The 199,536-nt window shown below is 47.7% G+C and carries 162 protein-coding genes, 3 tRNA genes and 1 other RNA gene (1 of these 166 running past the window's edge); 58 read left to right on the top strand and 108 right to left on the bottom strand.

The genetic code is table 11. The features are described 5' to 3' along the window. Positions 1–423 precede the first annotated feature (423 nt). The 11 genes from cmoB to B0475_RS09305 all read right to left on the bottom strand — a co-directional run bounded on the left by cmoB (position 424) and on the right by B0475_RS09305 (position 8,612). Positions 424–1,395, bottom strand: a complete 972-nt coding sequence (gene cmoB, locus B0475_RS09355; RefSeq protein ID WP_077411542.1) for a tRNA 5-methoxyuridine(34)/uridine 5-oxyacetic acid(34) synthase CmoB — start codon at positions 1,393–1,395, stop codon at positions 424–426. After that, complete coding sequence (cmoA, locus tag B0475_RS09350; protein ID WP_077411541.1) at positions 1,395–2,111, bottom strand: carboxy-S-adenosyl-L-methionine synthase CmoA; 717 nt, start codon at positions 2,109–2,111, stop codon at positions 1,395–1,397. Before cmoA ends, cmoB begins: the two co-directional genes overlap by 1 nt. A 1-nt stretch (position 2,112) precedes the next feature. Beyond that, positions 2,113–2,463 carry a histidine triad nucleotide-binding protein gene (locus tag B0475_RS09345; protein WP_077411540.1) on the bottom strand — a complete coding sequence of 117 codons (351 nt, stop codon included), beginning with the start codon at positions 2,461–2,463 and terminating at the stop codon, positions 2,113–2,115. Positions 2,464–2,470: 7 nt separating this feature from the next. Then, positions 2,471–3,058, bottom strand: a complete 588-nt coding sequence (recR, locus tag B0475_RS09340) for a recombination mediator RecR (protein WP_109862372.1) — start codon at positions 3,056–3,058, stop codon at positions 2,471–2,473. Further along, complete coding sequence (locus tag B0475_RS09335; protein ID WP_077411538.1) at positions 3,052–3,375, bottom strand: YbaB/EbfC family nucleoid-associated protein; 324 nt, start codon at positions 3,373–3,375, stop codon at positions 3,052–3,054. The genes recR and B0475_RS09335 overlap by 7 nt, the downstream gene beginning before the upstream one ends. A 2-nt stretch (positions 3,376–3,377) precedes the next feature. Beyond that, positions 3,378–5,024: a DNA polymerase III subunit gamma/tau gene (gene dnaX, locus B0475_RS09330; RefSeq protein WP_077411537.1), complete on the bottom strand. Its 1,647-nt coding sequence runs from the start codon at positions 5,022–5,024 to the stop codon at positions 3,378–3,380. A gap of 25 nt (positions 5,025–5,049) precedes the next feature. Then, positions 5,050–5,145, bottom strand: an RNA gene (ffs, locus tag B0475_RS09325) — signal recognition particle sRNA small type. A gap of 52 nt (positions 5,146–5,197) precedes the next feature. After that, positions 5,198–5,893, bottom strand: coding sequence for an HdaA/DnaA family protein (locus tag B0475_RS09320; protein WP_077411536.1), 696 nt, complete (start codon positions 5,891–5,893; stop codon positions 5,198–5,200). After that, entirely contained in the window at positions 5,893–7,032 is a 1,140-nt protein-coding gene (locus B0475_RS09315) for an AI-2E family transporter (RefSeq protein ID WP_077411535.1), read from the bottom strand. The genes B0475_RS09320 and B0475_RS09315 overlap by 1 nt, the downstream gene beginning before the upstream one ends. Positions 7,033–7,035: 3 nt before the next feature. Further along, positions 7,036–7,605 (bottom strand): CDP-alcohol phosphatidyltransferase family protein, encoded by a 570-nt coding sequence (locus tag B0475_RS09310; protein WP_077411534.1) that lies wholly within the window; start codon positions 7,603–7,605, stop codon positions 7,036–7,038. Then, on the bottom strand, positions 7,602–8,612 hold the full coding sequence (locus B0475_RS09305) for a DUF2066 domain-containing protein (RefSeq protein ID WP_198538185.1): 1,011 nt from the start codon (positions 8,610–8,612) through the stop codon (positions 7,602–7,604). Before B0475_RS09305 ends, B0475_RS09310 begins: the two co-directional genes overlap by 4 nt. Before the next feature lie 128 nt (positions 8,613–8,740). On the opposite strand from B0475_RS09305, the gene purM reads away from it, so the two are divergent. The 6 genes from purM (at position 8,741) to B0475_RS09275 (ending at position 13,808) form a co-directional block, all read left to right on the top strand. Further along, complete coding sequence (purM, locus tag B0475_RS09300) at positions 8,741–9,781, top strand: phosphoribosylformylglycinamidine cyclo-ligase (protein WP_077411532.1); 1,041 nt, start codon at positions 8,741–8,743, stop codon at positions 9,779–9,781. Beyond that, a complete protein-coding gene (gene purN, locus B0475_RS09295) occupies positions 9,778–10,395 on the top strand; it encodes a phosphoribosylglycinamide formyltransferase (RefSeq protein WP_077411531.1) in 618 nt (205 codons plus the stop codon). Before purM ends, purN begins: the two co-directional genes overlap by 4 nt. A 32-nt stretch (positions 10,396–10,427) precedes the next feature. Continuing rightward, on the top strand, positions 10,428–11,066 hold the full coding sequence (locus tag B0475_RS09290) for a hypothetical protein (protein WP_198538183.1): 639 nt from the start codon (positions 10,428–10,430) through the stop codon (positions 11,064–11,066). A gap of 288 nt (positions 11,067–11,354) precedes the next feature. Next, on the top strand, positions 11,355–11,735 hold the full coding sequence (locus B0475_RS09285; protein ID WP_077411529.1) for a BlaI/MecI/CopY family transcriptional regulator: 381 nt from the start codon (positions 11,355–11,357) through the stop codon (positions 11,733–11,735). 15 nt (positions 11,736–11,750) lie between these two features. Beyond that, positions 11,751–13,523 carry a M56 family metallopeptidase gene (locus tag B0475_RS09280; RefSeq protein ID WP_077411528.1) on the top strand — a complete coding sequence of 591 codons (1,773 nt, stop codon included), beginning with the start codon at positions 11,751–11,753 and terminating at the stop codon, positions 13,521–13,523. A 3-nt stretch (positions 13,524–13,526) separates the two neighbouring features. Continuing rightward, positions 13,527–13,808 carry a polyhydroxyalkanoic acid system family protein gene (locus tag B0475_RS09275; RefSeq protein WP_077411527.1) on the top strand — a complete coding sequence of 94 codons (282 nt, stop codon included), beginning with the start codon at positions 13,527–13,529 and terminating at the stop codon, positions 13,806–13,808. A 48-nt stretch (positions 13,809–13,856) separates the two neighbouring features. Here B0475_RS09275 and B0475_RS09270 read toward each other — a convergent pair whose 3' ends face one another. Further along, complete coding sequence (locus B0475_RS09270; protein WP_077411526.1) at positions 13,857–14,306, bottom strand: peroxiredoxin; 450 nt, start codon at positions 14,304–14,306, stop codon at positions 13,857–13,859. A 173-nt stretch (positions 14,307–14,479) separates the two neighbouring features. Here B0475_RS09270 and B0475_RS09265 point away from each other — a divergent pair. Continuing rightward, positions 14,480–14,570 (top strand) — tRNA-Ser (locus tag B0475_RS09265). 296 nt (positions 14,571–14,866) lie between these two features. Here the strand turns inward: B0475_RS09265 and B0475_RS09260 are convergent. Next, the gene (locus tag B0475_RS09260) at positions 14,867–15,604 is read right to left on the bottom strand and encodes a helix-turn-helix domain-containing protein (protein WP_077411525.1); all 738 of its coding nucleotides are present in this window, start codon (positions 15,602–15,604) and stop codon (positions 14,867–14,869) included. Positions 15,605–15,889: 285 nt separating this feature from the next. On the opposite strand from B0475_RS09260, the gene B0475_RS09255 reads away from it, so the two are divergent. The 5 genes from B0475_RS09255 (at position 15,890) to B0475_RS09235 (ending at position 24,732) form a co-directional block, all read left to right on the top strand. Continuing rightward, a complete protein-coding gene (locus tag B0475_RS09255; protein WP_077411524.1) occupies positions 15,890–17,092 on the top strand; it encodes a TraB/GumN family protein in 1,203 nt (400 codons plus the stop codon). Positions 17,093–17,094: 2 nt separating this feature from the next. Next, positions 17,095–18,069: a tRNA dihydrouridine synthase DusB gene (dusB, locus tag B0475_RS09250; protein WP_077411523.1), complete on the top strand. Its 975-nt coding sequence runs from the start codon at positions 17,095–17,097 to the stop codon at positions 18,067–18,069. Then, on the top strand, positions 18,069–20,813 hold the full coding sequence (locus tag B0475_RS09245) for a DUF349 domain-containing protein (RefSeq protein WP_077411522.1): 2,745 nt from the start codon (positions 18,069–18,071) through the stop codon (positions 20,811–20,813). The genes dusB and B0475_RS09245 overlap by 1 nt, the downstream gene beginning before the upstream one ends. A gap of 95 nt (positions 20,814–20,908) precedes the next feature. Beyond that, positions 20,909–22,942, top strand: coding sequence for a M13 family metallopeptidase (locus B0475_RS09240; RefSeq protein ID WP_077411521.1), 2,034 nt, complete (start codon positions 20,909–20,911; stop codon positions 22,940–22,942). A gap of 122 nt (positions 22,943–23,064) precedes the next feature. Further along, the gene (locus B0475_RS09235) at positions 23,065–24,732 is read left to right on the top strand and encodes a vWA domain-containing protein (protein ID WP_077411520.1); all 1,668 of its coding nucleotides are present in this window, start codon (positions 23,065–23,067) and stop codon (positions 24,730–24,732) included. Between the two features lie 384 nt (positions 24,733–25,116). Here B0475_RS09235 and B0475_RS09230 read toward each other — a convergent pair whose 3' ends face one another. From B0475_RS09230 to B0475_RS09085, 30 genes are all read right to left on the bottom strand, one after another. Then, a complete protein-coding gene (locus B0475_RS09230; RefSeq protein ID WP_077411519.1) occupies positions 25,117–26,013 on the bottom strand; it encodes a hydroxymethylglutaryl-CoA lyase in 897 nt (298 codons plus the stop codon). A gap of 3 nt (positions 26,014–26,016) precedes the next feature. Beyond that, entirely contained in the window at positions 26,017–27,903 is a 1,887-nt protein-coding gene (locus B0475_RS09225) for an acetyl/propionyl/methylcrotonyl-CoA carboxylase subunit alpha (RefSeq protein ID WP_198538182.1), read from the bottom strand. Between the two features lie 72 nt (positions 27,904–27,975). Continuing rightward, positions 27,976–28,965 carry a hypothetical protein gene (locus tag B0475_RS09220; protein WP_157892830.1) on the bottom strand — a complete coding sequence of 330 codons (990 nt, stop codon included), beginning with the start codon at positions 28,963–28,965 and terminating at the stop codon, positions 27,976–27,978. Continuing rightward, complete coding sequence (locus B0475_RS09215) at positions 28,962–29,501, bottom strand: hypothetical protein (RefSeq protein WP_077411516.1); 540 nt, start codon at positions 29,499–29,501, stop codon at positions 28,962–28,964. The genes B0475_RS09220 and B0475_RS09215 overlap by 4 nt, the downstream gene beginning before the upstream one ends. Before the next feature lie 175 nt (positions 29,502–29,676). Beyond that, complete coding sequence (recO, locus tag B0475_RS09210; protein ID WP_077411515.1) at positions 29,677–30,336, bottom strand: DNA repair protein RecO; 660 nt, start codon at positions 30,334–30,336, stop codon at positions 29,677–29,679. Then, positions 30,336–31,244: a GTPase Era gene (gene era / locus B0475_RS09205; RefSeq protein WP_077411514.1), complete on the bottom strand. Its 909-nt coding sequence runs from the start codon at positions 31,242–31,244 to the stop codon at positions 30,336–30,338. Before era ends, recO begins: the two co-directional genes overlap by 1 nt. Beyond that, positions 31,241–31,900 carry a ribonuclease III gene (gene rnc, locus B0475_RS09200; protein ID WP_077411513.1) on the bottom strand — a complete coding sequence of 220 codons (660 nt, stop codon included), beginning with the start codon at positions 31,898–31,900 and terminating at the stop codon, positions 31,241–31,243. Before rnc ends, era begins: the two co-directional genes overlap by 4 nt. Positions 31,901–31,904: 4 nt before the next feature. Continuing rightward, positions 31,905–32,264: a DUF4845 domain-containing protein gene (locus tag B0475_RS09195; protein ID WP_157892829.1), complete on the bottom strand. Its 360-nt coding sequence runs from the start codon at positions 32,262–32,264 to the stop codon at positions 31,905–31,907. A gap of 71 nt (positions 32,265–32,335) precedes the next feature. Next, on the bottom strand, positions 32,336–33,142 hold the full coding sequence (gene lepB, locus B0475_RS09190; protein ID WP_077411511.1) for a signal peptidase I: 807 nt from the start codon (positions 33,140–33,142) through the stop codon (positions 32,336–32,338). A 13-nt stretch (positions 33,143–33,155) separates the two neighbouring features. Beyond that, complete coding sequence (lepA, locus tag B0475_RS09185; protein ID WP_077411510.1) at positions 33,156–34,940, bottom strand: translation elongation factor 4; 1,785 nt, start codon at positions 34,938–34,940, stop codon at positions 33,156–33,158. A gap of 95 nt (positions 34,941–35,035) precedes the next feature. Then, on the bottom strand, positions 35,036–36,382 hold the full coding sequence (locus B0475_RS09180) for a Do family serine endopeptidase (protein WP_077411509.1): 1,347 nt from the start codon (positions 36,380–36,382) through the stop codon (positions 35,036–35,038). A gap of 191 nt (positions 36,383–36,573) precedes the next feature. Then, positions 36,574–37,056: a SoxR reducing system RseC family protein gene (locus B0475_RS09175; protein ID WP_077411508.1), complete on the bottom strand. Its 483-nt coding sequence runs from the start codon at positions 37,054–37,056 to the stop codon at positions 36,574–36,576. Then, entirely contained in the window at positions 37,053–37,646 is a 594-nt protein-coding gene (locus tag B0475_RS09170) for a sigma-E factor negative regulatory protein (protein WP_077411507.1), read from the bottom strand. The genes B0475_RS09175 and B0475_RS09170 overlap by 4 nt, the downstream gene beginning before the upstream one ends. Beyond that, positions 37,636–38,262, bottom strand: a complete 627-nt coding sequence (gene rpoE, locus B0475_RS09165) for an RNA polymerase sigma factor RpoE (protein WP_269799122.1) — start codon at positions 38,260–38,262, stop codon at positions 37,636–37,638. The genes B0475_RS09170 and rpoE overlap by 11 nt, the downstream gene beginning before the upstream one ends. Before the next feature lie 46 nt (positions 38,263–38,308). Next, a complete protein-coding gene (locus B0475_RS09160) occupies positions 38,309–40,867 on the bottom strand; it encodes a putative bifunctional diguanylate cyclase/phosphodiesterase (protein WP_077411505.1) in 2,559 nt (852 codons plus the stop codon). Beyond that, positions 40,854–41,348, bottom strand: a complete 495-nt coding sequence (locus B0475_RS09155) for a hypothetical protein (protein WP_077411504.1) — start codon at positions 41,346–41,348, stop codon at positions 40,854–40,856. The genes B0475_RS09160 and B0475_RS09155 overlap by 14 nt, the downstream gene beginning before the upstream one ends. 2 nt (positions 41,349–41,350) lie before the next feature. After that, the gene (locus tag B0475_RS09150) at positions 41,351–41,707 is read right to left on the bottom strand and encodes a PilZ domain-containing protein (RefSeq protein WP_109862370.1); all 357 of its coding nucleotides are present in this window, start codon (positions 41,705–41,707) and stop codon (positions 41,351–41,353) included. A 2-nt stretch (positions 41,708–41,709) separates the two neighbouring features. After that, positions 41,710–42,684, bottom strand: coding sequence for a DNA polymerase III subunit delta' (locus B0475_RS09145; RefSeq protein WP_077411503.1), 975 nt, complete (start codon positions 42,682–42,684; stop codon positions 41,710–41,712). Further along, complete coding sequence (gene tmk, locus B0475_RS09140; RefSeq protein ID WP_077411502.1) at positions 42,681–43,313, bottom strand: dTMP kinase; 633 nt, start codon at positions 43,311–43,313, stop codon at positions 42,681–42,683. Before tmk ends, B0475_RS09145 begins: the two co-directional genes overlap by 4 nt. After that, complete coding sequence (gene mltG / locus B0475_RS09135; RefSeq protein WP_077411501.1) at positions 43,313–44,314, bottom strand: endolytic transglycosylase MltG; 1,002 nt, start codon at positions 44,312–44,314, stop codon at positions 43,313–43,315. The genes tmk and mltG overlap by 1 nt, the downstream gene beginning before the upstream one ends. After that, positions 44,311–45,108 carry an aminodeoxychorismate lyase gene (gene pabC / locus B0475_RS09130; RefSeq protein ID WP_077411500.1) on the bottom strand — a complete coding sequence of 266 codons (798 nt, stop codon included), beginning with the start codon at positions 45,106–45,108 and terminating at the stop codon, positions 44,311–44,313. Before pabC ends, mltG begins: the two co-directional genes overlap by 4 nt. Then, positions 45,105–46,409, bottom strand: coding sequence for an aminodeoxychorismate synthase component I (locus B0475_RS09125; protein WP_077411499.1), 1,305 nt, complete (start codon positions 46,407–46,409; stop codon positions 45,105–45,107). Before B0475_RS09125 ends, pabC begins: the two co-directional genes overlap by 4 nt. A 10-nt stretch (positions 46,410–46,419) precedes the next feature. Next, complete coding sequence (gene fabF / locus B0475_RS09120; RefSeq protein WP_077411498.1) at positions 46,420–47,670, bottom strand: beta-ketoacyl-ACP synthase II; 1,251 nt, start codon at positions 47,668–47,670, stop codon at positions 46,420–46,422. 97 nt (positions 47,671–47,767) lie between these two features. Next, the gene (acpP, locus tag B0475_RS09115) at positions 47,768–48,007 is read right to left on the bottom strand and encodes an acyl carrier protein (RefSeq protein ID WP_077411497.1); all 240 of its coding nucleotides are present in this window, start codon (positions 48,005–48,007) and stop codon (positions 47,768–47,770) included. A 139-nt stretch (positions 48,008–48,146) separates the two neighbouring features. Continuing rightward, positions 48,147–48,884, bottom strand: coding sequence for a 3-oxoacyl-ACP reductase FabG (gene fabG, locus B0475_RS09110; protein WP_077411496.1), 738 nt, complete (start codon positions 48,882–48,884; stop codon positions 48,147–48,149). After that, on the bottom strand, positions 48,881–49,813 hold the full coding sequence (gene fabD / locus B0475_RS09105; RefSeq protein ID WP_449288543.1) for an ACP S-malonyltransferase: 933 nt from the start codon (positions 49,811–49,813) through the stop codon (positions 48,881–48,883). Before fabD ends, fabG begins: the two co-directional genes overlap by 4 nt. 10 nt (positions 49,814–49,823) lie before the next feature. Beyond that, positions 49,824–50,795, bottom strand: a complete 972-nt coding sequence (locus B0475_RS09100; protein ID WP_077411494.1) for a beta-ketoacyl-ACP synthase III — start codon at positions 50,793–50,795, stop codon at positions 49,824–49,826. Between the two features lie 27 nt (positions 50,796–50,822). Next, positions 50,823–51,767 carry a phosphate acyltransferase gene (locus tag B0475_RS09095; protein ID WP_077411493.1) on the bottom strand — a complete coding sequence of 315 codons (945 nt, stop codon included), beginning with the start codon at positions 51,765–51,767 and terminating at the stop codon, positions 50,823–50,825. 90 nt (positions 51,768–51,857) lie between these two features. Beyond that, positions 51,858–52,049: a 50S ribosomal protein L32 gene (rpmF, locus tag B0475_RS09090; RefSeq protein WP_077411492.1), complete on the bottom strand. Its 192-nt coding sequence runs from the start codon at positions 52,047–52,049 to the stop codon at positions 51,858–51,860. 16 nt (positions 52,050–52,065) lie between these two features. Beyond that, positions 52,066–52,575, bottom strand: coding sequence for a YceD family protein (locus tag B0475_RS09085; RefSeq protein ID WP_077411491.1), 510 nt, complete (start codon positions 52,573–52,575; stop codon positions 52,066–52,068). Positions 52,576–52,763: 188 nt separating this feature from the next. Here B0475_RS09085 and B0475_RS09080 point away from each other — a divergent pair, with 188 nt between their 5' ends. The 3 genes from B0475_RS09080 to B0475_RS09070 are packed head-to-tail and all read left to right on the top strand — an operon-like array spanning position 52,764 to position 55,042. Then, positions 52,764–53,345 (top strand): N-acetylmuramoyl-L-alanine amidase, encoded by a 582-nt coding sequence (locus B0475_RS09080; RefSeq protein WP_077411490.1) that lies wholly within the window; start codon positions 52,764–52,766, stop codon positions 53,343–53,345. Continuing rightward, positions 53,326–54,201, top strand: coding sequence for an acyl-CoA thioesterase (locus tag B0475_RS09075; RefSeq protein WP_077411489.1), 876 nt, complete (start codon positions 53,326–53,328; stop codon positions 54,199–54,201). Before B0475_RS09080 ends, B0475_RS09075 begins: the two co-directional genes overlap by 20 nt. A gap of 7 nt (positions 54,202–54,208) precedes the next feature. Next, the gene (locus tag B0475_RS09070) at positions 54,209–55,042 is read left to right on the top strand and encodes a YitT family protein (protein WP_077411488.1); all 834 of its coding nucleotides are present in this window, start codon (positions 54,209–54,211) and stop codon (positions 55,040–55,042) included. Here the strand turns inward: B0475_RS09070 and B0475_RS09065 are convergent. After that, complete coding sequence (locus tag B0475_RS09065) at positions 55,039–56,433, bottom strand: Na+/H+ antiporter NhaC family protein (protein ID WP_077411487.1); 1,395 nt, start codon at positions 56,431–56,433, stop codon at positions 55,039–55,041. The two genes, B0475_RS09070 and B0475_RS09065, sit on opposite strands and share 4 nt — an antisense overlap. Positions 56,434–56,760: 327 nt before the next feature. On the opposite strand from B0475_RS09065, the gene B0475_RS09060 reads away from it, so the two are divergent. Continuing rightward, positions 56,761–56,850, top strand: a tRNA-Ser gene (locus B0475_RS09060). 162 nt (positions 56,851–57,012) lie between these two features. On the opposite strand, the gene B0475_RS09055 is transcribed toward B0475_RS09060, so the two are convergent. From B0475_RS09055 to B0475_RS09025, 7 genes are all read right to left on the bottom strand, one after another. Next, complete coding sequence (locus B0475_RS09055) at positions 57,013–58,230, bottom strand: hypothetical protein (RefSeq protein ID WP_077411486.1); 1,218 nt, start codon at positions 58,228–58,230, stop codon at positions 57,013–57,015. Further along, on the bottom strand, positions 58,230–58,814 hold the full coding sequence (miaE, locus tag B0475_RS09050) for a tRNA-(ms[2]io[6]A)-hydroxylase (RefSeq protein WP_198538181.1): 585 nt from the start codon (positions 58,812–58,814) through the stop codon (positions 58,230–58,232). The genes B0475_RS09055 and miaE overlap by 1 nt, the downstream gene beginning before the upstream one ends. 2 nt (positions 58,815–58,816) lie before the next feature. Next, positions 58,817–59,458, bottom strand: a complete 642-nt coding sequence (locus B0475_RS09045) for a response regulator (protein WP_077411485.1) — start codon at positions 59,456–59,458, stop codon at positions 58,817–58,819. Between the two features lie 11 nt (positions 59,459–59,469). Further along, on the bottom strand, positions 59,470–60,423 hold the full coding sequence (locus B0475_RS09040; RefSeq protein ID WP_157892828.1) for a sensor histidine kinase: 954 nt from the start codon (positions 60,421–60,423) through the stop codon (positions 59,470–59,472). Between the two features lie 170 nt (positions 60,424–60,593). Beyond that, positions 60,594–61,760 carry a hypothetical protein gene (locus tag B0475_RS09035; RefSeq protein ID WP_077411483.1) on the bottom strand — a complete coding sequence of 389 codons (1,167 nt, stop codon included), beginning with the start codon at positions 61,758–61,760 and terminating at the stop codon, positions 60,594–60,596. Then, entirely contained in the window at positions 61,757–63,142 is a 1,386-nt protein-coding gene (locus B0475_RS09030; RefSeq protein ID WP_077411482.1) for a class II fumarate hydratase, read from the bottom strand. Before B0475_RS09030 ends, B0475_RS09035 begins: the two co-directional genes overlap by 4 nt. Before the next feature lie 170 nt (positions 63,143–63,312). After that, positions 63,313–63,858, bottom strand: a complete 546-nt coding sequence (locus B0475_RS09025; protein ID WP_077411481.1) for a DUF924 family protein — start codon at positions 63,856–63,858, stop codon at positions 63,313–63,315. A 123-nt stretch (positions 63,859–63,981) separates the two neighbouring features. On the opposite strand from B0475_RS09025, the gene B0475_RS09020 reads away from it, so the two are divergent. Then, a complete protein-coding gene (locus B0475_RS09020) occupies positions 63,982–64,560 on the top strand; it encodes a superoxide dismutase (protein WP_077411480.1) in 579 nt (192 codons plus the stop codon). Positions 64,561–64,666: 106 nt separating this feature from the next. Continuing rightward, on the top strand, positions 64,667–65,140 hold the full coding sequence (locus B0475_RS09015; RefSeq protein ID WP_077411479.1) for a hypothetical protein: 474 nt from the start codon (positions 64,667–64,669) through the stop codon (positions 65,138–65,140). A gap of 44 nt (positions 65,141–65,184) precedes the next feature. Here the strand turns inward: B0475_RS09015 and B0475_RS09010 are convergent, their stop codons facing one another. Both B0475_RS09010 and B0475_RS09005 read right to left on the bottom strand, forming a co-directional pair. Next, a complete protein-coding gene (locus B0475_RS09010) occupies positions 65,185–68,331 on the bottom strand; it encodes an efflux RND transporter permease subunit (protein ID WP_077411478.1) in 3,147 nt (1,048 codons plus the stop codon). Between the two features lie 39 nt (positions 68,332–68,370). Then, positions 68,371–69,561 (bottom strand): efflux RND transporter periplasmic adaptor subunit, encoded by a 1,191-nt coding sequence (locus tag B0475_RS09005; RefSeq protein ID WP_077411477.1) that lies wholly within the window; start codon positions 69,559–69,561, stop codon positions 68,371–68,373. Positions 69,562–69,884: 323 nt separating this feature from the next. On the opposite strand from B0475_RS09005, the gene B0475_RS09000 reads away from it, so the two are divergent. Then, positions 69,885–71,342, top strand: a complete 1,458-nt coding sequence (locus B0475_RS09000) for an amidohydrolase family protein (RefSeq protein ID WP_077411476.1) — start codon at positions 69,885–69,887, stop codon at positions 71,340–71,342. Between the two features lie 48 nt (positions 71,343–71,390). Here B0475_RS09000 and B0475_RS18090 read toward each other — a convergent pair whose 3' ends face one another. The 6 genes from B0475_RS18090 to ribD form a co-directional block, all read right to left on the bottom strand. Continuing rightward, positions 71,391–74,447, bottom strand: a complete 3,057-nt coding sequence (locus tag B0475_RS18090; RefSeq protein ID WP_077411475.1) for a hypothetical protein — start codon at positions 74,445–74,447, stop codon at positions 71,391–71,393. A gap of 284 nt (positions 74,448–74,731) precedes the next feature. Continuing rightward, positions 74,732–75,319, bottom strand: a complete 588-nt coding sequence (gene ribA, locus B0475_RS08990; RefSeq protein ID WP_077411474.1) for a GTP cyclohydrolase II — start codon at positions 75,317–75,319, stop codon at positions 74,732–74,734. Between the two features lies 1 nt (position 75,320). After that, positions 75,321–75,755, bottom strand: coding sequence for a 6,7-dimethyl-8-ribityllumazine synthase (ribH, locus tag B0475_RS08985; RefSeq protein WP_077411473.1), 435 nt, complete (start codon positions 75,753–75,755; stop codon positions 75,321–75,323). A 5-nt stretch (positions 75,756–75,760) separates the two neighbouring features. Then, entirely contained in the window at positions 75,761–76,852 is a 1,092-nt protein-coding gene (gene ribB, locus B0475_RS08980) for a 3,4-dihydroxy-2-butanone-4-phosphate synthase (protein WP_077411472.1), read from the bottom strand. A gap of 22 nt (positions 76,853–76,874) precedes the next feature. Beyond that, positions 76,875–77,474 (bottom strand): riboflavin synthase, encoded by a 600-nt coding sequence (locus B0475_RS08975; protein ID WP_077411471.1) that lies wholly within the window; start codon positions 77,472–77,474, stop codon positions 76,875–76,877. Positions 77,475–77,476: 2 nt separating this feature from the next. Continuing rightward, a complete protein-coding gene (gene ribD / locus B0475_RS08970) occupies positions 77,477–78,604 on the bottom strand; it encodes a bifunctional diaminohydroxyphosphoribosylaminopyrimidine deaminase/5-amino-6-(5-phosphoribosylamino)uracil reductase RibD (protein ID WP_077411470.1) in 1,128 nt (375 codons plus the stop codon). An 83-nt stretch (positions 78,605–78,687) separates the two neighbouring features. On the opposite strand from ribD, the gene nadC reads away from it, so the two are divergent. From nadC to B0475_RS08935, 7 genes are all read left to right on the top strand, one after another. Continuing rightward, positions 78,688–79,515 carry a carboxylating nicotinate-nucleotide diphosphorylase gene (gene nadC / locus B0475_RS08965; protein WP_077411469.1) on the top strand — a complete coding sequence of 276 codons (828 nt, stop codon included), beginning with the start codon at positions 78,688–78,690 and terminating at the stop codon, positions 79,513–79,515. A gap of 3 nt (positions 79,516–79,518) precedes the next feature. Beyond that, on the top strand, positions 79,519–81,195 hold the full coding sequence (locus tag B0475_RS08960; RefSeq protein WP_077411468.1) for an NAD+ synthase: 1,677 nt from the start codon (positions 79,519–79,521) through the stop codon (positions 81,193–81,195). Beyond that, a complete protein-coding gene (locus tag B0475_RS08955; RefSeq protein ID WP_077411467.1) occupies positions 81,192–81,857 on the top strand; it encodes a nicotinate-nicotinamide nucleotide adenylyltransferase in 666 nt (221 codons plus the stop codon). Before B0475_RS08960 ends, B0475_RS08955 begins: the two co-directional genes overlap by 4 nt. A 239-nt stretch (positions 81,858–82,096) precedes the next feature. Further along, the gene (locus tag B0475_RS08950) at positions 82,097–83,029 is read left to right on the top strand and encodes a hypothetical protein (RefSeq protein ID WP_077411466.1); all 933 of its coding nucleotides are present in this window, start codon (positions 82,097–82,099) and stop codon (positions 83,027–83,029) included. 29 nt (positions 83,030–83,058) lie between these two features. Continuing rightward, a complete protein-coding gene (locus B0475_RS08945; RefSeq protein ID WP_077411465.1) occupies positions 83,059–85,383 on the top strand; it encodes a beta propeller repeat protein in 2,325 nt (774 codons plus the stop codon). Between the two features lie 416 nt (positions 85,384–85,799). Beyond that, positions 85,800–87,005, top strand: coding sequence for a tetratricopeptide repeat protein (locus B0475_RS08940; RefSeq protein WP_077411464.1), 1,206 nt, complete (start codon positions 85,800–85,802; stop codon positions 87,003–87,005). 59 nt (positions 87,006–87,064) lie between these two features. Then, a complete protein-coding gene (locus tag B0475_RS08935; protein ID WP_077411463.1) occupies positions 87,065–87,661 on the top strand; it encodes a hypothetical protein in 597 nt (198 codons plus the stop codon). Between the two features lie 39 nt (positions 87,662–87,700). Here B0475_RS08935 and B0475_RS08930 read toward each other — a convergent pair whose 3' ends face one another. Continuing rightward, positions 87,701–89,743: a S9 family peptidase gene (locus tag B0475_RS08930; protein ID WP_077411462.1), complete on the bottom strand. Its 2,043-nt coding sequence runs from the start codon at positions 89,741–89,743 to the stop codon at positions 87,701–87,703. Between the two features lie 155 nt (positions 89,744–89,898). Between B0475_RS08930 and B0475_RS08925 the strand changes: the two genes are divergently transcribed. Beyond that, positions 89,899–93,354: a cadherin-like domain-containing protein gene (locus B0475_RS08925; protein ID WP_077411461.1), complete on the top strand. Its 3,456-nt coding sequence runs from the start codon at positions 89,899–89,901 to the stop codon at positions 93,352–93,354. Positions 93,355–93,406: 52 nt separating this feature from the next. Here the strand turns inward: B0475_RS08925 and B0475_RS08920 are convergent, their stop codons facing one another. From B0475_RS08920 to B0475_RS08910, 3 genes are read right to left on the bottom strand one after another with little or no spacing between them, the layout of a single operon-like run. After that, positions 93,407–93,937, bottom strand: coding sequence for a hypothetical protein (locus tag B0475_RS08920; RefSeq protein WP_077411460.1), 531 nt, complete (start codon positions 93,935–93,937; stop codon positions 93,407–93,409). Positions 93,938–93,983: 46 nt separating this feature from the next. Further along, the gene (locus B0475_RS08915; RefSeq protein WP_198538180.1) at positions 93,984–94,640 is read right to left on the bottom strand and encodes an SdpI family protein; all 657 of its coding nucleotides are present in this window, start codon (positions 94,638–94,640) and stop codon (positions 93,984–93,986) included. Continuing rightward, on the bottom strand, positions 94,633–94,920 hold the full coding sequence (locus B0475_RS08910; protein WP_109862369.1) for a metalloregulator ArsR/SmtB family transcription factor: 288 nt from the start codon (positions 94,918–94,920) through the stop codon (positions 94,633–94,635). Before B0475_RS08910 ends, B0475_RS08915 begins: the two co-directional genes overlap by 8 nt. Before the next feature lie 74 nt (positions 94,921–94,994). Here B0475_RS08910 and B0475_RS08905 point away from each other — a divergent pair, with 74 nt between their 5' ends. The 8 genes from B0475_RS08905 (at position 94,995) to B0475_RS08870 (ending at position 102,867) form a co-directional block, all read left to right on the top strand. Beyond that, positions 94,995–95,282, top strand: coding sequence for a hypothetical protein (locus B0475_RS08905; RefSeq protein WP_077411458.1), 288 nt, complete (start codon positions 94,995–94,997; stop codon positions 95,280–95,282). Positions 95,283–95,371: 89 nt separating this feature from the next. Then, on the top strand, positions 95,372–96,658 hold the full coding sequence (locus tag B0475_RS08900) for a DcaP family trimeric outer membrane transporter (RefSeq protein WP_109862368.1): 1,287 nt from the start codon (positions 95,372–95,374) through the stop codon (positions 96,656–96,658). A gap of 80 nt (positions 96,659–96,738) precedes the next feature. Beyond that, positions 96,739–97,173, top strand: a complete 435-nt coding sequence (locus tag B0475_RS08895; protein WP_077411457.1) for a hypothetical protein — start codon at positions 96,739–96,741, stop codon at positions 97,171–97,173. Continuing rightward, positions 97,173–99,035 carry a putative nucleotidyltransferase substrate binding domain-containing protein gene (locus tag B0475_RS08890; RefSeq protein WP_077411456.1) on the top strand — a complete coding sequence of 621 codons (1,863 nt, stop codon included), beginning with the start codon at positions 97,173–97,175 and terminating at the stop codon, positions 99,033–99,035. Before B0475_RS08895 ends, B0475_RS08890 begins: the two co-directional genes overlap by 1 nt. 4 nt (positions 99,036–99,039) lie before the next feature. Continuing rightward, the gene (locus B0475_RS08885) at positions 99,040–99,729 is read left to right on the top strand and encodes an exonuclease domain-containing protein (protein ID WP_077411455.1); all 690 of its coding nucleotides are present in this window, start codon (positions 99,040–99,042) and stop codon (positions 99,727–99,729) included. Positions 99,730–99,766: 37 nt separating this feature from the next. Further along, a complete protein-coding gene (locus tag B0475_RS08880) occupies positions 99,767–100,171 on the top strand; it encodes a hypothetical protein (RefSeq protein WP_198538179.1) in 405 nt (134 codons plus the stop codon). A gap of 84 nt (positions 100,172–100,255) precedes the next feature. Further along, positions 100,256–102,196, top strand: coding sequence for an acetate--CoA ligase (gene acs, locus B0475_RS08875; RefSeq protein ID WP_077411454.1), 1,941 nt, complete (start codon positions 100,256–100,258; stop codon positions 102,194–102,196). A gap of 5 nt (positions 102,197–102,201) precedes the next feature. Continuing rightward, positions 102,202–102,867, top strand: coding sequence for a response regulator (locus B0475_RS08870; RefSeq protein ID WP_077411453.1), 666 nt, complete (start codon positions 102,202–102,204; stop codon positions 102,865–102,867). Here the strand turns inward: B0475_RS08870 and B0475_RS08865 are convergent. After that, positions 102,864–106,685, bottom strand: coding sequence for a hybrid sensor histidine kinase/response regulator (locus B0475_RS08865; RefSeq protein WP_077411452.1), 3,822 nt, complete (start codon positions 106,683–106,685; stop codon positions 102,864–102,866). The two genes, B0475_RS08870 and B0475_RS08865, sit on opposite strands and share 4 nt — an antisense overlap. Before the next feature lie 176 nt (positions 106,686–106,861). On the opposite strand from B0475_RS08865, the gene B0475_RS08860 reads away from it, so the two are divergent. Both B0475_RS08860 and B0475_RS08855 read left to right on the top strand, forming a co-directional pair. Then, entirely contained in the window at positions 106,862–107,119 is a 258-nt protein-coding gene (locus B0475_RS08860) for a DUF4212 domain-containing protein (protein WP_077411451.1), read from the top strand. A 3-nt stretch (positions 107,120–107,122) separates the two neighbouring features. Beyond that, positions 107,123–108,865 (top strand): sodium:solute symporter family protein, encoded by a 1,743-nt coding sequence (locus B0475_RS08855; protein WP_077411450.1) that lies wholly within the window; start codon positions 107,123–107,125, stop codon positions 108,863–108,865. A gap of 77 nt (positions 108,866–108,942) precedes the next feature. Here the strand turns inward: B0475_RS08855 and B0475_RS08850 are convergent, their stop codons facing one another. Continuing rightward, entirely contained in the window at positions 108,943–110,796 is a 1,854-nt protein-coding gene (locus tag B0475_RS08850; RefSeq protein ID WP_157892826.1) for a M48 family metallopeptidase, read from the bottom strand. Between the two features lie 144 nt (positions 110,797–110,940). Here B0475_RS08850 and B0475_RS08845 point away from each other — a divergent pair, with 144 nt between their 5' ends. Next, positions 110,941–114,207 (top strand): WD40/YVTN/BNR-like repeat-containing protein, encoded by a 3,267-nt coding sequence (locus tag B0475_RS08845; protein WP_077411448.1) that lies wholly within the window; start codon positions 110,941–110,943, stop codon positions 114,205–114,207. 176 nt (positions 114,208–114,383) lie between these two features. On the opposite strand, the gene B0475_RS08840 is transcribed toward B0475_RS08845, so the two are convergent. The 3 genes from B0475_RS08840 to B0475_RS08830 all read right to left on the bottom strand — a co-directional run bounded on the left by B0475_RS08840 (position 114,384) and on the right by B0475_RS08830 (position 118,844). Further along, positions 114,384–116,195: an acyl-CoA dehydrogenase gene (locus tag B0475_RS08840; RefSeq protein ID WP_077411447.1), complete on the bottom strand. Its 1,812-nt coding sequence runs from the start codon at positions 116,193–116,195 to the stop codon at positions 114,384–114,386. Positions 116,196–116,408: 213 nt separating this feature from the next. After that, on the bottom strand, positions 116,409–118,277 hold the full coding sequence (locus B0475_RS08835) for a DUF2207 domain-containing protein (RefSeq protein ID WP_077411446.1): 1,869 nt from the start codon (positions 118,275–118,277) through the stop codon (positions 116,409–116,411). A 3-nt stretch (positions 118,278–118,280) separates the two neighbouring features. Further along, positions 118,281–118,844 carry a LemA family protein gene (locus B0475_RS08830; protein WP_077411445.1) on the bottom strand — a complete coding sequence of 188 codons (564 nt, stop codon included), beginning with the start codon at positions 118,842–118,844 and terminating at the stop codon, positions 118,281–118,283. A gap of 272 nt (positions 118,845–119,116) precedes the next feature. Between B0475_RS08830 and B0475_RS08825 the strand changes: the two genes are divergently transcribed. After that, the gene (locus B0475_RS08825; protein ID WP_077411444.1) at positions 119,117–120,829 is read left to right on the top strand and encodes a CRTAC1 family protein; all 1,713 of its coding nucleotides are present in this window, start codon (positions 119,117–119,119) and stop codon (positions 120,827–120,829) included. A gap of 5 nt (positions 120,830–120,834) precedes the next feature. Here B0475_RS08825 and B0475_RS08820 read toward each other — a convergent pair whose 3' ends face one another. After that, entirely contained in the window at positions 120,835–122,289 is a 1,455-nt protein-coding gene (locus tag B0475_RS08820; RefSeq protein WP_077411443.1) for a WS/DGAT/MGAT family O-acyltransferase, read from the bottom strand. An 82-nt stretch (positions 122,290–122,371) separates the two neighbouring features. Here B0475_RS08820 and B0475_RS08815 point away from each other — a divergent pair, with 82 nt between their 5' ends. Further along, positions 122,372–123,556, top strand: coding sequence for a serine/threonine-protein kinase (locus B0475_RS08815; protein WP_077411442.1), 1,185 nt, complete (start codon positions 122,372–122,374; stop codon positions 123,554–123,556). A 65-nt stretch (positions 123,557–123,621) separates the two neighbouring features. Here B0475_RS08815 and B0475_RS08810 read toward each other — a convergent pair whose 3' ends face one another. From B0475_RS08810 to carA, 6 genes are all read right to left on the bottom strand, one after another. After that, positions 123,622–125,598 (bottom strand): caspase family protein, encoded by a 1,977-nt coding sequence (locus B0475_RS08810; RefSeq protein WP_077411441.1) that lies wholly within the window; start codon positions 125,596–125,598, stop codon positions 123,622–123,624. Positions 125,599–125,607: 9 nt separating this feature from the next. Continuing rightward, positions 125,608–132,093, bottom strand: coding sequence for an autotransporter domain-containing protein (locus B0475_RS08805; RefSeq protein WP_198538178.1), 6,486 nt, complete (start codon positions 132,091–132,093; stop codon positions 125,608–125,610). Between the two features lie 248 nt (positions 132,094–132,341). Next, positions 132,342–134,075, bottom strand: coding sequence for a single-stranded-DNA-specific exonuclease RecJ (gene recJ, locus B0475_RS08800; protein ID WP_232781865.1), 1,734 nt, complete (start codon positions 134,073–134,075; stop codon positions 132,342–132,344). Between the two features lie 3 nt (positions 134,076–134,078). Further along, the gene (gene greA, locus B0475_RS08795) at positions 134,079–134,555 is read right to left on the bottom strand and encodes a transcription elongation factor GreA (RefSeq protein WP_077411439.1); all 477 of its coding nucleotides are present in this window, start codon (positions 134,553–134,555) and stop codon (positions 134,079–134,081) included. A 10-nt stretch (positions 134,556–134,565) separates the two neighbouring features. After that, the gene (gene carB, locus B0475_RS08790) at positions 134,566–137,778 is read right to left on the bottom strand and encodes a carbamoyl-phosphate synthase large subunit (protein WP_077411438.1); all 3,213 of its coding nucleotides are present in this window, start codon (positions 137,776–137,778) and stop codon (positions 134,566–134,568) included. Next, positions 137,771–138,943: a glutamine-hydrolyzing carbamoyl-phosphate synthase small subunit gene (gene carA / locus B0475_RS08785; RefSeq protein WP_232781864.1), complete on the bottom strand. Its 1,173-nt coding sequence runs from the start codon at positions 138,941–138,943 to the stop codon at positions 137,771–137,773. Before carA ends, carB begins: the two co-directional genes overlap by 8 nt. Before the next feature lie 127 nt (positions 138,944–139,070). Here carA and B0475_RS08780 point away from each other — a divergent pair, with 127 nt between their 5' ends. Continuing rightward, positions 139,071–140,192, top strand: coding sequence for a Card1-like endonuclease domain-containing protein (locus B0475_RS08780; protein ID WP_157892825.1), 1,122 nt, complete (start codon positions 139,071–139,073; stop codon positions 140,190–140,192). A gap of 4 nt (positions 140,193–140,196) precedes the next feature. After that, positions 140,197–141,246: a threonine aldolase family protein gene (locus B0475_RS08775; protein ID WP_077411436.1), complete on the top strand. Its 1,050-nt coding sequence runs from the start codon at positions 140,197–140,199 to the stop codon at positions 141,244–141,246. A gap of 6 nt (positions 141,247–141,252) precedes the next feature. On the opposite strand, the gene B0475_RS08770 is transcribed toward B0475_RS08775, so the two are convergent. The 13 genes from B0475_RS08770 to B0475_RS08710 form a co-directional block, all read right to left on the bottom strand. Beyond that, entirely contained in the window at positions 141,253–143,436 is a 2,184-nt protein-coding gene (locus B0475_RS08770) for a putative bifunctional diguanylate cyclase/phosphodiesterase (protein ID WP_077411435.1), read from the bottom strand. Positions 143,437–143,626: 190 nt separating this feature from the next. Continuing rightward, positions 143,627–145,510: a DNA topoisomerase IV subunit B gene (parE, locus tag B0475_RS08765; protein WP_077411434.1), complete on the bottom strand. Its 1,884-nt coding sequence runs from the start codon at positions 145,508–145,510 to the stop codon at positions 143,627–143,629. A gap of 9 nt (positions 145,511–145,519) precedes the next feature. Next, positions 145,520–146,080, bottom strand: a complete 561-nt coding sequence (locus tag B0475_RS08760; RefSeq protein WP_077411433.1) for a thioredoxin family protein — start codon at positions 146,078–146,080, stop codon at positions 145,520–145,522. After that, positions 146,052–146,897, bottom strand: a complete 846-nt coding sequence (locus B0475_RS08755) for a BPSS1780 family membrane protein (protein WP_077411432.1) — start codon at positions 146,895–146,897, stop codon at positions 146,052–146,054. Before B0475_RS08755 ends, B0475_RS08760 begins: the two co-directional genes overlap by 29 nt. 5 nt (positions 146,898–146,902) lie before the next feature. After that, complete coding sequence (gene sufU, locus B0475_RS08750; protein WP_077411431.1) at positions 146,903–147,352, bottom strand: Fe-S cluster assembly sulfur transfer protein SufU; 450 nt, start codon at positions 147,350–147,352, stop codon at positions 146,903–146,905. Between the two features lies 1 nt (position 147,353). Beyond that, positions 147,354–148,556 (bottom strand): aminotransferase class V-fold PLP-dependent enzyme, encoded by a 1,203-nt coding sequence (locus B0475_RS08745; protein ID WP_077411430.1) that lies wholly within the window; start codon positions 148,554–148,556, stop codon positions 147,354–147,356. Then, on the bottom strand, positions 148,550–149,701 hold the full coding sequence (locus B0475_RS08740; protein ID WP_157892824.1) for a SufD family Fe-S cluster assembly protein: 1,152 nt from the start codon (positions 149,699–149,701) through the stop codon (positions 148,550–148,552). Before B0475_RS08740 ends, B0475_RS08745 begins: the two co-directional genes overlap by 7 nt. Further along, complete coding sequence (gene sufC, locus B0475_RS08735) at positions 149,682–150,422, bottom strand: Fe-S cluster assembly ATPase SufC (RefSeq protein WP_077411428.1); 741 nt, start codon at positions 150,420–150,422, stop codon at positions 149,682–149,684. The genes B0475_RS08740 and sufC overlap by 20 nt, the downstream gene beginning before the upstream one ends. Continuing rightward, positions 150,422–151,891 carry a Fe-S cluster assembly protein SufB gene (sufB, locus tag B0475_RS08730; protein WP_077411427.1) on the bottom strand — a complete coding sequence of 490 codons (1,470 nt, stop codon included), beginning with the start codon at positions 151,889–151,891 and terminating at the stop codon, positions 150,422–150,424. The genes sufC and sufB overlap by 1 nt, the downstream gene beginning before the upstream one ends. Further along, the gene (locus B0475_RS08725) at positions 151,888–152,307 is read right to left on the bottom strand and encodes an SUF system Fe-S cluster assembly regulator (RefSeq protein WP_198538177.1); all 420 of its coding nucleotides are present in this window, start codon (positions 152,305–152,307) and stop codon (positions 151,888–151,890) included. The genes sufB and B0475_RS08725 overlap by 4 nt, the downstream gene beginning before the upstream one ends. Positions 152,308–152,506: 199 nt before the next feature. Further along, complete coding sequence (locus B0475_RS08720) at positions 152,507–153,046, bottom strand: Reeler domain-containing protein (protein ID WP_077411425.1); 540 nt, start codon at positions 153,044–153,046, stop codon at positions 152,507–152,509. Positions 153,047–153,163: 117 nt separating this feature from the next. Then, entirely contained in the window at positions 153,164–154,207 is a 1,044-nt protein-coding gene (locus tag B0475_RS08715; protein ID WP_157892823.1) for an efflux RND transporter periplasmic adaptor subunit, read from the bottom strand. Then, complete coding sequence (locus tag B0475_RS08710) at positions 154,204–157,344, bottom strand: efflux RND transporter permease subunit (RefSeq protein WP_077411423.1); 3,141 nt, start codon at positions 157,342–157,344, stop codon at positions 154,204–154,206. The genes B0475_RS08715 and B0475_RS08710 overlap by 4 nt, the downstream gene beginning before the upstream one ends. Before the next feature lie 225 nt (positions 157,345–157,569). On the opposite strand from B0475_RS08710, the gene B0475_RS08705 reads away from it, so the two are divergent. Continuing rightward, positions 157,570–159,168 carry an ABC-F family ATPase gene (locus B0475_RS08705; protein WP_077411422.1) on the top strand — a complete coding sequence of 533 codons (1,599 nt, stop codon included), beginning with the start codon at positions 157,570–157,572 and terminating at the stop codon, positions 159,166–159,168. A gap of 4 nt (positions 159,169–159,172) precedes the next feature. Here B0475_RS08705 and B0475_RS08700 read toward each other — a convergent pair whose 3' ends face one another. The 3 genes from B0475_RS08700 to B0475_RS08690 form a co-directional block, all read right to left on the bottom strand. Then, positions 159,173–159,490: a DUF6122 family protein gene (locus B0475_RS08700; RefSeq protein ID WP_077411421.1), complete on the bottom strand. Its 318-nt coding sequence runs from the start codon at positions 159,488–159,490 to the stop codon at positions 159,173–159,175. Between the two features lie 50 nt (positions 159,491–159,540). Continuing rightward, positions 159,541–160,224, bottom strand: a complete 684-nt coding sequence (locus B0475_RS08695) for a 2OG-Fe(II) oxygenase (protein WP_077411420.1) — start codon at positions 160,222–160,224, stop codon at positions 159,541–159,543. Between the two features lie 146 nt (positions 160,225–160,370). After that, on the bottom strand, positions 160,371–160,943 hold the full coding sequence (locus B0475_RS08690) for a hypothetical protein (RefSeq protein WP_077411419.1): 573 nt from the start codon (positions 160,941–160,943) through the stop codon (positions 160,371–160,373). 207 nt (positions 160,944–161,150) lie between these two features. Here B0475_RS08690 and B0475_RS08685 point away from each other — a divergent pair, with 207 nt between their 5' ends. Next, positions 161,151–162,335 (top strand): acyltransferase family protein, encoded by a 1,185-nt coding sequence (locus B0475_RS08685; RefSeq protein WP_157892822.1) that lies wholly within the window; start codon positions 161,151–161,153, stop codon positions 162,333–162,335. Positions 162,336–162,534: 199 nt separating this feature from the next. On the opposite strand, the gene B0475_RS08680 is transcribed toward B0475_RS08685, so the two are convergent. Further along, on the bottom strand, positions 162,535–164,265 hold the full coding sequence (locus B0475_RS08680; RefSeq protein ID WP_157892821.1) for a hypothetical protein: 1,731 nt from the start codon (positions 164,263–164,265) through the stop codon (positions 162,535–162,537). A gap of 230 nt (positions 164,266–164,495) precedes the next feature. Here B0475_RS08680 and B0475_RS08675 point away from each other — a divergent pair, with 230 nt between their 5' ends. Then, a complete protein-coding gene (locus B0475_RS08675) occupies positions 164,496–166,331 on the top strand; it encodes an SLC13 family permease (RefSeq protein ID WP_077411416.1) in 1,836 nt (611 codons plus the stop codon). A 15-nt stretch (positions 166,332–166,346) separates the two neighbouring features. On the opposite strand, the gene B0475_RS08670 is transcribed toward B0475_RS08675, so the two are convergent. Both B0475_RS08670 and B0475_RS08665 read right to left on the bottom strand, forming a co-directional pair. Next, complete coding sequence (locus tag B0475_RS08670) at positions 166,347–167,132, bottom strand: esterase/lipase family protein (RefSeq protein WP_077411415.1); 786 nt, start codon at positions 167,130–167,132, stop codon at positions 166,347–166,349. After that, positions 167,129–168,559 (bottom strand): WS/DGAT/MGAT family O-acyltransferase, encoded by a 1,431-nt coding sequence (locus B0475_RS08665; RefSeq protein ID WP_077411554.1) that lies wholly within the window; start codon positions 168,557–168,559, stop codon positions 167,129–167,131. The genes B0475_RS08670 and B0475_RS08665 overlap by 4 nt, the downstream gene beginning before the upstream one ends. 91 nt (positions 168,560–168,650) lie before the next feature. Between B0475_RS08665 and B0475_RS08660 the strand changes: the two genes are divergently transcribed. The 3 genes from B0475_RS08660 (at position 168,651) to B0475_RS08650 (ending at position 170,449) form a co-directional block, all read left to right on the top strand. Then, complete coding sequence (locus B0475_RS08660; protein WP_077411414.1) at positions 168,651–169,082, top strand: SRPBCC family protein; 432 nt, start codon at positions 168,651–168,653, stop codon at positions 169,080–169,082. Between the two features lie 69 nt (positions 169,083–169,151). After that, complete coding sequence (locus B0475_RS08655; protein WP_077411413.1) at positions 169,152–170,048, top strand: DUF2608 domain-containing protein; 897 nt, start codon at positions 169,152–169,154, stop codon at positions 170,046–170,048. Between the two features lie 35 nt (positions 170,049–170,083). After that, positions 170,084–170,449 (top strand): YbaN family protein, encoded by a 366-nt coding sequence (locus B0475_RS08650; RefSeq protein WP_198538176.1) that lies wholly within the window; start codon positions 170,084–170,086, stop codon positions 170,447–170,449. A 2-nt stretch (positions 170,450–170,451) separates the two neighbouring features. On the opposite strand, the gene B0475_RS08645 is transcribed toward B0475_RS08650, so the two are convergent. After that, on the bottom strand, positions 170,452–172,095 hold the full coding sequence (locus B0475_RS08645; RefSeq protein WP_077411412.1) for an amidohydrolase: 1,644 nt from the start codon (positions 172,093–172,095) through the stop codon (positions 170,452–170,454). 250 nt (positions 172,096–172,345) lie between these two features. Between B0475_RS08645 and B0475_RS08640 the strand changes: the two genes are divergently transcribed. Continuing rightward, positions 172,346–172,609 (top strand): RNA-binding S4 domain-containing protein, encoded by a 264-nt coding sequence (locus B0475_RS08640; RefSeq protein WP_232781863.1) that lies wholly within the window; start codon positions 172,346–172,348, stop codon positions 172,607–172,609. Here B0475_RS08640 and B0475_RS08635 read toward each other — a convergent pair whose 3' ends face one another. After that, the gene (locus B0475_RS08635; protein ID WP_077411411.1) at positions 172,610–177,094 is read right to left on the bottom strand and encodes a molybdopterin cofactor-binding domain-containing protein; all 4,485 of its coding nucleotides are present in this window, start codon (positions 177,092–177,094) and stop codon (positions 172,610–172,612) included. Positions 177,095–177,396: 302 nt separating this feature from the next. Between B0475_RS08635 and B0475_RS08630 the strand changes: the two genes are divergently transcribed. The 5 genes from B0475_RS08630 (at position 177,397) to B0475_RS08610 (ending at position 183,013) form a co-directional block, all read left to right on the top strand. Further along, on the top strand, positions 177,397–178,506 hold the full coding sequence (locus B0475_RS08630; RefSeq protein WP_077411410.1) for a deoxyribonuclease II family protein: 1,110 nt from the start codon (positions 177,397–177,399) through the stop codon (positions 178,504–178,506). A 15-nt stretch (positions 178,507–178,521) separates the two neighbouring features. Then, positions 178,522–180,024, top strand: a complete 1,503-nt coding sequence (locus tag B0475_RS08625; protein ID WP_077411409.1) for an alkaline phosphatase family protein — start codon at positions 178,522–178,524, stop codon at positions 180,022–180,024. 31 nt (positions 180,025–180,055) lie between these two features. Further along, a complete protein-coding gene (locus tag B0475_RS08620; RefSeq protein ID WP_157892819.1) occupies positions 180,056–181,441 on the top strand; it encodes a hypothetical protein in 1,386 nt (461 codons plus the stop codon). An 84-nt stretch (positions 181,442–181,525) separates the two neighbouring features. Further along, positions 181,526–182,008: a hypothetical protein gene (locus tag B0475_RS08615; RefSeq protein ID WP_077411407.1), complete on the top strand. Its 483-nt coding sequence runs from the start codon at positions 181,526–181,528 to the stop codon at positions 182,006–182,008. Between the two features lie 165 nt (positions 182,009–182,173). Next, entirely contained in the window at positions 182,174–183,013 is an 840-nt protein-coding gene (locus B0475_RS08610) for a histone deacetylase family protein (RefSeq protein WP_077411406.1), read from the top strand. Here the strand turns inward: B0475_RS08610 and B0475_RS08605 are convergent. From B0475_RS08605 to grpE, 7 genes are all read right to left on the bottom strand, one after another. Further along, the gene (locus tag B0475_RS08605) at positions 183,010–183,933 is read right to left on the bottom strand and encodes an ABC transporter ATP-binding protein (protein ID WP_157892818.1); all 924 of its coding nucleotides are present in this window, start codon (positions 183,931–183,933) and stop codon (positions 183,010–183,012) included. The genes B0475_RS08610 and B0475_RS08605 overlap by 4 nt on opposite strands. 1 nt (position 183,934) lies before the next feature. Beyond that, the gene (locus tag B0475_RS08600; protein ID WP_077411404.1) at positions 183,935–184,759 is read right to left on the bottom strand and encodes a hypothetical protein; all 825 of its coding nucleotides are present in this window, start codon (positions 184,757–184,759) and stop codon (positions 183,935–183,937) included. Between the two features lie 35 nt (positions 184,760–184,794). After that, positions 184,795–185,241: a hypothetical protein gene (locus B0475_RS08595; protein WP_077411403.1), complete on the bottom strand. Its 447-nt coding sequence runs from the start codon at positions 185,239–185,241 to the stop codon at positions 184,795–184,797. A gap of 142 nt (positions 185,242–185,383) precedes the next feature. Further along, entirely contained in the window at positions 185,384–186,166 is a 783-nt protein-coding gene (gene dapB / locus B0475_RS08590) for a 4-hydroxy-tetrahydrodipicolinate reductase (protein WP_157892817.1), read from the bottom strand. A gap of 141 nt (positions 186,167–186,307) precedes the next feature. After that, positions 186,308–187,459 carry a molecular chaperone DnaJ gene (gene dnaJ, locus B0475_RS08585; protein WP_077411401.1) on the bottom strand — a complete coding sequence of 384 codons (1,152 nt, stop codon included), beginning with the start codon at positions 187,457–187,459 and terminating at the stop codon, positions 186,308–186,310. A gap of 111 nt (positions 187,460–187,570) precedes the next feature. Next, positions 187,571–189,484, bottom strand: a complete 1,914-nt coding sequence (dnaK, locus tag B0475_RS08580) for a molecular chaperone DnaK (RefSeq protein ID WP_077411400.1) — start codon at positions 189,482–189,484, stop codon at positions 187,571–187,573. Between the two features lie 70 nt (positions 189,485–189,554). Next, on the bottom strand, positions 189,555–190,193 hold the full coding sequence (gene grpE, locus B0475_RS08575; protein ID WP_077411399.1) for a nucleotide exchange factor GrpE: 639 nt from the start codon (positions 190,191–190,193) through the stop codon (positions 189,555–189,557). 110 nt (positions 190,194–190,303) lie between these two features. Between grpE and recN the strand changes: the two genes are divergently transcribed. From recN to B0475_RS08560, 3 genes are all read left to right on the top strand, one after another. Next, complete coding sequence (gene recN, locus B0475_RS08570; protein ID WP_157892816.1) at positions 190,304–191,962, top strand: DNA repair protein RecN; 1,659 nt, start codon at positions 190,304–190,306, stop codon at positions 191,960–191,962. A 55-nt stretch (positions 191,963–192,017) separates the two neighbouring features. After that, positions 192,018–193,154 carry a hypothetical protein gene (locus B0475_RS08565; protein ID WP_157892815.1) on the top strand — a complete coding sequence of 379 codons (1,137 nt, stop codon included), beginning with the start codon at positions 192,018–192,020 and terminating at the stop codon, positions 193,152–193,154. Between the two features lie 105 nt (positions 193,155–193,259). Next, positions 193,260–194,399, top strand: coding sequence for a GGDEF domain-containing protein (locus tag B0475_RS08560; protein ID WP_157892814.1), 1,140 nt, complete (start codon positions 193,260–193,262; stop codon positions 194,397–194,399). Between the two features lie 8 nt (positions 194,400–194,407). Here the strand turns inward: B0475_RS08560 and B0475_RS08555 are convergent. From B0475_RS08555 to lolA, 5 genes are all read right to left on the bottom strand, one after another. Further along, positions 194,408–194,483 (bottom strand) — tRNA-Arg (locus tag B0475_RS08555). A gap of 20 nt (positions 194,484–194,503) precedes the next feature. Beyond that, positions 194,504–195,430 (bottom strand): TolB family protein, encoded by a 927-nt coding sequence (locus B0475_RS08550; RefSeq protein WP_157892813.1) that lies wholly within the window; start codon positions 195,428–195,430, stop codon positions 194,504–194,506. Further along, positions 195,427–195,789, bottom strand: a complete 363-nt coding sequence (gene crcB, locus B0475_RS08545) for a fluoride efflux transporter CrcB (protein ID WP_157892812.1) — start codon at positions 195,787–195,789, stop codon at positions 195,427–195,429. The genes B0475_RS08550 and crcB overlap by 4 nt, the downstream gene beginning before the upstream one ends. After that, positions 195,786–197,081 carry a replication-associated recombination protein A gene (locus tag B0475_RS08540; RefSeq protein ID WP_077411393.1) on the bottom strand — a complete coding sequence of 432 codons (1,296 nt, stop codon included), beginning with the start codon at positions 197,079–197,081 and terminating at the stop codon, positions 195,786–195,788. Before B0475_RS08540 ends, crcB begins: the two co-directional genes overlap by 4 nt. A 12-nt stretch (positions 197,082–197,093) precedes the next feature. Continuing rightward, a complete protein-coding gene (lolA, locus tag B0475_RS08535; RefSeq protein ID WP_157892811.1) occupies positions 197,094–197,729 on the bottom strand; it encodes an outer membrane lipoprotein chaperone LolA in 636 nt (211 codons plus the stop codon). Between the two features lie 222 nt (positions 197,730–197,951). Here lolA and B0475_RS08530 point away from each other — a divergent pair, with 222 nt between their 5' ends. Then, positions 197,952–199,536, top strand: the start of a protein-coding gene (locus B0475_RS08530; RefSeq protein WP_198538175.1) for a beta strand repeat-containing protein. The gene runs 4,643 nt beyond the window's last position; the window shows 1,585 of its 6,228 coding nt (coding positions 1–1,585); its start codon is at positions 197,952–197,954; its stop codon lies beyond the right edge, outside the window.

Raw genomic sequence — 199,536 nt, 5'->3', positions numbered from 1 at the left:
ATTACTTTTTAATTTGCTTTAAATTAACTCCCGAACATTTCGTGCGGAAGGGTGCGATATTATCGCTTTTTTAAATCCTTTTGCAAGCCTTTTTTTGAGTAATTTTTCAATCAACTCCAGGTCTTGCTTTTCCGTCCTTGTCTCCTCATCTCTGAGGGCTGCGTATTATCGCTCATAAGCTTTCCTTTGCAAGCCTTTTTTTTAATTCTTTCAAATTAATTTTAAGACCCTGATCTCTCTGGCCGATTTCCGTCTCAGCTCGTACAAGAGGATGCGAATTATAGCCCTACTTTCCGTTCTGTAAACCCCTTTGTGACAAATTAGTTAAATTAATTTGGCTGTCAAAATTCAACGTCATAAGCAAACCACGCCATGACGCATTTTAAGGGGGTTTTGAAATTTAAAGACAGATCATATTAGCCATCAATGCTGACAGCGAATCAACACCCGTTTTGGTGGCGGATGACCTTCCACCGTGTGTTGTTCATCAGCAGTCAGAAATTGTGGCAATGAATGAAACCGCATCCAGTCAGTTGAGCGCTGCTCTGCTGTAGTTGTCAATGAGACATCGATCACCTCAATATGTCGCATTCCAAGCTTTGCCAGCCAATTGGTCAGCATGGCCACACTTGGCAAGAACCACACGTTACGCATTTGTGCATATCGCCCTTGTGGCACCAGACAGGTTTGTTCATCTCCATCAATGATCAGGGTCTCCAGGATCAAGGTTCCACCCCGTGGCAACAAAGATCGCAAGTGCTCAATGTGAGCAATTGGAGATTTTCGATGATACAAGACCCCCATGGAAAGCACCACATCAAAGCATGCCATGTGCTGTGGCAGGTCCTGGATTTTCAAAGGCAATATGTGTGCACCTGTGTTGGCATATTTTTCTACAGACCAAAACTGCACGTTGTGCAACAACCCTGGCTCTATACCCAACAACAAACCTGGATTCAATGCAGCCATTTTCATCAGGTAATAACCATTCCCACAGCCGACATCAAGCACAGTTTTATGATTCAGATCAGGCAACGCATTGGCCAGACGGTTCCATTTAAAATCTGACCGCCATTCTGCATCAACGAAACATTCTGCCAATTTGAAAGGCCCTTTTCGCCATGGATGCAATGCCCGCAAACCCGCTTCAAGATTATGTTGCTGTTCAACGGATAACGGCCGTGAAAACCGAACCGTAAGTGGACCCTGGTCAGGATCAACTGTGGCCGGTGATAAATCAGGCAAGGATTGATGGGCATCCTGCCAACGGGGTAAATCGCCCTGATTGATGTTGGCAATGACTTGTTCGGTAACAGACCGGATCACAGCAGCCTGTTCTTCGAGCGCAGTTCCAACTGCTGCCTGAAGAAACAGATTGAGTTTCTCCTGAAACATTACTTGATGGCCACCAGAGACACAAAGTTAAATGCCCTGAACCAAACTTCGGTTGTTTCAAAGCCCACGGCTTTGAGGCGTTGACACCAAACCTCCAAAGAATCGGGCTTCAGGGATTCTTCCAGCGCCTGACGTTTCTGAGCCACTTCTCTGTCTGTATAGCCATTGATCTTTTTATAACCATGATAATAATCGATCAACAAATCCGTTGAAGATACTTTTTCAGAAAGCACAAAAACACCGCCTTTATGCAGTGCTTCAAAAATTTTGCGACAGGTGTCAGCACGAGTAGATCGAGGCATGAACTGCAAGGTGAAATTACTCACCACAAAACTGGCATCGAGCATTTTGAGGTTCGAAACATCCCCCATCACCGGAACAACCTTGTTGGCCGTATCCAGCTGCAACAACTGCTTTTTTAAACCATCCAACATTGGCGCGGAATTATCCACGGCATAGATGGTTAACCCCTGATCACCAACCGCCTGGTCAATGGTCAGTGATACTGCACCCAATGAGGCTCCCAGGTCATAAACGCCTGAAGCAGGTGTGATGTACTTCATGGCCAGCATGGCAATCCCTTTAAGAATGGTGTCGTAACCCGGAACCGAGCGTTTAATCATATCCGGAAACACCCGCACAACCTTTTCATCAAATGCAAACGCTTTGATCTGACTGTAGGGTTCGTCGAACAGATTGTCTTTTGAATGACTCATTTCAGCCTGGTGGCCAGCTCATTGCCCTGCCTGCCAAAAAGTGGATGTGTATATGAAACACGGTTTGCTGTCCATTTTTATTACAGTTCATGACCAACCGGTAACCATTTTCATCTTCACCGATTTCTTTGGCATATTGATTGATCGCCAGGTGCATTTTAGAAACATAATCCATGTTTTCTGCATCGATGTCATTGTGGGTGGCGATTCTGATCTTTGGAATAAACAGAATATGGACTGGCGCCTGTGGATTAATGTCCTTAAAACCCAGTACATAATCATCTTCATAAACAATGTCTGCTGGAAGGGTCTTGTCAATGATTTGATCAAACAAAGTGCCTTCTTTACTCATGTATCACCTATAATTGTGTTCTGCTGGCAAATGCGTGTGCCAATGTGCTGTTATCAATGTATTCCAGGTCTCCACCCAGAGGCACTCCATGGGCCAGCCGGGTTGCCTTGATGCCACCCTGCTCTGCCAAATGAGAGAGGTACTGTGCAGTGGTCTCACCTTCTACCGTTGAGCCGGTGGCAATGATTAATTCATCACACTCCACCAACAAATCTACCAAACGATTGAGTTTCAGTTCACCAGGTCCAACCCCATCAATCGGAGACAGTTTACCATGCAGGACAAAATACCGGCCTTTGAAATCTGTGGCCTGTTCAAGATGAATAATGTCAGCCGGGGTCTCAACCACACACAACTGAGCAGGCGTTCTGGATGGGTTGGCACATATTTTACAGACATCTCGTTCTGTCAGCGTACGACATGATTCACATTCACGGATGTTTTTGATGGCGGTTTGCAGAACCTCCGCCAGGTGTTGACCACCAGATTTGTCTTTTTGTAGCAAATGAAACGTCAGCCGTTGTGCAGTTTTAGGGCCCACGCCTGGCAGGATCTGCAAGGCATTCATCAGCTCTTTGATCAACGACATCAGAATGGCATTTTAAAACCAGGTGGCAAGTTCAGGCCTTCGGCCAAACCTCCCAAATCCAGTTTCTGTAATTCTCCGACTTTATTCATCGCATCATTGAATGCCGCAACCAGCAGATCTTCCAGCATCTCGTTGTCACCATCAATCATGTCATGATCAATAACAATATTTTTGATTTGGTGCTGACCATTCATGACCACTTTTACAATGTCGCCACCAGCTGAGCCGGTCACTTCTTTGCTGGCCATTTCCTGCTGTGCTTTTTGCATTTCTTCCTGCATTTTCTGCACTTGTTGCATCATGTTACCCAGGGTACCTTTCATCTTTAATCACCCAATTTATTTTGTATTATTTTAGCGCCAAACTGACTTTGCAAATGCTGCACAACAGGATCTACCTGATCTTGTTCTGCAGACTGCCTGGCGGCTTCCTGCTGTGTTATCTGTGCCACAGAATTGACTTCCTGACGGACGGTAAATTTCACCGTGTAATCATTTGAGTCTCCCAGCAATCGCTCCCTGATGGCTTTTTGTGCTTTTTCATTCATGAAGATTTCAGCCGACTGGTCCACAGCAAAGGTAAGGACTTTTTCATTGTTTTCAAGCACTGCCAGATGCCTGGCAAGTTCTCTGGAGCCGCCTTTCAACTGTAATCGCTCAAACACACCCGGCCAGTTCTGTTGGCTCAGGGCATGTAGATCAATCGGTTTATCCGGTTTATTTTGTAGCTGTTCAGCTGAAACCCGTACTTGAGTATGAGGCTTCATTTGGGTATCTACCAAATTGGCTTGTGGCCCTGTTGGTTTTACTGATTCCTGGGACTGCCCAGCCGAATCCGCATGCGCAACACCTGAATCTTCAGTAGATTCTGCCGCCATCCTGCCAGGTGATCCTGGTTCAAAATCAAGCATCCTGATGACTGCCATTTCGAAACTGATGCGCTTATCGGGGGTATAATTCAACTGTTCAGCAGCCACGATGATCAACTGATAATACCATTGAACCTGTTCAGGGGATAACTCAGTGGCCATGGTTTTCAGGACCTGCGAATCAAAATGCGATCCACCGGTCATCCTGCCCAGTGCCTGAATGGCTGCCACTTCGTGCATCAACCGGCACAGATCATCAACCAATGACTGATAATCAACAGACATGTCATGAAACCACTGTAATTTTTCCAGCACTTGTGCGTGATCATGGTGATGCACCTGACGCAATAATTCTTCCACATGCGTCTGCTCAACAGTACCAAGCATGGCCCTGATTTCATCAAAATGAATGGCTCCTGCGCCAAACGCCAGTGATTGATCAAGCAAACTCAGCGCGTCGCGCATGCTGCCATCAGCCACCCTGGAAATCAACTGTATAGCACGTTCATCAAAATCGACAGACTCTTTGTTCAACAATGACTGCAAATGGTCTCCAATTTGCTTTTGAGTCAGTCGCTTTAAGTTAAATTGTAAGCACCTGGAAAGCACCGTTACGGGTAATTTATCAGGCTCGGTTGTGGCCAATAGAAATTTAACATGCTCAGGAGGCTCTTCAAGGGTTTTCAATAAAGCGTTGAAGCTGCTTTTCGAGAACATATGCACCTCATCAATGAGGTAAATTTTGTATTGACCTTTGTTGGGCGCATATTGCACATTTTCCAACAAGTTTCTGGTATCGTCGACTCCCGTCCTGGATGCCGCATCCACTTCAATCAAATCAATGAAGTCTCCTTCTTTGATTTCCACACAATGCTGGCACACGCCACAAGGGTTTCCAGAAATGCCTTCCAGGCAGTTAAGGGATTTGGCCAGCACCCTGGCCAGGGTTGTTTTGCCCACTCCCCGGGTGCCAGTGAATAAAAATGCGTGGTGCAAACGATTATTTTCTATGCCATTGACAAGGGCCTGAACAACATGTTCCTGACCAACTATTTCCGCAAAATTCTGGGGTCTGTATTTTCTGGCAAGTGCTTGATATGTCATGATTTATTGAAGAGATGAAAGGGACCCCCGTCAGCCGGTCCCCACACATAAAATCACAGCTGCGGCTGCTCCCTTCCGGGCCTGACCGGGTTCACTGCTATTTATTGTGAGGTGACAAACGGGAGTCACCGAAGCGGTATTATCTATGAAGCCACCTGAATTGTCCACCTTCATCAATCAGAAAGTTTTAACTGCTTCAGGGATTCTTTGATCAGTGGCACTGATACCTTGCGTTTCAAGACCAACGAATGACTGGCCACTTGCCTGAACAAAGCGTAAAGGTGTTCAAACGAGGTGCTTTGGTGCGTTCTGAGGTAATCAATAACGGCCTTGTCAATGGGTATGCCATTCAGGCTGAATTGTCGTTCCAGGCAGTGCAAGGCATGTTCCCCTTTCAAGGGTTCTATGTGCAAGGTCAAACCAGCAGTTAAGCGGGATCTCAGATCTGGTAGCTGCCATTGTTCAGATCTGTTTGAACAACCAGCACTGACAACCAGCTGACATTGCTTGTCACGACACCAATTGTAAACATTGAATAATGCCACTTCGCCCTCAACGTGAGACTGCAATACCTGGACATCGTCCAGCAACAAAAAATCCAGACCTTCAGGCAAGTGATCAAACACATCTGCATCATGCAACATACTGGCATCCAGTGAGACATGAGCAGTTCCACGCTTTGCCAGCTCTTCTGCCAAGGCGTTTATGAGGTGCGTCTTGCCACTGTGCTTCACCCCCCACAAATAGGTAAATTGAGGCAATTTTTCGGGTCTTGACAAACTTTCAACCAACCCTTCACTACCGATAAACCCTTCAAAGGTGTGGGACTCAGACTGAGTCATGTCCAGAGGTACTTGTGGTTGCGTCATCAAAGCTCCCCTTTGCCGTCGCTGGGATTGCCCTCCTGATGCCTGACAGATTCTTCTTTGTTGGTCAGGCTGATTTCATTTTCTTTACCATAGAGTTTACTGCCCATGTATCGCTCATGTCCGTGCCTGAGCAACACCATAATGACTGCAGCCAGCGGAAGACCTAACAAAACACCCACGAAACCAAACAACTGCCCACCTGCCAGAACAGCAAATATCACCGCCACAGGATGTAACCCAATGCGATCGCCAACCAACAAAGGCGTCAGAACAAATCCTTCCAGTAATTGTCCGATACCAAAGACAATCAGTACATAAAAGATATGATTGATGTCACCAAATTGCACCAGGGCCGCGATCACCCCGGCAATCAAACCGACAATGGTGCCCAGATAAGGCACGAAAGAAATCAATCCTGCACCCATGCCAATCAGCAACGACAACTCGATACCGACCACCCACAGACCAATGGTGTAGATTGTCCCCAATGCCAGCATCACACTGAGCTGACCACGCAAAAATGCACTGAGCACACTGTTGGCGTCAGCGGCAATGGTGCTGACTGTGCGGTAGTAAGGCCGCGGAATCAACTCACTGACCCTGGATGTGATGATGTCCCAATCTCTGAGCAAATAAAACGTAACCACTGGTATCAACAAAAAGTTCATCAACCAATTGACGATCACCAGGCCACTTTTGGTGACCCCTGACAACAATGACTGAGCAATCCCGCCAGCCTGCTCCCAATGGCCTTTAAGAAGTTGCGTTAACTCATTGATATCGAATAGATCGCGCTCGATACCAAAAGTGCGCTCTAACCAGGGCGAAAGGTTCTCTCTCAGCCACTCAAAATACAAAGGTAAATTGCGGATAAAGCTACTGATCTGTCTTTCCAAAGCCGGTATGAGTAATAACAACACGGCAAATACCAACAAACTGATGACAAAAAACACCACCGTCACAGACAGGGTTCGGTTAAGTTTCCACTCTTCCAGTTTATCCGCCAAAGGATCAAACAAGTAAGCAAACAATGCACCCACAGCGAATGGCGTCAAAATGGGTGACAACAGATAAACCAGATACCCGGAGAGAATCACCAGTGCCAGAACATACCATTGATTATTGATTTTATTTTGCATCTGTTAAGCCACCTCCTGAGCTCGTTGCCGGGCTTTCATTTTCAGCCCCATCCAAACATAATGAATGCCACTGATGACTGATGTCAGCGCCACCAACCACATGATGGGTTTATGTGCTGCGAACATGTCAACCAACCCGGAATAGCTGATCAGCAAAACCCACAACAACAAAATTTGTAAAACGGTATTGATTTTACTGATCATGGTTGGTGTGGCCCGGGCAATTTTACCCACCTTGAAGTGATAATAACTGGCACCAAGTACGATGACCGCATCCCGGCCAATGATCAATAAATACAGCCACCAGGGCACCACACCCTGCAGCCAGAAAACGGTATAACAACCCAGCATCAACATCTTGTCAGCCAGCGGGTCCAATACACCACCCAGCCATCCTTGCCAGTTAAACTTTTTAGCCAGATACCCATCCAGACCATCGGAGATGCCGGCAACAACCGCAATCAGCAAGGCGCCAGTATAGGCTTTCTGCCACATCAACCACATCAATGGCAACACAGCTATCATGCGGCCGATGGTGATCACATTTGGCAAATACCTGAGATAATGAGTCATTCGGCCACTGAAAACAAGATCGACTGACCGATGTCAAGCGGCATGTGCTGTAACATTTGCCCGGCGTCAACAAATTTAATGAATGTCTCAGGCAATACTTTGATGTTGGCCATGATGCTCAAACGACCATTGCTGAACGATTGGATTTGATACCTGTCAATCAAAGCGTGTTGATCAAAATATTTTTTTAAGTCAATAAGTTGCTCAGCATTTGCCAAGTTATTTATCAGCAATGAAACGGTGTTTTCACTGAATTCTTCAGCAAATACCTGCTGCCCACTGGCCATCATTGATTGCGCCAAATCCGCCAATGATGACATGCCAGAAGACATGTTAACAAACTTCAGGTTTTTGATTTGTATGGGCTCATCACCACGCTGCAAACCCACCCGGTAGGACAACCCGTTTCTGCTGTGTTTGACAAATACCAACAGGGTCAGGTCTGGCTGATGATTCTGCTGAATGAAATCAATCAGATCGGGGTTTAAAAAGCGCACATCCCGGGGCTGAAAGGCCAACAGGTCTTCGGCCTGATAGTCATAGAACCTGGCTGGCAAGCCTTTGTGCCTGAACCATTGCCTGAGCCAGTACGATGCAGCAGAGTCAGCAGGCGCATTGATCAAATTGCCGTCTTCCAGCTCTTCAACCACCCAGACGAATGCGTCACCCCGTTGTGCTGGCCAGACCGGAATTTCTTTGTCTATCATCAATCGGTTTAGCCGATCTTCATCAACCACCACGTTGTACCACAATTCATTGGCATCTAGGTGACGGGGAATGTCTTCAAAATAACTGCGCAAGATGGCCGGCCTGAAATCCTCATCAACCAGTTGCTCACTGAGCAACTGTGACACGGTTAACCCGCTTTTTTTGCTGACCACAGCTGTCAAGGCAGACAATTGACGCTGTGCTTCGCTGGTTTGCTGTTGATCCACCAAAGCAGCTGCCACATGGGTATCAACTTGTACAGCCATCACCTGACAAGTAAAAACAAATAGTATCAACATCAGTCTTTTCATAAGGGCAATTATATAGGAATCAATTGACAGTACAGCAACTAAATTGTTGGTATTTTTTTACCCATTAATGGCTCAATAGCATAAAATTTGCGGCTACTGATTCTCTGACAATGAATATGTCTGACAAAAAACCCTTAACCTATAAAGACGCTGGTGTAGACATCGACGCCGGCAATCAGTTGGTCGAAAACATCAAACCCCTGGTCAAAGCCACTCATCGCTCCGGCGTGATGGGGTCACTGGGCGGTTTTGGCGGCTTGTTTGATTTATCACAGGTGGATTGTGAAAACCCGGTTCTGGTCTCCGGAACTGATGGCGTTGGCACCAAGCTGAAACTGGCCCACCTACTCAATGATCACAGCACCATTGGCATTGATCTGGTCGCCATGTGTGTCAATGACATCATTGTACTGGGCGCCGAACCCCTGTTTTTCCTGGATTATTATGCTTGTGGTGCATTGAATACCAACCAGGCCACAGAGGTCATCAGCGGTATCGCCAATGGCTGCCAGGAATCAGGGTGTGCCCTGATTGGCGGCGAAACTGCCGAAATGCCAGGCATGTACGAACAAGATGATTATGACCTGGCTGGATTTGTGGTCGGTGTGGTTGACAAAAACAAGATCATTGATGGCAGTCGCATTACCTCAGGTCAGCACCTGATAGGCCTGGCATCATCCGGCCCTCACTCCAATGGCTATTCATTGATCCGTAAAATTCTTGAACAAGCAGGTGCTGATGTCAATCAACCATTTGACGGCTCTACCTTGGGCAAAAAACTGCTGGCACCCACCACATTGTACGCCAAACCCATTCTCAACCTGCTGAGCCAGGGCATTCAGCTTAATGGCATTGCCCACATCACAGGTGGAGGCATCATGGAAAACATCAGTCGTGTTATTCCGGAAGGTGTGGCCATTGAGGTCAATACCAACAGCTGGCAGAGACCTGCGGTGTTTGATTGGTTACAAGATGCTGGCCAGGTAGAACCTGTGGAAATGCTTCGTACCTTTAATTGCGGCATTGGTTTATGCCTGATCGTGGACGATGCCAACCTGAACCCCACCCTGGATTTCTTTGCTGAGCACGCATTGCAGGCATGGCAAATTGGACAGACCATCAAACACCAGGGTCAGGATGTGGTCATTAAGCAATGAAAGTTGTGGTATTGATTTCAGGTCGGGGCAGCAACCTGGAAGCCTTATTGCAAGACCAAAGTGGATACCAGATAACTCATGTCATCAGCAACAATCCGACCGCCAAGGGCTTAGAAATTGCCCATCATTATGGTGTAACCAACAGTTACCTTGACTGGACAGACAGACAAAAAGCAGAACAATTTTTGTTGGATATATCAGGGCAGGAGCAGGCAGATCTGGTTATACTTGCCGGATTCATGAAGATCCTGTCTGCCGAGCTGGTAGACAGGCTGTTTCCAAAAATCATCAATATCCACCCTTCCCTGCTGCCTGATTATCCAGGCCTTAATACCCATCAAAGGGTACTCGAAGATCAGCGTGATTGGCATGGCGCAACCGTACATCTTGTCGACAGCCAGTTGGATCACGGCCCACGGATCAGCCAGACCACCATACCGGTGACCGCTGCAGACAACGCCACTTCATTGGCTGAAAAATTACTCCGCAAAGAACATAAACTTTTGACCCGCACTGTTGGTCTAATGGCACAACAACAGATACTCTGGCAGGACCAACAACTGATGTATAAACAACAGCCCCTCACCAAACCACTGATGATGTCATGCGACTGATGACCCTTATATGGCTGTGCCTGCTGAGCAGCTTGGCTTTAGCCAGTGAGCTCAAACCTTATCAAGCCACCTACGAAATCATCAGAGGCGGCAAGGTCACTGGCGAGCAGACCACTGAACTGAAACGGCTGAACAACAATCAATGGCTGTTGACCGACACCACCAAAGGCACCAGGGGCATGGCTTCATTGATAGGCTTCAAACGACAAGAGACATCTGAGTTCACCTTTGTTGATGGTCAATTGTTTGTAACCAGGCATTCCATGAATCAAAAAGCCGCCTTCAACAAGCGCCAATACCAATTCACCTATGATGCACAAGAAAAACAGTACAAAGGCACCAGAAAAGGGGATCAGTTCACCCTTGCCGTGACTGAACAAAACATCATTTCTGCGCACATGCTACCACTGGCATTGAGTCTGACCGCATGCCAGCAGGATGCGCGAGCAGCCATTGATTTGCTCAAATCAACAAACCTCAGCCATTATCAATTCACTTTCAATTACCAGTCAGACAAAATCACTTCTCAACGGGTTTTTTCAACACCGAGGAAAAAATCTTCAACCGCTCAGCTGGATGCCAGCAAAAACTGCTTGCCGGTGACTCAAACGCACCAAGAAGAAAACGAGCCGGAAATCAATTCAAGACTCACCGCATTCAACTGGCTCTGAGACCGCAAGCCTGATCATCGTGACACCTGTCAAACAACCTGCCCAACTTCAAGCGGGCAGCCTGACCTGCCGAAACGACTGAATGGTGAAGCAGTCATCAATACAGAGGCCGAGCAAATATGCGCTGCCCGGAGTCATCACAACTTGTTTTGACAGAGACAGTAATGGCCGAATTCGCCAGGGCATTCATGACGTCTGACAAATGCGTTAATCATTGAGTGCTTGTCAGCTCAGTTCAATAGCTGGTACAATATACGAGGAACTTCGTTAAACACCATACTACTTCTTATGAACAACATACCAAAACCAACAAAAACTGAACTGGCCATCCTCAATGTGATGTGGCAAATTTCACCGGCCACGGTGAGACAAATCCACGAAGAAATCATCAAAAATGGTAAAACCAGTTACACAACCACCCTGAAAATGCTCCAGGTCATGCACCAAAAAGGCCTGGTGAGCAGAAATTCAGAACAAAAGGCACATATCTACGAACCTGCCATGTCCAAAAAAGAAACCCAAAAACAGATGCTTGATGACCTGAAAAACAGGTTGTTTGGTGGTTCAATCAGCTCGCTGGTTTTACAAGCACTGGGAACCAATGAGACCACCACACAGTCTGAATTAGATGAAATCAAAGCCTTACTGGAAAAAGTAGAAGAAAAATAACCCAATCCCTGAATCATGAATTTTGTTGATCTACATGCCGCAATATCCTCCATCGGATGGTCTCTGATCCATTTTTTGTGGCAAGGAACACTGATCACTTTGACTTACTGGATCATCACCCGATCCATACAATCCATTCATGTTAAGTACTGGACAGGCATGTCACTGGTGGTCATCAGCCTGCTGGTTCCACTGACCAATTCTATCCAGATCAGTGCTCAGCAAAATACCAGTGAGTACCTCATGCTGAGTCATTCAGTGACTCCCGCCTTTCAACAGATTAACACCGAACACTTACTGCTCTACCTGGTGGAATCAGGTCTGCCCTATTTCGTGATGCTGTGGGGGTTGACCGTGTTGTTTCTCAGTTTCAGGCTGATAAAATCCTGGATAAAACTGGCAGCCATTAAGCACGATTGTCAACCTGACGACTCGAGAAAACTCAAACAAATTGTCAAGAACATCGCCATAAAACTGGACTTGCCCAGCATCCCAATGCTCAAAGTTTCCCAGGCGGTTTTGGTGCCGGCGGCATATGGCCTGTTCAAACCCACCGTGTTACTGCCATTGAGTCTGATCAGCCAAATACCTCAGAATCAACTTGAAGCCATAATTAAGCATGAACTTTGCCACCTGAAGAGAAATGATTTCGTTCACAACATCATTCAGTTGTGCGCTGACATCTTACTGTTTTTCCACCCAGGTATCAGATGGATGAACAATGACATCAGACACATCAGGGAACAATGCTGCGACCAAATGGTGTTAACTCATGAAACAGAAGCCATCACTTATGCCAGGGCCTTGACCAACATTGCCAGTTACACTTCAGGGCTTGATATGAAACACAGCGTTCACCTGGGCATCAATGATGGCATGCTGCTCAACCGAGTCAAAATCCTGTTGCACAACAAATCAAATCAATCATCATTGATGATTTTCTTGCCCCTGCTGATGATGATTGCGTTTATGTTCATGGTACTACAACCTGCACAAAATCAAGAGGTCAACGCTATAGGTTCTGAAGACAGTTTGTTTTCCAACAACCCAAGCCCTGTTATCAGTGAACAAAAATCGCCACACAGCCTGAAAAAGAGCATGGGACTGTATCCTTTTTATCCTTCGCTGAATCAATCCCGGGTTCAAACACCGGCCACGCCATTATTGAGCGAACCAACTGCAATGGATAACAACAGCATCAGTCATACCATCAATGACATTTCAAATGAACTGACCATCCACTCTGCTCAAGCCATACCTGAGCGAGAAGAACTGATGTTGATGAACACAGCCATAACCACACCAGCAATTGATCTGGCGAATGACCTGTCCTTTGCCCCAGTTGTCACCAACACACTGAACATGACTTCAGCGGCATCAGTTGAAACCAAACCGGCAAACGGTGGGTCAACGCAGGTACTCAGCTCCTTTTCCGGGCACAACAGCATCATGCCAAAATTCAAACGTTACCTGGATCCCGTTTATCCACAGAATTTCTGGTTTAATCAAATTGAACAGGATGTCATCGCAACTTTTAAAATCAGAGCCAACGGAAAAGCATACGACATCAGTGTCAGCTCACAAAAAAATGACTATGTGGCTTTTGAACAGGAGGTGGTTAAAGCCATTAAAAAATGGAAATTTGACCCAGACTCATTGAATAATTCGACCTTGCAACGCACTTATCAGCAAATGTTTAGTTTTGCCATCAGTGAAGAAGTGCAGAAAAACTGCAAACTTTCCCAAACTGGCAGTCGTTTGAAAAAACCAATGCCCTGTAATAAATAACCTATGTCTGAAATTAACATCAATTATCCGGTTGACTGCCAAGCGGATGAATCTTTGGAAACCATGACCCACCTGCTTCAATTGCTGGAACAGAAATACGGGATTACCCATCAATTCATCAATGATCGAGAATGTCAACTGTCCGGATCAGGTGTTAAAGGTCAAGTGCAAATCAATGACGAAGGCATTGAAATATTTGCCAGACTGGGTTTTTTCATGATTCCTTTCAAGTCAGTGATAGAAACCGAGATCCTGACCAAACTTGACGAGCATTTTTCAGCATAAAAAAAAGCGCTGGAACAGCGCTTTTTAGATGACTGAAGTATATTACCTTCAAGACTTTCTTTTGATCATTTCAGACAGTTCTTCAACAGAACGGCTATAGATTGAAACCGATTCCACGTGTTTGTATTTGATCTCCAGTTCTTTATCAATCAGATAAACGGATCTCTTGACGCCAAACCAACCAAAAGAATCATATAATTTGGCCACTTCTCCGTCGGCATCACTCAATAAAGTGAACGGCAAATCATATTCTTTCTTGAATGATTTAATCGCACTTGAGTCATCTGCACTGATGGCAATCACGTCCACACCCAGAGAGTTAAATTGATCAAAACCATCACGGTAATCAATCATTTGTTGTTTACACACCGGCAACCCATCACCCGGATAAAACACCAACAAGGCTTTACCTTTGACTTTTGAAGACAGTTTAAAGGGCTTGCCATTGTCAGCAATCAGTGAAAAATCAGGTGCTTTATCACCAGTTTCTAATGTCATATTCAATCTCAGGACCAATTAAAAGCGCGTATTTTAGCCGTTTTAGAGAAAAATAAAAAGTCATGCGATTTTTACAGCGTCAAAAAATGCATTTTTTCATTAAAAAAATTCTGGATTTGGTCCTGATTTTAGGATAAAGTACGCACCCTCATCTGATGGATGAAAACCCTCGCGGAGAGATGGCAGAGCGGTTGAATGCACCGGTCTTGAAAACCGGCATACGTTAATAGCGTATCCAGGGTTCGAATCCCTGTCTCTCCGCCATTATTTTCAGGTCTTCAGACATGAAAATAATGGCGCCAAGTCAGTCATTGAGAACCCTCTTCCGGGTTCGAAAAAATTTTCCGGAAAAATTTTGACGCCGCAGGCGCCCGCAGGGTGACATGCAGGACGCATTTCATCAATCCCTGTCTCATCAATCCAAACAACTTGTACCAACTACATTCAAGCCAATTGCACATCCCGATTCAACATCTCTGATTCCATAGTCGGAACGAACGGAATGAATGAAAATTTTGACACCTTTGGCGCCCGTAGGGTGACATGCAAGACGCAAGTCATCAATCCCATGTCCCATCGACATCATTATCGTCATGACGTCCGTCTGGTAAATCCTCTGCCATTTGTTGACTTAACATTCGCTCCATTTTGCGCTTGTATGGCCTAAACCAAAACTCATTAAAAACCAGTGCATAAACCAATGGCTTGACAACCACAGCTGCAAAATATGGCATGTTCCCTAACATCTCCTGCTTATGAACCACTAAAGTCAAGCCAGTAACCACTGATGCCATCAATCCAATGGTATAGGCAATCAAGATCACATGATTGGCATGTATGATGAATTGATTCAGACCTGAGACCCGTGAAGGATGACTTACGATCCAGGATGTATTCTTAAATAATTGATGTGTTGAATTGAACCCATGAGTCATCACAGAAATGGTAACAGTCAAACCCATCACTGTGAGAAAACTGACCAATTCCCATCGTCCATCCGTGCCGGTAAAAAAAACAATGACCGGAAACACCAGCCCAAGAATCAACAAGCCGAAGGCTCCACTCCAATCCGTGATGTGTTCTGTAGGAAGAGTGTTCACTCCAGGTGTTTGCAACAAATCTTGTGGAGAAAGTTCAAATGCACAAGCCAAAGCCAGCTTGCTCTCCAATGAGCAAGAGCCGTCTTTCTCAATGCGTTGTATGGTACGTTCACTTAAACCACTGATGGCTGCCAGTTTCTCCTGGGACCAACCGCGTTCTTTTCGCAAACCAGCAATGTTCAAAATTTTTTCTGCCATAAATCCTCCAAATAAAACAGTGAACCCATGATCAGTGGGGCACCCGTGAATAACCACGACAATCACCCGACAATCATCCGCCAAACACTTCCTTCATCAAAATAATATCACATTGCAGTTTCCTGAAGAGCTTCAACACTGTGGACAAAGCAGCTCTCAAAATTCGACAGTTGAGTGTGGTTGATAATGACGCCATCGATCATCAGTCGTTAGAGCCAAAAATAGCGTAGTTTCAGGGGCCTCATGGTGTTAAAATAGGCGACTTTTGTAAAACGGAAACCCACTTTGAACACCGCCGAAACCCTCCAGGAACAACCACACGAACGCGTCAGTTATCAAGGTGTGAACTTTTTATTGCTGGGTACTGCACATGTTTCACAAAAAAGCGCTGATGTGGTTGAATCGCTGATTGAAAGCGGAGAGTTTGATACCGTAGCCATTGAACTGGATGAGATACGCTATCAGGCCATGACTGATTCCAACCGATACCGCAACATGGACCTGATCAGCATCATCAAAAACAAACAAACCGGACTGATCGCCACCAACCTGGCCATGAGCGCATATCAAAAGCGTCTGGCAGATCAATTGGGCGTCGAACCAGGTGCAGAGATGAAACAAGCCATCCACTCTGCCAAACAAAAAGAGTTGCCTTTGTGGAAAGTGGATCGCAGCGTGGGTATCACCATGAAACGGACCTGGCGCTCACTTGGTTTCCTGGAAAAAATCAATCTGTTGTTCGGCTTTGGAGGATTCTTTGATAAAGAAGAGATCAGCGAACAGGAAATTGAAAAATTAAAATCTGGCGACATGCTGGAAAGCACATTCAATGATTTTTCTGAAAACTCAGAATCACTCTACAAATCATTGATTGATGAGCGAGACCAATTCATGGCAGCCAGATTAAAACAAGCGGTAGAAAATGGCAACAATGTGGCAAAAAACGTCTTGGTTATCATTGGCGCGGGGCACTTAAAAGGCCTGACCCGATACATGCAGGAAGACATGAACACCAATGACACCATCAATAAACTGAACACCCTGCCACCCAAATCATTGACCCTGAAAATGTTGCCCTGGCTGATCACATTGGTCATTCTCAGCGGTTTTGCCTGGGGCTTTGCCACCAATAAAGAACTGGGATTTGACCTGATAAAAACCTGGTTTATTTACAATGGTGTGCTTTCTGGACTGGGGGCTTTATTGGCAGCTGCTCACCCCATCACCATTCTCTCAGCCATGCTGGCCGCACCGTTTACTTCATTGAATCCAACCATTGCAGCTGGCATGGTGGCCTCCTTGGTTGAAACGATGCTCAGAAAGCCCAAAGTCCAGGATTTTGAAGCTTTGCAGGCCGATGCCATGCATTTAAAAGGCTGGTGGAAAAATCCGGTGACCCGTATATTGTTGATTTTCATTTTCACCAACCTGGGCTCTGCAGTGGCTACCTGGGTCAGTGGGTTTAAAATCTTTAATCAGCTGATCTGACGATGAGTGCATTCAGCATAGGCCCCTATCCGATTGAACACCCGGTGATGCTGGCACCAATGGCAGGAGTAACAGATCGTCCTTTCCGGCAGTTGTGCCGCCAGTTGGGTGCCTCCTATGCCGTGTCTGAAATGCTCAGTTGTGACCTGTCATTACTGAAAACAGCAAAAACCAGATACCGCATGAACCATGATGGTGAACCCGGCCCAATTGCTGTTCAAATCGCTGGATCTGATCCTGAACAAATGGCCAAAGCTGCAGTTTTGAATGTAGCTCATGGCGCACAGCTCATTGACATCAACATGGGTTGTCCACAAAAGAAAGTGGCCAGAAAAAACTGCGGTTCTGCGCTGATGGCAAATCCCCTGTTGATCAGGGACATTTTGCAGGCTGTAGCCAATGCGGTGAAAGTCCCGGTCACGTTAAAAACCAGGCTTGGCATTGATGCCGAACATCAAAACATCCTGGAGGTGGCCGAGCTGGCCGAGCAATCTGGCATACAGGCCCTGTTCATCCATGGCCGTACCAAACAACAACGTTATCGCGGCCACAGTGACTTCAAGCTCATCAAAGAAGTCAAGCAGACCATCGGCATACCAGTCATTGCCAATGGTGACATTGACACACCTGAAAAAGCCGAACAAGTGCTCAGGGAAACCGCTTGTGATGGCATCATGATCGGTCGGGCAGCCCAGGGTAACCCATGGGTTTTTCAACAAATCAAACACTTTCTGCAGACCGGTGAACGCCTTTCGTCACCGGACCCTGTGGAAATCATTCAAGTCATGCATGACCATGTCGTCAACCTGCATGAATTTTATGGTTCGCAAAGGGGTTTTCGCATGGCCAAAAAACACATCAAATGGTTTTTGGCTAATACTGACCTGAACCATTTGGCCCGCACCTTACTGAAAATAGAGGATGCGGAGGAACAACTGACGTTCATCAATCAACATATACTGAAAAAGGTCGCATAATGAGTATCCTAAAATGGTTCAACAAACCCAAATGGCAAAACAGCAACATACAAGTAAGGATAGCCGCCATCAAAAGCAGCAACGACCCTGAACTGATCAATCATTTGCCCCAATTGGTCAAGCATGATCCCAGCGAACAGGTACAATTGGCAGCCCTGAATAAAATCAACGACCTTGAACAGTTCATCGACATCGCCAGTCATCACAGCAGTAAAAAGGTCTGTCAGGCTGCACATAAGAAAATCATCCAATGGTGTGAAACACATGATGATTCATCCCTCAGCAGGGTTGTTAATCTGACTACCAGCAATGAGGTCATTCAGGCCCTGGCATCATCTGCCAAAAATTCAGAGGTACGTCTTGCAGCCATTAAAAAAATCACCCAACAGGGAAAACTGGCTGATTTACTGACGGTTGAACGAGATGTAACCATTCAGCAACAAATACTTAATCAGATCAACCAACAAAAAACCCTCATCAGATTACTTGAGGTGACCCAAAAGAAAAATCCAGAGTTGAGTCAGATGATTGCTCAAAAAATCAAACCTGACACCGATCACAAGCAACAGGCATTGACTTTATGCCAACAACTGGAAGGCGTTGTGCATGGTAAAAACCACCAGATTACTGACCTGAAAACCATCAAAACTGAGTGGCAAAAAATCAGCGGGCACGTAGACCAAACATTGAACAACAGGTTCAACGGAGCTTTCGATGCGGCCAGAATGATCCTTGACCCTGAACACCGCAATGAATTCCTTGAGAAGCAAAAACAACAAAGGGCCCTGACCGATCTGAGCGAAACTGAGCAATGGCTGAGCAGCAACAACAGCGCCACACTGGGAACACTGCAATCGTCCATCAATCGACTCAATGAACATGACAAGGCTGGCCTCAGTGAGACTGACCAAGATAGATTATCCGCTGTCATTGAACAGTTGACACAATTGATGGCAGAAGTTCAGGAAACCCAAAGGGTGCCAGAACAAGCCATTAAAGTGGTGGATAATTTGTCTGCCACATTGAATCAGCAAACCGCAACCAACCAGCAGCTCAAACAATTCAAAAAACAATGGCAGCAAGCCACACGCCAGGCCAGTGATACCGAGGCGATGAATGAGCTGCACGATAAGTACAAACAGTTGCTTGGTCAGTTGGCTGACAAAATTGAACAGTCTGGAGAGATACGTGAGCGCTCAGCCCAACAAGCCATTGAATTGATTGGCAAAGCAATCACGGAAATTGAAGAAGGCCATTTGGTGAATGCCAAAAAATTCAGTAACCAAATTGCTGAACTCAAAAAACTGGCAGGACCAGGTCACCCGCTCATCAGGAAACACAAATACCAGCTGGACCAGGTCTGGAACCGCCTCAAAGAATTACGCAAATGGCAAAAATGGAGTAATGACAAAGTTCGAAATGACATCATTCAGGGCATCATTGATATCCATGGCCAGGGATTACACCCGGATGCTGTGTTGAAAAAACTCAAAGATTCCAATGAACAATGGTATGCACTGGAAGACATGGAAAAATTACCAGGTGATAAATACCCATCTAGAAATCATGCTTTGTGGCAGCAGTTCAGGGAAGTGTCCAAAGCCGTCTTTGAACCCACACAACCTTATTTTGAAAAACGAGGTGAACAACAGGGAGCCAAACTCGATGAGTTCAATCAACTGATTGAACAAATGCTGAACATAGACCTTTCAGAATCCAATGAGCAGCAACTGTCCTCTTTGAATCGGAAAGCCATTAAGTCACTGAAAAGCCTGGATCAATTACCGCCTAAAAAACGCGGAGCAACCGCCAAAAAAATCAGAAAAGGCATCAACCGCATCGATGACAAGCTCAATGAGTTTTATGGCCATGCCGAAAAGCGCAAAATGAAACTCATCGAACAGGCGGAACAATTACAGCAAGAAGCCGATCTTGGCTCTGCCATAGAACAAGCCAAAGCCCTGCAAAATCAATGGAAAAGTGCCGGAGTGGTCAAGCAATACACCGAGCGAAAATTATGGAAACGGTTCCGCAAGGCCAATGACGCAGTTTTTAATCGACGCCAGGATGAACAAAAAGCCCAGAATGAAGCCATTCGACAACAGGAAAAAGCAGTCAATTCATTCATCAAGGCACAAGAAAAACAGATCAAAAAATTGCATGAGTCGTCTGCTTTGCAAGAGCTTAAATCCACCATCCATAAAGGTTGGAATGAACTGGATATTCCGTCAGGATATGCCACACATAAACTCAATCAGTTGACGCAACTCATTGATGAACAATTGAAAGTCTTATCCCAAAAGGACTTGATTAAAGACCTTGATCAACAGCAAGCGCTGGATGAAATGCTCAGCGAAATGGAACAAAAACAAGCCACGGTTGATGAACAAAACGCTGCACTCGAAGCACTCCAGTCAACACCAGACCGATTGTGGATCAGCCAGCGGCAAGACTCCTTGAGCGCAGGTGATACGGAGGAAAAACTCAATGAAATTTTGATCGCAGCTGAGTTTTTGACTGGTCTGAACACGCCAAAAGCACACATGGATCAACGAATGGCTTATCAAGTTAAGGTGTTGTCTGACCGCATGTCTGGAGGAAAAAACCTCAAAGACCACCAACAAGCCCTGAAATTGTTACAAGACTGGCAAGTGACGGCTAAACCTGATGCGGAATTTTTAAAGGCCAATAACAAGCGCATACAAAAGGCCATCAAGGCATTGCGCTCACTCATTTTGGAATAACCCACACCCTACAGGCTGGATTCATGACCTAAGACACATCTATTCAGTGGCAAACCTCACTAGAATGTTTGCCACTAATTAGTATGCGAGGACACATGAAGAAAACTGTATTGCTCACCGCCCTGACACTGTCGCTGGCAGCTTGTCAGAGCACCCAAGTCAAACAAGACAACCACCAGTCATCCATGGTGAAATCCGGTATCACCACCGTCAACATGGATCGCTCAGTCAGGCCACAGGATGATTTTTACCGCCATGTCAATGGTAAGTGGTTGAATGAATTTGAAATCCCTGCTGATAAGTCTAATTTTGGCGCTTTCAACAAGCTGGGGGATGAGAGTCGTGCCGATGTTCAGGCCATCATTGATGAAGTCTCGAAAATGGACAATGCCCCGGGTAGTTCAGAGCAAAAAATTGCTGACATTTACCGTTCATTCATGGACACAGACACCATTGAAGCCAAAGGGCTGTCTCCCATACAGTCTGAACTGGACAGAATCAACACAGTACAGACCAGAGCTGATTTGAGTGAATACATGGGCTATGCAGATATTTATGGAGACGCACCGTTGTCTATGTATGTCTATATTGACCAGAAAAAATCAGACGAACACATCGTCTATGTGGGTCAAAGTGGACTGGGGTTACCTGACAGAGATTATTACTTCAAAACTGATGATAAATCACAAAACATCAGGGCTAAATATCGGCAACACATCAGCAACATGTTTGAGCTGGCTGGGATAAACAATCCTGATCAGGCCAGTGATTTGGTTTATCACATTGAAAAAGACCTCGCTGAAGGTCAATGGAATCGCATTCAGAACCGCAACCGTGATAAAACCTACAACAAAATGTCATTCAGTGCATTGACTGAAAAAGTGCCTGCCATCAATTGGGACCGATGGCTGACCCACACCATGATCGATCAACCAGAGCATCTGGTAGTGACTCAGCCCCCTTATCTGGATACCCTCAATGAGGTGTTGAACAAATACACTGTTGATCAATGGAAAACTTATTATACCTGGCACTTGCTGAGCAACACAGCATCCTACCTGAGTGAAAGTTTTGCCAATGAGAACTTTGCTTTTTACGGAACCGTACTCACCGGCACTACTGAACAGGAACCACGCTGGAAACGGGGTGTGGACCTGGTCAATGGGCTGGCAGGCGAATTGGTCGGCAAAGTCTATGTCAAAAAACACTTCCCACCAGCAGCCAAAGAGCGCATGGTGACCATGATTGAACAATTACGCGATGCCTATGCAGACAGCATCAAAGACCTTGACTGGATGGGTGAAGAAACCAAAGTCAAAGCCCTTGATAAACTGGCAAAATTCGATCCTAAAGTGGGATACCCGGATGTTTGGAGGGATTACAGCGAATTGAATATAGCCGGAACCAATCTGGTTGAAAATCTGAAAGAAGCCACCCGTTTCTTCACCCACCGCAACCGCAGTAAACTGGGCCAACCCATTGACCGCAATGAATGGGGTATGAACCCTCAGCGAGTCAATGCCTACTACAACCCAACCAAGAATGAAATTGTCTTTCCGGCAGCGATTTTGCAATCTCCTTTTTTCAACCTCGAAGCGGATGAAGCCGTTAACTATGGTGGTATTGGTGCCGTGATTGGTCATGAAATGGGTCATGGTTTTGATGATCAAGGCTCCAAGTATGACGGCGATGGTAACCTGAAAAACTGGTGGACCGATGAAGACCGTCGTCGATTTGAAGAACGCACCAACAAACTGGTAGAACAGTACAATGGCTTCACAGTGGTTGATGGTACACCCGTCAAAGGTGAATTTACCCAAGGTGAAAACATTGGTGACCTAAGCGGCTTGTCAATTGCATACAAAGCCTTCAAGAAAAATTACAAAGATGATCGGGTGATTGATGGTTACACGCCTGAACAACGGTTCTTCCTGGGTTGGGCACAGGTCTGGAAACGCAAATACCGAGATGAGGAACTGCTTCGTCGCATTGACACTGACCCTCATGCGCCTTCAGAATTCAGAACCAATGGCATCTTGCGCAACCTGACTGAATTTTACGAAGCATTCGACGTTAATCCTGGCGACGGCATGTACCTGCCCGAGGATGAACGGGTCAAGATTTGGTGATTGTACATCCACGTTTGAAAAAAAAGGCAAATCGTTGATTTGCCTTTTTTTTATCTTTTTTTTGACCCATCTTCATCATTGCTGCGTATACAAGGATATGTATAACCAAAAAGGAAGTAGCCATGAATCGTGTTTTAATCATATCTTTCAGCGTATTGCTGTCTGCCTGTGCAGGCCAAAAACAACAGCAGAACAAATCCACTGCAGAACAATCGGACAATCAGGTCGATCAAGTACAGAATATCAGGCCTGTATTGGTGGCTGAAGAGGCCGAAGCCATGAATAAGCAAATCAGGGTAACCGGCAGTCGCATACAGCGACACAAAGCCGCAGCAGATATGAGCATGTATCACCCTCACCCCATCACTCCGGCTTCAATGACTGACCGGGAAAACTATGCACATTTTGAAAGCCATACCATACAATCGGTGATCAATAACCCCATTTCCACTTTCAGCATTGATGTTGATACCGGCTCATATGCCAACGTCAGACGCATGCTTAATCAAGGTGTGATTCCCCGCCAGGACGCAGTCCGTGTTGAGGAGATGATCAATTACTTTGCTTATGATTATCCTGCAGCCAAAGACCTCGAACAACCATTCATGGCCAGCACTGAAGTGGCACCTTCACCATGGAATAAGCAAGCCCACTTACTGCACATTGGTATCAAAGGCTTTGAAATGCCAGTCACTGATCGTCCTTCTGCCAATCTGGTGTTTTTGGTGGATGTTTCAGGATCAATGAATAGCCCAGATAAACTGGGTTTACTTAAATCATCATTGAAATTGTTGTCCAGACAATTGACGGCCGATGACCGGGTATCTATTGTGGTCTATGCAGGTGCTGCGGGTGTAGTTCTCGAGCCAACAGCTGGCAACAACCAGGCCAAAATTGCCACCGCCCTGGATCAACTGTCAGCAGGCGGTTCTACCAACGGGGCAGCGGGTATTCACCTGGCATATCAATTGGCCGAACAGCATTTGGTCAAGGGTGGCATTAACCGCATTCTGATCGCGACAGATGGTGATTTTAATGTAGGCACCACCCATTTTGAAGCCCTGAAGGAACTGGTTAAGCAACAACGTAAAAAAGGCATTTCTCTGACCACGCTGGGATTTGGCACAGGCAATTATAATGACCACCTGATGGAACAGTTGGCCGATGTAGGCAATGGCAATTATGCATATATTGATACCGTCAAAGAAGCCAATAAAGTGTTGGTAGAACAAATCAACTCCACCCTGCTAACCATCGCCAAAGACGTCAAAATTCAAATCGAATTCAATCCTGAAGTGGTTGCAGAATATCGCCTGATTGGTTATGAAAACCGTCAATTGAATAACGAAGATTTTGCCAATGACAAAGTCGATGCCGGAGAAATTGGTGCCGGACACACCGTCACTGCGATTTATGAAATTGTGTTACAAGGAAACCAGGGCTGGCTGGCCGAGTCCAGGTATCAGCGCCCTGCCATAGAATCTGCAATGGGCAATGAAATGGCCTATCTGAAAATCAGGTACAAGAACCCAGATGAAGAGCACAGTCAGCTACTTAGCTGGCCCATACTCAAAGACAGCATAAAGCCATTGAAATCAAGCAGCAACGAATTCCGATTTGCCACAGCAGTGGCCGCATTCGGTCAATTATTAAGAGATGGAACCTATTTAAAATCATACACCTATGAAGACATCCTAACATTGGCCCGAAGCTCAAAAAGTGTTGATACTTATGGCCATCGCGGTGAGTTCCTGCAATTGGTTTCCCTGGCCAAAGGATTGACCAACTGAAGCCAGAACGCTTCAAGGCAAAAATGTAGGAACCGTCAAGCGATGAACAATCGATGGCGTCTGATGGCCATCCAACAAACAACCATCATTTACGGACCTTTGTGATGCATTTCATAAACACAAAGGTCCGTTCTATCGCTTCATTCATCAGCCAGATCGAAACCGACAACCGGTGATTGGTGCTGTCAGACTTTAAAAATCTGATGATCCAGTTCAATCATCAGATGGATGAACAGCTTGCAAGGCATGGAGTAACGGTAAAGATTGATGGCTGGTTATGAGCTGATTCAGAAAATCAACCATCCCGACCATGCACAGTCTCCCCGACAAAACCTGGTTGAATTGACACATGAGGATTGACCGACCAACAGTTTACCAATGGGCCTAACTTCCCATGGCCCTGCTGACCTGGCTGTTGGATTGCCTGTCCAGAACCCGGGAAATCCGCTGACCGGCTTTAATCAGACCGGCTAAATCAATACCTGTCTCAATGCCCATGCCATTGAGCATATAGATCACATTTTCAGTACTGACATTGCCTGTGGCTCCTTTGGCATAGGGACAACCACCAATTCCAGCCACTGAAGAATCAATCACCGCGGCTCCCAACTCCAGACAGGCCTGAAGGTTGGCCAAAGCTTGTCCGTACGTATCATGAAAATGCAATGCCAGCTGTGCCATGTTGACCTGATCAGCGCACATCGACAGCATCTGCCGAGCCTTGACCGGTGTGCCGGTACCGATGGTGTCCCCTAATGAGACCTCGTAACAACCCATGTCAGATAATCTCTTTGCCACCTGAGCAACAACCTGCGGCTCGATTTCACCTTCATAAGGACAACCCAACACACAGGAAACATAACCCCTGACTTTGATGTCATGATCACGAGCTTTTTCCATCACCGGGGCAAACCGATCAAATGATTCTTCAATGCTGCAATTGATGTTCTTCTGATTGAAACTTTCAGATGCCGCGGTGAAAACCGCGACTTCTTTGATGCCGGCCACAATGGCTGCATCAAGTCCTTTGAGGTTTGGTGTAAGGGCTGAATAATGCACCTTGGGATCCGCTGTTAAACCGGCACAAACAGCAGCTGCATCGGCCAACTGAGGGACCCATTTGGGTGACACAAACCCAGCCACTTCAATGTGTCTGACTCCAGCCAGGCGTAAGTCATTTATCAGTGCCAGTTTATCTTCAACTGCAATAATCCTGGCTTCGTTTTGCAACCCATCCCGGGGAGATACTTCAACAATTTTGACCGCTTGAGGATAACTCATGAGTTACTCCAGCTCCACCAATATGTCGTCAGCTCTTACCTGATCGTTTTCACTGTATGCGATGTCTTTGATCACCGCGTCTCGCTCGGCTTTCAATTCCAGTTCCATTTTCATGGCTTCCATCACCACCAAAGACTGACCGGTTACCACCTCATCACCCGGATTAACTTTTACTTCAATGATTTTCCCTGGCATAGGAGCCAGTATGGCATTAGCGCTTGAGGTCACGGCTTTGGCTTCATGATCCGGCAGGCTGAATTCATAACGCAGATGTTGATGAATGACCTGTACCTGATGACGATGTATATGACAGATGTCTTCTTTTTGTGGCCAATAATGATCTGTGCCATTGATCAGATATTGCCCCTCTTCCCAGCTGATCTGGTAAGCAAGTGTCTCTCCCTTAAACCTGAGTTCCAGTAACAATGGCTCTGTTCCCTGTACATGCCAGCCACTGGCTTGTTTCCAGACTTCACCAGTCTGATTCAGATGCAGCAGGTGGTGAACATAAATAGCCACTACTTCGGGGGTAATTTCCTGAGCCAGGATCAATTCATCGTTATCCAGGGTGTTGGTATAAATTTGGTGCTTCCTGAATTCCCTGGTGGACAACAAACGTGATAAAAATGCCAGATTCGTTTTAACTCCGAACACCGCACTTTGGTCCAGAACCTGAAGCATTTTGCTGATGCATTTATTGCGGTTTTTTGCCCACACTACCAGCTTGGCGATCATCGGGTCATAGTGAATGGTGACCGAATCGCTGGCACGCACTCCTGAATCAACCAGGGAATGTTCCAATTGCATCAGCTTTACCTGTTCAAGTAAGCCAGTAGACGGCAGGTAATTGTTGTCAGGGTCCTCGGCATACAGCCGCACCTGAATGGCATGGCCTCTGTCATGAATTTCTGTTTGCTTCTTGGGCAATGGGTCACCTTGTGCCACAGCTATTTGCCAGGCCACCAAATCAACTCCGGTGATCATTTCAGTCACCCGGTGTTCAACCTGCAAACGGGTATTCATTTCCATAAAATAAAAAGAATCATCACCATCCATGATGAATTCAACGGTACCAGCTCCCACATAGTTAATCGCCTGAGTGGCCTTGACTGCGGCATTGAGCATATCGGTCCTGGTGGCATCACTCAAACCGGCTGCAGGCGCCTCTTCAATCACTTTCTGATACCTGCGCTGAGTGGAGCAATCACGCTCAAATAAATGGACCACATGACCATGTTGATCAGCAAAGACCTGAACTTCAATGTGTTTTGGCCGGGTGATGTATTTTTCCAGAATCACTTGATCATCACCAAAAGCATTCTGGGCTTCACGTTGAGCTGACTTCAATTGACTGGCAAAATCTGTCGCCTGGTGAACAATTTTCATGCCTTTGCCACCGCCACCGGCAACCGCTTTGATCAGCACAGGAAAGCCGATTGCTCTGGCTGCGTCGGCCAGCACATCCGGGGTTTGATCATCCTCCTGGTATCCAGGGACACATGGCACGTCAGCCAACAGCATGGTTTGTTTGGCAGCCGACTTAGAGCCCATCAACTCAAGCGCTTCAACAGGTGCGCCAATGAAGATAATATTGGCTTTGTCCAGCGCTTTGGCCAATGCGGGTCGCTCTGAGAGGAAACCATAACCAGGATGTACAGCGTCCACCTGATGGTCAATGGCAGCCTGCACTATTTTGTCTACATTCAAATATGAATCAGCCAGATCTGTTGATCCCAGATGACATTGTTCATCAGCCATCATCACATGTTTGGCGTGCCTGTCGGCATCTGAGAATACAGCCACCGTGAGGATGTTAAGCTGACGACAGGTATTGATGATGCGAACCGCAATTTCACCGCGGTTGGCAATCAGGATCTTCTTAATGGGCATAATATCCGACTGCATAACAAAGCCGAATATTATACCCGATATTTAATTCAAAATGACTCCTTTGCCCATGGCTCAATCAGGATCATCATTATCATCTTTAAAGATGACATCATTGAAGAACCAGGTGAAATCCGGAGCATCAATTTCAATGGATGCTCCCGTGATTTGAATTGATGAACCACTGATAAAACTTCCACCCACACTGCAAAAAGCCAAGCCTGAAATGTCGTGGTGTTTGATCATGATGTCGCAACCCGTGGTGATACCACCATAAGTCAAATTGAACGTATAATCATCTGCTGTTCCGCTGGTCTGATCAACCCCGGACATGGCATACCTCAGGGTGGCTTCGTCATCTGCACCAAGTTCACGCTGATCTTCATTGCTCCTTGACCCTTGTTGCATCACAGCTTCAGAACTCGGAGCACCCAATGAAGAACTCGCCTCCAAACTGGCATTGGTCACGTAAGTGTGGCCGCCAGGCAACCCAGCCAGGGTTCTCGAATAATTACTCGAATCATAAGGCGGTGTCAGCACAAAGGGATTATTGATGCCGGTATTGTACCAATGCAAGTTGATGTCATCATCACGTAAGTCGTCAGAGGTACCCTTGATGTTGTCAGCACCGTCATCAAAATCAAACGCATTATCCGCCCCATCGGTACTGGCGGTGAAATTGGTATTGGCTCCGGACACCCCCGTCTGTGAGCCCAGGTTGGGATGGGCCAGGCCAAGGCAATGACCCACTTCATGCAATGCCACGGATTCCCAGTCCAAAGCACCGGAAGGTATGTTATTGGCAGATCCACTGATGATGTTTCCTGATTCTGAACGCAGGTTATTAAAGGTGGTGACTATGTTTTTCACCGGACTCTCCAGCAATGTGGTTTCATCCCCAGTGGGATCAATACATACCGAAACATTAACCACATCCACCACGCCATCGTAACCTGTGGGATGGGCAATGATGTCAACGCCATTGGCTTCACCGGCAAAAATAAAAGAGCCTGCTGAAACGCCACCCGAATAAACCAAAATGAATACCATAACTAACTTATTCATTGTGCCACCTCCAGCAAATCAGTCACTGTGACTTGTTTTGCCATTTGTTCCAGTTCAATGATCGTATCAATCATCAACTCCCAATCACCCAAATACTGTTTAAAGTTTCTCAACTCTTGCCAGTTGTTGAATGATAATTCCCAAACCAGCTGGTCGTTGGCCTTCACCGACAGCGTCACAGTGTCCACTTCTGACGAATAAAACAATGGCAGTTTATGGAATGTTTTGGCGGCATTTAAACGATGTTCAAGCTGAAAGCGATTTGTCATGTTTTCCTGGTTGCTGACGTACTGATACCACTGATCTGCTTTACTCATTGAACGAGCATTGGCCTCCAGCTCATAGCTCCCTGCCCTTTTCATGCCAGCTGGATAAATGACTTTGACGAATCCTGAATCAGTCATCGAAATGCTTATGGTGTTGTCATCTGCCACCAGTTTATTCAATTGTCTGGTCAATTCAATTTCATAGCTGAATCCCAATGCCGGTATCACCAGCATCAGGACAACAATGATGATTTTCTTGATGTGTTTCATTGATGTGCTCCTGTATAAACCCATAATTATTATCAAGTTGAAGGCAAGGCAACGTCAATCTTTTCAAGTTATATCGTCTGGTTAACCACCAAAAACATAACCAGTTCACGTTTTGTCAGAAGCGAATTATACAAACAAGCATTAATCACTTACGCTCAGGGAGGTTTTGTTTATTTCAGGACAACAGTTCACGGGATCGAATCGGCTGACCGTTTACCAGATGATCTACCACTGTCCTCATCAGCCTTGACAACTGTTGCCATTGTTGTTGATTCATGGAGGAACCAGCGATGAATTGACGCAAAGTAGTGACTTCACACCCTTGGTTATGTGCCGCCTTCACCAATCCATTAACCGCATCAAAAGATAAGCAATCGGTTTCAGTTACTGAATCAGGAATGGTCAGCTGATAACCCATCAACCCGGATAAATGCCACTCAAAACGGCGTAAATGAGCAACCAACCGTTGATTGTCCTGAATGGCCTGAATGACTTGCTCATAGGCTGGAAAAAGTCGCACAGCCGTATGTTCATCCATGGACAACAACAATATCAATTCATTGCAGTACAACAAAGAGACTTGGTTCAGGAAAGGAATGCCGCGACTGATTGCAGTCTGCTCAGCCATGGTGAGGGTTTTTAATGAACTTTTTCCAGTGAAAGCAAGGTACGTGGGTAAAAATGGTTGTAGTTGGTTTTTAAAAGAGGAAGTGGGACGTTTGCTGCCTTTGGCAAGCACATCAACTAGGCCATGCTGACGACACAACAATCGGACAATTTCACTGCTGTCTTTGTAGTCACGTTTATGCAGCACATAACCACTGTCACTGATCATCAGTCTTTGAAAGTGTCCTGATAACCCAGCGCATCAATGGCTTTGGCATCGTCTGTCCATGAAGACTGAACCTTGACCCACAATTTAAGGTTTACCCTGGCGCCAATGAACTGCTCAATTTCTTTACGGGATTTGACACCAATCTGTTTGAGCGCTTCACCTTGTCGACCGATGACAATGCCTTTCTGATTCTTTCTCTCCACCCAGATGATGGCATGGATATGATGAATCACACCTTTCACTTCGTATTGCTCAATGCTAACCGAGGTACTGTACGGAAGTTCCTGATGGAACCGCAACATCAGTTGTTCGCGAATCAACTCAGATACAAAAAACTGAGTTGAACGATCGGATACCTGGTCTTCATCGAAGATGGGTTCACCCTCGGGCAAATAATCAAACACACTGTCTTCAAGCGGAGTGATTTGTTTATTTTTGAGGGCACTGATGTAGTGAATCGCATCGAATTCAAACTCATTCAGAATGGTTTGTACAAAAGTCAGTAACTGCTCTTTGTGCTTCACTTTGTCAACTTTGTTAATCACCAATATTTTTTTGCCATCTGATCGACAGGCCACTTTGGCCGCCCTTTTGTCCTCATCGGTCCATTTCATGGCTTCTACCAGAAATAACACCACATCAACCCCAAAAGATGAAGATTGTGCGGTTTGATTCAGGTGCTTATTCAGGGCTGTGCCTTTTTGATTGTGTATACCTGGTGTGTCGATGAAGATCAACTGTCCCCGATCGGTGGTGTGTATCGCTAAAATCTGATGGCGGGTGGTTTGTGGCTTATGCGAGACAATCGAAAGCTTTTGTTGAATGATCTGGTTAATCAGCGTCGATTTACCTACATTGGGTCTTCCCAGAACGGCCGCATAACCACATTTCTTGTTCTTTTTGGTCATTGTTCCAACAACCATTCAATCATTTTTGAAGCCGCTGATTGCTCGGCTTTTTTGATCGAACCACCGATTGCTTCTATACGTTGCTTCATGGCTGGCACCTCACAGGATACTTTAAACCGGGTTTCTTTATTGGATTCAATCAACTCCATCAATTGATACTCCGGCAACTCAAGCCCCTGTTTTTGTAAAATTTCCTGCAACTCAGATTTGGCATCTTTTCTTATGGTGGTCGGATCAATCTGTTGCAACCAGGGTTGTAACACCTGCTCGATGAATTGGCTGGCTACCACATAGCCCTGATCGAGATAAACCGCACCAAACACTGCTTCTACCGCATCAGCCAGCACTGAGGACTTATTGACTCCACCAGATTTAATCTCTCCAGGCCCCAGTATGATTTGCGGGCCAAGGTTGTAATGCCGTGCCACAGCTGCCAGGGTTTTCCCCTTCACCAATTGTGAGCGCAATCGGGAAAGCTCGCCTTCTGTTAATTGTTGGTATTGATTGTATAGGTGGTTGGACACCACCAGTGAAAGGATGGAGTCTCCCAGAAACTCCAGTCTTTCATTATTGTGCTTTCCGCGACTTCTGTGGGTCAACGCCTGCTTAATTAAACCAGCATCTTGCCAGTTGATTGTCTGACCCAGAATATTCAAAGGATTAGTTCAGTTGAACCCGTTCTTCAAATTTCATTAAAAACGATAAGTTGTAAAAGAATGATTTTTCAACTTCATATTTGACTTCCAGCTCCCTGCCATTGCCTCTGATGACTTTGAAGTCTTTGGCGTTAACCTGGTCAACATAACTGACATCGAGGATTTTAGCCAAGCGGTTTTTGATTTCACTTGGAGATGAATTTCCAGATTCATCTGCCACCGTTTTCATGGCTTTGACCACATTCATGTGGTTCATGTAAACAGGGCCAATTTGCATGCCTGCATATACGAAAACACCCAAAATAACCAAACCGAATATAAATCCGATTAATGTGATGCCTTGTGCTTTTTTTAAAGATTTCATGGATTGTCCTCTATTCATTTATCTCAATTGTGGGTTTTATTATATCGTCCGACCTGATCAGATAGAAATAATTATTTAATTCTCGTGCCAATGCGTTTCAGGCCTTCCCAAAAATGTGGGATCCGCCAATGCATCCAGATGAATTTAGCCTCACCCACCAGGTTGCGTTCAGGCACCAGCCCCCAAACACGACTGTCAGAAGAATTGTCACGGTTATCGCCCATGACAAAATAATGCCCTTCGGGCACCTTTAAACTGGTGTATTTAAAATTTTTCTGTTGGTTCGCACCATTGACCGTCAATAATTTATGACCTTCGTCAGTTAAATATTCAGTTTTCTGAATATTCATTCTTCGGTCACTGGGATTAGAGTCAAGAAACCCTTCATATTGACCGTCTACATCTTGTTTTACCGGCTCGCCGTTGAGGTAAACCATTTTCCGTTTGGCATCATAAAAAACCTGATCTCCTGGAACTGCTATCACTCGTTTGATGTAGTCGTCCTTGGGATTGGGCGGGTACCGGAAGACCACCACATCACCACGTTCCGGATGCCCCACTTCAATCAATGTGTTATGAAACACCGGCATTTTCAAGCCATAAGAAAACTTGTTTACATAAATGAAGTCACCAGTCAGTAAGGTTGGCATCATTGACCCGGATGGAATTCGGAATGGTTCAAAAACAAACGTTCTGACCACCAACACAAAGATGAACACTGGAAAAAAGGAATACCCAAATGCAATGACAGAAGTCATGAAACCTTGATTGTCAGGCTCTTTACCCTGAAACTTAATTTTGGCTGTGATCCAGCAAATGAAGGTTACTAAACTGGCAATGGCCAGAAAAGCTTCAAAATCAAAATGTACGTCACTCACGTCTCTGCTTCCTCTATTTATCTACTTTCAATACAGCCAAGAAGGCTTCCTGCGGCACTTCAACGCGGCCAATTTGTTTCATTCTTTTCTTGCCGGCTTTTTGTTTTTCCAATAATTTTTTCTTCCGGGTGGCATCACCACCATAGCATTTAGCCGTAACGTTCTTGCGCAACGCTTTAACGGTGGTTCTGGCTATGATTTGCGAGCCAATGGCAGCCTGAATCGCCACATCAAACATTTGACGCGGAATGAGTTCTTTCAGGCGTTCGGTTAATTCACGGCCTCTTTTCTGGGCATTTTCACGGTGGGTAAGCACTGACAACGCGTCAACCCGGTCACCATTGATCAGGATATCCAGGCGGATGAATGGGCCGGCCAGATAATGGCTGAATTCATATTCAAAGGAAGCATACCCGCGACTGACAGATTTCAAACGATCGAAGAAATCCAGTACCACCTCACTCAATGGCAATTCAAAAGTCAATTGGACCTGATTACCCAGATACTGCATGTTTTTCTGAACCCCTCGTTTTTCGATGCACAAGGTGATCACCGGACCCACAAAATCCTGCGGCAACAAGATGTTTGCATCAATAATCGGTTCTCTGATTTCATCGAACATTTCTGGCAAATCCGCTGGATTATCCAGCATACGGGTCTCACCATTGCGATCAATCAACTCATACACCACGGTCGGTGCAGTGGTGATCATATCGATATCAAATTCACGTTCAATGCGTTCCTGAATAACTTCCATATGCAGCATGCCAAGAAAACCGCAACGAAAACCAAAACCCAAAGCGCTTGACGATTCAGGTTCAAAAGTCAAAGAGGCATCGTTTAAACGCAGTTTTTCCAGCGCTTCACGTAAGCCCTGATAATCATCGGCCGAGGTGGGAAATAATCCGGCAAACACCCGGGGTTGAGATTGCATGAATCCAGCAAGCGGTTCTTTGGCCGGATTTTTAACTGTTGTGATCGTGTCACCAACCGGTGCACCATGAACATCTTTGATTGAGGCGGTCACATAACCGACTTCACCGCATTTTAACGAGGTGCCAGGCGTTCGTTTTGGGGTGAATTTCCCGAGCCCGTCAACCATTTGCTCACTTTTCAAAGACATGATCTTAATTTTTTCTTTGACTGACAATTCACCGTTAAACACCCTGACCAGTGAGACCACACCCAGGTAATTATCAAACCAGGAATCAATGATCGAAGCCTGTAAGGGGGCTTCAGGTGACCCTTTGGGAGCAGGAATCAGTTCCGCAATGGCTTCCAGAACACCTTGAATACCCTGACCGGTTTTGGCTGAAACCAGCAAGGCATCAGAAGCATCAATTCCAATGATTTCCTCAATCTCCTGCTTAACACGTTCAACGTCAGCAGATGGTAAATCAATTTTATTGATCACTGGAATCACTTCCAAACCCATCTCTATGGCTGTATAACAATTGGCCACAGACTGGGCTTCAACCCCTTGTGCGGCATCAACCACCAGCAATGCACCCTCACAGGCTGCCAAAGAACGTGAAACCTCATATGAAAAATCCACATGACCTGGGGTGTCAATGAGGTTGTACTGATACACTTCGCCTGATGCGGACTCAAATGACAGGCACACTGCCTGGGATTTGATGGTGATGCCCCGTTCACGTTCAATGTCCATGCTATCAAGCACTTGTTGCGCCATCTCCCGATCGGCGAGTCCTCCACACAACTGAATAAAGCGATCAGCCAAAGTGGATTTGCCATGGTCAATATGGGCAATGATGGAAAAGTTACGGATGTTTTTCATTAAAGGTTTCGTGGCCTGGGTTCATTTTGTGCGATTAAAAACAACAAATCCCATGAAGTCATGGGATTTGTTGGGGTATTTTATACTGATAACGGTTACCGTTCAATCACAATAAAAGTATTCCCGGGCCCTTGTCTGACCAATAACACCAATGGTTCGTCGGGCTTAAGCGATTCAATGGCCTCACTGAAGTCAGTCAGGTTTCTGATGTCCTTTTTACCAATCCGTTTAATCACGGCGCCAACCCGCAGATTGGCTCGTTCCACATCTTTTTCGGTGATGTCAGTCACAATCACACCAGCGGTTTCACCGGTGCGTTCTTTATCCTGTTCAGACAACATGCTCACTGAAAAACCAATGCCTGCCTGAATTTCATTGGTGCCGTTGTTGCCACTACTGGCCTGCAAGTTATCGTTCAAAGCATCCAGTTTAGCGACTAATTGTCGGGTCTTGCCATCCCGGAAAACGTCAACCGTTACTTCCGTATCAGGCATGACACTTCCAACAACCGGCGGCAAGGACTGACGTGTTTTGATGGACTTTCCATCAAATCTGACAATCACATCACCCACTTGGATACCGGCTTTTTCAGCCGCGCTGCCTTCTGAAACCTGGTTGACCAATGCCCCCAGGGGTTTATCCATTCCCAAATAATCAGCCATGGCTTGATTCACATCATCAATGCCGACTCCCAGCAATCCCCTGCTCACAGATCCATTGGCCTGCAATTGATTGGCCACATTCATCGCCACATCAATGGGCACAGAGAATGAGATTCCCATGTAACCACCCGTATTGGAATAAATCAGTGTGTTGATGCCAACCACCTCACCTTTGAGGTTAATCAATGGTCCGCCGGAATTACCCCGGTTGATGGGCACATCTGACTGAATGAATGGCACGTATTGCTGACCACCCACCTGTCTTCCTTTGGCACTGACAATCCCTTTGGTGACTGAGTTCTCAAAACTTAAGGGTGATCCAATGGCCATCACCCATTCACCAATTTGTAAATCTTCGGCCGAGCCCAGTTGAAGTTTAGGGAGGTTGGCGCCATCTATTTTCAACAAAGCGATGTCACTGGCCTGATCTTCTCCTACCAGCTCTGCTTCAAACTCACGACGATCCAGCAATGTAACAGTGATCTTGTCGGCACCATCAATGACATGGCGATTGGTCAGGATCAAACCATCACTGGCAATGATAAAACCTGTCCCACCTGAAACCCGGTCACGGGGTTGATCCGGAATTCCAAAAAAACGGAACAATTCATCGTTTTGCTGGTTTGTAGAAGGATTGTTATCTGCATTATCTCTGGCCACAATATTGACCACGGCTGGTCCGGTTTGTTTAGCCAGTTCAACAAAATCGGGCAACCCGGAAGTCTTGGCTGATGACGGGTAACTGATGACCAACATCACCAAAATCATATATTTTTTCATGCGTAAGCTCCATCAAAATTGAAACGTTATTAAATGAATTAACACGTGACACTCTGCCAGTTTAGTGGCTGTGCTGTGAAAATAATCACAACACCTCATCGCTCAAGAAACCATGATCCATCCCCACATGCCCAAAAATTTGATTGGCGATAGCAGTGTCATTCAGTTCATCGAGGCTTCTGACTGCTGTTTCAGGACGAAGTGCCATTGATTTTTAAAATCGTGACTTTCGGCCTGTTTTTCAAGACCTTAGGGAAAATTTTTCCCCGCATCAATTGAAAACTTAGGTACCAGGAAACCAGCACTCCAAATAAAGCACCGACGTCTGTATTGAATGATAATTTGCTAGCCGTCACATGACCAAGCAAAGCAAAAACTACCATCAGCACCAATGGCATCAGATAAAACCTGGCACTGGTTGACATGAGTTGCTGAAGATCAAATGAAAGTTCCACCAGCTGACCTGACATGGGTTGTTCGAACAACCCATCATCACTGTTCAACTGATAGTCGGGGTGGTTTTCCGATAAAGTCAATTCATCACTGCGACCACCGAATAATGAAAATAACGGTTCATTGCAGTTTTTGGGACAACCTGCACAACGCGCAGTTTGTTGTAACCTGAGGGTCAACGAATGACCATCGTGTGACACCACCAGTGCCTGTCGCTTCATTCCTCAGCAACTTGCCGGGAGGTCACTCTGGTTTTGATCATCATTTGATCGACATATTCACTGTTGTAATACACCGGAATGGCTGGCTGATTGTTGGATTCGTCCAGATACTGCTGAATCTGAGGCGTCAATGAAGGGTATCTGGAGTAACTGACCGGTTGCGCCACCCTGGCAACGGCTGCTCTTGGCGGATTAATGACCTGGCTGGAGGTTTTGGCAAACAACTGATGCTGCAGACCTGGCACCCCGGAATTATCATCAGTCTGTGGGGTCAGCATCAACACGGCAAACAAAGCCACTGATGCAGCAATCGCTCCACCTGCAACAGACCTGAACCAACCTCCTGATGTAGCTAGTTCTTCAACCATTGGGGGTTGCTGCTGAATACGAGCCACTACCTGGGCACCCAAATCACTCATCAAAGGCGCATTGTGATCTTTTTGCAAGCCAGATCGCAGCATGTGGTAATTGTGCCAACTGCGACTTAATTGGTCATCAGACTGCATGCGTTTGATCAGGAATTTACTGCAATCACTGCTCAATTCACCATCCATCAGTTCTGACATGTTTTGGTTGGATTTATCTGACATTTTGTTTTCTCATACTCTCATTTTCAAGCAACGGTCTGAGTGCCTGGTCGATGGCATCTCTGGCTCTGAATATTCTGGACCGGACTGTACCAATGGGACAATCCATCTGTGCGGCAATTGCTTCGTAACTCAAACCATCCACTTCCCTCATGATGATGGCTGATTTCAACTCACCTGGCAAAGCGTCAATGGCTTTGGCCATGGTCTTTTCTAACTCTCCGCGGGCATAGACAGCATCCGGGGTATCTAAGTTCCGCTGATCTTCATTATTGGCGAATGATTCGGCTTCTTCAAATTCCAATTGGGTGTTTTGAATTCTTCTGGACTTCGACACCAAGTGGTTTTTTGAAGTGTTGACAGCGATCCTGTAAATCCAGGTATAAAAAGAACTGTCGCCACGAAATTTTGGTAAGGCCCTGAACACTTTGATGAAGACCTCCTGGGCCACATCCTGTATCTCATCACGATCACGGATAAATTTAGCAATCACATTGGCAACCCGCTGTTGGTATCTGTTGACCAACAATTCGAACGCCTGCATGCCGCCTTTTTTGGCTTGCTCAACCAGTTCTGCATCAAGTGTTTTTTCAGACATCTTATCTTCTTGAGTTTTCATTCATTTGCCTGCTTGGACTTAATACCCTGAGATTAGTTCACCCGGATCAGTTTTTTTTCAGGATTTTTTCCCGATCTGTCAGAATGCGGTCAATTTCCGAAGCTGGGACGGGTCTGCTGAATAAATAACCCTGAAAATAATCACAACCTTTGCTGGTTAAGTATTGTCTCTGTTCTTCGGTTTCAACACCCTCAGCGACGATGAAATGACCCACCCTTTTGGCCATATCAATGGTTGCGTCCAGGATGGCTTCGTCGTCAGGACTCAAACCAATGTTTTTGACAAACACCTGATCTATTTTCAAAGTTTTGGCTGGAATCTTCCGCAAATAATCCAGGGTTGAGTGTCCGGTTCCGAAATCATCAATGGATAAGGTGCAGCCAAGATTGACTATTTTTTTGAACATCAATAATGCATCTTTGACACTTTTGAATTTTTCACTCTCAGTAATTTCAAAATCGAGGTGTTTGGGATATACCGCCGTTTCTTCAATGATCCGGTTGATTTTCTTAATCAAATCTTTGTCATTCAGCTGAATAGGCGATAAATTGACCGACATGGTCAAAGGCAGTTTGAATTGTTCCTGCCACTGCTTCAATGCCCTACAGGCTTTTTCAATCACCAACAATCCAATTGGAAAGATCAATTCTGATTGTTCGGCCAGTGGAATGAACAGACCAGGACTGATGATACCCAATTCAGGGTGTTCCCACCTGACCAGGGCTTCAAAACCCATGATGTCTTCTGTACTGGCATTGATTTTAGGTTGGTAATAAACTTCAATCTGATCCAATTCAATGGCCGCTTGCAAGTTTCTGACCATTTCTTCACTTTGCTTGGCCTGATCACCGTCCAATTCCTCGCTGTAGACCGTGTATCGGTTTTTGCCATTCAGCTTGGCATTATATAAGGCAATATCTGCATGTTTAATGAGCTTGTTGACACTGGTACCATGCTCAGGAAAATAGGCGATTCCCAGCGAAATGGTCAGGTTGATTTCACTGCCATTTTTCAGTTTGATGGGATTGGCCACATCCTTGAGTATGGTTTCAGCAATCTGGTTAACCTGTGATTTACTGATGTTCTGGTTCAACAAAATCAAAAATTCATCACCAGCATAACGGGCGGCCACACCATGATTTTTGACATTTTTCTTGAGGATATTGGCAATACTCACCAACACATCATCACCCACATCATGTCCCAATGAATCGTTGATCACCTTAAATCGGTCCAGATCAAGAAACATAACGGCCAGGGTATGGCGTTTTTTCAGCGCAATGTCAATGGATTGCTCTATGGTTTTGACGATGTAGCGACGATTCATCAATTCGGTCAACACATCATACTGACTTTCAGACTCATGTGATTTTTTCAAGGCTTTGAAAGCCATGGTCTGTTTGAAATGCAAGGCCATTTGATGAAACAGCAATTTAACTGAATCCCAATTCTTCACTGGCTTCATGCCACCAGCCACTAACACACTCTGGCTTTGATCGTCGACTGAACAGTTATAAGCCACCAATGAGCTCACACCATAGAAATTAAGGAATTCATCGGCCGGTATTTTCTTATTGGCTTGTTCCCGCACATCAAATATCTGGTCTTTTGCCAGCTTACGATTGATGAAGTCGTGGTTACTCTGTACAAAGTGATCCACATAATTGTTTAAAGAGACGTCCCAAATCTTTTGATTGTATTGATCGCTGAGTTCTTTTTGCACGATAAAACAAAACTCAAACCCCACCCATCGCAACATATTCTGCATGGTGGTCTTATCTCTGTTTTCTGTGAAATTAATGCGCGTAACTTCATTCAGGAAACGCAAAAACATTTGCTGAAACTGTTGTTTGGTTTGATCAAATAACTCGGCCAGGTAATAGGTTTTGTTGTCAAAAACCACTGAATAAAGGTAAAGATTGACCGGCACATATCCGTGACCAAAATTCAGCAGCACCATTTTATTCAATTGCCCTGCCTCATTCAGCTGGCTTTTCAGCCTGGTGATTTCCTTGTCCTTTTTGATGTTTGAAATTTCATGCCATACCAACCCTCTGATGGCAGCACCTTTGACATCAAATTGCTGCAACATGGCTTCATTGGCCTGCAGTATTTTATGACTGTCAACTTCCACCAATAATTTAGGTAAGCTGGTCAGTTGAAAGTGTACATTCAGGAACGCCTCCAACTCTTCACTGTGAATCCTGGTGACAGACTCACGTTCACCTACCTGAGCGGTACCTTTGGCCAGCAACTCCTGCTGGGTAACAGGTGAATAGAACATGCCATCAACCATTTTTTCAATTTCACCGTGTTGTCGTGGTGTCAGGTTTACGTTCATGGCCACCAGCGCAATCAGTTTAAGTTCTGGATGCTGGTTTTTGATTTGATTGATTTTTTCCAGATTTTTAATCCACTGTGAGGAGATCTCAAATGCCAGAATAGTGAATTGTTCTTCATTCTCAGCCAACAATTCATGCATTTGCTCAACATCACTGGCGGTGTAGATTTTTTCTGCGTCCAGGTCATCAAAATAATTAAAAAACTGCAGCCTGTCTTTTTTATCACTGCAGGCGATCAGTACGTTATGGTCATGGAAGCTCATTGGCACTCACCCATTGTCCATCGCGCAACACATAATTTCCATCCAGGCCCATATTCAACTGAATGGCTTTGCCATGTCTCAGAAAAAACGGATGATCTTTGCCGACCGGCAAAATAAACAGGCATTTGACCACCCCTGATAAATCAGGCTGATTGGTCGAAAAAAACAATTTGGCCTGCAACCAGGCTTCTTTGGTATTGATGGGAAACACAAACACTGAAAAATGTTTTCTGGCCAGGGCAAACTTGATGGCCAGGTCAAACTGATCTGTTTTAGGGGCCGCCGGTTCTGAGCTTTTAAGATTCAACAACCCTTCGCCATCTGACCATAAATAGGTAGCCCAACCGGTTCTCAGAGACAAAGACTTGAAGCTTTTAGCCACCCCTTCATTGGACTTTTTTTCCACGTAAAGCAGTTGGTTAGCAACGCGCAGCTCTTCTTCCAGATTGAGCAATTCATGACTGCTGAGAAATTCACTCATTATTACATGGTAAAAGTAGGAATGTCGTCACCGGAATACGGAGCCAGAATACTTTGGATTTTGGTTTTAACCACTTCCATGTCAGCGTTGTCGCTGAGTTGTACACCAATACCCTGCATGCGTCCTCCTTGAGAACCTTTGGGCGTAATCCAAATGACTTTACCAGTAATGGGCATTCGCTCATCATCATCCAGCGTCAAGATCAAAAACACATCATCACCCAGTTTGTATTTATTGGTGGTTTTGATGAATAAGCCGCCGTTGGCAACATAAGGCATGAAACACTGATGCAATTCTGCAGCACCTTGTATATTGAGGGACAATATCCCCTTTTTGGCCATGTTTCCCGCAAATGCCATGATTACCTCCCACCATTGAATGGCTTTTTGATTTCAATCAATACTGACTCAATCAGCAATTGTTTCTTTATTTGAGTATTTAAGTTTACCATAATCATCTGTATTAAATCATTTAATTCAATAAGAATATGAACCACTTTCGGGGCTTTCTTCATGAACTGATTTAATGGATGAGCCGCATTGATTTCTGGTATCCGAGGGTTTAACAGACTTTTGATGAGCCCCAAAAAATATCGCTGCAAGTGTTGCCAGAATTGCAGGTCTTCCAACTCACTCAACTGCCTGGCTACTGCAGACACAGAAGCCTGTCCGCTCAGCACCTGGAGAATCAAATCCAGATGTTCATTGACCAAATCCAGCTGTTCATCCTGCAAAATCTGTAAAGCCGACAAGGGGTGATGATCGCTCAACTGCAGGGCATCCACAATCTGGTCAACCTGCCAATCACCTTGTTCACTCAGCCAATCTGGCAACCTGAGCTCCTCATCAGGAGTCAAATGAACCGCCAGTTCCACGCACCGGCTGCGGATGGTGGGCATCAGGCTTTGTTTATGGTTGGTGATCAGGAACAGCATGCCACTGCCAGGTGGCTCCTCCAGGATTTTCAGCAGTGCATTGGCCGCAGCCTTATTCATCAGATGAGCTTCTTCAATGATGGCCACTTTGTGCGCTGAACAGTGTGGAGTTGAGGTGAAAAATTGCGTCACTTCTCTGACCATACTGACTTTAATCAGGTTTTTGTCCGGCACCAGCTTTTTGATGTCAGGATGAGAGCCGAGTTGGAATAACCGACAATTCTGGCATGCGCCACAGGCTGGCTGCTGTGCGCCACACAATAAATCAGCCAGCAACAAATCCAGCAGTGATTTTTTGCCAACCCCTTGATGACCGCTGATGATGACCGCCTGAGGCTTGTGATCTGTCTTGATCGACGCCTGCCATTGCTGTTGATGTTTGGTCAGCCAAAACAGATTCATGATTGTAGTTGCTCCCGGTAAGTGTTGAGAACATTCATGACATCAGTCGTGACCTGTTGTATGTCCTGATTGGCATCAACCCGCTTGATTCGCTGAGGATTTTGTTCAAGTCTTTGCCAATAACCTTTCCGTATGTTATTGAAAAAATGAATACTTTCCTTTTCAATCCGGTCTTTGGCTGATCGCCTGGCAGCACGTTTAAGCCCTGTCAGGGGATCCACATCCAGGTAGACCGTCAAATCCGGCCTGGTGTCAGCAACAACCCAATCCTCTAAATATTCGATGGTTGACCAGGCAATGTTCCGGCCAAATCCCTGGTATGCAAAACTGGCATCAACAAAACGGTCTGACACCACCCAAATCCCTTTTTCCAGGGCTGGTCGGATGGTTTTCACCAGATGCTCATTGCGCGCTGCAAACATCAACAACAGCTCTGTGTTGTCATCCAGGTGCTCACTGTGTAACAACAACTCGCGGATCCGTTCAGCATTGGCTTCACCACCCGGCTCCCGGGTTTTTATGAAATCAATTCCCCAGTCATCCAGGACCGAAGCAATGGCATTCATGGCGGTGCTTTTACCCGCCCCTTCCGAACCCTCAAGGCTGATGAATCGTCCTTTGTCAGTCATCAGTTCCCCCTGAGATAGGCAGCGACTGCCTGTTGGTGTTGTTCATAGGTCTCACTGAAAGTGTGACCACCCTGATTGTTGGCCACAAAATACAACTCTTTACCCTCATTGGGGTGTGCCGCCGCCCTGATGGAAGCAGCTCCTGGCATGGCGATGGGTGTCGGAGTCAATCCCTTGCGGGTGTAGGTGTTATATGGCGTATCTGTGACCAGATGCTGACGGGTGATGTCTCCTGCATAGGCGTCGCCTACTCCATAAATGACGGTGGGATCGGTTTGTAGCTTCATGCCTTGCTTCAGCCGTCGGTGAAAAACCCCGGAAATGATGTTGCGCTCAGTGCTCACCGCGGTTTCTTTTTCAATGATTGATGCCAGAATCAAGAGTTCATATGGAGACTTCAGCAATAACCCATCAACCCTTCCTGACCAGGCATCGTTAAGCACTTGTTTCATCGCCTGATGGGCCCTGACCAGCACATCCAGATCGGATTCGTCCCGGGTATATTGATAAGTCTCTGGTAGAAACTGCCCTTCCAGATGACCGGCTTCGATTCCCAGCCAATTGATCAATTGCTCTTCTGTCATGTCAGACGCCACTTGCCTGATATCACTCGATTTTAATTGGGCTCTGATTTGTTTCCAGTTATGTCCTTCAACCAGTGTGATGGCATATGTTTTGACCTGATTGCCGTCAATGTAATCAATCAATTCAAGGGGAGTCATGGCCTGACTGATTTCAAATTCCCCAGCCTTGATTTTGTGCTGCACGTCATTGAGCCTGGCCAGTAGTTTCCAGTAAATAAGTTCACCCTGTCCTTGTTGACTTTTAACCATCTGTACAAAATGACCGTAAGAAGTCCCTTTGTCAATCTCCAACACCACAGGATACGTGACAAATACCGGTTGATTCAAAAAATCCCGGTAAGCTTTGTAATGCCAGCCCACAAAGCCAGCCCCAACCAGCAGCATCAATAACAATAGCAACAACAGTGTTTTCTTCATGCTTTGAACAGACGATTCCACAAATCGCTTATTTTACCGTGAACCTGTCGGGCTGTGCCAATTGAATCCAGGCCTTTGATTTGGCTGACTGGTCTGAAACCATGCAATGAATTGCCAAGTAAAACCTCATCAAACCGCAGCATATCATTGATTTCAAAGGATGTTTCCCTGACATTATACTGTGATTTTAACCACTCCAAAGCCACACCCCTGACCCCGCACAAAGACAAATCAGGAGTCAGTAACTGACCATCTTTTACCACCACAAGGTTCTGCCTGGTTGTTTCGATCACGTTACCCTGCTGATTCAAGACCAATAAATCATCCACATCCTGGTCATTCAACTCATCAGCCACCATTACCTGTTCCAGCCGGTTGAGGTGTTTCATACCTGCCAGCATTGGCTGATCAGCCAGGCGTCCAGTGGCCACACCAAGTGTGTACGTCGTTTTCTGATCAGGGGCAAAAGGTTCGGCCAGCAACAACCATTCTGACATTTGGGTAGCTGGCTGATAACCCCTGTGCTGGGTTTTTCTGAACACCACCAATTTGATAACCGCAGATGATACCAGTTCCTTTGGCATCTGACCGATGACCGTGATAATCGCCGGCCAGTCAGGTTGATCCAAGTGCAACCGTTCAAGGCCGCCATTCATCCGTTGTTGATGCCATTTGAATAAAGGAATTTGTCCGCCAGCAAAACGCATGGTTTCAAATATCCCATCGCCATAAAACAATGCCCGGTTAAGCCACTGCTCCGGATCAGAGGTCGCAAAAGACGCACCCAAAATCATATGGCGTCCATTTCGAGGGCCCGAATCATGCCCTGGGCTTTGTGCCTGGTTTCAGTCAGCTCAGCCGCTGCCTGAGAATCATACACAATCCCGGCTCCGGCATTGAATGTCAATTGCCGCCCATTGATTTCTACTGTCCTGATCAGGATATTCAGGTCAACCTGACCATTGTGATTGATGTAACCCATGCTGCCAGTATAACAACCCCTTGGTCTCGATTCGATGTCATGGATAACCTGCATACAACGTATTTTAGGGCAACCAGTGATGGTACCACCTGGAAACAAGGCCCGAATGACATCAACCACAGACACGTCCGGCAACAGCTTGCCTTTGACATTGGAAACTATGTGATGGACATGCTGGTAAGACTCAATGACCATCAACTCATCCACCTCAACGGTGCCAATCTGACACACTTTGCCAACATCATTACGCTCCAAATCAATCAACATGATGTGTTCGGCCTGTTCTTTGGGGGTATTGATCAGTTCTTCAATCAGCGCCTGGTCAGTCTGCTCATCAGTACCGCGTGGCCGGGTTCCGGCAATCGGCCGGGTTTCAACCCACCCTTCACTGATACCCAGTAACCGCTCTGGAGAACTGCTGACCACCGCAAAATCATTGACTTGTAGAAAAGCCGCAAAGGGTGCCGGATTGGCCTGTTTAAGACGCGCCATCACATCAACAGCAGCGGTACCCTCTTGCAGTCGGCACGTGTACTGCCTTGATAAATTAGCCTGATAGATATCACCCGAAACAATCAGTGCTTTGGCCTGCTCCACTGCAGCGGTAAACTGTTGTCCGGGTTCTTCGTACCAATCTTCAATCGACACAGCGCCTGGCAACCATTGAGGATCATACTGACAGCGGGACAAAATTTCAGTCACGGCCTGTTCAGATGCACCACAAACCCAGGTTTGCTGATTCTTGCGGTCATACACCAGGGCTCCCTGACAATGAATGGCAATGGCCAGCGGTTCCTTGGAAGGTTGTATCAAATGAGCCAGTTTCGGCTCCATCAGATAGGCCGATTCATATGAAAAATAAACCAACCACCCCGATTGAAAAGGCAACAGCGAACGCTGCTCATTGGGTTGACAGTTGATCGTTTCCAGCAAGTGCTGAAACTGTTCATGATCAAAGGCCACCAACTCAACATCAGGAGCAGCAAACAACACATCAAACTGCCCAATACTGGCCTGGTATGACTGACTTTCCAGCAAGGCCGGAAAAAAACCCGGCTGCTCGGCCGCAAGGGCCAGAAAGTCGGGTTTTTCAGTGAGTTTTTGCTCTATCAAATGCAGATGCTCAGGACCTGGCTTTTAAATGGTTAAACACCAATGAACCATTGGTACCACCAAAGCCAAAAGAATTGGACATAACCACATCAACCTGGGCATCACGTGCCGTGTTCGGAACATAATCAAGGTCACATTCCGGATCAGGATTACTGAGGTTGATGGTTGGCGGCAGGATTTGATCATTGATGGCCATAACACTGAAAATAGCCTCAATGCCACCGGCGGCCCCCAACAAGTGTCCTGTCATTGATTTGGTTGATGAAACCGCCATCTGACGGGCATGATCACCAAAAGCCACTTTCACCGCATCGCTCTCGCCTTTGTCACCCTGTGGTGTTGATGTTCCATGGGCATTGACATAATTAAACTCATCGCTGTTAAAGCCTGAATCATTGATTGCATTGACCATGCAACGGGCAGCGCCTTCTCCACCAGGCGATGGCGATGTCATGTGGTGGGCATCTGAACTCATGCCAAAACCAGACAGTTCTGCATAAATTCTGGCCCCCCTTTTAACCGCGTGTTCATATTCTTCAATGACCATAACACCAGCACCGTCACCCAGAACAAAACCATCACGCTCCATATCCCATGGCCGTGATGCTCCGGCCGGGTCTTCATTGCGGGTAGACAAGGCTTTGGATTGTGAAAACCCACCAATGGCAATCGGAGTAGAGGCATATTCTGCTCCACCACAAAGCATGACATCAGCATCACCATAAACGATTGAACGATAAGCCATACCAATGCTGTGAGTCGCAGAACTACATGCCGAAACCATTGCCAGATTGGGGCCTTTCAAACCATATTTAATACTCAGATGTCCAGATGCCATATTGATGATGGTGCTTGGAATGAAAAATGGTGAAATCCGCCTTGGCCCTTTTTCCAACCAGGTCTCTGTGGTGTTCTGGATACCCAGAATCCCTCCAATACCAGCTCCTACATACACCCCGATCCGCTCGGCATTTTCAGCAGTCACCTCAAGTCCTGAATCATTCATTGCATCCTGGCCGGCAGCCATGGCGTAATGTATGAACGGATCCATTTTTTTTGATTCTTTAGGTGATAGGTAGTCTTTGACATCAAAGTTCTTGATTTCACCGGCTATTTTTGCCGTAAAATCACTGGTATCAAAGTGTGTTATGGGTGCAATACCGCTGTTTCCGTTCACGATGTTGTCCCAAGCTTGTTTGAGTGTGTTTCCAACTGGCGAAATGATTCCCATGCCAGTTACAACGACCCTGCGTTTATTCATGTGTGTCCCCGTTCTGCGGATTCAATTCGAACCCTTAAAACTCAAAAAGCCACGAATCAATCGCAGCTTTTTAATGAATTCATTCAGCAAAAAATGATCAGGCGTTTTCTGTCACGTAATCAATGGCTTGTTGAACTGTGGTGATTTTCTCTGCATCTTCTTCAGGAATTTCACACTCGAACTCTTCTTCCAGAGCCATAACCAGCTCCACAGTGTCCAGTGAATCAGCTCCCAGATCATCAACAAAAGATGAAGAGTTATTCAGTTCAGATACTTCCACATCCAAATCCAACTGTTCAATCACGATTTCTTTGACTTTATTTTCTACGTCACTCATTTAGTGTTTACCTATGTAAAAAAGCATATTGTATGCAAGGTTTATAAAATATTCCACCCCTAAATAGTGGTGGGGTCGGGATATTCAAGGAATCACCCGCAATTTGTTTCAAACGTCTGTATGATTAAGCCTCAGCACATCAGGACATGTACATCCCACCATTCACATGAATGGTTTCTCCGGTGATGTATGACCCGGCAGCCGAGGCCAGAAACAACACCGTTTGGGCAATGTCTTCGGGTTGTCCTAGCCGCTTCAATGGCACCTGCTCAAGTAACTGCTTGCGTTGACCTTCATCCAACTCATCGGTCATGTCCGTCTGGATGTAACCTGGCGCAACCACATTGACAGTAATTCCCCTGGAACCCACTTCGCTGGCCAACGATTTACTGAAACCAATCATGCCGGCTTTAGCTGCTGCATAGTTACTCTGCCCCGGGTTACCCATACTGCCGATGACTGAACCAATGTTGATGATGCGCCCGGTTTTGGCTTTCATCATGCCTCTGATACAGGCTTTACTCATTTTGTAAATGGATGACAGATTGGTGTTAATGACCTGATCCCAGTCCTCAACACTCATCCGCATCAATAATTTGTCATTGGTGACCCCGGCATTGTTTACCAACACCGTTGGTAACCCAATGGTTTCTTTTAATTGTTTCAAACAGGCATCAATGCTTTCCTGATCTGCCACATCCAACACCAGACCCAAACCACCAGTGTCTTTCAGGTATTCAGAGATGGCCGCTGCACCACCGGTTGATGTGGCTGTTCCGGCAACCAAAAAACCGGCTTTTGAAAGACAGTTAGCGATGGCTTTGCCGATACCCCGGCTGGCCCCTGTCACCAGGGCAATTTGTTGTTTTGTGCTCATGATGTTCCCTCCAGAATTTGCATGATGCCTTTGCTGTTCAGCAAAGGTGTGACGGTTAATTGACGATCGAATCTTTTAAACAAACCGGACAATACTTTGCCTGGCCCACATTCAGCCACTGCTTCAATCCTCATGGACTGCATGGCTTCCATGGTCTGAGTCCACTTAACAGGTGAATACAATTGTGCCACCAGCGCTTGCTGCAACGCCTCGGCCTCATCATGACTTTGTACATCTACGTTATGTAAAATCTGGCAGGCAGGCTTTTGCCACCTGATCTGTTTCAGGTCCACAGCCAGTTGTTCAGCCGCAGGCCGCATCAGTTCACAATGTGATGGCACGCTGACTGCCAGCGGCATGACCTTTTTGGCACCCGCAGCCACACACAGTTGTCCGGCTTGTTCTACCGCCTCTGCAGCACCAGCAATGACAATCTGTCCGGGTGAATTGTAATTGGCCGGACTGACACTGCCCTCAGCATCTTGGCACGCCTGACTGACCCTGGCCTCATCCAACCCCAGTACAGCTGCCATGGCACCGCTGCCTGCGGGAACGGCTTCCTGCATATACAATCCACGTTTATGTACCAAATCAATGGCTGCTTCAAAGCTCAATGCCCCGGCACAAACCAAGGCCGAATATTCACCAAGCGAATGGCCTGCCATCACCGGCACGTCAATGTTCTGCTGAGCATTGATGGTTTGATAAATACCCACCGAAACAGCGAGCAATGCAGGCTGGGCCCACTGGGTTTGGTTGAGTGATTCTGCCGGCCCGTTGTTGATCATTGACAACAAGTCAATATTCAACACATCATTGGCAGTCTTTACACAATCGAGAACCGCAGGAAAGTCAGTTAAACCGTCCAGCATGCCCACCGATTGAGATCCCTGTCCAGGGAAAACAAGTGCTATTTTTTTCATTGTTATAAAGTGATAATCAGTATTTGATCAGTGCAGAACCCCAGGTGAATCCACCACCAAAGGCCTCTAATAACAACACGTCCCCACGTGCTACTTTTCCACTTCTGATGGCTTCATCCAAAGCCAGTCCCACAGAAGCGGCCGATGTGTTACCGTGTTTATCTACGGTCACAATAACCTGGTCCATATTCATGCTGAGTTTTTTCGCCGTGGCGGTGATGATTCGCAAGTTGGCCTGATGTGGTATCAACCAATCAATGTCGGTTTTTTTCAGCTTGTTGGCCACAAGGGTCTCTTTGACAATGCGACCCAATGTGGTCACTGCCATTTTGAAAACCTCATTGCCTTTCATGCGAATTTTTAAACCACCATTGGGCTCATTTTTCAATCCGGAGGACACCCCAACTGTGGCATTAAGCAAATGATCATGCGCTCCATCAGCATGCAAATGGGTAGACATAACTCCTGGCTCATCACTGGCTTCCAACACCATTGCACTGGCACCATCGCCAAACAGCACACAGGTGGTGCGATCCGTCCAGTCAACCATTCGCGTCAGGGTTTCGGTGCCAATCACCAGGGCTTTTTTATGTTGGCCGGACTGAATGAATTTATCGGCCACACTCAGTGCATATATGGAACCACTACAAGCCGCATTGACATCCATGGCAGTGATGCCTGAACAACCCAGGCCTTTCTGAATCAAACAAGCAGTGCTGGGAAAGACCAGGTCGGGTGTCGTGGTACCCACCACGATTAAATCAATGTCTTTGGCGGTGATGCCAGCTGCTTCCAATGCTTTTTGTGCAGCCGCGAGACCTAAAGTTGATGAAGTCTCACCGTCTCCTGCCACGTGTCGTTGTTTGATTCCAGTTCTTTCCTGTATCCATTGATCATCCGTATCTACCAATTTTTCCATATCGGCATTGGTTAAAATCTTTTCAGGCAAATGGCTGCCAGTCCCCGCAATTCTTGAATAAATTCTCATGATTTTCTATCCCACACGTTGTTATTTTTATTTGATTTTAGTCATCCATTCGCCGGTTTTGACCAGGGCATGATAAAAACCCTGTTCATCACTGTTGCCATGGGCCTTGACCACCAAACCATCCAACCCCAACAACAAGGCACCATTATATTGGGCCGGATTTAAATTCACATCATTAAATTGGCAAAACCATTTTTGCCACCATTTCAGGTGTCGTTTGCTTTGCACCTGTTGCATCAGCCCCTCGCAGGCTTTCAAGGTAATGTTACCCACAAAACCATCACAACACACCACATCAGCAAAACCAGCAAACAGGTGAGTTCCTTCGCAAAAACCCAGATAATTCAGTTCAGAATCCTGCAACAGGCGATCTGCCTGCTGAACGGTGTCATGACCCTTGATGTGTTCAGTACCCACATTCAGCAGCGCCACTTCCGGTCTTGGTCCGCAGTTCAGTAATTCTGGCGCCACCTGCGCACCTAGTTCAGCCAACCCATACAGGTCCTCTGCCCGGTATTCCAGCATGGCGCCAATGTCCAGTAGCAAAGTGGGTTTGGGGCTGCCTGGCAGCACCGTAGCCAAAGCAGGCCTTTCAATGGTGGATGACATTTTAAGCCAGTATTTGGCCAGTGCCACCAGCGCGCCGGAATTACCGGCTGTCAAAATGGCATCAGCTTCACCATCAGCCACCGCTTTGATGGCCACAGACATGCTGCTGGTTCTTTTTTGACGCAACGCACGGATCGGAGATTCATCCATCAATATGGAATTCTCTGCGATGATCAGACTGATGTTGTCAGGACACTCTGCGAATGTCTGCTGGTGTTGCTGCATACAGGATTCGTCCAGGTAGACTTTGAATGCATGATTGGGGTTTAGCTTGATGTATTTATTGATCGCACGCCATCGCGTCAGCGGACTGTCATCGCCACCCATCAGGTCGATTGCGGTGATTGGAAATTGACTGTTCATCAATAAAAAATGGGCAAAGTGTTTGCTTTACCCATTTTGTTAACTGTTCGACTGTATGTCAACTGGTGCATACAGGCTGTTGATCAGTCTTTATTCGTCAGCGTCAGCTTGTTCAAACTGGATCACTTCTTTACCACGATAAAATCCTTCAGGGCTGACGTGATGACGCAAGTGAGTTTCACCGGTTTCCGGCTCAACTGATAAAGATCTTGCTTTCAATTTATCATGCCCGCGTCGCATGCCTCTTTTCGACGGTGTTACACGGCTCTTTTGTACTGCCATTTTGAGTTCTCCAAAATTATTTTAAATCTTTCAATACAGCGAAAGGGTTTTCCACCTCTTCTTCTGCTGTGTCGTCATCCTGATCATTCAGGTACTGACTGTCTAATTCCGCACCCGGCTTAACCGGTACATCCGGAATCATCAACAATATCTCATCCTCTATCAACGCCTTTGGATCAACCAGCATGTCTTCCACCCATGACGGTGAGACATCGGTGGCCAGTTTTTCTTCATCTTCAAGCTCACTGATAAAGCCTATGGTGTTATCACTGCGCAATGGAAACTTAAACGTCTCCAGGCTGCGCTGACAGATTAATTCAAGATCAGCTTTGATTCTGACCACTGCTTCACCCAATACCGCAGTCGATTGTCTGAAATAAATTTCATACTCAATCACAGCATCTGCTGAACGAATCATTTCAGTGGGCATGCGATCCAGGTCGGACAACAAAACCGCTCCTGTCAACTGCCATTCCTTCCTGACTGCAGCGTTCAATTCGATTGAATCTGGTAGTGATTTAACCATAGCCGGCGAATTCTACTGGTTTTAACACCTGAATGCAAACCAATTAACGTGTTTTTACAGGTTTCCAATTATACCGCCTTTGACCTGTTTTCACAGGGTTTTAGACAGACCAATCAGTGAGTCATAAATTGCCCCATGAGGAGGGTGACAGGTTGACCGGGGATTTGCTAAACTAAGTCAAATCAAAAATGGCTTTCATTGTGCAAATCACAACCAACCCACTGCCCTACGAATCGAGCCTGGATGACCGTTCGTTATCCGACATCGCTTTGCTGGTCATTCACTGTACTGAATTGCCCGATCTGGCCATGGCCCGCGAATACGGTGAAAAAGTCCTTTACCCAAGCGGAACAGGCAACTCTGGGCATTATTACATTGATCGGGATGGCTCAATCCATTGCTGGGTCAAGCGTGAAAAAATTGCCCATCATGTCAAAGGACACAACGCCAGTTCGATTGGCATTGAGTTGATCAACCTGGGCCGCTACCCTGACTGGCACCACAGCCAACACCAGCAACCGACTGAACCCTACCCCGACAAGCAAATTGACGCCCTGATTGCGTTGATCAAACACTTGCACAGCCATATCCCCAGTCTGCAACACATCACTGGCCATGAAGACATAGATCAATCCACCCTCCCGGCCGCCAATGACCCACAGCAAAAGGTGCGCAGAAAAACAGACCCGGGCCCACTGTTTCCCTGGGATTTTGTGATGAAAAACATTCAACTGATAAACATAGGCAGCCATGCAAAATACTACCAATGAACTGAACCACCTATTGACTTACTTTGACCTTGAAAACCTGGAAGAAAACCTGTTCAGAGGCCAGTCTCTGGACATTGGCACAGGAAGAATTTTTGGTGGTCAGGCCTTATCGCAAGCCCTTAAAGCAGCATATCAGACCACCAAAGATCAACAGGTGCATTCTTTGCATGCCTATTTCCTCAGGGAAGGTGACTGTAATAAACCAGTGATATACCAGGTTGAACGGGCCCGTGATGGCAGAACTTTTAGTAACCGACGGGTTTCGGCGATTCAGAACGGTAAACCCATTCTGATACTGTCCGCTTCATTTCAGCGTCATGAATCGGGTCTGGAACATCAAAAAGACATGCCTGATGTACCTAAACCCGATGACTTAACTGAAAAAACCCTGATTCCCGGTGATAAAATCAAACACCTGTCACCCAGAATGCGCCGCACCCTGACCACCCAGGGGCCGTTTGAATTTCGTTTTGTTGATGATGTCGATCCGTTTGACAGTGAGCCCAAGCAACCCATCAAGCGCATCTGGTTCAAAGCCCGCTACCCACTGGAAGCGGACCAGGCTTGCCATCGGACCTTATTGACATTTGTGTCCGATTTTCACCTGGTCTCAACCGCAACACTGCCACACGGCATCTCCTACCTGGATCCCAGGCTACAATTTGCCAGTCTGGACCACGCCATGTGGTTTCACCGGCCGTTTCAAATCGATGACTGGTTGCTGTATGATTGCGACAGCCCCAGTGCATCTGAAGCCAGAGGCTTTGCCACCGGCCATGTGTTTGACATTCATGGCAAACTGGTGGCTTCAACCGCCCAGCAGGGACTCATGCGACTGTGGGATGAAGCCAAATAGTTAAGCCATGAAAAAATACCTGCTGATTACCTCAGGCTCATTGATTCTGGCAGTGGCTGTGGCGATGTTTCTGACCCCGGCTCAAATCGTTACCGGTGGCACTCCAGGCATGGGCATCTTGCTGCACATGATCACCTCTGCTCCGGTAGGGGTATCGATGCTGATGATCAACATTCCACTCATCATGGCTGGCATTCGCTACATGGACACGGCATTTGCCCTGCGCAGCATTTATTCCATGGTGCTGACCGCCGTCACTGTGGATTTAATTACCCTCTATCTGACCATTCCGGCAATCAGCAGTATGTTGTTATCCACCCTCTATGGCGGGATCTTTGCGGGCATTGGTGTAGGGCTGGTGCTCAAAGGTCATGCGTCAGCCGGTGGCACCACCATCGTGGCGAAAATAATTGCCAGTCACACCCACATCAAAGCAGCTCAGGTGCTGTTGATCATGGACAGTATCATCATACTCAGTGTAGGCTTGCTCTTTAAGGACATGGAAAAAATATTGTGGAGCATGATCAGCATTTATGTCACTGCTCAGGTAATAGACCGGATTCTAACCGGCCGGGTCAGCGAAAAGACCATCAATATTGTCTCGGTCAAACTCCCTGAAATTGCGACTGCCATAGCCAGCCGGATGAACCGGGATGGTACGATCCTGTCTGGCAGCAACCTGAGTGGAGAACACACCAAACAAATACTTTTTGTGGTGATTGATGCCCGCCGCATTAACCAGCTCAAGGAATTGGTGCTCGGCATAGATGCCAATGCCTTGGTGGTGACCATGGAAGCCAGTGAAATGGTTGGCGACAGTCGGATATCCAGAATCAGTTAGTTTTTTATCTTTTTGTCAGCAGATCTGATAATGGCGATCCCCAGATAGGCAAACACAATGGCCACCAACGGATTGAGCAAGTTCAACAACGCATACGGCGCAAACTCCAGCACTGAGATACCTAATGTGGCGGCATAAAAAGCGCCGGCTGTGGTCCACGGAATCAAACCCGCCAGTAATGTAACACCCTCTTCTACCGATCTTGACAATACCGCTGAATCAATGCCTTTACGCTCATATGCCTTTTTAAACACCTGACTATTGAGGATGATGGCAATGTAACCCTCGCCCAAAGCTGCCACGGTCAATAAACCTGAACCAATCGTTGCAGCGACCAAAGATCCGGTGCGTTTAATGACTGCCACCAAACCTCCCAGCAGTGCCAGCACAAAACCAGCTCCCTGCAGAATTCCTCCCAAAGCAATGGCTATCAATGCCAATAGCAAAGTCCATGCCATGCTGAACAACCCGCCCCGGCCAAGCAATTGATCGATGTTCTCCACGCCTGTTTCAGCAGCTTTGTTTGACCAAAGTGCCTGGGACATTTCTTGAAATGTCACATCCTGAAACAACAAAGCAATCACCACAGCGACAGCCACACAGGCTGTCATGCTGACTTCAGCTGCCACTCGCCGATAACTGAGCAGCACCATCACCACCACAGGCCAGATGGTGATCAGTGGATTGAGGTTGAATTCATCAGCCAAAGCAACCTGAATGTTCGCCACCTGAGCAGAATCACCGGCTTCACTTGACAGACCAAACCCCACGCCTGCAAAAATAAGGGTAACGATGACAAAAGTTGGAATGGTGGTCATCATCATTGAACGAATATGAGCATACAGATCAGTTTCTGCACTCATCGCCGCCAGGTTGGTGGTGTCTGAAACTGGCGACATTTTGTCACCAAAAGTGGCACCCGACACAACCATGCCAGCAACCCAGTACAACGGCATGTCCTGGGCAACTCCAATGCCCATAAAAACCACGCCCAGTGTGCCTACCGTACCCCATGAAGTTCCTGTCAGTAAGGACATCAAAGCGCAGAGCACAAAACCAACCGGCAAGAACACCGCCGGAGACATCCAGTCCAGGCCATAATATATCAAGGTGGCGACGGTACCACTTTTCATCAGAGCAGCAATCACCAGTCCAATCAGCAAAAAGATATAAATGGCTGGCAGTGCACGACTGATGGCACTGCTCATCATTGCCCTGATGGTTTCATAACGGAATCCCAGATAAGTCGCATGCAAAGCGGTCCACACCACTCCGGCAAACAACACCACATGTAACAAGTGGTCAAGCACAAACATTCCGGTGGCAATCAAAGCGAATAAACCAGCAAACACCAACAAGGCGTGTAAAAAATGGACTTTTTTCTCAGTCATATTAAGCAATGGATGATGGATTCAGAATCAGTATATCGGTTTTTAAGATCGGATTTGGATTTTTCACCCAGGATTTAAAGTTAAACAATGGCTGCGGCCATCAATCGGCAAACAGCACTGCAATCACTGAATTGGCAGTGCAATAAACCAACCCAATAAACACGTGTAGGACGATCACCCAACCGATGCATTGACAAACACCTCAGGCACCCAAACAGCTGACCACAGGTCGCTGATAACCCACCCCATTTTCGCACTATTTCACTGTTTTGCCTGATCCAGGCATTCCAATTAGTCAAAAAAACAGTTACAATCCACCTCCCACGCGGTGAGGTGTCTGAGTGGTTGAAGGAGCTCGCCTGGAAAGCGGGTATACGTTAACGCGTATCGAGGGTTCGAATCCCTCTCTCACCGCCATTCTTTTCATGTCATTGACATCCAAATTAACTGGCTCAAATCAGAGCCGGAAACTCTGAAATCGAAAGTTTTGACAGGATCATCAGCTGTCAACCGCACAATCAATCGAAATCGCTGTGGTCAGTCAACATTTGGCTGTTTTGATGTCATACAGCTGCCCATTTACTGGCTTCTTTCACCTCCAGTCACCAAAGCATAGCCTGGTTCCATCAATAGCGATTCTCGATCAAGTGAGGGATAACGCCCTCGCAAAAAATGAACCGATTTCAAGAGTTTAAACGCATCCAGCCATTCGTGAATGAATTGTTGCCACCGTTGCTCAGAATTGGTTTGCCCCATGGCTTTGACAAGCACCGTTTCCATGTCCCAGCATTCATTCAGACCTTCGTCTGCAACCGGCAATTGCTGTTGATGATAATAGTCCAGCAGTTGATTACGCCATTTTTTGAGAATCACAAAAATACGTGGGTGATAGTACAACGGTAATTGTCCCTGCTCGATGTCTGCACGGATTTTTCTGATCGCCGGTCCAGTGCCAAAAGGTACCCGCTCTGACATCCTGACGTTGATTTCAACAACCGGCTGTTCCGGCTGAAATACGCCACCCAGTTTCGCAACTTTATTGAGCAAATAGAAGTCTTCACCTCCGGACCTGACCGGAAATCCACGAATTTTGGCATAAGCCTCGGCATGGATGATGAGCGTACTGCCCAATGGAATGTAGTTATAAGCCGAACCAATGAAGCGGATACCCTGCTGGTAATAGTACATTTTAAAGTCATATGCGTCTTGCAACGCCAACAGCTGGGGATCAGTTGAAATGTGTTGAAACCTTAAACTGCATGCCAGATCATCACCACCGATTTGTTCCGGCACCTGAAAATAACCAGCCGGCAAGATCACATCGGCATCGGTACTGAATATCCATGGCGTTTTGATGTGCCCGGTCACCACCAGTTTTAAGGCCATGTCTGCGGCCACTTTCCGAGCAAGGCCAACACCTTTGTGGTCTTCATAGGGCAACAAATTGTGATCAACGAGCAAAACATCAAACCCATCCACAGTTGACAACAGAGTCACCTCATCACTGATGCTGACCAGTAGCTCTGCCGCCGCTTGCCACTGACACACCAGGGTATGATTACTGAGCTGCCAATCAGTGCTTCTTGGGTGTTTTTGAGGGCGGTTCACCACCACAATTAACAACACCAATTCATGCCCATGATGGCTCATCAGTTGACGCATAAAATCCGGATGTTCATCACAAACAGGCACGATCAACACGTGATCCCATTGCCCGGTGATCTGTGCAAGATCAGGCACCATGGGATCCGTGTATTGAGACAGGTATTGCTTGACGGCTTTGTCAACGTGCGCCATCAGTGCACGGCAGCACGAAATGGCAAGTTTTTAATGATGTGAGCTTCGGCATCCAACAGTTCATCAAGGCGTTGGTTTACTTGTTGTGCGTCATAATACTGATGTGCCAACTTGATAAACAGTGTGTAGTGTCGGTATTCGGCTTTGGCCAGTCGGATATAGAAATCCTTCATTTTGGGGTCTTCCAAAGCTTCACCCATCATCTGGAATCGTTCATGTCCGCGCTTTTCCACTATACTGAAGATCAGCAGCCGGTCCAGCAAATAAGTCTCACCGTTTTTTCTGATTTGTTGCAGCAGTTGTTTGATGTATGGATCTTTTTCATCATTGGCCTGTTGTAAGCCCCGTTCAAGCATGATTTTCATCACTTCCCTGAAATGGGCCATTTCTTCCATAGCCAGGTCAATCATGCCTCGAATCAAATCGGGCTTATCCGGATAGTGTTGCACCATAGACATCGCCAGAGCTGCCGCTTTGCGTTCACAGGCCGCATGGTCCTGTAAAAAAGCATTGAAGTCAGATTTGGCCACATCAACCCATTCAGCGGGGGTAGGCAACCGCAGTTCAAATTCCAGCACACTCACTTTCAGATCAACCCCAGTTCCAATGCTTTCAGTACAGCACGGGTGCGGTCACGAACCCCGAGTTTTGACAAAATGTTGGAAACGTGGTTTTTTACTGTTCCCTCAGCAACAAAAATTGAATTGGCGATTTCTTTGTTGCTGTATCCACCAGCCATCAAACGCAGGATTTCCGTTTCCCGATTGGTCAACGGGTCCGGCCGTTCAAAGCTGATAAAATCATTCTTCAGCCCTTCCACACTTTCCAGAATACGCTCGGTGATTTGCGGTCTGACAATGGTTTTACCTTCTGCCACCTGTTTAATGCCTTCCACCAGCTCCTCGAGAGGAACGTCTTTCAGTAAGTAGCCTTTGGCACCGGCTTTGACTCCAGCCAGGATCAATTCTTCGTCATCAAAAGTGGTCAGGATGATGGTTGGAGGCAATTGATTGCTCTGAGACAACTCATGCAACACATCCAGACCGGACATACCAGGCATTCGCATGTCCAGTAAGACCACATCAGGATTGAGTTCGGGCACCATTTCGATGGCTTCCTGGCCAGACCTGGCCTCACCAATCACTTCTATGTCATCAGCGATGTCCAGTAAGGCCTGAACGCCCTGGCGCACCAGATTCTGATCGTCTACTAATAAAACCTTTATCATGTTGTTCTCTGCTATATCGGGAAGGTTAAGATGGACTGCAATCCGTTATTTGATTCACATTCATACTGCCCATCCAGTAATTTAACACGTTCTGACATTCCTGTCATGCCATTGCCGGCCACGGATTTGCCCAAGCCCACACCGTTGTCCCGGACCACCAGACGAATGTGATCCTGTGTGCGTTCCAGAGAGACAAAAATGCGACTGGCCTGAGCGTGTTTCATGGTGTTGGTAATCAGCTCCTGAGCACAACGCAGGATGGTTTGCGCCAATTTGGGGTCTTCTACCAAAAATGGATCCGGAATTTCTTTGTTGACTTTCAGGCCCGGCAAACCTTCCAGCAATTCGGTGACAGCCTGACCCAGATCGAGGGTGCCGGACTGACGGAATTTACCCACCACTTCACGAACATCAGCAAGCAATAATCTGGCAATTGAATGGGCTTTTCTGACATAAGATTGCGGTTTGCCTTCGGTCATGTGAGAAGCCGCTTCCAGATTCAGTGTCAGTGCGGTCAAGTGATGGCCAATCAAATCATGCAATTCTCTGGAAATCCTCAACCGCTCATTGATTCTTGATGAGTCAGCCAGCAATACCTGAGTGGCTTTCAATTCCGTGTTCAACATACGCAATTCTTCTTTGGCATTCTGCTGACGGTAGGCAACCAGGGAAATGATAAAGGAAAACACCGAGACCCCCAGGTATACAAAGAACAGCATATACTGCGATGCCTTGATTTCCAAATCACTACCGAGGTAATTGAACTGCAATCCAATCAACACATTGTAGACAGTCAATATCAGCAAGCTTTGTCGGACCGGAAACAACCAGGCCAGCAAAACCGAAATGATCAACGCATATAAGATACCTGTGGCACTGTCGGTGATGTGATTGATCACCAGCACCAGAAAAACCAGTGAAATAATCGACAACCAGGCTTTGACTTTAAAATTGAGCTGTCTCATCTTATTGGTCACAAACCAAAAGATCAGGCCAAAACACAAATGAGCTGTGAGGTAGATACCGAAGGTTTGATTCAGTGTATCAAACTGCAGAAACAGCGGGATCGACAGGCTGAGCCAAATAATGAGCCCAGCCAGTCTGATGAGTTTAATGTGAGAATAGCGATAAACCACTATTGAATTTCGAATTCATTATCACCTGTGCGTTCAACTTCCAGATTAATGGTGGTATCACCAACCAACCAGAAGTATGCACTCTGGGAACTGGTGATGGGTCGTTCAACCAATACCGTCTTATTTTGTACATACAAGATATCTTCACTCTTCAATTGGGAGGCTGAAATGCTCACATCTACCCTTTTATTTCTGGCATGGCTGCGGCGTAAATCATCCTGATCTTCAATCACATCATCCACCGCAACGAAATCGAGGCTGGTTGGTTCAATGACTTTTTCTTCAGTTTTTTCGGCCACTTTGGCATCCACCTGGTCACCAGCCACTGCTTCAGGATCTTTGCGGTATTTTCCAGAACCCTTCTCTACCAGCTTATGAACCGCTGGATCATAAGCTTCATTCATCCAGAAAAACAACACCACACCTTGGTTGATGAAGCGTTTGATTAACACCACATCACCTTTGATGAACAGGTCATCTTTGCTGGTGATACTGGTGTAACTGAGGTTCTTTTCGACCCGCTTGGCTCGGGCGTATTTTCTGCGCAGGTCTTCCTTATTTTCTTCACGCGTGGCAGTGGCCTGATCATCGGCAGAAAGCACCGGAGTGGCAGCAATCTGACCTCCTGAATTTTCTGCCCGGATGTTGGTTGATGGCCTGGCTGGCTGGGCTGCAGCAGTGGCACTTGGCTGGGCAACAGGAACAGCGATTTCCAATTTATTGATTTCACCCAGTAATTCATCACCGTTATTGGGTATTTCTATGTCACCAAATTCAGGCGCGTCAACTTCGGTGTCAAATTCAGGTTTATCAATCACCACTTGTTTTTGAACAGTTGCCGTGCTGCCGTTGCTGGAAGACACTTTGGCCATTTTGATGCCAGGTACAGCAGAAATGGCAATGCTGTTGTACAGTGAGTCTTTGAAGTTGACCTGCACATCACGGGCACCTGAATCTGTCAGGCCCATGCGAATCTTATTGTGCCAGTCCTTGGGTGCAGTGATTTTCAGCAGCCAATTGTTCTTGGCAGCTTGCGCACCAATCTCACCAAATTTAGTGCTTGCATTTGGTAACTTATATTGATTTTCCGTCATCCCCCAAGATGGCAATTCTGCCCAGCTCAGGGAGGTAATCAGTAACAGGGTTATGGTTAATACTTTCTTCATTGTTTTTCCTCAATACCACCAGTGGTCAATTTAATCGGATCCAGAATGGCTTTGATTTCAGCCTCGGATAAATCTGTGTTTTCCTTGGTGACGTCCAACACAGAACGTTTCTCTTTGTAAGCCTGTTTGGCAATTTTTGCCCCCAGGTCATACCCGATCACGGCATTCAATGCCGTAACCAGAATTGGATTTTTACCCACATTTTCACTGACTGCATCCAGGTTCACCTTGAACCCCTTGATGGCAGAGTGCGCCAACTCTTTGCTGGCTGTGCTGAGTATGTGGATACTTTGCAACACATTATACGCAATGACCGGTAACATGACGTTAAGCTGAAAATTACCGGATTGTCCAGCCACAGTTACTGTGGCATCATTACCAATGACCTGGGCACAGACCATGGCCATGGCTTCTGGCACCACCGGATTAACTTTTCCTGGCATGATGCTGCTGCCAGGCTGTAAAGATGGCAGCTCAATTTCACCAATACCAGCCAATGGGCCAGAGTTCATCCAGCGTAAATCGTTGGCTACTTTCATTAAGGTGGTGGCCACCACTTTCAACTGACCGGATAATTCAACGATGTTATCCTGGGCACTGATGCCGTCAAATTTATTGTCCATTGAACTGAAATTCACACCAGTGGCAGAAGTCAGTTTTTCAGCAAACAAACCACCAAAGGCAGGATCTGCATTGATGCCTGTACCCACTGCAGTTCCACCCTGCGGTAATTGCGAGACCCTGGTCAGGGTATCCTGTAATCGCCGGATGTTGGTTTCAATGGTACTGGCCCAGGTGTTTAATTCCTGGCCGAAGGTCACCGGCATGGCATCCATCAGATGCGTCCGGCCGGTTTTAACCACATGATCCAGATCTGTGGCTTTACTGCGACAAACCTGAACGAAGTCTTGTAAGGCAGGTATCAGCAGTTCACTGGTCGTTAAGGTGGCACTGACTGCAATCGCTGTGGGAATCACATCATTGGAGCTTTGCCCCATGTTGACATGATCGTTGGGATGGATGAACAGTTCATCGGTACTGGCCAGATGTGAAATGACCTCATTGCAATTCATGTTTGAACTGGTACCGGAACCTGTCTGAAAAACATCCACCGGAAAATGGGTATCAACTTCGCCTGACTGAACTTTTTTAGCGGCATTGATAACTGCATCTGCAATGGCCTGATCCATGTGACCCAAAGACACATTGGCTTCTGCTGCCGCAGCCTTGATCAACCCCAACGCATTGATGAAAGCCCGTGGCATGGTCAGATCACTGATGGGAAAATTATTGACGGCCCTTTGTGTCTGGGCACCATAGAGGGCATCGGCCGGCACTTTCAGTTCGCCCATGCTGTCTTTTTCAATTCGAAATTCAGTCATTTAATCTGGTCGGTTTAAAAACGAGCCGAAATTATACGCGCAATGCGCTCAGAAATCGAATGAAAACTCATTGGCCCACTGTCTGCCAGGGTTTTGACACTTAATTTTACAATTCAACCAACCCCTGTTGATTTTGCAAGGGCCAGCAACAAATTTTGTCACTTGCAGAATTAAAAAGAGGAGCCCGGCTGAGTAAGAAATTGTTGTTCTTCAGGTGTTGACTCCCTGCCCAATATGGCATTGCGATGTGGGTATCGACCGAATCGGTCAATGATGGCCTTGTGCCGGTATTCAAAAGCCAGGTTATCTTCAAGGCCTGGTTGGCTGAATTTTTTCACTGCCTGCTGGTGTATCACTGATGACTCACTGTGCATCAATGGCATGTATAAAAAAGCCAACTTGGCTGGTTGTGTAACCAACTCCTGATCAGCACCCACATCAATGGCTGCCTGTGTCAATGCCACTGCCAATGGATCGAAGGCAAAAGCCGCCGCCTGTCCCCTGAACATGTTGCGGGAGAACTGATCCAGTACAATGATTTCAGCCAGCCTTCCTTCAACAGTTGATCGCCAGCCATACAGCTCACACTGAACGGCCTGTTGATAAAGCTTTCCGAACCTTTTCCCGATGATTTGATCCAGATCTGAATCCTGAGTAAACCATTGCCTGGCACTCAGCTCATCAAACCAGAAATCAATCACTTGTTGTGACTGCATAATGCGACCTCCATTGACTCAGTTAACAGCTTTTTCACGTTCATCTTATAACAAGCCCTTTAAAATATGCAAAACAGCCCAACATAGTTTTTTTATCCATTTTCATTTAACAAGGAGTCATGTATGTCATTCGAATTACCCACTTTACCTTATGCCAAAGACGCGCTGGAGCCACACATTTCTGCAGAAACCCTGGAATACCACCACGGTAAACACCACAATGCCTATGTCAATAAATTAAATGAATTAATCAAAGGCACTGAATTTGCCGACATGTCTCTGGAAGACATAGTAAAGAAGTCTGAAGGCGTGATGTTCAACCAGGCTGCCCAAATCTGGAACCACACGTTCTACTTCAATGGCTTTTCACCTGAAGGTGGTGGAGAACCTTCGGGTGTTTTGGCAGAGAAAATCGCTGACCGGTTCGGTGGATTTGCTGAATTTGTAACGGCGTTTAACCAACTGGCCGCCGGAACATTTGGTTCTGGCTGGGTATGGCTGGTGCAAAAAGAAGACGGATCTGTTGACTTGGTCAATACATTCAATGCCGGCACCCCACTGACCGATGGCCTGACCCCTCTGTTGACCTGTGACGTATGGGAGCACGCCTACTATGTAGATACCCGCAATGACCGTGGTGCATATTTGAAAAATTTCTGGAACATCGTCAACTGGGACTATGTGGCAGGCAACCTGAAATAAATCAATCATCATTTCATTCAAAAAGCCAGTCTTTGAGACTGGCTTTTTTTTATGGAACAATCCATCCGGAGATCTGTCATAACGGCAAACAGCACGGTACTTATTGATGAAACACTTCTTATTTGCAGGTATAACTGCTTTACTGTTAGCCTGGCTGATTGTTGAGTTACGTGTTATGTTCGATGGACCTTATCAACCCAATCCTGACCCTCAAGAACCTGACATCAGCTTTATTGATCTCAAAGACCTGAACATCACACCTTCCAGACAATGCACAAAACACAAGCAAACCATGCAGGCTTTGATCGATGCACCTCAATGGTGTGAAATTGATGCTGACTGCTCACCTCTGACTGCCAAAGGTCAGGCAATGACCAATAACAACCGCATTCAATACCTAAACCACAGCAGAAAGACCATTGAGTTATGCCCGCAGGAGGTTTTCATTCAGGTTTCAACTGCCATCAACCCTTACAGTAAACGCACAGTCAGTTGTGTCAGCAATATTTGCCAGTCTTCTGATCTGACGTTCACCCAAAATCTGGTGAATAATACATTGCAACAATTGAAAAAGCCATGAACCGGCGAACGACTCATGGCTTGGCAACATTTGATTCAGCGTGATCAGCTGTTGTTGGTTACAGCTGTAGTGACTTCACTTGCAGATTCATTGCTGATGGCTTGACGTTTAAACAATTGACGGAATCCCGCTTTGATGTCCAGACCGATGCCATACAGAGACGGTACCATCAACAAGGTCACAAAGAATGCCATAAACACACCAAAGGCCAGAGAGACCACGATGGGTTGCAGGAAGGCTGCCTGGATGGAGCGCTCCATCATCATTGGCATCAAACCCACAATGGTGGTGACTGAAGTCAACAGTATCGGTCTGAAACGAGCCACACCAGCTTCCACAATGGCTTCTTTGGCCGCCATGCCCTTTTCCCTGAGCTTATTACAGTAATCCATCAACACCAGGTTGTCATTGACCACCACCCCAGCGGCGGCAGCGATCCCGAAGTAACTGAAGATGGCCATGGTCATGTCCAGTGCTGCATGGCCAACTATGGCCCCAACAAAGGCAAAAGGAATGGCAATCAAAATGAGGATGGGTTGCGAGTAGCTCTTGAATGCCACAGCCAGCAAAGTATACATGGCAAAGAAGGCCATCAGGTACAAACCCATCACTTCTTTGAGGAAGCGCGCCTCACCTTCAGCCTGACCCACAGAGCCCCTGCTGATACCAGGGTATTTGGCTTCCCAGGCTGGATAAAAATTTTCTTCCAGGTCTTTGTTGATGTCACCACGTACATCGTCTTTCAGGTCAGCACTGATTCTGGCAGCACGGCTGCCGTTCCATCGCTGAATGCTCTTGATGCCCGGAGCATATTCGAGGTTGGCCACCGCCAGCAAGGGTACTTCGCGACCTTCACTGGTTCTCACATAGAAATTATTCAATGATTCTATGGATCTTCTGGATGCCTCAGGGTAGCGGACTTTGACCCGCACATCCTGACCATTGCGTGGCACACGCTGCACCTCTTCTCCAAAGTATGCTTGTCTGACCTGTCGGTTGACGTCAGCCAGGGTCAAACCCATTTTGGTGGCCCCCGGCTTCAGGGTGATACGGATTTCTTCAGAAGCACCTTCCAGGTTATTTCTCACATCATACAGGTTCTCATAAGTGCGCAGTTGATCTTCAAGTTCAGCTGTTGCTGAGCGCAAAACATCCAGATCAGGGTGTCTGATGGACAATTCGAAGGCCGGATCACGGTTGCCCTGGGTATATTGCACTGACACCTCTTTGGCATCCGGCACATCACCCATCAATTCCCGCAAGCGCACTGAGGCGTCTTTGGCCGACATATTCTGAACCGCCACCGGGCGTTCTTCGGGTGGAGTGAGTTTCACAATTGCAATAACACTGTCACGCCTTGAACGGGTGTACCAGTTTTCTATCAAACCTCCCTGGCCATCGGTTTTCTGATTAACCTCTTCTTCCAGGGCCTTTTCTGCATGCTGCAACTGAGCAAGGATTTCCAGGGCCCGGCTGTAAGGCGCGCCTTCAGGCAGCACCACATTGACAATGATTTCATCAGATTCAATGTCCGGCATAAAGCTCTTTTTCACCAACCCATTGCCGAACATACCAAAGCCAATCACCAGTATGCCCACAAATACGCTGGCAGTCAGGTAGCGATGATTCAATGAAAACTGACCAATCCTGCGATAATGATTCTGGGCAAAATTTACGATGCTGTTGGAAATGGCCTTTTGCATCCGGCCAATGCGGTTCTGGTCCTTTCTGGGACGCATTTTCGATAAATGCGCCGGCAAAATAAACAAAGACTCAATCAAAGAGAATGTCAACGCCAGAATCACCACCCAGGTGATGTGCCTGGTAAACTCACTGGTTGATCCCCCCAGAAACAACCATGGCATGAATGCCATGATGGTGGTCAACACACCAAATATAACGGGTTTAGCAACCAGTTGAGCGCCTGAAATGGCTGATTTTGGTCCGCCGCCCAAACGATTGGACTCACTGTGAATACCTTCACCAACCACGATCGCATCATCCACCACAATCCCCAATACCAACAGAAAGGCAAAGGTAGACAGCATATTCAATGAAACACCCACAGATGGCAAAAACACAAAAGCTCCGGCGTATGCTGTACCGATTCCAACCGCCACCCAGAAAGCCACTTTCGGCCGCAGGGTCAACATCAGGATAAACAACACCAGAACCAAACCCATGAACGCTGAACCGCCAATGGTTTCCATCCGTCCTTTAAAATCTTCAGCCTGATCATTCCACAACGTCAGTTTGGCATTCGAAGGTAAGCTGTTCTGACGCTCAGCAATCCATTTACGTACTGACTCAGAAGCACGAACTATGTCCATGATCTCGGTGGTCATCACCTGTATCAAGACACCTGGCTCACCATTCAAAGTGGCCAGAATCGGATTGTCTTCAAAGCCATCAATCACCGTGGCTACATCGCCAACACGGATCACGCCGCCATCAGCGGTTTCTTTGACTATGATGTTGGAAAAATCTGCTTCGGTATCAGCCTGGCTACGGACTTTTAACTGGTAACTACCCACTTCAGTACGCACGGTACCAGAAGACTGGTTCATGGAACTGTTCCTGATCGCTGTGGCCACATCTGAAAAAGTCAGACCATATCGTTTCAGGGCATCTTCGCCCACTTCAATGGATATTTCTTCATTGCGGGTTCCGAACAATTGCACCACTGTAATGGCAGGTAACTGAGCCACTTCACGACGCAGGGTTTCTGCCAGTCGTTTCAGTTCCCGCTCTGTCATGTCACCATGTACAGCTATGCGAATAAACTCATCACGGTTGATCCATTGCTGCACAATCGGCTGTTCCATGTCACTGGGAAATGTCGAGATGGAATCTATGCGGATTTTCACATCATTCATGAACTGGTTGAAATCCACCTGCTGTTCTGCCAGGATGCTGACGGTACCAAAACCCTCTGCCGAATAAGACCGGACCCATTCTATGGCATCCATGTCACTGACCGACTCTTCAATCCTGGCCACCAGTTGCTCTTCCACGTCTTGTGGAGAAGCTCCTGGCCAATTGACATTGATTTGCAGGCCAGGAAACCTCACTTGAGGGTCCATTTCCCGTTCCATTGAATTGAAGCCAATGACACCGGCAATGAATATGCCAATCATCATCAAGTTCGCGGCGACGGTGTTATTTGCCCACCAGGCGATCAATCGATTCATCTCTTATTTACCTCAGTTGTTGTCGCTTGTTGTATGGATTTACAATTGTGAAACCAGATCAGTAGTAACCACCCCTTTGTCAATGGGTTGCACCAACATGCCCTGGGCTGGGTTTGGCAAGGTCGAAACCGCTACCTTTTCACCAATATCCAAACCAGCACTGATCAATACCTGATCTTCAGAAGTCGAGATGACTTCCACTGTTCGAATATCAAGTTTGTTTTCGCCATCCACCACATAGACTTTATCGGCATTCCGTAAAGCTTCACGTGGAATCACCATGGCATCTTTGGTTTCGACACCTTCAATGCTGGCATGAACAAATAATCCCACCGCAAATGGCACACCAAAATCTGCTCCTTTACCATAGGGGTCCTCGACTTCAGCGGTGGCATATATTAAACGGGTCTCCTGATCGACCGCTGCATTGGTGCGGATAATTCGACCATTCCAGCTGTGTTGTGAACGACCCATTTGAGCAGTGAATTTAACTTTGGGACCTGCTCCCTCAGGCGCCATATAACCCATTGGTAAATCCAACTCGGTCAGTTGCATGTCAGTCAAAGGCAATTTCACTTCAACTTTATCTACAGCAAAAACTTTACCCAATTGAGTTCCTGCTGAAATGTATTGACCCAGGCCCACTTGTTTGCTGACCACACGGCCTCTGAAAGGCACTTTGATTTCAGTTCGTGCCACATTCAGTCTGGCTTCCTGCAAATCAGCTTTAGCGGCTTTCAGGTTGGCTTCTGCCTGCAGTACCTGTGGCTTGTTCAAAGCAAAAGGAGTGGGTTTTACATCACCTCTTTTTTGTAACCAGGTGTCTTTCTTCATCTTGGCATTGGCCAGCTCACGCTCCAGCTCAACTTCAGCGGCAGCCACACTGGCTTCTGCACGGATCACTGCCATTCTGTAATCGGTGTCATCGATTTTGATCAGTGTTGTGGTAGGTGAAAACTCCGCGCCCTCAGCAAAAGCATCTGAGATACTGACAATGTGTCCAGATACCCGGGAGGTCAGGTCTATTTCAGTTTTGGGCTTCACTTCTCCCTGAGAATCCACATCAGGAGTGATTGTTTCTGAAGTGACTTCATCCACATACAGTGAAATTAATCGCTGGGTGTTTTCTTTTTTCTCAGGTTGTGGCTTGGCAGCAGCCAGTGCCTGAACAATAAAAAAACTGATGGCCAGTACCGAAACAGGGGCAACAATTTTGATTAATTTTTTCACAGTTGGTTCCTCAATAGAAGTTAGTTGTTTGGCTGATTAACGAGGCAGGAAGACAATGGTTACAAAATATTTCACAATCAGTACTTTTGGCCTAGAAGGCCTGTTTTCTGCAAAATGATGATGATTTTTAGATGTTTACCCAGCTACGTTTCATTATTATTTGAGCATGAAAAGACAGGTGATTTCATGGGCTGATGGTCACCCATTACAGGCCCTTTCGTAGGCCAAAAGTCACGCATAGCAACCAGATGACTGACTTATGGCACAGGGCAATACAGTATTGAACAGCTATATTAAATGACAACACAGCCAAAGAGGGTCACATGTCAGACAACAATGAACATCAAAAACTGCCCATCAAGATAGACACCACCAGCAATGGCGAATTTGCCCCAGTCGATCTGCAACCAGCACAAAAACAAGCCAATCAACAAGCCATCTTGAGCACCACCAACGATGCCGCCAGGCTCAATGTTCAACGCCGGCAATTCATCACCACCAGCTGTGGTGTGGCGTCCACGCTGCTGGCTTTCAACACAGCATTTGCCAAAACAGGATTGAGTGGTGGTTTTTATCAGCTGTCAGCAGACGCAGCGATGGAAACTGACCTGGCTGATGCGGAATTGGGTAAGCACGAATTTATTTTTGACATCCAGGGCCATTTTGTTAATCCCCAGGGCAATTGGTTGAATAAACTCCCACCAGGCGCCAAACCCCTGTCATTCATGCCAAAGAGTCAATGTGATCTGGCAAATCAACCAGGAGACCGGGCTTATTTGAATTGCCTGGGCAGTGAAGAATTCATCAAAGACGTTTTTATGGATTCTGACACTGATCTGATGGTTTTGTCATTTGTACCATCTGCGCTGGAAAACGAGCCCCTGACCATCGAAGAAGCCGCCGCCACCAGAGACATCATTGCCAGGATGGAAGGCGATCATCGTTTGCTGTTGCATGGCCGGATTAACCCCAACCAACCGGGTGATCTCGAAGGCATGGACACATTGGCTGAAGAATGGGACATTGCCGCCTTCAAAACCTATACCCAGTATGGACCTGATGGTAAAGGCTATGCACTGACAGACGATGATGGTCTGGCGATGATTGAAAAGGCCCGCACATTAGGCGTGAAAAACATTTGCATCCACAAAGGCATTCCATTTGGACCCAAATCTTTTGAACACAGTCTGTGTGACGATGTGGGAAAGGCCGCCAAAATGTATCCGGACATCAATTTCATCATCTATCATTCCGGCTTTGATCCGGCGCACAAAGAAACCGCTTATCACTCAGGTAATACCAACCGTGGAATCGACAGCCTGATTCATTCGGTGATTAAAAATGACGTAAGACCTAACAGCAATGTCTATGCAGAGCTCGGCAGCACCTGGCGTTTTCTGATGCGTGACCCCAATCAGGCGGCCCATGCGCTGGGTAAAATGATCACCCACATTGGTGAACACAACGTTTTGTGGGGCACTGATTCCATCTGGTACGGTTCTCCACAGGATCAGATTCAGGCGTTCCGGGCTTTCCAGATTTCCGAAGAGTTTCAAGAGCAACATGGCTACAGGGCGATGGATGCTGATCTGAGAGCCAGGATTTTTGGGCTGAATGCCACAAAACCCTATCAAATCAGTGCCAGTGAAGTGCATCAGTTTGTCCAACACGACGGTCTGGCAAGACAAAAAGAAAATTACCTCAATAACCCCACCCCACACTTCAACACCTATGGACCAAAAACCCGACGGGAGTTTCTTAACCTGATGCGTTGGTGCTGAAACCAATCAGGCAGTGAGTTTAACCCCACTGCCTCATTCAAAGGTCATTCAATCTGTACAGCTGGTTTGGTCCAGTTTTTTACATTGGCCATTGATGTAAAACTTCCAGTCCTTGATGGGCTGCTTTCCTTCTGCCGTGGTGGTTTCGGTATTCAAATGACTGGTCAGGTAATACAGACGCTGTATATCCTGTTTCTCAGCGGGACCGATGTTGGCGTCACTGAAGCGGTCTTGCAGATAAACCGGAGGAATGGATTGATTGAACAAATTGACTTTAACATAAGCCACTGATTTTAATTGTTCTTCACTCATGTTAATTTGGTAGCTCAGATGATCACTGCCGGTTTTGTTCTTATCAAAATAATCTTCATCTTTGGCGGCTTTGCCAACCAACACGCCCAGCATTTGGATGTAAGGTGACTTGTTGTGCAAATAAAAAGCGGGGTCAAAACCTTTACCACGGATGCGGTTGTCTTTTTTGTCATCCACACGTCGCAAAAATGATGTGGTGTTGTGACCATCAGAATCCTGAATGATCTCCTGATAGATCTGCACCTGATTGGATTGGGTAATGACTTCGTGATGTGGCTGGTAAGCCGTCTTGCCAGCACCGCCCTGCTCTGTCTCCAGGGGGTTGTTGGTCAAGCCGTCCAGTATCACACCCAACTCGTTGGTTCGACCCGAAGCCCACATGGGTTGGTGGTTTTTGTCATAGACTATGGTTTCCAGAAAGACCCGTCTAAAACCGACGCCCGATGGCAAAAAATGACCGGTCTTGTTGACCACTTCGACTTCCACATTCAAGGTTTTACCATCTTTCACTGTCAAGTCATGGATCAACACATCAGCAGTTTGCCACTCAGCCATTTCAATCATTGAGTCCCGGCCAGTGATCAACGCAGGCTGCACATTGGTATTGACCATATAATCCATTTGTCTGAGGCCCAGAATCATCGGAAACTGCTGAAACATTTCATTGAGAAAAACATTCAAGCCATGCAGTGAATGCCTGGCAAACGTGTCTCTGGGCGTCAGGGTAATGTCCTTGTCTGGTAAACGATGGGTTGTGGGTGGCATGTCATTGCTTTCAATATTGGCTATTTTAATACCCTTCAGCGGATTGTGGGTGTCACCGACTTTGAAATCAGTGGGCATGTGACAATCCTGACAACTTTGGAAGCTGTCTTTTTTGGAAAAATCAGAGTTTACCCACTCCAGGTGGGTGGTTTGCTCATAAGTGGCCGTCACCAGCTGGCCATTGGGCGCTTTGTGTTGGTGTGGTGTACCATCATTGTTAAGCGTAGGCAGCAGGATATTGTGGCAGGAGCCACAGATGTCTGAATTTTTGATTTGCGCACCAAATTCCGGGGTGATGTTCAGGGCGTTCTGCATGGGCTTGGTGATCACCTCAGATGAGTCATAAGGACCCACCACCTGGCCAGGCTCACCGGTGACGAAATTACCGGTGTAACCGGCTTCTGTACCCAAACCTTCCTCATCGATTTGGTGACAGACCATGCAGGAAATACCATCACGGGCCAGTGCGCCGTATTGAGCATCATGGTTATTTGGCAGGGTATCCTGCCAGGCGGTGACAGTGGATTTGGCAAATGGCTGACCAAATGGCACACCTTCTGGTGGAGCGATGGCAAACATGTCTTTGCATTCATCAGAAGGGCCGGTATCAATGGCCTGTTGTCTTTGCCCCATCACCCCATGGCAATGCAGGCAGGTATTTTCAATGCACTTTTGATCAGCAGGCAGGTTATTGGTCTCACTTTGCAGTTGTGAAAAAAAGATCGGATCACGGCCTGCCAAGCCCATGGGTGATACCCGCCATTCTCCATACGGTGAAACATTGATTTTCACTTTATCATCGGTATTTGCTTTGTTAATGAGCATATTAGCCTCAGCAGAGTTGGCGTAAGTGGCATCGTGGCAATTGATGCATTGATCTGAGGTCAGGTACTGATCAAGATCATCCAAACGAGATAAATGATGATCGAAAGATTCAGCCGGCAACCTCAGATCCCATGCCTGGTCAAATGTGTCAATACCCAACTCACCAAAGTATTTAACAAAGGCTGGATTCATTTTTGCAAGGGGTTGAGAAAACGGATTGGTATTGGAACCTGATGTTCCAGTGGCATCGTCAAGCTCCTGACTGTGCAGGCTTTCACGCTGTGACAGATCGGCATTCTTACTGGCCGGATACCATTTGTATTGAAGGCCCTCACTGACGATGTTGTCAAGCGAAGAGAACGTCAGGTTGGATTCAGCTGTGGCGTGACAGTTGATACAGGCTGCGCCATACAGGTTATATGGGTATATCACGGTATCAATTTTTTGCTTGTCACTGAAGACATAACCAGTTGGATACCAATGTTGATTGCGCTTAACCGGTGCCTGTGGCACATCAGATGCTACGGTGAATGCAGAACGGTCACTGACTGGTGGGTTACCATCGCCTTTCATGGTCGGGTTGGCCCAGTACCAGCGATCATGTGTCACATCGGTGCGATACATCACTGTCCAGGATCCTGGCAAGCGTTTAGGATCATCAGGGATACTCATGCAATTATCTGGTTTGACAATGCCAAGTTTTTCATCAATGTTGGCCATTTCTTTGATAATCATCGCCCCTGATGGCAATTCTGATTTTCTATCAGAACACATCCAGACCACCATTTCAGGTGAATAATAGACCCGTACGGCAGGATGCACTCCATAAGATTCACCTGAGCCAAACTCACCAACGTATGGACCGGTCATCCGCCAGTTGAGATCATGCGCCCAATCCAGTTTGTGGTCATAGACCCTGGCCCTCAAAAAATCGCGCATCTGGACATCAAACGCATTTTTGGCTGGGAGATCAGTCATCTGACCTGGTTCCAGGTCAAAACCAATATTGGCTCGCCAGTTCAAATCCGTGTCTGAGGGTTTATTGGCATCACACCAGGCAGTGGTTAAGTTAGCCACTTCAGCCGCATCATCTGCTGAACAAACCCAGGATGCCGGATCATCAGGCAATTGTGCTGATAAAGAATGAGTTGAAAATATGGCGATAAGTGCCAGAAATGATTGATGAATTTGATGTGTGCGCATGTCTCCCCCGCTTTGTTATAGTTATACGACACACACGCATTTATCTTAACGGGTTGTGATTTTTTTGGCAAGCACGTTGTTGGTATCAGCGCATTGCTTCTGAAAATACCATTGGCAACGGCACAGATGTCAGGCCGTTATGCGGTTTGATCCGTCTCAGGCTGCTGGAACTTTTTCTTTGGAGAACTGATGATCAGCCCGACCCGCCGACTTGGTTGGTGAGCGATAGCGAATCACCAAATCTATGGCCAGCAGCAAAACCAATGAGCATAAAAAGCACCAGCTTAATCCAGGTGCAGGAATTTGTCTTTTTTGGTCTTCAGGTAATTGATGTTATGCGGGTTGTGACCGACCTTGACCGCCATGCGGTCTTTAACCTCAACACCATGAGCTTCGATGGCGCGGATTTTATCCGGATTGTTGGTCATCAGTTCAATTTGTTTAACACCGAAGTGAGCAAACACATCTTCCAGCATGTCATAGCTGCGATTATCCGGTAAATGGCCCAGCTTGACGTTGGCATCAAAGGTATCAAAACCCTGATCCTGCAATTGATATGCTTTGATTTTTTCAGTCAGGCCAATGCCACGACCTTCCTGCCGCAAATACACCAACATGCCCTGCTTGCGTTGAGCGATCTGATCCATGGCAAAAGCCAGTTGCGGTCCACAATCACAACGTAAACTGAATAATCCATCCCCTGTCAGACATTCAGAATGAACCCGGGTAAGAATCACATCTTCTGGTCTCAGGTGACCCATCGTCAGCACCAGGTGCTCCTGACCATTGTCATCAAACACATGGATGGTAAATTCACCGTATTCTGTTGGCAAAGTGGCCTGGGTGATAAAAATGGCGGGCTTACGACTCATATCACTTCTGCAGCTCTTTGCGTAATCTGATCAGGGCTACGGCAGCCTGTGCCGCTTCCTTGCCCTTGTTTTCTTTGCCTAATGACTCATCCACACTGGATCTGGCCAGCGCTTGTTTTTCATTTTCAACTGTGATGATGCCATTGCCAATAGGCAGCTTGTGTTGCAAGGAAACATCCATGATGCCCCGGGCACTTTGTTCACAGACATGATCAAAGTGGGCCGTTTCACCACGGATAACAGCACCCAGGGCAACGATGCCGTCGTATTCACCGGTTTCTGCCAGCATTTGACAAGCCAGCGGCACTTCCAGTGCGCCTGGCACATCAAACCGTTCAAATTCAATGTTTTCACGATTCAGATAAATGGTGGCTCCCTGGAACAAACCGTCATTGATGTGACGATAAAAAGGGGCTGTGATGATGGCAACTTTCATGTGCTTTAACCCTGGTATGTAATAAATTCTGTGATTTCCAATCCAAACCCTGACAAGGCAGGGAACCTGATTTCCGGACTCATTAACTGCATTTTACCCACCCCAAGGTGGCGCAGAATCTGCGATCCGATGCCCACATTCTGGTAGGCATAATTGTCTTTGCTTTTGCGGGCACCGGTGTCATCAATGTCTATGGGTACCGATTCGCTGGCATTGAGTATAACCATCACACCTTTGCCCCGCTCAGCGATGGTTTTCATGGATCGTTGTGCCGTCCAGTATTGGTCACTGGAATCCAAGCCCCTCAGCTCCCTGAAGAAATGCCCGTATTGGACCCGCACAGGAACCGACTCCTGTGAATTCAGCGCCCCCTGATAAAAAGCCAGGTGTTCTGTTTCGGTGATGCGATCGATGAATTTCTTCACCGTGAACGGGCCCCATTGGGTGTCATAGGTGAATTCATCAACCACAGACACTGTGGTTTCATTCATCATGCGATACTCAATCAGGTCTGCAATGGTACCGATTTTCAGGTCGTGTTGTTGTGAAAAAGTCAGCAGGTCTTCCCGTCTGGCCATGCTGCCGTCGTCATTCATGATTTCCACAATCACTGCCGCCGGAGTGCGACCGGCCAGCTTGGCAATGTCACAACCTGCTTCGGTGTGTCCGGCCCTGGCCAAAACCCCACCCTGTTGTGCCATCAAAGGAAAAATATGGCCAGGCATCACCAGGTCTGCAGGTTTGGCATTGACCTGAACCGCATCGATGATGGTTTTATAGCGGTCATAAGCAGAAATGCCTGTGGTGATGCCCTCAGCGGCATCAATTGAAACCGTGAAATTGGTGGCCAATTGGGCGGTGTTGTTGTCTACCATCAGGGGCAATTGTAACTGCCGACAATGCTCTGGCATCAGGGTCAGGCACAGCAAGCCGCGCGCATAACGGGCCATAAAATTAACCACCTCAGGGGTGATGGCATTGGCAGCAATGACCAGATCGCCTTCATTTTCGCGGTCTTCATCATCCATCAGGATGACCATTTTGCCTGCTTTGATGTCTTCAATCAGTTCTTCGGTACTGTTCAGTTGTAAGCTCATTCGTATTCTCTGTGTTGACTGATCAAGCCTGGTGAGGCTGCAGCATTTTGGCCACATAGCGGGCGATGGTGTCCACTTCGATGTTAACCGGGTCACCAACGTTCAGCGCACCCAGATTGGTGTGGCTCATGGTGTGAGGCACCAGATTAATGGAAATGATTGATTCATTGATGGTATTCACCGTCAGACTGACGCCATTGATGGTGATGGAACCTTTGTCTACAACGAATTGTTGCAAATTTTTGGGTATTTCAAAGGTGAACACTTCAGAACGGGCACTGGGGGTGCGGCCCACACATTGCCCCACCGCATCCACGTGTCCGGAAACCAAGTGGCCTCCCAGTTGATCTTGCAATGTCATGGCCGGTTCCAGATTAACCTGACTGCCATTTTGCCAATGGTTAACCGTGGTTTTGTTCATGGTTTCCACTGAAACATCCACCCTGACCACATCATCCTGTTTGTCAGTGACTGTCAGGCACACCCCGTCCATGGCTATGGAATCGCCCAACTTGATTTGCTCAGGTTCATCAAAATGGGTTTTTATGGTGAATTGAATGTCGCCAGAAAGTTCTTTTTTTTCAATAACTTTACCGACTTTTTGAATAATACCAGTGAACATAATTACTGTTTGACCAGGGCTCTGATGAGCCAGTCATTTCCCAATGCTTTAAATTGAATGGGCTTTATATGTAGCCGCTTTGCCATTTCTTCAATGTCTATTTTGAATAAAGGTCTGGCGGCAGATCCCATGATCACCGGTGCGGTAAAAATCAACAATTCATCCAGTAATTGTTGTTGCAGCATGGCACCGGCCAGGGTGGGGCCACTTTCCACCAGTACCTCATTGATTTCAATCGTCCCCAGATAACGGATCACCGCACCCAGGTCAACAGCGCCCTGTTGATCAGGCAGCACTTTAACTTGTGCCCCCAAGGCTTCCAATTGTTGGCTTTTTTGTCTGTTTTCACTGGCTGTCACCACCAGCACAGTTGCAGCGTGTTCGAATACTCTGGCTGCAGGGGGGATGCGCAATTCACTGTCGATCACCACCCGCAAGGGTTGCTGCTGAGCAAAGTCATGCCCGAGTTTTCGGTATTTTTGAGGCAATTGGTCTGGCCTCACAGTCAACTGACAATCATCTGCCAGCACCGTTTCAATGCCAGTGATGATGGCGCCACTGCGACCACGCCAATATTGCACATGAGACCTGGCTGGTTTACCGGTGATCCAAAAACTTTCTCCGCTGGCCATGGCGGTGCGGCCATCAATGGATTGTGCCAGTTTGCAACGCACCCAGGGTAAGCAGGTATGCATGCGATGAAAAAAACCCCTGTTCAATTCATCACCGCGTTCAGCCAGCAAACCACTGATCACACTGATTCCCGCATTTCTGAGTTTGTCATAGCCCTGTCCTGCCACCAATGGATTAGGGTCATCATTGCAAACCACCACCCGCTTGATACCCGCATGGATCAGCGCATCAGCACATGGTGGGTTCCGCCCCTGATGACTGCAAGGTTCCAAAGTAACATAGGCCGTGGCTCCTGCTGCCTTGCTCCCAGCCTGTTGTAAAGCCAGCGCCTCAGCATGGGGCTCACCCACGCGTTGGTGATAAGCCTCAGCAATCACCTGCCCGTTTTTGACCAGCAAACAACCCACCCGGGGATTGGCACCTGTGGTAAACATCCCTTTGGCAGCCAGACGAAGGGCTTTTTTAAGGTATTTTTTATGTCGGCTCTTGTGCTTCATAGGTGGGTCAAAGATAATGTCAATCCTGTCATCAGGACAGGCATTTTACCAGCCTCAGACAACAGCTGCGAGACAAATAGACTATGAAACCCGTTAAATACCGCCACATCATCGCCAGTGCATTGCTGGAAGACATCCAGACTGGAGACCTGACCAGCGAAGCCATTTTCGATACCCAGCAACTCTGCGAAGCCAAGCTGATCGCTAAACAGGACGGTGTCATTGCCGGACTTGAAGTGTTCAGGGAGAGCTTTCTGTTGTTTGACTCCAACGTCGAAGTCACACTGAACCACAATGATGGCGATCACTGCAAGAACCGCGATGTCATTGCCCGCATCAAAGGCCGGGTGTTATCGGTGTTAGGCGCCGAACGGGTGGCGTTGAATTTATTACAGCGGATGAGTGGCATAGCCACCCTGACCAATCAGTTTGTGCAATTGGCACAAGGTAAATGCAAAATCCTCGACACCCGCAAAACAGCACCCAATCTGAGGGTATTGGACAAATGGGCAGTAGAACTGGGCGGAGGCATGAATCACCGTCATGGCTTGTACGACATGGCCATGCTCAAGGAAAACCACATCAAAGCCGCAGGTGGCATCACCCAGGCGGTAGATAAACTGCTGGCCTATGACAATCACCAACGTCCCATCGAAGTCGAGGTCACTAACCTCGATGAATTACGTGAAGCCCTGCAATGTCCGGTCGACCGGATCATGCTGGATAACATGGACAATACAACCATGGCTGAAGCCGTTAAAATCACTGCCGGCAAAATTGACCTGGAAGCTTCCGGTAATGTCAACCTGGACACCATTGAAGGCATCTCGCTGACCGGTGTGGATTATGTTTCAATTGGCGCCCTGACTCACTCAGTGAAAGCCATGGACTACAGCTTACTGGTGGTATAAACCATGCAACAGACTAACCCCGACATCAAAATCGCCATGGCACAGCTGAACGTCAAAGTGGGCGATTTAAGCGGCAATCAACAGTTGATTCTGGACGCCATTTTGCACGCCAGAAATGAACAAGTCGACCTGTTGGTGCTCACTGAATTGTCAATTTGTGGCTACCCACCTGAGGATCTGCTGTTTCACCAGCAATTTTTGGATGACTGTTATGCCTCAGTGAAAACCATTGCCGAAGCCACTGATGGCATCGCCGTGGTGCTGGGCTTCCCCCGCAATCACCCCAATGAGCCGGAACTACTGCATAATTCGGCTGCGCTGATTCAAAACGGCGAGATCAAAATGATCTACGATAAACACAAACTGCCTAACTACCTGGTGTTTGATGAAAAACGCTACTTCACACCTGGGTCGCATGATGGCATCGCCAGCATTACCCTCAATCAACAAACACTGAAGCTGGGCATCACCATTTGCGAGGACATCTGGTACGAAGCTGAACCAGTTGCCCATCAAGCCAATCAAGGGGTCGATTTGCTGATTAACATTTCAGCCTCACCCTATGCTGCCGACAAAATCAACAGCCGAATTGCCATGCTGCAACGGCGTGCCAAAACATTTGAGACTCCACTGGTGTACTGTAACCTGGTGGGTGGCCAGGATGAATTGATCTTTGATGGCACCAGTTGTGCCATCGATGCCTGTGGTCAACTGCATGCCCTGGCTCCCTCCTTTGAAGCGGCACTGACCATATTTAACTTTTCAGAGCCTGCTGCAGACATTCAGGATACGGCATCTCCCCATGCAGAATTGTATGCTGCCCTGGTGAGTTGTACCCGCGATTATTTTCAGAAAAATGGTTTTAAAAAAGCCGTGCTGGGCTTGTCTGGTGGCATTGACTCGGCGCTCACTGCGGTGATTGCGGCTGATGCGATTGGTGCCAAAAATGTGACCGGCGTATTGATGCCCTCTAAATATTCATCAGATCACTCAGTCACTGATGCACAACTGCTGGCAGACACCCTGGGCATCCACAGTCATGTGGTACCGATCAAACCGATGCACCAATCGTTTCATGAGTTTTTGGAGCCCTTATTCAATGCGCATTATGATGATTATTTTCACCGGCAAACCGATGAAAACATCCAGGCCCGTATCCGTGGTGTGTTGTTAATGGCCTTCTCCAACAATTCCAATGCCATCTTGTTGTGTACCAGTAACAAAAGCGAAACCGCAGTTGGCTACACCACTTTATATGGTGACATGGCCGGTGGATTTGCGCCGATCAAAGATTTGTTCAAGTTACAGGTATACGCCTTAAGTGAATACCGCAATAACATCGATCCGGCCGGACCGGTGATACCACAAAACACCATCACCAAACCGCCCTCAGCTGAACTCCGTCCAGATCAGAAAGATTCTGACTCTCTACCAGAGTACGACGTGCTTGATGGCATTCTCAAGTCCTATTTACATCAGCACAAGGACGCTGAACAAATTGCCCGGTCACTGCAAGCTGATCTGGCTGAAGTGATCCGGGTGCTCACTCTGGTTGATCGCAATGAATACAAACGCCAGCAAGGTGCCCCAGGTCCCCGGGTCACACAAATGGCTTTTGGTAAAGACCGGCGCATGCCAATCACCAATGGTTTTCGGCATCGCTCAGCGCGTTCTGAATGAATCCTCAATCACAATACACACTGATTTTTGGCTTAACCGCCGATCCCCCGCACGCCGGACATGAACAAGTGGTGATCAACAGTTACCAATGGGCAAAGGATCATGGCCTCGGAATTGAACGATTTGTCCTGGTGCCCACATATCAACCCAACCTGATTGCCGGCAAGCAACAGCCGGGAACCGCGTTTACACATCGCCTAACAATGTGCCAATTACTTGCTGAGCACATCAGCAATGAACATCAGTTTCGAGCCGAAGTGTCTGATGTTGAGAAACATTTATTCAAGGAAACAGGCACCAAAAGTTTTTCCGTTGACACCCTCCGGCGGGTTGCCGCAAAACGCCGGCTATTTGTACTCAGTGCCGATCACTTTGGCGGCCGCTGGCCTAAATTCAGAAAATGGCACCAATGGCACAATCTGGTCAGAGAAAACGGCTTGCTGATTCACCAGCGCCCGGGCCATTCCATCAACAACAGTTTCATCAAACAGCTGCAAGAAATCAATTCAAGTGTGTTTGTGGTGAGCGGAAAACCTGCGGTTAACGTATCGTCCACCCATTTACGCCAAATTCTGAGCCGCGGGAAACTGCCAGCTGCATCCCTGATTAATCCAGGTGTCCTTGATTACGTCATCACGCATGCCCTTTATCAGCGCCGGTGACATCCGTCACGCAATGACCAAGCAACCCATTTTCTGTCTTTCATTGCTGCTTTTACCTGACACAACAGCGCCATTGAATTACCGCTGACACAACAACTGTTTTTTCACATTGTACTGCCATGACCAAAGATAAAATCATTGACTGGTGATATGATGCAATGGCTTTAACCGGCATCTGAACCAGTGAAAAAAACCACAATCAAAAAGTGGTTTTCATTAATGTACTTATGGGAGTAAGCATGAAAAAATCAATATTGACCCTCTGTGCAGCTGCTTTTATCAACAGCAGTTTTGCCAGTGAAAACACTGAAATTCGCAGTGGCATTTTGTATGAACCTCAATCACAAAGTATTGTAACCATGTTGCCTGATGGTGGCATTGCAGCAGTGAACACACAAGATGGCACCTACAAGTGGATATCATCAGCCTCAGATAAACCATTGGGTATTGTTGACGGGTTGCTCATCAGTCAACAACAATCCACTCAATCTGCTGTCATGTCATTGGTATATCATGATCTGAACAGTGGTGACAGCCTGAATAACATCCAACTCACACTACCTGATCAGGTAAAAGCAACTGTCGTAGATGGCGCTTCACACCGGTTTAACGTACAACAACTGAATGAAAACACACCCCATCAGTTGCAATGGACATTTTCCGGAGGCACTGCGCAGGGCATTGCACCGGTCAAAGATTTGACTCAATCCCGAAACCAGGAATTGAACGATTCATTGTCCGGAACAATTGATCTGGATACCAAAAACCGCACAGCCACCATAAGCAACCGTACTTTCCAGGTCGTCAATACCACAGCCCGTATTGAACAAGCCGTGATGACTGGCATCGAAGGGCGTCAATTCCTTTCACAGGACGAATCCCACGTCCTGATCAGTAACCGCATCCCCAGTGATCAAAAAGTAAGCTATCAGTGGCGAATATTTGATCGCACAGGTCAGTTACTGTCCAGCCTGGAATCCCCTCACTCATATGCTCCATTTGTGATCTCAGGGAGCCAGTTGTTGTTGCTTGAACCAGCAACCGGTCAATTGGTCAACGGCGAATTGGTCAGGAATGCGCCACTTTTGAAAGCCGTCAACCTGGGCACTGGTAAAGAGAGCTGGTCTATCAAAGTCCGACCCATCGCTTACTTTGGCCCATTACCTGTTTAATCGTCTTCACAACCTATTAGGAGCACATCATGTACTTATCAAAAAAACACATCTGTTCAATGGTTGTCCTGGCGATGCTTGGCACAACCACCCCCGGTTTTTCTCAAAACCTCAATGCAGAGGGCCCGGCGCCATTTGAACAAGGCCAGTCTGAAGCCCTGAACCCCAATCAGGTGGGTGCGGTCAATGCCATTGCTGCCCACCCCACAGACCCTGACATCCTTTATATCGGCACAGTCAACGGTGGCGTATGGAAAACCACCAATGCCACGGACAACAGCTCAAACCCAAACTGGACAGCACTGACAGATGACCAGCAGTCACTGTCAATACAGGCACTGGAGTTTGACCCCACTGACCAAAGCAACCAAACACTGGTGGCCGGAATTGGCCGGGTCAGCAGCTTCGCCCGCCTCGGTGGCGACCGCACCGGAATGTTGCGAACCACAGATGGTGGCAGCACCTGGGCCACATTGACCTCTTTAACTGGCAGCAACATTTCCGGCGTGGCTCCCAGGGGCAGTGTCATAGTGGCATCAGCCGACTCTGATGATTTCGGCAGTTCGTGTGCGGGTACCGGCATCTTTCGTTCAACTGACACCGGAGCCACGTTCACGCAAGTGACCAATGGCATCAGTGGCGGCCTGGTCGACGCCCTGGCTTCAGATCCAAGCGATCCAAGTACCCTTTATGCCAGTTTGCAAGGTGATGTCAGTGGATGTTCAAACGATGTGGGCATTTTTAAAAGTACAGACACCGGTGTCAGCTGGACTAAAATCAGTGATGCGGCCATTGATGCCTTGTTTGTTAACAACTCTGGTTTGCACGTCGAAATCGCGGTTGGTAATAACGACAATGTCTTCGTTGGGATCGCCCTGGGGCGATTGACCGGGGTATTTTACTCGGCCAATGGCGGTAACAGTTTCACCTCCATGGAATTGCCAGGCACCTTCGAGCCGAATGACTTTTTTGGCATTCACCCCGGTGGTCAAGCCAGTATTCACATGTCAATGACGGTGGACCCCAATGTGGATCATGTGGTCTATGTGGGCGGAGACCGCCAACCAGCCAGCAACAATGATGGCAGCACCGGCCCATTTGCTTTTCCAAATTCATTGGGCGCCAATACCTTCAGTGGTCGCTTATTCAGGGGGGATGCCACCGCCCTGGCAGGCAACCAGTGGACTTCTTTGACCCATTCAGGAACGGCCAACAACACGGCCCCACATGCTGATTCCAGAGACATGATGTTCGCGGCCAATGGGCTGCTGATCGAGGGTGATGATGGCGGCGTTTATGTCAGAACATCTGCCATCGATGACACCGGAGACTGGTCTTCTCTGAATGGAGACTTGCAAAACACCGAAGTCCATTCTGCAGATTACGATGACAATGCCGACATCCTTGGTGGTGGCACCCAGGACAACTCGCAAGGCAGTCAACTTGTTACTGCATTCCCGCAATGGGATGTCCTGCTGGGTGGTGATGGTGGAGACTTTGATGTGGATACCCAGTCCCTGGCTGGTAATGACCAATCCATTCGATACACCAGCGCACAAAACCTGGGTGGATTTTTAAGGCTGGTTTACAATCAGAATAATTCCCTGGACTCATTTTCCTTCCCACCTCTGACTGTGACCAGTGGTAACGTCAACAAGTCACCACAGTTTGTGACCCCGGTAGACATCAACAGTGAAAACCCTGACCGCATCATTTTTGGTTACGCCAACAGTGTTTATGAGTCTTTTGATCAGGGCAATACCCTCATTGAATTATCACCTTCCGGCATCACTGCTTTTGGCTTTGGTTTCGGTTCCATTGCAGCAGGCGCCCCTGGCAATGAAGAACAACTTTACATTGCCGCTGACAGCGATTTGTTCAGAAGAACAACTGCGGGTGGAAATCTGACTTCAGTGTTTTCGTCAGCCAACCGGATTTTCAATGTCTCACAAAGTCAATCTGATGCCAGCAAAGCCGTGTTGGTCGAATGGTTTGGCGGGGTTCATATCACCAGTGACAGCGGAGACAACTGGACAGATGTCACTGGTAACCTGAACAGCTTTAATCCGGGCAGACTCAATGCAGTGGAATATGCGTCTAATTTGTATGTGCAAACAGACCTGATCATTGTAGGGGCAGATCGTGGGGTTTTTGTCGCCAGTGAATCAACCGGATTCACTGACTGGGAGCCGTTGAATGTCAGTCTGCCGAATTCTCCGGTGTTTGGCCTGAATTATGATCATGATATCAATGAACTGTTCATCAACACCCTGGGGCGAGGCACATTTTCATACGAGCCTCTGTTTACCATCATAGATCTGATTTTCGAGGACGGCTTTGACATCAGCGATTAAGTTCAACGATGGAGAGCTGATGATCAGCTCGACCCGCCGACTTGGTTAGGCAGATCATGCAGATATGGCGGTTTGACGAAGTCAAGAAGCCATAATGGAATGATCGATAAGCCGTGAGCGATAGTGAATCAGAGCGTCGAGCGCTTGATCACACGACATGATCGCCGAGGCCTCGGGCTCTGTTCCAGACGAGACCCTGACTCCTCCATCCGTAGAGTCGGCTTTCACTTTTGTCAGGAACAAAAGTGAATGAAGTCCCAAGGTCATTCCTATAAGTTCAGCTAGACCTGGACGGAAAAGCACCCGTTCTGTGTTTGAAAAAACAGCCAATTCGTCAGTGATTGGCTGTTTCCATTCATTGCACTTCGCTCAGACAAGAGCGGTAATGGTGATATCTGCTTATCAATTGACCAGAAATGAGATATACTGATGTGATGCATAGACACCCGGCATCCTCAACTGCTTTGCTGCCACTGCTCATGCTGATTCTTCTGCTGACAGCCTGTGGTGCACCTTCCCGCTATGTGCTGAAAACCCAACACACCGAACAGGACCTTTACCAGGATGATTTGTTTGGCAAACCGGAAAAAATCCTTTCACTGGATGAGGTGTTTTACCTGACAGCAGAACAAAAAGAACGGTTTTTGAAAGCCTATCACAGTGTTGAATACCGCGATTTATCTGACAGCCACCGGATATATAAGTACCTCAAAAATCAACTACAGTACTTTAATTTCTATTCAGAAACCTTGACGGCAACGGAAGCCATGGAGCAAAACGCCGGGAATTGCCTGTCGCTGGCCATACTGACACGAGCGCTCACCAAGTTAACTTCAGCAGGCATCAGTTTTGAGCTGGCCCGCACTCCGTCAATCTTTCAACGTGAAGGAGACCTGGAGCTCAGTTCTCAACACATCCGCACGGTGGTATTCAATAAAAACACCCGCAATACCAAACAATTCATCAGACCCAATATGAAAGTGCGGATTGACTACTTCTCCACCGCCGGATCACGCACCCTCAGAACAGTCAATAAAAAAGAATTCTATTCCATGTTTTACAGCAATCGGGCCGCCGAAGCGCTGATCAGGGGTGAGAATAACCTGGCTTACTGGCACATCAAAGAAGCACTGGAAATACAAGACGATAACCTGGTGGCCATCAACATGCTTGGCGTGCTTTATCAGCGTATTGACCAGCAAGTATTGGCCGAAAGAGCATACAGGTATGGTCTATCCCTGGGCTTTGATCAGTTGGAACTGCTGACCAATTACCACAACTACCTGACACAGAATAACCGCGTTGAGGATGCCGCTGTGATTGCCAGAGAACTGGAGAACTATGATGACCCCAATCCATTTAAATGGCTGGATTTGGCCAACAAAGAACTGAGCAAAAATAATTACCGGCAAGCCATTCGCTTGTATGAAAAAGCAGCAGAAAAAGCCCCTTATCTTCACCAGCCGTATGCGGGACTGGCAAAAGCAAATTTTTATCTGGGCCGGACCAATGAAGCCATCACAGCCATCCAGCAAGCCCTGGAAAATGCCCACACCCGACAAACCACCTCGTTGTATCAGGCAAAATACGAATACTTCAAAAATCATCAGAACACCAACTAACCCACACTTGAGTTCTTTGCTAGAATGTCTGCCAGTCATTCATCACAACAGATCGTCCCATGCAACACATTTTATGCACCCATCATTCACAGGTAGAGAAACAACTGACTGGTGAAGGTTTCATTCGCACCACTGAAGACATCTTCGACTTGCAACACATTTGGATTGGCCCCCGATCACTGCTTGAAGAAGATGAGAAATTCAAACAAATCATTCCATACATCGTGCTTTCTTTTCAAGGCAAACTGGCAGTCTACCAACGCACCAAGAAAGGCGGTGAAAACCGCTTGCACCAGATGAATTCCATTGGCTTTGGTGGACACATTGATGCCTTCGATCTGGCGTATGATGAGCATGGAATCATTTTACTGAATCAAACCATTGCCAACTCTGCAGAGAGAGAAATCGGTGAAGAGTTGAACTTATCCGGCATCAGCAACAAACAAAAGCTGGGCTACATCGTTGACAACAGCAATCCAGTTGGTCGGGTACACATTGGCGTGGTGGAACAATGGGAGCTGTCAGACCCACACATTCAGAGCAATGAAGAGGAAATTCACTTATTGGGATTGCTGAGCGCTGATGAAATCAATCATTTACCAGATGAACTGGAAAACTGGAGTGGCCACATTGTGGCTGGCTTGAGCCAGGAATGATGCCACCTTGAACTCAACCAGCCAACATGTCAAGCCTGCCTACATAGCTGGCGTCCGGTATTTTTCAAACCAGGCCAGGATGCTGACAACCTTGGCCACAAGATTACTGGGCCGGGCGGCAATACCATGACTGGCTCCAGGTATCCTGACCATGGCTGATGGCACCTGTTGCAGCTTAAGGGCTGCATAATACTGTTCTGTCTCGGCCATGGGTGTGCGGTGGTCCTCTTCACCTGTCAACAGCATGGTGGGTGTGGTGACATTACCCACATAACTCAACGGCGAACGCTTCAGGTAATGTTCAGGAGCCTCCCATGGTTTTTCTGGAAACCAGTATTTATAAAAGAACCCCGGGTTATCAGCATACAACACAAAACTGATCCAATTGATCACTGGTTTGGCTACCACAGCGGCTTTGAACCGGTCGGTGTGACCAATAATCCAGGCGGTGAGCACCCCTCCGCCACTGCCTCCGGTGACAAACAACTGATCCTCATCAACAAAACCCCTGGCAATGGCCGCATTAACACCTGACATCAGGTCATGGTAGTCATGATTGGGATAGTCATGATGGATCAGATTGGCAAACTCCTGACCATAACCGGTGCTGCCACGTGGGTTCGCATACAACACCACATACCCAGCGGCAGCAAATAATTGGACTTCTGCAGAAAACACAGAACCATAACTGGCAAAAGGACCACCATGAATTTCCAGAATCATTGGGTATTTTTTATTCGCATCAAAATCAGGCGGGGTCACCAGCCATCCTTGAATGTTACGTTGATCAATGTCAGACTGCCACCACAGCTCCTGAACCTGGGCGGTCTGCTTGTGATTCAACAAATCAGCATTGACAGATGTCAGTTGTGTGGTCTTTCCTGATTTCCAAACAGCCAGGTCAGCCGGGTGATCCGGACCACCGAGGGTGTAAGCCACCCGCCCATCATCTGCCACTGAAAAAGCGGCTGCATTGTATGGCCGTCCAAGCGACAATCCACCCAATGCACCGGTGAGGACCTGATATGAACCGCTGAGTTTCATGCGAGCCAGTTTGCCATCTCCCTGATCGGTGTATTGCACATAAAATCCTTTAGAGTCATTGGCCCATTGATAAGATTGAATGGAACGATCCAATTGCCCGGATACCAACCTTGAATCAGTGCCGTCTGTATTCATGACGTACAATTTTCTGACTGTGTGGCCCTGATAAGTATCATCAAAACCAAGGTATGCCAGTTGCCGGCCATTGGGTGAAAGACTGATGGCCGCATCTGGGCCAAAACGATTGGTCAGTGGCTTGATGGATAAGTCATCCAATTGCAAGGCATAAACCTCTGAATTCAACGGTTCAAACTCATGGTTTTCATGCAGATTAGCCACAAAATAAATGGATTTTTGATCAGCTGACCAAACCGGAGACTGATGATCATGATCACTGTGAGTCAATTGTCTTGGTGTGCCACCGGAAACCGGAAGTGTGAAAATCTGACGATGGCCGGGCTGCAAAAAACCACGTCCGTCTGCCCGGTAGTTCATGTCATTGATGTACACAGGTGGTTTATTCCAGATGGCACCTTCCGGTTTGGCAGGCATTTTAATCAGTGAGTTTTGGCTACCGGGCACAAACTGGGTAAACACCAGTTGTTGGTCATCTTTTGACCAACTGACATTGGCAGGTGGGTTGACTGTGTTGGTCAGCGCCAAGGTTTGCCGGGTATCCAGCCACATGAGGTACAACTTAACTTTGTTGTCATGCTGGTTGGAAAGATAGACTATTTTCGTTCCGTCATTAGACCACTGAGCAGCGTAATCGCTGTGGTTGCCTGTGGTCAATGGACGATTGTTCTTCCCATCTGCATCCACCAACCAGAGATTGGAGTGGTTTTTATCGGTCATGATGTCTTTAAAGTGACGGGAATAAAGCACCTGCTTTCCGTCTGGTGATATCTGTGGGTCAGCGATGTACTCCAGATTGAACACGTCCAAAAGCTGCAGATGATGATCGTCTGCTGATGCCACAGAATGATTGCCAAGAATCAGGAAAAACACCCAACAAGGCCATTGAATTGACTTCGACATGATTGCTCCAATAAAAAAAACAGTTCAAGAGTATAAAGCATGTGCGTATGGGACTGCATCAAAACCGGTGCCACATCAATGAACGGCCCTTTTTTACGTTTACTTACACCGCGTTAAGTTAAGCTAAAGGGTCGATTCAAAAACAGGGGAAAATAATGATCAGAAATGCATTTTTCATGGCTTTGGTATGTTGTGGGTGTTCATTTGCGGCATGGGGACAACTGACTTATGACCAGAACATCACACCAGATACCATATATGGTTCCGGAAACAGCAATGGGGAGTTCACTGTTTCTAGATTCAATGGCATTGAATTGGGACTGCGGGCAAAGGTGCCATTCAGCGGCTTAATCAACTCTTCGGGAGATGGACGTTACCATTATTCCCTGCCCCAAACCGATCATGACAACAACCCCGCGACTGCCAATCGCTGGAATTTTGATTGGACAATCAACACCGACTTTGACAGCAGCAATGGCAGCGAGCTGGATGAATACACCTATGAGTTGGGACTGGACGCCGACCCGGGTCCGGGGGTAGATTATCTTATCTTTGATCCAGTGACGCCCACAGCACAAACGCCATTCTATGATCACAGCATTGGCAACAATGGAACAGCCAATGGCGAAGGCATCGAAGCCACCGATGAAGCCAGTTACTTGAACTTGTTGACCACCCAAAATGTGTTACAACAATCCTGGCGATACTCATTTTTCCCATTCGCACCACTGGACACTTATGACCCCGATCAACCTGGCCAATACAGTGTTTACCTGGAAATCAAAAACACCATGGGCCTGACCCTGGCCCGCACTGAAATCGAAGTGATGATTGGTGGCCCCACTTTTGATGATCTGGTAACACCGGAAGTGATTTTTGGCACAGGCAACAGCAATGGTAACTTCACAATCAAAAGAGTGACTGGCATTGAGTTGGGTCTGCGGGCGAAAATACCCTTTTCCGGCACCATCAACTCGACTGGTGACGGCCGGTACCTGTACACCCTGGATGAAACCAATCATGACAACAACCCAGGTACCGACAACCGCTGGAATTTTGACTGGACCATCAACACAGATTTTGACAACAGCAACGGTTCTAAACTCAGCGCATACACCTATGAACTGGGTATGGATGCAGACCCAACTGCGGCCACAGACTACCTTGTTTTCGATCCGGTCACACCGAGCATGCAGGCACCCTTCTTTGACCACAGCATCGGTGATAACACCACATTAAATGGCGGCGGAAATGAAGCAACTGATGCCACAGAATACCTGAATTTACTGGACAACAATAATGTTTTGCAACAGTCCTGGCGATATGCCTTTTTCCCTCTGGCACCCTTGGATGGTTACAATCCGAATAGCCCTGGGACATACAATGTTTACCTCGCCATCAAAGACCTCAACGGTGTAGAAATAGCCCGCAATGAAATTGTCGTAAACATCATCAGCACCAGCTATGATGACAATGTCACTCCCGAGGTCATTTTTGGCACAGGCAACAGCAACGGATTGTTCACAATTAATCGCAACAACGGATTGGAACTGGGCTTACGTGCGAAAATTCCATTCTCCGGACAGATCAATTCAGCTGGCGACGGCCGTTATTTTTACAGCCTGGAAGACACTGATCACGACAACAATCCTGGCACCGATAACCGCTGGAATTTTGACTGGACAGTGAACACAGATTTTGACAACAGCAATGGATCTGAACTTAACCAATACACTTATGAAATGGGGATGGATGCTGACCCGGGGCCAGGTACCGATTATTTGATCTTTGACCCGGTTACACCGAGTGCCCAGGCACCGTTTTTTGATCACAGTATTGGTGATAACAACACTGGCAACGGTCAAGGCACTGAGGCCACGAATGAAGTCGAATACCTGAATTTACTGGCCACCGGCAACGTATTGCAACAGTCCTGGCGATACGCCTTCTTTCCGACTTCGCCACTGGATGGCTATGATCCCAATGTCCCTGGCACCTACCAGGTGTACCTCGCCATCAAGGATCAACAGGGTAACACCCTGGTCAGGACAGAAATTGTCGTGATCATCGGCCAAACCTATGATGACCTGGTGACACCAGACATCATCTTTGGATCAGGTAACGTCAATGAGCTGTTCGCCATCAGCAGAAATGATTCTGTCGAAGTTGGATTGCGGGCCAAGATTCCGTTTATTGGCACCACCAATTCCAATGGTGATGGCACCTACAGTTATTCTTTGGCTGAAACCGATCATGACAACGATCCTGGTACTGACAACCGCTGGAATTTTGATTGGACAGTTAATACGGACTACAATGGCCAGAGTAATCAAAACATCACGGCCTACACTTATGAACTGGGCATGGACAGTGATCCCGGTCCAGGCACTGATTTTGTGACTTTCGATCCAATCACACCATCGGCTCAGGCACCTTTCTTTGATCATGCCATAGGAGACAACAACACCGGTAACGGTGGCGGAACGGTTGGTGATGCCGGAACATACCCTGGGCTGATCGCGAATAACAATGTGGCGCAAAATTCCTGGCGTTATGCATTTTTTAATGGCATTCCTCCACTGGATCAGTATGACCCAGATGTGCCCGGTAATTACGTGGTTTACCTGGCGGTCAAAGACGGTGAAGAAGTGCTGGCCAGGACGGATATTCAGGTCTTGATAGGTGGCGCGAAGGAGAACACCATTCCGGTTGCCACGCCAGACCAATACTCCATTCCTGAAGATCAGTTGTTGGTGGTTGATGCATTCAGTGGATTGTTGATCAATGACATCGATGCCGACCTTGATACCCTGAGATTAACCACCCCGGAAACAATCACCATGAATGGCATGGGTGGCGAACTCATGTTGGCTGGTGACGGCAGTTTTGTTTACCTGCCCCCGACCGATTTAAATGGCACAGATGACCACAATTATCAAGTCACTGATGGTGTCAATGTGGTGCCTTCAAGCCTGCAAATTACTGTCACACCCGTCAATGATGCGCCAGACTTTTCGATACTTGGTGATGTGTTGTACACCGACCTGGATGGGAACACGCCGGTTTTTCGTGCCATTGAAAACTACACCTATGATTATGTGTTTGGCCCCGCAGATGAGGCCTCACAACAAGTATTGACTTTTAACAGCCAGATTGTGGCCGATCCTGATGGGGTCTTAAACCAGGTGATTGCCAACACTGATGGATTCCTGATCTTGGAGCTGAGTCAGAACCTGGGCATTGCTCTGGTTGAAATCAGCATGCAGGATGATGGTGGGACCACCGACGGCGGTGAAGACACTTCAGCCACTCAAATGTTTTCTGTGGCCAATCTGGATATTATTTTCCGCAATGGTTTTGAAGCCAGTCAGGTTGTCGGATTAAATGAATACCTCAACCGCCTGAGTTTTTATGATCCTGTCAATCCAAACCGCTCAGTCAGACTCAATGGACCCACTTTTGACGCGGCCAGTGGTCGCATCAGATTCCTGGGCATGACACTCAGGTTAAATCCAGAGTCCAGCAAATCTGTCACTCAGGAATACATCCGACAATGGCTGAAGGCAGTGTTAACGTTTCGGGGGCACTCACTGGCTATGAATTGGCAGTAAAAATCACCGGCTCCGGGGCGTTGGACAGGCCAGCGCCCCTTTAATCTGAGTATTATTCCCCGTAGTCAGCAGCTTGATTGTGTTTCGCTAAGTACTGTCCGCTAACATAGCCGGCATAAACCACCAGAAACCATATCCAGGTAGAAAAATAGGTGGTTTTGTTCATCCAGTAAACCGGCCAGGTGATGGCAGTGATGAAGTTCATCAGGGAATTGATGAAAAACTGTACCACATCCCCTACACCCAAAGCGGCTATGGTGGACATGATGGTTTCTTCACTGGTTAAAAAATCATAAACCTCACGGCTTTCGACCACCACATAGGTCAAAACCGCAATCACACCATAAAAACCACCACCAAACTCCATCCATTTACCCATCAGAATCTGGTGCCAGGACCAGGGTTGCTTTTTGAGGTCCTGCCTGGCTGCTTTGATGGCTTTTTTGTCCTTTTGCTCCATGGCATGTCTCATCTGCTCATGTTGCTGCTTCAGCATCAGGTAAAACATCAGATAGCTGGCTGCAGCGGTGGCCAGAAACGCCAGAATCAGGTAAAAATAAGCGTGCAACAAGTCTGTTTCCATCGAAAAAGACTGATTGTAGCATTGACTCGCCTTCAGTCACCCAGGCTCATTCTTTAAATCCTTCTATTTTTTTATAAATCACCAGTGAATAGATCAACGGAATCACCCCAGCTGCCACCAGCAAGCCGATCATCCAGCCAAAAGGCCATTGCAAAAATCCGCCCAAGATCACCAAAAGACCGGCAATGAAAAACGTCCATGATCCCAGCCGATGGGTCTTATACCAAACTTCATCAGAGGCAAGGGTCCAGGGCGTTTTGATACCTATGAAGAAATTTTTTGGGACCTTACTCAGGTAATTTCCAAGAATTAAAAACAAGGCTCCTATGCCAACCATCATCCATTGATTCATATCCACCTGGTCATTGAGACCTGCTTCAAAAGTCAATACCATGACGCCCAGCATAAACAAAGCAATGATTAACACCAGCAACTCATACACTGAACGGGCATTGTCCAGCTTGAATCCTTTGGGGGCAATCATCGGCAAAATCCACAGCAAAATACTCATACCGGTGGAAAGCAATGGCATAAAAAACACCCCCCATGGCTTGGCCATATAACCATCAACTTCACCATGTATGTTCCAGTGGCTGGGCACCTGCTCTGGTAATCCAGGCTCGTACACAAAAGCCACTAACCAGGTGACAAGCACCACTGCAACCACTGCAAACAGGGTTTTACGGTCTTTTTTCTCAGTCATTTTGTCCTCGCTTAAACATTTCATTAAACATCAGCAACAACTCTTCTACCACACTCAGGTTCAAGGTATAAATTCGTTTTTGCCCTTCCCTTCTGACCCTAACCAGATCAGCCTGTTTGAGCACATTCAGGTGATGCGACAAAGTCGCTCCACTGAAATCAAAGTGCGTTTTAATTTCAGCCACCGATTGCTCTTTGTGTTTCAGGATCTGTAATATTTTTCGTCGTTGAACATCTGCCAAAGCCTGAAACATGGATTCATGATGGGGTTGTTCATGCATTTATTTAGATTATCATCTAATTATCTATTTGTCAATTTTGTTATCATTATGACCCGTTTCTTTAGGTCAATGAGATGCAGGATTTTTACAGTGAATACCTGAGTTTATTTATCGCCCTGATCATCGCTGGTGTGGCCATCAAACAGGCTTTGCAACAACCGGATGGCAAACAGTATGAAATCAATGGCCGGTTCTTCTCCAGACAAAAGATCCACGCCGCAGGGATGTTGCTGTTACTGGGCGTGGTACTCCAACTGGTATCTGATACCGTTGAAATGCTGAATGGCAAGCAATTGTTGCTGGATGAAAAAATCATGGCCGCATATGCCGTTGCCATTCTGACAATGGTCTTCAGAAAATAACTTAGCCTTTAGTCGTATAAACCAAAGGCTAATAGTCAGTCACCTGTCCTTTTGCATAACATGACATCATCGTTTATCTGGAGGATGTTATGAAATTCAATAAAAAACTGTTGGCTGTGGCCGTATCTACCGCTCTGTTCAGTGGTGGCGCCCTGGCTGAAGACAGCAAGTACCAGCAGCTGGAAGCCAAAATTGCTTCATTGGAAGCCATGCTGATGGAACTGAAGAAGGAGGTGGCTGACAAACCAGACAGCGCTCCGGCTGCCAAATCCACCGCCAAAGAGGACAGCAAAAGCGCAGAACAACATAATTATTCTTTTGGCGGATTTGTCAAAGCCACTGCCTCTTTTTCTGCCTACAGCGATGGTGATCTGGCCAGTGGTTCAGCCGGCAGGGACTTTTACATTCCTGGCACCATACCAGTGGGTGGTGAAGGCGAAAGCACAGATTTTGATTTGGGCGCCAAAGAATCCAGAATCAATTTCAAAAGCAGTCATGTGCTGGCCAATGGTGATAAATTAGGCACGTTCATAGAAATGGATTTCCTGCTCCCACCAAGTGGTAATGAACGGGTGAGTAATTCCTATCAACCACGTATGAGACATGCTTTCCTGACCTACAATAATTGGTTGTTTGGCCAAACCTGGAGTACCTTTCAGGATGTCGGCGCCCTGCCTGAATCAGCAGATTTTCTGGCTGCATCAGATGGCATTGTGTTTGAAAGACAAGCCATGGTTCGATACACCAATGGTCCCTGGCAACTGGCCCTGGAAAACCCTGAATCAACCATCACCCCGTTTGGCGGTGGTGGCCGCATCGTTTCAGACGACAATGGCATGCCTGATCTGGTGGCTAAATACACCCACAAAGCCGATTGGGGCCATGTGGCTGTGGCCGGATTGGTCAGAAGCCTGGAATACGATGTGGTAGGCAATAACGAAAGTGAAACCTCATTTGGCTTAAGCCTGACCGGCAAATTCAATATTGGCGATAAAGATGACTTGAAATTCAATCTGGCTTCGGGATCTGGCATGGGTCGTTACGTTGGTTTGAACACAGCCAACGGTGCAGTGATTACCGACAATGGTTCGCTGGACGCCATTGACTCTACAGCTGTGGCAGTGGCTTACCGCCATCACTGGAATGACAAACTGCGCTCCAGCTTCATCCTCTCCCGCATAGACATTGATAACAACCGGGATTACACCGGATTGGGTGTGACCAAATCTTCACAAAGCGCACAGCTCAACCTGATGTATTCACCAGCCAGTAAAATCACCTTAGGTATTGGTTTTCTGCACGGTAAACGGGAATTGGAAAATGGCACTGATGGTGAGTTAAACCGGCTGATTTTCAGTGCCAAATATGCATTCTGATACAGGTTTTAGCTGATCACCAGTCAAGAGGCTCATTATTGAGCCTCTTTTTGCACTTAAAATTGACATAAAATAACCAGATGAACAGACATTTAAAAATTGCATTTTTCATGGCCCCGGTATTGGCATTGTTGTCTTATGCCATCACTGGCTTACTGGTTACGCCTGAACAAACTGAGCGCGGAAAAGGCCGTTTACTGGTTATTGGCTCCTGCCAGCCCACAGAAAATGCCTGCCTGATGACCCACGGTCAGTTTGAACTTAAATTACTCAGTGCTGACAAGCAACAACAGCAGCAACTGGCCTTCATCAGCAACCAACCCATCAACGATCTGAGTGTGGCACTTGGCAGTGACCAGACGTTCCGACAATTCCCATTGATGAAAAGCGATGATGGAAAATATTGGCAAATCAAGCTTTCTCCAGAGGACCAGTTGAAGTCATTTAACCAACTCAGACTGGCCTTTAATCTGTCTGGCGACGCCCTTTATACTGAGACTGCTGTGAGGTTCTGATGGAAATTGAACAACTGGAAATTCATGATTTCTTACTGCTTTGCCACCCACTTAATCAATTATCCTCTGATGAATTAAAAGAACTGGCTGAAAACATAGAAATCACTTATTTCTCCAGAAACCAAACGGTTCTGGAACCAGGTCAGCACAACGAATGGCTGTACCTGATCAGGTCTGGCGCGGTGACCCGCACTGACCACAATGACGGTCTGGTTGCCCAGTTTGGCCAAAAAGATTTTTTCGGACACCGCGCCATTGAGCGTGGTGGCATCATCAAAAACCGGGTCAGCACAATTGAAGACAGTTTGTTTTACCTGATTCCCAAAGCCCGATACCGCAAATTGATGGAGAACAACCAAGCCTTCAATCAGTATTTCAGTCAACAAAAGCATGAGCGCCTGAAAAGCGCCTTGCAGTTACTCAGGAGCCCACCTGAAAACAGCCTGATTAAATCCAAAGCCGCTGACTTCATGCACCAGGAAGTGCTGACATTACAACAGCAAGACAGCATCGCCGATGCGGCATTGCAAATGAAGAACAGCCATCAAACCGCGGCGCTGGTGATCGATGAAACCGGTATCAAAGGCATTGTCACAGACCGGCTGTTTTGCACCAAAGTGGTGGCCATGGGTCTGGACACCCAACAACCGATTGCCAGCGTAATGACACCAGAGCCGATCAGCATTGATCGACGGCACAGCGGTCTGGAGGCCATGCTGCTGATGACCCGGATGAACATCAGGCATTTACCAGTGGTTGAAGACGGACAACTGCTTGGAATGGTCACAGCAACTGACCTGATGCATCACCAAAGTCATAACCCCATATACCTGGTTAACCAAATTCATAAGAGTCAATCACTGTCACAATTACCACAACTCAGCCAGCAATTACCAGTGGTTCTGACCAAACAAGTGGATGCAGGCCTGAATGCCAGCGACATTGCATATTCCATCAGTTCCATCGGCCGCGCCTTTGCCAGCAAAGTGATTGAATTGTGCGTCCGGGAACTGGGGCCAGCACCGGTACCATTTGCCTACATGGTGGCCGGTTCACTGGCCCGCAATGACCAGACTGCTCATTCAGATCAGGACAATGGTCTGTTGCTGTCTGATCAGTTCGATGCCAGTCTGCACGGTGAATACTTTGCCCAGTTAAGTGAACAGGTCAGTGAACACCTGAACCGCTGCGGCTATGTGTTCTGCCCTGGTGATGTGATGGCCAGCAACCCCAAATGGCGTCAGCCACTGGCTCAGTGGCAACACTATTTTGACGGCTGGATCAATTCACCCGAGCCCAAAGCCCTGATGTACTCCAGCATTTTCTTTGATTTGCGTTGTGTTTATGGTGATCAATCCTTGTTTGACCAGCTCCAGCAGCACATCAGAGAACTGACCCGTAACAACCGGTTATTCCTGGCCTTTATGGCTGCCAATGCCCAACAAAATAAACCGCCATTGGGTCTGTTTCGCCGGTTTGTACTTGAACAACATGGTGCGGAACACAAAACCCTGGACATCAAAAAACGCGGCATCATGCCCTGCACTGACATTGCCAGGGTTTTTGCCCTGGATGCCGGTACCGAGGTCATTAACACTTTGGAACGCATCAAACGGGCCAGTGAATCCGGCGTCATTTCAAATGAAGCAGCCGTAGACTTGCGTGACAGTTTTGAATTGCTGAGCCTGATCAGGCTGCAACACCAGGTCAGAAACATCAAACGCGGTCAGGAGGCCAACAATTACATCAATCCTGATGAACTGTCATCCCTGGAACGCCGACACCTCAAAGATGCTTTTGAACTGATCAGAACGTATCAGGATGTGGTGACTCAGAAGTACAACCAGGGGCAATTGGGCTGAACAGGTGTTTTTTTTCAGGGACAAACAACAACAGTTGCTCAACCGGGCCTTGAAGAACCGCCCCAGTGGTCAACTGAAGAATTATCTGATGACCCCTTTACCTGACCCGCAACAACCGATCAGTAAAACACAGTTCCTGGTACTTGACTTTGAAACCACTGGACTGAATGCCCAATCCGATCACATCATCAGCATGGGCTACACTCACATCAGTGACATGCGCATTCAATTAAAAAACAGTCTGCATCAGTTGATCAGTACCGATAAAAAACTGACCAGCGAGAGCGTCAGCATTCACCAGATCACCGATGATCAGTTACAACAAGGCATGGCTGTCGAAGAAATGATGAACGTGTTGTTACAACAAATGGCCGGCAAGGTTATCATTGCCCATCACCAGGCCATTGAATACCAGTTCATCCAACACCTCAGTCACAATCTGTATGGACACCACCTGCCTATGCGCATGGCCGACACGTTGAAAATTGAACAGCATCGCCTGCAACGTCTTAACCTACCCATCAGTGTCAATCAATTGAGGCTGTTTAACTTGCGCACCAGTTACCATTTACCACGCTACCATGCCCACAATGCCCTGGAGGACGCCGTGGCCACTGCTGAGTTATTCCTGGCACAAATCAGCCATCGACAGGCCAATGGATTCCCGCTAAAATTAAAGCACATACTGAGCTGAAAAACATTCAGCCAGCAAACCAAAAGCGGGGCATCCAATGAACAAAGACTTGAAAATTGCAGCAGCGGTAATTGCTGTCATCATTCTGATCGGCATCAGTGAGAATCAATCCAGACAATTACCGGTCAGTCCGGGAAAATCAATGATGGCCAATAACTCATCCAAACCGGCTGCAAAAAAAGCGGAACAATCAACCCAGAACTGTCATCACAATGGCATTGAATTGAAAGGTAAGGTTCAGTTTGTAGACTCCTTTCCTGATTTGAAAATCAAATATGTCAGTTCATTCGGTGACATCGATGTACAGTTCGTTTCATCCTTTCCCGATGACTGTGGCCAATGGCAGGAAGTCACTTCATTTCCAGACTTCACAGTGCAGGTGGTGGACTCGTTCCCGGACATTGAAGTTAGAAAGGTCAGTTCATTTCCCGGGATGAATTAAATACCTGCATCTAAGACCAATGTCTAATGTGTCCCGCACAGAATCGGTGGCATAGTGAGCAACAAATCAACGCAGAGAATAGCCATGAAAACAAGATATCCAGTGAATCCTGATTTCCGCAATGACGCCTTATGTGACAACGATCAATACTTGAAAATGTATCAGCAAAGCATTGATAATAATGAAGATTTTTGGCGAGAACAAGGCAAAAGACTGGACTGGTTCAAACCCTATTCTGAAGTCAAAGATGTGTCTTTTTCCAGGGATGATTTACACATCCGCTGGTATGCCGATGGTGAGCTGAATGTTTGTCATAACTGTGTTGACCGGCATTTACCAGACAAAGCCGATCAAACCGCCATCATTTGGGAAGGCGATGATCCGGCATCAGCAAAGCACATCAGCTATGCCCAATTACATGAAGAAGTTTGTCGATTTGCCAATACCCTGAAAAAACTGGGTGTAGAGAAAGGTGACCGGGTGACCTTATATATGCCAATGATTCCTGAAGCAGCATATGCCATGTTGGCTTGTGCCAGGATTGGCGCCATTCATTCAGTCGTCTTCGGCGGGTTTTCCCCTGATGCTTTGGGTGATCGGATCATTAATTGCAAATCCAAGCTGGTCATCACAGCTGACCGCGGTGTTCGAGGCAACAAAGCCATTCCCTTGAAAGCCAATGTCGACAAAGCAACTGAGAAACCAGGTGTCAAAGATTATCTGCAATCCGTCTTGGTGATCAAAACCTCAGATCAGGTCATTGACTGGCAAGAGCATGATCACTGGTACCATGAGCTCAGCAGCTCGGTTTCAGCTGATTGCCCGGCTGAACCCATGAATGCTGAAGACCCCTTGTTCATCCTCTATACCTCAGGCTCAACAGGACAGCCAAAAGGGGTGTTGCATACCTCAGGGGGGTACCTGGTTTACGCATCCATGACGCATGAATATGTATTTGACATACATGCAGATGATGTTTATTGGTGCACGGCTGATGTCGGCTGGATCACTGGTCACAGCTATGTGGTCTATGGACCATTGGCCAACGGCGCCACCACTTTGATGTTCGAAGGGGTGCCCAACTATCCGGACCACAGCCGGTTCTGGCAAATCTGTGACAAACACCAGGTGAATGTGTGTTACACCGCACCTACGGCCATCCGGGCGCTGATGAAAGAAGGAGACGCCCCTGTTCATTCAACCTCCAGGTCATCACTGAGGGTACTCGGTTCTGTGGGTGAACCGATCAACCCGGAAGCCTGGAAATGGTATTATGAAGTGGTGGGAGATGAACGTTGTCCCATCGTAGACACCTGGTGGCAAACTGAAACCGGCGGCATCATGATCACACCATTACCCGGAGCCACTGACCTCAAACCAGGCTCAGCCACCCGGCCATTTTTTGGTATAAAACCTGCCTTGCTGGACAACGACGGTCATGAACTGACCGGCGAAGGCGCAGGTAATCTGGTCATCACCGATTCCTGGCCAGGTCAGATGCGCACTGTTTTTGGCGACCATGAACGCTTTTACCAAACCTATTTTTCAGCTTTTGATGATGTTTACACCACCGGTGATGGAGCCAGAAGGGATGAAGACGGGTATTACTGGATCACCGGGCGAACCGATGATGTACTCAATGTCTCAGGGCATCGCATGGGTACCGCTGAAGTGGAAAGTGCCCTGGTAGCCCATGAGGCTGTGGCCGAAGCCGCGGTGGTTGGTTACCCACATGACATCAAAGGACAAGGCATCTATGCCTACGTCACGCTGGTCAACGGCTTCAGTGAAAGCAATGACTTACTGGCAGAACTGACGCAATGGGTAAGAAAAGAAATTGGTCCCATTGCCACCCCGGATAAAATACAATGGGCCCCTGGGTTACCCAAAACCCGATCTGGTAAAATCATGCGCCGCATCTTGCGCAAAATTGCCGCCAATGAGCATGATCACCTTGGAGACACATCAACCCTGGCTGAGCCCGAAGTGGTGACTCACCTGATCAATAATCGGCTGAACTCTTAATCACCATGAGAGACAAGGCGCCTTTGGCAGACAAAATCATCATCGCCGATGACCACCCGATGTTTCGCAATGCTTTGCGGCAATCACTCGGCCTTGATTTGAACAATTGCGTCATCATCGAAGTGGAGAGTTCAGATTCATTGAAAACCCAACTGCGCAGCCACCATGACGCCGACATGCTGTTGCTGGATCTTAATATGCCTGGGGTGGAAGGTTTTTCCGCCCTGGCTTTCACTCAAAAGAAGTATCCTGATTTGCCCATCATCATGATATCAGCCAATGACAAGCCAGATACCATCATGCATGCCAAACACTTTGGGGCATTGGGCTTTATCAGTAAATCTGCCAGCGTAGATGACATCAGAAAAGCCATCAGAACAGTCCTCGAAGGCAACACTTATTTTCCTTATCAGTTCAATGAAGCATTGTTCATGGAGCACAGTCAGGAATTGGCAGACATCACTGCACAAGTGGCTTCCCTGACGCCGCAGCAACACAAGGTGTTGTGCTTGATCAAGCAAGGGTTATTGAACAAACAGATCGCCTATGATTTGAACATCTCTGAGGCCACCGTTAAAGCCCACGTAACCGCCATCATGAGGAAGTTAAATGTCAACAACCGCACCCAGGCAGTGATGAAAGTGTCCGCCATTGATTTGCCACAGAATTAACCCTTTAAAGTCCTGTCATTAAGTAACAACCGATTCATCAGTTGTCGAAGCTTGATTGGTTTGATCGGTTTCAGTAATAAGTGATAACCGGCATCATGGCTGGCTTTTTTCAATGACTCGCTGTGATTCGCGGTGATGATGACTACCGGACAATTCAAACCATAAGTTTCACACAATGTCCCCACCAGATCAGTGCCCAGCTCTTGATCCAGCTGATAATCCACCAGCAATATTTCAGGCCGGAATCCGTCCAATAACAATTTGTGAGCCTCTGTTCCACTTTTGGCGGTCTCCACTTCCATACCCCACCCCGACAGTAACTGATGCATGCCTTCAAGAATGCTGTCTTCATTATCAATACACATCACCCGTTGAACCATCGTTTGTCTGTTTCGCTGGTCCAGCATGACCGATTCATCATTGTGATCAACAGGGATTTCTTTGGCTCCAGGCAGCAAGATCATAAAAGCTGAACCTTTACCTGGGATGGATCTGACTGTCAGTGACAAGCCCAGCTCATTGATGATGCGGTCCACAATCGACAACCCCAGGCCCAAACCTTTATCAGCCATTTCAGCAGTTTTGTCCAACCTTTTGAATTCATTGAATATTTCAACTTGTTCCGCTTCATCAAGACCCACACCTGTGTCGATCACCCACAGCTGGACTGAATGGCCTGAACGACGACTGGCCACCAATACGCCACCCTGGCTGGTATAACGGATGGCATTACTGGTCAGGTTTTGTAATACCCGATACAGCAACTTCTCATCGGTATGCACCCAATGACCACCGGTCCTCACCCTCAACTTCAACCCTTTCCTTCCCGCCCTGGTTCGGTATTGATTGGTCAGCTGTACCATCAACGGTTGTAATGAAAAATCACTGTTATTGATTGGCACCCCACCGGCATCCAGCTTCGCTATGTCCAACAGTGCGCTGAGCATATTTTCAGCTGAGCGCAATGACTGATCCAGGCTATTGACCGTACTGGCCACATCCGCCGTCATGTCATCGGTTTTTTCTGCCAGAATGGCCGTGAATAAACGGGCTGCATTGAATGGTTGCAGCAAATCATGACTGGCATCGGCAATGAATTTGGTTTTCGACTGATTGGCTTGCTGGGCTTGTCTGGTGGCAGCTGCAAGTTCTGCATTGATGTGTGAAAGTTCTTCGGTGCGTTCCGCCACCCTTTGTTCCAGGTTGGCCCGGCTTTTTTCCAGTTCCAGCTCTGCTTTTCGACGGGTACTGATGTCTTGCATGATGACAAACACCCCGGCCACTTTTTGGTTTTGCACATCCGGAACATAGGTCCCCAACATAAAGTGCTGAACACCGGCAGGATCAGCCAGCTCTAACTCAAATGATTGGGTTTGTCCGGAAAATGCAGCATCAAGATAGGGCTTTCGTTTGGCCAACTCAACCGAATCAAAAATATCAGTCAGTTTCTTACCGGTTAATTCAGCACGGTTCATCCCCAAAAATTGTTCATAAGCTTTGTTGACAAAATGCAATGTCTGATCTGCACTGAGGTAGGCCAACATGGCAGGTGAATGATCGGTATAGAATTGAATATGCTGGCGGCTTTCAATCAGATCTTGCTGCGCTTTTTTGTATTGTGTGACATCATTATAAGTGGTCACATAGCCACCATTGGGCATCGGATGACCTTCAATCTGGAGAACCTTGCCATTATCAAACTGTCGTTCTGACTGATACCGTCGCCTTTGTCGCAAATGAACCATGCGTTTTTCTATCTCAGGGCGAACATATTCAGCCTGAAGTAATCCCCGCTCTGCATTGAACAACAGCACTTCCTCTATGGACATGCCGCGCTTAATGAAGCCTTCTGGATAATTCAACAATTCTATGTATTGCTTGTTCCAGGCCACCAGCTGCAGGTTGTCATCGACCACACTCACCCCCTGGGAGATGTTATCCAGCGTGGCCTCAGTCAGGTTGCGGTTGAACTTGATAGCGGCTTTGGTTTCATCCAGCAGGCCGATGATTTCATCCACTGCCAGTCCTTTGCTTTTCAGCATGGCAGTGATCACTGCACGGGCGGATGATGACCCAATGGAACCGGCCAATAGCTTTTCAGTAAACTGTATCATTGGCGTGGTTACCTGATCAGTGTCCTGCATTGACCCTTCCAGATTCTGTGCAAAATGGGTAAAGGCCGTATTGGCAAAACGGAAACCCACTAATTTTCTCACCACTTGCTTTAAATCAGCCACCGTCATGTGATCACCAGCCAGATCCATTGGCCGGTCATCGTGGTGATTGTCCTGACGTTGTTGCCACCACCCGGAAATCAATGCATAACCAATGTGCACCAGCATATTGCATAAAAACGTCACTGCAAATAACTTAAACAATGGGGGCTGGGAACTGGTCAACTGAGCGAGGCTGGTCATGATACCGGCGTTCATGCTGGGCACACCCGCTATCGGCGCAGGCATCATCACCATCCAGGCCCAGGCCAATACGCCTGCCAGCATTCCGGCAAAAGCGGCTTGCTTATTCGATCGTCGCCAATACATACCAAGCAACATGGCCGGGGCAAACTGCACCATCAATAGAAATGATAAGTTCCCCATGGCCGCCAGTGGCACGCTGTTGTGAACCAACAGGTAAAACACATAAGCGGCCAGACTGATGGCAAAAATACTGATTCGCCTGCTCCACAGTACCACATGTTTAAGGCCGTCTTTGCGGCGCAAATGATAGTTCTTGAGTTTCAGATACAGCGGTAAGACCAGGTCATTACTGACCATGGTGCTCAATGCAATGGTTGAAATGATGACCATCCCTGATGCCGCAGCCATACCGCCAAGAAATACCAGCAAGGTCAGCCAATTGTTGTCAAAGGCCAAAGGCAGTTGCAAAACAAACTGATCAGAATCCACTGATGCCGGTAAGAAGGCATTGCCCGCCATGGCAATGGGAATGACAAACAAGGTGAAGACCAATAAGTAAACAATGAAAATATAACGGGCTTTACCAAGGTCATCAAGGCTTTCATTTTCCACCACGGTGACATGAAATTGCCGGGGCAAACACATAAAAACCAACAACGCCAACATCGACTGGGATAAAAAATTCACCGACAAGTTAGGGCCGTTGGCGATGGCTGTCCATTTCGCTCCTGCCTGAAGCACTTCACCCGGTCCGGCGTAAACCACAAAAAACACAAACAGTCCAACGGCAATGAAAGCCACTATTTTCAGGGCTGACTCAAACGCGATGGCCATCATTAAGCCACGATGGTGCTCAGTCACATCCAGCTTTCGGGTACCAAAAGCGGTGGAGAAAAACGCCAACAAAGCGGTTACCAGTAAAGCACTGATACTTGCCGATTGATCTGTATTGCTGTCAATGCTGATGACTTCAATACTGGCTATGATGGCCTCCAACTGTAGGGTAATGTACGGAATGGCCGCCAGCACCGCAATGACAGTCACCAACACCGCAATGCGTCGTGATTTCCCATATAAACTGGCGATGAAATCCGCAATCGAAGTGATGTTGTTGGCTTTGCTGCGTTTGATGATTTTCACCACCAACGGCCAACCAATGGTAAACAACAACAACGGCCCCAGATAAATGGGTAGAAAATCCCAGCCCTTACTGGCTGCAGTACCCACCGCGCCAAAAAAAGTCCATGACGTACAGTAAACAGCCAGTGAGAGGCCATAAATCCACGTTCTTAACTTTGGCCGGCGGTGCAAATCCAGACCATCGCCCCAGCGGGCAATGAGGTACATCAAACCAATATACACCACCAAAATGGCGTAGACACCATATTCAGAAAGCATGACAAATTATCCTAAATAAAACCGACAAGTGATTGAATCCAATGACTTTGTTAGAAGAGTTTTATCATAGCACAGTGACCATATGCTGTGTAACACAAACGTCTGAGACCAAAGTCTAAGATCATTGGCATGGTGATTTTGATACATTGAAGGCACTTAATTTTTATGAGGGTATCATGTCATCAACGAACAATCATGACGAATACTGGAAAGCCAACCTAAAACTGATGGGCATATTGCTGTCGATCTGGTTCGTGGTTTCCTTTGTGTGCGGCATCCTGCTGGTGGATGTATTGAATCAGATTCAGTTTGCTGGATTTAAGCTCGGATTCTGGATGGCCCAACAAGGTTCACTGTATGTGTTCCTGCTGTTGATTTGGATTTACGTCAAGCGCATGAACACGCTGGACAAGCATTTTGACGTGGAGGAATAAGCCATGGAACTCAAAACATTAACCATCGTTGTTGTGGTGCTTTCATTTGCCCTGTACATTGGCATCGCCATTTGGTCAAAGGCCCGCAGCACAGGTGACTTTTATGTGGCCGGCAAAGGCGTCAACCCGATCGCCAATGGCATGGCCACTGCTGCCGACTGGATGTCAGCGGCTTCATTCATCTCCATGGCAGGCATCATTGCCTTTGCCGGCTATGATGCGTCTGTGTACCTGATGGGTTGGACCGGTGGCTATGTATTGCTTGCCCTGCTATTGGCACCTTATTTACGTAAATTTGGTAAATTCACCGTGCCTCAATTCATCGGCGACCGCTATTACTCCAAAACTGCACGCATCGTTGCGGTGGTGTGTCTGATCATCATTTCGTTCACCTATGTGGCCGGACAGATGCGTGGTGTGGGCATCGTGTTTTCGCGATTTTTGGAAGTTGAAATCCTCACCGGCCTGATCATTGGCATGGGGATCGTGTTCTTTTATGCCGTTTTGGGTGGCATGAAAGGCATCACCTATACCCAGGTGGCTCAATACTGCGTATTGATTTTCGCTTACATGGTACCGGCCATCTTTATCTCGCTGCAAGCCACAGGCAACCCCATACCACAATTGGCCTTTGGCAGTGAAATGACGGGCGAAGGCATGTATCTGCTCAGTAAACTCGACAGTGTGGTGCAATCTTTGGGCTTTACCGAATACACCGAAGGTTCCAAAAGTACCGTTGATGTGTTTTTCATCACCGCAGCACTGATGGTAGGCACGGCTGGTTTGCCTCATGTCATCGTGCGCTTTTTCACGGTACCTAAGGTGGCTGATGCCCGAAAATCTGCATTCTGGGCCTTGTTGTTCATTTCAATTCTTTACACCACAGCACCTGCTGTTGGCGCTCTGGGACGTATGAACCTGATTGAAACCATTCAACCGGGTGAAGTGGGCACTGCCACAGGTAACATTGAGTACAGCCAGAAACCCGCCTGGTTCAATACCTGGGAACAAACCGGACTGTTGACTTTTGAGGATAAAAACGGCGACGGGCGTATACAGTATTACAATGACAAGAATGAAGCCTTCAAAGCCAAGGCCGACAGCTATGGCTGGCAAGGCAATGAACTGAAAGTGGATCGTGACATCATGGTACTGGCTAACCCTGAAATTGCCCAGCTACCAAACTGGGTAATCGCACTGGTGGCAGCCGGTGGCATCGCGGCAGCCCTCTCCACCGCAGCCGGTTTATTACTGGTGATTTCCGCCGCGATCTCCCATGATCTGGTCAAAGGGGTATTTGTGCCACAAATATCTGAGAAAAAAGAATTGATGGTGGGCCGAATGGCTGCTGCCTTTGCGGTGCTGGTTGCCGGATATCTGGGGTACAATCCGCCGGGATTTGTCGCCCAGGTGGTCGCCCTGGCCTTTGGGCTGGCCGCCTCTTCATTGTTCCCTGCCATCTTATTGGGTATCTTCAGTAAAAAGGCCAATAAAACCGGAGCCATTGCTGGGATGATCGTAGGCATTGTCTTCACCCTCAGCTACATCATTTACTTCAAGTTCATGCACCTTGAACTCAACAACGCTGAGCACTGGTGGTTTGGTATTTCACCTGAAGGTATCGGCACCCTGGGTATGATGCTGAACTTCGCAGTGGCCATCATTGTGAGCAAAGTAACCGCTCCACCACCCGCTGAAATCCAGCACCTGGTTGAGTCAATCCGGGTTCCCAAAGCCCTGTCATAGTTCGCTATGACCCCATGAGCCGGTTACCTCAACTGACCGGCTCTCTCCTCAAGCCCCGGTTCGCCGGGGCTTTTTTATTAATACAATTGAAAACAATGAGGACGAATCTTTTTGCTCAGTTTTTTCTCGGCCAGATTGACCAGCGTAAAATATCCATCATAGGCGACCGGATGTTCACCATCACTAAAAACCGACGCATCATCTTCACCGCGCTCCAATTCATAAAGTATTACCAACAACCGAACATCTGGACGGGTCTGTAGTTTTTTTGCAGCCAGCCATACGTGCGTAATGCCCCGGTATTTTTTCAATGAATCACGTAATTGCAATTGTTGATCTTCCGTCAGGGTGACAGGTCCGAACACATCCCGCCTGGAAAGCGTCGACACCTCGGCGTGGAAATCTGCTTCCAGATCACGGTGGTGTTCCATTTTAATCTGCACTTGCCTGGCAAGCTCCGTTTGATCGTGGGTTTCATACCAGGCATATAACAAGGCTCCGGCTGCCTGGGCAAAATCCTCATGTGCCATCAATTGTTCCAGCAGCACAGTTCCTTTGGCCTGTTGACGCTCCAGCAAAGCGGCCCCTAATTGGTATAAAGCATGAGGATTCTGAGGGTTGTTTTGATAAACTTTTTTGAACTGTTGCAGGGCCAGCTTCTTTTCCCTTAAAAACAAATGGATATGCCCCAATTCGAGCAAATCCTCCTCATTGAGGTTTGCTTTGGCTGATAAACTGCTCTGACGCAGCCTGGCCTCTTTGGCCTGTTCGTGCAAAGCCTTTAACTGCGGGCCATGCCAGGCAAACCAGGCTTCAGCAGTTTGTCTGAGCAAGCCGGTATAGCCATCACCAAACCACTGTGCTGCAGCAGACTGAGAACTCAATGACCTGAACCTGGGTTGACCATCAACGGCTGCAATGCGGTCTTTCAGCGCTGGATGGGTGTCTTCATAGCTGGTTTTGATTTTCAGACTTCTGGTGATCACACGTTGGACCTCTTCAGGCCTAAAATGATGCTGTGACAAGGCTTCTTTGAGCCGAACATACACTTCTGGTGTTAAGTTTGGGTTGGCAATGGCCTCACGCTCTACCTGCTTAAAAAAAGAATTGAAAAAATCATCAGCCACCACATGCATGCCAACCAGCCCTTCACTCAGGTCTTGTGCTGAAGTCAGTTTAACTGCAATCTGATCGGCTTCAAACTCATTGGCGCGAGCCAGGGAAAACGAATAGGCATTAAAATATGGTGCATACCAATTAAAAAACACACCAAACACCCACCGGGCCACGCCATTGGTTTGCGAAACCACATACAAAATATTCATCCAGCTGATACGTAATCGGTAGATCCAACCATTGAACCTGGCATGACCACCACTGAGGTGCCCCAACTCATGGCCAATCACTGCTTTGGCCTGATCAACGGACATGAACATCAACAGTTCAATCCCCAGTATCAAACTGTTCTTTTGCCATCCAAACACCCCCAGACGAGGGGTTTGTTGTATGGCGGCATTCAGTTCAGGAGTGATTACAACCTCATGGATGGTTGCGGTTTTTAAGGTCTTTTGCATGTCATCAATGGTGGCAAACAATACAGGTGCTTCACCCCGGGATACGCGAACCCCTTCGGGCGGAGGAATGCGCACCATCAATGAACGAATGATCACATACATCACCACCAACACCACCACAATGAATTTACTTTTGATCAGCAACAACAAAAAGGCCGTGGATTGAATAGACAGGTAAATCAAACCACCCAGTACGCCGAGACAGCAGCAGAGTATCAGCATCAGGTAGCCATAACCCAACCAGGCCAAAGTGCGGAGTTGACGCAGGTAACCTGCAGGATCATGCTGGTGTTTGCGCTGTGCTTGTTCAGCAATGCGTCTGAAATGATTCCTTCTTTCTGTTGCTGTTTGTCTCATCCTTGTCATTTTAACCGTCGAATGATTCGATTTTACCTGATTGGCTGACTGGTTCAAGTAAGGCGTTACAACCATGACTATTGACAGGTCGCAAAGTGAATGAGTTATGATAGATTCTGTGTACAATTTAAAAAGAGGATCACCATGCGACCATCATTCAGAAGTCTCATCATTTCTGCCGCTCTGGTTTTTTCCAGCGGCCTGGTCAGTGCCAAAAGCAATGACACTGATCAACCCCATCCACTGGCAGGAATGCCACTGAGAAACATCGGCCCGGCAATGATATCCGGACGGATTTCAGACTTTGCCTTCCACCCCGAAAAAAAACACCAATTCTATGTGGCCACGTCTTCAGGCAACCTGTGGAAAACCACCAATAACACCATCACCTGGGAGCCAATATTTGATGGTGAAGGGTCTTATTCTTTGGGCGTGATCGAAATCGACCCCAACAACCCCGAAGTCATATGGGTGGGTTCAGGAGAAAACAATTCTCAACGCAGTGTGGCCTATGGCGATGGGGTATACAAAAGCACCGATGGAGGCAAAACCTGGCGTAATATGGGCCTGAAAAACTCCAACCACATCTCTCAGATCTGGATCAATCCAAATGACTCAGATGTGGTCATTGTGGCAGCACAAGGTCCGCTGTGGAGCGACGGTGGTGACCGGGGCCTGTATAAAACCACTGATGGTGGTGAACAATGGGAACGCATTCTGCACATCAACAAACACACTGGGGTCAATGAATTTGTCATAGATCCGGACAATCATGACCACATCGTTGCCAGCAGCTACCAAAGGCGCCGTCACGTTTGGACACTGATCAATGGCGGACCTGGCAGTGGCATTCACCGGTCCACTGACGGCGGAATCAGCTGGACCGAAGTCAAGGCAGGATTACCCAAAGATCACATGGGACGGATTGGTCTGGCCAATGCGCCCTCAGCTCCGAAGACCATCTATGCCATCATCGAAGCCAATGACAAAGAAAAAGGTGTGTACCGGTCACTGGATTTTGGCCAAAACTGGCACAAACAATCAGGATACATGACCAACAGCCCTCAGTATTACAATGAACTGGTGGTAGATCCGCACAACCCGGACCGCATCTATTCACTCAATACCTTCACCAACATTTCCGAAGACGCCGGTAAAACCTGGACCCCACTTTCATTGAAATTCCGACATGTGGATGACCATGCTTTATGGATCGATCCTGACAACACCGATCATTTGTACATTGGTGGTGATGGTGGTGTTTATGAAACTTACGATCGTGGCCAAACCTGGCGACATGTGCGCAACCTTCCACTGGGTCAGTTCTATCGCATTCAGGCTGACAATGACGAACCTTTTTACAACATTTGTGGTGGCACCCAGGACAACAATTCCTTGTGCGCTCCCTCACGCACCGAAGTCATTCATGGCATCACCAATTCAGATTGGCGCATCATTTTAGGTGGTGATGGTTATGAGCCACAATTTGACCCCAACGACCCCAACATCATTTACGCCCAATACCAGTATGGCGGCCTGGCCAGGTATGATAAACGCACCATGGAACGGGTTTACATTGCACCTCACCCAGGCGCTGATGAAGACGCATATAACTGGAACTGGAACACCCCGCTGTTACTCAGTCCGCATCATGCTACCAGGCTCTATTATGGCGCCAAACAATTGTTCAGGTCTGACGACCGGGGTGATTCCTGGGAAATCATCAGTCCCGACCTGACCCAGCAAATTGACCGCAACCAGTTGGATGTAATGGGCCGGGTTTGGGGTGTGGACACCATTGCAAAAAATGTATCGACTTCTCAGTATGGCAGTTTAATTGGCATCACCGAGAGCCCTATCCAGGCAGATTTGTTGATGGTGGGTACCGATGACGGGGTGATCAGCGTCAGCAACAATGGTGGTGACGATTGGACTTCGGTGAAGAAATTCAAAGGAGTACCTGACATGTCTTATGTATCAGATGTGTTGTTTTCTCAACATGATGCCAACGTGGCCTATGCCACTTTTGATAACCACAAAAGAGGCGATTACCAGCCTTATGTGCTGAAATCGACAGATCAGGGGAAATCCTGGAAGTCCATCACTGGCAACCTGCCCGGTCGCGGATCCACCCACACCATTGTAGAAGACCATGTGGACCCCAACCTGTTGTTTGTAGGCACTGAATTTGGCGCGTTCTTCACTCAAAATGGTGGAAATGACTGGCACGAGTTAACCAGCCTGCCAACCATTGCAGTTCGGGACCTGGATATCCAGCAACGTGAAAATGACCTGATCATCGGCACATTTGGCAGAGGGGTTTACATCCTTGATGACTACACCCCTCTGAGGTTTTCTGCGGGGCAAATTACCACCGGGACTGCCAAAGTGTTTCCCATCAAAGACAGCTGGCAATACATTGAAGGCGATCTGTTTGATGACCGGGAAAAAGGCTCTTCCGGCAGTGAGTTTTTTACCGCCCCCAATCCCCCTCTGGGTGTGAACATTGTTTACTACCTGAATAATACCTTCACAACGCTACAGAAAAAACGGCGCACTGCTGAAATCAAAATCGAGAAGGAAGGCGGCGATACCCCATATCCGAGCTGGGATGACTTGCGCAAAGAGGATCGCGAAGAATCCCCTGCCCTGCACTTTTTAATCGAGGACAGTCGTGGCAATGTAGTCAAACGGGTACCCGCCAAAAACGGCAAAGGCCTCAACCAGGTTCAGTGGGACATGCGCTATCCGGCACCAGATCCAGTGACTCTGAAAAAACCCGGTTTTGTACCTTACTGGGTATCGCCTCCGATGGGTCCGATGGCCATACCAGGGCAGTATCAGGCCACCCTGATGGTTCGCGAACAAGGTGAACTTCGGGCTTTGAGTGAAGCCATGCCTTTCACCGTCAAAACCCTCAACAACAGCCCGGAAATCACCTCCAATCCTGAACAGGTATTGGCCTTTAAACAACAGCTGGCTGAATTACAACGCCGCACCAACGGTGCCAACCGGGCCATAGGTGAGATCGATAACCGGATCAAACATTTGAAAGTGGCGGTTACCAACACCACAGCAGCCACTGAAGAACATGCCAGTGAACTTCGGGATTTGATGTCCCGGTTGGCAGACCTGAAAGTGGCATTTCGTGGCGACCGCACCATTTCCTCACGACAGGAAGCAGTGCCGTGGTCCATTTCTCAACGGGTGGGCAGCTTGTATGGTGGCTTACTTGAGTCACAGGCAAACGTCCCCGGCAACTACCAGACTTCCATGGCCATTGCCCAAGAGCAATTGGCCACTGCCAGCAAAACACTGCACATGCTGGAAGCTGACCTGAAGTCATTTGAAGATACCATGGAACAGCTGGGTGCACCCTGGACACCAGGGCGCTTACCGGCAATGGATTAATGCACACAGGTTATGGAATGATTTTCAGCAAGGGCATGTGATTCACATGCCCTTGCTGATGGACCCCCTCCTCAGCTTAACCAGTAATTAAGTTAAGCGACCAGGCCGGTGTCATGCTGTCGAACAGATGATACAACCCTGTTGATCAGCCATGTTTTTACCATTAAGGCCATTGGTCAGAACCATTGGGGATCAAAATCCATACAGGTGGTATCGGTTTGTGCCAGCAAGGTCAACTGGGGCTGGATACCAGGTAATTCATAGCTGTAAAAATAATGACAGGTCTGTAATTTACCCCGGTAAAAGCCCTCATCCGCCGCTCCTGTTTTCTCATTACTCAATGCCTGCTCTGCAACGATGGCTTGTCTTAACCACATCCAGGCAACCACCAGATGTCCAAACACATCGAGGTACAAAGTGGCATTGGCCAGATAAGCCGACACACCTTTTTCCGGTACCTGCTGTTGCATGCTCTGGGTGGTCTTGAACAAAGACTCTATGGCGCTGTTCAATTGCTCAGCATAGGGTTTGAGTTGGTCTGAACCAGCCTGCTGTAGTGTGGCTGACATGGCGGCATATAAAGCTTTGGCAGAAGCACCTTGATGTTGCGTGACTTTTCGGCCCAGCAAATCCAGTCCCTGGATACCTTTGGTGCCTTCGTGAATCGGATTCAATCGGTTATCCCGATACAGCCGTTCAACCGGATACTCACGGGTATATCCATAACCACCATGAACCTGAATGGCCAGATCATTGGCTTGCAGTCCATACTCAGAAGGCCATGATTTGGCGATTGGAGTCAGGATGTCCAGTAAAGCGGTGGCTTGATCAACACCATCTGACACCCCGTCCTGCTGAGCGATGCGTTGTTCATCGACCAGGTAGGCACAATATAAACCCAATGCCAATCCGCCCTCGGCATAGGCTTTTTGTTGCAACAACATGCGTTTCACATCACTGTGCTCAATGATTGGTACCATCGGGCTCATTGGGTCTTTGGCTGTCACCTCTCGCCCCTGATGGCGTTCCTTGGCATAAGCCAGGGCATGCAGATAGCCCGTATATGCCAATGATGTGGCACCCAGACCCACTCCAATTCGGGCCTCATTCATCATGTGAAACATGTAGTTCAGGCCTTTACCAGACTCACCAACCAGGTAACCCCTGGCGCCTGTGTGCTCACCAAAATGCAACACCGTGTTGACCGTGCCACGAAAACCCATTTTATGATTAATACCAGCCAGACTGACGTCATTGCGTTCACCCAGACTGCCATCATCGTTGACCAGGTATTTCGGCACAATAAACAAAGAAATGCCTTTAACACCTGCAGGTCCACCTGGAATTTTAGCCAGCACCAAATGCACGATGTTTTCGCTCATGTCATGCTCACCACCTGATATCCACATTTTGTTACCACTGATCAGGTAACTGCCATCACTTTGTAACTCAGCCTTGGTTTTGATGTCAGCCAGCGAAGAACCCGCCTGTGTTTCAGACAAGCACATGGTGCCAAAATAACGGCCTTCCAGTAAAGGTTTTAAATACAGGCATTGCTGTTGTTCTGAACCATAGGCCGACAACAGGTTCGCTGCACCCGCTGACAACAATGGATAGGCCGAAGTAGACACATTGGCCGCTCCAAAAATAAAAGCCATGGCCTGACAAATGACATAGGGTAACTGCATGCCGCCCTGAGCTTCATCAAAGGCGGCAGCAGGCAGCCCGGCTTCGATGAACGCATCCAGTGCTGCCTTAACCTCAGGTATGATGTGTACCTTTCCATCAACAAATTCAGGCTCATGGACATCCACTTTGGCGGCATGTGGCTGAAATTTTTCTTCGGCCAGCCGCTCTACCACATCAAGCATTTGATCAAACACTTCTCTGGAATGTTCCTGATATCGGGTGGACTGGCAAAGTGCTGAGGTTGATAAAACTTCGTAAAGCTGAAAGGACAGGTCCCTTGGGTTAAAAATATTGGGCATAAGTGAGCATGAGTGACAAAGCAGTTATTGTAAATCAAATGGACTTAAGGATGCGTCAAGCTCCGATTGATTTTATGACCAGACGATCGATTTGTATGCAGAGCAAGAGCTCTCAGCAACACAGCATGCAATCAGCCCGGCCTGCTGGGTGATCGAAAATCGTTTGTAAACCCGAAGTGACATGGATTTTCCGGATGCTGGTGATCTATCAAACTACCAGCCGCCGCCACCACCGCCACCGCCACCACCACCGGAAAAGCCACCGCCTGATGAAAAGCCACCGCCTGAGGATGAAGGAGGGATTGCAGCCGCAGAAACGGTGGTAGACATGCCACTACTGAGCGCACTGAAGCCATTGGATGAACTGTGTAAATTAAAGTTACCACCGGAGTACCAATCGGGACTGTAGTGATGAATTGACTCATCCTGCCCTGACGACTTGAGGTACCGGGCAAATTTATTTGACCATTGGTTTTCAACACCCAGGGCAATGGCATATGGCAGGTATTTTTCGAACAATGCAGGGGTCATATCAGGCGGGTGCATGATGTCGAGACGATGTTGCTCTGCGGTTGATAAATAAAGCTTAAACCCTTCAATCTCATCTTTTAATTCACGACCAAAAGGCGTGGGCGCCTTCAACAAGTAAATAAAAACGGCATTTAAAACAACCAATATACCAGCCAGAAAGATCACATCCATTGGTAAATCCTGACGGGTGGCATTGAAAACCATCATCAGGGCATATCCCCAAAATCCAAGATTCACCACATTAACCTTACTGGGCGAAGCATTGTATATGTTATAAATAGCCACCCCTATGATTCCAGCCACAATGGCTCCGGACATGAACAAGTGTGAGTTTAAAACGTTCATATGCAGCAAATAAAAAAACAAAATACACACACTGATCATGATGCCAAAATAGCCGAGCATGGTGTTGTCTTTGAAACATTTATTCTTGTACTCTTTTTCAAGCTGGCGTTTTAATGCCTGATTGGTTTTGTTGATTTTTTTGTCATATGATTTGTTGATGATCAAACTGCTTTTACCAGACAACAGTTTCCTCATGATCAGTTTTTCACCGGATGACATCTGTGCAGAGTTGGAGCGATGATCCTGTTTTTTTTCGATCAGATAGCCACTGCCTTTCTGAACCAGTTTAACCGCTCCTTTAACTGCCATATTAATCAATGCTGCAGTCATGTTCTTGTGGTCACTTTTTTCTTCAACAACGTATCTCATGGCTGCAGGAGAAAGTTCTTTGGGAGGATAAAACAACGGGATGATGACACCGCTTTCAGGATCACGCCCATGCTCGTGCCAGGCAATGACATAAAAAATCAGTAATGAAATAAACGCCAGAACCATTAACAACCAGAGCATATTGTCAGATAAAAAATCCAGCAACCAGTTCCTGTTGTCAAGGATGTAGCCTTTGGGAATTTCCAGACTGAAGGTCATGCCCTGATATGGTTTCAGTGGCTGTGTGCTGTTGATACTCAGTGCTGAACCATTGACTTCACTGCTGAATGCAGCCCCGCTCTCATCTGAAAATCCGGTCCACACACCGGTTTCAACCATGGCCATTGATACCCCATCTGGTAAATGAACCGTTGCTTGAACCTGGTCAATCGGAAACATCCAGCCATTACCAGTGATGTTCCAGGCAAACCGGTCATGCTGATCCAAAAAAGCAATTTGCCGGTTGGTTTGGTAACTGATCCGATAAACATGTTCACCTTGGGGAATCATTCGGTTCCGGTCACCAATGTATATTCTGACGCCATTGCTGAGCTCATCCAGATGATGCGGCTCAGGGAACCCATTCCGCTGCACCTCAATGACGGTAAAATCCACCGTTGAGCGCGTCAGTAATGCAGTTTGATAAATGGTTGGAAAATCCCGGTAAATCCCCCTTTTTATGTTGTTGTGTTCAACCTGTACTTTGATGGTTTCTGTGACATTGATGGTCCCGTCTCTGGTCACATTAATCAGGCTGTCAAAATGGTTGATGCGCTCATCGGCGACAACCCCAAAAGCACTGAGTAAAAACAGAGCGGTCAGTATCAATCGTGCCATGGTTCAAAAACTGACTTCAGGATTTTGGGCTTCCTGCGGGTTCTCCAGTTCAAAGAATTCCGCTTCGAGAAAATTAAATTTGTCAGCAATCAGGTTCGATGGAAAAGATTGAACCACTGTGTTGTACTCCCTCACGGCACCATTGTAATAACGCCTGGCATACTGAATATCGTCTTCAATTTTTTGCAATTGTTTCTGCAGATCAATGAAATTCTCATTGGAACGTAATTCAGGGTAAGCTTCAACCTGAACCATCAATCCGGACAATGCATGGGTCAGTTTTTGTTCATCTTTTGACTGTTGACCCGGGGTATGAGGCCCCTGAGCGGCATTTCTGAGTTGTATGACTTTTTCCAGGGTTTCCTGTTCGTGCTCAGCGTATTTTTTGACGACATTGACAATATTCGGAATCAGGTCATAACGTCTTTTCAATTGAACATCAATGCCACTCCAGCCATCTTCCACATGATTTCGTTTTTTAACCAAACGGTTGTAAAGGGTCACTGCCCAAAACAATGCGGCTCCGACCAGCAACACCACCAGCATCAAAAAATTGGCTCCTCGCATCGATTCTCTCCTGCTTGTAAAACAACATTATAGCTTGAATCAGCGCCCACATGAAGTGCCACAAGTGATGGTCATCCCACGTACAAAGCCTCCCATTGTCTCAGCGTCCGAACAGAATTCAACAGATGTGCCATGCTGGCTTAAATTCATGAACAATCAGTTGATTGTAGACACCACTGAGCACACAATAATTCCAGAACGACCATATACGACTGATATAATCATTCAGGTGAACCCGTTTCATATTGAATCAGGGGAGAAAAAAAAGATCAATGAATACCAAAAAACCGACCGTGTTCTTCAGCCTGTTGCTGAGCCATCAGATCTGTTCTCAGGAGTTTACTGATGTCACTGACGAAACTGGCCTGACGTTGACCCATTTCACGTCACAGACTGTAACTGCCATTGAAGATGTTGACCACAATACCATTAATCATGTATCCACACTCAACAACCGAACCCACCTGATGTCAACCTGGCTGACCGGTGGTGTGGCAGCGGGTGATGTCAATAATGATGGCTGGCAGGATTTGTTTGTGATTGGGGGTGATACTGGTCAGTCAGCGATGTTCATCAATCAAGGCAACGGAACATTCGCCAACACCACCCAATCCATGGGACTTTCTGTGGTAACCGGCCGCGTAGCCGGGGCTGTTTTTGCTGACTATGATGGCGACGGCGATCTGGATTTGTTCCTGGGTGGTGTCTTGAATGAAGCGCCCAGGCTGCTGCAAAACAACCTGAATAACAGTGGCACCTTTACCGATGTATTCACCCAGGCATTCATCGACTATGACATGGATTTTGCACCCAATACCTTTGGCATGACACTGGCTGACTTCAACAATGACCTGTGTCTGGATGTGTACCTTCCTCATTCATTGACGCCAGGCGGACCGTCTCCACGACTCAGACCACCCAATGGCAGCACTCAACACCTGTGGAAAAGTGATTGTCAAGGAGGCTTCACCGACGTTTCAGTCAGCGCGCAGATCGCTCACCTGTATGACGACCCGGATATCATCTATGCCCGCCGTGATCAATCATTTTCGGCTCAGTTTTCCGATCTGAATGAAGACGGGCACATGGATTTGCTGGTCGCTGGCGACATTAATACCAGCCTGGTGTTGCTCAACAACGGTGACGAAACCTTTGCCAATGTGACCGACCGACTGATCATAACTGATCGTGATGCCATGGGTTCATTCACTGCTGACCTGAACCAGGATGGACACATGGATTGGTTCAGTTCCAATATTGGCGGTGTCAATCTGGGCAACCGGTTGTACCAGGGTCTGGGTGATGGGCGTTTCGTTAATGTATCACAGGCTTCAGGTATTCTAGAGGGCCATTGGGGCTGGGGCGCCTGTGCCGCGGACTTCAATGGTGATCGCTGGCTGGACATATTTCACGTCAATGGTTTTTATTATCCTGGTAACACTGACCCCAATAGCCCGGATGGCCGTTACGACAACACCCCGGCAGTGCTGTTTATGGCTCAAGGAGATGGTACCTTCATTGAACAAGCGGAACTATTGGGTATCGATGATCAACATGAAGGTCGTGGGGTGAGTTGTTTTGATTTCGACAAGGATGGTGATATCGATATTGCCATTGCCAATCACAAAGGCCCCTTCAAACTGTACCGCAATGACCTGCAGACTCAACCGGCCTTCATCAACCTTCGACTGATTTCAGACAGCCCCAATTCACTGGCCATAGGCGCGCGCATCACAGTGACTTCGAGCGGAAACGGAGAAAACCAACGATTGGTTCAGGACATTCAAGCCGGCAACCATTTCAATTCTGCCAGTCCCTCAAATGCACATTTTATGTTGGGAAATTGGTCCGGACCGCTCAACATCCACATCCAATGGCCGGATAATCAGCAAAAATCAATCACTGGCGTTGATCTTAACCAATACCTGGTGATCACAGATGAAGACAGTTACTCTTTCAAAGATGGCTTTGACGCCAGCCAGTAATAATTTCAGACAAAATCCTCAAATAACTCAACATGCACTTCTCCATCCCAGGGGTGCAGCATCATTAACTCCTTGAGTTGTGCGAATTGTTCAGGAAAGCGCACGATCACCTGGTGCGGCTGTGGCACCATGTTTTTATCGACAATCAATCCAAACTCAACCTGTCCATTGTAAGACAGGATACTGATGCCCATACCAATGGTACCATTCTGCGGGACCCAAAACATGGTTTTTTCTACCTTGCAACCAGCTATGTATAAAGGAACTGATGGCCCGGGCACATTGGTTAATACCGCAGTGGCTTTCTTGGAAAACTGATTCAGCAAAACATTCTGAGCGGCCAACGGTGCCAAGCCAATCATGCTCAGCAAGCCCAGAGAAACCAGCGCCTGTTTTGATTTTTTTAATTCATTCATTTCGTGATGCACATATGCCAATCTTTTCAGTGGATTGTGTTCAAAAATTGGCAAATTCAGAAACACCAAGCCAAAATGATTGCCCAGTTCTTTGGCATGCTTCAGTGGTCTTAGGTTGACCGGTACCGTGGCACGGATGACCTTATCATCAGGATCATCACCACGTTCAATCATGTATTCCCGCAATGCACCAGATAAATTTGAAATCAGAACATCATTGACCGTTGTGCCAGTGGCTTTGGCAATCGCCTTCACTTCATCAAGTGGAATTGATTGAGCCCACGCTACTCTTTTTCGGGTACAAAGCTCTGATTTATATACTGTTTCAGGATCATCACTCAGGGTCAGGGCATTGAACAGCTCTTCGGCAATATCTACCGAGTCACCCACACCTTTTTCAATCAGTGACGGGTCCTGAAATATCTTCTTGCCCAATTCTGTGACTTCATTCATCAGTTTCAATGAATGGGCAAATTGCTTTTTAGCCGGATTGATGACTTGTTTCAACAATCCCAACTTTTGATGGTGTTCTTTTTGTGACTCATCGACATCAAAATCGAGACTCTTTTCTCTGCTGGTGCTGGTCATCGACAACAGCACCTGAATCAGGGCAATGCCATCGGCATAACAATGGTGAATGCGTGACACCACCACCGGTCCTTTGTCATAATTTTCAACGATATGAAAAGACCAAAGTGGTTTGTGTTTATCCAAAGGAGTCGAAGCCAGATTGCTGACATAGTCCTGTAATTCGCGGTAATCGGCCCGTCCGGGTAAAGCCACACGACGAACATGCGCAGCCATGTCAAAATATTTATCATCCTGCCAATAAGAGCCACTGGCAGTCTGGTGAGCCAGCTGTTTAAACCGGCGATACTTCAGAAACTTTTTTTCCAGCGCCTCTGTGAATTGGGCCAGGTCAGGCATTTTGTCCAGAAACATCAACCCGGTGATCATCATCAGATTATGGGGTGACTCCATCCGCAACCAGGCTGTATCTACCTTGCGCATGGGTTCTTTGTGGCTGTCGATGTACTGAAACATGAAGGAAATTAATTTTAGTTTTAATTTATGTCGCCTTCATTATAATAGAAAGCATGAATAAAGATAGAGCCCTCTTGAGTTAATGGAAGAATCATTTGATCTGAAAATCCCCAACTTCAATCTGGGTAAAGAGATTGGCAGAGGCGGCATGGCCCGGGTATTTTTGGGTGAGCAGCTGGAACCCAAGAGAAAAGTGGCCATCAAAATCGTTACCCCCCAGGGCAACGACCCCAAAATCCTTGAAGACCTGCAAAAAGAAGGCGACACCGTAGCTCAATTTTCACACCCCAACATCGTAACGGTTTTTTCCTGTGGTGTGATTGAAAAAAACTATTACCTTGCCATGGAAATCCTCAATGGCGGAGATCTCAAAAATAAAATAGATTCAGGGGTAACCGAACTGGAAGCCTTTAACATCATGCTGGATATGGCCAAAGCGCTCGAACATGCCCATAAACGAGGTACCCTGCATCGTGACATCAAACCCGAAAATATTTTGTTCCACGAGGATGGGCAAGCGGTGCTGGTGGATTTTGGGATTGCCAAGGCTCAAAACACCGTCAGTGAATTCACCCGGGTAGGAGCCGTGGTTGGCACCCCACATTACATGAGTCCTGAACGGGCACTGGGCAAAGACATTGATGAACGATCTGACCTGTATGCTCTGGGGGTGGTGTTGTATGAAATGTTGATGGGGAAAAAAGTATTTGATGGCGGAGACACTTTTGCCATCAGTTATGCTCATGTGCATGAACCAATACCTGATCTGCCTGAAGAAAAGAAAAAATACCAGGCTTTGCTGAACAAGTTACTGGCCAAAAATCCAGATGACCGGTTTCAAACTTCCACACAACTGATTGCCCAACTGAAAAAATACCTCAGAAGGCTCAAGCCGGTCACTGACACCACCCATTCATTCGCACCATTGCCGGAATTGGCTGCACTGAAGAAAAAATCCAGTCCCCTGCCATTCATCATCACAGGCGTCGTCGTGGTTGTGGCAGTATTGCTGGGGGTGTGGTTTATGAACCAACAAGCCAACCAGATTGATGTGAACCTGGCAGATTTAACACCGGCTCAAAAAATAGAAATGACCAACAAATTAGCGGCCGCCAATAGTTTTTTCAACATGGAAAATTTTGACGCTGCCGAACAACACTACATGGATATATTGACCAATTATGACTGTCAGGAAGCTGACGCCCGCAGCCGTTTAAAAATCATCAACCCTGAAAAGCTTAATCAAATCATCGCGGCCTGCGAATAACGCACAGGGCATTAAAAAAGCAGCTCCTAAGAGCTGCTTTTTGCCATAAACGTCAATGAATTGTGTCAAATGGTTTCTGGTAAAAAGTAAAACTCACTGCCTTCATGGCCGGCATGTTTCACTGCAGTGTATTCTGGAATTTGCTGGATGCCTGATAATTTTGAACGCAGGCGTACCTGTTGCTCAAGGGCTTTGAATAAGCGGTAACCTTCCATCACACCGTCATTTTCTTTCAACACGTCAAGCAAGGCTGATGCAAATATGGAATGCCCGTCTCCGCCACTGTCCAACACAGGTTGCAGGCCACCTGAAGTCAACACAGTTCGCGCCTTAACCCGCGATGTAAAGAGGATGTCATTTTCCGCCACATCATCAGGGAATGGCCTGATGGCTGAGCCTGACATGGTTCCGGAATAACAGGAATCTGCAATGACCATCACATGTTTGGCTTGCATGCTGGACATGAATTCTGTGATGACCTTATTAGGAATCCATGATTTTTTGTCAGTCATACTGGCATCAGTTGGTATCCAGTAACCATTTTGTCTTTCGTCTATTAAACCATGGCCCGCATAATAAACCACCAGGTTGTCCAGTTTACCCAGTTGTTCCTGATAGTCTGCCAATGCCTGAACAATTTCCAGGTGGCCGGCATTTTCCAGTACCCGTGTCTGATAACCATATTGGTCGCTCAATACCGCCGCAATTTTTCTGGCATCATTGACCGCTGTGCCCAGATCTTCCAGATCAGCATATTGATTGTTACCAATCACCAGTGCATGGTATTCACCCAGGTCTTTTCTGAACCGTTTAGCGAATAAGTCACTGAGGTAACGGGGCTTGATTTGTTCCAGAATCTGCCGCACTACAACAAATTGTTCAACCGATTTGGAACCATCTTTTTTTACGGCTTCAATGCTGACTGGGGTGTCATCATTCTCGATCAAAGGCACATCTACACTGAAGATTCCGGTATCGGTCAAACGATCTGTGATGTTCTGATTGTTCAATGTTAAACCAGCCACTTCTGCTGGTGGGTTAACACTGCCCATGATTGACATCGAATCGGCTTTGTCGTTGGCGATTGGAATACTGCGGATTCCTCGGGTCAACAATATGTCCGGCGTGATCACATTGATGCCAAACTGATCGTCGATCATGGCCAGTTCCTGACCACTTTCTGAAGCTATTTTCCGCACCAGCGTTGAAGCAATTGCTTTGGAAGCTTCATTTTGTTCTCTCAGACTCTCAACTTCTTTTTCCAATTCAGCAATCTGGACTTTAACCGCGTCATTCTTGTCATTGGATCGCAATTCTGCCTGCAAGCGTTGTAACTCAGTGTTGGCAGTCTTGATGTAATCCTGAGTCTTCAGATAATTGTCATTAACCTTGGTCAATTCATTTTTCAGGTCAGAAACCTGTCTTTCCAGTTGTATACGCTGATATTCTTTTTCCCGGCGCTCACGCAACTCTTGCTCAGTGACCAACTCCAGCTTGGCTTCTGCAGGAACACCTGCTGCCTGACGGTAAAGGTTAATGGCTTTGACCGAATCCTGGGGCACTCCAAGGCCTTTTTCATAAAGATTACCGAGGTTCAACTGTGCCTGTGAAAAGCCCTGTTCCGCTGCTTTTTGGTACCATTGAGCGGCCGTCTGATAATCCGGGGTGCCGTTGATGCCACGCTCAAACAGCTCTCCCATATAATTTTGCGCTGTGGCATCACCACCATCTGCCTGTTGCTTCCAGACTTTGGCAACCGTGGCAAAATTTGCTTCATCATAAGCCACGTACTCCCCGCCTCGCAAAGCACATTCTTTGGCCGTCAGTTTAGCTGGTTTTCTGGGTGGTATGTACGTGTAATTCTGGCCCAGCTGCCTGATTTGTGGTGGCAGCAGACAATCAACAATGTACAGTTGGTCAGGTGTGATCTGACCTTCTTTTACCTCCTTGACTTTCTTCGACCGTTTGGCATCTGCGTCTCCCAGAGCCATCGAGAAAACAGCCAGGAAAACCAGAGAATGACTGATCATATTGTGTTTCATATTTTCACCTTAAAATTCAAATCTGGCGCCAATATTAATGGTGCCTCGTGTAAATCCTTCTAACCCAAAGATACTTCTGTAATTGATATATGCTTGCTTGCCATTGGCCCCAATAAAGACCAAACCAACGCCTGCAGAACCATAAGTTCTGTCTGGTTCATCGGTTCCGATGAAGAATATCTCATCGTCCGGAGCGCCGATGAATCTGGCTTCCAGGAAGCCGCCATCGTTTTCTGTTTCACGGCTGATATTGAAATCGAACTGTGGTGCCAATACCCCATTTTTTAGACTGATGGCTCTGGAAACGCTGGCACCCACTGACCACACCAGGCTTTTTACTTCCTGCTCTGCAAAGGCAAAGTTAAAGCCACCGGCACCGGTTTCAGCAAATCCGTCGATTGTGGTTCTGGCATAATTCACTGAAGCATTTGGAGTGATGTTCCAACTGTTTTTATTGAAATGATAGCCCATGCTCATGGCCACCGAATATTGGCTGGCATCAGTTTTACCTGTGGCAATCCGATCAATCTGAATGTCATCCAGTGAGAAATGAATTCTTCGCTGTTGTTCAAAGTCAGGGTTGCCATAACTCAATCTGGCATCCAGATAGAGGTTGTCTTTGAGGTACATAGAGCCATATCCAGTCAGGGTAAACCCTGTTGATTTCATTTCTGCTTCATCTTGTATTTCAGAATCAAAATGGGCATAACCAAGGGCCACGCCAGCCACTTTGGTAGGACTGAAGCGATAATCCACTCCGGCGGTGAGTCCGAAAGTATCAAAATCAAAACCCAACTCACGGCCTGTGGCGTCCCTTTCACCCATGGAAATGGTCCCGTTGACAAAGAATCCCCAGGGAGAAACAAAATCATTGATGTTACTGACCGAACCTGTTTCTTCTTCAGATTGATTCAGGTATGCCAACATGCCCAACGGTATGGATTCATTGCCATAACGGCCATTCAAGCCCGCGATACTGAATCCTGAACCACCACCCGCTTTTAACTGGGCAAGACGGGCGCTCACATTACGCAGCTGTGAGGTAATGATTTCAGCGGCTGATGTTGATTGTCCCACCACTTCATTCGGCGTCATCTCTTCCATGGCATTGATGATGTCTTCACGGTTTTCTGGTCGGGCTGCAGTAATGAACTCTTCACACAACCCTTCGATTGCCGTGAAGTAACTGCGGGCACAATAACTGGATACATTGCGAATGGTGTTTTTCACTGTTTCACTGGCCCCGGAGCCAATCGCACCATCAAACAAGTTGAATATCTCATCTTCGGTTGGCGTTCTTCTGACAGCATTATCAATGGTGGCCTGATTGTTGGCCAAGTTGTTGTCTGTGGCAGTAGTGGTAATGGATGCACTGATGCCAATGGGTTGTGATTGCTGCACCACCTGATCAGTGATCACCCGCAGGTCGATGGTTGAACCCAGACCTACCATCAATGCACCTGGATACTGACATTGCAGACTGTTGTTGCTGGCCTGACATTCCCAGCCAGCTGAGTTCAGTACCTGAACATCACTTACCAGTCCATTGATGGTGGCACTGACCTGAACATCAGCGGCCTGATCGGGTCCCAGGTTAGTGGCGCGCAATGACCAGTTAAAGGCTTCACCCTGACGTATATCCTGCACTTCAGCCAACAGCTCAATGGCCACGTCGGCCTCCAGTTCTGGCGTGTCAACCACATTGACCTCAACCTCAGATTCATTGTTATCCAAATTGGTATCTGTGGCATCTGAAACCACCGTCACCCGGTTCAAGGACAAGCCAATTGAAGCTGCGCTGAAACGGCCGGTCAATTCAATAAACACCGGACTACCCACAGCCAATGCTGATAACTGACAATTCAATCGGTTGCTCATCAATATGCATTCCGCACCGTTGTTGACCACCACATTATCGGCAGAAAAGCCATTCGGAAACAGATTGTCTAATTGCACGTTAGGTGCCGTTTGTGGCCCCTGATTAAATAATTCGAAACGCCAGGTTACAGGTTCACCAATGATGACTTCAGGTTGGTTCGTACTTACCAGTACACCTATGTCTGCCTGTACATCACCACCTCCCTGACCATCACTGACCTGGACACTGACTGCTGATTCATTGTTTGCTGGATTATCATCCGCCTGCCCACTGACCCTGGCGGTGTTGGTGATGATGCCAGTCTGATCAGGAGCGGCTACATTTAAAAACAATGAGCTGCTGGCACCAGGATTCAGGGTATTGCTGTATGTACATACCAAAGATGACGAACCCTGGCAATTCCAGCCGGTTCCGTTCACTGAACGCAAACTGACGCCAACAGGCAAATCATCTGTCACCGTCACTGGCGCCTGTTCATTGCTGCCAAGATTGGTCACTGTCAATTGATACTGGAACAGATCACCCGGGCGCACCTGGTTTTGGTTTGCCGTTTTTTGCAAACTCAGGTCATTGGTAAACTGAGCACCCGAAACCTGGGTTGAGGTACTGGCGGTTTGGCTGATGCCATCGGCCATGACCTGTACCGTGCTGCTGATCAGCCCGGTGCTTTGTGGATTTGATTGAAGCATATAATCAACGATCAATCGCTCACCGGGGGCCACATCACGTTGATTTACACAAGTCACTTGCATGTCATTCAACAAACAAGTCATTTGCAGTGGTTGAATGGCTGACAATGTTGCGTTAGGTGGCACGTTGAAGTCCATCCTGACTGATTTTAAATTCAGGTTACCAGTGTTGGTGATGGCGGCCTGATGAGTCATGGGATCACCGGGATTGATTTCTGCAGGAATGGATCTCATCACCACCCTGAAATCACTGCCAGAGAACAGGGTCACCAAACTGGCATTAACCGGGACTGAAAGCTCTGCAGCATTCGCTTGAACTGACAACTGGTAATTTTGGTTGGCTTGCACCTCACCTATGGTGATGGCATCCAGACTGACTGTCATGCTGGCACCCGGAGTGATGGGGTTATTCGACAGACAACTGACCAATCCGTTGTTTTCTGTACAACTGGTACTGGGGTCTGAATTGAATCCCTGATAAACGAAACCAACTGGTAACTGGGCGTTCAATTGTGCCCCACTGAGGTTGATACCACCGGTGTTATTGAACTGCACATCAAAGGTGACATTGGCACCGGGGTCAACCGGGCTGGGTTGCTGGGTAAGAACCAGGCTAGCGCTGGCCTGGGTTAAACTCAGAATGTTGGTGTCATTGACCAGGGCGCCTGTATTGTCACCGCTTGCTTCCATTTGATTGGTGATGGATGTGACACTGGTGTTGTTTGTTGCGGTCACCACAAGTACGATTTGTGCTGTGTTGCCGGCTACCAAAGGCGCTGCTAAGGTACAATCAACCACCTCACCCACATTGCCCACTGTCAGGGGCAGACAGTTCCAGCCGGTGATGTTGAACCCATCCAGGGTAACTTCCGGAGGCAAAGTATCTGAAATGTGGGTGTTGATCGAGTCATTGGCTCCAGTGTTGGTCACTTCAAGAGTGTACTCAAAAGCCTGTCCATAAGCGACTTCTGTAACCGTTACACCAGCCACCGTGGCAGCCTTATTGGCAGTTAAGGTGGTCAGTAATGGACCAGTGATGACCACAGTCGGTGCATTATCGTTGTTGTTATTGGCCACACCATCAGGATCCGTGCTGGTTTCCACGGTGGCTGTGTTATTGACATTGTTATTGGCACTGGCAGCCGTGACATTGATGTCTACTGTAACTGTTTCGTTGACCGGAAAAGGTGCCCCGCCGGTATCACAGGTAACCTGCCCACCGGTATTGGCTCCATCATGGACACAACTCAGCGGTGTACCGAGATTGGTGCCCACCACGAAATTATCAAATGACACTTCCGCAGGTAACTGATCCTCGATGACCACATCAGTCGGGTTGGCCGTTGAACCACCTGGGTTATTGACCGTTAACACATAGGTAAAAGTATCACCAATGACAAAATTAGTACCATTAACGGTTTTGGCAATGCTGAAGTCACTGACAGCAGGATTTATCACATCAGCCTGATTTGCTGTGTTATTGCCAGGATTGATGTCTGCCGCACTGCTGATGGTGGCAGTCACAATCGCATTGGTGGCGACCTGATCAGCAAGGACATTCACGGTGATGTCATCCACACTGTTGGAGATGAAGGCCGCGCCACCACGATCACAGAACACATCACCCCCAGAAGGAGCCCCATCATGGATACAATTCCAGCCTGGCGCTCCGCTGACGTCAGTGCTGCTGAAGATGACTTCAAAAGGCAGGTTAAACGTGACTTCTGTGTCTGAAGGGTTGGCAGTAGAAACCATTGGATTGGCTACCTGAGCCGTATAGGCAATCTGGTCTCCCTGCACATACAAACCACCGGTTGAGGTAAAAATCAGCGATAAATCGGCAGTGGCCGGATTAATGGCAAATGACGTGGATGCGGTGTCATTGGATGGATTAGGGTCAAAATCACTGGTCACCACGGCACTTGGGGTGATGGTTGTGCCTGCTGATGCCGCAGCTGCGATGATTTCTATCAAGGTGTTGGTACCTATGGGCACAGGATTCCCCTGACTGTCACACACCACATCTCCACCGGCGGGAGATCCGTCATGGACACAACTCCAACCTCCCACATTGGTCACCTGTGCTGAACTGAACACCACCTCCGCAGGCAATGTCGTGGTGACCGAGGTATTGGGTGGCGCTCCGGTTGAGGCGAATGGATTATGTAATGTCAGATCCAGCGTCACCAAATCACCCACCAGATAGGTGGTGTTGTCTGCCACCATGGTCAGATCCAGATCTGCACTGGGACCAACAATGTTGATATTGGCGGTGGCCTGATTGGCATCACTGGTAAACGGGTCAAAATGAGCGGGATTGGTAGACACCGAAGTGACTGTGTTGGTCGTTGCACCTGTGGCATTGGTCAGAAAACGAACAACAGCGGTGTGTGAATTTCCGCTGGTCAAAGTTGGTGCATCACATATGACCTGGTTATTGCCACCGGCAAACACACAGGAGATGCCGGTTTCAGTAACAATGGCATCGAATGTCAGTCCTACCGGGATGTCATCAATCAGCTGAACATCGAATGCATCATCAGGTCCGTTATTGACAATACCTATGGTGAACTCAACCGGATCGCCCTCGGTCACTGTGGTCGCACCATTGACTGTTTTGGTGGAACTCAGGTCTGCAGAAAACGGATCAATGACAAACGACACCGAATCACTGTTGTTCAACGAGTCACCATCAGCAAACGGGCTGCTGGCGGTATTGGTCACCAAATCACTCACATTACCATCTACCAAAACAGTAATTTCCACCCCGTCAACTGCTGCTGTATTGGGCAGTGTTGGGGCATTACAACTGATGGTAGGGGCTGCAAAGCTACAGATGAAATTTGGTCCCAGGTTTTGGTGACTGACGTAACTCACTCCCGGCGGGATGGTATCAGTCAGGGCCACGTTATTGGCGGTGGCAGTTCCTGTGTTGTTGACCTCAACCGTGTAAGTGACATTGGTCCCCCAGGGGGCACTGGTCAGTCCGCCGTTGATCACTTTAGTCACTTCAATTTCTGCTGCACCTGGTCCGGCGGTGAAGTCCACATCATACTGAAAGGTGTTATTGGCTGGATTAATGTCACCCAATACATTGAACATACTGACGCCAACAGCATTGGTGACCGGTCCGGCAGTGGTGGGCGCCGGAATCTGTAAATCAAGGGTGGTTGTCAAACCTGTGGTGTAGATACTGAAATAATCACAAATTACCTGCCCGGTCGTTTGAATACAATTCCAGGCCGGATCAGATGATGATGCACTGGCGGGCGCGATCCCGTCCAGTGCAGGTGCGATATCGAAAGTCACCGTGGTTTGATCACCTTCATCATTTGGTCCCAAATTGGTGATGTCAAAAGACATGGTGCGAAATTCTGTGGGCCCTGGTTGGGCCACCGGGAATGTAACAGGCTGTGGGTTTTGCAGATTAACACTGAAATCAGTTTGACTGCCCGTGGTGTATTGTATGTCCACAGAGGCGACATTATTAGCCAGGTTTATTTCATCACCATTGTCATCAACCACCTGAACACTGAAGGCTGGTGCAAAATCAAATATGCCTGGTTGAACCACCACACCAACATCCAGAAATGTCATGGTGCCCTGAGCAAATGTGCCAATGTATGTGCAAGTCTTGTTGACATCAAATGCCGGACAATCCCATTCAGATGAAAACACATTGGGATCAAATCCAAAACTCGGGTCAACTGAACCATCTTCAGTGAAATTCAGCGTCACACCTGCCACTGCATCCTGGTTTCCATTGTTAGAAATCATCAGGTTGACCATGTGACTCTGACCATCACCTGGAAAAGAGTACGGACCACCAATGTCCAAAACTTCCAGATCTATCTGGGCCTGTACCCAGGCAGATGACATCAACAACAGAACAAAATAAATGTATTTATTGACACTAAACCCTTTCATATCCCTTCTCTCTTTTGCGTTACATGACCGCATCATACAGATCACTATAGATTATTTTGAAACCAGAACAATTAAATTTCAATGAATTACACCTACTTTTTAAAAAATTGAGCAACCAATCACAAAATCATTCAGAATTTTTTGTTTAGCAAAACTATCCAGGTATCCTGGTTTTCGCATCATCAACAACAATTATTGAGACGACCACCTGGATTGATAAAGGGTTGAATCGCAAAAACCGGACGGTTTTATTTGATGATGTGTTCAATTTTCAATTGCAAGCGCCGGCGTTGACGAAACTCATTGACCATCAACTGATAACAAACATGTGTCTGGCGGGACTCTTCTGCAAATTGACTGGGATGAAACCCAAAAGCAATGGCGTCAATTTGCTTGCTTTGATCAGTGGTTTGCAGCACCAGCTTGCAATGCTGTTCACCAATGAGCCTTTTTTGCTTGATGATGAACCAGTCATCAAACAAGGGCTCTTCAAAAGCCTGGCCCCAGGGACCGGCCTGCCTGATCAGTTCCGCGGTGTGCAATGACAGATCTGATGAATCAACCGAACCATCGGTTACCACCTTGCGTTCAAGGGTTTGCCCGGCCAGCTGATGCTTCACCTGTTCACTGAAGGCTTGTTGAAAAAGCTGCAAATTCGTTTTTTTCAAGGTAAGCCCTGCTGCCATGGCATGGCCACCAAATTTTTTGATCAGTCCAGGGTTTCTGACATCAACAGCAACCAACACATCCCTGATGTGAATGCCTTTGATGCTGCGCAAAGAGCCTTTGATGAATTCTGATCCCTGGTGTTCATGGGCAAAGGCCACCACTGGCCGGTGGGTGTATTCTTTGACTTTAGATGCCAGTAAGCCAACCACGCCCTGATGCCAGTTCTTATGATACAGACATATCACATCGGGCAAATCTGACTTTTGTTTCAATTCATCCACCACAGAATCTGCAAAAGTCTGCATGTCCTGCTGAATGTGTTTTCGCTGTTGATTGATGTCATGCAGTTGAGCTGCCAGTTCTTTGGCTTCAACCGGATCGTCGGTCAACAGCAGGTTGATCCCTATGCTCATGTCTTCAAGCCGACCCGCTGCATTGAGCCTCGGTGCCACATAGAATGCCAGGGCGTTACTGTCGGCTTCCTGTTGTTTGATACCTGCCACTGCAAACAAGGCACTGATACCAGGCACGCATTGACCCTGACGAATCAGCCGCAATCCCCCTTCAACCATGATCCGGTTGTTCTCATCCAATGGCACCAAATCTGCCACTGTGCCCAGGGCGACCAGGTCGAAAAGACGCGACACGTTTGGCTCACTGATACCGTTTGCAGAAAAATAACCGGCATCGCGCAGTTGCCCGCGCACCGCTGCCAACACATAAAACGCGACACCCACACCTGCCAGGGCTTTGCTGGGAAACTCATCATGGTGGCAATTGGGGTTCACAATGGCATCAGCAGGCGGCAACTCATCCGGAGGCAGGTGGTGGTCTGTGATGATCACATTCATGCCCAGTGATTTGGCTTTTTTAACCCCGTTGAAGGATGAAATACCATTGTCTACCGTGATCACCAGATCAGCTTTGAATTTAACCAATTCATCGACCAACTCAGTGGTCAACCCATATCCATATTCAAACCGATTAGGCACCAAAAACGATGTGTGTAACGCACCCATTTGTTTCAAGCCGCGAATCATCAAGGCTGCGGAGGTGGCCCCATCGGCATCAAAATCACCCACCACCACGATGCGCTGTTGCTTGCGAATGGCGGAGATGATCAGTTCAGCAGCCTGTGACAGCCCCTGGAATCCCGTTGGCCGGTATAAGTGAGTAAAACGGTAATCCACCTGTCTGAGGTCATTGACCCCGCGGCCAAGGTAAATCCGTTGAATCAGGTGGTGAAGTCGTTCACCACCCTTGATGTCCTGGTCAGGTATGTCTCTTCTTATGACCTGAATGGATGACACCACTGATCAGATGTATTTGATTTCTTCGATGAAATATACCTTGTCACCACCTGGTGCACGCACTTCAATTTCGTCATCAACACTTTTGCCAATCAGAGCACGGGCAACCGGCGAGCTGATGGAGATCTTCCCGGCCTCAATGTCTGCTTCGGCATCACCGACGATCTGATAAGTCACTTCTTTACCGGTTTCATCTTCTTCAAGTACCACCGTGGCACCGAAAACCACTTTATCACCCACGTTCAGGTTAGACACATCAATGACTTCTGCTGTCGATATGATGCCTTCCAGTTCAGCAATGCGTCCTTCGGTGAATGACTGTTGTTCTCTGGCGGCATGGTATTCGGCATTTTCCTTGAGATCTCCATGTGCCCTGGCCTCAGCCACTGCGTCAATGATTTTCGGCCGTTCTACGGTCTTCAGCCGTTTCAATTCCGCCTTCAAAAGTTCTACACCCTTTTGGGTGATTGGGGCTCTGTTCATAAATAGGTCCTCAATGTTCGTGCAATTCCTGCAGGGAATACACTTCATGTTTGTTGATGTAATCATACGCAGCAATGGTGGCTGCGGCACCCGCAATCGTGGTGCTGTAATTGATGCTTTGTTTGAGCGCTTCTTTTCTGATCGATGCAGAGTCCGCAATGGCCTGAGCACCTTCAGTGGTGTTGATGATAAAGTCTATTTCTTTGCTCTTTATCTTATCAACGATGTGCGGCCTGCCCTCAATGACTTTATTGACACTTTCACAGAACAAGCCCGCTTTTCTCAACAGCTGACAAGTACCATGTGTGGCCACCAGTTCGAAATTTAAAGCCCTGAGTTGTTTAGCCAGAGGAATCAGTCGGTCTTTATCAGCATCTCGAACACTGACAAATGCCTTGCCATCTCTTGGCATATGCACACTGGCAGCCAATCTGGAGGTCGCCACTGCTGAACCAAATGATCGCCCACTGCCCATCACTTCGCCAGTCGAACGCATTTCCGGGCCCAGAATCGGGTCTACTCCAGGGAATTTAACAAACGGGAACACCGGTTCTTTGATGGAGTAATGATTCAATTTCAATCGTGGTGCCACAGCCTGCTCAGCCAGGCTGATACCGGCCATGCATTTGGCGGCAATTTTAGCCAGGGGCAGTCCAGTGGCTTTGGACACAAATGGAACGGTTCTGGACGCCCGCGGGTTCACTTCCAGAATATATATATCATCCCCCTGAATCGCAAATTGGGTATTCATCAGACCCACCACATTCAATTCCCTGGCCATCAGTTCACACTGCCTGGCCAGTTCTGCCTGCACTTCATCACTGAGGGTAAACGGTGGAATACAGCAGGATGAATCTCCTGAGTGAACCCCGGCTTGTTCAATGTGCTCCATGATGCCTCCCACCAAGACGTCTTTGCCATCACAGATGATGTCGACATCAACTTCGATGGCGTGATCCAGAAATCGATCAAGCAGCACCGGAGATTCATTGGAAACCTGAACTGCTTCGGTCATGTAACGCTGCAACTCAATTTGTGAATGAACCACTTCCATGGCCCGGCCACCCAGTACAAAAGAAGGTCTGACCACCAATGGGAAGCCGATGCGCTCAGCAACGGCAGCAGCCTGATCAACCGCTGTCACTGTGCCATTGGGCGGTTGTTTCAGACCCAATTTATCCAACATCGACTTGAACTGCTCACGGTCCTCAGCGCGGGCAATACACTGCGGTGAAGACCCAATGATTGGCACCCCGGCGTCAGCCAGGGCTTCAGCCAGATTCAATGGTGTTTGTCCGCCATATTGAACAATCACGCCCGAAGGTTTTTCAATGGCCACTATTTCCAACACATCTTCCAGGGTCAGCGATTCAAAATACAACCGGTCAGAGGTGTCATAATCGGTCGAAACAGTCTCCGGATTACAATTCACCATGATGGTTTCAAATCCTGCCTCCTTAAGGGCCATGGAGGCATGAACACAGCAATAATCAAACTCAATACCTTGCCCGATCCGGTTGGGTCCTCCGCCCAGAATCATGATTTTTTGGCGATCTGTTGGCGCCGCTTCACACACCTGTTCATATGTTGAGTAAAAATACGCAGTGGGCGCCTCAAATTCAGCGGCACATGAGTCAACCCGCTTATATACTGGTCTCACCTGCAATGACTGGCGGTGTTGTTGAACAGCTTGTTCAGAACACTTCAGCAGTTGAGCCAGGCGGGTATCGGCAAAGCCTTCACGTTTCAACTGTCTCATTTGCGGCTCATCCAATTCAGCCAATTGACTGTCCTGCAAAGCTTCTTCTATGCGCACAAGTCGCTCGATATGTCCCAGGAACCAGGGGTCGATCTTGGAAATCTCATGGACCTGAGTCAAACTGTAACCATGCCTGAAGGCATCGGCCACATAAAACAGTCGCTCTGATGAGGGCTCCCGGATTTCTTTAGTGAGATCAAAACCATTTTTGATGTCATCACCGGATATCATTGGATCCAGCCCATTCTTACCGGTTTCCAGTCCCCGCAATGCCTTTTGCAGTGATTCATTGAAGGTTCTGCCAATGGCCATCACTTCGCCCACAGACTTCATCTGGGTACTCAGCCGATCCACGCTGTTGTTAAACTTTTCAAAAGCAAACCGCGGGATTTTGGTGACCACATAATCGATGGTCGGCTCAAATGAAGCCGGCGTTGCACCACCGGTGATTTCATTTTGTAACTCATCAAGGGTGTAACCGATGGCCAGTTTCGCGGCCACTTTGGCAATGGGGAAACCTGTGGCTTTGGATGCCAGTGCTGAAGAGCGGGAAACCCGGGGATTCATTTCAATCACAATCAACCGGCCATTTTCTGGATTGACTGAGAATTGTACATTTGAACCACCGGTTTCAACACCAATTTTTCTGAGCACAGCCAGCGACGCATCTCGCATCACCTGGTATTCTTTGTCGGTGAGCGTTTGCGAAGGGGCCACGGTGATCGAATCACCGGTATGGACGCCCATCGGATCGAGGTTCTCAATGGAACAAATGATGATGCAATTATCGGTTTTGTCGCGCACCACTTCCATCTCGTATTCTTTCCAACCCAGCAAAGATTCTTCCAGTAAAACTTCAGTGGTGGGTGACAGCTTCAGACCTTCAGCGGTGATTTCTTCAAATTCTTCCAGATTATAGGCAATTCCGCCTCCTGTTCCGCCCAGGGTGAATGACGGTCTGATGATCACCGGATAACCGATTTCTTTTTGTGCGACCCTGGCTTCATCCATGTCATGAACAATAAAAGACTTGGCACATTCCAGACCAATTTCTTCCATCGCCACCCTGAATTGTTCGCGGTCCTCAGCCATATCGATGGCTTCCCGCGATGCGCCGATCATTTCTACATTATATTGTTCAAGTACACCCTGGCTGACCAGATCAAGAGAACAATTTAAAGCCGTTTGTCCACCCATGGTCGGTAACAAAGCATCAGGGCGTTCACGTTCGATGATGGAGGCCACGGTTTTCCAATTGATCGGTTGGATATAAATACTGTCGGCAGTTTCCGGATCGGTCATGATGGTGGCCGGATTAGAGTTCACCAGAATGACCCGGTACCCTTCATCCTTCAAAGCTTTACAAGCCTGAGTTCCCGAATAATCAAACTCACAGGCCTGACCAATTACAATTGGCCCAGCGCCCAGTACCAGAATGCTTTTGATGTCCGTGCGCTTACCCATTGGCCTTCTCCTGTTGCATGGCTGCGATGAATGGTTCAAATATTCGTTTGGCTTCATGAGGTCCCGGACTGGCTTCAGGGTGCCCCTGAAATCCATAAGCCGGCTTTTGGGTGTGTCTGATGCCCTGAATACTGCCATCAAATAAAGACCGGTGAGTGACTTCTAGTAGTTCAGGCAGCTGTTCATCGGCCACTGCAAAATTATGATTCTGTGAGGTGATCATCACGGTCTTTTCTGTCACGTGTTCCACCGGGTGATTCGCGCCATGATGACCGAATTTCATTTTCATGGTACCCGCACCCATGGCCAATGCCATGATCTGATGACCCAAACAAATACCAAACAAGGGAATGCCGGCCTCCAGGAATTGTTGACATGCAGCAACCGCATAGTCACAGGCCGCTGGATCTCCCGGGCCATTAGACAGGAAGATACCATCTGGCTTCATGGCCAAGACTTCTTCTGCGGGCGTTTGTGCAGGTACCACAGTAACCTCACATCCCAAATCGTGGAGGATGCGTAAAATATTCCGCTTGACCCCAAAATCATAACTGACCACCCGATGGTTCTGAACGCCTGATGACCTGAACTGTTGAGAGTTGAGGTCATAGGTACCCTCACTCCAGGTATGCGGCTGATCACAACTGACCACTTTGGCCAGATCCATGCCCTGCAATCCTGGAAATGCTTTGGCTTTGGCCAATGCCTGGTCAACATCAATGTCGCCAGCCATGATACAACCAGACAATGAACCTTGTTCTCGTAACTGATTGGTCAGCGCACGGGTATCGATGTCGCTGATGGCAACCACCTGGTGCTGTTGCAGGTAGTCCCGCAATGACTGTTCACTGCGCCAGTTACTGTCGGTGGCGGGACAATCTCTGATGATCAGCCCTTTGGCAAATACCTGTACAGACTCATCATCAACCGCTGTGGCTCCGGTATTACCAATGTGCGGATAAGTCAGGGTGACCATCTGTTCTGCATATGACGGATCTGAAAGAATTTCCTGATATCCGGTGATCGCGGTATTGAACACCACTTCTGCCACGGCACAACCATCTACACCTACAGAAACACCCTGGAAAACGCTGCCATCAGACAACACCAGAACTGCCGGTTTATGATCATTCGGGGGGAATAAAATTTGCTTTAATTTTGACACTTTGCTCAACTCTTGGGGGCGTAAAAAAAGTTGGGGCTAACCAACTTTTTACTGTTATCGAATTGAAAGCGAATTTTAGCTTAAAAAGCTGACAAACACCACTCGGTTTTTTCATATAATGACTGTCATGAGAATTCATTTGGCTATTTATCACCCCAAACACGCCGGCATCCTCAGTGCAGCACTGACTTTGAAAGCAGAAAAAATCATTTTATTGCACCGTTCTGAGGACGAAATCGCCGGCATCAGGTCAGTGATTCAATCCAGAGGCATGCAATGCGAGGTGCAAGAGGTCACTTTTGACACCCAATTGGTCCGTGAACAATTTGCGAGTATCATCGAACAGTACCAATCCAGCGAATTGGTGTTTAACGCATCCAGTGGTTATCAAAAACTAAACCTGCTTGGATTTGAACAATTCTCCAATTATGGTTATCCGGTCTTTTTGGTAGATAAATTCACCGATGAACTGCACTGGCTGAATACCCGAAGCACCAACAGTGACATACACCTTGATCATCAGCTCAAAATTCATGAATGCCTCAAATCATTCAACACCATGGTACTGGAACAGGGTCATTCAACACCGGAACCAGCTGCTTCGAGGCAATTGACACAATGGATCATTGATCACATTGGCGAATACGACCAGGCCATAGGCTCCCTTAATTACATGGCCATGATGGCCAATAACAGCCACAGTTACGAACTCAGCAACCAGGAAATGAAGAAACATAAACTGGCCCACTTGCTGGAACATTTTCGTGATGCCGGCAAGCTGACTTTGCGGGGGCGTAAATTGAAATTCAATGATGACAACGCGCGGTTCTACTGCAACGGTGGGTGGCTGGAGAACCACGTCTTTGCCCTGCTCTATGGCATTCGCGGCAAACGATCTCACATCACCGATATTGCGCGAGGTCTGCAAATCGTACGCCACAACGGCAGGGTAAAAAACGAACTGGATGTCGTGGCCATGAGCCACAACCGTTTACACATCATTGAATGTAAAACCCGAAGATTTTCCAAAAGCAAAGCTGAAACCACATCTGCGAGTTCAGCCATTTACCGGTTAGACACCATCAAATCGATCACTGGAGGCCTTTCCGGCAGGGCCATGCTGATCAGTTATCAGCCATTGAACAAATACCTGCTGTCCAGAGCCAAAGACCTGGGTATTTATTGTTGTTCTCACATGCAATTGAAGCAACTGGACAGACACCTCTATCATTTTTTTGACAACCCATAAACCCATGAATTTCAGAAGCGACAACGAAGCACCCATTGATCAACACATTTTACAGGCCATCATTGATGCCAATCAGGGCAGTGAAGAATCCTATGGCTATGACCGCTACAGCGAACAGTTCACCGAACAGTGTCAGGCCTTGTTCGAAACCTGGTGTGAAGTACTGCCATTGGCCACCGGCACCGCCGCCAACTCCATTGCCATGACCCTCAGTTGCCCTCCCTATGGAGCCATATTGTGTCATGAAGATGCACATTTGAATCGCGACGAATGTGGCGCACCGGAATTCTTTACCGGAGGTGCCAAGCTGATACCAATGCCTGGTGAGCACGGGAAAATAGACCTGGATAACCTTGATGAGTTTTTGGCAGGTACCGGCGTACATGGTGAACATGAATCCTTGCCCTGCACCATCAGCATCACACAATGCACAGAAAGCGGTACCGTTTACACCCTGCAAGAACTCAAAAGACTCAAAGCAATCAAAGAAAAATATGGCCTGGCTTTACACATGGATGGTGCACGGTTTGCCAATGCCCTGGTCACTCTGGATTGTTCACCAGCAGAGATGACATGGCAAAGTGGTATTGATATGTTGTCATTTGGAGCCACAAAAAACGGGGCCATGATGGCAGAGGCTTTGCTGATCTTCAACACCGCGTACATCAGGGAAATCAAACGCCTGCGCAAACGGTCTGGTCATTTGATCAGCAAGATGCGCTTCATCAGTGCGCAACTGGTTCGTTACCTGGAAGACGACCTGTGGTTAAAACTGGCCAAAAAAGCCAACCAACAGGCCCGCTTATTTACCCAGGAAACCAGTCAACTGGTTGAGTGCTTACACCCGGTAGAAGCCAATGAAGTGTTTTGCCGGCTTCCTGTGGTATTGATTGAACAACTCAAGCAACAAGGTTTTGAATTTCACGTCTGGCCCGGACACAATGACGTCATCAGACTGGTATTTTCACATGCCACCAGAGAACGGGATACCAAAGGGTTGATTGCTGCCATCGAAGCTCATCAATTCAGGGTAAACCAGCAATCAACTGGCTGACCAATCTCAGACCAGCTTTTTGAAATCGATAAAGGGCATGGGCTTATTGTAATAGAAGCCTTGTGCCTGATCGCATGATTCCTGCTTGAGCAAATTCAATTGCTCCTCATTTTCAATTCCTTCGGCAACGGTGGTGATTCTGAGGTTACGTCCCATGGTAATCATGGTCTTCACCAATTCAAAATCATCTTTATCAGTATCTATGTCATGAATGAACGATTTATCGATTTTCAACACATTGACCGGAAAGTTTTTCAGGTATGACAAGGATGAGTAGCCGGTACCAAAATCATCGATGGCCACAGATATGCCCAGAGCAGTCAATTGCCTGAGAATGTGTCTGCTGTTCTCTACATTCTGGATCAGTGTCTGCTCGGTGAGTTCCAGCTCCAGTCGTTCAGCGGGAAACTCAGTCAGCGTCAACAATTGTTGCAGTTTGGTAATGAATTCAGGGTGTTCGAGTTGTTTGGCAGAAATGTTGAACGACATAAACAATTCGCTGTTTCGTTCCAACAAAGGTTTGAATTGAATACAACTTCGTTCAAACATTTGCCAGGTCACCGGGATGATCAGCGAGGTCTCTTCCAGAAAATCAATGAACTCAACTGGCTCAACCAACTCAAAAGGTGATGGCTGCCAGCGCAGCAATGCCTCGGCACCGATGAGTTTGCCATCAGACAAGCGATACCGGGGTTGAAAAAACATGTCAAATTCATCATTGTCATTGGCGGTATGCAACCTTGAAATCAGCTGAACCCGATCTTTGGCTTTTTGTTCAAGCGTTGAATCATAGATCGCATAAGTATTCCGGCCCATGGCTTTGGCCCGGTAAAGTGCGGCATCGGCATGTGACAATAACTCGATGACATTTTCACCGTGTTGCGGAAAGAAAGCCACACCCACACTGCCAGTCAGACGAATTTGGTGCTCATCGATGCGAATCGGGTACTCCAGGGATTTAAGAAACCGCTCTACCAACTTGGTGACATGATCGACACTGAGTTTACCAGGCAGGTAGACCACAAACTCATCACCACCCATACGGGCAATCACATCGTCGTGCCTGAACACCCGGTTAAACAGCACCGGTAATTTTTTCAGCATTTCATCGCCCACTGCGTGACCCAGGGTGTCATTGATGTCTTTGAAATGATCCAGGTCGATGAACAACAGGGTGAATTGCTGCTCATTGATCGCTCCTTGCTTGACCTTATTTTTGATGAAATTGGTGATGTAATGACGGTTAGGCAAATGAGTCAGGGTATCGTGGTTGGCCAGATACTCCAGTTCAAACTGGGCTTTTTCACGTTCACTGATTTGCCGAGACAATTCGAAAGACTGGTTGTTGGCCTTCAACTTGGACATCAAGGTGAGCATAAACAACGCCGCTATGATGGTACCGGCAATGGCAATGAAGTAAGGCAATGGCGAGATGATCAGATCCAGCGATGCTTCAGTGGGATACACTTTAAACACCCAGCCTTCCTCGTCGGAATCAAGGTTCATCATAAAGTATTCCAAATGTGAAGAAGCTCCCAGTTCAGGACCATTGGAATAAACTGTATCGGTACTTGAATAAGTTTTGGTATAGAAACCTGACTTCAGAGGATCGCCGAGCACATCATCTATGAATTCCCCGATATGAACTTCTATGGCCAGAAAACCATCAAAAGATGACCCGCTGCCAATCGGCTGAATGATGTAAATCACTTTATATTCACCAAGATCAAAAGCAGGCGTAAACTCAGGGGCACCAGCCTCTTTGGACCGGACCAGTAGATCGACCATCTTTTGAGTTGTCAGCAGTTCGTTGATCTGTCGGTAATGATCATACTGTAGAGACTCGACCCAGCGGTTTCTGAACCCCTCATCAATCCACCAAATGGTGTCTACGCCTTTGGCCCGGTTGATGAAATCCTGGGCATCTGCCCGCCAATTGGCTTCTGATGTGCCCTGATTGTTTTGCCACCGTTTGGCCATGCCATTAAGGTCTGCCATCAGGTCCTGGGTGTTTTTAAGCAATTTGTCCTGAGTGCTGTCTGCCTGACTTTTTAAAATCTGACTGAGAACAGCCTGTTGTGACTGATGCACATAATAGGCAATGAACAACGCAGCCAAAAACAACATCAATGAAATGGTGATGGTGGCGGTTAACGATTCTTTTTTAGATGTTAATTCCTGATATGACAAGCTGTATCCGATCCCAAATTAAGACCAAACTGTCCACATGATTCACCTGCTCAATCGGCAGAATCAATCAAAACAAAGGCAACAAAAAAGTGCTCTTATTGGCACTTCATATCATCCATACGCACAGACAGACTCATTGTTCAGTAAAGAGAATAGCATGACTGCCCAATAAGTACAAATCATTTGAAGGTCACAAAACCGCCAGATCGCCTTTCTCCTGGAGCCAGGATTTTCGTTCTGAAGCCCGTTTTTTGGCCAGCAGCATATCCATGATTTTATGGGTATTATCCCCGGCTTCAACACTCAATTGAATCAACCGTCTGGTGTCAGGCGCAATGGCACTTTCGCGCAATTGTGATGGATTCATTTCACCCAACCCTTTGAAACGGGTGACGCTGACTTTTCCTTTGATTTTATCTTGTTCTATGCGATGCAATATCTGATCTCGCTCGCTGGCGTCCACTGCATAAAATTTTTGTTTGCCGACATCAACCCGGTACAAGGGTGGCATAGCCACGAATATGTGCCCGGCTCTTACAGCTGGTTCAAAATGTCGCAAAAACAAGGCACATAACAAAGTTGCAATGTGCAAACCGTCTGAATCGGCATCAGCCAGAATGATGATTTTACCATAACGCAGCCCTGATAAATCTGTACTGCCCGGATCGACCCCCATGGCGACTGCCAAGTCGTGAACTTCCTGAGAAGCCATAACCTGAGTAGACTCCACCTCCCAAGAATTGAGGATTTTTCCCCGCAATGGCATGATGGCCTGAAACTCCCGATCCCTCGCCTGCTTTGCTGAACCCCCAGCTGAGTCACCCTCAACCAGAAACAACTCACCCTGCATGGGGTCCTGAGAACTGCAATCTGCCAATTTTCCCGGAAGCGCAGGGCCTGCTGTGACTTTTTTCCGCACCACTTGCTTGGCTTTGCGCATGCGGTTCTGAGCATGCTGAATCGCCAGCATGGCGATTTTTTCACCCGTATCTACATTTTGATTCATCCACAGAATCAGTGCGTCTTTGACCGTATTGGCTACATAAGAAGCGATTGACCTGGATGACAATCGTTCTTTGGTTTGGCCGGAAAACTGGGGGTCTTTCATCTTGGCTGACAACACGTAACTGACCCGGTCCCAAACATCGTCCGGAGAAAGCTTTAGCCCACGTGGCAACAGGTTATGGCTCTCGGCAAAATCCCTGATGGCCTCGGTCAGGCCCGTGCGCAAGCCATTAACGTGTGTACCACCCTGTGCGGTGGGAATTAAATTAACGTAACTTTCAGTGATCAGTTCGCCTTGCGGAATCCAGGTAAGTGCCCAGTCGACATTGAACTCATCATCCTTGTGTTCACCCACAAAACCTTCGGCAGGGATCAACTCCTCTGCCTCGATGGCATCCAGTAAGTATTCAGTCAAACCATCCTGATACTGCCAACTTTCTTCGCTGTCATCCAGCAGATTTTTAAAATGGACCTGTAGACCAGAACACAACACGGCTTTGGCTTTCAGCAGGTGCTTCAGCTTTCTCACACCTACTTTGGTGGTATCAAAGTATTCAGCAGCCGGGGTAAACTGAACCCGGGTTCCGGTATTTCTTTGACCCACCTGACCCACCACTTTGAGCTCTGACACTTTCAGGCCGTGCTCAAAAGCAATGTGATGCTCTTTGCCATCCCGTTTGATCCATACATCCAGTCGTTCACTCAAGGCATTAACCACTGAGACCCCAACCCCATGAAGGCCACCAGAAAAAGTGTAATTTTTGTTGGAAAACTTGCCACCGGCATGCAGCTTTGAAAGGATCAGCTCAACACCGGATACACCATGTTTTTCATGGACATCCACTGGCATTCCGCGACCGTCATCAGCGACTTCAATGCTGCCATCTTTGTGTAAAGTAACCGAAATTTTACCCGCATGACCTTCCAGGGCTTCATCGACTGAATTGTCGACCACTTCCTGAATCAGATGATTGGGCCTTGAAGTTTCGGTATACATCCCCGGCCGGCGTTTTACCGGATCCAGGCCGGAAAGTACTTCAATGTCAGATGATTGATATGTTTTTGTCATAAATACAGTTCAGTTTGTTTCAGTCTTCCACTTAATTGAACACCCCATCGAAGGATGCTGCTCAGTGGTTATTTGACCAGTTTCAACCCATTCTTTCATGGCCAGCACCAAATCCCTCCGGTAGTCATCATTGGACTCTTGAATGCCCGCCGCATCCAGACGGCCACGGTATCGCAAAACACCATGTGCATCCAAACCAAAAAAGTCCGGAGTACACACCGCTCCGTATGCCCTGGCAATTTGTTGGGATTCATCATACAGGTAAGGAAACGGAAATTGGTAACGGTCAGCCACCCGACGCATGTTATCGAATGAGTCTTCCGGGTATTCTGCCACATCATTGGACATGATGGCCACCGCATTGACGCCGATTTTTTGTAACCGACGGGCATCACTGACCAGGGCTTTCATAATAGATTTAACATATGGACAATGGTTGCAAATGAACATCACCACCAGACCATTCCTGCCCATCACATTTGCCAGGGACCATGACCGCTCATCGACACCAGGCAAAATGAAATCCGGGGCCTGCAACGGTTCAGATTTCGGTGTATATCTCAGTCCCATCAGTCGGCTCGTTGGTGGCAATATAAATATCCAGATAAGCATGGTACTGCGCGCACAGCCCCACTCCCAGCAATGTCACCATGGCAAACATGATCACCAGATTCACCACCATTGCACTGGCTGTGCCCATGACCATCATCAACAATGAAATCATTAAACTGGCCAGCACGATGACCGCGAAGGTCATTAAAATAAACATCACTGTCAGGGCCAAAAATGCACGCCAGGCTGATAATACACCAGCCACACTCCACTGCATGGCTTTCCAGGGCAACTGCGCATGATACAACACCAAAACCGGTGCGAATGCCATTGCCAATGCCACCGGCAGGTTGGTCAGCAAAGCCACCATGACACGCACAAATGCTTCCTTGCCAGGCATGGTTTGCACCATCTGTTCAGTGACTTCAACGGGTAATCCCAGCAACAGCAGCAATTGATTGTGTATCAACTGAAACAGCACACTGAGCAATGCCGTCAACACACCCAACACAACCAGTTGATTAAAAACCTTCAGCACATCTGCCCGGGCTGCGGCCAGATTGACCCCTTGTTGATTTTTGGATTGCTGACAAAGGGCCATGATGAATGCGGTCAACAAGGGCGAAAATACCAGCATCACCACAAACACCAAAACCGGTAAAAACTGCATCACCAAAGTCGCCATTACCAACAACAAAAGGCAAGCAAGATACCAGTAAGATTTGATTTTTTTGAAAGTCATCACCCCCTGATCAAACCACTGACGTCCGTTTTTCCAGTTAAAGGTCTGTTGATTGATGCTCAGTGGATGTGCAGACTGCTCTGATTGATTCATGATTTTCAGTTTTCGGTGGTGGCATTTGGTATACCATCTATGGCCGCAGCCATGGCATACCAACATAAGGTAGCGGATTTTATTCTGGAGGGGAATTTTTTCACGGTAGACAGGGTATTGATTTCACCCAGCCCGCCGATTTCTTGCAGGTCGTTGTTTTTATCCATCAATTGCTTGAACAATTTGAACTTCTTTTGCCAGGTTTCTACCGACATACCAGTAGAAAACTCAGTCATCAGCGAAGCCGATGCCATTGATATGGCACAACTTTCACCCGCATAATGAACCGCTTGCAGACAGTCTTCACTGATCGTCAGATACACATGAACCAAATCACCACAAACTGCATTCAAGCCTTCAGAATGATGCGTCCAGGACTCAGGAACCCCATAATTTCTGGGGTTCCTGTTGTGTTCCAATACTGTTTTTTTATACAGTTTATTTAAATCAGACATCCTACTCAAACATGGCTTTTGCTTTGAGCAGAGATTCTACCAGAACATCGACCTCTTGTTCAGTGTTATAAAAGGCCAGTGAAGCCCGGCAACTGCCAGCCAGTCCAAAATACTGGAATATTGGCATCGTGCAATGATGACCGGTCCGAATGGCCACCCCACAATGATCAATAATGGTGCCAATGTCATGCGCATGAATGCCATCAATGTTAAAAGAAAAAACCGGTGACTTTTCAACCGCAGTGCCCACCATTTTCAATCCTGGCACTTCACTGAGGGCCTGCTCAGCATAGATCCTGAGTTGCTGGTCACGATCAGCGATCTGTGACATCCCTGTCTCCATCATGAATTCGGCAGCCGCACCCAAACCGATGCCACCAGCAATGTGAGGGGTGCCGGCTTCAAACTTTGCCGGAACGGCATTATAGACCGTGGACTCAAATGTGACTTTACTGATCATCTCACCTCCACCGTGATACGGCGGCATGGCTTCCAGATGTTCAGCTTTACCAAACAACACACCAGAACCGGTGGGTCCATACATTTTGTGGCCTGAAACGGTATAAAAATCACAATCAAGATCCTGTACATCCACCGGCAAGTGAGGCATTGCCTGGGCACCGTCTACCAGCACAGGTACGCCTTTGTCATGCGCCATGGCAATCATTTTCTTAACCGGATTAATGGTCCCCAGCGCATTGGACACATGAACCACTGACATGAACCGGGTTTTTTCTGTCAACAACTGATCCAGCTGATCGAGTTGTAATTCACCCTGATCATTCATGGGTATGACCTTAAGCACGGCACCGGTTTGTTCGCAGAGGATTTGCCAGGGTACGATGTTAGAGTGATGTTCCAGATGTGAAATCAGGATCTCGTCTCCAGCCTGAATGCGACTGCGAACAAATGTCTGAGCCACCAGATTAACACCTTCGGTACATCCCCTGACGAATATCAGGTTTTTATCAGATGGCGCATTCAACAACCTGGCCAGTGATTGCCGGGCTTGTTCATACAACGCTGTGGCTGACTCACTCAAACTGTGAACACCGCGGTGGATGTTGGCGTTGTGGTGCAGGTAGTAATCCATGATGGCATCCAATACCCGCTGAGGTCGTTGTGCAGTGGCGGCATTGTCCAGATAAACCAGTGGTTTGCCATGAACGGTTTGCTGCAATCCTGGAAATTGTTCCCTCAACATATGATGGCCTCCTGTTCAAATGATTCGATCATGATGTCTCTGGCTTCGGCCACTGGTATGCCACGTGACTGTAAATAAAACAAGGATTGTTCATCCAAAGCGCCGATGGTTGAACCATGTGCTGCGATCACTTCATCGGCATAGACTTCAAGTTCAGGCTTACTGAAAATTTTGGCGTCTTCTGATAACAGGATGTTTTTCAAATCCTGTTCAATTTCAGACTGATCCGCTCCCGGCGCCACCAGGGCTTTGGCATTGTTAAAAATTTGCGACCGGTCTTTGGCCATGGAACGGTGTGTGACTTCAGATCGGTTGTTTTTATGATGATGATTTACATTAACAATATCGGTTATATTATTGTTGTCAAATGATTTATTTATCGATCCCGATTTAAAAAGAGATTCAGACTGATTGAAATTCACTTGTTGGATGTGATGCTGCAGCGAACCTCCCTGATGCCAGTTCATGCTGATCACTTCTGCGCCCTCTGCCAGCTCATAACAGGTGAAGCCAACCATGGCTCCCTGTTCATTGAGGTTGATGTGTTGCAGGCGGTTCAAACGAGCCTTGCTGTTGACATCAAATACATTGACCACATTGATCCTGCCCGATGACAATTGCTCATGAACCGTGATGCCGCTGTTGGCAGACAAAACAAACTGATTACGCACATAATGCCATTTTCCGGCTTCGGCAAAATCATAGATAACCACCACCTGACCACTGTCCTCTGAAGGAGCGGCGATCAAACCGACGCCCTGGCTGTACAACAAAGTGTTGCTCAGATTGGCAGCGGTTTCCTGGTCAAAGTCGAGGTCTTTGAGTTGCTCAGGTTTGGCATCCATGATGCTTGAAACCTGCAGGTGAGCTGGCCAGTTTTCTGACAAGTTGTAGCCATGTTCACTGATGGTAATCACCCATTGCGGCACCTCACCCAGGTCTTTTAATTGCCCACTGGACGACTTTTCCTCAGCCAATCTGCCGGCATCTGCATACCGCCAGTATTCCAGTTTACGGCTGGGATCCTGGTATGACTTTAATTGCATACCAGCTCGCTCACGCTGTGCTTTGAGCCAAGCTGGTTGAGCTTCGTTCACGGTCAGCTGTTCAGCAGCCGACAACCAATTATTGATTAAGCCAGCCATAACCTTGCTCTTCCAGTTCCAGGGCCAGCTTTTTACTGCCGGATTTAACAATCTTACCGTCTGCCAGGACATGAACAAAATCAGGCTCTATGTAGTCCAGCAATCTTTGGTAGTGAGTGATGATGATGAATGAACGATCTGCAGAACGCAATTGATTAACACCATCTGCGACTATTTTCAGCGCATCAATGTCCAAGCCGGAATCTGTTTCATCAAGTATCGCCAGCCGGGGTTCGAGAACACCCATCTGAAAAACTTCATTGCGTTTCTTTTCACCACCGGAGAAGCCCACATTAACCGGTCTTTTCAGCAAATCGTCGCGCATGTTCATGGCCTTTATTTTCTGTTTTACCATGCGCAGAAACTGAGCAGAGTCAACAGGCTCCTCACCCCGGTATTTGCGTTGGGCATTCAGAGCTGTGCGCAAGAAGTACATGTTGTTGACACCTGGAATCTCCACTGGATACTGGAAGGCCAGAAATACGCCTTCAGCTGCACGCTCCTCAGGGTCCAACGCCAACAGATCCTTGCCCAGGAACTCAACCGAGCCACTTTGTGGCTCCACGTAGGGCATACCTGCCAGCAGGTTACCAAGGGTACTCTTGCCTGCACCATTGGGGCCCATGATGGCATGCACTTCACCGGGTTTAACTTCCAGGTTCAGTCCTTTCAAAATGTCTTTGTCGCCTGCTTTGGCGTAAATGTCTTTAATGGTCAACATCAACCGATCGCTCCTTCAAGTGAGATATCTAACAAGGCTTTTGCCTCAACAGCAAACTCCATGGGTAATTCTTTGAATACTTCTTTGCAAAATCCATCCACAATCAATGAGATGGCATCTTCTTCTGTGATGCCCCGCTGCAAACAATAATTCAACTGGTCTTCTGAAATTTTTGAAGTGGTGGCCTCATGCTCCAGCTTGGCGGTCATGTTGGCAGACTCAGTGTATGGAAAGGTATGTGCGCCACAGGATTTACCAATCAGCAATGAATCACATTGAGTGAAATTCCTTGCGTGGTCGGCTTTTTTGGCCACCCGCACCATTCCCCGATAAGCATTCTGACTTTTGCCAACAGATATGCCTTTAGAAATCACCGTGCTTTTGGTGTTTTTGCCCAGGTGAATCATCTTGGTACCGGTATCGGCTTGCTGATGATTATTGGTCAGGGCCACAGAATAAAACTCACCACTGGAGTGATCACCACGCAGCACACAACTGGGATATTTCCAGGTGATGGCTGAACCGGTTTCCACTTGTGTCCAGCTGATCTTTGAGTTTTTGCCCAAACAGTTACCCCTTTTGGTCACAAAATTGTAAATACCGCCTTTGCCATCTTCATCACCAGGGTACCAGTTTTGTACGGTGGAATACTTGATTTTGGCATCATCCATGGCCACCAACTCAACCACCGCCGCATGTAATTGATTTTCATCACGCATCGGTGCAGTGCAACCTTCCAGGTAGCTGACATAAGATCCGGCTTCGGCCACGATCAGGGTGCGTTCAAACTGACCGGTATTGATCGCGTTGATTCGAAAGTATGTGGACAATTCCATCGGACACCTGACACCTTCAGGAATGTAGACAAATGAGCCGTCACTGAACACCGCAGCATTCAGAGCAGCAAAATAATTGTCACTGGATGGCACCACTGAACCCAGGTATTTTTTCACCAATTCAGGGTGGTCATGAACAGCTTCTGAAAAGGAGCTGAATATCACCCCGGCTTTTTCCAGTTCAGCTTTGAATGTGGTACCTACTGACACTGAATCAAAAACCGCATCAACAGCCACACCAGCCAAACGTTCACGTTCGTGCAAAGGCACCCCCAGTTTGTCATAAGTTTCCAGTAATTTAGGGTCAACTTCATCCAGTGATTTGGGGGCATTTTCTTTGTTGGCATTCGGCGATGAATAGTAAGAAATGGCCTGAAAATCAATCTCCGGAATGTTCAGTTTTGCCCAGTCAGGCTGTGTCATCTTTTGCCATTTGGCAAATGCATCCAAACGATAATCCAACAGCCATTGTGGCTCATCTTTTTTCTCCGAGATCAGGCGGATGGTGTTTTCATCCAAACCGGGCGGGATGGTGAAGGACTCGATGTCTGTGACAAAGCCTTCTTTGTACTTTTGCTTGGCGCGGGCTTTGACGACCGCATTGTCTTCTTTGATTTCCAGCTTTTGTTTCATGGTTTTATCTGTAAATTCAGTTTTTTGGGTTCTTCCAGAATGTCACTTACCGTGACACTTTGTAAGGCATCGAGTATGACCTGATTGACCCGTTTCATTCCGGCACTCATCAGGCAGCTGCGGGTCAGATGGCAGGCATCATCATCATCGGCACACTCAGTCAGAGACAGCCCACCTTCCATGGCCACTATCACTTCATTGAGGCTGATGTCCTGTTGGCTTCTGACCAAAAAATAGCCACCCAAGGCTCCTCTTTTGGAATTCAACAAACCCGCTTTTTTCAGCTTTTTCAGCACCTTGCTCACCGTCGGGGTTTCCAGGCCAGTTAATCCTGCTAGGTGATCCGCAGACGCAGGCGAAGATGACTCTTTCAAAGCCATAATCACCATGAAGGCATACTCTGTGAGTTTGGACATCTTGATCATGCGCGTATGATAACAGAAATAGTACTAAATCAGTACTGTTTCAAGTGCGATTCATCTGATTTGAAGATTAAATGACAGATTCAGCGCTTTAACACAACAAAACCCGACTGGATGAACAGGTTCGCAACTCAGTGAACAACCGGCAACAAACTGTAGTTACACCTGTTCTCGCCGTAACCGGGGTTCTGTTTCAGTCAAAACCAGCAGCAAAAATCACCTCACTTTGGATGACCACCGCAGACAGGTCATCACGCACAAATCGATAAAATTGCTGGCTGCCCTGATCTCCCCGCTGACCAGAAAGGACATAAGCCAGTACATAGACAGTGCCCACCGGCTCAGCAGGTGGAATCCAAAACATCGAACGATTGGACACACTGCCATGGGTGCTGGTGTGGGTGACCGCCATGGCATTGCCATCACATTCCTGAACCTGGGTTTCACTGTTGAAATCAAACGTCCCTACCTTGGAACCGTTTTCATCAACCACTGAAATCACTATCCCGGTAAAAGGTGCTCCTGACAGGGTGATTTCAACGAAATCAGTGCTGTTATAAAACGCTGTATCGGCCACCAATGTGAACGGTCCTGTGTGCTGATTTCTGTTTCGACTGCCCATTGCCGTGATGGTGGAGAAATCAGCCACCACATCACAGGTTCCAGCACCTGTTCCAAAGCCCCAGACCTGACCGGTACAGCCTGCCACCAATATAAATACCACAACGCGCATGAACCTAACTCCTCAATGATGAATAAAACTTCAGTTTAAATCATCGGCCAGGAAAAACTGTCAATTGCTTCACAAAACACTTCTCTTACTGGTAGCTCAGGCACTGTTTGTCAGGATTTAACCCGCTTTGATTTCCACATTGGCGCCGGGCTGCAAACTGTCTGCACCGCGAATGACGACCTGATCACCAGCTTCCAGCTCTGCTTCAATGGCAATCATTTCTCCCACATTTTCATGGGCTTTGATGGCCACCTGCTCCACGGTATTGTCTGCACTTACTTTAAACACAAAAGTGCCATTTTCCCTGAGCACCAGGGCATCCTGATTGACCACAAGTGACTGACGTGGCCGATACATGGGTACTGAGACACTGACCAGTTGCCCCATGCTCAGGCCATGGATGTTCTCAAATGCCAGGCGCAATTCATGACTTTGACTGAGGTTGCTGCCGCCGGGAACCATGGACTTAACTCGTCCCTGCTGAGATATGCCATAGGCAAACATATCAAGGGGCTGGCCCTGCCGGATGAAAGCCGCGTAACGCAAGGGGACTTGCGCCCTGATTTCGAGGTTTTGCAAATCGGTGATACCAGCCAATACGGTTCCTGCTGACACGGTTTCTCCTTCCCGGCGATTGCGGCTTGAAACCACCCCGTCAAATGGCGCGGAGATCACCGCACGTTGCAACTGGTCTTCGATAAGTGCCAGGCGTAATTGAGCCACCTTCAGATCACTGGCAGCCACATCACGTTGTGAAGCCGTTTGCTCAACGGTATTGGCAGAAACAGAACTGGCTTTGACCAGGTCCTGTTGCCTTTTCAGATTGGTTTCCAAATAGCTCAATTGAGCCTGAGCCCGCTGTGTCAGGGCCAGTTGTTCTGCTTGTTGCAGCTGCAGTGCTGTGGTATCCATACGCACCACCACATCGCCAGTCTTGAGTTGTGTTCCAGGCGCTGCCACATACGCCAATTGCCCGGAGATGGCGGCGGTGAGTTGAATGTCATTGACGCTGTACACATGCCCGGTGACCGGCATGGTCGGCACCACTTCGGTTTGCTTAACCACATCTGTGATGACTGGAATCGCCGGTGGCGTGCTTTGAGGTTGCGCAGACAGCGCCGAGCAAACCATCAGCAAAAGGGGGAAGAGTGTGTTTTTCATGTTTTGACTCCTTGGTTGCCGGCGACATGCTCGCCATCGGCAGTTGTTGATTGTTGGTTTCTGGTCAACCATTGGTTCAGGCGATGAACCCAGTCCCCCGGTTGCCCAAGCTGCAGCAGCCCCGGCATCAGCACCAGGGTGAATAATAAACTGAAAATCATGCCGCCAATGATTACCGTGGCCAGCCCCCGGTAGATATCCGAGCCAACACCGGGAATCATCAGCAAAGGCAACATACCAAAAATACTGGTCAGCGTTGACATGTATACTGGTCTGGCACGAACCCGCACGGCCTGATTCACCGCTGCCACACGGCTCAGCCCGCCTGACTCGGCTTCCCGAGTCTGACTGACCAGCAAAATGGCGTTGTTGACCACCAGGCCCAATAGAATGATGAAACCAATCATGGTCAGCATGTCCAATGATTGATATGACACCAGGTTCAGCAGTTTCAGCGCCAGCAATCCACCAGCCAGTGCCAGAGGCATCACCGCCAACACCAGCAGTGAATCCTTCATCGATTTAAAGATGGCCGCCATCATCAGGAACAAGATCAGTATAGCCAGCATAAAATTATTCAGCATGTCACCCAATGCCGACTCCAGGCGATCTGCGCTGCCTTTGTACTGGATGGCAGCGCCATCAGGTAACAAGGTCCTGATCTGAGGACCTGCCACATCCCGCAATTGATCAAGGGCTTCCTCAACCGTCATGGCAGCTGCCGGCAACACCTGCAAACTGATGGTCTTTTGGCCGTCTACCCTTTGAATTCTGCTGGGCCCGACGGTACGCTGGATTGTCGCCAACGAACCAATCGTTTGAGCTCCAGCCAACGGCGTGGCAATCGGCATGGCTGCCAGTTGGTCCGGATTGCTCCAGCCATCTGAGCGCAGAATCATGTTGTAACGGTTGTTACCATCAAAATATTCACCGACAAACAAGCCACCTGTGAAAGCCCTGATGGCACTGGCCAAGGCCCTGGAAGTCAAACCCACTTCATTAATCCGGTGCTCGTTGGGAATGATCTGCAGCTCAGGTTCTGACAGCGATAAACCTGACAACGGCCTGACCATGGCTCCGGGAAGTGCCTGTTGTATCACCGGCATACTTTGTCTGGCTGCCTGCATCAGACCGGATAAATCAGCGCCTTGCAAATTCACTGTGATTGAACGCCCACCATTGTTACCCACCCCCAGCAACGAGGCTCGGCTGGGGTAAGCGGTGGTGTCCGGGATGCCTTTAAGCATATCACCACTGAGCATCTCAACAAACAATTCAGTGTCTTCCGGATTAAGCGGGTATAAATAAAGGATGCTGTTGGTACCAAACATTGACAGGTTATAGCCTTTAATGAACGGTTCCTGCTGATGATCCATGTGGGGCCTGAGGCGATCAACAATGATCCGGCCAATCTCATTTTCATACACCTCGGTGGTCACCCCGGGAGGGGCATTGAAAAACACCTGTACGGCATCCGCTTTGGCTGGTGGCAGAAAATCCGCCTTGGGCATCAGCCCTACCACAATCAGCATGGACATGCTCAATAAACCAATGATCCAGGCATGACGTTTACGGCTGCTGCTGGTCAATTGCATGACCCAGCGGGTGATGTTGTCCCACCAATGCTGATGAGGATCGGCTTTGGCAGACGGTTTTAACCACAGGCGACTGGCCACCGGAATGATGGTGATCGCTGCCAGCAGCGAGGCCACAACACTGACTGACAAAGTGATCGCCAGGTCTGAAAACATCTGTCCTTCCATTCCCTCCAGAAACAAGATTGGCAAAAAGATGGCGATGGTGGTGACGGTGGACGCAAATAATGCCCCCTGCACCTGACTGGCCCCCTTCACCACCGCTGCTGACAGTGGCATGCCATCCTGCCGGTAGCGAACGATGTTTTCCTGCACGATGATGGCCGCATCGAGGATCAGCCCGACAGCAAATGCCAGCCCCGCCAATGAAATGACATTCAGCGACAGATCAAACACCTTCAGTGCCATAAATGCCACCAACAATGAAACAGGGATCGAAGTGGCAATGATTAATGTTGAACGGCGGTCCCGGAGAAAAAAGAACAAAGTACCGATCGACAACAATACCCCCAACCCCAGGTTGTTTTTCACCAGATCAATCGCCCTTCTGATGTAAACCGACGCATCATAACTCAACTCAATGATCAAACCGGCATCATCCAGTGGTCCGGCATTCAACTCATCAATGGCCAGATTCACTTCATCAAGTATGGCCACAGTGTTGGAATCTGAACCGCTTTGCAGGGTGATGTAATATGAGGGGTAACCATTGCGTTTATTCACCCCAAATCCATCAACCGGAACTTTATCAACGCTGGCTATTTCACTCAACTGCACAGGCCTGTCATCCACCCAGGCGACAATCATGTTATTGAGTTGATCAAGATCATGCTGACCCAGAAAACGCACAGTATATTGACGTCGGCCGACATCAGCAAAACCAGCTGACACGTCTGTGGCCGCAGCGATGGACTGAGACACACTGGCAATCGGCACACCCAGTGCAGCGGCCTGATAAGGGTCAAAATTGATCCTCACTTCAAGCGGTCTGCGGGAGTTCATATTGACCCGGCTGACACCAGGGATTCTGGCCAGCCTTGGCTCAATCACTTCATCAAACACATGTTCATATTCAGCTGAAGTGTAATCAGCATCGGTGTTGTCTTTCTGGGTATACACCTGAATCGAAGCCACATTGGGTTGGCCTTGTCCGCCAACAGCAACAAATGGCTCACCAGCATCCACCGGTAAGGGCGGCGCCTGGTTGAGGTTGTTGATGACATTGATGAACGCCTGTTGCATGTCCGTATCCTGCTCAAATGTCAGGGTGGTGTTGGTGAATCCGCGATTGATGTTACTGGTGATTTCTGTCAGTCCGGGGGTCCGTCTGAGAATTGTTTCCTGTGGCTCAATGATATTAGACTCCATCTCAGCTGGTGCAGCGGCCCGCCAATTATTAAAAATGGATATCTGAGGTTGTGAAAGGTTGGGTAAGAGTTGTATCGGACGGTCTTTGATGGCCAGATAACCAAACAGGGTTATCAGTGCCAGGATCACTGCTATACTGGCTGGATTTTTAATGCTGCTTTGGGTTAAGTTCATGACACACCTGTTATTTTCACGCCAGTTTAACAACCCCCTGCCCACCTTCAATGTGCCATTAGACCCAAATTACGAAAAGCACTGTAGGTCATAAGTCATGGTCTGTTGTGGTTTGCACCGCCCTCCCCTGAACCCGAAGCCAGTTTGCTCCGCGCCGGTGAATGTTATTGCAACATGATGATTTGCGGGTATAATCGCGACCTTTCTGTTCCCTGACCCGTAATCATGATCACCACAGCCAACATCACCATGCAGTTTGGTTCCAAACCACTGTTCGAAAACATTTCCGTCAAATTTGGAAACAGCAACCGATATGGACTGATTGGTGCCAATGGTTGTGGAAAATCCACATTCATGAAAATCCTCACCGGGCAACTGACGCCTTCATCAGGCAATGTCAGCCATGACCCGGATGAACGAATCGGTGTTTTGGGTCAGGACCAATATGCTTTTGAAGAGTACAGTGTGATTGACACCGTCATCATGGGACACAAAGAACTGTGGGCGGTGAAAGCAGAACGAGACCGAATCTATGGCTTGCCAGAGATGTCAGAAGAAGAAGGCATGAAAGTGGCAGAATTGGAAAGCACCTTTGCCGAAATGGATGGCTACTCAGCAGAAGCCCGGGCCGGCGAATTGTTGCTGGGTCTGGAAATTCCCGAAAGTCAACATTTTGGACCAATGTCAGAAGTGGCGCCCGGTTGGAAACTGAGGGTACTCCTGGCTCAGGCCTTGTTTGCTGACCCGGACGTGTTGTTGCTGGACGAGCCTACCAACAACCTGGACATCAACACAATCCGCTGGCTGGAAGACACGCTCAACGCCCGCAAATCAACCATGATCATCATTTCGCATGATCGTCACTTTCTGAACACTGTATGTACCCATATGGCCGATTTGGATTATGGTGAATTACGGCTGTTCCCCGGTAATTACGATGAGTACATGACCGCTGCCACCCAGGCCAAAGAACGTCAGTATGCAGAAAATGCCAAGAAGAAGGCGCAAATTGCCGAACTACAAAGCTTTGTCAGCCGTTTTTCTGCCAATGCATCCAAAGCAAAACAAGCCACTTCACGACAAAAACTGCTGGACAAGATCAAACTGGATGACATCAAACCCTCATCCAGGGTTAACCCATACATCATCTTCAAACAAGACAAAAAACTGTTTCGCAATGCCCTGCAAATCAACGGTCTGAGTAAATCATTTGGTGATCATACCTTGTTCAGCAATTTGGACTTGTTGCTGGAAGTTGGAGAACGCCTCGCCGTGATTGGTGCCAACGGCATCGGCAAGACTACTTTTCTGAATTGCATCACAGCATCCATCGAGGCTGATTCAGGCACCATTAAATGGTCAGAAAACGCACACATTGGTTATTTCAGGCAGGACAATCTGGGGGCCTTCAAACAGGACTTGACTGTTTTCCAATGGATGGAACAATTCAAACAAAAAGATGACGATGAACAAGCCGTGCGTTCTGTGTTGGGTCGCATGCTGTTTTCCAAAGAGGATTCAGACAAAAAAATCAGTGTATTGTCAGGTGGTGAAAAAGGCCGAATGATGTTTGGCAAACTGATGATGGAAAATCCCAATGTCATTATCATGGATGAACCCACCAATCACCTGGACATGGAGTCTATTGAGTCACTGAACCTGGCACTGGAAAATTACGACGGCACCTTGATTTTTGTTTCTCATGACCGGCAATTTGTGTCTTCAATTGCCACCCGCATCATGGAAATTCAACCCGGGGACGTCGTTGACTTTCGCGGCGGCTATCAGGAATACCTCGAACGTCAGGGCATCAACAGCCAATAATCGTTTATTGTCCTGTGAACCACTGTCCCATCGCCACACAGTCCAGACTGTCCAGACTCATGTGAATCACTAGTCCCAGACCCAGTAACCGGGTTTGGGGAAACAACAGACACAGCAAATACAACGGAAACAGCTCAGGCTGATGCAATGGATGATGACCTATGCTACATCGATTGGGGTCATATATGGGGTTTGCCAACAGGTGATCAAGGTCCACCAGCATAGTCAGTAGCAGTAAAAGCCAGGCTTTAACCCATGTGTTATGAAAAGCCGTCCGTGCCACCAGCAAGGGCAACAGAATATGTAGCAGTATATGCCACATCAGATCTCAACCCTCCTGGCTTGATTGGTGTTTCTTTGCAAAGCGCGTATTCACTCAGGTGGGTCCACACGACCGGATTTAGTGGTGTTCATCCGATACCAGCCGGCCACTGAATAACGGTCCTTTTGAGCTGGTAAAACCTCATGAGGAAAGCCTTCACTGAGGAAAGCCACCACAGTGCCCATCAATGGCATCACCCGTACACCCTGTTGATCAACTGAATCCTGGTAAATCACCAACTCCCCACCATCATCACTGCACCAACCCGGATTCAAATAAACCACCAGGGAAAGCACCCGGTTGGCTTCACCCACAAATGCATCCTGGTGTCTTTTGTAAAATGCGCCAGGGCGATAATGAGCAAAATGACTTTCAAAAGCGAATAAGCCAAGCATCAATTCACGGTTGAGGAACAACCGCAGAGAGTCTGCCCACTCCAACCACATGCTGCCGGCTGGAGTTTGTTTGCTGATCCAACAAATCTGATCAGTACGCACAAGCTCATTATGACCAGCATCAGTACCCCGACCAATACCTGCCTGTCTGAACTGATCATCATCCATCGATATCTGTTGAGCCCTGAGGGCCAGACACAGCTCATCAGGTAAAGCCGCAGGTAATATACTCAAACCTTTGCTTGCTAAGTCATCAGCCATTTTTGTGAACAACGCCTGGTTAGGCGAACTTGTATCAGGCCAACTGGCTGAATCTGAATCATTGCTTGTTTTGCTCATTGTTTACTCAATCGGTCAGCCCCAAAGGCAGCATCATGTTTGTCGTGGTTCGGCGGTATTGTGAACTGATATAAACACAGAATCCAGCGTTTTATGGCACATCATTATCGACGGGTGTCCCGTCCATGCCAGATACCTGGCAGGCATTACCTTAAAGTGATGGGAAATCCAACCAAGCTCAATAAAAACCCAACCAGACCCAAGCCAAAAACCACAGCTGCACAGGCATGATAGCGGTGTGACTGACTGAACAAGCCGCCCAGAAACAAGAAAAAATACACCCCAAGGGTACCAAACTGGCCATAATTCAATGGCACATCCAGCAGTTTTGTTTCAATCAGTCCATCGCAGGCATCGGTTATCACAAATGCCATCCCGACAACAGCAAATCGCTTGCTGTTGGCATAATAATGTTTCCTGAAATCAACCACTTCTTCACCCCTCACCGGAAACAACAAACCACACAGCAAATAAATGGTAATGGCATAAGCCAGTAACACAAAATAGTGCGCCAGACTCAATTCATTGGCCTCAGCAAGAGCAAAGTTTGCAAACCACACCAGAGCAATGAGAAACAATAAATTAAGGGTCCATAATAAGTGGACCCAATACAGGTGATTCCTGATCCGGGCATCCAACATCAACGACAGCCCACCCAACAAATGCACCAGCCCCAAACTGAGGATGATGGAAAAAAAGATGGCAATGTGTTCAAACATAATGAAGATGATATCTGAGTATATTCATTATGCCTCAAATCCCGTAAACCTGCCAAACCCGAATCAGTCAGCTTAATTGAGTCATGCCGGTGAAACCAGTACAATTGGATGAATTAAATTAACACCCAGACACAGTGGGTCAACATGCCCTGCTCCGATGCCTGTAAACAGCAGCCTAACCAAAGGACCTATTTACTCCCGCGACTCATGAATGATAATCAAGACAATCACCCGGTGAACAAACTCACCTGGCTTCAACAAATCCGGGCTTACTTCACGATTGGCACTCACTCAGGAAAAATCCCGGAACTGGATGGTATACGGGCAATCGCCATCATTATGGTGATGCTGCATCATTTCAGCTTCATCTACCGGGAAGTATCCAATTCATTTTACCGGCAGGCAATCATTACCCCATTAAAAAACTTCATGAACAATGGGTGGCTTGGTGTTGACTTGTTTTTTGTACTGAGCGGTTTCCTCATCGTTCGCCATTTACTTCGAAAACAGTCAGATAACCTTAAAACAGATCATAAAAACTTCTTTCTGAAGCGTATATTACGCACTTTCCCTTTGTATTACGCCATCATCATCTTACTGGTTTCTGGTGTTTTGCCATCTTACATGGGCCAAATCAGCCTCAATGAACTGCTGATCCATGTGTTCTTTCTCCAGGATTACATGGGTTCTGAAATATTGACCCCTCTGTGGTCACTGGCCACTGAAGAAAAATTTTATCTGTTGTCTCCTCTGCTGGTGTGGTGGATCACAAAACTGAAACCTACTCAGGGCATTGTGCTGTTGTTGGCATTGATGACTTTATTGATCATGATCCGTACCCTGCATATTCACTTGTCGAGTGACTCACACAGTTATTTTCAATTTTTCTGGCTATACCGGGCTCCTTTTCAATATGCAGTGACCGGTATTCTTGCCGGGGTATTGGTGGCCTGGCTGAATGAGAAAACAAATGGCAAGCCGGGTGTCGTCCTGGTGAGCCTGAGTGTGGTCATTGCCATGGTGCTGCTGACCAGAATGGATTCGACAACCACAGAATCCGCCATGGCATTGCACCTGATGCATACTGGCCTCATTGCTGCTTTTGCCTTATGGGTCTGGGCAGCAGTCAGTTACAGTGGATCAAGGTGGATGGGCTGGCTGACTGGTCGCTTTCTGAGGATCATTGCCATACTCTCATATGCCATGTACCTGGTTCACAACACGGTATTCAAATGGGTCTATCAATTACATAAGGATTGGGTCTACAGCGAAACTGCCTGGGTACATGCCACCACATTTTTCGCTATTTACCTGCTGTTGACTGCAGGCATCAGTCTGGCATTGCATTACCTGATCGAAAAACCTTTTTTATTGCTGAAACAACGCTATTGAGCCGGCATGCTGATCAAGGTCAAATGGCGACCATTGACAGACAGGTTTCTGCCAGTATGCGGGCCATATGTACCTGGCCGTTGGTCGTTAAAAGCCATGCGATTGCACACCAAACACCTTCAGCTCAGGCTCGGTGTTTGTCGCTTATAGAACACACCTTAATAAAACACATCAGTGACACAGAGCTTCGCATACTGTTTTAAAAATCATCGGCAAAAATGGTGTCCGGCAAATGCCATTCCACACCCCCCAGGTCATAAGTGCCGTGTAAATCCCCTATGGCATGATTAACAGGTCGGGGCAATCCATTGGCCGAATGATCCGATTCACTGCCCAAAATACTCCAGTTGCACCAATCAATCATCAGACTGTCCTCTTGCAACCGGAAGTCGCCACCAGCCTGATCTTCGAAATCCGGCGCAATGGAAGTTGACCGGCTACCAGCTGGCAAATCACCTGTTGATGCATTTTCATGTCGGTTGCAATCAGCACTCACCAACTGACCTGAGGTGGTCAGTTCAACCCCTGGAAGGGTGTTCCCCGGGTGCTCAAAAACAGACCCGGAAACCGTGACATTATTAGGGCCTGCTGCGGTCGTAGGGTATGCCATTTCAATCACCCTATTCATGTCCAGGTTATCCACAAAGGTCGAAAAAGCAATGTCAGCTGATGTTTCATCAAGGTAAACCACTTGTGGTGCGTTGCGGTTTCCGGCAACGACATTACCCACCATGGTCATGGGTGCATCAAAACCATCCAATGGCATGAATCGGGCCCGGATGGCACTGCCGTATGCCGCACTGTTATTCTCCAGGTAGGTGCCCCTGATTTGCAGTGTGCCACCAAACGTTGCAATGGCCCCGCCTCCAGAAAAGGATGGATCTGATCCGCTCGCTGTATTGCTGGATATCGTCGAACAGCGTTCCTCTGCATGACACTGAGCGCCTGGCGATGTCCGCTCAATTTCCACATGCCCACCATTGGACCTGATGCCACCACCGGTTGAAGTGGCGGAATTGTTGTTGATCACGGCATTGGCGGCATACAATGTGGCTCCGCCGGATACTGAAACACCGCCACCATTGGCTGCCGAATTAGAGATGATTGCTGCCATACCCAGGTCTGCAGTGGAGCCAAAGATGCGAATGGTAGCATGGTTAGCACCGTGGATCCCGCCACCAAAGCCAACCGCCTGATTAAGCAAAATCCCCTGAAAAAAACCACCGCCATACAACTCAAAAACACAGCCATCATTGACCGACACGGCACCACCGTTCTGACTGACTTGATTGTTGGCCATTTGCATGTTCCAGGCATAAATCGTACCCCCACCGTCACAAGCGATGGCGCCACCATTGTCTGCTGCATTGCCACTTATGATGCTGTTGGCATAGATTTGTGCAACGGGTTTTTGTACCGCCGCATTGGCTGATGGCTCGATGAATATGGCACCACCATCCTGATTACTGAAGTTGTCATGCATGTATACATTGACGACCCTCAGATACCAACTCCCTGTCAATCCGACCACACCTCCCTCGGTATTTGAGTTACCTTCCTGAATTTCCAGATCCAGCAAAAACAAATCGACCAGTGAGGTCGTTCGGGTGGCCTCTGAAGCAACAAAAATTGGCCCCGAAAATCCACTGCCATCGAGCACTGTCCGGCCTGAAGCAGAGGTATCGGCACAATTATCATAGCCGCCCCTGATCAGCGTTGGCCGGTCATCAAGCAACTGTATGGATGTCAATGAAACATTTTTAGCCACCCTGATGTCCAATAAATCACTGGGGGGTTCATTGAAACTGGCAGCCGTGATGCTGGTGTAGTCACAAGCCCCATCTGATCCTACGGTGACTTCAGCCACCACACCAGCATGAGCACCGGGCAGCATGACAATTAAGAGCAAAACAATTCTGATTGTGGACATAATTTCTCCTTTGGTCATGCAACCAGCCAGGCCAAAATGGCTGACTGCTTGTTAGACTGAAATGCACTGTTGTTGATTATTCTTTTGCGTGTATAAACCAGGATACGTAAAACACCTTAAAAACCTGACATCATGATCCAGTTCAGAAGGCAAAAAGTATCTGTAAAAGGACATAAAAGCATGTGCTACAATCATTGAACAGGCATTGAATTTGAGGATAACTGGTCATCATGAACGACACATTGCTGACGGTGTCAGCCCAGCCCCATGCCATCGCAGTGATGATACTCACCGGGGTGGCTCTGGTGATGTTTGCCATCGAAAAAATCCCGTTGCAAACATCAAGTTTGTTTGTGATCGTCGCCCTGCTGGCCATCTTTCACCTGTTCCCCTACACCCATCCTGATGGCCATGTATTTGAGGTTAAACAGTTTTTCAGTGGCTTTTCCAACGAAGCACTGATTGCGGTCTGTGCCTTGATGGTGGCTGGCCAGGGCATGGTCAGAACCGGTGCGATGGAACCCATCGGGCGCATCCTGGCACGCACCTGGAAGGTATATCCGGCCTTGTCCTTGCTGTTGACTCTTGTGGTCGGTGCATTTCTCAGTGCCTTTGTCAACAACACCCCCATTGTGGTCCTGTTGTTACCGGTATTGATCAATGTTTCGGTGCGCACCGGTCAGTCCACCACAGGCACCTTACTGCCCATGGGTCTGGCTACTCTACTGGGAGGTATGGCCACCACCATCGGAACCTCAACCAATTTACTGGTCATCAATGTGGCTGAAGAAATGGGTGTGGCGGCATTTGGTATGTTTGATTTTGCCCTGCCTGTGGTGATGGTCAGTGTGGTCGCCATCCTCTATCTTTGGCTGTTGGCACCACGAATGATTCCTGACCGGCAACCACCCATCAACAACGTTTCAACGCGACAGTTTACTGCTGAATTACGGGTGCTTGAAAACGGTTTCTCAGACGGTAAAACACTGGCAGAACTTCGCCATAAAACCCAGGACCAAATGCCTGTGGAACGCATCATTCGTGGCAAGAACACCATCAATGCCCTGCCTGATGTGAACATTCAGGCTGGTGACAAACTGTTGGTCACAGACACTTCGTTTGCCCTGCGAGAATATGAGGCTGAGTTAGATGTGGTATTGGAAGCCGGCAGTGAAGAACAGGACGAAATCGCCAGGGATGCATCCGAGTTATTGGTAGAGCTAGTCATCACCCCTGGTTCAGCGCTGGAGCGTGTTCGTTTGAATGATGCGCGCCTGCAAAGCAAATACCACCTGAATATGCTGGCATTGTTTCCACACGGTCAAAAACGCAAAGCCACCACCAAACAGTTGCAGGACATGGTGCTGGCCTCCGGCGATGTACTGCTGGTCAAAGGCAGTGTTGAGGCCATCAACAAAATCAAAACCAGTCGTGATCTGCTGATCCTCGATGGTCGTGAAGAACTGCCATATACCAAAAAAGCACCCTTGGCGCTGTTGATCATGGTGGCCATTGTGGTTGTGGCTGCATTGGATTGGATTCCCATTTATTTGAGTTCAGTGATGGGCTGTTTTCTGTTGCTCATCACTGGCTGTTTACATTGGAAAGACGTGACCCAGGCCTTGAGTACCCAAGTGGTGTTCATCATCGTTGCATCACTGGCCCTGGGAACGGCCCTGATGGCAACCGGAGCAGCCGATTTTATGGCTGATGGCTTTGTGGTACTGACCCACGGTATGTCCCCGGCCATCATCCTTGGTGGTCTGTTGTTCAGCATGGCCATTTTCACCAACATCATATCCAATAACGCCGCTGCGGTGATTGGCACACCAATTGCCATCAGCATTGCGCAACGGTTGGGTATGCCGGTAGAACCTTTTATTCTGGCCGTGTTATTTGGCGCCAATTTGAGTTTTGCCACCCCGATTGCATACAAAACCAATCTACTGGTAATGACTGCGGGTGGTTACCAATTCAAAGACTTTCTGAAAGTCGGTATTCCGCTCGTACTGATGATTGGATTGCTGCTTACCCTGATTCTTTCATGGTTTTATGGCTTGATGTAAACGTTTAAAGTCACTTCACTTGAAGACCAGTTTTTCCAGATGACGGGCTTTAAAAGGCTGCCACCCACCATCGGGCTGAGCCAGACGGTCGGCCAGAGCCCACATCACCGCAGGATGATGACCGTAGCCAAGGTGTGACGAATTGATTTCAATGTTCTGTGTGGTTTCGCTTACTTCTTCCAGGCAGCATTGCCAGGCGGTGATACCATCAGATTTCGAATAAAAAGAGGTGCTGGGAACAGGTGGAGGCAACGGCATATTACGGATCAGATTGGGACACATGTCGGACAATTGATACCCACTGGTTTTTTCAAAGATTTTAATCGCATGATTGGCCCGTTTGTTGTGACCAAATGGGCTGCCCATGGTGATCACCTGACGAACCCTATCAGGATGGATTCTGGCCAGTTCACGGGCGTAAATTCCGCCCAGTGACCAACCGATCAGGGTGACTTTCTCGCCATGCCATTGATGAATGTCTGTGAGTCGTTTGATGATCGCCGGACCACAGGCGGTTTCCGGGTGGCTGTGACGTCCCAGGTTCCTGCCCAGCCGCCACCCATAGGGTTTGTAATTGCGACTTTTCAAAAAAGTCCTGAGCAGTTTGGTGGAAAAATCAGTGGCCAGAAAACCTGGCAGCACGAGAACCGGATGCCCATCTCCTTTGGCTGTGGTTTGTAGCCAGGGAAAGCTCATGGCAAAACCACCGGCCTCGAATACCGTGCGCATTTCCAGTGCCAATTTCAAAAGCGAGGGACGGTGCGGGCGCCGATAGTGGTCATTCGGTGAAGTTGTTTTCATTGACTTTTTCGTGGCTTATTTTCAGTTGAATTGACAGCAGTTTCCAATTGATTGGCCGCATTCAGGATTAATTTGGTGAAATGGTCCACATCAGGCATCACCTGGGCTGCAGCAGTTGGGCTGATCGACATCATGCCGTGGTAACTGAAGACTGGCATGATCAGCCCCATGCCGTCAAATACCGGCGCCATGCCCATATGTGCCAGCATCTTGTGTCCGTTCATGTACAATGGAACCTGGGGACCCGGCACGTTGGTGATCACCACATTAAAGAAAGGACGGTGGTACTTACTGACGTTCATACGGGTGTACAACCGGGTTGCCTGAGCTCCGAGTGCAAAGGGAATGAATTCGGCATAATCAAGCAATTGCCTGGCACCAATGGCATTTTGATATGATTTCCCACTGAGGGTACTTTCATGAACCAGCTGTAATTGTTTCACTGGGTCAGATTCCAGGGTTGGTAGTTGGACCAACATAGCGGAAACCTGATTGCCCATGTCTTGTTGTTCATCTTTGCTGCGGGTTGAAACCGGTACCATGGCCACCAGGGGTTTCTCAGGCAGGGCTTCTTTTTCCAGCAAATATTGTCTGAGTGCTCCGGTGCAGATGGTCAGAACCACATCATTCAGTGTGGTTCCGGGAACCACTTCTCTGAGGGCTTTGACCCGTTCCAAGGACAACAGAGCTGAATTCCACAATCTTTTCGAACTCACCGGCTGATTCAAAATACTGGGTGGTGCATTGAAAATGGCACGCGGCAATGCTGTTTGCTGTACGCGGGAAAGCCTCCCAGCCTGCCATGTTGACCTGGCAGTCTCCCACAGTAATCCCGGCAACTTGAACGGTCGTTTCAGGTAGTTCATGGCACTGCGCCTGATCAAGGTCAGATCCCCTGGCAATGGTGCTACTTTCCGTTCAGGCATGGGTGGAAGTTTTCGTGGTTTTTTGGTGACATCAAACAATAAGCCCAGAATCGCAGCCCCGGAGGCGCCGTCAATCGCGGCATGGTGAATTTTACTGATGACTGCCACCGAGCCTTTCGGCACTTGTGGAATGCCATCCAGTCCTTCGACAAAAACGAACTCCCACAAAGGTCGGTTGCGGTCCAGTTTTTGCCCAAACAATCGCGATGCCAGTTTCCTTAACGCATGCCAGTCCCCCGGATCGGGTAAAGCAGCGTGGTGTAAATGAAAATCGAGATCAAATTCAGGATCATCCACCCAATAAGGATGATCAACACTCAAAGGCACCTGTACCAGACGCTGCATCAACCGGGGAGCCAGTGGCAATCGTTCCTGTAAAAATGCTTTGAAATCAGTGAATGACAATGATCCTTCATAGACATTAACCCCACCCACGTGCATGGGTTGGCTGTCAGTTTCCAGATAGAGAAAAGAGGAATCTAATCCACTCAGTGGTTGCATTTGGGTCAATGGTGTTTTTTGTTGTAAACTATCATACCAGAATCCGGCCACAAGAACACCTGAACCGGCAGCCAACTTACGGGGAATCCTTATGCAACAAGTCCATGTGACTGCGCTCATCAATCAACCTCTGTCTGCAGTATTTGCAGCGGTTTCTGATCACCGCAAATTCTTATCAGGCGGTGGACTTGCCTGTCACCTGATCAAAAAAGGAGCGCCTGACAAAAACGGGCTCGGTGCAGTCAGGACCGTACGCTCAGCCAAATATACCTTCACTGAAGAAATCACGGCATTTGTGCCCAATGAAAGCTTTGACTACCTGATTACTGAAGTTAAGCCCAAACTCAGGCTGGTGCACCACAATGGCTGGCTGGAATTCAAAACTGAAGGCCAGGGAACACGGGTCGACTGGCACACCCATTTCACCATCACCATTCCAGTCATGGGTTGGTTCATAGAACGGGCATTTGGCAGACAGTTGAAAAAAATATTTCAACAACGACTGGATCACCTGAACGATTAACCTTTGAACCCTTGTCACGCAATGGCTACGAAACAATGATATGATGTGCTTTTTAACACATTTATTGCCATGAAAAAAACATTGTTGCCATTCAGTTCTCTGCTGTTGATACTTGTATTGACAGCCTGCAGCCAACCCCAAAAGCCCACCAACACACCGGTGATCCATCAGAACGCCCTCAGCTTTGTTCAGGTCGATGAGAAAGTCAGTGAGTTGACATCTCAGTACGGTGCTGAGCAAGTCCTTGTGATCCTTGACATAGACAACACCCTGCTGACCAGCCACATCGATCTGGGAGGAGATGTCTGGTATCAATGGCAAACCGAACAGTTGCCCATCAAACCCACCGCTGATCAAAAAGTCAAATGCCTGTTTCAGGACGCCATTGGATTACTGTATGAACTGGGCCCCATGGATTTGACCGAACATAATGTACCGGCATTAATCACACAGTGGCAACAACAAAACAGCACGGTATTTGCCCTGACCTCACGGTCACCAGACTACCGGGCAGCCACACAACGTGAATTGACGGTGCACCAGATTGATTTCAGCGGTCATGATCTGACCGGCCCTGATGGTAAAACCCTGGTACTGGATGGTTCTCTGGGCCGGCCATACAGCTACATTGACGGCATCATGATGACCACAGGAATGAACAAAGGTGATATGCTGCAACACATGCTGGGCATCACAGGTCAGGATTATTCAGCCGTGGTGTTTGTCGATGACTCTGAAAAAAACATCATCAACATGGCCAATGCCTTTCCCAGCAGTCATCTGGACATGCATTTATTTCATTATACCCGCATTGAACATCAGCGCATCGCCAGCCAAGGCCAGGTACTGACTCAGGCAGAAGCCGATCAGATGGCAACTCAGTGGTTACAAATCAATGAAGTACTCAATGACATATATCCAGAACGCAAACAACGGCAGGCCACCGGATGTGTGGCAGGTGACTGACACACTGACAAGGTAATGGATCACCCGAATCAGCCATGAAGAAAACCGTGCTTCGCAGTTTGTGGCTGATCCTGGGTGTTGGTTCTTTGTTACTGGGTTTGTTGGGTGTGGTATTGCCGTTGCTGCCTACCACACCGTTTATTTTGCTCAGTGCCCTGGCATTTGCCAATTCTTCTCCCCGTTTACATCAATGGCTGCTCAATCATCCACGCTGGGGTCAAATCATTCACAATTGGCAGGATGGTGGACGGATCGATCAACGCAGCAAAACAACGGCCTTGTTGATCATGGCGATGATGCCACCATTGAGCTGGATTCTGGGTGCACCATCATGGGCCATCGGCGTCCAGTTTCTGATTTTGCTCATGGTGGCGGCCTTCATCATCAGCCGCCCATCGTGAGCTCAAGGTTGTGATTCCCTGACGTATACCTGTTGACCACCCACCCAGGTTTCAAGCACCTTGGTTTTCCAGATCTCCTGCGGGTTGATGGTAAAGATGTCTTGATCAATCACAATAAAGTCAGCCTGCTTACCCACTTCCAGGGAGCCACTGAAATCTTCCGCATGGGCCGCAAATGCCGCATTGATGGTGAATGTTTGCAAGGCCTGGGCTACCGACATGGCTTCATTGGCGTACCAGCCACCGGGTGGTTGATTGTCATGGTTCTGTCGGGTCACGGCGGCATGCATGCCATGAAACGGGTTGATCAATTCAACCGGAAAATCTGAGCCTGATGCCACCACCACACCCGCTTTGAATAACTTTTGCCAGGCATATGCACCTTTGATTCGCTCCGGCCCAACGCGGTCTTCTGCCATGTTCATGTCCGATGTTGCATGGGTGGGCTGCATTGATGCAATCAAGTCGTGGTCTTTGAACTTCATGATGTCTTCAAGTCTCAATATCTGCGCGTGTTCAACTCGGTGTCTGAGTTTGGATGATTGCATTCCCGGCCTGGATAATAAATCAATTACTTCGGTGTTACCACGATCTCCAATGGCATGGACATTGGCCTGGAAATCGTGTTGCACCAGATAGTCCAGAGCCGCTTTGATCTGTTCAGGTGTTTGCACGTAGGCACCCTGCTTGTCCGGTTGATCCGAATACGGTTCGTGCATGATGGCTCCATAACTGCCCAGTGCACCATCGATCATCAATTTCACTGACCGGACCAACAAATGGTTATCAATGTTTAAATGACCTTGCTCGACCATCTTTTTGAATGCCGGATCATTTGATGCCAGCATCGCATAAACCCTGATGGGCATGACTTGTTGTCTGGCCATTTCGATGAATTGCTGATAGTTTTCATGACCGATACCGGCATCATGAACGAAGGTCAGCCCAACCGCGCTGAGCTCTTTGAAAGCCAGGCTGATGGCCCTTTTTTTCATGTCTTCTGTGATGGCTGGCACCTGCTTTTCCATCAGGTACATGGCATTATCAATCAATACGCCAGTGGGTATACCTTCAGCATCTTTGAGGATCAAATCATTGCCCCTGGCCGTTTCCCGATTGATTCCGGCCAGTTCCAGGGCTTTTGAGTTGGCCCAACCGGCATGACCGTCGATGCGTTCCAACCACACCGGTTTGTCCTGAGTGATGGCATCCAGGTCATGACGGGTAGGAAACGCCTTACCAGGCCACAAAACCTGATTCCAGCCTCTGCCGAGAATCCAGGGGAAATCTGCATGAGACGCTGCATATTCTCTGACCTGTTTAACCGCATCATCCAAAGTGGAAAAACCCCGTAAATCAACCAACAAACGAGATAAACCATAATTCAATATATGGCCGTGGGCATCATGCAAGCCGGGCAAAACCACTTGCCCCAGACCATCCACGACCCTGGCCTGTTTCAGGTTGGCCTCACTGGCAGCCACTAACTCACCAGATTCAGTATCAAACAACAACTGGTTCAAGGGTGTGAGGTGATTGCCATCATGGCTGTAACCGACAATGTTTTTAAGATGAATGATTTCTGCAGTCACCATTGGGACATGGATCAACAGACTCAGCAGGAGTATTCGGATGATGTTTTTCATAATTCAATTCAAATGTGGTCAATCAGGAATGAGCAGGGAATTATTGCTGACTATAGCGCAATAAATCACGGCAATCAAAACGTGTGAGTATGCCCCAAACTGTCTGATTGGCGTACATAAGTGCAGGTACTGTCGCACGGGTTTGAGGTATCAGCCTTCGCATTCGTTCACCAATCAAATCAACGGGTCGAGCTGACCCTCAGCTCTGGAAAAGAATTATAGCACCATACTCAGCGAGGTACTGTATGCCATGTTGCGGTATACTGTGCTCAATCCAAAACGTTACATACCCATGACTGTGATCATCATCAACCGCGAACCCGTGGAACTGTATAAAATCCTTAAATTTGAAGGCCTGGTCGGTACCGGTGGAGAAGCCAAAATGGTGATTGATGAAGGCTTGGTGACAGTCAATGGCATGACCGAACTGCGCAAAAGAAAAAAAATCAATTCAGGTGATGTGATTGAATTCAATGGCGAATCATACACCATTGAATTCAATCCCAAAAGCTGATCAACTGTTCAAATCGTCAGCACTGACCTCACAGGCCTGTCGCACTTCCATCACCGTAGCAGGGGCATCCATGTGAAACAATCCATCCAGCCCACGTTCAAGCCGTGAAGCACGTACCGCAGATTTGATGGCAAAAAATACACTGCTGGCCAGCACCAGAGGTGGCTCACCCACTTCTTTGGCAGACATCAATTCGTTGGGATTTTCCGGAACATGGTCCGCTAAATCCCTGGGGAACAAGTGCACATTAAGCTCCAAAGGAATGTTGGTGATGGCAGGTGGCTTGTACCGCCAGGTATTAACTGTGTTGAGTCTGCCCTGATGATCACCTTCGGGCTCAAACACCAGTTTCTCAGTCATCACATAGCCCACGCCCTGTATAAAGGCCCCTTCAACCTGGCCGATATCCAACGCTGGATTGATGCTCCAACCCATGTCATACATCAGATCAGCACGCAGAATTTTAACCTCACCGGTGAGGATGTCTACTTCCACTTCAGCACAGGCTGCTGAATAGGTAAACCCACAAAAGCCATCAACTTCACCGCCCACCGGCCCACCGGCCAGCTCAATACCTGGAATCGGTTTTTGCTGGTCCTCTGGCTTGTATTCCATCACCGGCACACCTGCTGTGCCACCAGGCACCTTGGCATTGAACGCTTCGACCAAACTGACGCGCTGCTGGTATGCCAGAGTGATCAGGCGTTGCCAGATCAACTGATCTGAACCCTCTGCTTGTGCAGCCCAACCTTGCTCACCATAATTCCAGAAATCGATGCCATGCTCATGGCACCAGTCATTGCCCTTCTCTTTAAGCATTTGCTGACCGAATTCAGTCAGTCTGGCCCGCAGTTTTTCACACGTTTGCTTGATGGCCAGGCCATTGTATGCTGTTCCGGTTGAACCTCCTGTACTGGTGGGATTGGGAATCACATCAGTACGGGCAAACTGTATCTGAATCATATCCATCGGAACATTCAGAATATAAGAGGCAATCTGTTCCACCTTGGTCATCATGCCCTGCCCCATGTCTACGCCACCCTGGTTGATGATCACCGTGCCATCACTGGAATACACAGACACCACTGCACTGGCCTGTTCCAGTTGCACCAGGTTGTAGCCAGAGCCGTATTTCACCGGCAGCATATAAATACCACGCTTACGCCATTTATTCCGGCTGTTGAACTCTTCGACGGCTGTTTTGCGGTTGACATAGTCAGCCTGTTTCTTGAGGTATTGCCAGACTTCCCGGATGTAACAATACGTCAAGGCTTGTCCAAAAGGGGTCACATCACCCACCCGATAGAGGTTCTTTTCACGGACCTCCACAGGGTCCATGCCTATGGAATAAGCCGCATCATCGATGGCATTTTCAGTAACGATCTTGCCTTGTATATCGCCGAATGACCGGAATGCAGTATTGGGGGCGGTATTGGTTCGGTACACATCCAACGTACTGCTGAAGTTGGGCACCTTATAAGCATTGTCTACCCGCAATTGTATGCAATTAGAGACAATGAATGAACAATCATAAAAAGCACCGCCATCTCCATAGAATTTCACATCCATACCCCTGATCAAACCTTTTTTATCAGGGTCCTCTCTGCCATCATCAATGGCAATCTGATATTGACCATAATAGGGGTGACGTTTACCTGTCATACTGGTATCACTGTCTCTGGGCATCACCAGCCTGACCGGTTTTTGCAAAGCATCAGCAGCCACAGCGGCAGCACCAATGACGAATTTAGCCGGCTCTGTCTTACCACCGTAACCACCCCCCAGTTGACGCACATCCACCTGTACTTGATTTTGCTCCAGACCCAGCACGGATGCAGCCGTCTGATGCATACCCATCGGGCTTTGTGATGAAGGGTGAAACTGAAACCGCTCGGCCTCAAGAGGCAAGGCCACACAGGACTGGGTCTCCATATAAAAGTGCACCTGCCCACCGCATGAAATGTTGTTTTCCACCACCTGACAAGAGGCACCATCCACTGCTACGGTTCTGTGCGAAATGGTTTTATCCAACGGTTCACGCGCCTGAGTCCAGGACAAATCACTGTCGTTCCTGACGATTTTCCAGATGTGCGACACGTAACTGGCTGACTTGGGCTGATCAGGGAAAATACTTTCCCGTTTGATGGCATCGTCCAGCCCCAAGACCGGGTTTTGCCATTCAGGTGCCCAGTCCACTTTCTGGTAATCAACACAGTGTTCAGTGATGTATTTGGCAATTCGGTTGGCAGCCCGTTCATTGCGGGCTATGGCCAACCCAATGGACTGACCCACATAGCTGACCTGTTGATCAGCAAAAATGGGCTGATCAGCACCGATGCCCTGATCATTCAAACCAGCGGGCGGTACATCAGCAGCGGTCACCAACCGCAGTAATTCAGGGTGTTTAACCTTAATCACCGCAGCCAAATCAGCGGCGCTCAAGCCAGTTTGGCCTGTATCAGGATGCTTAAAACTGAATGTGGCCAGCGCTTTTTCTGATTGAACGAATGAGGCATTGACTGCCGTTGGCGGGACTTCAAACTCATGGGTATAACGTACCTGGCCAGAGGTCTGGTACAAAGCCGTTAGTTTCACATAAGGCTCTGAAACAGGCGCCTTGTATGCCTGGTTTTTATAAAATTGCCTGCCATCACTGACAGGCCAACGTCCCCAACTCACTTCAGCAGCCGAACGTTCCTCTGGTGGCACAGCCCGTTCATCACACTGAATCAAAGCACCCACCAGGGCTTTATAAAGAAAAGACACCGCCAGTTCAGCCCGGTACTCATCACTGAAACCTTCATATTCAAGACCACTCATGCGCTGTTCCCATTGTTTCAGGGTGGTCAGCACTTCATTACACAGGTGATTGGCAATTTTGTTAAAACCATCGAGGCTGAGTTTTTGGCCCAATAACATCTGTTCCGTTTTTCTCGGCCGCCATGGATACGGGGCAATCGCGCCAAAGGTCAGATTGATCCCTGTGATGGTCAGGTCATCGGCCACTTCCAGCACAGAAGTGGTGTTGACGATGCTGTGGGCATTGATGTCTCTGAGGGCCACTTTTTGGGCCTGTACCAAGCTTCCATCATTGTGCAAAGGGATGTGATAGTTCAACAACAGGATTTGACTGGCCATTGCCTGATCTTCTTTGAGTTGCTGAACCAACTCATTGACGTTACGACGATGACGGCTGCCATCAGTCAACAACAGGTATTCCAGCTCTGTTTCCAAAGCACTGAGCACAGTGAACAGGTCTGAAGGAAAGGGGTCAACACCTGCCGACATGATGTGCTTCAGCACCAGTTGTGTATTTCCAGCCAGAGTAGCCGCATTGCGGACAATGGTTCCGGCCGTGCGATGGGTCATGAAATGCAATGCAGTCCAGGCATTTGGCTCACCCAATTCACAGTGATCAGCATGGTCTGCCAGGTAGTTTAAAAAATCCGTGTATGTGGTGCCGGCGCCTACCTTCAGGACCTGCTGATCATGACTGATACCATACAGCTCTTTGATCAGTCTGATGTCAACCAGTACCGGGGTTTTTTCGAAATCTTCGGTGTAGACCCCATATGACGTGTTGGCATGGATAAGGTATATTTTTGAAAAATCATGATCCTGATAAATACTCAGCAACTCATCAGTATTGCGAGGCATCAGCCACTGTTGTTTGTGGTTATCAACCGCCGTTGGTTCAACGGGTTGCGAGGCTCCCTCAGGAAACGGAATACGGACGGTTTTGTCCACGCATTGTCCGACCACCTGGTCATCCATCAGGCATTTCATCCGCGCAGCTTCATCTTCAGCTGTCCAGTCTATTGCGAAGGTCTTCATGGCCGTGAGGATCGACCGATAACCGGTACAACGACAAATGTTGCCATCAAATGCATCTTCAATTTGCTTTTTGGTGGGTTTGGGGTTGTTGGCCAGGTATGCCGACATGTTCATCACAAAACCAGTTGAGCAATAGCCACACTGTGTACCATTGTTTTCCGCCAGGCGGTAAGCCACCGGATTCATATGGGTGCAATCAGTTAATTGATGCTTTGATTTTTTTTCACCCCCTGAAACCACTGCTGTCTGCCGGATATTTAAGGCAATTTTTTTGGCCGTTTTAACGGCCTTGTTGTCCGTGGTTCCAAATGGTATGCCTCCCCGGGTTGGTGCCTGCACGTGTTGCAGGTTTTCTGCTGGCAGCCGGTTCACTTCACTGGTACCTTCTACCGTTGTAACGGCTAAACCATGTAACGAACACACAGGCCGTAAACAGGAGTTGATGGACCGGTGGTTGGCTTTGTTTTGCACCTCATCCCATTCAGACAAAATCACAGTACAGGCACCACAACCACCCTGACCACAGCCTTTCTTAGCGCCTGCAAGGCTTACTTCGGGTGACCTCAGGTAATCGATGAGCAACAAATCCGGGTCTGGATTATGCACGGTGGTGACCTCACCATTGAGATAAAACTGTATGTTGTTCGTCATGATATTCCCCCTAATTGGATTTAAATTATTGTTGTTTTTTTTGATGAACTGCTTTTTAAATCAGATTCCCCTTTGTTCCAGTGTAAGCATCCATGACACAACACCTGAGATCAATGAAAGTCTTCTAAGTGCTTGTCCTGCTTATATTAAAATATATTGTTTCAGTTTGCACCAACTATTCAAATACATTTTTAGACATTTTTATTTTTCAATATTTATTGACTTACCGCACATTTAAACACACAATAATTTTAAATCAGTGACAAAGATCAACTCACAGTTCACTGGTGTCAACAGGCGTTATGGAGGACTGGGGGGATTCCACCATCAATGCCGGAAACGTCACTCAAATTCCCATTTATTCAACGACTGACGAACAGCACATGATATCTGTTAAAAAAGATAAAAGCGGGGAAGACATCGACTGGTGGTTCATCTATAAATTACCAAAGTCCGCGGGAAACATATCCAAAACCGATCCTACCGAAGCCGGCTATCAATACCTGTATTTTGATGCCAATTCAAAACAATTGAGGCTGTCACAAAAGTTACTCACTGATCCTCAAAGTGCGGTTGAACTAACCCTGGCGCAAATAGACCAAACTCAAATTCCAGATTCGGTCGGTTGGTTTTACTACAATGATGAAATTCCTGAACAGGTGTTGGGTAACGGTCATGATGATGGCAGCAAAGGTCACACCAAGGGTCTGATCATGTTTGACACAGCAACAGACACTGCATTGTGGCTGCTACATTCAACACCTCGCTGGCCGTTACCTGGTAATACCCGGTTTCCCGATGACGAACGTATTTACGGCCAAACCATGCTGGCCATCACCCTCAAAGACCTGAAAACCGCTGAACTACTGGCGGCTCAAATGCTCGCTCAGCAGCAGCCACAGGTTTACAGCCCCAGATTACCAGATACATTGTCAGCTAACAGTCCGATCAGGTCTCTGGTAAACGCCAAAACCTGGCCGAAAACCAAAACTCCTTCGGTGCTGCCTTTTCACTCAAGAGCCGGGGAATCATTCACTTGCTACGCGAAAAACCGCGCCTGGGATGATGATTTTTGGATAGATCTGGTGGCCCATGACTTGAAAATCACTGCCGATGTCGAAACCTGGCGGCGCGGCACCCTGCCCGGAGTCAATGATTTTGATGATGATGGTCATGCCAAAGACATCCAGTTTGTCACCTTGAAAAACCTGGGCATCGACTCAGAATGGAAATACACCCATGACCACAGCAAATGGGGCATAGCAGAAAAAACACCATTGGTTTTTGTGGCCGACATCAATCGCCAGACTTCCCAGGAAAAACGGGGTGGCGGGGCCATTGGTTTTCGCAACAACTCATTATGGCAAGCCTTGCAAGGCATTGAACTTTTTAGCAACCCTGACCAGGATTAACACACAGAGAATCACATGACTGACCAATACCTGAAACCCAATCCCGAAGCCCTGAAAAAAATCAAACACATTGTGGTGTTGATGATGGAAAACCGATCATTTGACAACCTGCTGGGCTGGTTATATGACGAACAAAGCCCCCCTGATGGCCAACATTTTGAAGGGTTGAGTGACAACATGTGGAATCCACTGAACAACATCGATACCGATGGCATTCCATTCACCGAACAGGTGTTTGTCAGAAAAAACGGCGAAGCACCCCGCTTTGGCCCCCGAAAACTCAAAGAATTGAATTATCCGGTGAAAATGAACTATCCGGACCCCGATCCTGGCGAAGGCTACAAAGACACCAACCACCAACTGTTTGAGCACTACAATGTGGCACTGCTTTACCCACCTGAGCCAACCAACATGGGCTTTGTCAATAATTACCTGAATGCCCAGTTATATGGCACATACTCTTTTGGCGACACCCCAACAGATCCCCGAAACATCATGTGTTGTTACACTCCAGAACAAACACCGGTATTAAGTACACTGGCGATGCATTTTGCGGTTTGTGATCATTGGCATTGTTCTGTGCCCAGTCAGACACTGCCTAACCGGGATTTTATCCATGCCGCGACTTCCACTGGTTTTGTCAACAATAAACCCACCGCTGATTGTGATGCACTGACCATTTATCAGGTTATTCAGGACAACATGGACAAAGGCCGCAATGACCTCAACTGGGGCATCTACAGTGGCACATCTGATGGCAAACAGTTTTCCCTGACACGGACCATCATGACCCAATTACAAGATCCTGAATATGATGACCACTTTCACGGTATCGAACAGTTTTACGCTGATGCCAAAGCCGGCAACTTGCCGAGTTACAGTTTTTTAGAACCTCAGTTTTCAGGGCCCTTGCAAAATGACCAACATCCGGCTCAGGACATCACTCCGGGTGAACACCTGATGGCTAAAATCTATGATTCAGTGGTCAACTCACCTGCATTCAATGAAACTTTATTGGTCATCACTTATGATGAGCACGGCGGTTGTTTTGATCATGTGGCACCCCCCGGAGCCACACCACCAGACGGTTATCCAGGCACCCCGGGACAGGATGGATTTCTATTTAACCGCATGGGCATCAGAGTACCTGCGGTGGTGATCAACCCACACATCAGGAAAGGACTGATTGGCCGGCCATCAGGCTATACGCCATTCGACCACACTTCCGTGATCAAAACCGTTTATAACTGTTTCGACTTACCAGGTCACCTCACAGAACGAGACAAAGCAGCTCCAGACCTGAGCTGCCTGCTGACACTCAACGATCCCAGAACGGACTTTCCGACCGTTAACCCATTGCCTTTGGGAGAACCGGTTGACATGGACCAAAACAACGACATTCAAACTCATTCAGCTGAAGTGTTACACAAAATTTCAGGTATCAAGCGTCATCCCGATGAAAAAGTACATGACTACCTGCATCGGGCCTATCACCAACATTTTCATCAAAAACAATAACAACATTAACTACTTAAAGAGGGGTTTTAACATGAAAAACAAACGACACACACTGCTATCGATGGCGGCCCTGTTGGCCCTGCCCGGTTTGGGCATGGCCGATGACCACAAACACAAGCCGATGCCCAGGGACTTTTCCGGTTTTCCTGATTTTGGTTACATGGTGTCCATGAGTGACTATGAAGCCAATTATTCAGATCATCCGGTGTTCCGCTTGAAAACCGACTTTCCCAGCAAAAAGCCACACAAGAGGCAATTGCCCGAGGTATTAAAAATTGATTTCACCAAAGATTGGGCTGCTTACATGGACAGCATCAAAAATTATTGTTTTGCGGGCAATTTACCCAAATGGAATCCCCACACCAACAAACAGCGTGACTGGTACCACATTCCCTGGTTACACCCCAGTTCAGACACCTTTCCACCCAATGGCGGCACTGAAGGTTTCAATGGCCTGATCAAGGAGGCACCAGTTGGCCCCTACCAATTACACAACACCCAAACCAATGACTACCAGGTATATGCCATCACCCTGATCAATGAATATGCAGGCTACACCATGGGCAAAATGTGGAAAGACAAGAATAATCCTGACCCCAGGGCCACTGATAAACGCTTCGGCGGCGGGTTTCCTGAAGGTACGGTTTTTTGTAAGCTGTTGTTTGCCGATGTCCAGCCCGATGATCACAGTGTTCCCTATCTGGAGAACCCCGTTCAATGGCAGGGATACATCACTGAAAGCTGGAACTCTCCCAATCGTGAAGTCCGCCAATTGCGCTTATTACAAATGGACATCATGGTCAGAGACACCCGTGCAGATGAATGGATGGGTTGGGTACTGGGCACCTTTGCTTACAATGGTGAGTTGAATGGCCGGAACTGTGCCGGACAGGAAGATGACATGGCCTGCCGGTTTAATAACCTGGTTCCGCTTGGGTTGACCTGGGGTGACGATCCTGATGTGCGGGACAACATCATTAACACCTACCCATACACCGAAACCAAAACCAACCCCAACATCAAGCAGTCAGTGATCAACCCTTCACCTGACCTGCCACCACAGCATTTAGGCTGGGGAATGCGATTGAACGGACCTGCTGACTTGAACACTTCTTCATGCATGTCCTGTCACTCAGCATCTGAGTATCCGGCTTACACCGCACTGGTGCCGCCCAATGCCACTGTCACCAGTGGGTTTGCCCCTCCACCTGGTGCCGGCGATGATGCCTGGATGGAATACTTTCAAAACGTTCCTGCTGCCACACCAGCAGATCCCAGGGCTTATTCAACCGACTTTTCTTTACAAGTGGCCATGAGCCTGCAAAATTTTGCTGATGCCAAAAAGAACAGCGAAGGCGGATACTGGGCAATTGAATTTGGTACAGTGGCCAAACCAGTCAGCAGATCCCCTGAATAAATTCAGTATGGTTATGCAGATTGACCAGCCGGTTGCTTTCACAGCTAACCGGCTGGTAACATGTTAAAAAAAAAGAGGGATCATATGAAACACATCAGCACACTCATTGCAATTTTATGGCTCAACGCCTGTGCCACTTCACAGGAAAAAATTGATGTCCAATCAGAAATTCAGGAAGCCAATGGCATCACCGTGATCAGTAACCACCCGGATGTCATTAACAGCTACCTGCAACCAAACGGCAATCAACACATGTTGTGCCTGGAACCTGATCCTGATGTGGCTTCGACTTTTAATGGTTCATTGTCACTGGGTGCCAACATCGCTGGGAACAATGACACCATCAGCGGCTCTGATGGGTCATCTGCAGTCAGTACCGGTGGGTTGAGTCCCATGGTTTTGATCGCCAGAGAGATGTTATACCGGGCCTGCGAACTGTCAATGAACAGCAACGCCAATGCTGAACAACAACTGGCGATTTATAAAATGTTCCTCGACAGCATTGAAAAACTCAGTGGCGTTGACCTGGGAACTGGAACCACCGCATCTCAGCCAACAGGACAATAAGCAGAAAATCAAGAGGCGTTTACCTATGCCTCTTTTTTCACGCCCTGTTTCACCGCATAACTGGTAAGATCGTAAGTTTAAACCAGCACCTGTGAAACCTTGAGCATCCCCCTGATTTACAGCCCTTTTTATTCTTTCCATTTTCCGGCCACTCACCGCTTTCCAATGGATAAGTTCCGACAACTGTACCGTTGCCTGGCTGATACGGGCATTCTCAAAGAGCATAATGTATTCAGACCAGGCCGGGTTAAAGAACAGGTGCTCCAACTGGCCCATGCCAGCGATTACATCCATCGCTTTCAAAACAATCAACTGACTGGCAAAGAGTTGCGCAAAATGGGTCTGCCCTGGAGCACTGATCTGGTGAAACGCTCAATGATTTCACCCAATGGCACTCTGATGACCGGTGCCATTGCCCTGAATCACGGCATCGCCTGCCACATGGCTGGCGGAACCCATCATGCATATCATGACCACGGCAGGGGCTATTGCGTGTTCAATGACCTGGCGGTTGCCGCCAAAGCGCTGCTTGCCCAGGACAAAGCAAAAAAGATCCTTATTTTTGATTGCGATGTTCATCAGGGAGATGGCACGGCGTCGATCCTGGCACACGAACCAAGGGTGTTCACCTGTTCCATTCACTGTGAAAAAAACTTTCCTCATCTTAAACAAGACAGCGACCTTGATGTGGGTTTACCCAAAGGCATGACTGATGAAGATTATTTACAAGTGGTTGGTGATACATTGGAAAAGGCTTTACAGCTCAGTCAACCAGACCTGGTTTTTTATGATGCAGGTGTGGATGTCTATGCTGAAGATGGCCTGGGGTACCTCAACATCAGTATTGAGGGCATTCGCAGAAGGGAACAATTGGTGCTTTCCATACTTCGGGAACAGCACATTCCAGTGGCCACTGTGATTGGTGGCGGATATGATAAAAACCAGGCTGCGCTGGCCAGGAGACATGCCCTGGTGTTTGAAACCGCCGCAGACTTATTCAGTTAACGGGTACGTTCTGCCACAGAATCCTGTAGCCGTTCACCACGAACCATTTCACGGTAGGCGATTCCCGCAGTGGCCAGGCATTTAATGATTTCTATTTCTGCCATTGGATCCTGTTCATCATTGAACCGGACCACCAACCTATGCTGTCCCGGGGCCCCCGTTTTCACGTCAGTTACCGCCGTCAGCTGTTTAAACAGCTGCTCAACCTGCTCTGGTGGATCGGCTTCCAGCTTAAAAGTCAGCGCTTTGGTGCGGGCTGTCAATTCTGCCACTGCTTCATGTGAATGTAATCGTCCTTTGCGGAGGATGATGATCTGTTGACACAGGTCTTCAATCACTTCGAGGTTATGTGAGCTGATGATGATGGATGCCTGTTTGCCCAATTGTCTGATGACTGATTTGATGGAATCTGTGGTATTGGGGTCAAGACCTGCAGTTGGTTCATCCAACATGATGATTTCAGGTGAACCGATGAATGCCTGGGCAATGGCGATGCGTTTTAACATGCCATGACTGAGCCGTTCTGGCAACTGGTTGAATGATTCATACAAGTTGACCAGCTTGATCACCCTTTTCGCTTCTTCCAAAGCCGCGGGCCTATTCATTCCCTGTAATTCTGCCAGCATGGACAATTGTCGACCAACCGGTAATGACTTCAACAGTGAGGCATCCTGTGGCAGGATGCTGATGCGGCCACGTATGGAGGGACTGTCCGGAGCATGACCAAGCACTTTGATGCTCCCTGCTGATGGTTTCAAAAATCCACACAACAGAGAAAACAAAGTGGTTTTACCCGCACCATTGGGACCAACCAATCCGGTGGTCATACCGGCAATGACATCCAGATTGATGTCCACCAATGCCTGAGTGGGGCCAAAGTTTTTGCCTAATTGGGTGGTTTGGATGACGGATTGATCCATATCAGATGTCCCTGCCTTTGAAAATACGCCAGCCCATGAAACCATAAGCCAGTACATAAACCGGTATCAGCACAAGGGCCTGAAGCCAGGTACTCCATTGCAACTGCATGATCAGCCCTTTGGTGGCATTAGGTAACAAATAAGCCAACACATCAGCCACATCTGGCATGCGAATGCCAACCACCGCAACAATCACCAACACCACCACATATACACTGATACCAACCAACGCTGATAACCCGGCAGAACCCACCACCACTGAACACAGTGACATCAGGGCGATGAACGGCAATGCGTAAGTGATCAATGACAACACAACCAACATCGCATCCACCAACAACCCGGCCAGATTGACATCATCAACCACACTGGCCATGATTACGGCCACCAGGGTAACGGCGCAGTAAGCCAGCGAGATCAGTATCACGGCACCGAGAAAACGGGCCACATATATTTCCAACCGGTTACAACGTGGAGTCAAAAAGCGCAGGTATTTGGTGCCAATGTCATTGGCTGTCTGATCACTGGCAGCAAACAACACAAAAAATGGTACGGTAGACACCGCCAGTAAAAAATAAGCCGACAAAGTCGCTGACCGATCAGTGAACAAAGAACGCGCCACCTGGGGATCAAATAACCAGCCAATAACAAAACTGCCTTCAGGGTTAGCCAGCCATTGGGCTGAACCACCGGCCAACTTAGAAAACATCCACAGCCAAAAAACCCCGAAGAACACCAAAAACAATAATCCTCTGGTACTGTGAAAAGCATAGTAAAGATCTTGTCTGGTCAGCACCCTGACCTGAGAAAGCCGCAATGTATTCATTGCGGCTCGTATTGATGGTTCATCATGTGATTGATTTACTCAGCTGGTGCTGGTGCGCCGCCCATTGATTTGGCAGCGATGATGGCCAATACTCCACCGACCAGGCCCAGAATGTTGGTCACCCCGAAGTTGGTGATCAATATCCCGATGACCTCAGCCAATATGGCCATGGCCCCGGCGACCATAATAAATTGCGGCTTTTTATCCTGAAACAGAAACACCGCACCGGCAATTAAGATACCGACACTGACCAGTAAAAACACCCCAAAAGCCATCAAACCAATACCAGATCCGCCCACTTCATTTTGGATTTCTTCCAGCTCAGCCCTTTGTTCTGCGGTGAGTTCCTGCCCCTGAACATAACCTGACTCTGCCATATTGGCCACACCTGTGGTGGCCGCTCCACCGGCCAGATAGCCCAATGACGCCAATAAATTCAATACCGCCGCAATGATTAAAATTACCCCAGCTGCTACTCTCATAGTGATCTCCTCTTTATATTTATCGTTATTTTTAAGAATCAATTCTTAAATTCCCGATATGATTTAAGCACAGAAAAATACAAAACACAATTGCCATCAAATGACATTCAGCAGAACTGTGAATGGCGTTTAAATAAATGATTCAACCCATTAATACTGAGTTCAGATCATAGTAGCCACTGGTTTTTCCATGAATCCAGGCTGCTGCATTCAGTGCACCCTGAGCGAAAATGGCCGGATCGTGAGATTCATGTTTGAACGTCATGGTTTCAGCAGGTAGCTGGCAGGTGACTTCATGTATTCCAGGCACTTCACCTTCACGAATGGCCTTGATGGCCACATCACCCAATTGGAATGCATCAGCAGCCACTTTCGTCATGTTACTTTCAGGTGACAATGCCTGTGCCAAAGAAATGGCTGTCCCGGATGGCATGTCTTTTTTGTGGATGTGATGAGTTTCAGTGATGCTGAACACCCCATCTTCATTGGTTTGACGAAGGATTTGCAACAGATTTTTCATGATTTGAATGTTAAGTGAAAAATTTGAAGTCCACATCACTGGAATGTATTTTGCCGCCTGTGACAAACGATCAAAACTGTCCTGATTCAACCCTGTCGTGCCACTGACAAACGCTATCTGACTGAGCACACAGTAATCGACCAACTCATCAAAACCATCCGGCTGGCTGAAATCGATCACAACATCAGCCTTGACCCCCGCCAATGAATCAATGGCCAGCAATCCGGTTGGGTTTGAACCATCCTGATTGAGCAGCAATGACAAATCTTTGCCCAGGTGTTTGCTGTTGGGTGAGACCAGTCCAGCCACCAGTTTAAATGAAGGCTGGTCAATGACCAGTTTCAGCAAGCGCCTTCCGATGCGGCCTGAAACTCCGGAGATAATCACATTAATGGGTTGAGGCATGTTCAGATCCATTGGGTTAAATGAGTATGCTAAATATATGGTTTTTTTTGCCAATATGCATCCAAAATCAATAAAAAAACCAACAAAAAAGCCAGCTCGAAATACTCGGCTGACTTGATGTGTTGCATCATGTGGCTGATCTCAGCCGGTCATTTTGTCCAGAAAAGATTTGACGTTATCAAACCAGCCTTTTCGACGTGGGTTATTTTTATCGCCACTGTCCCTGATGGTTTTGTCCAACGCCTTAAGCAAATCTTTTTGTTCAGCAGATAAATTCACCGGCGTTTCAACAGTCACTTTACAATACAGGTCGCCGGTGCTGTGCGAACGAACTGACTTGACGCCCTTGCCGCGCAAACGGAACTGTTTGCCTGACTGGGTTTCGGCGGGCACTTTCAGTTTTACTTTACCCGACAGGGTTGGTACTTCAATTTCGCCGCCCAAACAAGCAGTGGTAAATTCAATCGGCATGTCACAATACAGTGAATCACCTTCACGGATGAAAATCTTGTGTGGCAACACATGAATGTCGACATATAAATCTCCGGCTGGTCCACCTTGTGGTCCGGCTTCACCCTTGCCGGATAAACGGATGCGATCACCCTCGTCAACACCAGCAGGAATTTTTACATTCAGCTTGGTATTCTCCTTTTTCCTGCCTTGACCATCGCATGAACCACAAGGATTGCTGATGATGGAACCTTTTCCACGACAATCCGGACAGGCCTGTTGCACAGAGAACATGCCTTGCTGCATACGAACCTGACCAATGCCATTGCAGGTCTGACAGGTTTTGGTTTCACCATCTTTTGAACCGCTGCCATGACATGGTTCACAGCTGACCATGGTGGGAATGGCGATTTCCTTGTTGATGCCATTGATTGCTTCTTCAAGCTCAACGGTCATCTCGATTTGAACATCACGTCCCCTTTGCGGACCAGCAGAACGGCCACCGCCGCGTCTCCCGCCGCCAAAAATGTCACTGAAGATGTCACCAAATATATCACCCACATCACCCTGAAATCCACCACCAAAACCGCCAGGGCCACCCTGGCCTCCGCCCTGACCACTGACTGCGTCAAAACCATATTGGTCGTACATTTGCCGTTTGCGCTCATCTTTGAGGATTTCATAAGCCATCTGAGCTTCTTTGAACTTATCCTGAGCATCAGGATCATCGGCATTGCGATCCGGGTGGAATTTCATCGCCGTGCGTTTAAAGGCTTTTTTAATTTCAGCCTGGGTTGCCGACTTCTGGATACCAAGTATTTCGTATAAATCTTTCTGTGCCATGTTTTTTTTCAGGTCTTCTTATGGGTTAATACCGCCCCGGACTCATCATCCAGGACGGTATTCATTACATCTTGCGGTAGCCGACAGCCCGCTGCTGCCGATGCGCTACCATTACTTCTTGTCGTCGTTGACTTCTTCAAACTCAGCATCAACCACATCATCATCGCCACCGGATGATGCTTCTTCACCACCGGCCTGTTGCGCCTGAGCTGCCTGAGTGACTTTTTGCATCACTGGCTGAACCGCGGTTTGCAGTTCCTGTGAAGCACTGTCAATGGCGGCTTTGTCATCACCCTTGGCAGCAGTTTCCAGTTGCTCAATGGCGGCTTCAATGGCGGCTTTCTCACCGTCTTCAATGATTTCTTTGTGCTCATCCAGCATCTGACGGGTTGAATGTGCCAATGCATCAGCACCATTTCTGGCCTGAGCCATTTCCTGGAAGGCTTTGTCCTTCTCAGCATTCAACTCGGCATCCTTGATCATTGCTTCGATCTCATCATCAGACAAACCTGAACCGGCTTTGATTTCAATGCGTTGTTCTTTGCCCGTGGCTTTGTCTTTGGCTGACACGTGGATGATGCCATTGGCGTCAATGTCAAAAGTCACTTCAATCTGTGGCATGCCACGTGGAGCAGCACTGATGCCCTCCAGGTTAAACTGACCCAAAGATTTGTTGGCGCTGGCTACTTCACGCTCACCTTGCAACACATGCACAGTCACAGCTGACTGATTGTCTTCTGCCGTTGAGAATACCTGTGAAGCTTTGGTCGGAATGGTGGTGTTTTTCTCAATCAGCTTAGTCATCACTCCACCCAGGGTTTCGATACCCAGTGACAGTGGCGTTACGTCAAGCAATAACACGTCTTTGACGTCACCGGACAACACACCACCCTGAACGGCAGCACCCATGGCGACTGCTTCATCAGGATTCACGTCTTTGCGCGGCTTCTTACCGAAAGTCTGCTCAACAATGGTTTGCACTGCTGGCATACGGGTCTGGCCACCCACCAGGATGACATCAGAAATTTCACTCAATGAAACACCCGCATCTTTGATGGCGGTTTCACATGGTGCAACAGTGCGTTTCACCAAATCTTCCACCAGCGACTCCAGTTTGGAACGGGTGATTTTCACATTCATGTGTTTTGGACCAGAAGCATCGGCCGTGATGTATGGCAGGTTAACTTCCGTCTGATCGAGGGTCGACAACTCAATTTTGGCTTTTTCAGCAGCTTCTTTCAATCGCTGCAAGGCCAAAGGATCGTTCTTCAAATCAACACCCTGGTCTTTTTTAAATTCAGCAACCAGGTATTCCATCACGCGGTTATCAAAATCTTCACCACCCAGGAATGTATCACCATTGGTGGCCAATACTTCAAATTGTTGCTCGCCATCGATGTCAGCGATTTCAATGATGGAAATATCGAAGGTCCCACCACCCAGGTCATAAACAGCTATGGTGCGATCACCGCCTTTTTTATCCATTCCATAAGCCAGCGCAGCTGCGGTTGGCTCATTGATGATGCGTTTAACTTCCAGACCGGCGATTTTACCGGCATCTTTGGTGGCCTGACGTTGAGAATCATTGAAGTACGCAGGAACCGTGATCACGGCCTGGGTCACTTCTTCACCGAGGTAATCCTCAGCAGTGGATTTCATTTTTTCCAGAATTCGGGCAGAAATCTCCTGAGGAGCCATTTTCTTGCCACGCACTTCAACCCAGGCATCACCGTTGTCAGCACCGATGATTTTGTAGGGCACGATGTCCTGGTCTTTTTTGACCACTTCTTCGTTGATCTTACGACCAATCAGTCGTTTGATCGCAAACAATGTGTTTTCCGGATTGGTCACCGCCTGTCTTTTGGCCGATTGTCCGACAATGGTTTTACCTTCATCGGTGAACGCCACAATGGACGGGGTGGTTCTGTCGCCTTCTGAATTTTCAATGACTTTGATGTCCTTGCCTTCCATGATGGCGACGCAGGAATTGGTGGTTCCTAAATCTATACCTATTACTTTTGACATTTTTATAAACCTCTAAAACGCTGTATTTGTAAACTGATCACTATCTATGGTCAGTGATGAATTTTTCAAGCTACTGAGCCACCACAACCATGGCTGCTCTGACCACCCGGCCATTGAGTAAATAGCCTTTCTGGAACACATTGACAATGGTATTCTTCTCATGATCAGGAGATGGCACCATACTCATCGCTTCGTGTTGCTCAGGATCAAAGGCTTCACCCACTGGATTGATGATTTCAATGCCATTGTCTTCCAGCACTTTGGCAAACAATTTCTGGGTATTTTGCGTGCCTTCAATCATGGCTTCTGTGGTGACTTCACACTGGTCATCATTAACCACTTCAAGGGCTTTGTCGAAACTGTCCATCACTGGAATCATGGCTTTGATGATTTTGTCATTGGAAAACTTCCGGGTATTATCAATATCCCGCTGCAAACGTTTTTGCAAATTCATGCCTTCAGCCACCACCCGCAAGACCTCATCTTCTTTTTCTGTGAGGGCTGCCTGTTTGGCTTCCAGTTCTGCTTCCAGTTCTTCAATTCTGGCTTGCATTTGTTCCAACGCTGATAACTCATTGTCATCCAATTCAGCAATCACCACTTCATCATCTTCTGATGGTTGGTTATCCTGCTGACCTGATTCACCGGCACCGGTCATGGTTTCGTCCTGGTCCGGATGACTGTTCTGATTTACCTGTTCCTCTGTCATAATCAATTGTGTAGCTGTTAATAATGGCAGTGATATGGTGATTGGAGATGACAATTCAAGGCAGTGAAGTTAAAATTACAGAACTCATTTCTAGGAACAGACCATCACCCATGCTGCAATCCCTGTACATTCAAAATTTCGTACTGATTGATCAACTGGAAATTGATTTTCATTCTGGCATGTCAGTGTTCACCGGTGAAACCGGAGCCGGTAAATCAATCATCATCGGTGCATTGTCAATGGCCTTGGGTAACCGCGCGGATTCTCAGACCATTGGCCCCTTTGCTGAACACAGTGAGATCATTGCCACCTTTGATGTGGCACAGAACCCCAACGCCCGCCAATGGCTGCAGGACCAGGAACTGGGAGAGGACAATGAATTGGTACTGCGTCGCACGTTCAATCAGCAGGGACGCAGCAAACAATGGATCAATGGGCGGCCCATGGCCACCGGTCTGGTCAAAGACCTCAGCCAATACCTGGTTCAGATCCATGGCCAACATGATCAAATCAGATTGCTGAAACCGGCCATGCAACTCCATATCCTCGATCTGGCAGGTGATCATCAACTGTTGCTGAAACAAACCCGTCAGGCATTTGACCAGCTACAGACCATTGAGGCAGAAATTCAGGCTTTGCAAGAAGCAGGTTCAATGTCAGAAGAACAGGTTCAGTTACTTAATTACCAATTGGCAGAACTCGACCAGTTGGCATTGGGACCCACTGAATATGAACAATTACACGATGAACTGAAAACCGCTGCCCATGCCCGCGAATTGATGAGCAGTCTGGATGATTCCATGCAACTGATCAGTGACTCAGAACACAGTGTTGAACAACAACTGGCCCAGGTCATCAGCACCCTCAGAAACAGCCGCGGGCATGACTTCAGCGAAATTTGTCAAATGCTGGAAGAATCAATGATCAATGTAGCGGAAGCCAGCCAGCAGCTGCAGCAAGTGGCAGACGGCATCGTCGATGATCCGGCCCATCTTCAGGAGCTGGAACAACGCATCGAACTCATCTCACAGGTGGCCAGAAAACAACAAGTGATGCCGGAACTACTGCACCAGCATCATCAACAACTGACCGACACCCTCAACACCCACGCTGACCTGAGTCAACAGCAGGTTGAATCAGGCCGGCAACGACAGGAAGCGCTGACCAATTACCGTGAGCTGGCGGCCAAACTCTCTACCCAACGACAACAAACCGCCCGCACCCTGGCCACTGACATCACCACCATGATTCAGAATCTGGGCCTGCCTGAAGCCCGCTTCAGCATCGCCATCAACCACCAGCAGGAGAACAGCCCGAAAGCCAGCGGTAATGACCAGGTGGAATTCATGATTGCGGCCAACAAAGGCCAGCAGGCCCAGGCGCTCAGCAAAACAGCTTCCGGTGGTGAGCTATCAAGGATTTCACTGGCCATTGAAGTCAGTACCCAACAAAAAAACCAGCACCAGGTGTTTATCTTTGACGAAGTGGACACTGGAATTGGCGGCGCAACAGCCGAACAGGTTGGGCACATCATGCAGCAACTCAGCAAACAGAACCAGGTCTTTGCAGTGACCCACCTGCCTCAGGTGGCAGGGCATGCCCATGATCATTTGCTGGTCAGTAAGTCCAGCAATCGCAAACACACCACCTCGAAAATCGAACACCTGAATGAAAACCAACGAATTGAAGAGTTGGCGCGAATGTCAGGTGGCCAGACCATCACAGAAGCCACCCTCGCACAAGCCAGGGAATTTTTGAAAACCGGATAAGTCTTTCGCATTGCAGCGGGGTGAATCTCCGCTGTCGCATGAGCAGGAGAAACCCATGAAACTGTTGTTAACCAGCGCTGTACTGATGTTACTTTTAAGCGAACAAGCCACCTCTGAGACAACAAAAGCCGCAGAACAATCCATGGAAGCTGCCGAACAGGAATACCTGACGTGGCACCTGCAACTGCACGAATTGCTACTGGCATCTGACAACAACAATCACAAAACCCTGGGCTTATTGGCCATGATCAACGGCACCCTACCGGCCATCAAGGAGGAGGAAAATAACGAAGCCAATCAGCAATTCAAAGCGCAGATGGTGGTGCTCAACGAACTGATTCAAAGCAATGAACTCACCACTCAAACTCAGTTACTGTTACTCAATTGGTGCAACAAAACCGCCCTCAGGGATTATTGTGACACGCAGCGGTTGCTCACCGATTTAATCAAGTCCAACCCTGAAAACCTACTGGCATATCTGCATCCTCTGAAAGTCGCCTACAACGAACAAAACGATGACTTACTGATCAACACCCTGCGCCTGATGGCTGTCAGTCAGTACAACCATCAGCACCTATACCTGACATCGGATTTTCAAATGGCCGTAGATGCATTCCTGGCAGAAAACCCCGTGCCGAAAAGTGCCATTGAAGCCTTTAAAAAAGATGAGGTCTTGTTGTCTGGTTTGACCGATCAGCAACGCCTGGATCTCGACAACCACATCCGGACCTACCTGCATTTTGCAATCAAAATGTCATACCTGTATTTACATGAACCCGCCGATTTAAAAGTCTTGTTTGAGGTTTGCAAACTGAATCTGCAATTCACTGAATCCTGTCTGAAAATCACCCAGATTCTGATCCATCACAGCGATACATTCGCTGCCCGGGGCATCGGTTATGCCTTGTTGATGGCCGTCAACCAGATCAATCAAAGACCAGAGCTGACCGAAGTGGTGGCCGATAAACAGCAGGTTTATCAGGATGCAGTGCAATGCCTGCGCAAGGCTGCCCGCAGTGACTCCTTGCTTGATGGCATGTTTGATGCAGAACAATTACGGATCAGGTTGTTACCCATCAACCAATGGGATTTGCAGTTACAGCTGGCTGAGTATATGTACCGGAAGCACAACAGCCAAAACCCCGGCCGAATCAACCCTCAGGATTGTATCAGCCCACTACAGCCTGAATAACTGCAGTCCAAAAACATCACCTGGGCACTTTTGTGGAGCGCACATACTTTCCCCAAAGTATGTATGCTACACTGTAGTCGTGTGAAAAGTGTGTGGCGAGGCTGAGTGAATCAACCCTATAATCCCGGGTATTATTTTGAGCAGGTTTTTGAAATCCGCTGGTGGGCCTTGTTATTTGGTGCGTTTAGCCTTGGGGTATTCTTCTATTTAGACACGATGCGGTTCAGCGGAGCATCACTGGACAAAGCCATGGCTGCCAGACTGATTTATCAATTGCTGCCCTTCGTGCTATTGATCGGCGCCACCCATCTGCAAAAAACCGGTGTGCTGTCCAAAGAAACCGTTTTTCTGATCTCTGCAGTGTGTATCTCGGTGATTGGCATTGGTCACGCAGAAATCATCCAGATCGCTCACCAGAATGCATTCACTTTCCCGCGCATCGGGCTGACCATTGTTTTGATTTATGCAGGTATCCTTCTGGTCATGCCGTTGCTGCATTCTTTTATCAGTTCAGTGTTTATCATTGTAGTCGCAGCCAACGCTTACCTTTCGACCGGCATGGTGATTGATGAGATCATCTCTATTTCTGTGTTTTACCTGTTGTTTTCCGGGTGCTGTGTATTCATGAACCACATCTGTGCCAAAATCCTGCTGGCCAACTCCAAATTGGTCAAACGAATCAATGAGCAAGCCAATACTGATAACCTCACCGGATTGAATAACCGGCGAAGGTTTTTTGAATCATCTGACCAGGTATACAAACACTCCAGTCGTGAACACAAGCCATACGCCGTGCTGTTGGTGGACCTGGACCACTTCAAAAAAATCAATGACACGCTGGGGCATAAAACAGGTGATCATGTGTTGATCAAAATGGCCAGCAACCTCAACAACCTGTGTCGCAGACCTCTGGATATGGCAGCCCGTTTTGGTGGCGATGAATTTGTGGTGCTGTTGTACGATTCCACGGAAGATCACATCAACAAAGTGTGCCAGACCATTATCAATGAAACTGAATGCATCACCGCTGCACTCTCTGAAAAAGCGCCGGATACACAGCTGGGGGTATCCATTGGGGTGGCGATCAACCACGCCCATGAGCCATACAACATCAAAACCCTGATTGAAATGGCAGATCAGGCCTTGTATACAGTCAAAAACAATGGCAAAAACGGCTATGTGATCGCTGGCAAGCAAGCCATCAGCAGCGTGGATAAACACAGTGATTTCATCAGCCTGGCCTGATTAAGCCATGGCGCGCCCAGCAGGAGTCGAACCTGCGACCTACCGCTTAGGAGGCGGTTGCTCTATCCACTGAGCTACGGGCGCTTATTTGGTGAACGGCTATTCTATTCGTTGTCAGGCTGTTCTGCAAATACCACCGACAGATACCTGAGCTGTGGGTCTGTGGTAACACGGCTGATATGACCCAAGCCGGGTAAATCAAATTCATGCGCAATGTACCAACGCTGCTGGTCATCACTGACAAACAGCGTATGGCCCCGGCCAGCCCAAAACCGATCATTGGCATCCAGGGTGAAATCTTCAACACCCACCGGCAAAGCCATCACATCCCTGACTTCAGGATGTGCTGCACTGATCGATCTGATGCGCCAAGGCATGGTTTTTTTATCAACAAAATACAAAGTGTCCTGAGCCGCATTGGTGATGAATGAGCGACCCACGTGACGGGTCACCAAACGGGGTTGCTTCTGCTCATTGAGCCAGTACAGATCACCACCTTGATCTGCCAATTTAAACAACCACAGGTTTCGTCCGGTGGTCCAGTTAAAATAGCCGACTTGCTTGATGTCTGAATAGCGTTTAGCCTGATCACCTTGCTTTGCTGTGGGATCCAACAACACCAGATACTGATCTCCCTGACTGTCAACCTGCACCACACTTAACAATTCAGTGCCCGGTATCGGTGTGGGCGAATATTCACTCTCAGATGTCAGTAAATAGGCCGACCTTTGACCACTGCTTACATCATATTGATGGATATCCATTTGTTGGTTCTGGTAATGCGTGAAGTACAACCTCTGCCCATCCGCTGAAAATTTCGGTTGTGAATCATAGCCTGGCGATTGGCTGACATTGGTGGCCTGACCGATCACCGGCCTGCCGTGTAGATCAGCATCAAGCTGAAACATCATCACTTCGGAACCTGGTGGTGCTGGAGGCTGATCAATTGCATTCACTGCTGGTTTATCCAGAGGATCACTGGCCCATACTGGCCCAACCATCATCAAGGCCATCAACATACGTGTTTTCAAGATTTCACTCCCAGCCAAAAGGCCAAAAAACAACCGGTTGCGGTCACCAACGTATATAACGCGGCTTTGCCCAGTTGATCGTTTTGTATCATTTGCACGGTTTCCATAGAAAACGTTGACCACGTGGTCAGCGCTCCTAACAGCCCTACAGTCACAAATAAGCGGACCGCATCACTGAAGATTTCCTGTTGAATAAAATACTGATAAGCCAGGCCCATTAAATAACAACCCAGGACATTCACCAGCAAGGTCGCCCAGAACAAAGGTAAACCCAACCAATGAGTGACCGCCTGATTGGTTCCAAATCGCAAGACCGCGCCCAAAGCCCCACCCATTGCCACAGCGAATAAAGCAGTCACGATGAATCCCTCTGTGGCTGTTTTCTCAATTCACGGATGTGCTGAAGCTTGTCAGCAATTCTGGATTCCAATCCTGCGTCTTTGGGTAGGTAATAGACCTGTTCGGGCATGTCATCCGGAAATCCGGTTTGCCCAAAAGCAATCCCGCCTTCAACATCATGATCATATTGGTATCCCTTTCCATAACCGGCATTTTTCATTAATTGGGTGGGCGCATTCCTGAGGTGCATAGGCACAGCCTGGGTGCCGAATATACTCACATCAGAACCTGCCGCTTTGAAAGCGGTGTAAACCGCATTGGATTTGGCACAGCTGGCCAGATAAGTCACCGCCTGTGCCAGTAGCAAATCTCCTTCAGGAGAACCCAGTCGTTCGTATCCCTGCCAGGCATCCAAACAAATGGAAAGTGCCCTGGGGTCGGCATTGCCAATGTCTTCAGCCGCCATGCGAAGAATACGCCTGGCGATGTAACGGGGGTCACAACCTCCATCAATCATCCGCGCCAACCAGTACAGGGCAGCGTCAGGGTGAGAACTGCGCACACATTTATGCAACGCTGAAATTTGCTCATAAAACTCATCACCGCCTCGGTCAAACCGACGGGTTTGCCCTGCCGTGACCAGCATCACATCTTCATCGGCCACCTGACCATCGGTCACATAATCGAGTAATATCTCCAGCAAACCGAGCAATTTCCGGCCGTCACCATCTGCAGCCCTGATCAAGGTCTTCTGCTGCGATTCAGACAAAACAATCCCTTCATCCATGACATCCAATGCCTGCTCAAGTAAGCGTTGCTGTGCGGACTGATCGAGGCTCTTAAGGATGTACACCTTCAGCCTTGATAACAAGGCATTGTTGAGGGCAAACGAAGGGTTTTCTGTGGTGGCGCCAATCAAGGTGATCAGGCCACTTTCCAGGTGCGGCAAAAAAGCATCCTGCTGAGATTTGTTAAAACGATGTATTTCATCCACAAACAACAGCGTCCGCCGGGGTTGCACTTGTCTGGCCTGTTCAATCGCCTGTCTGATGTCTTTGACCCCGGACAATACCGCAGATAGGTTAATTAAATGGGCATCCAATTGCTGGCTGATGATTCTCGCCAGGGTGGTTTTACCGGTACCCGGAGGGCCCCAAAACACCATGGAATGCAGGTGCCCCCCATCCAGCATCAGTTGCAAAGGCTTCCCGGTCGCCACCAGGTGCTCCTGACCAACCACTTCAGACAATTTTGCTGGTCTTAACCGGTCAGCCAGTGGCTGATACGCCGCGGATTGTCCTGAGTCAAACAAGGCCGTTAACCATTAATCGCCAATGGCCCTGATCACATCCACACCCTCTGGTGGAGAGAAACTGAACAAATCAGCAGCCAGCTTGGGGTTTTTTTCTGTCTGATAAAACTCAAACACCATCACTTGATCGAATTGATTAAACACCTTGATTTGCTTGACCATGTTCTTTTCGAGAGCAAGCCACACAGATTTGACTTCTTCAGAAGGTACCTTGGGTGTCAGACTGACCCAATCAATTCCCTGGACAGATAATTCATAATTGATGTCATAATGCTGATTCGATAACTCATCATTGATGATGACATAAATGGGATTGAGCGCATTATCCTGTTCTTTAACAGTGACCTGCTCAAGGTCTTCATCATAGACCCAGACCTGTTCACCATCGGCCACAATCAATTGTTCAATGGGGTCCTTATACAACCAACGAAATTTATCAGGTGACTGCATCCATACCGTGCCGGTATTGATTTCAAGCTGGCGGTTTCCCTCGTCCAGTTCATATTGTTTGAAAGCTGCAGTCAGTCCCTGCAGATCTGTCCTGAGCGCTTGCAGGAGTTTGTGCGGGTCAGGATCAGCATTTTGTGCCTGGGCTGCATAACCCACAATCATCAATAAGCACACACATCCAATTTTTTTAATCAACATGACATTCAAAATAATCAAAAGTAACTTCATTTTATACCGTTAAGCTGAACATAAGCTAAATTAATTCAGCGGTGGTAAATCGTTGGGTTTCGAAGCCATTATCAATTGACATTTTTTTACAAATAATTTATCGTGGTTTAAAAGGGTGAAGAATCAATTATATAAGCACAGTTGTGTTGTGCGTTCCTCACAATCATTCAAAAATTTAATATGGGTTTTAACATGTTGTCTCGCATTGCTGTTTCGGTATTCCTGATGTGCTCTTTGCTGGTGTCTGTCGCCAACGCACAAAATCGTTCCTATCACGTCTATTTAGACACAGATGCCAATACCGGCACTGGCTGTGTGGTGAATCTGCCTGATTTTGCCACCACCGTCAATGGCGTTGAGTCCAGGGTCACAGTGACCACAGACTCTTCAACACCGCCGGTCATCACCGCCACTAATCTGCACCAATGTACCGGTGCAGCCTTCGATGCAGGTACTGCCATCAGTCCTGCAGCGTTGGGTCTGAATACTGGCCTCAGCGGTGCTGATGTGATTGAATCCGCCGTCAGCCAAAGCAGCCTGGACCTGTCTGGATCACGCAGTGTGTTTCTTTATTACCATGTCGATTCAGCAACCGCAGATGACGTGGCTTTGACCAACCCCACTGGCGGACCCATCAGCCTGGGTTTTGCCTTACCCGTTCCCGGATTGGGCATCCTGGCCATGGGCCTGTTACTGCTGGCCCTTATGCTGTTCACCCGTCGCCACTTGTCGCGTCAAATGACAGTCGGTATCATTTTCATTGGTGTTTCAACCCTGGTCTGGGCCGCTACCATCATTGTGGACGGATTGACCAACGACTGGTCAGGCATTAATCCGGCCAACACCGATCCGGTCAGTGACACCACAGTCAGCGGAAATTTTGCAGACCTCACTGCGGTATTTGTCACCAAAGACAACAACAACATCTACTTCCGTATGGACCTGGTGGATGTTGAAAACCAGGCCCCATCCATCACCACCCCAGCAGCGGTGAGCGTACAAGAAAACCAAACCGCTGTCATCGATGTGAACGCCACCGATCCGGAGGGTGATGTTGAAGGTGGCGGATTGACTTATGCGATTACCGGCGCCATCGACGATGCCTTGTTCAATATCGATGCCAACACAGGCGTCCTGACCTTCATTGTGGCACCTGACTTTGAAAATCCAGGTGATGCTGGCACAGACAACATCTACAATGTGCAGGTAACAGTCACCGATTCCGGTGCAGCCACCGATGTTCAGGACCTTGTTGTCACCGTAACCAATGATGTGGTGGATGACACTTCCGTGGCCTTCCAGTCTGCCACCAGTACCACCACAGATGAAGGAACTGTACTGAATGTGGTTGTGGAACTGACTGCCACTGCCCCGTTGACGGCAGCGGTTTCAGTTGATGTGGTTGATGCCACAGGTGGAACCGCCACCGATGGTTCGGACTATAACAGCATCGGCACACAAACCCTGACCTTTCCATTGGGAGCCACCAATGGCACCACGCTCAATGCTGTGTTGACGCCTGTTGATGACAACAATGTCGAAGACAATGAAACCGTTAACCTGCAGATTCAGAACATCACCGGCCCTGGTTTGATTGGCACCCAGGACACGCATACAGCAACCATTACCGAAGATGACACCGCAGCTGTTCAATTTGCGGTCAGCGGCAGTGCCACCAGCGATGAGAACACCCCACTGGACGTATTGGTCAGTATCGACATTCCCAGTGGTGGACAATTGGATGTGGCCATCACCGCCGATGTGGTTGACGCCCTCT

Source organism: Marinicella sediminis (assembly GCF_002000055.1).
Classification (GTDB): domain Bacteria; phylum Pseudomonadota; class Gammaproteobacteria; order Xanthomonadales; family Marinicellaceae; genus Marinicella; species Marinicella sediminis.
This window is presented reverse-complemented; position numbering and strand designations above follow the sequence as displayed.

Coding starts and splice junctions, on each gene's coding strand:
- dusB (WP_077411523.1), top strand. CDS start 17,095: ATGAGTGCATTCAGCATAGGCCCCTATCCGATTGAACACCCGGTGATG.
- B0475_RS08835 (WP_077411446.1), bottom strand. CDS start 118,277: ATGGCACGATTGATACTGACCGCTCTGTTTTTACTCAGTGCTTTTGGG.
- B0475_RS09100 (WP_077411494.1), bottom strand. CDS start 50,795: ATGAGAATTTATTCAAGAATTGCGGGGACTGGCAGCCATTTGCCTGAA.
- B0475_RS08665 (WP_077411554.1), bottom strand. CDS start 168,559: ATGCAACCACTGAGTGGATTAGATTCCTCTTTTCTCTATCTGGAAACT.
- B0475_RS09045 (WP_077411485.1), bottom strand. CDS start 59,458: ATGATAAAGGTTTTATTAGTAGACGATCAGAATCTGGTGCGCCAGGGC.
- B0475_RS08945 (WP_077411465.1), top strand. CDS start 83,059: ATGTACTTATCAAAAAAACACATCTGTTCAATGGTTGTCCTGGCGATG.
- acpP (WP_077411497.1), bottom strand. CDS start 48,007: ATGAGTGACGTAGAAAATAAAGTCAAAGAAATCGTGATTGAACAGTTG.
- B0475_RS09305 (WP_198538185.1), bottom strand. CDS start 8,612: ATGTTGATACTATTTGTTTTTACTTGTCAGGTGATGGCTGTACAAGTT.
- B0475_RS08820 (WP_077411443.1), bottom strand. CDS start 122,289: ATGTTTCAGTACATCGACAGCCACAAAGAACCCATGCGCAAGGTAGAT.
- ribA (WP_077411474.1), bottom strand. CDS start 75,319: ATGAGTCGTAAGCCCGCCATTTTTATCACCCAGGCCACTTTGCCAACA.
- B0475_RS08635 (WP_077411411.1), bottom strand. CDS start 177,094: ATGACGAACAACATACAGTTTTATCTCAATGGTGAGGTCACCACCGTG.
- B0475_RS08625 (WP_077411409.1), top strand. CDS start 178,522: ATGACTGACCAATACCTGAAACCCAATCCCGAAGCCCTGAAAAAAATC.
- B0475_RS08655 (WP_077411413.1), top strand. CDS start 169,152: ATGAAAAAAACATTGTTGCCATTCAGTTCTCTGCTGTTGATACTTGTA.
- B0475_RS09010 (WP_077411478.1), bottom strand. CDS start 68,331: ATGAATCGATTGATCGCCTGGTGGGCAAATAACACCGTCGCCGCGAAC.
- B0475_RS09040 (WP_157892828.1), bottom strand. CDS start 60,423: ATGAGACAGCTCAATTTTAAAGTCAAAGCCTGGTTGTCGATTATTTCA.
- B0475_RS08650 (WP_198538176.1), top strand. CDS start 170,084: ATGAAGAAAACCGTGCTTCGCAGTTTGTGGCTGATCCTGGGTGTTGGT.
- mltG (WP_077411501.1), bottom strand. CDS start 44,314: ATGAAGAAAACACTGTTGTTGCTATTGTTATTGATGCTGCTGGTTGGG.
- B0475_RS08710 (WP_077411423.1), bottom strand. CDS start 157,344: ATGAACTTAACCCAAAGCAGCATTAAAAATCCAGCCAGTATAGCAGTG.
- B0475_RS08915 (WP_198538180.1), bottom strand. CDS start 94,640: ATGACTGAGAAAAAAGACCGTAAAACCCTGTTTGCAGTGGTTGCAGTG.
- B0475_RS08960 (WP_077411468.1), top strand. CDS start 79,519: ATGCAACAGACTAACCCCGACATCAAAATCGCCATGGCACAGCTGAAC.
- B0475_RS08675 (WP_077411416.1), top strand. CDS start 164,496: ATGAACGACACATTGCTGACGGTGTCAGCCCAGCCCCATGCCATCGCA.
- fabG (WP_077411496.1), bottom strand. CDS start 48,884: ATGAGCACAAAACAACAAATTGCCCTGGTGACAGGGGCCAGCCGGGGT.
- B0475_RS08600 (WP_077411404.1), bottom strand. CDS start 184,759: ATGAATACATTGCGGCTTTCTCAGGTCAGGGTGCTGACCAGACAAGAT.
- B0475_RS08780 (WP_157892825.1), top strand. CDS start 139,071: ATGAGAATTCATTTGGCTATTTATCACCCCAAACACGCCGGCATCCTC.
- B0475_RS08955 (WP_077411467.1), top strand. CDS start 81,192: ATGAATCCTCAATCACAATACACACTGATTTTTGGCTTAACCGCCGAT.
- B0475_RS09000 (WP_077411476.1), top strand. CDS start 69,885: ATGTCAGACAACAATGAACATCAAAAACTGCCCATCAAGATAGACACC.
- B0475_RS09160 (WP_077411505.1), bottom strand. CDS start 40,867: ATGAGCTTCCATGACCATAACGTACTGATCGCCTGCAGTGATAAAAAA.
- B0475_RS08605 (WP_157892818.1), bottom strand. CDS start 183,933: ATGGATCAATCCGTCATCCAAACCACCCAATTAGGCAAAAACTTTGGC.
- B0475_RS08905 (WP_077411458.1), top strand. CDS start 94,995: ATGCAGGATTTTTACAGTGAATACCTGAGTTTATTTATCGCCCTGATC.
- B0475_RS09065 (WP_077411487.1), bottom strand. CDS start 56,433: ATGACTGAGAAAAAAGTCCATTTTTTACACGCCTTGTTGGTGTTTGCT.
- B0475_RS08935 (WP_077411463.1), top strand. CDS start 87,065: ATGCAACACATTTTATGCACCCATCATTCACAGGTAGAGAAACAACTG.
- B0475_RS09235 (WP_077411520.1), top strand. CDS start 23,065: ATGAATCGTGTTTTAATCATATCTTTCAGCGTATTGCTGTCTGCCTGT.
- purM (WP_077411532.1), top strand. CDS start 8,741: ATGTCTGACAAAAAACCCTTAACCTATAAAGACGCTGGTGTAGACATC.
- purN (WP_077411531.1), top strand. CDS start 9,778: ATGAAAGTTGTGGTATTGATTTCAGGTCGGGGCAGCAACCTGGAAGCC.
- B0475_RS08640 (WP_232781863.1), top strand. CDS start 172,346: ATGTTGCGGTATACTGTGCTCAATCCAAAACGTTACATACCCATGACT.
- B0475_RS08670 (WP_077411415.1), bottom strand. CDS start 167,132: ATGAAAACAACTTCACCGAATGACCACTATCGGCGCCCGCACCGTCCC.
- cmoA (WP_077411541.1), bottom strand. CDS start 2,111: ATGAGTCATTCAAAAGACAATCTGTTCGACGAACCCTACAGTCAGATC.
- B0475_RS09035 (WP_077411483.1), bottom strand. CDS start 61,760: ATGAAGAAAGTATTAACCATAACCCTGTTACTGATTACCTCCCTGAGC.
- tmk (WP_077411502.1), bottom strand. CDS start 43,313: ATGACTGACAAAGGACGATTCATCAGCCTTGAGGGTTCGGAAGGGGCG.
- grpE (WP_077411399.1), bottom strand. CDS start 190,193: ATGACAGAGGAACAGGTAAATCAGAACAGTCATCCGGACCAGGACGAA.
- ribB (WP_077411472.1), bottom strand. CDS start 76,852: ATGAGCTTACAACTGAACAGTACCGAAGAACTGATTGAAGACATCAAA.
- B0475_RS18090 (WP_077411475.1), bottom strand. CDS start 74,447: ATGCGCACACATCAAATTCATCAATCATTTCTGGCACTTATCGCCATA.
- B0475_RS09015 (WP_077411479.1), top strand. CDS start 64,667: ATGAAACACTTCTTATTTGCAGGTATAACTGCTTTACTGTTAGCCTGG.
- nadC (WP_077411469.1), top strand. CDS start 78,688: ATGAAACCCGTTAAATACCGCCACATCATCGCCAGTGCATTGCTGGAA.
- B0475_RS08825 (WP_077411444.1), top strand. CDS start 119,117: ATGAATACCAAAAAACCGACCGTGTTCTTCAGCCTGTTGCTGAGCCAT.
- B0475_RS09020 (WP_077411480.1), top strand. CDS start 63,982: ATGTCATTCGAATTACCCACTTTACCTTATGCCAAAGACGCGCTGGAG.
- B0475_RS09095 (WP_077411493.1), bottom strand. CDS start 51,767: ATGAACAGTCAATTTCCAATCACCGCAATCGACCTGATGGGTGGCGAT.
- B0475_RS09275 (WP_077411527.1), top strand. CDS start 13,527: ATGTCTGAAATTAACATCAATTATCCGGTTGACTGCCAAGCGGATGAA.
- parE (WP_077411434.1), bottom strand. CDS start 145,510: ATGACAAAAACATATCAATCATCTGACATTGAAGTACTTTCCGGCCTG.
- B0475_RS08595 (WP_077411403.1), bottom strand. CDS start 185,241: ATGAGAGTAGCAGCTGGGGTAATTTTAATCATTGCGGCGGTATTGAAT.
- B0475_RS08895 (WP_077411457.1), top strand. CDS start 96,739: ATGAACAGACATTTAAAAATTGCATTTTTCATGGCCCCGGTATTGGCA.
- B0475_RS09025 (WP_077411481.1), bottom strand. CDS start 63,858: ATGCAGTCACAACAAGTGATTGATTTCTGGTTTGATGAGCTGAGTGCC.
- B0475_RS08805 (WP_198538178.1), bottom strand. CDS start 132,093: ATGAAAGGGTTTAGTGTCAATAAATACATTTATTTTGTTCTGTTGTTG.
- B0475_RS08860 (WP_077411451.1), top strand. CDS start 106,862: ATGTCATCAACGAACAATCATGACGAATACTGGAAAGCCAACCTAAAA.
- B0475_RS08880 (WP_198538179.1), top strand. CDS start 99,767: ATGAACAAAGACTTGAAAATTGCAGCAGCGGTAATTGCTGTCATCATT.
- dnaX (WP_077411537.1), bottom strand. CDS start 5,024: ATGACATATCAAGCACTTGCCAGAAAATACAGACCCCAGAATTTTGCG.
- B0475_RS09280 (WP_077411528.1), top strand. CDS start 11,751: ATGAATTTTGTTGATCTACATGCCGCAATATCCTCCATCGGATGGTCT.
- B0475_RS08865 (WP_077411452.1), bottom strand. CDS start 106,685: ATGCTTTCTGAATATGGTGTCTACGCCATTTTGGTGGTGTATATTGGT.
- B0475_RS09195 (WP_157892829.1), bottom strand. CDS start 32,264: ATGAAATCTTTAAAAAAAGCACAAGGCATCACATTAATCGGATTTATA.
- B0475_RS08745 (WP_077411430.1), bottom strand. CDS start 148,556: ATGTTGAGGGAACAATTTCCAGGATTGCAGCAAACCGTTCATGGCAAA.
- B0475_RS08920 (WP_077411460.1), bottom strand. CDS start 93,937: ATGGAAACAGACTTGTTGCACGCTTATTTTTACCTGATTCTGGCGTTT.
- B0475_RS08630 (WP_077411410.1), top strand. CDS start 177,397: ATGGAGGACTGGGGGGATTCCACCATCAATGCCGGAAACGTCACTCAA.
- B0475_RS08930 (WP_077411462.1), bottom strand. CDS start 89,743: ATGTCGAAGTCAATTCAATGGCCTTGTTGGGTGTTTTTCCTGATTCTT.
- dapB (WP_157892817.1), bottom strand. CDS start 186,166: ATGCCTCAACCCATTAATGTGATTATCTCCGGAGTTTCAGGCCGCATC.
- B0475_RS08975 (WP_077411471.1), bottom strand. CDS start 77,474: ATGTTCACTGGTATTATTCAAAAAGTCGGTAAAGTTATTGAAAAAAAA.
- greA (WP_077411439.1), bottom strand. CDS start 134,555: ATGAACAGAGCCCCAATCACCCAAAAGGGTGTAGAACTTTTGAAGGCG.
- B0475_RS08775 (WP_077411436.1), top strand. CDS start 140,197: ATGAATTTCAGAAGCGACAACGAAGCACCCATTGATCAACACATTTTA.
- B0475_RS08740 (WP_157892824.1), bottom strand. CDS start 149,701: ATGGCTGGCTTAATCAATAATTGGTTGTCGGCTGCTGAACAGCTGACC.
- B0475_RS09030 (WP_077411482.1), bottom strand. CDS start 63,142: ATGACTGAATTTCGAATTGAAAAAGACAGCATGGGCGAACTGAAAGTG.
- B0475_RS09315 (WP_077411535.1), bottom strand. CDS start 7,032: ATGCAAAATAAAATCAATAATCAATGGTATGTTCTGGCACTGGTGATT.
- B0475_RS09225 (WP_198538182.1), bottom strand. CDS start 27,903: ATGCCCATTAAGAAGATCCTGATTGCCAACCGCGGTGAAATTGCGGTT.
- B0475_RS08845 (WP_077411448.1), top strand. CDS start 110,941: ATGCGACCATCATTCAGAAGTCTCATCATTTCTGCCGCTCTGGTTTTT.
- B0475_RS09335 (WP_077411538.1), bottom strand. CDS start 3,375: ATGAAAGGTACCCTGGGTAACATGATGCAACAAGTGCAGAAAATGCAG.
- B0475_RS08645 (WP_077411412.1), bottom strand. CDS start 172,095: ATGAAAAACATCATCCGAATACTCCTGCTGAGTCTGTTGATCCATGTC.
- sufB (WP_077411427.1), bottom strand. CDS start 151,891: ATGAAACAAAAGCTGGAAATCAAAGAAGACAATGCGGTCGTCAAAGCC.
- B0475_RS09260 (WP_077411525.1), bottom strand. CDS start 15,604: ATGGCAGAAAAAATTTTGAACATTGCTGGTTTGCGAAAAGAACGCGGT.
- B0475_RS08870 (WP_077411453.1), top strand. CDS start 102,202: ATGAGAGACAAGGCGCCTTTGGCAGACAAAATCATCATCGCCGATGAC.
- sufC (WP_077411428.1), bottom strand. CDS start 150,422: ATGTTGACCATTAAAGACATTTACGCCAAAGCAGGCGACAAAGACATT.
- B0475_RS08950 (WP_077411466.1), top strand. CDS start 82,097: ATGAAAAAATCAATATTGACCCTCTGTGCAGCTGCTTTTATCAACAGC.
- B0475_RS08620 (WP_157892819.1), top strand. CDS start 180,056: ATGAAAAACAAACGACACACACTGCTATCGATGGCGGCCCTGTTGGCC.
- B0475_RS08755 (WP_077411432.1), bottom strand. CDS start 146,897: ATGAATCAATCAGAGCAGTCTGCACATCCACTGAGCATCAATCAACAG.
- B0475_RS09055 (WP_077411486.1), bottom strand. CDS start 58,230: ATGGCGCACGTTGACAAAGCCGTCAAGCAATACCTGTCTCAATACACG.
- B0475_RS08830 (WP_077411445.1), bottom strand. CDS start 118,844: ATGCGAGGAGCCAATTTTTTGATGCTGGTGGTGTTGCTGGTCGGAGCC.
- B0475_RS09170 (WP_077411507.1), bottom strand. CDS start 37,646: ATGTCAGATAAATCCAACCAAAACATGTCAGAACTGATGGATGGTGAA.
- lepA (WP_077411510.1), bottom strand. CDS start 34,940: ATGAAAAACATCCGTAACTTTTCCATCATTGCCCATATTGACCATGGC.
- B0475_RS08565 (WP_157892815.1), top strand. CDS start 192,018: ATGAAACTGTTGTTAACCAGCGCTGTACTGATGTTACTTTTAAGCGAA.
- B0475_RS09270 (WP_077411526.1), bottom strand. CDS start 14,306: ATGACATTAGAAACTGGTGATAAAGCACCTGATTTTTCACTGATTGCT.
- B0475_RS08890 (WP_077411456.1), top strand. CDS start 97,173: ATGGAAATTGAACAACTGGAAATTCATGATTTCTTACTGCTTTGCCAC.
- dnaJ (WP_077411401.1), bottom strand. CDS start 187,459: ATGGCACAGAAAGATTTATACGAAATACTTGGTATCCAGAAGTCGGCA.
- carB (WP_077411438.1), bottom strand. CDS start 137,778: ATGGGTAAGCGCACGGACATCAAAAGCATTCTGGTACTGGGCGCTGGG.
- B0475_RS08910 (WP_109862369.1), bottom strand. CDS start 94,920: ATGCATGAACAACCCCATCATGAATCCATGTTTCAGGCTTTGGCAGAT.
- B0475_RS08760 (WP_077411433.1), bottom strand. CDS start 146,080: ATGGGACTGAGATATACACCGAAATCTGAACCGTTGCAGGCCCCGGAT.
- recN (WP_157892816.1), top strand. CDS start 190,304: ATGCTGCAATCCCTGTACATTCAAAATTTCGTACTGATTGATCAACTG.
- rpoE (WP_269799122.1), bottom strand. CDS start 38,262: ATGAAAACTCAAGAAGATAAGATGTCTGAAAAAACACTTGATGCAGAA.
- B0475_RS08850 (WP_157892826.1), bottom strand. CDS start 110,796: ATGAGACAAACAGCAACAGAAAGAAGGAATCATTTCAGACGCATTGCT.
- B0475_RS09220 (WP_157892830.1), bottom strand. CDS start 28,965: ATGAATAAGTTAGTTATGGTATTCATTTTGGTTTATTCGGGTGGCGTT.
- B0475_RS08725 (WP_198538177.1), bottom strand. CDS start 152,307: ATGTCCAAACTCACAGAGTATGCCTTCATGGTGATTATGGCTTTGAAA.
- B0475_RS09070 (WP_077411488.1), top strand. CDS start 54,209: ATGAAAAAATACCTGCTGATTACCTCAGGCTCATTGATTCTGGCAGTG.
- B0475_RS08660 (WP_077411414.1), top strand. CDS start 168,651: ATGCAACAAGTCCATGTGACTGCGCTCATCAATCAACCTCTGTCTGCA.
- sufU (WP_077411431.1), bottom strand. CDS start 147,352: ATGTCTGATTTAAATAAACTGTATAAAAAAACAGTATTGGAACACAAC.
- B0475_RS09230 (WP_077411519.1), bottom strand. CDS start 26,013: ATGAGTTATCCTCAAGCGGTCAAAATTGTTGAAGTATCTCCCCGGGAT.
- B0475_RS08815 (WP_077411442.1), top strand. CDS start 122,372: ATGGAAGAATCATTTGATCTGAAAATCCCCAACTTCAATCTGGGTAAA.
- B0475_RS09145 (WP_077411503.1), bottom strand. CDS start 42,684: ATGAATCTGTTTTGGCTGACCAAACATCAACAGCAATGGCAGGCGTCG.
- B0475_RS08610 (WP_077411406.1), top strand. CDS start 182,174: ATGGATAAGTTCCGACAACTGTACCGTTGCCTGGCTGATACGGGCATT.
- dnaK (WP_077411400.1), bottom strand. CDS start 189,484: ATGTCAAAAGTAATAGGTATAGATTTAGGAACCACCAATTCCTGCGTC.
- B0475_RS08615 (WP_077411407.1), top strand. CDS start 181,526: ATGAAACACATCAGCACACTCATTGCAATTTTATGGCTCAACGCCTGT.
- B0475_RS08685 (WP_157892822.1), top strand. CDS start 161,151: ATGAATGATAATCAAGACAATCACCCGGTGAACAAACTCACCTGGCTT.
- rpmF (WP_077411492.1), bottom strand. CDS start 52,049: ATGGCAGTACAAAAGAGCCGTGTAACACCGTCGAAAAGAGGCATGCGA.
- B0475_RS08695 (WP_077411420.1), bottom strand. CDS start 160,224: ATGAGCAAAACAAGCAATGATTCAGATTCAGCCAGTTGGCCTGATACA.
- recO (WP_077411515.1), bottom strand. CDS start 30,336: ATGATCAGTGACAGTGGTTATGTGCTGCATAAACGTGACTACAAAGAC.
- B0475_RS09155 (WP_077411504.1), bottom strand. CDS start 41,348: ATGAGTGAATTTCTCAGCAGTCATGAATTGCTCAATCTGGAAGAAGAG.
- B0475_RS09245 (WP_077411522.1), top strand. CDS start 18,069: ATGAGTATCCTAAAATGGTTCAACAAACCCAAATGGCAAAACAGCAAC.
- ribD (WP_077411470.1), bottom strand. CDS start 78,604: ATGAAGCACAAGAGCCGACATAAAAAATACCTTAAAAAAGCCCTTCGT.
- B0475_RS08940 (WP_077411464.1), top strand. CDS start 85,800: ATGAGATATACTGATGTGATGCATAGACACCCGGCATCCTCAACTGCT.
- B0475_RS09175 (WP_077411508.1), bottom strand. CDS start 37,056: ATGAAGCGACAGGCACTGGTGGTGTCACACGATGGTCATTCGTTGACC.
- cmoB (WP_077411542.1), bottom strand. CDS start 1,395: ATGTTTCAGGAGAAACTCAATCTGTTTCTTCAGGCAGCAGTTGGAACT.
- B0475_RS08900 (WP_109862368.1), top strand. CDS start 95,372: ATGAAATTCAATAAAAAACTGTTGGCTGTGGCCGTATCTACCGCTCTG.
- era (WP_077411514.1), bottom strand. CDS start 31,244: ATGACCAAAAAGAACAAGAAATGTGGTTATGCGGCCGTTCTGGGAAGA.
- B0475_RS09240 (WP_077411521.1), top strand. CDS start 20,909: ATGAAGAAAACTGTATTGCTCACCGCCCTGACACTGTCGCTGGCAGCT.
- B0475_RS09310 (WP_077411534.1), bottom strand. CDS start 7,605: ATGACTCATTATCTCAGGTATTTGCCAAATGTGATCACCATCGGCCGC.
- B0475_RS08715 (WP_157892823.1), bottom strand. CDS start 154,207: ATGAAAAACACACTCTTCCCCCTTTTGCTGATGGTTTGCTCGGCGCTG.
- pabC (WP_077411500.1), bottom strand. CDS start 45,108: ATGATTTTGGGTGCGTCTTTTGCGACCTCTGATCCGGAGCAGTGGCTT.
- acs (WP_077411454.1), top strand. CDS start 100,256: ATGAAAACAAGATATCCAGTGAATCCTGATTTCCGCAATGACGCCTTA.
- B0475_RS08720 (WP_077411425.1), bottom strand. CDS start 153,046: ATGCGCGTTGTGGTATTTATATTGGTGGCAGGCTGTACCGGTCAGGTC.
- lolA (WP_157892811.1), bottom strand. CDS start 197,729: ATGTTGATTAAAAAAATTGGATGTGTGTGCTTATTGATGATTGTGGGT.
- B0475_RS08680 (WP_157892821.1), bottom strand. CDS start 164,265: ATGTCCACAATCAGAATTGTTTTGCTCTTAATTGTCATGCTGCCCGGT.
- B0475_RS08700 (WP_077411421.1), bottom strand. CDS start 159,490: ATGTGGCATATACTGCTACATATTCTGTTGCCCTTGCTGGTGGCACGG.
- B0475_RS09215 (WP_077411516.1), bottom strand. CDS start 29,501: ATGAAACACATCAAGAAAATCATCATTGTTGTCCTGATGCTGGTGATA.
- B0475_RS09150 (WP_109862370.1), bottom strand. CDS start 41,707: ATGGCATTTGCGGGAAACATGGCCAAAAAGGGGATATTGTCCCTCAAT.
- B0475_RS09320 (WP_077411536.1), bottom strand. CDS start 5,893: ATGACGCAACCACAAGTACCTCTGGACATGACTCAGTCTGAGTCCCAC.
- B0475_RS09075 (WP_077411489.1), top strand. CDS start 53,326: ATGCAAAATACTACCAATGAACTGAACCACCTATTGACTTACTTTGAC.
- B0475_RS09085 (WP_077411491.1), bottom strand. CDS start 52,575: ATGGTTAAATCACTACCAGATTCAATCGAATTGAACGCTGCAGTCAGG.
- B0475_RS09345 (WP_077411540.1), bottom strand. CDS start 2,463: ATGAGTAAAGAAGGCACTTTGTTTGATCAAATCATTGACAAGACCCTT.
- ribH (WP_077411473.1), bottom strand. CDS start 75,755: ATGAAAGTTGCCATCATCACAGCCCCTTTTTATCGTCACATCAATGAC.
- B0475_RS08705 (WP_077411422.1), top strand. CDS start 157,570: ATGATCACCACAGCCAACATCACCATGCAGTTTGGTTCCAAACCACTG.
- B0475_RS08855 (WP_077411450.1), top strand. CDS start 107,123: ATGGAACTCAAAACATTAACCATCGTTGTTGTGGTGCTTTCATTTGCC.
- B0475_RS09285 (WP_077411529.1), top strand. CDS start 11,355: ATGAACAACATACCAAAACCAACAAAAACTGAACTGGCCATCCTCAAT.
- B0475_RS08840 (WP_077411447.1), bottom strand. CDS start 116,195: ATGCCCAATATTTTTAACCCAAGGGACCTGTCCTTTCAGCTTTACGAA.
- B0475_RS08810 (WP_077411441.1), bottom strand. CDS start 125,598: ATGAAACACAATATGATCAGTCATTCTCTGGTTTTCCTGGCTGTTTTC.
- fabF (WP_077411498.1), bottom strand. CDS start 47,670: ATGAATAAACGCAGGGTCGTTGTAACTGGCATGGGAATCATTTCGCCA.
- B0475_RS08925 (WP_077411461.1), top strand. CDS start 89,899: ATGATCAGAAATGCATTTTTCATGGCTTTGGTATGTTGTGGGTGTTCA.
- B0475_RS09180 (WP_077411509.1), bottom strand. CDS start 36,382: ATGAAAAAATATATGATTTTGGTGATGTTGGTCATCAGTTACCCGTCA.
- B0475_RS08690 (WP_077411419.1), bottom strand. CDS start 160,943: ATGTTTGAACACATTGCCATCTTTTTTTCCATCATCCTCAGTTTGGGG.
- B0475_RS09080 (WP_077411490.1), top strand. CDS start 52,764: ATGGCTTTCATTGTGCAAATCACAACCAACCCACTGCCCTACGAATCG.